The sequence below is a fragment of the Plantibacter sp. RU18 genome, from assembly GCF_050613355.1.
Lineage (GTDB): Bacteria > Actinomycetota > Actinomycetes > Actinomycetales > Microbacteriaceae > Plantibacter.
Map to the genome: position 1 here is coordinate 1 of NZ_CP159618.1, position 230,211 is coordinate 230,211.

At 65.0% G+C, this 230,211-nt stretch carries 208 protein-coding genes, 2 tRNA genes, 2 rRNA genes, 4 pseudogenes and 4 other annotated features (1 of these 220 only partly in view); of the genes and pseudogenes, 121 read left to right on the plus strand and 95 right to left on the minus strand.

Annotated features, from left to right (window positions below; translation table 11 throughout):
- The 11 genes from dnaA to ABMA10_RS00055 all read left to right on the plus strand — a co-directional run bounded on the left by dnaA (position 1) and on the right by ABMA10_RS00055 (position 12,991).
- The gene (gene dnaA, locus ABMA10_RS00005) at positions 1 to 1,422 is read left to right on the plus strand and encodes a chromosomal replication initiator protein DnaA (protein ID WP_347868879.1); all 1,422 of its coding nucleotides are present in this window, start codon (positions 1 to 3) and stop codon (positions 1,420 to 1,422) included.
- 466 nt (positions 1,423 to 1,888) lie between these two features.
- Positions 1,889 to 3,040, plus strand: a complete 1,152-nt coding sequence (gene dnaN / locus ABMA10_RS00010; RefSeq protein ID WP_347868878.1) for a DNA polymerase III subunit beta — start codon at positions 1,889 to 1,891, stop codon at positions 3,038 to 3,040.
- A gap of 17 nt (positions 3,041 to 3,057) precedes the next feature.
- Positions 3,058 to 3,945 carry a phosphogluconate dehydrogenase (NAD(+)-dependent, decarboxylating) gene (gnd, locus tag ABMA10_RS00015; protein ID WP_431031012.1) on the plus strand — a complete coding sequence of 296 codons (888 nt, stop codon included), beginning with the start codon at positions 3,058 to 3,060 and terminating at the stop codon, positions 3,943 to 3,945.
- 147 nt (positions 3,946 to 4,092) lie between these two features.
- Positions 4,093 to 5,304: a DNA replication/repair protein RecF gene (gene recF, locus ABMA10_RS00020; protein ID WP_347868876.1), complete on the plus strand. Its 1,212-nt coding sequence runs from the start codon at positions 4,093 to 4,095 to the stop codon at positions 5,302 to 5,304.
- Positions 5,297 to 5,821: a DUF721 domain-containing protein gene (locus tag ABMA10_RS00025; protein WP_347868875.1), complete on the plus strand. Its 525-nt coding sequence runs from the start codon at positions 5,297 to 5,299 to the stop codon at positions 5,819 to 5,821. Before recF ends, ABMA10_RS00025 begins: the two co-directional genes overlap by 8 nt.
- Positions 5,822 to 5,943: 122 nt before the next feature.
- Positions 5,944 to 7,953 carry a DNA topoisomerase (ATP-hydrolyzing) subunit B gene (gene gyrB, locus ABMA10_RS00030; RefSeq protein ID WP_347868874.1) on the plus strand — a complete coding sequence of 670 codons (2,010 nt, stop codon included), beginning with the start codon at positions 5,944 to 5,946 and terminating at the stop codon, positions 7,951 to 7,953.
- 118 nt (positions 7,954 to 8,071) lie between these two features.
- Positions 8,072 to 10,693, plus strand: coding sequence for a DNA gyrase subunit A (gene gyrA, locus ABMA10_RS00035; protein WP_347868873.1), 2,622 nt, complete (start codon positions 8,072 to 8,074; stop codon positions 10,691 to 10,693).
- Complete coding sequence (locus ABMA10_RS00040) at positions 10,683 to 11,090, plus strand: DUF3566 domain-containing protein (RefSeq protein WP_056010202.1); 408 nt, start codon at positions 10,683 to 10,685, stop codon at positions 11,088 to 11,090. The genes gyrA and ABMA10_RS00040 overlap by 11 nt, the downstream gene beginning before the upstream one ends.
- An 89-nt stretch (positions 11,091 to 11,179) precedes the next feature.
- Positions 11,180 to 11,253, plus strand: a tRNA-Ile gene (locus ABMA10_RS00045).
- Positions 11,254 to 11,348: 95 nt separating this feature from the next.
- Positions 11,349 to 11,421: transfer RNA gene (locus tag ABMA10_RS00050), tRNA-Ala, on the plus strand.
- Between the two features lie 772 nt (positions 11,422 to 12,193).
- The gene (locus ABMA10_RS00055) at positions 12,194 to 12,991 is read left to right on the plus strand and encodes a hypothetical protein (RefSeq protein WP_414693672.1); all 798 of its coding nucleotides are present in this window, start codon (positions 12,194 to 12,196) and stop codon (positions 12,989 to 12,991) included.
- Positions 12,992 to 13,042: 51 nt separating this feature from the next.
- Here the strand turns inward: ABMA10_RS00055 and istB are convergent, their stop codons facing one another.
- Both istB and istA read right to left on the minus strand, forming a co-directional pair.
- Positions 13,043 to 13,852 carry an IS21-like element helper ATPase IstB gene (gene istB / locus ABMA10_RS00060; protein ID WP_347868871.1) on the minus strand — a complete coding sequence of 270 codons (810 nt, stop codon included), beginning with the start codon at positions 13,850 to 13,852 and terminating at the stop codon, positions 13,043 to 13,045.
- Positions 13,849 to 15,105, minus strand: coding sequence for an IS21 family transposase (gene istA / locus ABMA10_RS00065; protein WP_347868913.1), 1,257 nt, complete (start codon positions 15,103 to 15,105; stop codon positions 13,849 to 13,851). Before istA ends, istB begins: the two co-directional genes overlap by 4 nt.
- Positions 15,106 to 15,236: 131 nt before the next feature.
- Between istA and ABMA10_RS00070 the strand changes: the two genes are divergently transcribed.
- On the plus strand, positions 15,237 to 15,545 hold the full coding sequence (locus ABMA10_RS00070; protein ID WP_431031013.1) for a hypothetical protein: 309 nt from the start codon (positions 15,237 to 15,239) through the stop codon (positions 15,543 to 15,545).
- Between the two features lie 206 nt (positions 15,546 to 15,751).
- On the opposite strand, the gene ABMA10_RS00075 is transcribed toward ABMA10_RS00070, so the two are convergent.
- The 4 genes from ABMA10_RS00075 to ABMA10_RS00090 all read right to left on the minus strand — a co-directional run bounded on the left by ABMA10_RS00075 (position 15,752) and on the right by ABMA10_RS00090 (position 21,187).
- Positions 15,752 to 16,825 (minus strand): hypothetical protein, encoded by a 1,074-nt coding sequence (locus ABMA10_RS00075; RefSeq protein WP_347869927.1) that lies wholly within the window; start codon positions 16,823 to 16,825, stop codon positions 15,752 to 15,754.
- Between the two features lie 488 nt (positions 16,826 to 17,313).
- Positions 17,314 to 18,747: a hypothetical protein gene (locus ABMA10_RS00080; RefSeq protein WP_431031014.1), complete on the minus strand. Its 1,434-nt coding sequence runs from the start codon at positions 18,745 to 18,747 to the stop codon at positions 17,314 to 17,316.
- Entirely contained in the window at positions 18,726 to 20,834 is a 2,109-nt protein-coding gene (locus ABMA10_RS00085) for an SIR2 family protein (RefSeq protein ID WP_431031015.1), read from the minus strand. The genes ABMA10_RS00080 and ABMA10_RS00085 overlap by 22 nt, the downstream gene beginning before the upstream one ends.
- 212 nt (positions 20,835 to 21,046) lie before the next feature.
- Complete coding sequence (locus ABMA10_RS00090; protein ID WP_431031016.1) at positions 21,047 to 21,187, minus strand: hypothetical protein; 141 nt, start codon at positions 21,185 to 21,187, stop codon at positions 21,047 to 21,049.
- Between the two features lie 52 nt (positions 21,188 to 21,239).
- Between ABMA10_RS00090 and ABMA10_RS00095 the strand changes: the two genes are divergently transcribed.
- Positions 21,240 to 22,484 carry an IS256 family transposase gene (locus ABMA10_RS00095; RefSeq protein ID WP_431030682.1) on the plus strand — a complete coding sequence of 415 codons (1,245 nt, stop codon included), beginning with the start codon at positions 21,240 to 21,242 and terminating at the stop codon, positions 22,482 to 22,484.
- A gap of 82 nt (positions 22,485 to 22,566) precedes the next feature.
- Here ABMA10_RS00095 and ABMA10_RS00100 read toward each other — a convergent pair whose 3' ends face one another.
- From ABMA10_RS00100 to ABMA10_RS00110, 3 genes are all read right to left on the minus strand, one after another.
- Positions 22,567 to 23,238 carry a recombinase family protein gene (locus ABMA10_RS00100; protein WP_431031538.1) on the minus strand — a complete coding sequence of 224 codons (672 nt, stop codon included), beginning with the start codon at positions 23,236 to 23,238 and terminating at the stop codon, positions 22,567 to 22,569.
- Between the two features lie 379 nt (positions 23,239 to 23,617).
- Positions 23,618 to 23,854 carry a helix-turn-helix domain-containing protein gene (locus ABMA10_RS00105; RefSeq protein WP_431031017.1) on the minus strand — a complete coding sequence of 79 codons (237 nt, stop codon included), beginning with the start codon at positions 23,852 to 23,854 and terminating at the stop codon, positions 23,618 to 23,620.
- A 14-nt stretch (positions 23,855 to 23,868) separates the two neighbouring features.
- Positions 23,869 to 24,486 (minus strand): hypothetical protein, encoded by a 618-nt coding sequence (locus ABMA10_RS00110; RefSeq protein WP_431031018.1) that lies wholly within the window; start codon positions 24,484 to 24,486, stop codon positions 23,869 to 23,871.
- A 326-nt stretch (positions 24,487 to 24,812) separates the two neighbouring features.
- On the opposite strand from ABMA10_RS00110, the gene ABMA10_RS00115 reads away from it, so the two are divergent.
- Positions 24,813 to 25,076, plus strand: coding sequence for a hypothetical protein (locus tag ABMA10_RS00115; protein ID WP_431031019.1), 264 nt, complete (start codon positions 24,813 to 24,815; stop codon positions 25,074 to 25,076).
- Positions 25,077 to 25,545: 469 nt separating this feature from the next.
- Here the strand turns inward: ABMA10_RS00115 and ABMA10_RS00120 are convergent, their stop codons facing one another.
- Positions 25,546 to 26,226 carry a hypothetical protein gene (locus tag ABMA10_RS00120; protein WP_431031020.1) on the minus strand — a complete coding sequence of 227 codons (681 nt, stop codon included), beginning with the start codon at positions 26,224 to 26,226 and terminating at the stop codon, positions 25,546 to 25,548.
- Positions 26,227 to 26,433: 207 nt separating this feature from the next.
- On the opposite strand from ABMA10_RS00120, the gene ABMA10_RS00125 reads away from it, so the two are divergent.
- The 3 genes from ABMA10_RS00125 (at position 26,434) to ABMA10_RS00135 (ending at position 29,493) form a co-directional block, all read left to right on the plus strand.
- Positions 26,434 to 27,653 (plus strand): IS3 family transposase gene (locus tag ABMA10_RS00125; protein WP_431030710.1). Its coding sequence is split into 2 segments (ribosomal slippage): positions 26,434 to 26,713 and positions 26,713 to 27,653, totalling 1,221 coding nucleotides; the frame shifts between segments, so codons are not numbered across the junction.
- Positions 26,712 to 26,825: a sequence feature (AL1L pseudoknot), on the plus strand. It overlaps the preceding gene by 114 nt.
- A 44-nt stretch (positions 27,654 to 27,697) precedes the next feature.
- Positions 27,698 to 28,249, plus strand: a complete 552-nt coding sequence (locus ABMA10_RS00130; protein ID WP_431031021.1) for a DUF4158 domain-containing protein — start codon at positions 27,698 to 27,700, stop codon at positions 28,247 to 28,249.
- Positions 28,250 to 29,082: 833 nt separating this feature from the next.
- Positions 29,083 to 29,493 carry a DUF1801 domain-containing protein gene (locus ABMA10_RS00135; RefSeq protein ID WP_431031022.1) on the plus strand — a complete coding sequence of 137 codons (411 nt, stop codon included), beginning with the start codon at positions 29,083 to 29,085 and terminating at the stop codon, positions 29,491 to 29,493.
- A 308-nt stretch (positions 29,494 to 29,801) separates the two neighbouring features.
- On the opposite strand, the gene ABMA10_RS00140 is transcribed toward ABMA10_RS00135, so the two are convergent.
- Positions 29,802 to 31,001 (minus strand): MFS transporter, encoded by a 1,200-nt coding sequence (locus ABMA10_RS00140; RefSeq protein WP_431031539.1) that lies wholly within the window; start codon positions 30,999 to 31,001, stop codon positions 29,802 to 29,804.
- Between the two features lie 199 nt (positions 31,002 to 31,200).
- Between ABMA10_RS00140 and ABMA10_RS00145 the strand changes: the two genes are divergently transcribed.
- The gene (locus ABMA10_RS00145) at positions 31,201 to 31,563 is read left to right on the plus strand and encodes an ArsR/SmtB family transcription factor (protein WP_431031023.1); all 363 of its coding nucleotides are present in this window, start codon (positions 31,201 to 31,203) and stop codon (positions 31,561 to 31,563) included.
- Between the two features lie 141 nt (positions 31,564 to 31,704).
- A pseudogene (locus tag ABMA10_RS00150) lies at positions 31,705 to 32,244 on the plus strand (recombinase family protein); the annotation flags it as partial.
- Between the two features lie 161 nt (positions 32,245 to 32,405).
- On the opposite strand, the gene ABMA10_RS00155 reads toward ABMA10_RS00150, so the two are convergent.
- From ABMA10_RS00155 to ABMA10_RS00195, 9 genes are all read right to left on the minus strand, one after another.
- On the minus strand, positions 32,406 to 33,647 hold the full coding sequence (locus ABMA10_RS00155; RefSeq protein WP_431030684.1) for an IS256 family transposase: 1,242 nt from the start codon (positions 33,645 to 33,647) through the stop codon (positions 32,406 to 32,408).
- A gap of 128 nt (positions 33,648 to 33,775) precedes the next feature.
- Positions 33,776 to 34,039, minus strand: a complete 264-nt coding sequence (locus tag ABMA10_RS00160; RefSeq protein ID WP_431031024.1) for a type II toxin-antitoxin system RelE family toxin — start codon at positions 34,037 to 34,039, stop codon at positions 33,776 to 33,778.
- Positions 34,036 to 34,257: a type II toxin-antitoxin system RelB family antitoxin gene (gene relB, locus ABMA10_RS00165; protein ID WP_431031025.1), complete on the minus strand. Its 222-nt coding sequence runs from the start codon at positions 34,255 to 34,257 to the stop codon at positions 34,036 to 34,038. Before relB ends, ABMA10_RS00160 begins: the two co-directional genes overlap by 4 nt.
- A gap of 979 nt (positions 34,258 to 35,236) precedes the next feature.
- Complete coding sequence (locus ABMA10_RS00170) at positions 35,237 to 35,899, minus strand: hypothetical protein (protein WP_431031026.1); 663 nt, start codon at positions 35,897 to 35,899, stop codon at positions 35,237 to 35,239.
- Between the two features lie 270 nt (positions 35,900 to 36,169).
- Complete coding sequence (locus ABMA10_RS00175; protein ID WP_431031027.1) at positions 36,170 to 36,742, minus strand: recombinase family protein; 573 nt, start codon at positions 36,740 to 36,742, stop codon at positions 36,170 to 36,172.
- A 129-nt stretch (positions 36,743 to 36,871) separates the two neighbouring features.
- Positions 36,872 to 37,507 carry a plasmid pRiA4b ORF-3 family protein gene (locus ABMA10_RS00180; RefSeq protein ID WP_431031028.1) on the minus strand — a complete coding sequence of 212 codons (636 nt, stop codon included), beginning with the start codon at positions 37,505 to 37,507 and terminating at the stop codon, positions 36,872 to 36,874.
- The gene (locus ABMA10_RS00185) at positions 37,507 to 39,198 is read right to left on the minus strand and encodes a Tn3 family transposase (RefSeq protein ID WP_431031540.1); all 1,692 of its coding nucleotides are present in this window, start codon (positions 39,196 to 39,198) and stop codon (positions 37,507 to 37,509) included. Before ABMA10_RS00185 ends, ABMA10_RS00180 begins: the two co-directional genes overlap by 1 nt.
- 30 nt (positions 39,199 to 39,228) lie before the next feature.
- Positions 39,229 to 40,448 (minus strand): IS3 family transposase gene (locus ABMA10_RS00190; protein WP_431030710.1). Its coding sequence is split into 2 segments (ribosomal slippage): positions 39,229 to 40,169 and positions 40,169 to 40,448, totalling 1,221 coding nucleotides; the frame shifts between segments, so codons are not numbered across the junction.
- Positions 40,057 to 40,170 (minus strand) — a sequence feature (AL1L pseudoknot). Its footprint overlaps the gene before it by 114 nt.
- 514 nt (positions 40,449 to 40,962) lie before the next feature.
- Complete coding sequence (locus ABMA10_RS00195; RefSeq protein WP_431031029.1) at positions 40,963 to 41,772, minus strand: DUF4158 domain-containing protein; 810 nt, start codon at positions 41,770 to 41,772, stop codon at positions 40,963 to 40,965.
- Between the two features lie 52 nt (positions 41,773 to 41,824).
- On the opposite strand from ABMA10_RS00195, the gene ABMA10_RS00200 reads away from it, so the two are divergent.
- The 3 genes from ABMA10_RS00200 to ABMA10_RS00210 all read left to right on the plus strand — a co-directional run bounded on the left by ABMA10_RS00200 (position 41,825) and on the right by ABMA10_RS00210 (position 43,911).
- On the plus strand, positions 41,825 to 43,069 hold the full coding sequence (locus tag ABMA10_RS00200; protein ID WP_431030682.1) for an IS256 family transposase: 1,245 nt from the start codon (positions 41,825 to 41,827) through the stop codon (positions 43,067 to 43,069).
- A 318-nt stretch (positions 43,070 to 43,387) separates the two neighbouring features.
- On the plus strand, positions 43,388 to 43,570 hold the full coding sequence (locus ABMA10_RS00205; protein ID WP_431031030.1) for a hypothetical protein: 183 nt from the start codon (positions 43,388 to 43,390) through the stop codon (positions 43,568 to 43,570).
- Positions 43,571 to 43,584: 14 nt separating this feature from the next.
- The gene (locus ABMA10_RS00210) at positions 43,585 to 43,911 is read left to right on the plus strand and encodes a hypothetical protein (RefSeq protein ID WP_431031031.1); all 327 of its coding nucleotides are present in this window, start codon (positions 43,585 to 43,587) and stop codon (positions 43,909 to 43,911) included.
- 1,091 nt (positions 43,912 to 45,002) lie between these two features.
- Here ABMA10_RS00210 and ABMA10_RS00215 read toward each other — a convergent pair.
- Complete coding sequence (locus ABMA10_RS00215; RefSeq protein ID WP_431031032.1) at positions 45,003 to 46,190, minus strand: NAD-dependent epimerase/dehydratase family protein; 1,188 nt, start codon at positions 46,188 to 46,190, stop codon at positions 45,003 to 45,005.
- A 146-nt stretch (positions 46,191 to 46,336) separates the two neighbouring features.
- On the opposite strand from ABMA10_RS00215, the gene ABMA10_RS00220 reads away from it, so the two are divergent.
- Positions 46,337 to 46,921: a TetR/AcrR family transcriptional regulator gene (locus ABMA10_RS00220; RefSeq protein WP_431031033.1), complete on the plus strand. Its 585-nt coding sequence runs from the start codon at positions 46,337 to 46,339 to the stop codon at positions 46,919 to 46,921.
- On the opposite strand, the gene ABMA10_RS00225 is transcribed toward ABMA10_RS00220, so the two are convergent.
- From ABMA10_RS00225 to ABMA10_RS00235, 3 genes are read right to left on the minus strand one after another with little or no spacing between them, the layout of a single operon-like run.
- On the minus strand, positions 46,902 to 47,492 hold the full coding sequence (locus ABMA10_RS00225) for an NAD(P)H-dependent oxidoreductase (RefSeq protein WP_431031034.1): 591 nt from the start codon (positions 47,490 to 47,492) through the stop codon (positions 46,902 to 46,904). The genes ABMA10_RS00220 and ABMA10_RS00225 overlap by 20 nt on opposite strands.
- A 52-nt stretch (positions 47,493 to 47,544) precedes the next feature.
- Positions 47,545 to 48,210 (minus strand): response regulator transcription factor, encoded by a 666-nt coding sequence (locus tag ABMA10_RS00230; RefSeq protein WP_431031035.1) that lies wholly within the window; start codon positions 48,208 to 48,210, stop codon positions 47,545 to 47,547.
- A 39-nt stretch (positions 48,211 to 48,249) separates the two neighbouring features.
- Complete coding sequence (locus tag ABMA10_RS00235; RefSeq protein WP_431031036.1) at positions 48,250 to 49,818, minus strand: MFS transporter; 1,569 nt, start codon at positions 49,816 to 49,818, stop codon at positions 48,250 to 48,252.
- Positions 49,819 to 50,130: 312 nt separating this feature from the next.
- Here ABMA10_RS00235 and ABMA10_RS00240 point away from each other — a divergent pair, with 312 nt between their 5' ends.
- The 7 genes from ABMA10_RS00240 to ABMA10_RS00270 all read left to right on the plus strand — a co-directional run bounded on the left by ABMA10_RS00240 (position 50,131) and on the right by ABMA10_RS00270 (position 58,083).
- A complete protein-coding gene (locus ABMA10_RS00240; protein WP_431031037.1) occupies positions 50,131 to 52,281 on the plus strand; it encodes an adenylate/guanylate cyclase domain-containing protein in 2,151 nt (716 codons plus the stop codon).
- Positions 52,278 to 53,693: a mechanosensitive ion channel domain-containing protein gene (locus ABMA10_RS00245; protein WP_431031038.1), complete on the plus strand. Its 1,416-nt coding sequence runs from the start codon at positions 52,278 to 52,280 to the stop codon at positions 53,691 to 53,693. The genes ABMA10_RS00240 and ABMA10_RS00245 overlap by 4 nt, the downstream gene beginning before the upstream one ends.
- Before the next feature lie 297 nt (positions 53,694 to 53,990).
- Complete coding sequence (locus ABMA10_RS00250; protein WP_431031040.1) at positions 53,991 to 55,013, plus strand: sensor histidine kinase; 1,023 nt, start codon at positions 53,991 to 53,993, stop codon at positions 55,011 to 55,013.
- Between the two features lie 131 nt (positions 55,014 to 55,144).
- Positions 55,145 to 55,267: a hypothetical protein gene (locus ABMA10_RS00255; RefSeq protein ID WP_431031041.1), complete on the plus strand. Its 123-nt coding sequence runs from the start codon at positions 55,145 to 55,147 to the stop codon at positions 55,265 to 55,267.
- A gap of 491 nt (positions 55,268 to 55,758) precedes the next feature.
- The gene (locus ABMA10_RS00260; protein ID WP_431031042.1) at positions 55,759 to 56,937 is read left to right on the plus strand and encodes a M23 family metallopeptidase; all 1,179 of its coding nucleotides are present in this window, start codon (positions 55,759 to 55,761) and stop codon (positions 56,935 to 56,937) included.
- A gap of 40 nt (positions 56,938 to 56,977) precedes the next feature.
- Entirely contained in the window at positions 56,978 to 57,697 is a 720-nt protein-coding gene (locus ABMA10_RS00265; protein ID WP_431031043.1) for a hypothetical protein, read from the plus strand.
- Positions 57,698 to 57,873: 176 nt separating this feature from the next.
- Positions 57,874 to 58,083: an Rv0909 family putative TA system antitoxin gene (locus tag ABMA10_RS00270; RefSeq protein ID WP_431031044.1), complete on the plus strand. Its 210-nt coding sequence runs from the start codon at positions 57,874 to 57,876 to the stop codon at positions 58,081 to 58,083.
- Between the two features lie 81 nt (positions 58,084 to 58,164).
- Here ABMA10_RS00270 and ABMA10_RS00275 read toward each other — a convergent pair whose 3' ends face one another.
- The gene (locus ABMA10_RS00275) at positions 58,165 to 58,773 is read right to left on the minus strand and encodes a hypothetical protein (RefSeq protein WP_431031045.1); all 609 of its coding nucleotides are present in this window, start codon (positions 58,771 to 58,773) and stop codon (positions 58,165 to 58,167) included.
- Between the two features lie 43 nt (positions 58,774 to 58,816).
- On the minus strand, positions 58,817 to 59,260 hold the full coding sequence (locus ABMA10_RS00280) for a hypothetical protein (protein WP_431031046.1): 444 nt from the start codon (positions 59,258 to 59,260) through the stop codon (positions 58,817 to 58,819).
- 356 nt (positions 59,261 to 59,616) lie between these two features.
- On the opposite strand from ABMA10_RS00280, the gene ABMA10_RS00285 reads away from it, so the two are divergent.
- A complete protein-coding gene (locus ABMA10_RS00285; RefSeq protein ID WP_431031047.1) occupies positions 59,617 to 60,216 on the plus strand; it encodes a DUF937 domain-containing protein in 600 nt (199 codons plus the stop codon).
- Between the two features lie 1,620 nt (positions 60,217 to 61,836).
- Here the strand turns inward: ABMA10_RS00285 and ABMA10_RS00290 are convergent.
- From ABMA10_RS00290 to ABMA10_RS00310, 5 genes are all read right to left on the minus strand, one after another.
- On the minus strand, positions 61,837 to 62,160 hold the full coding sequence (locus ABMA10_RS00290; protein ID WP_431031048.1) for a PASTA domain-containing protein: 324 nt from the start codon (positions 62,158 to 62,160) through the stop codon (positions 61,837 to 61,839).
- A gap of 37 nt (positions 62,161 to 62,197) precedes the next feature.
- Positions 62,198 to 62,758: a cytochrome c biogenesis CcdA family protein gene (locus tag ABMA10_RS00295; protein WP_431031049.1), complete on the minus strand. Its 561-nt coding sequence runs from the start codon at positions 62,756 to 62,758 to the stop codon at positions 62,198 to 62,200.
- Positions 62,748 to 63,446 (minus strand): DsbA family protein, encoded by a 699-nt coding sequence (locus tag ABMA10_RS00300; RefSeq protein ID WP_431031050.1) that lies wholly within the window; start codon positions 63,444 to 63,446, stop codon positions 62,748 to 62,750. Before ABMA10_RS00300 ends, ABMA10_RS00295 begins: the two co-directional genes overlap by 11 nt.
- 312 nt (positions 63,447 to 63,758) lie before the next feature.
- Positions 63,759 to 64,616, minus strand: coding sequence for a hypothetical protein (locus ABMA10_RS00305; RefSeq protein ID WP_431031051.1), 858 nt, complete (start codon positions 64,614 to 64,616; stop codon positions 63,759 to 63,761).
- Positions 64,617 to 66,721: 2,105 nt separating this feature from the next.
- The gene (locus ABMA10_RS00310; RefSeq protein ID WP_431031052.1) at positions 66,722 to 68,530 is read right to left on the minus strand and encodes a hypothetical protein; all 1,809 of its coding nucleotides are present in this window, start codon (positions 68,528 to 68,530) and stop codon (positions 66,722 to 66,724) included.
- A 598-nt stretch (positions 68,531 to 69,128) separates the two neighbouring features.
- Between ABMA10_RS00310 and ABMA10_RS00315 the strand changes: the two genes are divergently transcribed.
- From ABMA10_RS00315 to ABMA10_RS00330, 4 genes are all read left to right on the plus strand, one after another.
- Positions 69,129 to 70,040, plus strand: a complete 912-nt coding sequence (locus ABMA10_RS00315) for an ATP-binding cassette domain-containing protein (RefSeq protein ID WP_431031053.1) — start codon at positions 69,129 to 69,131, stop codon at positions 70,038 to 70,040.
- A gap of 152 nt (positions 70,041 to 70,192) precedes the next feature.
- Positions 70,193 to 70,861: an ABC transporter permease subunit gene (locus ABMA10_RS00320; RefSeq protein WP_431031054.1), complete on the plus strand. Its 669-nt coding sequence runs from the start codon at positions 70,193 to 70,195 to the stop codon at positions 70,859 to 70,861.
- A 1,673-nt stretch (positions 70,862 to 72,534) separates the two neighbouring features.
- Complete coding sequence (locus ABMA10_RS00325; RefSeq protein WP_431031055.1) at positions 72,535 to 73,329, plus strand: hypothetical protein; 795 nt, start codon at positions 72,535 to 72,537, stop codon at positions 73,327 to 73,329.
- 1,130 nt (positions 73,330 to 74,459) lie between these two features.
- Entirely contained in the window at positions 74,460 to 74,891 is a 432-nt protein-coding gene (locus tag ABMA10_RS00330; protein WP_431031056.1) for a hypothetical protein, read from the plus strand.
- Positions 74,892 to 75,046: 155 nt separating this feature from the next.
- On the opposite strand, the gene ftsX is transcribed toward ABMA10_RS00330, so the two are convergent.
- Positions 75,047 to 75,961 (minus strand): permease-like cell division protein FtsX, encoded by a 915-nt coding sequence (ftsX, locus tag ABMA10_RS00335; RefSeq protein WP_431031057.1) that lies wholly within the window; start codon positions 75,959 to 75,961, stop codon positions 75,047 to 75,049.
- A complete protein-coding gene (gene ftsE / locus ABMA10_RS00340; RefSeq protein WP_431030624.1) occupies positions 75,958 to 77,214 on the minus strand; it encodes a cell division ATP-binding protein FtsE in 1,257 nt (418 codons plus the stop codon). Before ftsE ends, ftsX begins: the two co-directional genes overlap by 4 nt.
- A gap of 540 nt (positions 77,215 to 77,754) precedes the next feature.
- On the opposite strand from ftsE, the gene murJ reads away from it, so the two are divergent.
- Positions 77,755 to 79,356: a murein biosynthesis integral membrane protein MurJ gene (gene murJ / locus ABMA10_RS00345; protein WP_431031058.1), complete on the plus strand. Its 1,602-nt coding sequence runs from the start codon at positions 77,755 to 77,757 to the stop codon at positions 79,354 to 79,356.
- Positions 79,357 to 80,020: 664 nt separating this feature from the next.
- A complete protein-coding gene (locus ABMA10_RS00350; RefSeq protein ID WP_431031059.1) occupies positions 80,021 to 80,491 on the plus strand; it encodes an SRPBCC family protein in 471 nt (156 codons plus the stop codon).
- Positions 80,492 to 81,654: 1,163 nt separating this feature from the next.
- On the opposite strand, the gene ABMA10_RS00355 is transcribed toward ABMA10_RS00350, so the two are convergent.
- The 6 genes from ABMA10_RS00355 to ABMA10_RS00380 form a co-directional block, all read right to left on the minus strand.
- The gene (locus tag ABMA10_RS00355; RefSeq protein WP_431031060.1) at positions 81,655 to 82,317 is read right to left on the minus strand and encodes a hypothetical protein; all 663 of its coding nucleotides are present in this window, start codon (positions 82,315 to 82,317) and stop codon (positions 81,655 to 81,657) included.
- A 110-nt stretch (positions 82,318 to 82,427) separates the two neighbouring features.
- On the minus strand, positions 82,428 to 83,672 hold the full coding sequence (locus ABMA10_RS00360; protein ID WP_431030682.1) for an IS256 family transposase: 1,245 nt from the start codon (positions 83,670 to 83,672) through the stop codon (positions 82,428 to 82,430).
- A gap of 867 nt (positions 83,673 to 84,539) precedes the next feature.
- Positions 84,540 to 85,724: an RCC1 domain-containing protein gene (locus ABMA10_RS00365; RefSeq protein WP_431031061.1), complete on the minus strand. Its 1,185-nt coding sequence runs from the start codon at positions 85,722 to 85,724 to the stop codon at positions 84,540 to 84,542.
- A 1,395-nt stretch (positions 85,725 to 87,119) separates the two neighbouring features.
- Complete coding sequence (locus tag ABMA10_RS00370) at positions 87,120 to 87,842, minus strand: hypothetical protein (RefSeq protein WP_431030896.1); 723 nt, start codon at positions 87,840 to 87,842, stop codon at positions 87,120 to 87,122.
- A 427-nt stretch (positions 87,843 to 88,269) separates the two neighbouring features.
- Complete coding sequence (locus ABMA10_RS00375) at positions 88,270 to 88,479, minus strand: antitoxin (protein WP_431030897.1); 210 nt, start codon at positions 88,477 to 88,479, stop codon at positions 88,270 to 88,272.
- A 798-nt stretch (positions 88,480 to 89,277) separates the two neighbouring features.
- Entirely contained in the window at positions 89,278 to 89,541 is a 264-nt protein-coding gene (locus tag ABMA10_RS00380; protein ID WP_431030898.1) for a hypothetical protein, read from the minus strand.
- A 201-nt stretch (positions 89,542 to 89,742) separates the two neighbouring features.
- On the opposite strand from ABMA10_RS00380, the gene ABMA10_RS00385 reads away from it, so the two are divergent.
- From ABMA10_RS00385 to ABMA10_RS00395, 3 genes are all read left to right on the plus strand, one after another.
- On the plus strand, positions 89,743 to 90,987 hold the full coding sequence (locus ABMA10_RS00385) for an IS256 family transposase (protein ID WP_431030682.1): 1,245 nt from the start codon (positions 89,743 to 89,745) through the stop codon (positions 90,985 to 90,987).
- Between the two features lie 324 nt (positions 90,988 to 91,311).
- Complete coding sequence (locus tag ABMA10_RS00390; RefSeq protein WP_431031062.1) at positions 91,312 to 91,632, plus strand: transposase; 321 nt, start codon at positions 91,312 to 91,314, stop codon at positions 91,630 to 91,632.
- Positions 91,590 to 91,703 (plus strand) — a sequence feature (AL1L pseudoknot). (Overlaps the previous gene by 43 nt.)
- Positions 91,629 to 92,144, plus strand: a complete 516-nt coding sequence (locus tag ABMA10_RS00395) for an IS3 family transposase (RefSeq protein ID WP_431031063.1) — start codon at positions 91,629 to 91,631, stop codon at positions 92,142 to 92,144. (Overlaps the previous feature by 75 nt.) The genes ABMA10_RS00390 and ABMA10_RS00395 overlap by 4 nt, the downstream gene beginning before the upstream one ends.
- On the opposite strand, the gene ABMA10_RS00400 is transcribed toward ABMA10_RS00395, so the two are convergent.
- Complete coding sequence (locus tag ABMA10_RS00400; RefSeq protein ID WP_431030684.1) at positions 92,134 to 93,375, minus strand: IS256 family transposase; 1,242 nt, start codon at positions 93,373 to 93,375, stop codon at positions 92,134 to 92,136. The genes ABMA10_RS00395 and ABMA10_RS00400 overlap by 11 nt on opposite strands.
- Positions 93,376 to 93,499: 124 nt before the next feature.
- Between ABMA10_RS00400 and ABMA10_RS00405 the strand changes: the two genes are divergently transcribed.
- Both ABMA10_RS00405 and ABMA10_RS00410 read left to right on the plus strand, forming a co-directional pair.
- Positions 93,500 to 93,952 carry an integrase core domain-containing protein gene (locus ABMA10_RS00405; RefSeq protein WP_431031064.1) on the plus strand — a complete coding sequence of 151 codons (453 nt, stop codon included), beginning with the start codon at positions 93,500 to 93,502 and terminating at the stop codon, positions 93,950 to 93,952.
- A 359-nt stretch (positions 93,953 to 94,311) separates the two neighbouring features.
- Complete coding sequence (locus ABMA10_RS00410; protein WP_431031065.1) at positions 94,312 to 96,168, plus strand: hypothetical protein; 1,857 nt, start codon at positions 94,312 to 94,314, stop codon at positions 96,166 to 96,168.
- Between the two features lie 125 nt (positions 96,169 to 96,293).
- On the opposite strand, the gene ABMA10_RS00415 is transcribed toward ABMA10_RS00410, so the two are convergent.
- The 4 genes from ABMA10_RS00415 to ABMA10_RS00430 form a co-directional block, all read right to left on the minus strand.
- Positions 96,294 to 97,535, minus strand: a complete 1,242-nt coding sequence (locus ABMA10_RS00415) for an IS256 family transposase (RefSeq protein WP_431030684.1) — start codon at positions 97,533 to 97,535, stop codon at positions 96,294 to 96,296.
- A 567-nt stretch (positions 97,536 to 98,102) separates the two neighbouring features.
- Positions 98,103 to 98,795: a hypothetical protein gene (locus ABMA10_RS00420; protein ID WP_431031066.1), complete on the minus strand. Its 693-nt coding sequence runs from the start codon at positions 98,793 to 98,795 to the stop codon at positions 98,103 to 98,105.
- 182 nt (positions 98,796 to 98,977) lie between these two features.
- A complete protein-coding gene (locus ABMA10_RS00425) occupies positions 98,978 to 99,322 on the minus strand; it encodes a thermonuclease family protein (RefSeq protein WP_431031067.1) in 345 nt (114 codons plus the stop codon).
- Between the two features lie 628 nt (positions 99,323 to 99,950).
- Positions 99,951 to 100,217, minus strand: coding sequence for a hypothetical protein (locus ABMA10_RS00430; RefSeq protein WP_431031068.1), 267 nt, complete (start codon positions 100,215 to 100,217; stop codon positions 99,951 to 99,953).
- 617 nt (positions 100,218 to 100,834) lie between these two features.
- Between ABMA10_RS00430 and ABMA10_RS00435 the strand changes: the two genes are divergently transcribed.
- The 10 genes from ABMA10_RS00435 (at position 100,835) to ABMA10_RS00480 (ending at position 110,803) form a co-directional block, all read left to right on the plus strand.
- On the plus strand, positions 100,835 to 101,719 hold the full coding sequence (locus tag ABMA10_RS00435; RefSeq protein WP_431031069.1) for a hypothetical protein: 885 nt from the start codon (positions 100,835 to 100,837) through the stop codon (positions 101,717 to 101,719).
- 53 nt (positions 101,720 to 101,772) lie between these two features.
- Positions 101,773 to 102,234, plus strand: a complete 462-nt coding sequence (locus ABMA10_RS00440) for a hypothetical protein (protein WP_431031070.1) — start codon at positions 101,773 to 101,775, stop codon at positions 102,232 to 102,234.
- Entirely contained in the window at positions 102,235 to 102,798 is a 564-nt protein-coding gene (locus tag ABMA10_RS00445) for a hypothetical protein (protein ID WP_431031071.1), read from the plus strand.
- The gene (locus ABMA10_RS00450) at positions 102,795 to 103,307 is read left to right on the plus strand and encodes a hypothetical protein (protein WP_431031072.1); all 513 of its coding nucleotides are present in this window, start codon (positions 102,795 to 102,797) and stop codon (positions 103,305 to 103,307) included. The genes ABMA10_RS00445 and ABMA10_RS00450 overlap by 4 nt, the downstream gene beginning before the upstream one ends.
- Positions 103,297 to 103,845: a hypothetical protein gene (locus tag ABMA10_RS00455; protein WP_431031073.1), complete on the plus strand. Its 549-nt coding sequence runs from the start codon at positions 103,297 to 103,299 to the stop codon at positions 103,843 to 103,845. Before ABMA10_RS00450 ends, ABMA10_RS00455 begins: the two co-directional genes overlap by 11 nt.
- A gap of 16 nt (positions 103,846 to 103,861) precedes the next feature.
- Complete coding sequence (locus ABMA10_RS00460) at positions 103,862 to 104,638, plus strand: hypothetical protein (RefSeq protein ID WP_431031074.1); 777 nt, start codon at positions 103,862 to 103,864, stop codon at positions 104,636 to 104,638.
- A gap of 117 nt (positions 104,639 to 104,755) precedes the next feature.
- On the plus strand, positions 104,756 to 106,081 hold the full coding sequence (locus ABMA10_RS00465; protein ID WP_431031075.1) for a hypothetical protein: 1,326 nt from the start codon (positions 104,756 to 104,758) through the stop codon (positions 106,079 to 106,081).
- Positions 106,074 to 107,561 (plus strand): SCO6880 family protein, encoded by a 1,488-nt coding sequence (locus ABMA10_RS00470; RefSeq protein WP_431031076.1) that lies wholly within the window; start codon positions 106,074 to 106,076, stop codon positions 107,559 to 107,561. Before ABMA10_RS00465 ends, ABMA10_RS00470 begins: the two co-directional genes overlap by 8 nt.
- A 7-nt stretch (positions 107,562 to 107,568) precedes the next feature.
- Entirely contained in the window at positions 107,569 to 109,197 is a 1,629-nt protein-coding gene (locus ABMA10_RS00475; RefSeq protein ID WP_431031077.1) for a hypothetical protein, read from the plus strand.
- 386 nt (positions 109,198 to 109,583) lie between these two features.
- Positions 109,584 to 110,803, plus strand: a protein-coding gene (locus ABMA10_RS00480) for an IS3 family transposase (RefSeq protein ID WP_431031001.1) whose coding sequence is annotated in 2 segments (ribosomal slippage) — positions 109,584 to 109,863 and positions 109,863 to 110,803 — 1,221 coding nt in all. Because the reading frame shifts where the segments join, the coding sequence is not laid out codon by codon here.
- Positions 109,862 to 109,975 (plus strand) — a sequence feature (AL1L pseudoknot). It overlaps the preceding gene by 114 nt.
- Here the strand turns inward: ABMA10_RS00480 and ABMA10_RS00485 are convergent.
- Positions 110,781 to 111,119, minus strand: coding sequence for a recombinase family protein (locus ABMA10_RS00485; RefSeq protein WP_431031541.1), 339 nt, complete (start codon positions 111,117 to 111,119; stop codon positions 110,781 to 110,783). The two genes, ABMA10_RS00480 and ABMA10_RS00485, sit on opposite strands and share 23 nt — an antisense overlap.
- Positions 111,120 to 111,242: 123 nt before the next feature.
- Between ABMA10_RS00485 and ABMA10_RS00490 the strand changes: the two genes are divergently transcribed.
- Complete coding sequence (locus tag ABMA10_RS00490; RefSeq protein ID WP_431031078.1) at positions 111,243 to 112,439, plus strand: IS30 family transposase; 1,197 nt, start codon at positions 111,243 to 111,245, stop codon at positions 112,437 to 112,439.
- Here the strand turns inward: ABMA10_RS00490 and ABMA10_RS00495 are convergent.
- The 3 genes and pseudogenes from ABMA10_RS00495 to ABMA10_RS00505 all read right to left on the minus strand — a co-directional run.
- Positions 112,430 to 112,600, minus strand: coding sequence for a recombinase family protein (locus ABMA10_RS00495; RefSeq protein ID WP_431031079.1), 171 nt, complete (start codon positions 112,598 to 112,600; stop codon positions 112,430 to 112,432). The genes ABMA10_RS00490 and ABMA10_RS00495 overlap by 10 nt on opposite strands.
- An 892-nt stretch (positions 112,601 to 113,492) precedes the next feature.
- The gene (locus tag ABMA10_RS00500) at positions 113,493 to 114,059 is read right to left on the minus strand and encodes a hypothetical protein (protein WP_431031080.1); all 567 of its coding nucleotides are present in this window, start codon (positions 114,057 to 114,059) and stop codon (positions 113,493 to 113,495) included.
- A 301-nt stretch (positions 114,060 to 114,360) separates the two neighbouring features.
- Positions 114,361 to 115,455: pseudogene (locus ABMA10_RS00505) on the minus strand (transposase); the annotation flags it as partial.
- A gap of 51 nt (positions 115,456 to 115,506) precedes the next feature.
- Here ABMA10_RS00505 and ABMA10_RS00510 point away from each other — a divergent pair.
- The 3 genes and pseudogenes from ABMA10_RS00510 to ABMA10_RS00520 all read left to right on the plus strand — a co-directional run bounded on the left by ABMA10_RS00510 (position 115,507) and on the right by ABMA10_RS00520 (position 117,847).
- Positions 115,507 to 116,774, plus strand: a protein-coding gene (locus tag ABMA10_RS00510) for an IS3 family transposase (RefSeq protein ID WP_431030839.1) whose coding sequence is annotated in 2 segments (ribosomal slippage) — positions 115,507 to 115,813 and positions 115,813 to 116,774 — 1,269 coding nt in all. Because the reading frame shifts where the segments join, the coding sequence is not laid out codon by codon here.
- A 36-nt stretch (positions 116,775 to 116,810) separates the two neighbouring features.
- A pseudogene (locus ABMA10_RS00515) lies at positions 116,811 to 117,359 on the plus strand (IS30 family transposase); the annotation flags it as partial.
- A gap of 251 nt (positions 117,360 to 117,610) precedes the next feature.
- Complete coding sequence (locus ABMA10_RS00520) at positions 117,611 to 117,847, plus strand: hypothetical protein (protein WP_431030804.1); 237 nt, start codon at positions 117,611 to 117,613, stop codon at positions 117,845 to 117,847.
- A gap of 192 nt (positions 117,848 to 118,039) precedes the next feature.
- Here the strand turns inward: ABMA10_RS00520 and ABMA10_RS00525 are convergent.
- Positions 118,040 to 118,258, minus strand: a pseudogene (locus ABMA10_RS00525) (recombinase family protein); the annotation flags it as partial.
- Positions 118,259 to 118,329: 71 nt separating this feature from the next.
- On the opposite strand from ABMA10_RS00525, the gene ABMA10_RS00530 reads away from it, so the two are divergent.
- The gene (locus tag ABMA10_RS00530) at positions 118,330 to 118,569 is read left to right on the plus strand and encodes a hypothetical protein (protein WP_431031081.1); all 240 of its coding nucleotides are present in this window, start codon (positions 118,330 to 118,332) and stop codon (positions 118,567 to 118,569) included.
- A gap of 399 nt (positions 118,570 to 118,968) precedes the next feature.
- The gene (locus ABMA10_RS00535) at positions 118,969 to 119,403 is read left to right on the plus strand and encodes a DUF4190 domain-containing protein (RefSeq protein ID WP_431031082.1); all 435 of its coding nucleotides are present in this window, start codon (positions 118,969 to 118,971) and stop codon (positions 119,401 to 119,403) included.
- 465 nt (positions 119,404 to 119,868) lie between these two features.
- Here the strand turns inward: ABMA10_RS00535 and ABMA10_RS00540 are convergent, their stop codons facing one another.
- The 3 genes from ABMA10_RS00540 to ABMA10_RS00550 all read right to left on the minus strand — a co-directional run bounded on the left by ABMA10_RS00540 (position 119,869) and on the right by ABMA10_RS00550 (position 122,655).
- On the minus strand, positions 119,869 to 121,227 hold the full coding sequence (locus tag ABMA10_RS00540; RefSeq protein ID WP_431031083.1) for an FAD-dependent oxidoreductase: 1,359 nt from the start codon (positions 121,225 to 121,227) through the stop codon (positions 119,869 to 119,871).
- Entirely contained in the window at positions 121,224 to 121,550 is a 327-nt protein-coding gene (gene fdxA / locus ABMA10_RS00545) for a ferredoxin (RefSeq protein WP_431031084.1), read from the minus strand. Before fdxA ends, ABMA10_RS00540 begins: the two co-directional genes overlap by 4 nt.
- A gap of 580 nt (positions 121,551 to 122,130) precedes the next feature.
- A complete protein-coding gene (locus ABMA10_RS00550; protein WP_431031085.1) occupies positions 122,131 to 122,655 on the minus strand; it encodes a hypothetical protein in 525 nt (174 codons plus the stop codon).
- Positions 122,656 to 122,760: 105 nt separating this feature from the next.
- Between ABMA10_RS00550 and ABMA10_RS00555 the strand changes: the two genes are divergently transcribed.
- The gene (locus tag ABMA10_RS00555) at positions 122,761 to 124,266 is read left to right on the plus strand and encodes an FAD-dependent monooxygenase (protein WP_431031086.1); all 1,506 of its coding nucleotides are present in this window, start codon (positions 122,761 to 122,763) and stop codon (positions 124,264 to 124,266) included.
- 137 nt (positions 124,267 to 124,403) lie between these two features.
- Positions 124,404 to 125,072, plus strand: a complete 669-nt coding sequence (locus tag ABMA10_RS00560; RefSeq protein ID WP_431031087.1) for a TetR/AcrR family transcriptional regulator C-terminal domain-containing protein — start codon at positions 124,404 to 124,406, stop codon at positions 125,070 to 125,072.
- Between the two features lie 151 nt (positions 125,073 to 125,223).
- Here ABMA10_RS00560 and ABMA10_RS00565 read toward each other — a convergent pair whose 3' ends face one another.
- The 9 genes from ABMA10_RS00565 to ABMA10_RS00605 all read right to left on the minus strand — a co-directional run bounded on the left by ABMA10_RS00565 (position 125,224) and on the right by ABMA10_RS00605 (position 134,604).
- A complete protein-coding gene (locus tag ABMA10_RS00565) occupies positions 125,224 to 126,015 on the minus strand; it encodes an NAD-dependent epimerase/dehydratase family protein (protein ID WP_431030889.1) in 792 nt (263 codons plus the stop codon).
- A gap of 558 nt (positions 126,016 to 126,573) precedes the next feature.
- The gene (locus ABMA10_RS00570; protein ID WP_347867911.1) at positions 126,574 to 127,404 is read right to left on the minus strand and encodes a phosphotransferase family protein; all 831 of its coding nucleotides are present in this window, start codon (positions 127,402 to 127,404) and stop codon (positions 126,574 to 126,576) included.
- Positions 127,405 to 127,663: 259 nt separating this feature from the next.
- Entirely contained in the window at positions 127,664 to 128,581 is a 918-nt protein-coding gene (locus ABMA10_RS00575; protein ID WP_347867910.1) for a ketopantoate reductase family protein, read from the minus strand.
- 189 nt (positions 128,582 to 128,770) lie between these two features.
- Positions 128,771 to 129,223: a nucleoside deaminase gene (locus ABMA10_RS00580; RefSeq protein ID WP_347867909.1), complete on the minus strand. Its 453-nt coding sequence runs from the start codon at positions 129,221 to 129,223 to the stop codon at positions 128,771 to 128,773.
- Complete coding sequence (locus ABMA10_RS00585; RefSeq protein WP_431031088.1) at positions 129,223 to 130,062, minus strand: sugar phosphate isomerase/epimerase family protein; 840 nt, start codon at positions 130,060 to 130,062, stop codon at positions 129,223 to 129,225. Before ABMA10_RS00585 ends, ABMA10_RS00580 begins: the two co-directional genes overlap by 1 nt.
- 104 nt (positions 130,063 to 130,166) lie before the next feature.
- Complete coding sequence (locus ABMA10_RS00590) at positions 130,167 to 131,294, minus strand: Gfo/Idh/MocA family protein (protein ID WP_347867907.1); 1,128 nt, start codon at positions 131,292 to 131,294, stop codon at positions 130,167 to 130,169.
- A 29-nt stretch (positions 131,295 to 131,323) separates the two neighbouring features.
- Positions 131,324 to 132,139, minus strand: coding sequence for a carbohydrate ABC transporter permease (locus tag ABMA10_RS00595; RefSeq protein WP_431031089.1), 816 nt, complete (start codon positions 132,137 to 132,139; stop codon positions 131,324 to 131,326).
- Positions 132,140 to 132,228: 89 nt separating this feature from the next.
- The gene (locus ABMA10_RS00600; protein ID WP_431031090.1) at positions 132,229 to 133,206 is read right to left on the minus strand and encodes a carbohydrate ABC transporter permease; all 978 of its coding nucleotides are present in this window, start codon (positions 133,204 to 133,206) and stop codon (positions 132,229 to 132,231) included.
- A gap of 3 nt (positions 133,207 to 133,209) precedes the next feature.
- Entirely contained in the window at positions 133,210 to 134,604 is a 1,395-nt protein-coding gene (locus tag ABMA10_RS00605; protein ID WP_347867904.1) for an ABC transporter substrate-binding protein, read from the minus strand.
- Between the two features lie 180 nt (positions 134,605 to 134,784).
- Here ABMA10_RS00605 and ABMA10_RS00610 point away from each other — a divergent pair, with 180 nt between their 5' ends.
- The gene (locus ABMA10_RS00610) at positions 134,785 to 135,990 is read left to right on the plus strand and encodes an ROK family transcriptional regulator (protein ID WP_347867903.1); all 1,206 of its coding nucleotides are present in this window, start codon (positions 134,785 to 134,787) and stop codon (positions 135,988 to 135,990) included.
- 84 nt (positions 135,991 to 136,074) lie between these two features.
- Here ABMA10_RS00610 and ABMA10_RS00615 read toward each other — a convergent pair whose 3' ends face one another.
- Positions 136,075 to 137,511, minus strand: coding sequence for an MFS transporter (locus tag ABMA10_RS00615; protein WP_347867902.1), 1,437 nt, complete (start codon positions 137,509 to 137,511; stop codon positions 136,075 to 136,077).
- A gap of 60 nt (positions 137,512 to 137,571) precedes the next feature.
- Here ABMA10_RS00615 and ABMA10_RS00620 point away from each other — a divergent pair, with 60 nt between their 5' ends.
- The 7 genes from ABMA10_RS00620 to ABMA10_RS00650 all read left to right on the plus strand — a co-directional run bounded on the left by ABMA10_RS00620 (position 137,572) and on the right by ABMA10_RS00650 (position 143,573).
- Positions 137,572 to 138,246 (plus strand): TetR-like C-terminal domain-containing protein, encoded by a 675-nt coding sequence (locus ABMA10_RS00620; RefSeq protein WP_347867901.1) that lies wholly within the window; start codon positions 137,572 to 137,574, stop codon positions 138,244 to 138,246.
- Positions 138,243 to 138,608 (plus strand): cupin domain-containing protein, encoded by a 366-nt coding sequence (locus ABMA10_RS00625; protein ID WP_347867900.1) that lies wholly within the window; start codon positions 138,243 to 138,245, stop codon positions 138,606 to 138,608. The genes ABMA10_RS00620 and ABMA10_RS00625 overlap by 4 nt, the downstream gene beginning before the upstream one ends.
- Before the next feature lie 131 nt (positions 138,609 to 138,739).
- On the plus strand, positions 138,740 to 139,330 hold the full coding sequence (locus tag ABMA10_RS00630) for a DUF1349 domain-containing protein (protein ID WP_347867899.1): 591 nt from the start codon (positions 138,740 to 138,742) through the stop codon (positions 139,328 to 139,330).
- 112 nt (positions 139,331 to 139,442) lie between these two features.
- Complete coding sequence (locus tag ABMA10_RS00635; RefSeq protein ID WP_347867898.1) at positions 139,443 to 139,946, plus strand: hypothetical protein; 504 nt, start codon at positions 139,443 to 139,445, stop codon at positions 139,944 to 139,946.
- A 338-nt stretch (positions 139,947 to 140,284) separates the two neighbouring features.
- Entirely contained in the window at positions 140,285 to 141,577 is a 1,293-nt protein-coding gene (locus ABMA10_RS00640) for an MFS transporter (protein WP_431031091.1), read from the plus strand.
- 38 nt (positions 141,578 to 141,615) lie between these two features.
- Positions 141,616 to 142,446 carry a sugar phosphate isomerase/epimerase family protein gene (locus ABMA10_RS00645; protein ID WP_431031092.1) on the plus strand — a complete coding sequence of 277 codons (831 nt, stop codon included), beginning with the start codon at positions 141,616 to 141,618 and terminating at the stop codon, positions 142,444 to 142,446.
- The gene (locus ABMA10_RS00650; RefSeq protein WP_431031093.1) at positions 142,443 to 143,573 is read left to right on the plus strand and encodes a Gfo/Idh/MocA family protein; all 1,131 of its coding nucleotides are present in this window, start codon (positions 142,443 to 142,445) and stop codon (positions 143,571 to 143,573) included. The genes ABMA10_RS00645 and ABMA10_RS00650 overlap by 4 nt, the downstream gene beginning before the upstream one ends.
- Before the next feature lie 134 nt (positions 143,574 to 143,707).
- Here ABMA10_RS00650 and ABMA10_RS00655 read toward each other — a convergent pair whose 3' ends face one another.
- The 4 genes from ABMA10_RS00655 to ABMA10_RS00670 form a co-directional block, all read right to left on the minus strand.
- On the minus strand, positions 143,708 to 144,190 hold the full coding sequence (locus ABMA10_RS00655; RefSeq protein ID WP_431031094.1) for a hypothetical protein: 483 nt from the start codon (positions 144,188 to 144,190) through the stop codon (positions 143,708 to 143,710).
- A gap of 146 nt (positions 144,191 to 144,336) precedes the next feature.
- Positions 144,337 to 145,539, minus strand: coding sequence for an ABC transporter permease (locus ABMA10_RS00660; RefSeq protein ID WP_347867893.1), 1,203 nt, complete (start codon positions 145,537 to 145,539; stop codon positions 144,337 to 144,339).
- Complete coding sequence (locus ABMA10_RS00665; protein WP_347867892.1) at positions 145,536 to 146,219, minus strand: ABC transporter ATP-binding protein; 684 nt, start codon at positions 146,217 to 146,219, stop codon at positions 145,536 to 145,538. Before ABMA10_RS00665 ends, ABMA10_RS00660 begins: the two co-directional genes overlap by 4 nt.
- Positions 146,216 to 146,998 (minus strand): peptidoglycan-binding protein, encoded by a 783-nt coding sequence (locus tag ABMA10_RS00670; RefSeq protein WP_347867891.1) that lies wholly within the window; start codon positions 146,996 to 146,998, stop codon positions 146,216 to 146,218. Before ABMA10_RS00670 ends, ABMA10_RS00665 begins: the two co-directional genes overlap by 4 nt.
- A gap of 581 nt (positions 146,999 to 147,579) precedes the next feature.
- On the opposite strand from ABMA10_RS00670, the gene ABMA10_RS00675 reads away from it, so the two are divergent.
- Positions 147,580 to 148,248, plus strand: a complete 669-nt coding sequence (locus ABMA10_RS00675) for a response regulator transcription factor (protein WP_347867913.1) — start codon at positions 147,580 to 147,582, stop codon at positions 148,246 to 148,248.
- 101 nt (positions 148,249 to 148,349) lie between these two features.
- The gene (locus tag ABMA10_RS00680) at positions 148,350 to 149,492 is read left to right on the plus strand and encodes a sensor histidine kinase (protein WP_347867890.1); all 1,143 of its coding nucleotides are present in this window, start codon (positions 148,350 to 148,352) and stop codon (positions 149,490 to 149,492) included.
- Positions 149,493 to 149,543: 51 nt separating this feature from the next.
- On the opposite strand, the gene ABMA10_RS00685 is transcribed toward ABMA10_RS00680, so the two are convergent.
- The 7 genes from ABMA10_RS00685 to ABMA10_RS00715 all read right to left on the minus strand — a co-directional run bounded on the left by ABMA10_RS00685 (position 149,544) and on the right by ABMA10_RS00715 (position 157,606).
- Positions 149,544 to 149,864, minus strand: coding sequence for a transcriptional regulator (locus ABMA10_RS00685; protein WP_347867889.1), 321 nt, complete (start codon positions 149,862 to 149,864; stop codon positions 149,544 to 149,546).
- Positions 149,857 to 150,300 (minus strand): hypothetical protein, encoded by a 444-nt coding sequence (locus tag ABMA10_RS00690; RefSeq protein ID WP_431031095.1) that lies wholly within the window; start codon positions 150,298 to 150,300, stop codon positions 149,857 to 149,859. Before ABMA10_RS00690 ends, ABMA10_RS00685 begins: the two co-directional genes overlap by 8 nt.
- A gap of 85 nt (positions 150,301 to 150,385) precedes the next feature.
- Positions 150,386 to 153,214, minus strand: coding sequence for an FAD-binding and (Fe-S)-binding domain-containing protein (locus ABMA10_RS00695; protein ID WP_347867887.1), 2,829 nt, complete (start codon positions 153,212 to 153,214; stop codon positions 150,386 to 150,388).
- A gap of 119 nt (positions 153,215 to 153,333) precedes the next feature.
- On the minus strand, positions 153,334 to 154,119 hold the full coding sequence (gene nagB / locus ABMA10_RS00700; protein ID WP_347867886.1) for a glucosamine-6-phosphate deaminase: 786 nt from the start codon (positions 154,117 to 154,119) through the stop codon (positions 153,334 to 153,336).
- A gap of 20 nt (positions 154,120 to 154,139) precedes the next feature.
- Positions 154,140 to 155,057, minus strand: coding sequence for an N-acetylmuramic acid 6-phosphate etherase (gene murQ, locus ABMA10_RS00705; protein ID WP_347867885.1), 918 nt, complete (start codon positions 155,055 to 155,057; stop codon positions 154,140 to 154,142).
- Between the two features lie 66 nt (positions 155,058 to 155,123).
- On the minus strand, positions 155,124 to 156,287 hold the full coding sequence (locus ABMA10_RS00710; protein WP_431031096.1) for an anhydro-N-acetylmuramic acid kinase: 1,164 nt from the start codon (positions 156,285 to 156,287) through the stop codon (positions 155,124 to 155,126).
- Positions 156,284 to 157,606, minus strand: a complete 1,323-nt coding sequence (locus ABMA10_RS00715) for an MFS transporter (RefSeq protein ID WP_347867883.1) — start codon at positions 157,604 to 157,606, stop codon at positions 156,284 to 156,286. Before ABMA10_RS00715 ends, ABMA10_RS00710 begins: the two co-directional genes overlap by 4 nt.
- Before the next feature lie 205 nt (positions 157,607 to 157,811).
- On the opposite strand from ABMA10_RS00715, the gene ABMA10_RS00720 reads away from it, so the two are divergent.
- Together ABMA10_RS00720 and ABMA10_RS00725 are read left to right on the plus strand one after the other, a co-directional pair.
- The gene (locus ABMA10_RS00720; protein ID WP_347867882.1) at positions 157,812 to 158,702 is read left to right on the plus strand and encodes a MurR/RpiR family transcriptional regulator; all 891 of its coding nucleotides are present in this window, start codon (positions 157,812 to 157,814) and stop codon (positions 158,700 to 158,702) included.
- A gap of 297 nt (positions 158,703 to 158,999) precedes the next feature.
- On the plus strand, positions 159,000 to 159,599 hold the full coding sequence (locus ABMA10_RS00725; RefSeq protein WP_431031097.1) for a hypothetical protein: 600 nt from the start codon (positions 159,000 to 159,002) through the stop codon (positions 159,597 to 159,599).
- 18 nt (positions 159,600 to 159,617) lie between these two features.
- Here ABMA10_RS00725 and ABMA10_RS00730 read toward each other — a convergent pair whose 3' ends face one another.
- The gene (locus ABMA10_RS00730; RefSeq protein WP_347867880.1) at positions 159,618 to 160,547 is read right to left on the minus strand and encodes a ribokinase; all 930 of its coding nucleotides are present in this window, start codon (positions 160,545 to 160,547) and stop codon (positions 159,618 to 159,620) included.
- A gap of 157 nt (positions 160,548 to 160,704) precedes the next feature.
- On the opposite strand from ABMA10_RS00730, the gene ABMA10_RS00735 reads away from it, so the two are divergent.
- The 5 genes from ABMA10_RS00735 to ABMA10_RS00755 all read left to right on the plus strand — a co-directional run bounded on the left by ABMA10_RS00735 (position 160,705) and on the right by ABMA10_RS00755 (position 166,559).
- Positions 160,705 to 161,700: a LacI family DNA-binding transcriptional regulator gene (locus ABMA10_RS00735; protein ID WP_347867879.1), complete on the plus strand. Its 996-nt coding sequence runs from the start codon at positions 160,705 to 160,707 to the stop codon at positions 161,698 to 161,700.
- A 184-nt stretch (positions 161,701 to 161,884) separates the two neighbouring features.
- Complete coding sequence (locus ABMA10_RS00740) at positions 161,885 to 163,270, plus strand: ABC transporter substrate-binding protein (RefSeq protein WP_347867878.1); 1,386 nt, start codon at positions 161,885 to 161,887, stop codon at positions 163,268 to 163,270.
- A gap of 152 nt (positions 163,271 to 163,422) precedes the next feature.
- Positions 163,423 to 164,019 (plus strand): carbohydrate ABC transporter permease, encoded by a 597-nt coding sequence (locus tag ABMA10_RS00745; protein ID WP_431031098.1) that lies wholly within the window; start codon positions 163,423 to 163,425, stop codon positions 164,017 to 164,019.
- Between the two features lie 208 nt (positions 164,020 to 164,227).
- Complete coding sequence (locus ABMA10_RS00750; RefSeq protein ID WP_347867876.1) at positions 164,228 to 165,106, plus strand: carbohydrate ABC transporter permease; 879 nt, start codon at positions 164,228 to 164,230, stop codon at positions 165,104 to 165,106.
- Positions 165,072 to 166,559 carry an ADP-ribosylglycohydrolase family protein gene (locus tag ABMA10_RS00755; RefSeq protein ID WP_347867875.1) on the plus strand — a complete coding sequence of 496 codons (1,488 nt, stop codon included), beginning with the start codon at positions 165,072 to 165,074 and terminating at the stop codon, positions 166,557 to 166,559. The genes ABMA10_RS00750 and ABMA10_RS00755 overlap by 35 nt, the downstream gene beginning before the upstream one ends.
- Before the next feature lie 165 nt (positions 166,560 to 166,724).
- Here ABMA10_RS00755 and ABMA10_RS00760 read toward each other — a convergent pair whose 3' ends face one another.
- Positions 166,725 to 167,075, minus strand: a complete 351-nt coding sequence (locus ABMA10_RS00760) for a MerR family transcriptional regulator (protein ID WP_347867874.1) — start codon at positions 167,073 to 167,075, stop codon at positions 166,725 to 166,727.
- Positions 167,076 to 167,163: 88 nt separating this feature from the next.
- On the opposite strand from ABMA10_RS00760, the gene ABMA10_RS00765 reads away from it, so the two are divergent.
- Complete coding sequence (locus tag ABMA10_RS00765; RefSeq protein ID WP_347867873.1) at positions 167,164 to 167,775, plus strand: DUF998 domain-containing protein; 612 nt, start codon at positions 167,164 to 167,166, stop codon at positions 167,773 to 167,775.
- 11 nt (positions 167,776 to 167,786) lie between these two features.
- Here the strand turns inward: ABMA10_RS00765 and ABMA10_RS00770 are convergent, their stop codons facing one another.
- Positions 167,787 to 168,782 (minus strand): nitrilase-related carbon-nitrogen hydrolase, encoded by a 996-nt coding sequence (locus ABMA10_RS00770; RefSeq protein ID WP_347867872.1) that lies wholly within the window; start codon positions 168,780 to 168,782, stop codon positions 167,787 to 167,789.
- Positions 168,783 to 168,876: 94 nt separating this feature from the next.
- On the opposite strand from ABMA10_RS00770, the gene ABMA10_RS00775 reads away from it, so the two are divergent.
- Positions 168,877 to 169,755 (plus strand): LysR family transcriptional regulator, encoded by an 879-nt coding sequence (locus ABMA10_RS00775; RefSeq protein WP_347867871.1) that lies wholly within the window; start codon positions 168,877 to 168,879, stop codon positions 169,753 to 169,755.
- A 54-nt stretch (positions 169,756 to 169,809) separates the two neighbouring features.
- On the plus strand, positions 169,810 to 170,364 hold the full coding sequence (locus ABMA10_RS00780; protein ID WP_347867870.1) for a GNAT family N-acetyltransferase: 555 nt from the start codon (positions 169,810 to 169,812) through the stop codon (positions 170,362 to 170,364).
- Between the two features lie 487 nt (positions 170,365 to 170,851).
- On the opposite strand, the gene ABMA10_RS00785 is transcribed toward ABMA10_RS00780, so the two are convergent.
- From ABMA10_RS00785 to ABMA10_RS00795, 3 genes are all read right to left on the minus strand, one after another.
- The gene (locus ABMA10_RS00785; protein ID WP_347867868.1) at positions 170,852 to 173,116 is read right to left on the minus strand and encodes a heavy metal translocating P-type ATPase; all 2,265 of its coding nucleotides are present in this window, start codon (positions 173,114 to 173,116) and stop codon (positions 170,852 to 170,854) included.
- An 82-nt stretch (positions 173,117 to 173,198) separates the two neighbouring features.
- Entirely contained in the window at positions 173,199 to 174,218 is a 1,020-nt protein-coding gene (locus ABMA10_RS00790; protein WP_347867867.1) for a heavy-metal-associated domain-containing protein, read from the minus strand.
- Complete coding sequence (locus tag ABMA10_RS00795) at positions 174,215 to 174,427, minus strand: heavy-metal-associated domain-containing protein (RefSeq protein WP_347867866.1); 213 nt, start codon at positions 174,425 to 174,427, stop codon at positions 174,215 to 174,217. The genes ABMA10_RS00790 and ABMA10_RS00795 overlap by 4 nt, the downstream gene beginning before the upstream one ends.
- A gap of 195 nt (positions 174,428 to 174,622) precedes the next feature.
- Here ABMA10_RS00795 and ABMA10_RS00800 point away from each other — a divergent pair, with 195 nt between their 5' ends.
- Positions 174,623 to 176,059, plus strand: coding sequence for an MFS transporter (locus ABMA10_RS00800; RefSeq protein WP_431031099.1), 1,437 nt, complete (start codon positions 174,623 to 174,625; stop codon positions 176,057 to 176,059).
- Positions 176,060 to 176,249: 190 nt separating this feature from the next.
- Here the strand turns inward: ABMA10_RS00800 and ABMA10_RS00805 are convergent, their stop codons facing one another.
- Both ABMA10_RS00805 and ABMA10_RS00810 read right to left on the minus strand, forming a co-directional pair.
- Positions 176,250 to 176,930 carry a hypothetical protein gene (locus tag ABMA10_RS00805; protein ID WP_347867864.1) on the minus strand — a complete coding sequence of 227 codons (681 nt, stop codon included), beginning with the start codon at positions 176,928 to 176,930 and terminating at the stop codon, positions 176,250 to 176,252.
- 33 nt (positions 176,931 to 176,963) lie between these two features.
- The gene (locus tag ABMA10_RS00810; protein ID WP_431031100.1) at positions 176,964 to 178,163 is read right to left on the minus strand and encodes an MFS transporter; all 1,200 of its coding nucleotides are present in this window, start codon (positions 178,161 to 178,163) and stop codon (positions 176,964 to 176,966) included.
- A gap of 330 nt (positions 178,164 to 178,493) precedes the next feature.
- Between ABMA10_RS00810 and ABMA10_RS00815 the strand changes: the two genes are divergently transcribed.
- From ABMA10_RS00815 to ABMA10_RS00860, 10 genes are all read left to right on the plus strand, one after another.
- Positions 178,494 to 179,753, plus strand: a complete 1,260-nt coding sequence (locus ABMA10_RS00815) for an APC family permease (RefSeq protein ID WP_431031101.1) — start codon at positions 178,494 to 178,496, stop codon at positions 179,751 to 179,753.
- Positions 179,754 to 180,060: 307 nt separating this feature from the next.
- Positions 180,061 to 180,150: a K(+)-transporting ATPase subunit F gene (gene kdpF, locus ABMA10_RS00820; protein ID WP_431031102.1), complete on the plus strand. Its 90-nt coding sequence runs from the start codon at positions 180,061 to 180,063 to the stop codon at positions 180,148 to 180,150.
- Positions 180,150 to 181,823: a potassium-transporting ATPase subunit KdpA gene (gene kdpA, locus ABMA10_RS00825; RefSeq protein ID WP_347867859.1), complete on the plus strand. Its 1,674-nt coding sequence runs from the start codon at positions 180,150 to 180,152 to the stop codon at positions 181,821 to 181,823. The genes kdpF and kdpA overlap by 1 nt, the downstream gene beginning before the upstream one ends.
- Positions 181,820 to 183,994 (plus strand): potassium-transporting ATPase subunit KdpB, encoded by a 2,175-nt coding sequence (kdpB, locus tag ABMA10_RS00830; RefSeq protein WP_431031103.1) that lies wholly within the window; start codon positions 181,820 to 181,822, stop codon positions 183,992 to 183,994. Before kdpA ends, kdpB begins: the two co-directional genes overlap by 4 nt.
- Before the next feature lie 52 nt (positions 183,995 to 184,046).
- Positions 184,047 to 184,655 carry a potassium-transporting ATPase subunit KdpC gene (gene kdpC, locus ABMA10_RS00835; protein WP_347867857.1) on the plus strand — a complete coding sequence of 203 codons (609 nt, stop codon included), beginning with the start codon at positions 184,047 to 184,049 and terminating at the stop codon, positions 184,653 to 184,655.
- A gap of 3 nt (positions 184,656 to 184,658) precedes the next feature.
- Positions 184,659 to 187,175: a DUF4118 domain-containing protein gene (locus ABMA10_RS00840; RefSeq protein ID WP_347867856.1), complete on the plus strand. Its 2,517-nt coding sequence runs from the start codon at positions 184,659 to 184,661 to the stop codon at positions 187,173 to 187,175.
- On the plus strand, positions 187,172 to 187,363 hold the full coding sequence (locus ABMA10_RS00845) for a hypothetical protein (RefSeq protein ID WP_414693648.1): 192 nt from the start codon (positions 187,172 to 187,174) through the stop codon (positions 187,361 to 187,363). Before ABMA10_RS00840 ends, ABMA10_RS00845 begins: the two co-directional genes overlap by 4 nt.
- Positions 187,353 to 188,183, plus strand: coding sequence for a trehalose-phosphatase (otsB, locus tag ABMA10_RS00850; protein ID WP_347867855.1), 831 nt, complete (start codon positions 187,353 to 187,355; stop codon positions 188,181 to 188,183). The genes ABMA10_RS00845 and otsB overlap by 11 nt, the downstream gene beginning before the upstream one ends.
- 61 nt (positions 188,184 to 188,244) lie before the next feature.
- Positions 188,245 to 188,976: an alpha/beta fold hydrolase gene (locus ABMA10_RS00855; protein WP_347867854.1), complete on the plus strand. Its 732-nt coding sequence runs from the start codon at positions 188,245 to 188,247 to the stop codon at positions 188,974 to 188,976.
- A gap of 35 nt (positions 188,977 to 189,011) precedes the next feature.
- A complete protein-coding gene (locus tag ABMA10_RS00860; protein ID WP_347867853.1) occupies positions 189,012 to 189,524 on the plus strand; it encodes a hypothetical protein in 513 nt (170 codons plus the stop codon).
- A gap of 138 nt (positions 189,525 to 189,662) precedes the next feature.
- Here ABMA10_RS00860 and ABMA10_RS00865 read toward each other — a convergent pair whose 3' ends face one another.
- From ABMA10_RS00865 to ABMA10_RS00875, 3 genes are read right to left on the minus strand one after another with little or no spacing between them, the layout of a single operon-like run.
- A complete protein-coding gene (locus ABMA10_RS00865; protein WP_347867852.1) occupies positions 189,663 to 190,250 on the minus strand; it encodes a DUF3618 domain-containing protein in 588 nt (195 codons plus the stop codon).
- Positions 190,247 to 190,663, minus strand: coding sequence for a phage holin family protein (locus ABMA10_RS00870; protein ID WP_347867851.1), 417 nt, complete (start codon positions 190,661 to 190,663; stop codon positions 190,247 to 190,249). Before ABMA10_RS00870 ends, ABMA10_RS00865 begins: the two co-directional genes overlap by 4 nt.
- Positions 190,660 to 191,361, minus strand: coding sequence for a hypothetical protein (locus tag ABMA10_RS00875; protein ID WP_347867850.1), 702 nt, complete (start codon positions 191,359 to 191,361; stop codon positions 190,660 to 190,662). The genes ABMA10_RS00870 and ABMA10_RS00875 overlap by 4 nt, the downstream gene beginning before the upstream one ends.
- 504 nt (positions 191,362 to 191,865) lie before the next feature.
- On the opposite strand from ABMA10_RS00875, the gene ABMA10_RS00880 reads away from it, so the two are divergent.
- Positions 191,866 to 192,288, plus strand: a complete 423-nt coding sequence (locus ABMA10_RS00880) for a GNAT family N-acetyltransferase (protein ID WP_347867849.1) — start codon at positions 191,866 to 191,868, stop codon at positions 192,286 to 192,288.
- Positions 192,289 to 192,354: 66 nt separating this feature from the next.
- On the opposite strand, the gene ABMA10_RS00885 is transcribed toward ABMA10_RS00880, so the two are convergent.
- From ABMA10_RS00885 to ABMA10_RS00900, 4 genes are all read right to left on the minus strand, one after another.
- On the minus strand, positions 192,355 to 193,215 hold the full coding sequence (locus ABMA10_RS00885; RefSeq protein WP_347867848.1) for an HAD family hydrolase: 861 nt from the start codon (positions 193,213 to 193,215) through the stop codon (positions 192,355 to 192,357).
- Between the two features lie 126 nt (positions 193,216 to 193,341).
- Positions 193,342 to 193,926, minus strand: coding sequence for an SDR family oxidoreductase (locus ABMA10_RS00890; protein WP_347867847.1), 585 nt, complete (start codon positions 193,924 to 193,926; stop codon positions 193,342 to 193,344).
- A gap of 49 nt (positions 193,927 to 193,975) precedes the next feature.
- Positions 193,976 to 194,197 carry an MFS transporter gene (locus ABMA10_RS00895; RefSeq protein ID WP_431031104.1) on the minus strand — a complete coding sequence of 74 codons (222 nt, stop codon included), beginning with the start codon at positions 194,195 to 194,197 and terminating at the stop codon, positions 193,976 to 193,978.
- A gap of 246 nt (positions 194,198 to 194,443) precedes the next feature.
- The gene (locus ABMA10_RS00900) at positions 194,444 to 195,859 is read right to left on the minus strand and encodes a PLP-dependent aminotransferase family protein (RefSeq protein WP_431031105.1); all 1,416 of its coding nucleotides are present in this window, start codon (positions 195,857 to 195,859) and stop codon (positions 194,444 to 194,446) included.
- Between the two features lie 147 nt (positions 195,860 to 196,006).
- Here ABMA10_RS00900 and ABMA10_RS00905 point away from each other — a divergent pair, with 147 nt between their 5' ends.
- Complete coding sequence (locus tag ABMA10_RS00905; protein ID WP_347867844.1) at positions 196,007 to 196,540, plus strand: putative immunity protein; 534 nt, start codon at positions 196,007 to 196,009, stop codon at positions 196,538 to 196,540.
- 37 nt (positions 196,541 to 196,577) lie between these two features.
- Here ABMA10_RS00905 and ABMA10_RS00910 read toward each other — a convergent pair whose 3' ends face one another.
- Positions 196,578 to 197,261: a hypothetical protein gene (locus ABMA10_RS00910; RefSeq protein WP_431031106.1), complete on the minus strand. Its 684-nt coding sequence runs from the start codon at positions 197,259 to 197,261 to the stop codon at positions 196,578 to 196,580.
- A gap of 388 nt (positions 197,262 to 197,649) precedes the next feature.
- On the opposite strand from ABMA10_RS00910, the gene ABMA10_RS00915 reads away from it, so the two are divergent.
- On the plus strand, positions 197,650 to 197,799 hold the full coding sequence (locus ABMA10_RS00915) for a hypothetical protein (protein ID WP_347867842.1): 150 nt from the start codon (positions 197,650 to 197,652) through the stop codon (positions 197,797 to 197,799).
- A gap of 52 nt (positions 197,800 to 197,851) precedes the next feature.
- The gene (locus ABMA10_RS00920; RefSeq protein ID WP_347867841.1) at positions 197,852 to 198,391 is read left to right on the plus strand and encodes a GNAT family N-acetyltransferase; all 540 of its coding nucleotides are present in this window, start codon (positions 197,852 to 197,854) and stop codon (positions 198,389 to 198,391) included.
- A gap of 53 nt (positions 198,392 to 198,444) precedes the next feature.
- Here ABMA10_RS00920 and ABMA10_RS00925 read toward each other — a convergent pair whose 3' ends face one another.
- The 3 genes from ABMA10_RS00925 to ABMA10_RS00935 all read right to left on the minus strand — a co-directional run bounded on the left by ABMA10_RS00925 (position 198,445) and on the right by ABMA10_RS00935 (position 201,804).
- On the minus strand, positions 198,445 to 200,070 hold the full coding sequence (locus tag ABMA10_RS00925; protein ID WP_347867840.1) for a MinD/ParA family ATP-binding protein: 1,626 nt from the start codon (positions 200,068 to 200,070) through the stop codon (positions 198,445 to 198,447).
- 236 nt (positions 200,071 to 200,306) lie between these two features.
- Positions 200,307 to 201,026, minus strand: coding sequence for a GOLPH3/VPS74 family protein (locus ABMA10_RS00930; protein WP_347867839.1), 720 nt, complete (start codon positions 201,024 to 201,026; stop codon positions 200,307 to 200,309).
- Complete coding sequence (locus ABMA10_RS00935) at positions 201,019 to 201,804, minus strand: MerR family transcriptional regulator (RefSeq protein WP_347867838.1); 786 nt, start codon at positions 201,802 to 201,804, stop codon at positions 201,019 to 201,021. The genes ABMA10_RS00930 and ABMA10_RS00935 overlap by 8 nt, the downstream gene beginning before the upstream one ends.
- Before the next feature lie 213 nt (positions 201,805 to 202,017).
- Here ABMA10_RS00935 and ABMA10_RS00940 point away from each other — a divergent pair, with 213 nt between their 5' ends.
- From ABMA10_RS00940 to ABMA10_RS00970, 7 genes are all read left to right on the plus strand, one after another.
- Entirely contained in the window at positions 202,018 to 202,665 is a 648-nt protein-coding gene (locus ABMA10_RS00940) for a small multidrug efflux protein (protein WP_347867837.1), read from the plus strand.
- Between the two features lie 122 nt (positions 202,666 to 202,787).
- On the plus strand, positions 202,788 to 203,102 hold the full coding sequence (locus ABMA10_RS00945) for a DUF6412 domain-containing protein (protein ID WP_347867836.1): 315 nt from the start codon (positions 202,788 to 202,790) through the stop codon (positions 203,100 to 203,102).
- A gap of 66 nt (positions 203,103 to 203,168) precedes the next feature.
- A complete protein-coding gene (locus ABMA10_RS00950; protein WP_431031107.1) occupies positions 203,169 to 203,939 on the plus strand; it encodes a YidC/Oxa1 family membrane protein insertase in 771 nt (256 codons plus the stop codon).
- A 77-nt stretch (positions 203,940 to 204,016) separates the two neighbouring features.
- Positions 204,017 to 205,051 carry an NAD(P)H-dependent flavin oxidoreductase gene (locus ABMA10_RS00955; RefSeq protein ID WP_347867834.1) on the plus strand — a complete coding sequence of 345 codons (1,035 nt, stop codon included), beginning with the start codon at positions 204,017 to 204,019 and terminating at the stop codon, positions 205,049 to 205,051.
- Between the two features lie 60 nt (positions 205,052 to 205,111).
- On the plus strand, positions 205,112 to 205,891 hold the full coding sequence (locus ABMA10_RS00960; RefSeq protein ID WP_347867833.1) for an alpha/beta fold hydrolase: 780 nt from the start codon (positions 205,112 to 205,114) through the stop codon (positions 205,889 to 205,891).
- A gap of 78 nt (positions 205,892 to 205,969) precedes the next feature.
- Positions 205,970 to 206,629, plus strand: coding sequence for a hypothetical protein (locus tag ABMA10_RS00965; protein ID WP_347867832.1), 660 nt, complete (start codon positions 205,970 to 205,972; stop codon positions 206,627 to 206,629).
- A complete protein-coding gene (locus ABMA10_RS00970) occupies positions 206,626 to 206,883 on the plus strand; it encodes a hypothetical protein (protein WP_347867831.1) in 258 nt (85 codons plus the stop codon). The genes ABMA10_RS00965 and ABMA10_RS00970 overlap by 4 nt, the downstream gene beginning before the upstream one ends.
- Positions 206,884 to 207,037: 154 nt before the next feature.
- Here the strand turns inward: ABMA10_RS00970 and purB are convergent, their stop codons facing one another.
- The gene (gene purB / locus ABMA10_RS00975; protein WP_347867830.1) at positions 207,038 to 208,420 is read right to left on the minus strand and encodes an adenylosuccinate lyase; all 1,383 of its coding nucleotides are present in this window, start codon (positions 208,418 to 208,420) and stop codon (positions 207,038 to 207,040) included.
- The gene (locus ABMA10_RS00980) at positions 208,417 to 208,947 is read right to left on the minus strand and encodes a low molecular weight protein-tyrosine-phosphatase (RefSeq protein WP_347867829.1); all 531 of its coding nucleotides are present in this window, start codon (positions 208,945 to 208,947) and stop codon (positions 208,417 to 208,419) included. Before ABMA10_RS00980 ends, purB begins: the two co-directional genes overlap by 4 nt.
- A 266-nt stretch (positions 208,948 to 209,213) precedes the next feature.
- On the opposite strand from ABMA10_RS00980, the gene ABMA10_RS00985 reads away from it, so the two are divergent.
- Positions 209,214 to 209,426 carry a hypothetical protein gene (locus ABMA10_RS00985; RefSeq protein WP_347867828.1) on the plus strand — a complete coding sequence of 71 codons (213 nt, stop codon included), beginning with the start codon at positions 209,214 to 209,216 and terminating at the stop codon, positions 209,424 to 209,426.
- Entirely contained in the window at positions 209,423 to 210,868 is a 1,446-nt protein-coding gene (locus ABMA10_RS00990) for a hypothetical protein (RefSeq protein WP_347867827.1), read from the plus strand. The genes ABMA10_RS00985 and ABMA10_RS00990 overlap by 4 nt, the downstream gene beginning before the upstream one ends.
- Positions 210,869 to 210,903: 35 nt before the next feature.
- Here ABMA10_RS00990 and ABMA10_RS00995 read toward each other — a convergent pair whose 3' ends face one another.
- Positions 210,904 to 211,296, minus strand: coding sequence for a phage holin family protein (locus ABMA10_RS00995; RefSeq protein WP_347867826.1), 393 nt, complete (start codon positions 211,294 to 211,296; stop codon positions 210,904 to 210,906).
- 99 nt (positions 211,297 to 211,395) lie between these two features.
- Between ABMA10_RS00995 and ABMA10_RS01000 the strand changes: the two genes are divergently transcribed.
- The 17 genes from ABMA10_RS01000 to ABMA10_RS01080 all read left to right on the plus strand — a co-directional run.
- On the plus strand, positions 211,396 to 212,541 hold the full coding sequence (locus tag ABMA10_RS01000; protein ID WP_347867825.1) for a histidinol-phosphate transaminase: 1,146 nt from the start codon (positions 211,396 to 211,398) through the stop codon (positions 212,539 to 212,541).
- 2 nt (positions 212,542 to 212,543) lie between these two features.
- Entirely contained in the window at positions 212,544 to 213,683 is a 1,140-nt protein-coding gene (locus ABMA10_RS01005; protein ID WP_347867824.1) for a thiamine pyrophosphate-dependent enzyme, read from the plus strand.
- On the plus strand, positions 213,680 to 214,660 hold the full coding sequence (locus ABMA10_RS01010) for an alpha-ketoacid dehydrogenase subunit beta (protein ID WP_347867823.1): 981 nt from the start codon (positions 213,680 to 213,682) through the stop codon (positions 214,658 to 214,660). The genes ABMA10_RS01005 and ABMA10_RS01010 overlap by 4 nt, the downstream gene beginning before the upstream one ends.
- 25 nt (positions 214,661 to 214,685) lie before the next feature.
- Positions 214,686 to 216,047 (plus strand): dihydrolipoamide acetyltransferase family protein, encoded by a 1,362-nt coding sequence (locus ABMA10_RS01015; protein ID WP_347867822.1) that lies wholly within the window; start codon positions 214,686 to 214,688, stop codon positions 216,045 to 216,047.
- Between the two features lie 56 nt (positions 216,048 to 216,103).
- Positions 216,104 to 216,697 (plus strand): TetR/AcrR family transcriptional regulator, encoded by a 594-nt coding sequence (locus tag ABMA10_RS01020; RefSeq protein WP_347867821.1) that lies wholly within the window; start codon positions 216,104 to 216,106, stop codon positions 216,695 to 216,697.
- Between the two features lie 76 nt (positions 216,698 to 216,773).
- Positions 216,774 to 217,607, plus strand: coding sequence for a helix-turn-helix domain-containing protein (locus ABMA10_RS01025; protein ID WP_347867820.1), 834 nt, complete (start codon positions 216,774 to 216,776; stop codon positions 217,605 to 217,607).
- Between the two features lie 99 nt (positions 217,608 to 217,706).
- The gene (locus tag ABMA10_RS01030) at positions 217,707 to 218,528 is read left to right on the plus strand and encodes an alpha/beta fold hydrolase (RefSeq protein ID WP_347867819.1); all 822 of its coding nucleotides are present in this window, start codon (positions 217,707 to 217,709) and stop codon (positions 218,526 to 218,528) included.
- Positions 218,529 to 218,573: 45 nt separating this feature from the next.
- Positions 218,574 to 219,290, plus strand: a complete 717-nt coding sequence (locus ABMA10_RS01035; RefSeq protein ID WP_347867818.1) for an alpha/beta fold hydrolase — start codon at positions 218,574 to 218,576, stop codon at positions 219,288 to 219,290.
- A 117-nt stretch (positions 219,291 to 219,407) separates the two neighbouring features.
- Positions 219,408 to 220,382, plus strand: coding sequence for a metal ABC transporter solute-binding protein, Zn/Mn family (locus tag ABMA10_RS01040; protein WP_347867817.1), 975 nt, complete (start codon positions 219,408 to 219,410; stop codon positions 220,380 to 220,382).
- Complete coding sequence (locus ABMA10_RS01045; protein ID WP_347867816.1) at positions 220,379 to 221,236, plus strand: metal ABC transporter ATP-binding protein; 858 nt, start codon at positions 220,379 to 220,381, stop codon at positions 221,234 to 221,236. The genes ABMA10_RS01040 and ABMA10_RS01045 overlap by 4 nt, the downstream gene beginning before the upstream one ends.
- A complete protein-coding gene (locus ABMA10_RS01050) occupies positions 221,233 to 222,132 on the plus strand; it encodes a metal ABC transporter permease (RefSeq protein WP_347867815.1) in 900 nt (299 codons plus the stop codon). Before ABMA10_RS01045 ends, ABMA10_RS01050 begins: the two co-directional genes overlap by 4 nt.
- Before the next feature lie 92 nt (positions 222,133 to 222,224).
- Positions 222,225 to 222,626: a Fur family transcriptional regulator gene (locus ABMA10_RS01055; protein WP_347867814.1), complete on the plus strand. Its 402-nt coding sequence runs from the start codon at positions 222,225 to 222,227 to the stop codon at positions 222,624 to 222,626.
- Between the two features lie 7 nt (positions 222,627 to 222,633).
- Positions 222,634 to 223,722 carry a permease gene (locus tag ABMA10_RS01060; protein ID WP_414693647.1) on the plus strand — a complete coding sequence of 363 codons (1,089 nt, stop codon included), beginning with the start codon at positions 222,634 to 222,636 and terminating at the stop codon, positions 223,720 to 223,722.
- A complete protein-coding gene (locus ABMA10_RS01065) occupies positions 223,715 to 224,530 on the plus strand; it encodes a TIGR03943 family putative permease subunit (protein WP_347867813.1) in 816 nt (271 codons plus the stop codon). The genes ABMA10_RS01060 and ABMA10_RS01065 overlap by 8 nt, the downstream gene beginning before the upstream one ends.
- Positions 224,520 to 225,977 carry a hypothetical protein gene (locus ABMA10_RS01070; RefSeq protein WP_347867812.1) on the plus strand — a complete coding sequence of 486 codons (1,458 nt, stop codon included), beginning with the start codon at positions 224,520 to 224,522 and terminating at the stop codon, positions 225,975 to 225,977. Before ABMA10_RS01065 ends, ABMA10_RS01070 begins: the two co-directional genes overlap by 11 nt.
- A gap of 600 nt (positions 225,978 to 226,577) precedes the next feature.
- Positions 226,578 to 228,098 (plus strand): 16S ribosomal RNA (locus ABMA10_RS01075).
- Positions 228,099 to 228,544: 446 nt separating this feature from the next.
- Positions 228,545 to 230,211: ribosomal RNA gene (locus ABMA10_RS01080) — 23S ribosomal RNA — on the plus strand; it runs 1,450 nt beyond the window's last position.
- The 16S and 23S rRNA genes sit together here, the layout of an rRNA operon.

Genomic DNA, 230,211 nt, shown 5'->3' on the forward strand with positions numbered 1-230,211 from the left:
ATGTCGGACGCCGACGACGCGATCGCTGAGACCTGGCAGTCGGTGCTCGAGATCCTCTCCGTCGACGAGCGGATCACGCCACCGCTCCGCGGATTCCTCAACCTCATCGTGCCGAAGGGCATCATGGGCGGCACCTTCTATCTCGAGGTGCCCAACGAGTTCACGATGGGCATGCTGAACCAGCGCATGCGAGCCCCGATCGTCGCAGCTCTCGCGACGATCGTCGACGGCGGTCCGGTCGGCAACTACGCGATCGTGGTGAACCCCGACATCGTCGAGGAACGCTACGAGCAGACCGGCTTCCAGCACATCGACCCCTCGCCGCTCGAGTCCCCGCAGCCGCAACTCACGCCGACGCCCACACTGCCGGCCAGGGAGAACGACACCAGGCTCAATCCGAAGTACAGCTTCGACAACTTCGTCATCGGTCAGTCCAACCGGTTCGCCCACGCTGCGGCGGTGGCGGTCGCTGAAGCACCGGCGAAGGCCTACAACCCGCTCTTCGTCTACGGCGATTCCGGTCTCGGCAAGACACACCTCCTGCACGCCATCGGCCACTACGCGATGAACCTCTACGCAGGTATCCGCGTCCGGTACGTGTCGAGCGAGGAGTTCACGAACGACTTCATCAACTCGATCGCCAACAACCGCGGCTCGTTCTTCCAGTCCCGGTACCGCGACATCGACATCCTCCTCATCGACGACATCCAGTTCCTCCAGGGCAAGGCGGAGACGCAGGAGGCGTTCTTCCACACCTTCAACACCCTCCACGACCACAACAAACAGGTGGTCATCACGAGCGACCTGCCTCCGAAGGCGCTCACCGGCTTCGAGGAGCGCATGCGCTCGCGCTTCGAGTGGGGCCTCATCACCGATGTCCAGGCGCCCGACCTCGAGACCCGAATCGCGATCCTCCGCAAGAAGGCGCAGAACGAGAAGCTGCACATCCCGGACGAGGTGCTCGAGTTCATCGCCACGAAGGTGTCGAGCAACATCCGTGAGCTCGAAGGCACGCTCATCCGGGTGGTCGCGTTCGCGAGCCTCAACCGCACCGCAGTGGACATGACGCTCGCTCAGACGGTCTTGAAGGACGTCATCAGCTTGGATGACGACAACGTCATCTCACCGATCGACATCATCAACACGACCGCCGACTACTTCAAGCTCTCCGTCGACGACCTGTACGGCTCCAGCCGCTCGCAGGCCGTCGCCACGGCGCGTCAGATCGCGATGTACCTCTGCCGTGAGCTGACGAACCTCTCCCTGCCCAAGATCGGCCAGCTGTTCGGCAACCGCGACCACACGACGGTCATGTACGCCAATCGGAAGATCACCGACCTCATGCAGGAGAAGCGCTCGATCTACAACCAGGTCACGGAACTCACGAGCCGCATCAAGCAGAACCTCCGCTACGGCTCCTGAGCGGTCCTGATGAACGTTTTCGCCCCTTCGACGCGCCCGGTGCGCCCGAGGGGGCGATTTCGTTCATCAGGCGCCGATGAGCGCTCATCCCGCGCCACGACTGGCATCGGGAGTTTCCACAAGGAAGCGCTCAAGGCCTGTGGATAACTTGTGGACAGATGTGGAACCATCGGGCTGGGTTGTGAGTGAACACACTTAACCGCGACGTCGACCCCACACCCCCGCTCACCACTCTCCACAGGGCACCACCAAGTTACACACATGTAGTTCCCAGTGCTGGAGCGGGATCGGCCGAGTTATCCACAGTTTCCACACCGGTTAAGACTGTTAACCGTTAATTCAATGATCTCTCCGCCAAACAACCTTTCCCCAGGCTCGCTTCTCCACAGGGCCTCGCCCAACCGACCTTGGGAACGACCCACTAGCATTGGTGACGTCATCGAGAACCAGAGACAGGGGACTTGTCGTGCGATTCAGCGTCAACCGGGATGTATTCAGCGAAGCCGTCTCATTCGCAGTGAAGCTGCTGCCGCAGCGCCCGACGCTGCCGATCCTGAACGGCATCCTGATCGAAGCCGGCGACGACGGCCTCATGCTCTCGTCGTTCGATTACGAGGTCTCCAGCCAGACCGGCATCGCCGCTGAGGTCGAAGAGCCGGGCACGGCTCTCGTCAACGGCCGACTCCTGTCCGAGATCGCGAGCCGACTTCCGAACGCTCCCGTCCGGTTCAGCAAGGTCGAGAACCGTATCGAGGTCACCTGTGGCTCCGCACGCTTCACCCTCGGATCGATGCCCGTCGAGGAGTACCCGACGATCCCGCAGGTCGACGCCGACTTCGGCCTCGTCCCTGCTGAAGAGTTCGCAACTGCCGTCAGCCAGGTGGCCGTGGCCGCCAGTCGCGACGACGTCACCCCGGTCATCACCGGCGTGCAGCTCGAGGTCTCCAAGACGAGCCTCAGCCTCGTCGCCACCGACCGCTACCGCGTCGCGGTCCGGGAGATCGACTGGGACTCCGGCCAGGGAGACGGTTCGAGCGAGACCATCACGGCGCTCGTCCCCGCACGTACCCTGCAGGAGGTCGGCAAGACCTTCGGCCACAGCGGGAACATCAACGTCGCGATCACCAACCGAGACGACCGTGAGCTCATCGCATTCCGGGCCGACCGCAAGACGGTCACTTCGCTGCTGATCAAGGGCAACTTCCCGCCCGTGAAGCGACTGTTCCCCGAGACGACCGACAACTACGCGATCATCAACACCGCAGAACTCATCGAGGCGACACGACGCATGTCGCTCGTCCTCGAACGCGAAGCGGCCCTCCGCTTCACCTTCACCATCGACGGGCTCACGCTCGAGGCCGTCGGATCCGAGCAGGCGCAGGCATCCGAGGGCATCGACGCCCTCCTGACCGGCGACGACATCGTGCTCTCACTGAAGCCGCAGTTCCTGATCGACGGTCTGACCGCGGTCCGGAGCGAGTACGTGCGCTTCTCGTTCACCAAGACGGAGAACACGAACAAGCCGGGACCCATGCTCATCACGAGCCAATCCTCCAAGGATCAGCCGGGTGCCGACAGCTATAAGTACCTGCTGCAGCCCAACCTGCTGCTGCGCTGACACGCAAAGGATTCTCCATGCACATCGGTCTCGTCGGTCTCGGCAAGATGGGCAACAACATGCGCACGCGTCTGCGTGCGAACGGCATCGAGGTCACCGGTTTCGACCGGAACCCCGACGTCACGGACGTCGCGACGATCAGTGACCTCGTCGCTGCTCTTCCGGCACCCCGCACGGTCTGGGTCATGGTTCCCGCGGGAGCCATCACCGACTCGGTGGTCGAGGAGCTGAACGGCCTGCTCGACGCCGGCGACCTGGTCATCGACGGCGGCAACAGCCGTTTCACCGAGGACTTCAAACACGCTGAACTGCTCTCCGCGAAGGGCATCGACTACATCGACGCCGGCGTTTCGGGCGGCATCTGGGGTGTCGACAACGGCTACGGTCTCATGGTCGGCGGTTCCGCTGCCCAGGTCGAGCGCATCATGCCGGTCTTCGACGCGCTGCGTCCCGAGGGCCCTCGGGATGAGGGATTCGTCCACGTGGGCGAGGTCGGCGCCGGCCACTACGCGAAGATGGTCCACAACGGCATCGAGTACGCGCTCATGCAGGCCTATGCCGAGGGCTTCGAACTCCTCGACAAGCGTGAGGACATCATCAAGGACGTTCCCGGGACGTTCAAGGCCTGGCAGCGCGGCACCGTCGTGCGCTCCTGGTTGCTCGAGCTGCTCGTGCTCGCACTCGAGGAAGATCCCGACCTCGACAAGATCGAGGGCTACGTCGACGACTCCGGCGAAGGCCGCTGGACCATCGAGGAGGCCATCGCGAACGCGGTTCCCGTCCCCACGATCTCCGCATCGATCTTCGCGCGCTTCGTCTCTCGCCAGGAGGACTCTCCGGCAATGAAGGCCGTCGCTGCTCTGCGCAACCAGTTCGGTGGCCACGCGGTCAAGAAGGCCGACTGACGACGCCTCCTGACGAACGAAATCGACCCTCCACGAGCCGCGGCTTCGTCGGAGGGTCGATTTCGTTCACCCTGCGGCGTCGAGATCCGCTCCTGGACTGATCGGATCAGGCATTCGGACGTCACAGCGACGGGGTAGGGTGACGTGGTGATCGTGCGGCATCTGAATCTCACCGACTACCGCAACTACGCGGTGGTCGATGTCGCGCTCGAACCCGGCCCGAACCTCTTCGTCGGCCGCAACGGTCAGGGCAAGACGAACCTCGTCGAGGCGATCGGCTACCTGAGCAGCCTCAGCTCGCACCGGGTCTCCTCCGAGCAGGCCCTCATCCGTCACGGCGCCGACGCCGCGATCATCCGGGCTCGCATCGAGCACGATGAACGTGAGCTCCTGGCCGAGGTACAACTCAACCGAGGATCCGCCAATCGAGCGCAGGTGAACCGCTCGCAGATCAAGCCGCGTGAGCTCCCGCGCTACGTCTCGACGGTCCTCTTCGCGCCGGAAGACCTCTTGATCGTTCGTGGAGACCCGTCAGCTCGCCGACGCTTCGTCGATCAGCTCCTCGTCCAGCGGATCCCACGCTTGGCGAGCGTCATGGCCGACTACGACCGGTCGCTCAAGCAGAGGAACTCCCTGCTGAAATCCGCTCGTGCCCGGGGACTGAAGTCCGGGCCGCTCGCAACGCTCGACCTCTGGGACGACCGGCTCGTGCAGTACGGCACGGAGATCATCGCTGAGCGGCTCAAGCTGATCGCGAACCTCGGTGTACCGCTTCGAGAGGCGTATCGCGCAGTAGCCGACGACGATCACCGACCGGTGCTGCTGCCGGTGCTGAGCATCTCGGGCACCGATGCAGAGGACGACACGGAGGAGACAGGGCCGGCCGAGGGTCTGGAACCGGGAGCGCCGGTGGATCTCTCGCGCATCGAGGAACGGTTCCGCGCTGCGCTCGCCGACAAGCGTGCCGGTGAGTTGGAACGCGGTCTCACGTTGGTCGGGCCGCACCGGGACGACGTGTTCTTCGGCCTCAACGGTCTGCCGGTGAAGGGATACGCCAGCCACGGCGAGTCCTGGTCGTTCGCACTCGCGGCGAAGCTGGCCTCCGCGGAACTCCTGCGAGCCGACTCCTCGCTCGGCGACCCGGTTCTCATCCTGGACGATGTCTTCGCTGAACTCGACTCGCGTCGCCGCGAGCGGTTGGCTGCTGCGGTCGCCGGGTACGACCAGGTGATCATCACCGCTGCCGTCTTCGACGACGTACCGGAGCGTTTCACGGCGCACGTGGTGCGGATCGAGGCGGGACGGATCGTGGACGAGCCGGCCGATCATCTCGTCGTCGCGGAGTCGATCAATGACTGAACCACGACGCCTCGGCCGTGACGCGGATCCTGCTGGTGAGCTCTCCGCGTCCGTGTATCTCCGGTTCAAGGAGATCTTCGGCGGCGAGCGGGTCTCCCGGGACCGGAAGCGGCGCGACCGAGCAGCCTCGGGTCCACAGGATTCCGTGCCGTACGGTGTCGGCCGCGACCCGAAGGGTCTCGGCTCGGTGATCGACTCGCTGACCGCGGGTCTCGGCTGGAACTCTCCGCTGGCGCAGCACGAGCTCCTCGGCAACTGGGCGGAGCTCTGCGGGGAGGACACTGCGAGGTACTCCGAACCGGTGTCGATCGCGGACGGCGTGTTGCTCGTGCAGTGCCAGTCGACGGCATGGGCGACGCAGCTCCGACACATGCGCCACGAGATCCTCGTCCGCATCGCCGAGCTGTACCCGGACGCCGGCGTCGACACGATCCGTTTTCAGGGCCCTGGAGCACCCTCCTGGAAAAGAGGTCCCAGGTCGATTCCAGGGCGTGGTCCACGCGATACTTACGGCTAGGGAGGCAAATACGCCCTCCGGGCGCGAAAAGGTGGCTCAAACGGGCGTTTTCACGCGGCTTCCTCGCGTCTGTTTGGTAGGATGGAACGGTCGAATCTCGACGGTTTGGAGCTCTCTTTTCTATGACATCAGAACCGAATACGCACGCCGAAGACTCTGATTACGGCGCAAGTGCCATCCAGGTTCTCGAAGGTCTCGAAGCCGTCCGGAAACGGCCCGGTATGTACATCGGGTCCACCGGTCCTCGTGGTCTGCACCACTTGGTCTACGAGATCGTCGACAACTCTGTCGATGAGGCCCTTGCCGGCTACTGCGACAAGATCCTCGTGACCATCCTCGAGGACGGCGGCGTCCGCGTCATCGACAACGGTCGAGGCATCCCGGTCGACATCCACCCGGTCGAGAAGAAGTCGACCGTCGAGGTCGTCCTCACCATCCTGCACGCGGGTGGAAAGTTCGGTGGCAGCGGCTACGCGGTGTCCGGTGGCCTGCACGGCGTCGGCTCGTCCGTCGTCAACGCGCTCTCCACACGCCTCGACGTCGAGGTCCGCCGACAGGGTTCCGTGTGGCGCCAGAGTTTCCAGCACGGTGTGCCGGACGCCCCCCTGCATGAGGACGAGCCCTCGAACGAGACCGGAACCACGATCACGTTCTGGCCGAGCGCCGACACCTTCGAGACGACCGAGTTCGACTACGAGACGCTTCGTACGCGTTTCCAGCAGATGGCCTTCCTGAACAAGGGCCTCCGCATCGAGCTCGCCGACGAACGGCCGCTCCGCGATGCCATCGAAGCGGAAGACATCGACGACAACTCGGCCGCGCACTCGCAGCGCAAGGATGTCTTCCTCTACGAGCGCGGCCTGACCGACTACGTCGAGTACCTCAACAAGGCCAAGCGCGCTGAGCTCGTCCACGACGAGATCATCTCCTTCGAGTCGGAGAACACCGAGCGCAAGATCGCGCTCGAGGTCGCGATGCAGTGGACGACCGCCTACAACGAGAGCGTCCACACCTACGCGAACACGATCAACACCCACGAGGGCGGGACCCACGAGGAAGGCTTCCGCGCCGCGCTCACCGGTCTCGTGAACCGGTACGCCCGCGAGAAGGGCATCCTCAAGGAGAAGGACGACAACCTCTCCGGAGACGACGTCCGCGAAGGACTCACCGCCGTCATCTCCGTGAAGCTCTCCGAGCCCCAGTTCGAAGGCCAGACGAAGACCAAGCTCGGCAACACCGAGGCGAAGGCGTTCGTCCAGAAGGTCGTGAGCGAGCAGCTGAACGACTGGTTCGATCGCAATCCGCTGCAGGCCAAGGAGATCATCCGTAAGGCGCTCCAGGCGGCCACCGCTCGTCTCGCTGCCCGCAAGGCGCGTGAGACCGCTCGCCGTAAGGGGCTCCTCGAGGGCGGCGGCATGCCGGGCAAGCTCAAGGACTGCCAGTCGAAGGACCCATCGCTGTCCGAGATCTTCATCGTCGAGGGCGACTCGGCAGGCGGTTCCGCCGTCCAGGGGCGCAACCCCGAGACCCAGGCGATCCTCCCGCTGCGTGGCAAGATCCTCAACGTCGAGAAGGCGCGGCTCGACCGCGCCCTCGCCAACAACGAGGTCCAGGCGATGATCACGGCATTCGGTGCCGGCATCGGCGAGGACTTCAACCCCGACAAGGTTCGCTACCACAAGATCGTCCTCATGGCCGATGCCGACGTCGACGGTCAGCACATCACCACGCTGCTGCTCACGCTGCTCTTCCGCTACATGCGTCCCTTGGTCGACCTCGGCTACGTGTACCTCGCGCAGCCGCCGCTGTACCGCCTCAAGTGGTCGAACGCCGAGCACCAGTACGTGTACAGCGACCGCGAACGCGACGCGCTCCTCACTGACGGCGTCGCCTCCGGCAAGCGCATCCCCAAGGAGAACGGCATCCAGCGCTACAAGGGTCTCGGCGAGATGAACTACAAGGAGCTGTGGGAGACCACGATGGACCCGCAGACGCGGACGCTCCTCCAGGTCACGCTCGACGACGCAGCAGCTGCTGACGAGATCTTCTCCACGCTGATGGGCGAAGACGTCGAGTCGCGCAGGACCTTCATCCAGAAGAACGCGAAAGACGTCCGCTTCCTCGACATCTAACCCCTTGGACAGGCTCAGCGACCGGCCATTCACCAACCGGTCACTGAGCTTGTCGAAGTGATCCACCTCGCACGAAACAGGCCCTTCGACAGGCTCAGGGACCAGGAGAAGTAGACACATGGCAGACGACACCACCGACGAGAGCACGGCTCCCGAAGACCACGGCGTGCACGGACGCATCGACCAGGTCGACCTCCAGCTCGAGATGCAGCGCAGCTACCTCGACTACGCGATGAGCGTCATCGTGGGCCGGGCGCTGCCCGATGTCCGCGACGGCCTGAAGCCCGTGCACCGTCGCGTGATCTACGCGATGTACGACGGCGGTTACCGTCCCGATCGTTCCTTCTCGAAGTGTGCCCGCGTCGTCGGCGACGTCATGGGTCAGTTCCACCCGCACGGTGACTCGGCCATCTACGACGCCCTCGTGCGTCTCGTCCAGCCGTGGAGCCTCCGCTACCCGCTCGCGCTCGGACAGGGCAACTTCGGTTCGCCCGGTAACGACGGCGCTGCAGCTCCCCGATACACCGAGACGAAGATGGCTCCGTTGGCCATGGAGATGGTCCGGGACATCGACGAGGAGACCGTCGACTTCCAGCCCAACTACGACGGTGAGTCGCAGGAGCCCGTCGTCCTGCCGGCACGCTTCCCGAACCTGCTCGTGAACGGGTCCGTCGGCATCGCCGTCGGTATGGCCACGAACATCCCACCGCACAACCTCCGCGAGGTCGCGGACGGTGCACTGTGGCACCTGGCGAACCCCGACGCGAACCGCGAGGAGCTCCTCGCGGCCCTCATGCAGCGGATCAAGGGTCCCGACTTCCCGACCGGCGCGCAGATCCTCGGCGTCAAGGGCATCCAGGACGCCTACCTCACCGGCCGCGGTTCGATCACGATGCGGGCCGTCGTCAACGTCGAGGAGATCCAGGGTCGCACCTGCCTCGTCGTCACCGAACTCCCCTACCAGGTGAACCCCGACAACCTCGCGCTGAAGATCGCCGACCTCGTCAAGGAGGGCCGCCTCGGTGGTGTCGCCGACATCCGCGACGAGACCTCCGGCCGGACCGGCCAGCGCCTCGTCATCGTGCTGAAGCGCGACGCGGTCGCGAAGGTCGTCCTGAACAACCTCTACAAGCACACGCCCCTGCAGGACAACTTCGGTGCGAACATGCTCGCGATCGTCGACGGAGTGCCCCGCACCCTCCCGCTCGACGGCTTCATCACGCACTGGGTCACCCACCAGATCGAGGTCATCGTGCGGCGCACGGTGTTCCGCCTCCGCAAGAAGGAGGAGCGCGCTCACATCCTGCGCGGCTACCTCAAGGCGCTCGACGCGCTCGACGAGGTCATCGCCCTCATCCGTCGCTCGCCGTCAGCCGAAGAGGCCCGCGGTGGCCTCATGGAACTCCTCGAGATCGACGAGCTCCAGGCCAGCGCCATCCTCGACATGCAGCTGCGTCGTCTCGCCGCCCTCGAGCGTCAGAAGATCATCGATGAGGCCGCCGAGATCGAAGCACAGATCGCCGACCTCAAGGACATCCTTGCGAAGCCGGTGCGTCAGCGCGAGATCGTCAGCGAAGAGCTCACCGCGATCGTCGACAAGTTCGGCGATGACCGCCGCACCGAGATCATGTTCGGCTTCGACGGCGACATGAACATGGAAGACCTCATCCCCGAAGAGGAGATGGTCATCACCGTCACCCGCGGCGGCTACATCAAGCGCACCCGGAGCGACAACTACCGCCAGCAGCACCGCGGTGGCAAGGGCGTCAAGGGTGCCCAGCTGCGCGCCGACGACGTGATCGACCACTTCTTCGTCACGACCACGCACCACTGGCTGCTGTTCTTCACCAACAAGGGCCGGGTCTACCGAGCGAAGGCCTACGAGCTGCAGGAAGCCGGCCGCGACGCGAAGGGCCAGCACGTCGCGAACCTGCTCGCCATGCAGCCGGACGAGGAGATCGCCGAGATCCTCGACATCCGCGACTACGAGGCAGCGACCTACCTCGTCCTCGCGACCCACGACGGGCTCGTCAAGAAGACTGCACTGTCGGAGTACGACACGAACCGTTCCGGCGGCATCATCGCGATCAACCTGCGCGAAGGCGACGAGCTCGCCTCCGCACTCCTGGTGGAGAACGACAGCGATGTGCTGCTCGTCTCACGCAAGGGCATGTCGATCCGGTTCACCGCGACCGACGAGGCGCTGCGACCGATGGGTCGCTCGACGAGCGGTGTCCGAGGCATGCAGTTCCGTGGCGAGGACAAGCTCCTCTCGGCCTCCGTGCTCCCCACCGTCGAGGGTGAGGAGAGCGACGCGTTCGTCTTCGTCGTCACCGAGGGCGGGTACGCCAAGCGCACGAGTGTCGACCAGTATCGCGGGCAGAACCGCGGCGGTCTGGGCATCAAGGTGGCCAAGTTGAACGACGATCGAGGCACGCTCGCAGGCGCCCTGATCGTCGACGAGGGCGACGAGGTCCTTGTGGTTCTTGCCAGTGGCAAGGTGGTAAGGTCTGCCGTGGCCGAAGTTCCAGCGAAGGGGCGCGACACGATGGGCGTCGTCTTCGCACGTTTCGCGGAGAGTGACCGAATCATCGCGCTGGCCAAGAACAGTGACCGAAACCTTGAGACCCAGGATGTTCCGGAGGCCGTTGCAGACGCAGTGGCGCCGGAGGGTTCAACACCCGAGACATCCGTGCCGGAGGAATCCCCGGCGATGAAGGAAGAAGTAGATGAGCAGTAGCGTCGCAGAGAAGTTGGCCAAGAAGTCGACCAAACGCACCAGCACCAAGCAGGTGCGCCTCAAGCTGGTGTACATCGACTTCTGGTCGGCGGTGAAGCTGTCGTTCCTCGCGGCGATCGCCGTCGCCGTGGTCATCGTGGTGTTCTTCTTCCTCGTGTACACGGTGCTGAACACCACCGGTGTCTTCACGAAGGTGGGCGGCCTCTTCACAGACATCGCGGGGCCCGGCAACAACATCCTGCAGTACGTGAACCTGCCGCAGGTCATGGCGTTCGCGGGCATCGTCGCCCTGCTGAACCTCATCGTGATCACGCTGATGGGAGCCCTGCTCGCGGGTCTCTACAACCTCAGCGTGAAGATCACCGGTGGCCTGCTCGTCGGGTTCACCAACAACTGATCCATCCCTTCACCCCAGCGCATCTCGATCCTGTGCTTGTCGATTATGAGATGCGCTGGGAATCGGGTAGTCTCATCAAGGTTCAAAACGGGGCTATAGCTCAGGCGGTTAGAGCGCTTCGCTGATAACGAAGAGGTCCCAGGTTCAAGTCCTGGTAGCCCCACACCGACGTCAGAACCACAGCACGTCAGAAGTACTGCACGACCAGCAACACTGCAACACCACCGATGGATCAGGGTCTCGTATCCGGATCTGTTCGGGGCCTTAGCTCAGTTGGTAGAGCGCCTGCTTTGCAAGCAGGATGTCGGGAGTTCGATTCTCCCAGGCTCCACAGTTCAGAAGCAGCCCCCGGCCAACGCCGGGGGCTGCTTTGTTTGCGGCAGACGCCGGAGAGATCAGCGTGAAATCAACCCTTTTCGGTCGCGGGAGCGCTACGAGTTCAATTCAGGTCCGTCAGATGGCGCAAGCCGGACCGGTAGTGAAGTGGCGATCATCGGTAGTGATCTGTATTGGGTCCGGTGCGCCCCGTGTGTCTGCCCTGCGCCCGTAAACACGGCGATCTTGTGCGGCGGCATGGCGGTGTGCGCCCGGTGCGCCTCAGTCTTGAATGGCTCCGCGCGAGTGGATTCACGGGTGCCCAGCGTCGTTCAGGTGCGGTGCTGATCATGGCAGCCTCGGACCTCTGAAGTGCACAGCTGTGGAGAGCACTGTTAATGAGTAGCAACACAATCGTGCTTTGGCGATCGGTATTCAGACGCTCGCAGCGCCGTCAGCGCATACGCTTGGCGGTAGACGTCGCGTTGGGGGTGCGAGTGAGTGTTGACGCGTTCGAGCCAGGACGAGTGTTCTCCGGTACGTTACGGACCTACGAGGGTGGTTCCCAGCACGCGTACCCGGCGACCTTACGGTTCGACTCCGATGGCCCGGTTCAGTTCGAAGTGAGCACGGAAGCCGGCCGCGGACTATTCGGGGAGGACTCAGCGCACGAGTCGCTGTGGTTCCGTGGTGACCAATTTCTTCCGGACCAGTGTTTGTTCCAATCCCTGGATGGGCAATTCACGCTGGCGAAAATCCGTAGCGTGAGACGCTCGCGGAACGGATTTGTGTCCTCCGCTCAGTTCGTTGCGGACGAGGTGGTTCTCAGGGGCACGCAAACGTCAATACACGTGCCCACGGGTTTTGACGAGTTGAGCAGCGTTGTCTCCGGTCTCGGGGAATGGTGGAACCAGCGAAGTCTCCTGCTCACATCTCACCACTTCGACAACGGTCTCGTCGAGCGCGTCGACATCACGACAGACGAGAGCATCCAGCCACTTCAGTGGACGCAGAATGGCGCAACGATGCGAATCGAGAAGGGATGGCGGACCGACGCTCCGGAAGACCGAAGCGCATGGTCGCTCATCGAACTTACGCATCTCGTGAGCCGATTCCCTGAGCCGAGCTCGGCGGACAGGCACTTGGACGAGCATTGGAAGGTTCGAAGTCTCGTTGCATTGATGTTCGGGGCACCGTCCAGATACCGAGAGCACTCGATCGTGAGCTCGAGCTTCTCCGAACGGCTTCCGCGCTCGAACGACACGGTCGAGTACTTCACGCCCAAGCGGCCATTCGTGACGAGACGGACGGTCCGCGACTTCGAGTTGCCGAGCGGACCATTTTCCCGGAGCGGTGCGATCCTTTGGCTCAGGGACATCGGCGAGTTGGGGCTACAAGCGTGGGCCGACTCGTGGGACGAGGCGTGGGAGCGACTGATCGCGCCGACTGTGGCGGTGTTATCCCGACCTGAGCCGTTCGTCGACGACGTCATTCTCGCCACCGGTATCTTCATCGACGCATGGGGGAAGCGGCAGTCGAAGGTGGATGGAGAACGCGAGACATACTCGATGTTAGCGCCGAGCTAGAACGGACCCCTTTGCGCCGGTCTGGGGTGGACCCCTCTTCGTTGGTTGAGCTTAGTTCTTCTCTGTCTGCTTGATGAGGTCGCGGCGGCCGTGGGTGCGGTAGGAGTCGCCGGAGAGGGTAAGGACTTCGGAGTGGTGGACGAGGCGGTCGATCATCGCTGCCGCGACGACGTCGTCGCCGAACGTCTCACCCCAGCGGCTGAACGGGAGGTTCGAGGTGACCATGATCGAGCCTTGCTCGTAGCGAGATGCGACGAGTTGGAAGAACAGGTTCGCGGCGTCCTGGTCGAAGGGGATGTAGCCAATTTCGTCGATGATGATGAGTTTGTAGCGGCGGATCTTCTTCAGCTCGGCCTCGAGCTGCCCCTGGTGGTGGGCGGCCGCGAGTCTCGCGATCCAGTTGTTCGCGGTGTCGAAGAGGACGGAGTATCCGGCGTGGGTGGCTTTGACGCCGAGCCCGATCGCGAGGTGCGTCTTCCCGATCCCGGGCGGGCCGAGCAGGATCACGTTCTCTGCTTTCGCGACGAACGTCGACGTCGCGAGGTGCGCGAGGACGTCTTTACGCAGAGACGGGAGGTGATCGAGATTGAAGTCCTCGAGGGTCTTGACTGCGGGGAAGTGCGCGGTCCGGATCCGCATCGTCGTCCCGGCGGATTCACGGTCCGCGAGCTGGCGTTCAAGGACGGCTGCGAGATATTCCTCATGCGCCCAGTTCTCGACCCTGGCGCGGTCCGCGAGGTCTTCCCAGACCCGCCCGATCGTCGGGGTCTTGAGAGCTCTGGCGAGATAGGCGATCTTGGATGCAACCTGCTCGGTGGTCTTCGGAATAGGAGCGTCGATCGTGCTGCTCTTGGAGGTCATCGTGCTTCTTTCTCGTATTCGGTTTTGGTGGTGAAATCGACGCCGAATAAGGCGTCGTAGTCGGACAGCGCCCGAAGTTGGACCCGATGCCCGTCCGGGTGCTCACGAACCCCGGAGGGCTTGGGCCGTTGGTAGTGGGCGCGTAGCTTCGCCGCCGCGGTGACGTGCCCGGGATCGGTGATCGTCATCCCGTTGCGCAACGACCGGGCATGCCGTCCCGCGGCCTGTCCGGCGCAGGAGATCGTGACGTCATCAAGCGTCGCGCGAACATCGACGAATCGGCCGATGAACCGAGGATCGACGGAATAGTCGTTCCCATCGAGACGGACGTAATAATCCCGGGCCAGTCTGATCCGATGCGTGAGACCAGTGACAGGGGGCTTCGCCGGAAGTGGGAGCATCGCCGCCCGGTCAGGGACAGCGAGCTCGACGGGACGGGCAGCGATCGCACGGACCTTCCGCTGATTCGCTCTGGTCTCCAACCAGGTCGTCATCTGGGCGTTGAAGTCATCTCGGTCTTGGAAAATCCGGCCGGGCAGGAACGAGGTCTCCAGAAAGCGGTTCGCGCGCTCGACGATGCCCTTCGTCTCCGGGTCTCGTGGCGGGGCCAAACGCAGCCTGGTCGCCAGCGTCCCCACGAACGTCGCCGCGAGGACGGTGGGCTTGCCCAACCCGCCGATCGCAGCCTCTCGATCCCAGAGCAACGATTTCGGCACCCCGCCGAACCTCTGCAGCAGCGACCACATACCCGCAGTGAGATCACCGCCCTGCCGAGACGGCAGCATAATCGCCTCGATCCGCCTGGAGAAGCCGGACACCATCACCAACACCGGCAAGACACGATCCTGGCCCCCGCCGACGGGAACTCGCGCCTCAGGGAACCACAGATCACACTGGATCACCTCACCCGCCTGATACGAGAGCCGATCCGCGGGATCGATGCCTTGATACTCCGGCCGCAGCTCAGACACCCGCTCCCGAAACAACGACGGCGAGAACGTCCAACCGACACGCTCCGCGATCACCGTCGCCGGCATCTTCGGATACTCCATCAACAGCGCACGGATCTGCGGCACGAAGACATCGATCTTCGAACCCCGCGGACCCCGCGACCGATCCGGCGGATCCTCACCCCGCAACGCCCGACGGACCGTGTTCCGCCCGATCCCAAGATCCCTCGCGATCTGCTTGATCGGAACCTTCTCAGAACGATGCAACCGCCGAATCTCTGCCCACGTATCCACTGAAATCATCCTCCTAGCTTGAGCTAGGGGGTCCAATCCAACCTGGCGCTACAGGGTCCGTTCTACTTCGGCGTCAACACTCGACGCCTGGTCCCGGAAAGAAGCCAACACCGACCTTCGCCACGTACGCCTTCCGCGCGTTGGCCAAGAGCGGCGCCGCTTGGTCGAACGCCGCAACGTCGAACGCCGGCCTGGCGCGTGCCATCCGAGATGTCTATACCGCTGTGAAACACGCCGAGAACCAGCAGCCGGATGCGTTGGTCATGAGCCTGTTGAGTACTGTCTCGTTGCTAGTGGTGAGGCTTGTGGCTGCACATCGCATAGATAACTCAGGTGACTTGGTCGAGCAGTTCACATCCTCTTGGTCTTTCGAGAAAGAACTGAGTGGCTTCATCGAGCACGGCGTGATCATCGGAGATGACGGAACTTTCGGCCCGCGTCCGCTCTAGCATCCGTCTGGTGGTCTGGAAGGCGACTACTCATCCCGCTACGATCACGTCGTGGTTTGTGGACGCGCTCGGCAAAGACCTCGCGTCTGGGCGACGCGAACGGGATGCGGTCTCCGTCTAGTCCTGACCGACACTTGAGACACCGTTCGCGCACCGACCTCCCCGTCTGGCTTCCTAGCCGGGCGAAGAGGTCGTTCGCTGTCACCCTACGCATCCCATTGCTGATCAACCCACTCATCGCGGTACCGAAGCGGGCGTCGGTGCACCAGAATATCCAGCGGTGAGCCATCGGATGCCATCACCGTGTTGTCCAGCATCTCGTGGATTGCCACCTGGAGCTCGTCGTCGAACTCGCCGGCCATCGCTATGCGGGCAACCTCCCGACCGACACCCGCGAGTATGTCGGCGAGCTGGACACGAGCATCGGAGCGTGAGTCCACGAGAGAGATTCCGCAGAGATTTGGCCGAGGAAGTACGTAACCCCCAACCGAGAGCGGTATGCGGGACGCGTCCACGATGTATTCCCTCACCGTAGGCGTCAGTCCGCTGTACGTGTCGGCGAGGAACGTGAACGGCGCGTCACCGATGCGCATCGACCAGTTTCGCGCGACAGCGCTCATCGTCGGCATCAGAGGATCCAGCTCACGCAGCTCTACCTCGCTTCGACCTGCATACTCGTACGCGAACAGCCGTGACTCCCACAGCATCGAGAGGACCTCGCGAGTGTCCTCATCGGTGCAGTTGTCGAATGCATCCTTCAGGGCGTCGAAGAACGGTTGCACGGTCGGCGGGTTCGCACTCTCTCGTCGATGAGAGCGGACGAGCGAGTTGTAGCTGCCGAGGAGGGCGTCCCACCGATGTGTGCCGACTGCGGCAGATGCGCAACGATTCAGCTGCTCGGCTAGAACCCTGCCAAGGCCGGAGCGGCCGATATCGGTGCCCCACTGCTCAGCGTGCGGGCCGATGAGCGTCTCCACGAGTTTGCTCGTGAGGAAGTAGCCCTTGTCGACGAGCGCGACGTTCGCCGCGCCCAACAGCTGGTCGAGTGCTTCAAGGAGGACCGCTCGGTTTTTGGGGAGTAGAGCGGTCTTCGACTTCATCTCTGACGCCTGTGTGCGAGTTGCGGCACGCATCCAGTCGCGCAAGTCCGTGGCCGCGTCTTCGGGCAGGTTCACGCTCGCATGAACGAACACGGGGTGCTGGCTCGCGACCAGACTTTCGCCCTCCGACCCTGACTCGTCACAGCCGATGACTGAGACCTCCCTCTCGGCTGCCATCATGATTCCTCCGCAGTCTCGGCGTGACGTTGAGCCCCGCGGCACCTAACGTGCTTCATGGCCGACCGACACCGATGTAGGCGAGGTCGTCGGGTACGAGTAGGACGGTTCGGTGCGCTCACGGTTATCTCACCACAAGTTCGAGCACGCCTCGTGTCACTGCGGCTCACACGCCCCGCGGAATTGAGCAGAAGTGCGCTCGAATGAGCCTCAGTTGGATAACAGTCGGCAACTCCACCTTCCGAGGCCGACCGTGCCCAGGCAGTGACAGTAGTCGAGGAATAGTTCTGATAACTGAGGTTATCATGGGCAACTTGCGGGTCCGTTGAAGTCAGGAAGACTCTTCGCGTAAGAGACACAGCGGCCAGGGTTGTGGTGACCGGCCAAACAAAGAGTCGCCTGGCCAGATAAGTGGTCGCCACATTGCGTGGGCTGTGTGACGCTCACCGTTGACGGAAGAGAAGGGGAACGCTCGGACGCGAGCCCCCGGATCAGTCTTCGGGAAGCAAGTAGCCCTTTTCTCGCGCTGCCGTCACGAGTGGGGCGAGGTCTTCCGATGAAAGGGACGCTCTGAGGCTCTCAACCAGCTCATCCAGCAGGTATTGAAGCATCATGTTGTTGGATTCAGTGTTCGCGACCCGCTCCGCCAAGAACGCAACGAGCGCGGCTCCGTGTGCGTTGAGCGCTTCGATGGGGATGTTGATGCTGAGGCTGTCCGGGACCAATTTTGGAGCGCGACCGCGGAACGTTGCGATCCCCTCTGGGATGCGTGCTCCGAGAAGGGGAACGACGTCGGCCCACGCAGCCAGCTCCGCAACATCGGGATTCCGGGGGATTCCGTTTAAGCGATCTTCCAAATGACTCCGCAACCAGGTCACCCATGTGGTCTCTCCGTCATCGGCACCGGAAGCCAGCTCCTGGGCGACGTTTTCCGCGAAGCGGCGCGCGTGCACGCCGCCTTGAGCGGTGACGCTGGTGATACGCAACTGTCTGCGCTCTTCCGCTGAAATACCTGCGGATACGGCGATGGACGCGGCCAGTGATAGGAATTGCTGGATCAGGGCGTCATCGTCAAGGTCGGACAGTCGGTCCCACATGCTCAACAGGGCGGCAAACATCCCGTTCTGCAGCATCCGGTCGTTGATGCGCGCCCCGTAGAGATAGGCCTTCCAGACTCCGACCATGGCGGATGAGTCGGTGAACAGTGGGATCACGCTGTCGGTCGTGAATGCTTCGTCACCGGCGAATAGGAAGAAAAGCCCGCGCGCGATGGCGGGAGCGGTCGCTGCCGCCAGGTTCGAAAGTGCGAGTAGTTTCCGCAGTGCCGCAGCTTCGTCGCCGTTCAGCCCGCGCCAGTTGTCGCGGTCGCTGCGCCAGCGTCGGTCGATCTCTGTCAGCCAATACGTCGTGAGCTCGCCCGGCCAGGAGTTCAGAGCGAGCATCGGCCCGTCGTATCCGGCGGGAATCACGTTCTCGTTGTTTTCGTTCTTAGCGAGAAGTCGCTGTGCAAGGTCCCGCAAGCCGTCGGCGGAGGCGTGTGCGGATGCACCAGAGTCGACGATCTGGCGGATCTGGGCGAGCAAGAATTGTGCCACCGGCCGGGAAGAGCCGACGAGCAACACGTCTTGGGACAGCGCCTCAGTGATTCTGAGCCTCATCGCCTCATCCATGACAGCCTCGGCCGAGCCCGACACAATCGCGTTCCGAATCTGTTCCTGTTGCTCGTCGTCGCGAGTGTTCAGCGCTTCCAGAAGATCGAGACCGCATCCAGGGTCTTCGCGGGCCGCGCGGCCAAACAGATCGAGGGCATCCTGCCAGGTAGGTTCGTTGAAGTTCCGCTCGGAATAGTCGCGAGCTAGCACCGAACTCAAAGCCGCGTCGGCCCCGTCCGACGCGACCATCTCTACGAATTCGTCGGGCTCCATTGGAAGAATCCCCCCCCCCAGGTGCCGGTACTGACCGTGAAATCTTGGTCGGGCACTTCTCGTTCTGCGAAGTTGGGGTACCCAGCCCGGATCGCCGCGAGTTCGGCTGCCGCTTCAGCCCATCCTGGCGCCGCGCGAGTGATCCAGACCAGGGCGTTGAACTTGCTATAGGCGACATGTCGCTCCACCTCATCAATGTTTGCGGGGAACTGCGGTCCTCGCTGCACTGCCTCGAGAAGTGTTGCTCGCGCGGCCGGGCTTGCCTCAGCAACGGTATCCGCGAGTATCCGGAACACTTCGTGCTTCACTCCGCTCAAGAAGATGGTGTCCCGCTCCAGCAACCAGGCGATCTTGGCATCCGCGGAACGGCTAGTGTCTTCGGCAATGAGATGAAGTGCCAGTCGGCGGAACAGGACGCGGTCAAACAGCCACCATCGGTCTGGCAGATCGGGTGTGTCGCGGAGCAGACGTTCTCCGACGATGCGGAGGCCGTCAATCATGGAGTCGACATGGTGGATGCGGTGCCGCGGTTGGTCCTCGATTCGGCTTCTGCTGAAGCGAAAGCTGGCGTGTTCAGTTACGCCGTTGTACGCGGCGACAAGGTCGTAGGCGCTATGGAGAGCATCTTCGAAGAAGCTGAGGGTTTGGGGGTCTCCAGAATCCGCAGATGTCGCGTGCTCGGTCACGATCTTGTGCAGTTCCCGCGGCTGCACGGGCCATCCGAGGGCGGCGCTCGGCGGATAGTCGCTGTCGTTGTCTAGGACCCATCCCTGCTCCAACACGAGGTGGGGGCGCAGCACGGACCGGACGACTGCACGCGTGTTCGACATTCCATCACGCGCGAACCGGAGCACGACACCCGGATCGCCGGGGGCGGTATGTCCTTCGATCGAAGTCATCAAGAGAACTCGCCACCGTGAGCCACGGTCGGGATCGATGCGGACGAGCGCTTCCGTTGCGAGTGCGACGGAAACGAGCAGACCGTCGGAGAATCGTCGTCCGAGTCGCTGCACCGTGTGAAGGGCGAGATCGCTCGTCTCGGGGTTCTCAATGAAGGAGGCGTACCACTGTGCGAGGACCATGCTCGGAGACGAGGCAAGCCCCCCTTGGAAAAGGGCCTTGAACATCTCGGTACCCTCGAGCCATCGCAGCCAGCGATGCTCGGTCGTACTCGAGGCGAAGCGACGAGCCCCGTCCTCGGTCTCGATCTGTGAAATTAGATAGTCGCGCTCGGGTAGCGGGAGGGTCGTCGAGTCGCCGTTGATGATCTCCCGAACGCGAGTATCGTGCTCGAGCGCTCCCATTCTGGCACGCTGCGCCCATGTCGTCAGGGCGTCTTCGAGATTGCCGTGGTCATGTTCACCGCGGAGCGTATACGGGATGGCCGTGATCTCCAGATGATCCCACTTCGGATCGCGTCCGTCGTTGGTGAAGGCGTACCGGCGGGTGTTCGACGGGAGCCCGAGCGCGAGGTACCGCATGATGGTGTCCTCGTGGCTGTATCCGACGAATACCACCGTGCGCTTATCGAACATCGGCAACAGAAATCGCGTAGCCCACGCCTCCGTGATGTAGGCACGGCCGAAGTCGCGATCCGTGACAATAAGCTCATCTGGCGGGCGATGCACGGACCCATGCAAGTACACAAGCCCCGCGTAGTCGGAACCAATAGGCAGTGCGGGGCTGTGCCAGACATCGGCGGGGCTCACACCAACGGAGACGGCGGCACTTTCGAGGTGCAGGTCGAAGTTCGTGGTGACGATACGGAATTTACCGCTCGTCGCCGCGAGCTGCGCGATGGCAGTGTGGGTGGGATTGAACTCTGGAGTTCCACTCTGTATTTCGTCGCGTACGTGCCGTCGGGTGTCGAAACCCTCGGGAAGCGAGCCGAGGAAGAAGTCGAGCCCGCCCTCATTCGCGAACTCCACCCCTGCTTTCTCAGCCATCGCCTTCGCAAGGCCCTCGAACGAGGGCAGGTTCGACGGCGGTCCCATCGACGCTCCGGCGCCGACGAAGAAGACTAAGTCGCCAGCGGCATGCGCGTCAACAACCGGCTGCGGGATCTCAACATCCCCCGTGATCCACACCGAAAGCCCCCTCAAGATGCTGGCTCGCTCGACACTCTCCGCGAGGCGTCTGCGCTGCAATGAAGTCGGCCACTGCGGCGCAGAGCTCAATCGTAGCCATAGCCCGCGACGCCCCGACCATCCACCGCGGCTCACCGACGCAGAGAATGGTCGCCGGCAAAGCGGGACGTCGGTGGCCCTTCCATTGCGATCACAGGCCTCCGACTCAAACGTCAGGCGCGTCTGTCGACGACGCCCAAAAAGTAGCCCATTGCGACGCACAGATCGTGCCTGACAATGCGGACGTCAGTAGTGCCCCATAAGGTGGTGTAGCCTGCGGTGGCCGGCTCGGTCTTGGACGTGAGCGCGGTCACCGTGTGACTCCTTCGAGAAGTCTCTAACCTCCACTCGAAAGGCATCATCACGATGACCGCTCCACATATTGTCGACCCTGCACACCTTCTTGGCGAAGCCCTGACCGACGCGTCTCCCGATCTGATGCGGTCGCTGCTGCAAACCATGATCAACGCGCTCCTCTCTGCCGACGCTGACGCGGTGATCGGCGCCGAGTGGGGCCAACCCACCCCGGGTCGCACCGTCCAACGCAACGGCTACCGGCACCGCGACCTCGATACCCGCGCCGGGACCATCGATGTCGCGATCCCGAAGCTGCGCTCTGGCACCTACTTCCCGGAGTGGCTCCTCGAGCGCCGCAAACGCGCCGAGACCGCCCTGATCACCGTCGTCGCGGACTGCTACCTCGCCGGCGTCTCCACACGCCGCATGGACAAACTCGTGAAGACCCTCGGGATTCACTCGTTGTCGAAGTCGCAAGTGTCCCGGATGGCTGCGGACCTCGACGAGCACGTTGACCAATTCCGACACCGCCCGCTCGGTGATGCCGGCCCATTCACGTTCGTCGCCGCCGACGCTCTCACCATGAAAGTCCGCGAAGGCGGACGCGTCATCAACGCCGTTGTTCTCGTCGCGACCGGGGTCAACGCCGATGGGCGCCGCGAGGTCCTGGGCCTGCGGGTGGCCACGTCGGAGACCGGGGCGGCGTGGAACACGTTCTTCGCCGACCTCGTCGCCCGCGGTCTGACCGGGGTTCGTCTGGTCACTTCCGACGCGCACCGCGGTCTGGTCGAGGCGATCGCCGCGAACTTCCCCGGCGCGGCCTGGCAACGCTGCCGCACCCACTACGCCGCGAACCTGATGTCGGTGACCCCGAAGAGTCTCTGGCCCGCGGTCAAGGCTATGCTGCACTCCGTTTACGACCAGCCCGACGCCGACGCCGTCCACGCCCAGTTCGACCGGCTGTTGGACTACGTCGACGGGAAACTGCCCGCAGCTCACGAACACCTCGACGCTGCCCGCGCCGACATCCTCGCGTTCACCGGGTTCCCCGAGGGGCTCTGGCAGCAGATCTGGTCGAACAACCCGAACGAGCGCCTGAATCGTGAAATCCGTCGCCGCACCGACTCCGTCGGCATCTTCCCCAATCGCGACGCGATCACCCGGCTCGTCGGCGCCGTCCTTGCCGAACAGACCGATGAATGGGCCGAGGGACGCCGCTACCTCGGACTCGACATCCTCGCCAAGAGCCGCCTCACCATCGTCCCCGACACCGGAACCGAGGTGCCCGAACCAGAACTCGCCCTCAGCGCCTAACCCAACGAATCGAAGGACACACGGCTACACCACTCCACGGGGCTTGACCCATCGCTGTGGAGCTCGGACACCGGTCCGAGATCTACTGACGACGCGACGGGAGGAGCTCGTCATACTTGGCCACGTCTGGCAACGGGCGCTTGTCCGCGGGTAGCGTTGCGATCGACGCATCCAGCTCCCGGGGCGCGGCCGCATCCTCTGCGGCGCGCAGATACGCGTACACGGTCTCGCGGCTGATCCCGAACTCCCGGGCCAGCGCCGCCGTCGAAACCCCCGCAGCAGCCTTCTCCCGCAGCTCCCTGGCGCGTTCAATATTCTGCGCCGGCGCCCGCCCCCGATACACCTTCCCCTGCTTCGCCAGAGTGATGCCCTCACGTTGCCGTTCAAGAATCAGAGAGCGTTCGAATTCCGCGAACGCACCCATCACACTCAGAAGCAGGTTCGACATCGCACCGTCATCGCCCGTGAACGAGAGTTGTTCCTTCACGAACTCGACCCGCACCTGCTTGTCCGTGATCCGCCGCACCAACTGCCGGAGATCGTCGAGGTTCCGGGCGAGACGGTCCATCGAATGCACCAGGACGGTGTCACCATCACGAACGAAGTCGATCATGTCCTCGAGCTGAGGGCGCTCGTGATCCTTCCCCGACGCTTTGTCGGTGTAGACCTTGTCCAACGGGATGCCATCAAGCTGCCGAACCGTGTTCTGATCCAGCGTGCTCACCCGGACGTACCCGATACGTTTACCCGTCACCGAGATCAACCCGCCATTGTGTCAGGTTGAACTCTAAGACCGACGGGCAATGGTGTCAATCAATGCAGAAGTGGACCTTAGCTCGACAGAACTTTCAACGATGACCTGACGTCCAGTTGGGGTATACCCCAACCAGACGCGAGAGCAGCGGTTGGGTCGTCGTCACGTCAGCAGGTGAGAGCCGCGATCAGGTTGGCGCTGGCGGCAGCCACGATCAGCACTGGCGACGTGGCAACGATCCCCGCCAGGACTATGGCCGCGCATCCGAGCGGAACAAGAATCATGACCGCGCCCAGCATTGAGCAAACGTTTCGCGCGCGACTCGCCGGCACGGTCGCCGGTGACGCTGTGGATGTAAACACCCGAGGCGTGTTCGACGTCATGATACTCGCGCCATCGAGGCTGGGTGGCAGGTAAGGAGGTCGCCGACGTCGCAGTTCAAGGCCTCGCATATGGCGCGCAGGGTGGAGAATCGGATCGCGCGTGCGTGCCCATTCTTCAGGATGCTCAGGTTCACTGGGCTGACGCCCACCATCCTGCTCAACTCGGCCAGGGTCATGCCGCGTTCGGCCAGGACAACGTCCAGGCGGACGTGGATGAGTTGTTCCTCGCTCACGTCTGCGGGCTCCATCAGATCAGCCGTTCCGTGTCGTGCTGCATGCGTTCCCCGATCTGAACCAGCAGCGCCCCCGTGGCGAGGACGAAGCCGATGAAGAGCGGGGTCAGATCGCCGCCGAGCTCGAGGAGGTAGGGATGCAGTTCCACGTTGCCGCTGAGCTGGACGGCGGCGTCGGCGGTCCCGATCGAGGTCAGGAAGCTCCCCGTAAGGCCGAGCACGGTCACGGAAATGGCGGCGCCGATCAGCGCGTTCCGCAGGGCGCGGGCGAAGGGCCGGTCCCGGAGCATCGAGACCAGTATGAACAGGAACGCACCGGCGACGCAGAGGTAGGAAATCCAGGTCAGCGCGGCACCGACGGTCAGTAACCCGATCGTGTCCGCGTTCAAATCGGCCGCGATGACGGTTGCCTGTGTGAGGGCACCGTCGACGATCGTCGCGGGCCCGGCGACCGCATCCGCGGGCAACGGCAGATCCACCGGCAACGTCAAGTCGGCCGCGGTGTTCGTGCCGATTCGGATCACGTTGATCACTGCCACCACCATCAGCCCCGCCATGACCAGGGCGGTGCCGACCGCGAGGACCCATAACCCGACCCGGTCCGAGGTCCGCAACCCCGTGCGAGCCTGCACCCGGGCCCTCACTCGAACACCACCCGGCAGCGCAGAGCCGCACTGGTGCTACGGGCAGAGAATGTCGATACCGGTGAACTCATCATCAAACTATCTCCATAACGAATAACAATACGCACGATAAACGTTACCTAGGTCACGTGCAAATCGAACTCAACCCACACACCCACCGGCGCTTAGCGTAGGAAAATGCGCAACTTCTGCGGCCGCCCCTACCCGGCCTCGAAGTTGAATCCCGCAGATGGTGGCGGGTCGGCCGTGGGCGATCGGCGTTCAGCTCACGCATCCTGTGGGCCGTCGCTGTCACTGCAGCCTCACTGGACTTCGTGACACGGTTCACCGATCACATCTATCAGGGCACCGTCGGCTCGCTCTTCGCGGTCCTCGGGGGCGCAGGGCTGCTCGCGGTGTTTGCCGCATACCGGTTCGTGCTGCTGTTCAGGCTGGGACACTCCCTGTTCGACGCCTTCGTGGCCGGCAGCCGTCTGTTGCCGGCCACCTGCCTGCCCTATCTCGACGTGTTCGTCATCGCCCTGGGCGCAGCGTTCGCGGTGTCCTACGTGCACCTCGGGCAGCGTCGACGTCGTTGACGCCGAACGCTTCGCGGTGCAGTCTGCGGTCCTGCCGGGTGGGAGAGAGTTCAGGATCGGGGTACCGGTGGCAGGTAGCGGGAGAATTGTATGTCGACCTCGCGGAAGAACCGTCTCACCCTGACGACTTGGAGCCCAGCCACCTTCAGATCGGCTGCGTGTTTATCGGTCAGCTTTTGGTAGGGCCGTTGGAGGTGTCGCCAGCCGGTGTCGGCGGTGTAGTGGGCGATGACTCGGGGGCGGGCGTGGGTGGAGCCGAGCTTGTGCTTGCGGTACGCGGACGAGGGATCGGGCACATTGTTCCTTCCTTGCCATCGACGTCCTCTATGACGCCGCGGCGATCGGGTGGTTCGTGGTTTGAATCGTCCGCGATATTCGCGCTGCAATCCACACGAAAAGTGGACCCTGACCAAGCACCCAGGTGAACCGCTCCGCGACACTGCCACGGTCGCGACTCCCAAGGACCCAGTTAGGGAAGCGGGAGGGGCGAGTCGGTGACGTAGGGGATGCCGGATAAGTTCTCGTCAAACGGGATGAACCAGGCGGTCAAGTTCGCCAGCCGGGTTTCCACGTGAGCCCCCACCTCAGTAAATGGCAATTCGCGGTACAGGCACTCATGCTCAAGGTCCTCGAAAAGGAGCTCCTCGAGAGCCGGCCGCCACTCTTCCGGAACGTCGACCTCATACGTGTCGACGATCACATCGGTTTGATCGAGAAGCAGCCGCAACGCAAGCTCCTCAGCGACACTCGTCGCCGGAGCCCATACCTGCCCGACGCGTCCGGTGACTGCAGCAGCGCACAGGAGGAACTTCCGAATGAAGCCGAGATCGTAGAGATCCACAAATCGCCCCGGCAGCTCCTCCAGGATCCACAACTCACCATCATCGATGGCAACGTCACGTGTGACCTCCTGCATGGTCGTGGTCTCAAGTGTGCGGAGATCATCGAAGAGCAGATCAATCAAAATGACTGATGCATGCCACAACGCCCCCTGCAACCGAAGCGTCCGCCTCCGCTCACGCCACACCGCTAACTCGTCCGCACCAATATCAGGCTTGAACGTCTCTCTCATGATGTCGGCAACACCAACGACCCGCCGAGCATCGGCTTCAAAATCTGGGTACGCACCATCGGTGTACATGTCATTCACAGTCTCCCCCACTCCCCCGACCCGGCAAACAGCCAACCCAGTACATGTGTTGCGTGCAGTCTGCACCCCACCAGGCCCACCAAGAAACAATCGGGGGTCGAGGAAGAAGGGTGTCGTAGTTGGCGCTAAGGGTTTTTCGAGTGTTGCTGGGTACTGTCTTGCCCTTGGTTTGATGGAGACTCTGATCGTCCTGAAAGGATGAGGAGTATGCCAGCTTTGAGGAAGTACCCGGCGGAATTGAGAGAGCGTGCAGTGCGCCTTGTGTTCGAGGCGCGTGATGCGGATGGGGGCCGCCGTGGTGTGTGTACCAGGATCGGCCGGCAGCTTGGTGTCCCGTCGGACACATTGCGTGGCTGGGTCCAGCGCGCCGAGGTCGATGGGGGTCTGCGTTCGGGGACGTCCACTGATACTGCGGTTCGCCTGGTCGAGGTGGAGCGTGAGGTGAGGGAGTTGCGGCGGGCGAACGCGATTTTGCGGAGCGCGTCGGCTTTCTTCGCGGCGGAGCTCGACCGCCCACACAGCAGATGATCGCCTACATCGATGAACACAAGGAAGAGTTCGGGGTCGAGCCGATCTGCAGGGAACTGCCGATTGCCCCGCAGACGTACTATGCCGCGCGGTCTCGGCCGCCCTCGCAGCGGTCCGTCAGTGACGAGGACACCGTGGTGAAGGTCCGTGCCGTGCACCAAGCGAACTATGGCGTCTATGGCGTCCGGAAGGTCCATGCGCAGCTGCGTCGCGACGGCCACCGGGTGGCCAGGTGCACGATCGAGCGGCTCATGCGTCGGGAGGGTCTCCGCGGGATCTCGCGGGCCAAGGGGCCACGCACGACGATCCCTGGGCCATTCACGGATCGTCCGGGGGACCTCGTTGACCGACGGTTCACCGCACCGGCACCGGACTGCCTCTGGGTTGCGGACATCACCTACATTCGGACGTTCTCCGGCTGGGTGTATGCCGCGTTCGTATTGGACGTGTTCTCCCGCCGGATCGTGGGCTGGCAGCTCTCCACAACCATGCACACCGAGCTTGCCCTCGATGCTCTCGAGATGGGCATCTGGACGCGGCAGCGTGCCGGCCGGGACCTGTCACAACTTGTCCACCACTCGGATCGCGGAGTCCAATATCGTGCCGTGCGCTACACCGACCGCCTCGCTGAGGCAGAAGCAGTCGCCTCGGTTGGGTCCAAGGGCGACAGCTACGACAACGCGATGGCCGAGGCGCTGAACTCTCTATTCAAGGCCGAACTGATCCGCAACCTCGGCCCGTGGAAGGGGATCGACGAGCTCGAGATCGCGGTCGCGGAATACATCGACTGGTACAACCACCGCCGACTCCACGGCGAGATCGGACACATCCCACCCGTCGAAGCCGAGAACAACTTCTACACGCAACTGCCCACCATCACCGTGATGGAACGGGTCTAACCGAGCCTCTACCAAACCCGGGGCTTGACATACTGTCGGACTTCATGGATTCGGGTTCTGCTACGGACGGTTCGTACGGTCGGTTTGATGGGTCGCCTTCGCGGTCGGATTTGGAGAGGTTCTTCTTCCTAGACGAGACCGATCCGTCACATATTCGGGTGCGGCGGGGTGACCACAATCGGCTCGGGTTTGCGGTCCAATTGACGACCGTGCGGTATCTCGGCGTGTTCTTGGTGGAACCGCAGAATGTACCCGCTGTGGTGGTGGGGCACCTGCGAGAGAAGCTGGGATTGAGCGCGGCTGTAGATCTTGACCAATACGTGATGCGACCGAAGACTGCGTATGAGCATTCGTGGGAGATCAGGGACGCGTACGGGTTCCGTGTGTTCGAGAGCCCGGCGGTCGGTGAGGAATTTCGGCGGTTCCTGGACGGTCGGGCATGGACGCATGCGGAAGGGCCTGCGGCGTTGCGCGATCAGGCGATCGGGTGGTTGCGTCGCCACCGAGTACTGCTCCCAGGGTCAGAAATCACATCACGCGACACAACTCAAGCATCACCCACACGACCCCGAACCAGCTTTAGCAACACGCCCTAGATACGCGACGAGGCGACCGTGGCCGGGCCGCGTCCTCGATCAGCCCACCCCGACGGCGGTTAGCGTTCAGACGCCTCCACCAGGCCCCCGTCCGGTCTGGGCGCCCCGCTGCCTCAGCGGCGCCGGAACGAGGGCTCTCGAGCCCAGAAGTGTCGGACCCGCCAACAAGGGGGCCGGCGGGTCCGACGATGTCCCCTGAAAGCACATCAGGGTGAGACCGCGAGCATGACCGCATGCGATCGTCGACGCCTGTGACGGACCTTCGACTGCTCCGAACAGTAACCGATCAGTGCCACCGCCGCCACCGGAACCGACGTACCGGTCAACTCTTCGTGACAATGTCGTCGAGGTAGGGGCATCCCGTCGTCAGGCGGGCCCAATCGACCCGGCGTCATCGACTTCCGGTCTTGCATCAAACCGGCAGGTTCTACCGGGCGATGGCTGGGCTTCCTCGGAACGATGGGTCGGCAACGCATCCCCTGATACGCAGCCGACCCCACCATCTCGCTCTCACGCCTGGCCTCGGACACGATCATCATGCATACGGAACCCACTCCGCACGCACGGAACCTCCTATCGCGCCCAACCCCACATTACACACCGAGCACCCCCGGCACGATCCTCCGAAAAGAGGACAACGCGTCTCAGAAAGACCTAAAATGTTCGAGCTGGGGTCTCTCTACTCCGAAAGATCTGGGTTCGCAGCGCGCTTTCCTGGGGAAGAAGCGCTGCGGTGTGGGTGGCGGATCCGCCCCGATTCGGCCACCCACACTCGAATACCGCTTCGGCGACTGGCCTCAACGGAAGGAAGAACTGTAATTCAGCAACCTGTAATGTCGCCATCCGATCGTCCGGTCGCGGACGTCCTGAGCCGTGCGACGGGTCAGCGACGCGTCGAGGTCGACGAGCTGCTTGCGCTCCACACGGAGATCAGTGGGGAGCGGCCGGTGGTGTGGGCGGGGCGGATCATTGGCTTCGGGGAATACGAGTACCACTACGACAGCGGACACAGCGGGCGCGCACCGCTACTCGGCTTCGCGCCGGGTCCGAGGGAGCACACGATATACCTCGTTGACAACTTCGCAGACCGCTGGCCAGACCTCCTTGTCCAGCTCGGTGCGCATCGAGCGAGCAAAGCCTGCCTCTACTTGACCAGGTTGGTAGGAGCAGACCGCGGCGCGCTTCGAGCGCTACTGGAACATTCACTCGCCCAAACACAGCCCTACGAGACAGACGGCAGTTGAGGCAATGACCGGTCGCGTTGCTCCAAGGCGGATTCTCCCTCCACGCACCGGCAGCGAGGCTGCAGCGCGGACCACGGACCGAAGCGAAACGACTTTCATATCTCGAACAGGTTGGCTACTTCGAACGATCCACGTTCTACATCGTCTGCGACGAGTCCGGTGGAGACGAGAGCGATCTGCCTGAGCTGCGGACCGGCATGCGCGTTCACGCTTGGAAGGTACCTTGTGACTCCGTTCATTCGAGGTGACTATGTCCGGGATACCCAGAACTACTAGGGGTGGCGGCAGAAGTAGCGCGAAATCTTACGCTAAGGGGTTCGTGGGTTGGGTTCTTCTGTTCGCGCCGGGTGGTCTGGTGTGATGTTTTCGAGGTAGCGGGGGCGTCCTGCGAGGTAGCCGAATACAGCTTGCATGAGGGTTGTAGTAATGATGAAAAGGATGGGAATGGCCCATCCATCGGTCAGATCATGGATTAGGCCGGCGAGGAGTGGGCCGAGTGCGGCGAGGAGGTAGCCAATGGATTGGCTCATACCCGAGAGGGCTGTGGCCGTTGCGGGACTCCGGGTTCGGAGACTGAACAAAGATAGGAGAAGGACAAGGCCGCTGCCTCCGGCGAGTCCGCCGAAGATCGCCCAAGCGATGCCCCAGCTCGGCAGGAAGAAATACCCAGCCCAAGCGATGAACATCATGGTCGCGCTCAGGACGGCGAGCCAGGATTGGGAGGCTCCTGCTCGGTTCATGGCGATCGGGGTGAGCAGGTTCGTCACAACACCCACGAGCATGAGGAGGGTGAGGTGGGCGCCTGCGTCGGCTGGGGTGAGGCCATTTGCTTGTTCGATGGTGGGCAGCCAAGTGACGAGTGCGTAGAACGCCATGGACTGGGTGCCGAAGTACAGAGCCACCTGCCATCCCAGGGTGCGGTTCCACGGCGACACGATTGACGCATTCTGAGGCGCAGAGATGGTCTCAGCGGTGATCGTTCGACGGGAACGCAGAAGCGGGACTCCGATTACCATGCCGATGATGACGAAGCCTGCGCCGATCCCGAGCGCAAATCGCCACCCGGAGGGGTCAGTGCCTGCGATTGGGACAACAACTCCGGCGAATGCGGCGGCGAACACGCTCTGCACGGCGGCGTAGAGCCCCGTGACGCTCGAGACTCTTGTGGGGAAGTTCTTCTTCACGATCCCCGGCAGGAGAACGTTGACCAGGGCGATGCCCATGCCGATGAGTACTGTCCCGATCCAAATGCCTCCGAATGCTGGCACCAGAGAGCGCAAGAGGATGCCGGCTGCGAGAATCCCTAATGCCATTAGGATCGTGCGCTCGCTGCCGAGCCGACGGCCGATCGATGCGGCAAGAGGCGAGAAGAGCGCGAAGGCGAGCAAGGGAATCGCACCTAACGCACCCGCTGCACCGCCACTCAAGCCCTGATCTGTGGTGACTTGCGGTAGCAATGGGCCCACGGCATTGAATGGTGCACGCATGTTCATTGCGATCAGGAGCACCCCGATCAAGACGCCGCCGCTTCGTGCTGGAGTATCTGTCATCACGTTCCGTCCCTGCTCTCCTGAAGATCGCCGCCATTTTGGACACGAGACATGAGCCTCGTGAGCAACCCGAGCCGACCGAAGGTACGATCAAGGTTGTACTTCAGCAGTAGAACAGAAACGCAGGTTCGATGCAAACCGAACCTAGGGGAGGTTGATGATGCCAGATGAAGAAGGACACCCCGGTGTTGAAGAGATGCAGTTGGGTGTCATCCTGACCGCGTTGGCCGATCCGCTGCGCCGTTACGTCGTCACCGAACTCATCGCCGCACCAGAAGACTCGGAACGCACGTGCGCTTCATTCGGCCTCGGTGTAGCCAAATCCACCCTCACGCACCACTTCAGAGTGCTCCGAGAGTCTGGTCTGGTCTGGCACACCAATTACGGCAACAGCCGAAAAGTGCGTCTACGTCGCCAGGACCTCGAAACCCGATTCCCGGGCCTTCTCGCGCTTCTCCTACGCGACACCCCAACCGATTCTCCGAAGAACACACAAGCTCCAGCGGCTCCCGGCGTGTAGTTGGGGTGTACCCCAACTGGACGTCCGGCCATCGCTGAAAATTCTGTCTACTTAGGGTCCATTCCTGCATTGATTGACAGCACCGCCCGTGGGTCTTGGAGTTCAACCTGACAGGACGGCGGGGGCACGGCGGGTAAGCGCATTGGCTATGTCCGGGTGAGCACGTTGGATCAAAACACGATCCGGCAGCTCGACGGCATTCCGTTGGACAAGGTCTACACCGACAAGGCATCGGGGAAGGATCACGAGCGCCCTCAGCTCGAGGACATGATCGACTTCGTTCGTGATGGTGACACCGTCCTGGTGCATTCGATGGACCGTCTCGCCCGGAACCTCGACGATCTCCGGCAGTTGGTGCGGCGGATCACGGACAAGCAGGTGCGGGTCGAGTTCGTGAAGGAACAACTCTCGTTCACGGGCGATGACAGTGCGATGTCGAACCTGCTTCTGAGTGTGATGGGTGCGTTCGCGGAATTCGAACGCTCTCTGATTCTTGAACGGCAACGTGAGGGCATCACTCTGGCGAAGCAGGGGAAGGTGTATCGGGGGCGGGCGCCGGCGCAGAATATTGAACGCGCCAGGGAGCTGCGGGAGAAGGCTGCTGCGGGGGTTTCGACGGCGGCGCTGGCCCGGGAGTTCGGGATCAGCCGCGAGACCGTGTACGCGTATCTGCGCGCCGCAGAGGATGCGGCCGCGCCCCGGGAGCTGGATGCGTCGATCGCAACGCTACCCGCGGACAAGCGCCCGTTGCCAGACGTGGCCAAGTATGACGAGCTCCTCCCGTCGCGTCGGTCAAGTCCAAACGCGTGGTGTAACGGGATTGCCGCGTGATTCTTGGATTTCTAGGCGCTGAGGGCGCCGAGTTCGGTTGTTTGTTCCTCCTTGTCGGTCGGGACGAGGGTGAGGCGTGAGCGGCTGAGGACGTCGAGGCCGAGATAGCGGCGGCCTTCGATCCACTCGTCGTGTTGTTCGGCCAGGACCGCTCCGACGAGGCGGATCAGGGAGCCGCGGTCGGGGAAGATACCCACGACGTCGGTGCGGCGGCGGATCTCGCGATTGAGGCGCTCCTGCGGGTTGTTGGACCAGAGCTGGCGCCAGATCTCCTTCGGGAAGCCGGTGAACGCGAGCACGTCCGCCCGGGCGGTCTCGAGGTGGGTGGCGACTGCGGGGAGCTTCTCTTCCAGGGCGTTCAGGACCCGGTCGAACTGTGCGTGGACGGCGTCCTTGTCGGGCTGGTCATAGACCGAGTGGAGCAGGGTCTTCACCCACGGCCAGCTGGACTTCGGGGTCGCGGACATCAGATTCGCGGCGTAGTGGGTGCGACAGCGCTGCCAGGTCGCGCCGGGCAGCGTCGCCCCGATCGCCGCGACGAGGCCGGCGTGAGCGTCGCTGGTGACGAGCTTCACCCCGGTGAGGCCGCGGGCAGTCAGGTCGCGGAAAAAGCCCAGCCAGCCGGCGCCGTCTTCGGCGCTGGTGACCTGCAAGCCCAGGATCTCACGGTGCCCGTCCTTGTTCACGCCCGTCGCGAGGAGCGCGTGGACGTTAGCGACACGGCCGCCCTCGCGCACCTTCAGCACCAGGGCGTCGGCGGCGACGAACGTGTAGGGGCCAGCGTCGAGGGGCCGGGTGCGGAACTGCTCGACCTGCTCGTCGAGGTCGGTGGCCATGATCGACACCTGCGACTTGGACAGACGAGTGATGCCGAGGGACTCGACGAGTTTCTCCATCCGCCTGGTCGAGACCCCGAGCAGGTAGCAGGTCGCCACGACGCTGGTCAGGGCGGCCTCGGCACGGCGGCGCCGCTCGAGGAGCCAGTCCGGGAAGTACGTTCCGGTGCGCAGCTTCGGGATCGCGACGTCGAGAGTGCCGGTGCGGGTGTCGAAATCCCGGTGCCGGTAGCCGTTGCGGGAGTTGGTCCGGTCGGCGGAGATCTGGCCGTATTCGGCCCCGCAGACGGCTTCGGCCTCGGCGCTCATCAGCGCGTTGATGAACGTGGTCAGCATCTGCCGCATCAGGTCCGGCGAGGCTTGCTCGAGTTGTTCGGACAGGAAACGGGCAGGGTCAATAAAATGGGGTGCGGTCATCGCGTGTACTCCTTCGGAAAAGACTTGATCGGTCTTTCCAAGAATCACGCGGTGGCCGCCTCACATCGGTGCAACACGCCCATCAGGGCCGGGGTTACACCACGCTATTGGACGCAACCGTCGCGTCGTCAGTAGATCTCGGACCGGTGTCCGAGCTCCACAGCGATGATGACGAGCTCGTTGTCTCGGATCTCGGCGAGAAGACGATAGTCACCAACGCGATACCGCCAGTATCCGGAACGGTTCGCGGTGAGTCCTTTGCCGCGTTGACGTGGATCTTCGAGGGAGAGAATCTCATCGAGGTAGCGCACGACGCGTTGCCGAATCGGTTTGTCGAGTCTGCGGAGCTGGTGCTCGAAGTCGCGACTGACCTCGAGTCGCCACTGGCTCACAGATCAAGTCCGGCTTTGACTTCTGCCCACGGACGAGTCTCCTGCGAGGATTCTTCCCAGCGCGTAATCGCCGCGTCAGCCCAGTAGCGCTCTTCAAGCTCCTCAAGGTGGAGAGTGATCGCTTCCTTGACGTAGAACGAGCGCGTGCGGCCCGTACGTTCCGCGAGTGCGCCCAGGCGGCTCTCCAGCTCTGGGCTCAGACGTACGGCAACAGTCATGACACGCCCCAACTCTCAGTGTTTACATGTAAACACTACGGGGGGTGCGCATATTCCGCCAGTGGGTATCACCGGTGGAGCGGGTGCCCTCAGCGGGGTCTCGAAACGGGTGGCAGGCAGTTCAGTTCGTGAATCACGATTTTGCAACACGGTTCCTAGATCTGCGGCGGGCTCACAGGGCTGCGAGATCCTGCCGGTCGCGAATCCTTCAAACGGACCGGCTCGGCAGGGCGTTGAGACGTCTCGTATCCCCAGGGATATGAGGCGTTTGAAATTGGCGATCGTGAGCCTTCGGCGTGGGCGGATGGTTCGTGGGCGGATGTTTCGTGGGCTGTCCGCGGGAATCCTTCCGACGAGGTTGTCCGATTCGCACCTCGTTCGGCACCTACTTCAAGTGACCGGATCAGACGACCGGTACGACAATGAGCGAGGGAGTTCGGATGGGCAAGAACAAGCGTCGCAAGAAGAGCGTCGAGGTCGAGATCGCGCGTATCGACGGGCGAGCGACGTTTTGGTCCGGGGTGCTACAGGCGGGCGCGAGGGTCATGTGTGAGCTCTTTCGTGCACTGCTTGGTTGACTCTGGCAGCGTCGGCGGGACCCACCGGGTCAAGGGTGACATATTCAAGCCGCACTGGCTGCGTGACTACAACCGGTCACCTAACCATGCAGTAGTCCCGAACCCCGCTGTCCGTGCGGGGTTTCCGCGTGGACAGCAGGGTACAGTATCTGGCTCCTGGCGAGTAGTTTAGCGATCCAGTTTGCTTCTTTATCGTTGTCGGCGGGCGCGATCGGTCACAACCGCGAGTGCGATGATGATCAGAGGGAGCAAGCTGAGATAGGGCGTGAAGGGGGATCCCATCCACCATTCTGCTTGTCCGGTTAGGCCGAGGGCGAGCAGCGTCAGGCAAACGGCCAGTGCAGTCAGTCCGAGGATGAAGAGCCCGACGCTCAAATGGCCCCGCCGCTGGATGAGAGACTTCATGGGCCTGTGCACCAGGGCTGACCGGTCCACACCTGGTACATGACCAGGCCGTGTCCGTTGGAGCCACAGATGGCCAGTCCGCCTCCGACGATTGCCATTGCTGCCGCAACGATGCCGGCAACGGCTGCGACCGGGGGGAACGCGGCGGAGAGGTAGGCTGCAGCGCCTGCAATGCCACCGCTGCCGCCAATGATCGTGATGACACGCGTCGTGATACACGAGTCCATCTGCACGCGGTGTCCATACCACTCGGTGGATACTGTGTTGGTGCCGGCGCAGGCTTTGAGTTGTGGAGCAATTTCTGCGAGGTCATCTGGAAGGGTGATGGGAACTGCGCTGTTGACGATGTCGCCGCCTGCCAGGAGTACGCCATAGGCGAAGCGTTCCGCAGCACCGGTGCTCACGCCGGCGTTGACCGCCGCCTGAAAGTCGAATGTGTTGCTCGACCGGTCGAGGGAGGCGAAGGCGATCTCGGTTTCGGCGACTTCCTGCCGCTGCTCCGCAGGGAGACCGCTCGTGGTGCCGGCCCCCGTTGCTGATGCGGGGGTAGAGCTGACAAGCACCAGAGCCGCAGCGACGGCGAGTGACGCAAGTACACGAGCGGCACTGCGGGGCGACCAGGTGATGGGTCGAGCTTCGATCTGTGATGTGGGTTCCATGTATAACTCCTCAATGAGTTGCAGGATCTTCCTGGGCTGCGTGGTGTGCAGCCTAACGGAATTGGGTCACACTATACATTTTTGCGTCAGCTTGCCTCAATTAGCGGTCAGCTCGGCCGCCAGGTTGATGGTCAGCGGCGTTCCGTCTCAAGTGCGATCTCTCAGCGCAAGCGACAACATGACGACGACCTCGCATCGGTCTGCTGCACTTTGATGCGCATTCGGCCTGGTACTCCCGAACGTGTCGCTAGGTGACAGGTAGCCGTGGGCTCAGTTGTCACTGAGGCGTCGGTAGATGGTGGGGCGGGTGACACCGAATTCTTCGGCGATCTGCTGCACGGTGTGGGCGCGTTTCCCGTCCGCCCCGGTCTCTTCATACATTTGCCGGGCGAGGGCCACCTGGCGGGGTCCGAGCTTGGGTTTCTGGCCGCCGGTGCGGCCGCGGGCTCGGGCGGCGGCGAGGCCGTCGCGGGTGCGTTCGGACATGAGGGCGTGTTCGAACTCGGCGATCGAGCCGAGAATGTGGAAGAACATCCGACCGGCCGGCGTGGAGGTGTCGATGCCTTGATCGAGGACGACGAGGTCGACGCCGCGGCTGTCGAGCTGATTCACGAGGTCGATCAGGTTCTCCAGGGAGCGGCCAAGTCGGTCGAGTTTCGTGACGACGAGCTGGTCGCCTTCCCGGTTCACGGACAGCAGAGCTTTCTCGAGCTCGGGGCGCCTGGCGAGGGCGCCGGAGGCAGTGTCGACGAAGAGCCGGTCGCAGCCGGCGGCGGCGAGGGCGTCGTGTTGTGCTTCGGGGTGTTGATCGCGGGTGGAGACCCTGCTGTAGCCGACGCGCATCTCAGAAATGTATCAGTAACCCGCTATTGCGTGTCATTGGCGCGTACACGGCAAGCGTTACATTCTGTTCGTTGATTTTCCGCGGGGAGCGTTGACGTCCGTTCGGTGTCTCGTGAACGAACGTTACCGTTACGCGTGCTTCGTTCGGGGGAATAGTCTTCTCAGTTCCTTGTTCGTGGCGTTCTTGTCGAACCTGGCCGGGTCGAAGAGGTTTACCGGGCCCCCTGTCATCCTGGCAACCCATTCAGCGTGTTCGTGGTGCTCGTCGTGGCCAGGGTCGGCCACGCTCTCGAGGAGCTCTTCGTAGCCGTCGATTCCGCCGCTGTCTTCGAGCGGACAGCGTCGTTCGCCGCGAATCACGGTGACGGTGTTGTCCGCCGGCGCCATGGGGAGGGCTTCTATGAGGGCGAGGCAGTGAAGCCACCGGTCGCCGAGGTCGTATTCGTAGAAGAGGGGGCGGTCCTCGGTCAGGACGTCCCGGAGGGTGTAGTCCTCGTCTGGAAGCATGCTCTCGTCGTCCTCGGAGAGGAGGGCCGGGCCCCACCTGCGCGGCTCGGGTTGCCCGGGTTTCCACCGCGCGCGCGGGTCGAGGTCTTCGAAATCATGCAAGTGCGCGTTCTCCCACCCCATCACCACCTGCAGCGCAGTATGGACACGGTCCAAGGTCAGGTCCGCGTTGACCTCGATGAGTCGCCAGATCTCGGGGTTGCTATCCACCAGATGCACACGGACACGGAACAGTGCCGGGTCGGTGGGCTCGTTCATCAGGAAGCCTCCTGTCGCTGTCGCAGCCAGTCTGATTCCTCAGGGGCTGCTTGTTGATTGAGGTCGATGCGTTGATTCATGTCGAGCATGAACCGGCCGAAGAAGTTGATGTGGGTCCAGAACAACGGGGTGAGCCCGCGCCGGTCCTCAGCGGTGAGTCGGTCCGCGATTCCGGGGTCATCGAGCACCCTTTGCAGCAGGATCGTGTTGAGGTGGACGAGCGAGGATTGCAGCAGGTGGAGGGCGAGGACGGAGATCTCGACGTTCTCCTTGTCGGGGCCGGTGAGGTCGCCGCTCTTGCCGTAGAAGAACGCGTCGTTTCCGCTGTTCCAGTTCTCGACGACTTGCAGGCCGCCGTGGATCTCACGGCGCATCTCGGGATTGGCGAGGTAGTCGGCGGCGAAGATGGTGCGCACTGCACGGCCGAGTTCTTCGAGCGCGAGATAGGTCGGGTGTTTCGGACCGCCGCGGGTGAATCTGCGGAGGATGGACTCGGCTTCCGCGGTCCCGAGACGCAGGGCGGTGGCGTACTTGACCATCTGGTCGTACTGCTGGGTGATGAGTTCCCAGCGGATCGGGCGAGTGAGGACGGGCCCGAGTTCGCTGTACACACTCTCGTCGTCGGGGCGGTAGAGCCGGATCGAGCCGATGTTCTTCATCCTCGGCATCAGTTTGAAGCCGAGGAGCTCGGTGAACGCGAATCCGACGATCGAGGCACCGTGGGTGTCGGTGTAGTTGGCCTCGATATCCGCGTTCGTGTCGTGCCGGAGCAGGCCCTCGATCATCGCGGCGACTTCCGAGGATGAGCAGCTCTTCAGCTGGCTGTAGATGCACATCGATTTCTCCTCGACGTGCCAGTAGATCATCACGCCGGGGCCTCGGTAGCGGTTGTGCCATTCGGTCATCAGGTTCGATTCCCACGACCCGAACTTCTTCGAGTCCGATGCGCATGCTGTCCCGTTTCCCCACCAGCCGGGGTCGCGAGCCTCGAGGGTCGCATTGACGAGTTTCTGGGTTGCGCGGCGCAGGTTGTCGCGGGTGATGTAGTGCCGGCGAACGTGGCGGAGCTCACGCTCGGTCTCGGCATGGCCGGCCGTGTCCGCGATCGCCTTGATCCCTACGTTCGTCCCGAGCGCGAATAAGCACATCAGCAACCGCCGTCGCAGACTGTCCTTGTCGAGGTTCTCCCGCGACGCGACCGAGACGAACTCGGACAGGAAATCAGTGAGAAAGTCGCACTCCTTGAGGACGTCGAGCAGGTCAATCGTGCCCCACCGGCGGCGGACCTCGTCTTTCAACCCTCGCAGGTTCTGAGGCTCCTTGAGCGGCTCCTGTTTCGGAACCGTGATCCACGGTGCACCGCGACGGACAGTGATTTTCACCCCGCCGCAGGTGTCGGCGAGAATCCCGCAATCGAATCCCGTCAGCGCCCGACGCATCCGCTGCTGGAGGTCTTGGACGAACATGGTCGCGTCCAACGGTTTCCGCAAGGTCTCGTAATGGGTTTCACGTTGCGCGTCGAAGTCAGCCGGGAGGTCGTCTTCGGGGTTGCACCACCGTTTGGCGCCGTCGACGAAGACTTCACGTCGGCGCAGCGCGTCCCGTAGCGCGACCAGGACACACAACTCGTACGGGACTCGCTCAATGCGGCCCTCCTCATCCCGGACCGCGTCTCGCCAGGAGGCCGGCACTGTCAAGCCCCGGGTTTGGTAGAGGCTCGGTTAGACCCGTTCCATCACGGTGATGGTGGGTAGTTGCGTGTAGAAGTTGTTCTCGGCTTCGACGGGTGGGATGTGTCCGATCTCGCCGTGGAGTCGGCGGTGGTTGTACCAGTCGATGTATTCCGCGACCGCGATCTCGAGCTCGTCGATCCCCTTCCACGGGCCGAGGTTGCGGATCAGTTCGGCCTTGAATAGAGAGTTCAGCGCCTCGGCCATCGCGTTGTCGTAGCTGTCGCCCTTGGACCCAACCGAGGCGACTGCTTCTGCCTCAGCGAGGCGGTCGGTGTAGCGCACGGCACGATATTGGACTCCGCGATCCGAGTGGTGGACAAGTTGTGACAGGTCCCGGCCGGCACGCTGCCGCGTCCAGATGCCCATCTCGAGAGCATCGAGGGCAAGCTCGGTGTGCATGGTTGTGGAGAGCTGCCAGCCCACGATCCGGCGGGAGAACACGTCCAATACGAACGCGGCATACACCCAGCCGGAGAACGTCCGAATGTAGGTGATGTCCGCAACCCAGAGGCAGTCCGGTGCCGGTGCGGTGAACCGTCGGTCAACGAGGTCCCCCGGACGATCCGTGAATGGCCCAGGGATCGTCGTGCGTGGCCCCTTGGCCCGCGAGATCCCGCGGAGACCCTCCCGACGCATGAGCCGCTCGATCGTGCACCTGGCCACCCGGTGGCCATCGCGACGCAGCTGCGCATGGACCTTCCGGACGCCATAGACGCCATAGTTCGCTTGGTGCACGGCACGGACCTTCACCACGGTGTCCTCGTCACTGACGGACCGCTGCGAGGGCGGCCGAGACCGCGCGGCATAGTACGTCTGCGGGGCAATCGGCAGTTCCCTGCAGATCGGCTCGACCCCGAACTCTTCCTTGTGTTCATCGATGTAGGCGATCATCTGCTGTGTGGGCGGTCGAGCTCCGCCGCGAAGAAAGCCGACGCGCTCCGCAAAATCGCGTTCGCCCGCCGCAACTCCCTCACCTCACGCTCCACCTCGACCAGGCGAACCGCAGTATCAGTGGACGTCCCCGAACGCAGACCCCCATCGACCTCGGCGCGCTGGACCCAGCCACGCAACGTGTCCGACGGGACACCAAGCTGCCGGCCGATCCTGGTACACACACCACGGCGGCCCCCATCCGCATCACGCGCCTCGAACACAAGGCGCACTGCACGCTCTCTCAATTCCGCCGGGTACTTCCTCAAAGCTGGCATACTCCTCATCCTTTCAGGACGATCAGAGTCTCCATCAAACCAAGGGCAAGACACCCCGTCGATGGGCACCTGGTCCGTGGCAGCGTAAAAACGCACCTGCCCACGCATATCCGCGTACTCACTCAGCAACGTCAACGCCTCCAGCACTGGCTGGTAGGCAGTGTTGTTACAGCGGAACCGCAGCGCCGATAGCAGTGCCGGCAGCATCCGCCGGTAGTGGTTCGTGTACGAACCGCGAAGCACCGTCCGAACCCGATTCTGGAAGGCAGCCTGGTTCGCCTTCGCTTCCCGCACAAGATCCTGCAGGGTACCCTCACCCACGACCGGGAACACGGTGTCCCGGACCGTACCGTCGGGCTCGTCCAGCGCGGCTTCAGCGATCCGGAACAGGAGACCTTCCTTCCCCCGAACGCGACGCAGATCCTCGGTAAGTTCCCGTTCGACTTTCCGCTCCGCCTTCGTGTTCACCTTCAACACCAAGCCCAGCAGAAGCTCCACCAACCCATCCGTGATCTCAGCCGACCGCTGATGACACAACGCCGCCAACAGGGTCACCCGCACCGGCACCGACGACGCCCACAAATCCGAAGGATACGACCGCGCCGCTCGCGACCGCCACGCCTCGACAACCTTCTCCGACACCCCCAACAAAGACACCGGACGGCAACTGAAGATCATGCACCAGGTGCAGCTTGTCGACCTCCTCGAGCAACGAGTCCAGGCTCAACGATCCAGGATCCGCCCGCAGCTGCGCCAACGCCCCACCCCCGGTGCCATCAGCGATCAGTGCCTCCAACCGGTCCCGGGTCCCAGCGCCCAACCGCTCCCACACCCTCGCGCAGAACGAGGACTCAAACAGCGCCCGCGCCGCCCCCAGAATGCGTTTCACGCGGGCCGGCGGCTCAATCCGTTCCGCCCGCACACGACCCAGCAACGCCTCCCGCAACACCGTCTCGCGCGTCTCCGATGGGCACACCCGTTCCGCCAACCACCGCGCAAACCGTTCCTCGTCGGCCGACGAGAACTCGCGGAAACCAAACACCTCCCGGATCTGAGCACGATGACGCTTCGCCGTCCGGTCAGTCCACTCATACGAGGCCAGAGCAACAGCATCGACCCCGACCAGCCCAGCAACATATGCCACCGCCGCAGAAGGTAAGTCCGCCGACGAGCGAGGGAATCGGCCCTCAAGCTCGAAGAATTTCAACGTCAGAGCGAACCCAAGCCGGGTCGTCCCCGACTTGTTGCCGAGCAACTCAGTAGTGCCCCATAAGGTGGTGTAGCCTGCGGTGGCCGGCTCGGTCTTGGACGTGAGCGCGGTCACCGTGTGACTCCTTCGAGAAGTCTCTAACCTCCACTCGAAAGGCATCATCACGATGACCGCTCCACATATTGTCGACCCTGCACACCTTCTTGGCGAAGCCCTGACCGACGCGTCTCCCGATCTGATGCGGTCGCTGCTGCAAACCATGATCAACGCGCTCCTCTCTGCCGACGCTGACGCGGTGATCGGCGCCGAGTGGGGCCAACCCACCCCGGGTCGCACCGTCCAACGCAACGGCTACCGGCACCGCGACCTCGATACCCGCGCCGGGACCATCGATGTCGCGATCCCGAAGCTGCGCTCTGGCACCTACTTCCCGGAGTGGCTCCTCGAGCGCCGCAAACGCGCCGAGACCGCCCTGATCACCGTCGTCGCGGACTGCTACCTCGCCGGCGTCTCCACACGCCGCATGGACAAACTCGTGAAGACCCTCGGGATTCACTCGTTGTCGAAGTCGCAAGTGTCCCGGATGGCTGCGGACCTCGACGAGCACGTTGACCAATTCCGACACCGCCCGCTCGGTGATGCCGGCCCATTCACGTTCGTCGCCGCCGACGCTCTCACCATGAAAGTCCGCGAAGGCGGACGCGTCATCAACGCCGTTGTTCTCGTCGCGACCGGGGTCAACGCCGATGGGCGCCGCGAGGTCCTGGGCCTGCGGGTGGCCACGTCGGAGACCGGGGCGGCGTGGAACACGTTCTTCGCCGACCTCGTCGCCCGCGGTCTGACCGGGGTTCGTCTGGTCACTTCCGACGCGCACCGCGGTCTGGTCGAGGCGATCGCCGCGAACTTCCCCGGCGCGGCCTGGCAACGCTGCCGCACCCACTACGCCGCGAACCTGATGTCGGTGACCCCGAAGAGTCTCTGGCCCGCGGTCAAGGCTATGCTGCACTCCGTTTACGACCAGCCCGACGCCGACGCCGTCCACGCCCAGTTCGACCGGCTGTTGGACTACGTCGACGGGAAACTGCCCGCAGCTCACGAACACCTCGACGCTGCCCGCGCCGACATCCTCGCGTTCACCGGGTTCCCCGAGGGGCTCTGGCAGCAGATCTGGTCGAACAACCCGAACGAGCGCCTGAATCGTGAAATCCGTCGCCGCACCGACTCCGTCGGCATCTTCCCCAATCGCGACGCGATCACCCGGCTCGTCGGCGCCGTCCTTGCCGAACAGACCGATGAATGGGCCGAGGGACGCCGCTACCTCGGACTCGACATCCTCGCCAAGAGCCGCCTCACCATCGTCCCCGACACCGGAACCGAGGTGCCCGAACCAGAACTCGCCCTCAGCGCCTAACCCAACGAATCGAAGGACACACGGCTACACCACTCCACGGGGCTTGACCCCGAGGTGAGGTGCGCGATCTCCGCCACATCGGCCGAAGGCCCCGGAAGGGCGACCGGCCTGGATGAGTCGGGCTGGCCCCGCCTTTCAAACACGTCAGCGCCCTGGACAGCGCCTCGGTCGGCGTCGAATTCGCCAGCGGTTCAGCCAGGGCGGCGCAAGACCCATTCCGTACGCACTTTTTGATACTTCTTGCTTCAAATAAAGATTCGGTGTGTCGCTTGTGTCAAGCTCGTGACACGATCACCTAGCGTCGAAGGAGACCTCCCCATGAACGAGCACACTTTCGAGCGCGTGGGGCCGTTGGGGCCCGCATGTCTCGCCGCGCTGGTCCAGGAGATGCTCCCCGCGTGCATCGTGGCCGCTGACGTTGATCAGCGCGACCTACGGATTTCTCGTGTGATCTCCGGCACGCGCCTCACCGAGGTGAGGCGCGTGCCGGCGCCCCACTGAACGATCCCAGCGGCGTGAACGTCCGCAGCCGGCGCAAGAACGATCAGCGTACGACGTGGGCGCCCGATCTCTGCGTCCTCGCTCATGGCCACATCTTCATCGGAGATCAGGTACGTCCTCCTGGGACGCTGCCCGACAGGCTCGATGTGCGTGCCGAGCGTTTGTCGGATCGGCTGGTCATGATCGATGGGGCCCTGACCGAAGCAGAGCATTACCTCGTGGAATCAGACGATGGTCACCAAGCCACCGTGTTGCTGGTCACGACATTGCCTGAAACGATCGTGACGATCGCGTGCAAGCTCGGTAGCGAACCGCCAAGCCTGAGAGTCGTCATCGAGTGACCGCGTCCCCAGCAGTCGCACGACGAGGCCCCAATTCCAAACGCATGACCACCCCCTACCGCCGCGCACAAGACCATGCGCAGCAGCTCGTGGACAACGTCCGACGGTGCAACACTGCGGTGGACCGGATGCTTCAGCAAGCAACGACAAACGGAAGCTGCGAGACGCCTTCCTGCGGAACATCCCACCAGCGGTACTGTCGAGTCCGGTCGGCATTCCCGAGGCATCGTCCCCAGCCGGGGCTGTTGAGGCATCACCTGAGGTTTCCCACCGTTGTTTGCGCGTCGGCCCCCGGTATCAGCGCAGCACCCAGCACCCTCGGCGTGCCCGCGCGCCGCCAGGCTCGAAACACACGCACCATCAGAGCAGAAGACGATCTAACTTGCCTGACCAGCACACATGAGGGCAGAAACATATGACGCATCGAACACACCGCCAAACTGGCATCAGCACCCCCAACGGCCGGAGCGCCAGCGGTCGACCCGATGCTGCCAGCATCGCGATGCCGAACCTGAACAAAGGGCAACGCATCTACCTCGTTCGGTGGAACTACATCGCCCATGGGTGGACCTCAGAACTCATTTCCGGGGCATACTGCACTCACACTCCCGACACGTGGAGAGTCCTCGTCGACGGAGAGGTCGTTGACTACAGCCGCGACACTTGGAGCCTCTGTTCCCCGTAGCTCACCTCGCGCGCACCAGAATCCAGCCGTGACATGGATCTCACCTCCGAGCGGCTCCGGGCGTGCCATCTCGAGCTCGACTCTCGGGCATCCCCCATCGATCCTCCTCGGCTAGCCGATCCTCACCCTGTTGAAGCGTCCCGGCCTGACGATCCTGTCGCAGGGCACCTCACGCACCAGATCCGCGATGGTCGCTAGACAGCCCACCCGTCTCTTCAGACGACGGCAGAAACATCTTCTCGCCCACGGCATCCGCGTCGGCGCCACAACCCGTCAGCTCCTCAGCCATCGCCACTGCGTGCCCATTCGACTGGAGTGGCATTCCTGGCTGCGTGTCACCAAAGGACGACAGGACAGGCCGACGAAGGTGCACGGCAGCGGCCGGACCGTACGGTGGGCAGATTCGCTATGGGCGATGCCATGGAGGGAGCAGGAGTGATGCGCGTGCGAGAGAAGGACCCCTCACGTCAGAGCCGCACCGCGGAACACGTTGCCCAGTTCCCTGGGTTACGTGCGCGGGCGGTCCAGGTCCCGTGCTGGTGCGCTCTTGGCCGGTCGCATGACTATGAGGCGTGGGTGAGTGGCGGCCGACCACATCTCTCCGGGCTGCCGCCATTGGACAGCCCACACCGATCGCGCTGACGCTCAGATACCGACCTCGCAGCCTCACCGTCCGGCACGGACCATTTGGATACTTCCCGAACGTGATCTCCTCCAGCAAGGACGGGGCAGCCGGCACCCAAGCAAGCTCATCCCATCCCCGCTGGATGGGGTGCGGGGTTTGGTCAAGGAGCAGGCCAGCGCCGAGTTCATCGCCGAACCGCGCCAGAGCGTCGAACTCATCGCCGGGCCTCAGCGAGCAGTCGATGCCTGCGGTGCGAGTCGCGGCACGCATCAGCTCAAGAGCCGTGTCCGCTTGAGGTGCAACGCCAAGGTAGTAGCGGCCGGGCTGGCCCTCGGTGAATACCCGCAAATAGAGATCTGCGAGATCTTCCACATGGACGCTCATCCAACGTTGAGTCCCATCGCCAATGAGCTTCACGACGCCCGAGCGGGAGACAGCAGCATGAGCGATGAGCACATTGGGAAGACCGCGACCCTGCCCGTAGACCATCCCGGGGGTGATCGTCATCACCGAGACCCCGCGATCCTGAAGGTACTGATGAACGCCCATGCGCCACGCCCACGGGCTCTCGAGCAGTGTTGGGGCGGCGTCGACAATGGCTGAGCCCGAGCCGTACACCCACACGCTGCTGGTGTGCACGAATGGTTTGCTGGTGCCAGCGAATGCCGTCGCCACGGCATTCGCGAACGCATGATCGGACGCGACACCCGACCTCGTGTGCGCTGCCGCGGCGTGGATCGCGCCGTCATGTTCGCGGAGCACCTCCACCAACCAGCGAGAATCGCCGATATCCCCGCCGAGCGGCTGCACCCCAGCCAGTGCGACTGCTCGTTGCGCATTCGCGTTACGCACGACAGCCGTGACCGAATGCCCAGCGTCGCGAAGCGACGCCAGCACATTCGAGCCGATGTAGCCTGCGCCCCCAGTAAGTAGCACCCTCATGGCCACTCCCTCCCCCGTGATACGCATGACACTATGCGCACCGCAGCGACACTCCGCGGTAGCTGGGTGGGAACGTCAACCTTTGACGAACGCACCCCAGCTTCCAGGAGAACACACGGTGATCCGTCCCAGCTCTGGTTGGCGCTTTTCGGCACAGGCAATACCATTTACATATGAAACCCGATACACGGCCCATCACGGCCGCCAGCCCGACTCGCATGCGCACGAAACGGGCGATTCTCGAAACAGCGGCGCAGATCCTACCCTTGGCCCCGCAGTCCTCCCTAGCCGACATCGCTCAGACCGCCGACGTTTCCAGGAGCACCATTCACCGGTATTTCCCGGAGCGCGGATCGCTGATTCGCGCGCTTGCGGTCCATGCGTACGAACTCAGCGACGCCGCGATCACGGAGGTCGCGGATGATTTCACTGACCCGGTGGAACGACTGCGCGCCATCGCGCTGAACCAGCTCGATATTGGCCCCCTGATGACGTTCCTCTACCAGGATCCAGCCATCAGCGCAGATGAAGCCTTCTGGCAGCGACTCCGCGAGGATGGCGACCCGATCGACCCGATCCTGGAGGCGGTTGCGGGGCCGCGCCCGCGATTGCCGATCGCGTGGATGCGACGGGCCTACTGGAACGTGTTGTACGTCGGATGGGAAACGGCGATGGATCGGTCGATGACCCGGTCGGAGATCGCGGATGCGATCGTCGTGACCTTGTGCACGGGGGCGCTCAGCTCACACGAGCAGTAGGTGCCTGGGTGTCCGCGAACGCCGGGCGTCGGAGGGCGTCGGTGACATCGCGCAGCTGAACCAGCTGCGCGGTCAACGCGATGACCTGGTCAGCCTCGGAGTAGAAAACGCCGTCGATGATTTGACGTTCAGCATGCGGCAGCTCTACACGCTCATGGACGCCAATGGCGCCGAGCGCGAACAGTGTTGGCGCTAGGGCGGCGGTAGCGCCCGCCCCGCCAGAGATCCCGGCATAGGTGACGAGGCCGATGGGTTTGCAGGACCATTCACGGTCAAGGCAGCCGAGCGCGCTGAGGAGCATGGGTGAGGCGCCCCTGGTGTATTCGGCGGTGACAACAATGACGGCGTCCGCAGCGGCCACCCGCGCCGCCCACGCGCGCGCGTGTGACGATTTCCCAGACTCGTCCCGCAACGGCGCGTCCTCCGCGAACGGCAGGTTCAACTCGCCAAGTTTCACCAGGTCGATGCTGAATTCGTCAGAGTGCCGGGCTTCGTGCTCGACCCATTGCCCGACTGCGAATCCCACACTGTTGGGACCCGGGGCCCCGACAACGATCATGAGAGTACGCATGCCTTGATCGAATCATCACAGCAGTTGGGATGCACGATTTGCGACGAGAATGTCAACTTTCGCTGGTGTCGTCAGGTGGTTGCTGTGGCGGGGTCGGCGGGTCGTACGCGCACCGGGAACGGGTGCGGGCGTGCGTGGGATGGTTGATGAGGTTGGCGAGTTGAACACGGTTACTCAGGTGCAGTTTCGCGAGAGCTCGGGACACATACGTTTTGACGCTGTTGATGCTCAAGTGAGACTGTTGCGCGATCCCATCATTGGTGTGGCCTTCGGCGACGAGCCGAGCGACATGCAACTCTCGCACCGTGAGCGTTTCCAGGCCGGGCAGCGCTGACGCTTCGGCGGGGGCCGCCGGCTGCACGGGCGCGTCCTTCATCAACGCTCGACGGAAGACGTCCGCGGATGCAGTTTTCGGCACAAATTCCGCCCCACCGATGTTCTTTGCGTGGGCGGCAAAATCGTCGTTCAAGAAGGTGGACATCAAGACGATGCGCACGGAGGGGAACCGGGTCCGCACGGCTCGGGCAGCGGTGATGCCGTTGACCGTGCGCATGCGCACGTCCATCAGGATGGTGTCAATGTGGTGTCCCTGTAATGCGGCCAAGACTTCTCCGCCGTCGGCGGCTTCGGCGACGATTTCGACTTCGGGCATGGATCTGAACATCAAACGCAATCCGATTCGGACGATCGGATCATCGTCTACGAGTAACACTCGCATGGGACTCCTTTCGGGTGCCGCCTGGTTGGCGGGGCGGGGTTACTGCTCATGGAGGGGTGCAGGCTGCACCGGTTGCGGGCGTGAGGCGAGGAAGGAACTGAGCGCTGCCCCTGCCAGGATGAGGATCGAGATGACAGCAACACCATGGAAGGCATACATGAATGCGCCGGCGGCGGCGGCGGCGAGGTCGGTGCCCGGGGGCGCTTGGAGGCGCACGAATTCACCGATGGAGTTTTTCGCTGCGTTGAAGTCGGCGGTGGAGGCTGAGGGGACGGCGGGAAAGCCGACGGTGTAGAGCACTGCGAACGCGGAACCGAGGACAGCTACCCCGAGTCCACCACCGAGATCGTAGGCGGTCTCCTCGATGCCCGCGGCTTCTCCCGCCCGATCGGCGGGGACGGCCGAGATGATGACGTCGTTGGCTGAGACTAAGGCAATCTCGAGCGCGAACCCGAGAATCCCGAGACTTGCCGAGAACACCCACACCTGCTCGCTCGCCCCCAGGAGTAACAGCGGCGCGAGCGCGGCGGCTGCAGCTGCAAGGCCGATACCAATCGCTCGTTGGCGCCCCAACCGCCCTACGAGCTGTGCCGCGCAGAGCGCGCCCGCGACGGTCGCCAGTGCCAGGGGCATCAGGCGTACCGCCGCGTCTAGCGGGCTGAGCCCGAGCACGAATTGGAGGTACTGGGCGAACATGAGGTCAAGGCCAACGACAGCGAACATGGCGAGCATCACACAAACCACGGCACCACTGAACTCCGCCCGTCGGAACAGGCGGATATCGAGCATGGCTCGGCCGCCCTGCCTGGCCGTCCGCAGCTGCCGGCGACAGAACCAGAACCCGGCACCGACAGCGATGACACCAGCCGTCAGCGCAATGATGCTCTTCCCCGCACCGGCCTCTTTCACCGCGAACGCCAACGTGAGTACTGCCACGACGGACAGCCCAGCACTCGCTCCATCCCAGAGCGCCGGGCTCTCGGACTTCGATTCGCGAATCGTGAACCATGCGACCCCAGCGACCACCGCACACAACGGCACATTCACGAGGAATACAGCACCCCACCACCACGTCTCGACGAGGATCCCGCCGATGAGTGGTCCGGCAGCTGCGCCGCCCGCGGAAACCGCCGACCAGATCGCCACTGCTCGTAGCCGAGCAGCTCGTTCGGGGAACGCCACGCGAATGAGCGACATCGTCGAGGGCATGATCATTGCCGCTCCAACTCCCATCAGCGCGCGCGCGGCGATCAACCACCACGCATCCGGCGCAACCGCCGCGCCCATTGAAGCGACACCGAACAGGATCAGACCCAGCAACAGCAAACGTCGCCGCCCGAACCGGTCGCCGAGAAACCCCGAGGTGATCAACAGCGGCGCAACGACCAGCGGGTACACATCAACGATCCACAGCACCTGGGCACTGTCGGCGCCCAGCGCCGTCGTGAGGGACGGTATCGCCGTGTGCAGCACGGTCACATCGATCACAACAACGAGCAACGCCGCGCACATCACGGCAAGCACGGTTCGAGGAGATCCCACCCACATGGCCGTCCACTTTCTTCTCGAAGCCACCAGCCTACCAAAAAGTGAGACAGGCTGTATCAAATTGGCGCATTGTGCCGGGGGTTAGCTTCACGCGACTGGATCGATTGTGCGAAGAGGGGTGTTGCTTGGGGCACTCCACGGGGTACCTGAAGGTTGATGGTCGGCTTCCGGAGCGGGGATCAGGCTTCCCGGGCTGGGATGGTAAACGAAGCGATCTCCTCATCGGGTGGAGATCGCGAGCTCGTGTTTCGGCCGCCCTGAACCGGTCGGCGCACTGGCGGGCGGCACGACATTCGGGTCGTCGTGCCGCCCATCTTCATTCCGGCCCAGTTTCACGGGAATGCAGGCGAGTGAGAGCGGAAGGCGCGACCTATGACGACATCATCTGCCACGGAGGCCGATCGTCCAGGAATACGACGCCGGCGCTCCGGCGTCGGAATCACCTCACAGTTGTTGGTGATGTTGCTGCTGACGAGCTTGGCGGCTGCGGGTGTAGCGGGCGGCATCGGATATGTATCAGGGAGCGCATCGTTGCGGGCTGCCGTGTTTGAGCGCCTGACTGCCGTTCGTGAGGCGCGGGTACGGGAAATCACGAACCTCTATCAGCAAACCCAGGATGCGTTGGTGGTATACACCCGCGGGACGACCGTGAACGATGCGATGACTTCCTTCACCGCTGGTTTCCAAGCGTTGCAGCAGGCCACACTGCCCGCAAAAGCAGAGGCGTCCTTGGATGCCTTCTACCGGGACACCTTTCTTCCCGAACTTGCGGCGCGCACGAATACCGCGCCGGACTCAGGTGCGTACATTCCCTCGAGTGCGGCCGAGCGGTACTTGCAAGCGACGTACACCAATGCGTCACTGGATTTCGATGCTGCGGTGGCGGTCGACGATGCGGGTGACGGGAGCGAGTGGTCGGCGAGCAATGCCCTCTACCAGGACTACTTCCGTGAGATGGTCACCCGGTTCGGGTATGACGACGCACTGCTCATCAGCGCCTCAGGTGACGTGGTGTATTCGGCATACAAGGGCATCGATTTGGGTTCGAATGTGCTGTCCGGGCCGTTGAGTGGCGGATATCTGGGCGCGGGGTTCACCGCCGCGTTGCATTCGAACGCGGTGGACTATGCGGCGTTGAGTGATTTCGAGTCCTATGCCCCGTCGCTTGGATCACCCGTGCAGTGGGTGTTCTCACCCGTTGGGCAGGACGGTCAAATTACCGGAGTCATGGCGCTGCAACTGCCGACCTCGCAAATCAACAGCATTATGACCGGTGATGAGGAGTGGGTGAAGGATGGATTGGGTGTTTCCGGCGAGGTGTATCTCGCCGGGTCCGATCATCTGTTGCGTTCGAATTCTCGGTTGCTCATCGAAGATCCTGCAGAATATCGGCGTCGCGCCATCGACAGTGGCACACCCCCCGAGACGGCGCAGCGCTCCGTTGCGGTCGGGAGTTCCATTCTGCTTCAGCCGTCGAACACGGCGTCTGTCGCGGCGGCTCTTGCGGGGAAGACCGGCACGCTCATCGGGCCTGGGTATTTGGGGGGCGAGAACCTTGCAGCGTACACACCGGTGGAACTCGACGGGCTGCAATGGGTGCTCGTTGCCCGCATCGACGCCACGGAAGCTTTTGCGCCCGTCACCGACTTCACCCGCACGTTGCTGCTATCACTGCTGGGTATCGGAGTGGCCATCTCGCTCCTGTCATTAGTCCTGGCGCAAGTGTTCGCGCGCCCGGTGCGCGCGCTCGTCCAGGCGGTGCGTCGCGTCGCAGGAGGAGACTACGGTGCCGAGGTGCCGGATGTGCGCCGGGACGAGTTCGGTGATCTCGGTACCGCTTTCAATGACATGAACCGCAGTCTTCGCCTGAAGCAGGACCTCATCGAGCAACAGCGGACGGAGAATGAAAAACTGCTCCTTACCCTGATGCCGGCCTCGGTGGCCAAGCGTTACAAGGAGGGTGAGGAGACGATCTCTGAGGTCCACCAGGACGTGTCGGTGATCTTCGCCGACATGATCGGTTTCGACGACTTTTCCCGTCAGCTCACGGCCGAGCAGGGGCTCGCCCTCCTCAATGGAATCGTTCGCAGTTTCGATGATGCAGCCGAACGCCTGGGAATCGAGCAGGTGCGGGCACTCCGCGAAGGATACCTCGCAAGTTGCGGTCTGATCGTTCCGAGAGTCGACAACATTCGTCGCACGCTCGACTTCGCGATCGAGATGCAGGCAACCGTCACGCGCTTCAATGCGCAGCACCGGTCCAACCTGAGCCTGCGCATCGGCGTGGATGCGGGCACCGTCACCAGCGGGCTCGTGGGGCGGACGAGTCTCGCCTACGACATGTGGGGAGACGCGGTGAGTTTGGCGAACCAGGTCCAAACGCTATCCGGCCAGCCAGGCATCTTCGTCAGCCAGCATGTGCGTGACCGCATGCAGGACACGGTCGCCTTCGAGCCTGCGGGCACCGTCGACACCCGCGACGGTCAACAGCCGGTCTGGAAGGTTGGTTCGGTACCGCGATGACTGACCTGTGGAATGAACCGTGGTTTCCCTGGGCGGTCGGGCTCGCCGTAGGGGTGCCGGTCCTGCTCATCGTTCTCACCGAACTGCTCGGGGCGCTCTCCCGGCGGGCAAGCGCCGCCGTCAAACCCATCCGGTTGCTGCGGAACTATGTCGTCCCAGTTGGCGCGATCCTCGCGCTGCTGATACTCGTGACCGCCAACTCCACCGATCTGACGTGGGTTCGGATCGTTGGAACGCTCTTCGGTTTCCTGGTCATCCTGCTGGTGCTGTCAGCGTTCAACGTGGCCTTGTTCGCCACAGCACGGGACGGCTCCTGGCGACAGCGCATTCCCACGATCTTCGTAGAGTTGGCGCGCCTGGCTCTCATCCTGACGGGCCTGGTGATCCTTTTCTCCTGGGTGTGGAAAGCAGACATCGGTGGGCTTGTCGCAGCCCTTGGTGTCACCTCCATCGTCGTCGGTCTCGCGCTGCAAAACGCTGTCGGTTCGGTCATCTCGGGGTTGTTGTTGCTGTTCGAGCAACCCTTCAAACTCGGCGATTGGATCGCCACGGGCACTGTTCGCGGCCGGGTCGTGGAGGTGAACTGGCGTGCCGTGCATCTCGACACGGGAGACGGCATTCAAGTCGTCCCGAACGCCGCCCTCGCCGGCTCGTCATTCACCAACCTCAGTCAGCCCGTCGGCGACTATGTGGCGATCTTTGAAGTAGCGTTCGCAAGCGATGACCCGCCCGACGACGTACTGCGCCTCCTGCATGATGTCGCGGCAGAGCTCCCCTTCCTCTCCCCCGGCCACAGCGCAGACATCCATTACACCGGCGCTGGCAGCTTCGCCGTGGCCCTCCCGGTGCCCGGGCCCTCGGCTGCAACGACCGCGCTCGCCCTCTACCGGGGATGGCTGTGGTACGCGTCCAGGCGGCGCGGCCTCGCATTGGACGGCAACGACAACGACCCCATGACCACACCGGAACGCCTGCAGGCGGCCGTCAGCACCCTGGCACCCGCGCTGCACGCCCATGAAGACGACTACGCCCGCATCACCCGAACCTCCACACTCGAACACTACGGCACCGGCGAAACCATCCAACAGCACAGCACCATCGCCTCGAGCGTGCGGTTCATCGTCAGCGGACGAGCACAGCGCCACACCGACGGGAGTTACTCCCCGGGATTCATGACCCTCGATGCAGGAGACTGCGTCGGCGACAGCGCACTGACGCGAGAACCAGAAGACTTCGCTACCGTCGCTGCCAGCCCGGTCATTGCCCTTCGGGTGGACCGACCCACCATTGACTGGCTCATCCAGGCTGCCCCGCGGCTCGCCGAAGACATCGGCTCGATCAGAGACCGATCCCGTCGGGCCCTGCAACAGCAGTCCCCCGACCACCCCCTCGCCACTGAGCCCGCATCCTGAACACACGACTATCTTTATGACACATAATGCGTCATAATATTCAGGAAGCGATCATCTCGACGTTTCAGAGTGCTAGATGTGCCTGCTGCACGGGTGACATCGCGTCAAAGCCTGGAGCCGTGTGCCTCTCTTCTCCGCCCGCCCACATGGCGTGCCGCCATGCGCGCGTCGGCGGGCGCGTTCCGGGAGTGGACGCGAGTCGTGAGGCCCGTGCGGGCTGTCGGGCTGTTCGTTCTGAGCGCGTGTTATCCGCTGGCACTGCTGCGGTTCGCGCCGGACGGCGTATCGGCTTGGTGGGTGATCGGGGTAGCAGCAGCAGCGACGGGAACTCTGGCAGTCCCGCTCCCGCCGCGGGTGCGAGTGGTGCTTCTGCTTGGTTTCCAGCTGCTGTCGTGCGCAGCGTCGCCCGCGCTCGGGGTGTTGGTGTTCGCGCATGCTCGCCGGGCAGCACGGTTGACCTGGCTGTTGAGTGCCGCGGTCACCGCTGCTGGGTTGCATGCGGTGCTGTCCGTGGCCCTCGGAGCGGTCCGGGTCTCGGAGGCGGTGCTTGTTGCAGTTTGCACGCTGGTGGTTTTTGTGGCCATTGCGGTGGACGGGCGCGAGCATGGGCGGTTGTCTCTCGGTGAGCGGCGAGCGAATGAACTGCTCGGGGCTGCTGTGGAGCGCGAGCTCGTGCTCGGGCACGTGATTCGTCGCCGTGAACGACAAGGTCTCGGCCGAGAGTTGCACGACAACCTCGGACTGCATCTCACGACGCTGCGGATCTATGCCCAAACGCTGCAGCAACCGGATGCGCTGCAAGCCGCTGAACTCGCGGACGTTGTCGCGGTCATCGATCGGGCGGCTGTTCAAGCCGTCGAGGACCTGCAACATCTTGTGGCTCAACTTGCCGACGGTCAGCAGGGCGATGACCCGCGCGTGCTGGGTGAGGTGTTTGAGTCGTTCGTTCGCGCGAGTTCGACCCACCAGCTCCAGCTCGTGTCGCGATCCGAGGGGTCCATCCATCACTTGCCGGGTGAGTACCAGACCGCCCTCGTGTCGTTTTTCAGCGAAGCACTCACCAACACGTTGAAGTACGCCGGACAGGGGCCGGTGAACACCGCCCTCATCGTCACCGCAGACCAAGCCGTGTTCGCGTCAGTGTCGAGTCCGCTGCCGGACGGCACAACCAGGAGCCGGCCACACCACTCAACGGTGCAGGGGCTATTGAACCTCAGCGCTCGCGCCCACGCTCTGAAGGGTTCGTTCGTGGTGCACCGCTCCGCTGACCGCTTCCACGTGGAGATCGCCCTCCCACCTGGCCCTGTGGATGACGCCTAACTCACCCATATCCACCCACCATCTGCTCGCACACGCTTACCCCTGATCTGAAAGCTGACTTGACTGTGAACTCCTCACCTGCGCCACTCATCACCGAATCCATTGCCCCTCGCATGCCTGTCGAACAAGAGATGAGCGAAAGCGCGCGTTTCTTCCGCGGGGCACTCTGGGCGATCGGGTTCTCGCTCGTTCTCTGGGCCGCGCTCATCGGATGCATCGTCGGCACCGTTGCCTTCCTGTCCGCACCCCGCTGACGATCCTTCCCGCCGGAGATCCGGATTTGGTCGAGTTCACCTCCGCCGCTCCTCGCCGTCGCGTGCGCACTGCTTCTCGCGCAAGAGCACACCGGCCTCCCTGTGCACGCGCAGTGCGGGGTGTGTATCGAAAGTTGGCGAATGCAACCGAATTCGCCAGCCCCGCTGGTCCGTCCGGCACGCTGGGAGACCAGCAGGTCGATTCACGCACGCGCTGACTCACGTGCGACACCACCTCAAACCCATTCTCCGCAGCCGGCGCAGCACCGCCATCAGCCCGATCGTTCGACTGGACGTAGCGGCGTTGCCTCCGGAAACACATTGCGGGGATGAGTTCTCGGCGTCATCTGCTCCTGCGAAACCTGAGGCGCGCCGACACCACCATCGAACTACGAAGGCGGCAACACATGCATCACCACGGACCAACCGTTCGACCGGCGACGACGGCCACGACGAGTGGCAGTTCACGAACACGTGTTGCCGCGGCCGCTGTGATCGCGGGGATGTTGGCCTTCTCCCTTGGTGCCGTCCAGCCGGTGGCGGCTGCGGAGTATCCTTCGTGGGCGGAGGTCGAGCAGGCCAGGTCGAGTGAGTCCGCGAAACAGGCCCACATCGCGCAGATCACGAACCTCGTTGAGGGGTTGCAGGAGCAAGTGGCCGCGGCTGAGGCACTCGTCGCCCAGAGCGCGACGGAATACGAGACAGCTCAGGCCTCATTCGATGAGGCAACATTCCGCGCGGATGCATTGCAGCAGCAAGCCGCCGGCGCCGCCGACCGGGCAACGACCTCGACTCGGCGAGCCGGTGCGCTCGTTGCCGCATGGGTACGATCCGGCGGCGCCGACTTGTCCACGACAATCCTGTTGGATCCGAACTCGGACGATCTGCTCAACACATTGACCACGATCGACCGTCTGACCCAAAGCACCAACAGCTCCTACGATCAGGCAGTAACCGATCAGAATGCCGCTCTTGCGCAGGGACAACAAGCAGCCGTCGCCAGAGACGCTCTCGGCGCGCTCCACGCCGCAGCCGAACAAGCCCTGCTGGAGGTCATGCAAGCACAACAAACCGCGCGTGCGACGCTCGACGACCAACAGGAGTACGCGGCAACACTGGAGGCACAACTCCTCGTACTTCGCGAGGACCGGGCAGCCACCGAAGCCGACTACTCGGCGGGTGAAACGGCACGCCGCAACGCAGCAGCCGCGGCGGCTGCTGCGGCTAGTGGCGCTGGGGGGCAGGATGGCGGGCAGCCGAGTGGCCAAGGATGGATCTCACCGATTTCAGGCCCGATCACAGATGCGTTCGGGCCTCGGCCGAATCGCCCAGCGGGTGCAAGCCCGTTCCATTCAGGTACGGACATCGGGGCCGGTTGTTACCGAACGGTCGTCGCGGCCAGCAGCGGTGTCGTGACGCACTCAGGATGGCTCGGGACGTATGGCAACTGGATCCTTATCGATCATGGGAACGGCGCGCAAACCGGATACGCCCACAACTCATCGCTTCTGGTGGGCGAGGGGGTGTCGGTGTCCGCCGGCACTCCGATCGCGCTTGTCGGCACCACCGGCGCTTCCACGGGTTGCCACTCCCACTTCGAGGTGCGCGTTGACGGTGCCCGTGTGGATGCCCAGCCATTCATGGCCGCCCGCGGCGCCCGCTTGGGATAGCACCCACCGCCGTGCTTCGACGACAAGAGAGCAGAACCACATGAGCGACCGGCAACCGTCCCCCGACCCAGCATCCTTCGGGGCGGCGGTGAGGGACGAAGGGTTCCGGTTCGGCGGCAGCCGGTCGCAATGGTTCGCGCTTCAATGCGTGGTCTTGGGGCAGATCGCGGTCGGTGCGCTGATCGCCCGTTCTCCAGGCGCCGACGCACAATTCGCTGGCGTGCTGCTGACACAGCTGATCGCGGGCGTCAGCGGCACAGTCGCGGGCACCACCGCCCCCCTTCGTCAGACGAGCCTTCGTTCCTACTGGGCTCGCGCGTGCGTGTGGGGCGGCCTGTTCGCGGTTGCGACCGCGGTTGGCATAGGCCTGACGACGCTTGCCATGAACCCGGTCCTTGCCCCGTGGGGCCTGGATATTCGGCTTGATTCCCCGGACGAGTTTCGACGGCTCTGTGGGGCGTGCTTCTTTGTGGCGGCCTCTGCCGGCGCGGGAGTGAGCATCGGGGTACTCCTTCGCCACCGCGTCAGCGCAGTGATGGTGACCCTTGGGTGGTTATTGGTGATACCGGTTACGGTCGCTCTCGCAGAGCCCTCGGCCGGGTCCACGTGGCTATTGTTGTTGCCCTCGGCCGGCATGTGGTCGTTCATATCGTTTGGGGGCGAGAGTGCAGCGATACCTGCCGCAGTGAGCATGCTCCTCTGGGCAGGCGCTGGCATCGGGGCGACGGCGTTGTTGTTGCAACGCCGTGTTCGCACGTGAACCATGCTTCGCCCGCAGCGTTCGTCTGATTCTGCGCGGCGTGTGTGCAAATTCGGGGAGACGCGCCGCGTCACTCCTTTGGCGACTGTTCGGGTCAGCCTCTTTACTGTGGCCGTCCAGGCAGGGAATGTGGTTCCATCACCCTCACCGAGGGCGCGAACAGTCAGGAGAACACGATGGGTATCGAAGACGTCACCGGCAAGGCCAAGGAGTTCCTCGCCAACAACGCTGTCAAGGACGCGTTGCAATCGGAGCAGGCCGAAAACATCAGCGATAAGGTGCTCGACGGCACGGCTGAGGCGGTCAACAAAGTGACCGGCAACAAGTTCGATGAGCAGGTCGGCGCCGCCAAGGACGCTGCAGACAAGCGCATCGGCAACGAGTAGCTCCTAGCCGCTGGGTCTGGACGGTCATACCGGGCCCAGCGGTTTCCCCCTCGCCCACTCCGTGAATGCGGGGCTGACGCATCAGTCTCGTCGCTGCGGCGAATTGCTCCCACTGGCGGGCAGACCGAAGATGCGCTCGATCGCTAGTTCCGCGGCGATCGCGTCTCGCTCCGCAACCGCCGCCCGTAGGCCCCCGTACGACGAGGCGTCCGCCGCCCAGTCGATGACACCAGCGCGAGATGCAGCTTTCACCCGGTAGATCAATCCTTCGATGATGTTGCGTGTTTCAGCGACCAAGACGGGGTTCGGGCAATTGCGCATGAACCGGTCCACAAGGCCCCAGATTGCTCGACTGTGCCCATCGGTATCAGCGGCGCGCACTGTGGCGACAGTGTGATCTAACAGGGCGAGCAGATCGTGTTGACCCCGCTCTGACAAGCCCCCAACACTGACACGGACGACTCCCCCGACGAGGGCGCCGAGAGTTTGAAGAATCGCCGTCCGGTCATCCAACCCGGGTTGAGCGATGCGGGCTTGAGTGGCGGTTCGGTCGCTGATCAGCCGCCACTCGATGAGGTCGTCGACGGCTTCCGAGATCGGTGCGCGGCTGATGCCTAACCAGTCGGCGACGTCGTCAACGTTGACCCACTCACCGGCTTGCAGCGTGCCATCGAGGATCGCGACGCGCATCTGTTCGCTCGCGAGCTCCCGCAGGGACCTGCGTCCAAGTGGCTCAACCCCAGGTCTGGGTACCGGCATGACAGCCTCCGTCGTCGGGCATTGAGCCTTCTCGGCGACAGTATGTCGCACACACGTCGTCGATGGAACCCACCACGACGACGGCGGGGGCATCGGGCTCGAGGAGGACCCAGTAGCCGTCCGCGATCTCTGCCCGGTCGCCAGAGGCGTAAGGCCTGATGCGCGTCAGCCGCCCAGCATGGCAGCGCAGCGGGCCGCGGGTGCTGGTGACAACCTCTCGACCGTGGAATGTGGGGAAGGCTTCGTAGGACATCCCACCCTCAATGTTCCGGCACAGCTGTATGAGTTCGTCCGTGTCAAGCAACTCGGCGACAACCGGGTGCACACAAATCACATACGTAACACCCGGCCACTGGGCGGCGGCATGATCAAGCACGCGCTTCAAGTCGCCGTTCACGCGTTCCCGATCGCTCAACATCTTGCACCCCCGCCGTCGACACGCTCATCACCGTACGGCGCGCCTCTCTCCCCCGCACGCCGAGGGCCCGTCGGGGCAACTATTGGCTACAGTCCGGTCGCCGGCGTCCGGCACGGACCGTTCGTAGACCCAGTAGCCCGCCGAGCTTTCGCACTCACCTCACATGACGAGCGAGTGCGCCTGGAGCGTGCCAGACGGATCCTCCACATCCTGTGTATCCACGGAAGCGGAGGTCGCGTGCGGTTCCAGCGTCCCCATTAGTTGCCAGTGTTGTTGTGGGCGCTCAAAGCGCGGCGGGCGACACTAGTTTGGGCTGGGTGGCGCTGCGTCTGTGCAACGCTGGAAGAGAGGGTGTCATGAGCAGTCTGAAAGAACTTGTCACGCAGTTGCCGATCGGCGATATCGCAAAGCAGCTCGGCGTGGATTCTGGCACAGCGGAGGCCGCAGTGATGCACGTCCTGCCGGCTCTTGTGGGTGGTTTGGGTGCAAATGTCGAGCAGGGTGGCGCTGCCTCGATCATGAAGGCGATTTCGCAGCATGGTACTGCGCTTGTGGATGGTGGAGTATCCCTCGCAGATGTCGACACGGTCGATGGTGAGAAGATCGTCGACCACGTCTTTGGCGACAAGAAGCCGGCTGTCGTTGCGGCGCTTGGGAGCGCACCAGCCGCGGCCGCGGCAAGTCCCATCAGCGGAGAGCTGGTCAGCAAGCTACTCCCGATGCTCGCACCAGTGGTCATGAGTTTCCTCGCGCAGCAGTTTGTCGGGAAACAAAAACCGGGGACCTCCGTCGCTGAGGCCGCGCCAAGTCGCGGCCTCAGCGACGTTCTCGGCGGCCTGCTCAGCGGCGTGACAGGCGGCGGCAACGTGGCCAGCAGCCCGGCCGCCAACAATCCGACAGTCCTCGGCAGTGTTATCGGGGCTCTCGGCGGGCTCTTGGGTGGCGGCACCAAGTAACAGTCCCTGCCAATCTCAGGCAGCGACCACGCGAAGATCCGTCGGTCAGGCCTGTCCCTTCCGAACCGTGAGCGTCACTGCCACCGCTCACGGTTCGGTGTTCCCCGGGCGCGCCTGACGCGGCGACATGGCAGGGTGCTCAACCTGAATCGGAACCCACGGGTTCATGGCGCACAGTCGCGGGCAGTTGCGCGTCAGGCATCATTGCTCGCGTCTGCGAATCAAACCGGTAGGCCAGTGTAGACGCCATCGGTGATGCGTTCAATCGCCGGCAGAGGACGCTTCCAGAGACCACGAAGCTGCGAATTGTGCGCACGTGCGCGTGCTGAGCTCATGCGCGATGGAAGCGCGCAGAGACTCGGCTTCCTCGAGCGAGGCGGCCGGAATTCGACGCACGTCGACTCCGCTCGATCGAGCCACGATGACAACGTCAGTCCGAGCGCTCGAGAGCGTTCCCGCTTGGGCTGCAGAGGCCAGGGAATCCAACCAGTGCAGCACCGTTCGGAACGGCCCTGCGGCCCTGGGCTCAACGCGCACCAGATAGAGCGCTGCAGCCATACGAGCGTTGTTGTCCTGGTCCACGACGCCCCTCCCGTCTCAGTCACATCCAGCGTCACCGTGCGATGATCATGGCAGCTAACCCTCGGCAGTGGCTATCTACCCGTGCCCAGCGCGTCACTTAGTTGACAGCAGCAGGATCAGAGTCTGCCGCCGAAGTCTCAAGACGAGTCCGCAGACCGCACGGGCCCCCGCTCCGCTCACGCCGCTGTCCGTTCCTTCAAGCGCATCGTGGCTCGGACGGTGGCGCAACCACTTCCGCAGTGGACTGCCTTCGCCCACACAACGGGTCGTGTCAAGCGGCGACGATGCACGATTACCCCAATCCCGTGATCCACCCTGTCGCGCAGTCAACGATGCCAGCATCACCCCCTGGTCGTCGACGCGGCATGCCCGACCCCGCGCAGAGGGGACAGCGTTCGGAGTGACGATTAGTCGAGCCGCATCTGCAGAGTGCTCGCTACAGGCGTGGTGCCGTTGGCGTTCCGGCAGGAACACGACTCGGTCACACGCTGCGGGTCCTGCATGGTCTGCCAGCGAGCAGCAATCAGCTCTCCATCCGCATCGAGATACGCACCCACCGTAAGAGGACATGCAGCGTCGTTGCCCAGCGTCTCAGGTATGCGGACATGAAGTGCGCGCTCGTTCGAATTCGTCATAGAGCAACTTGCCCGCTTGACCGATTCAGCCCGTATCGGCCCGGCTTGTCGGCAGTGCGGAACCACAACTGGGGACGCCTGGTTCGTCGCAGAGTGCGAAGTCCCGGGTAGTTGGGCACATGATGTTCGCCAATCTGCCGGTCAGTCGGGAGAAGGGGTCGCGAAACCAGTCCCACAGATTCACAACCCGCATCCCCGGAACCAGTGCCCCCGTGCGCGACAGGCGTCGGTGCAGCTGCGAGTAGTCCGGCTAGCCGTCGACAACGTCAGCGACCATGTCGCTCTATGCGCCTTCCTGTCCCTGACCCGTCACTTCCGAGAAGGTCGAAGCTAGGGCTCCTGGTCAGGGACGGCTCCGTGTGCGCGTGCCGCGCGATTCTCTGAGGCGAGGACGGCCCCTGTCTTAGCGCTGTGCTTTGTCGGCCGTGAGCGTGATGGTTGCACCGCGGTTGAGGTACTCGCCCTGTCCGACGGACTGCGTGATGACGATCAGATCCGCATCAGCGATTGCCTCGTCGAACTCTGGATTCTCCACTTCGACGTCGAAGCCGAGTACTTCGAGCTGGTCCTCCGCAACGTCGACCTGCAACCCGACGACGTCAGGGACTTCGATCCGGCTGCTCGCCGAGGTCGTCGGGTCGGGTGCGGAACTGCCTCCGGTTGAACAGCCAGCAAGAACGAGCATGGCGATGACACCAGAAGCAAGACGGGTGAGTTTCGACGACATGTTCCCGAGGTTACGAGCTTGCTCCTCTCGACTCCAGCTAACCCCTTAGGTACCACACCAAAGAAGACAGGAGCGTCACACAGCGTGATCTTGACACGGTCAGGTGGGGACCAACACGCCAGTACTTCCGAATCAACCCTCGCCACTTCGCAGACGATTTGGCCCGTGGGTCTCCGATTGCGACCGTCAGGACGGACCCGAGCACCGGCCCCGCGAACACGCCTGCGACCCCATAGACGGAGCCGAGGACGAACACCGATCCTGCGGACGTTCCGTCCCCAGCATTGCCGCGGCGAATTTCGTTGCCGATGATCTGCAGGAGTCCGATCGCCATGACGATCACGGCGGCGCCTGTGACAAGGGCTGCCCGGTTCTGGGCGACGAGCGAGCCGAGGACGCCTACCAGTAGTCCGAGCGGCACAAGTGTGATGAGTAAGCCCTCTGCGTAGAACAGGGCGGTGCGGCTGAGGAGCCTGGTGGTGGGGCTCGAGCATGCAGATGTGAAGAACGCGGGCCGCAGCATGACCGAGCACGGACTCAGTAACGTGAGGACGCCACCGAGGAATGCGCCTGTAACCGATGTCCACCTACTCGGCATGCCGTTCAGCCTTGGCGAGTTCGGCGTTGATCACGTCGAGAAACACGGCCAGTGGTTGCGCGCCTGCGATGGGAGTTCCGTTGACGAGGAACATGGGCGTGCTTGAGATGCCGAGGTTTGCGCCTTCCTCGTAGTCTGCGCGCACGCGTTGTGCGAGCTCCTGGCTGTCGAGGTCCTCAGTGAAACGGTCGATGTTGGGAACGCCGATCTGGCGGGCGAACTCGACGAGCCTTTCCCGCGGAAGCTCTGCGTGCCCACGCTCAGGTGCGGCTGCGAAGAGTGCTGTGTGGTATTCCCAGAACATGCCTTGTTCACCGGCTGCCCGCGCAGCAACTGCTGCCGCATCAGACTGCTCACCGAAGATGGGCAAGTCCCGCCATTCAAAGCGAACCCTGCCCTGCTCCACGTAGCGCTTCACCAGCTCGGGAAGAGTTTCTTGATCGAACACCGCGCAGAAGGGGCAACGGTAATCGGCGTATTCGATAATGACGACAGGCGCATCGGCCCTGCCCTGCGCGGTGACATCATCGGCATCCCGGCGAGAGAAATCGAGCGCAGAACCCCGGTCTTTCGAGGAAGTGTCGCTCCCGGCTCGGGTTCCTCCCCGCTCGGCTGCCGGTTGCCCTACAACGATGGCTACCACGATGAGTGCGGCGCCGCACACGAGCGCCGCCCACACGAACTTCATCCGAAGACTTGGGCGCGGGTCGCTCGTGCCTCGATGCCGAGAATTCATCGACATTCCTCCGCGCCCGAGATGGTGCGCTGGTTTCCGCTCGCTACTTTCCCAGCTCTACCCTGGGGCGCTGACTGGTGCCTCGGCTTACTCATGCGTACGGCGGAGCCTCTCGATGCGTTGGTCGATGGTGGTTGCGGTGAAACGCTGGCGCGGGCGACATCCTCATCGGGCCAGGATGTGACTGGCCGCGGGTATCGACCGGCTCGCCGCGCTTCACAGCTGCCGGATCGCCGGCGCGAGGCGTGTGCGCGGGAGGGCGCGCTACGGGGCGTCAGGAGCTGGCGACATTGACGGGCTGGGGACGAGGGTTGTCGGATCGGGACTGCTACTGCCAGCGTTCACAGCATCGACCTGCGCCTGCGTGTACCCGCAGGACTTCACAGCTTCGGACTCCCACTTCAAGGTCAGGCGTGTCTTGCCTGCCTCGTGCGCCTGGGCGACGGTGCCCTGGAAGATCTGTCCGTCTGCGGATTCCTTGTTCACTTCAGGCACGCTTGAACAGACGTGGAACACCTGCCCAGATTTTGTCCAAAACACGGTGTTCTCTCCGGTGAGCTGCACGATGACGTTGGACTCTTCGGCGTACTGCTCCACGGAAGGCGAGTCCACGGAGACCCCGAGCGCGACGGCGACGCCACAGATCAGGATGCCGATCGTTCCGGCGAGGCCTTTCTGTTTCGCAGTCATGTCCTTGTTGAGGAAGATCATGATGATCAATGGCAAGAACGCGATCACGGTGATGATCGCACCGAGCTGATTCTGGATGAAGAATCGCGTGGTCTCCTGCTTCGATGCCGGGTCCAGCCGGTTCGCTTGTTTCCACAGCAGCGACCCGGCAATCGCGAATGCTCCAATGCCCACCAGCAGACAGATGAGGGCGATCATGTTCACTGGATTCTGCTTGAGTAGCCAGAAGATCGCGGCCACCTCCCCGGCAATCGCGAGCGCCCAGAGCCCACCGGCGACGAGCCGCCGTGCGGTGGCCTTCTTCTTCGCCTCAGGCGTCGGTGTCCACGCCGGCCCTTCCGTTGCGTCGCTTGGCGTCGAGCCTTGGGCGGGCGGCGCTTCGTGAGCGGGCACGTTGACGATTTTCTTGTTCTTGCCAGTGGGCGTATCCATAGTGATGCTCCTTCGGTCAGCAGAACGCCTCGTGGGCGCAGATCTGACTCACCGACGACGCTCCACACTCGGACGTCGAGAGGACGCCAGCGTGCTGTGGAACCCCGTCTCCGGCGAATCGGATCGCAGTCAAACACGGAGGCCATGCCAAAGCGGTCATTAGACGGGAGAACGCCTCAATTCGGATGACAACTCCCCGACCCGACGGATGACTGACAGCGATGTCCACGCGCCAGGCATGCCCATCTGTTTCTCGACACCTGGCATCGTGCTGCATCGCGCGAGCCATGGATGCTCATTCAGAGGATGGGGAGGGCTCATCGTGTACGTCTGCGCTTGCGCTGTGCCTCCAGTCGAGGTCTCGACGGCACACTCGACGGTCAAGCCTCGCGTCGATGAGTGCCTGGGCTTCGAGGAAACGGTCCGCTTTCAGAAGCGCTCCGATCCGGGTCTCCTCGAGGATCTCGCGTTGTGCGTCCGACCCTCCGAGCCGTCGGCTTGCCAGGGCGAGCCGCCCCAGCGCGTCTGCTCCCGCCGAGTACTCACCCTTCTGGAGCAGCTGAAGAGCATCGGCAAGTGGCGCGATAACCTGCCGAGTTGTGGGATCCGAACTGCTTCTTGCGAAGTGGCCCAGCTGCCTCAATCCGGCCGCGTCATCCACCGCCAGCAACACGATCGCTGCATGCAGAGCGAGAAATGGACTCCTCGGTGCGACGAGAGAATCCCGGCCCACCGCCGTGACGACTTCGTGCAGATTCGGTACATCTTGTGCGCCGGGAGTCAGCGCCCATCGCCACAGCAGCGACCCAGTGTCGATCAGTGTTCGCCCCCCCAAGGTCGGGAGACGGGAGCAATTCTGCTTCGTACCGCCGACGGACTGCATCAAGATCACCCATAAACAATTCATGGAGGGCTGCGTGCCAGGAGAAGTGCCTGATGCCGTGAGTAGCGGCGCCTTCGTCATGCACCCAACTGTCCATCCAGGCCAGGCCTGCGTCGTGGTCAGCGGTTTCGTAGTGGGCGTGCGCTCGTGCATGCGCGGAATGGCCCGCGCCGGGCTGCTCCTTGAGCGATCGCATGGATAGTTCCATGGCTTCGTCGTAACGCCTTGCTCCTGGCGAACAAAGGTCATCAAGCCGATGAACCACCAGTCGTCCCCATATGCAGGCGCCACGCGATCCATCAGTTCCCAGGTTTCCTCCGGAACCGCCGTCACTCCACGAAACGCGATAGTTGGGACAGCCGTCGAGAGTAAGAGCGCATCTCGCGGGTATGCTCCGAGATGTTTCAGTAATGGGTCCGAGTCTCCACGGATGTGTGCGAGAACTGCATGGACCTGGCTGCGCTCGTATGCGCTCGCGCTCACAGCTGCGAGGCGTGCCGCGTGCGCGCATTTCGTGACGTCGACCGCAGCGCCGAATTCGAAACCCAGGAGCGCGAGCGCCGCGTGGCCCAGCGCGAAACCTGGGTCGGCGACCACAGACGCGCTGAATGCGTCGAGGGCGCCAGATGTCAATCGGAGCACCTTCTCCAAGCCCAGCCGATAGAACTCCCCGGCAGGAGGATTCGTCGTAAGTGTATTCCCGTAGCAATCCATCATTCCAACACACTATGTCCCAAATTAGCGCAGTGTGTAGCACTTGTGAAAAAGCACAACGATCGACCCCGTCGCGGGGGATCACCATCTTGTTCTCGCCGTGACAGGCCCAGTGCAGGCCCGGTGGGCGGGTTCAGATCGCTAGGGCAACGCTCGATCCGTCAGCAATCGGCGGCTCAGCTTGCCTGAGGGACGGGCACCGAAGGCTTACTTGAAGAGCTCTCGGCCTGAAAGCGGTCCTGCCGGCATGGCGCGGCTCGAGAAATACTCCGATCAGCGCTGCGACCGCCCGTGTCCTCGCCAATTTCGTATCGGCCGGTGCGTCGAGGCTCGAGTGGCTCAAGTCGGCGACTGTTCGACGCGGCACCGCACGAGAACATGACGGTGGCGGGAAGCAGTGCCGCTCTTACCGCGAATAAGTGGTGTGGGCCGCAGCGGGTTATGGAACGACCGAGCTTTGCGAGCCGCATTCGCTTCCGGGTGGCGCACAGCCGGAACGCAGAGTCGGCTAACTGTGGTTGAGGTGCTTTCGTTTGCGCGCAACGATTTTCACACCGAGGGTTCCTAGCCCTGTGGTCAGGAGCAGAGCGGCCAACCCGAGGGCGTGCATTGAGGCTCCTGTTGCAGGCAGAGCTCGGGCATGGGCGGGTTGCGTCGACGTCGCCGAGGGCTCCTCGGGGGTGAGTGTTGAGGCACCAGGCCAGACGGTAAGCGTGTAGGTTCCCGTAACGCTGCCGAGGACGTTGCTGTTCTCGACCGTGAAGGTTTGTGTGGTTGCGCTCTTGGAAGGGGTGCCGGAGATGGTTCCATCCTCCAGCTGCAATCCGTCTGGGAGGGCGCCGTCTGAAACCGCGACGCGCGCGGATTCATCATCTGTCGCAGAAAGCTCATATGAATAGGCTTTGCCAATGGTTGCGGGCGGCGGCGCTTCTTCAGGCAGTGTCGGCGAGTGCAGATATCGGACCATGTCGGGCAGAGTCTGAGTGTCTGGTCGGAGGCCATTGTGGCTCGTCGTGGTCACCGCGACTGGGGCGAGCCCCGGCGGTTGGGGTGGGGTGACTACCGTGATTGTGTCTGGTGCGAGATGTTGGAACGAGGGTGCGGGTGCATCACCGACCTGCATGCTCGTCACGGTGCGGGCACTCGCGATGCGCTGCGGGTTGGATGGGTGTGTCGCTCCTGGCAGGGTCCCCCAGGTATAGATGTGACCGTCTGTGGTGACAGCGAGTGCGTGTTGCCTGCCAGCACGGATTGTCGTCGTTCCTGCGGCCAGGTCGACGAGCGTCGGAGTGGATTGTGATGGGCCAGGGTATCCTCCGAGCGATCCGTGCTCGTTGTTGCCCCAGGCGTACACTTCACCAGCCGCACTGAGGGCGAAGCTGCTCCCGGTCTGGCCGGTGCTCACGGCGGTGATGGGTTGATCTCCGGGGATGGGCACCAAGCCTGGCAGGGCTTGATCTGCGTCTGATCCGTTGCCGAGCCGTCCATCCAGGCCAGCGCCCCATGAATAGACTTCCCCGGTTGAGGTTACTGCGATGGTGGATGCTTCGCCTGCGCTGGCCTGGGTGACGACGGTTCCTTCGCCCGCGACGTTGATGCGCTGTGGGGGCTTCCGCCCCCCAAATGTCCCGTCGCCGATTTCACCACGAAAGTTCGCGCCCCACGTATACAAGTCGCCTGTGGTGGAGATTGCCGCGCTGTGTGCCTGGCCCGCGGTGACCGAGCTGATGGCGACCCCGTCTGGCATGACTATCTTGGTGGGGCTGAAGCGTGTGGCTGTGGTGCCGTCTCCCAGTTGACCCCAGGTGTTTCCTCCCCATGCATACAAGGTTCCGTCGGATGCCACCGCGAAGTTGTGTGCACCGCCATTGCGGCCACCGGCGCCTCCGGATGCGATTGAGGTGATCACTGTTCCGTCGGGGAAGGAGACGACGTTCGGTTCAGACGTGTTTGTCGTTGATCCGTCTCCCAACTGGCCGGAGTCGTTGTTGCCCCATGAGTACACACGGCCGTCAGCACTCAGGGCGAGTACGTGGCCAGCGAGACGATCGACACCATAATTGCTGCTGGTGCTCAGCTGGGTGATCCTCGCCTCGTCCGGGAAGACGATCAAGCCGGGAGTATTACGGCTATTGGTATCGCCGTGACCGAGTTGACCCGAGAAGTTCAGGCCCCACGAATACACCTCCCCGTCGTCAGTAACGCCATATGAAGACCTGCCCGCGACGGATACGTCAGCGTAACGGACGTCGAGGTCGTCGACATTGAACGAGACGGTGGCACCCCCGGTCGTCGGGCTCGCCTGCGGTGGGTTCACGTCACGGACCACGGGAGATGTGGCCCCGGCAGACGTAGCGAGCGCGACTACTATCCCGATGAGTGGGAGCACGGTTCGGCGGGTTGCACCGGAACGATTCCTTGAGGCGGATGATGCGCGACGGCTGCAGAGTTTCATGGGGAGGTTTCAGCGATGGAAGTCAGGGTGGCGGCACATTGGAACGGAGCGTGGCAAGCCTCCAGAGTGATGCATTCCGTTTCAAATTAGCACGATTCGTCCGACTGGGGTGCGCGATGTCTGGGCACACACTCCAGGGCAAGTGGCCGTTTCGTCGCCGCACGAGGGGTGGCATGAAAGCCAGCCAAGGCGGCGCGTAGAGAGATTCGTTCAGGCGTGGGGCGGGGCGCCGGTCGAGCCTGCTGGCAAGTCGCGGTCAATCCGGCGCACCCAATTCATCTGGTCTTTGAGTCGACTTGAGTCATAATGAACCGAACCGGAGCATGATTGGAGGCCCATGTGCCGTCCGTGCGCCGGGTGCAGGAGCTCCTCACGCAGGTACTTCGAGGATGGCCTAGCTGGCGAACGCGCAGGTGAATGAACCCGCCCCCTCCAGGTCGACGACAACAGAGAGCAGAGCATGATCCAACTTGACGGCCTCACAAAGGCCTATGGCAAAAAGACCGCCGTGCAGGACATCTCGGCCACGATCCAGCCGGGTGTGGTGACCGGGTTTCTCGGACCGAACGGTGCCGGCAAGTCCACCACCATGCGGATGATCATGGGCCTTGACCAGCCCACGCGGGGCACCGCCACCGTGAACGGGAAGCAGTACAAGGATCTCCGAGCGCCTCTGAGGGAGATCGGCGCGCTGCTCGATGCGAAAGCCATCCACACCGGCCGCACCGCATACAACCATCTTCTGGCGATGGCGGCGACTCATGGGATCTCGAAGCGCCGCGTGGGGGACGTCATCGCTTTGACGGGGCTCGAACCCGTTGCCCACAAGCGCGTGGGCGGGTTCTCGCTCGGAATGGGTCAGCGCTTGGGTATCGCGGCAGCGTTGCTCGGAGATCCGCACATTGTGGTGTTCGACGAGCCGGTGAATGGGTTGGATCCGGAGGGCGTGCAGTGGGTTCGACTGCTTGCCAGGCAATTCGCCGGCGAGGGCCGCACGGTGTTTCTCTCCTCGCACTTGATGAGCGAGATGGCGCAAACCGCCGATCACATCATCATTCTCGGGCGTGGGCGGATCATCGCGGACGCCCCGGTTGCGGAGATTCTCAACCGCGCAGCCCGAACCATGGTGCGAGTGCGGACTCCTCAGACCGGGCAGCTCATGCGCCTGCTTGTTGGAGAACACATCACGATCACCGCCGTGAGTCACGACGTTCTTGAAGTCACTGGCCTCAGTAGCGAGCAAGTAGCCACCTTGGCGGCACGATCCGCCATCCCCATCTACGAACTCACCCCCGTCAACGCTTCTCTGGAGGAGGCTTACCTCAGCCTCACGCAAGACGAAGTTGAGTACCGAACGGAGCACACCGCGTGAACGCTGCACACTCTGAACCGCGTCCGGCTCAGCGCCCGCGACTGTCCTTTCCGCGGGTGGTGCGATCGGAATGGATCAAACTCCGCACCCTGCGTTCAACACTCTGGACATATGCCCTCGTCCTTGCCCTCGGGTTGGGCTTCAGTGCACTGATGACGGTCACCGTACCCGACGCGGCAACGACCGGAATTGCCGTCGAGAGCCACACGGCCTTCGCAATCAGCGTGGCCACTGTCGGGGTGTTCGCGGGCCAGCTGGCCGTCGTCGTGCTTGGCGTGCTCATGATCACGGGCGAATACTCCACCGGGATGATCCGTTCCTCGCTCGCTGCAGTCCCCGATCGACTATCCATGCTTGCAGGGAAGGCCCTGGTGTTGTTCGCGTGCTCCTTTGTCATCGGTGCAGTTTGCGCGGGGGGCGCTTGGGCAATCGCCACCCCAGGGCTTCTTCGAAAGGGGTACTCGGTCAGCCTTTTCGACCCAACGGCGCTGTCCGTCGTCGGAGCAATGGGGCTGTACCTCGGCCTCGTTTCAGTGTTCGCGCTCGGCCTCGGAACGATGCTGCGCTCGAGCGCCGGCGGCATCGCGGCGGGACTGGGTACGATCTTCTTGCTCCCGATCGCACTGTCAACGATCTTCAGCCTGACGCAAATCACATGGTTTAACGACGCGATGCCCTACCTGTTGAGTGTCGCAGGCCAGCGGCTCGTCAATAGCGACACGACCCAGTTCGCTGCATGGCAGAACATCCTGATCGTCGCCGCCTGGGCTGCGGTGGCCGTCATCGGTGGCGCAGCCGTGCTCAAGCGCCGTGACGCCTAAGCAGTGCCGCGATCAGCTCCGAGAATCTTCGAGCCCGAGTGAAGACGTGAGTTTCCGGCCTGGAACACCATGGATGCCCGGTGAGGACGAACGGCGCTACGCATGTCGCGCGCACCGAATCGCCACCTGCAACAGTCCATGCTGATGTCGGTTCGCTCACATCTGCATCGTCTCTGCACTGGCCCTCGACACGGGTCCTCCCGGCTCGGCGACCACCTCAGGCCGGACCGAGCACGCAGGCGAACGCCGCTATTGAACACTGAGGCTAACCCGCAGACTCGTATCGGTCTGCACTTGACCGGCCACCGCCACACCCAATAAGAACGATGAGCAGCATGGCAGGGGATATCGCCGCAGCACGCCATGCGACGAACGCGCCATGGAGGGCAGCGCCGCTGGGCCGGCACACTGATCAGGGTGAGCCGTTCATGCCTGGGAGTCGGTTCTAATATGCATGCGCGGACGGTCCAGTGCCAAGCCGGGCCAGAAGCCCAGCCACAAATGATCCACGGCACGTTTCGACATGCTCACGGCACCGCCGACCCAGGGGAATCATCAGTGACTGGGCGTCAGCGACCGTAGGCTCCGCACGTCTGCGTCGAAGCCTCTTGTCACGCCACCCGGCGCCTCATGAATATAGGGCCGGCAGCGTATCCCCCGATTCGTCCGCCGATCCTGCTGACACGTGATCGCGCCCGGCAACCGGAGACGAGCCATCGCGTGCGGTCCTCCGGCGCATGTGATCGCGGTGATGTCCACCACAGACCGTACCGATCACGTGCGAAACGAATATCCACTAAAAGAGGACAAATTGTTTCAAAGTGGGCTAGTTTGTCTGAACCAGCACGGTGTCCCCCCGACGAGTTGCTGGTTGGCGGACGCGTCGTCACAGATGATGCGAGCCGCCGTGTGGGTGGCAGGCCATCCCGGTCGGCCACCCACACATTCCACCTCAAGGCAATTGGGGCTCACGGATATTCTGCACAGTTGAACGTGCCAATGTTGACTGCTCGAAACCAGCGCCGAGAAAGCCACACCACACGGAGCACACTCCGCTCATCAGTAGCCCCGCTCCGGCACGGCGTCCGGCAGGGCTGCAGTCGACCGCGACACGACGAGGCAGGGGCACGTACAGCCCCCGCACGACGGCCGGCATGACCCGCACAACAGCGCGCGAAACGATCACGATCCGGTACGTCGTTCGACACGAGCGTGACGCTGCCCCTGCCTCAGACCGCCGCGCGGGCTACACCACGAACGCCATGTTGTTGGCCGTGAACTGTGCACGGTAGCTCGCGGGTACCAGTAGTACGGGCCCGACCTGTCGGCACTCGAGCTGGGACGGCTCGCATCTCGATGGAGATGACCTGCTGCGGCCAACCCGTCAGTCAGACCTGCGGGTCACGCTTGGCTGGAGGAAGATCTCCCCCCCCCCCCCCGCCGCTCCACCGATCGACCACCATCAGCTTTTTCGCCCGAACGGCAAGTCACCTCCCCTTGCTTCCATGATGAACTGGGGCAGATTGCAACATTATGGTTCATTCTGTCCAGAATGGAACTATGAGACACTTATCGCAACAGCGCGGGAACAGGGGATTCATGCCTTGCGCGAGAGAGCGTCCGGGGGATGTCTCCTTGAGTACTCGGAACCACCGAAAGACGAGGAGGGCAATATGTTCCATCCTGATGCATCTTGTGGAAGTGCACGGCAGGACTTGGGGAAGGAACTGGTTGAGTCCCAGCCAGCTGCGAATGTCGGGCGTCTCGGAGACAAAGGCGTAGATTGTCACCAGCGGAATAGACGGTGTTTATCGTCGGTCCTGGCAGCAGCGACGACGCTCGTGCTGGCGGGTTGTACCGCCACGCCTGCATCCGAGCTGCACGTCAGCTTCGAGCGGGTGGCGTCCGTGGCGGATTCGTTTTCATGTGCTCAATTTGATGTGCTGCAGGATGACGTTGAATTTTACGACACCATGCGCGGGTTCAATTGCGTGTATGACAATGACGCGACGCTGCTATTCCGCGTGTATGAGCAGAACACTTCCGTTCAACAGGTGCTGCCAGGCTGGACTTCAACACTGTCGGAAACGAATCAAATTCTGGTAGGCATGAACTGGTTCGCGGTCGGCAGCCCCGAGCTCTTGGACGAGCTCAGCGCGCACCTACAGGTCTCACCTCAACGATTCACCGACTACGAAGCGGACCCCGCGCCTCTGACGGAATCGGAAGAGGTGATCAGTGCCTGTTCAGCCTTCACGGCGTCCGAAGTGCGTGACGTGGTGGTATTCGCCCTCCCAGCTCGACCGGAAGCTGACCGCACCTACCCCGGGATCTCCGCGCAGGTCGCCAGTGCTGCAGAGAGTCTCGAGAATTCCGGCACCACTGTTGCCTCCTTCGAGGCAGACGTGAGCGCCCTAGGTCCAGCTTTCAAGGACTTCTGCAGCACATGGGAGGCCAATCGGCCGTGAGGCATGCTCGAAGCAACGTCGCGCATGGCGGACGACTCACCACCGAACTCGGGCCATGCGTCTGTGGGGTCCAGCGCCGATGCTGATGCAGCTGGGACCCACGGCCCGGTCTGGGCTCAGTGCGCCGATTCTCCAGCCCGAGTGATCTCTCCGCTCTGCCTCGCGCTCGCATCAGCCCGAGCGGGTTCCAGCCATGTTGAACCAATCGGCCGCGCGTCCGCGTCGAACGCTGGCCAGCGTCGAAAGGCGGATTGCTCGTTGTTCCCGAACGGAACGCAACGTTCACGCTGGTGCCACCTGTGGTTCATGATTGCAAGAGGATCGACCCAGGCGTTGCATCATTTCCGGCGCAACAACGCCTCCACGATTCTCTGGCCAACACGCACACTCCGAGACACAAGAGAGCGTGACGCGGGACGCTTCACTGGTGGAGCGCTTTTGGGCGATCGCCTTCGCTCTCATCGTGGCGTAGCCGTCGTCAGTGTGGCGCTCGGGATCCGCCACCGCAATCGGCCCATGACACCCATGGGAAAATCGACGACAAGACATGCGACACTCCCACCGCACAGGCCGCGCGCCTCCGTCGGTGGCTCTTCGAACAGTAGTTGCGGCCTCAAGCGGGCTGACTGCCGAATGACTCGTCAGCCTTCCATGACGGAGACCGCACCGGCGGCGCATCGACTATGCGAGGACCGACGCCGCCATCGTGGGGTACAGCATCCGCCCCGCCCATCGCCTTAGATTCCCCGAGGCATCCCATAGGCTCTGCTGCAGCGCTCCATCGGCGACTTTCGTGCGCGCACGAAAGCGGGGCGGCTGTTTCGATGGCGCTGCCTCGCCACAGCGCAAGCGACGGCGCACGTCAGTACGGTGGAACGCGCCGCGACCACCACGCACGCATAGGGCCGACAGAGCCCGCCCCCTCGTCGGCCACCACCTGGACCTTGAAGTCGCCGTGGCGACGTTGAACACATCAAGGTGTTCGCCCATTGGCCCCGGCATCGAGTCGGGCCTGGCCGCCAGTGACGTGTCGGTCAGCGCCACAGTATTGCCGCAAACGGTGGAACGAAAGTGTACTTTGTCGACTCCTGGGTGGCCGTGCGCCAAGGATCATGGTGCATGCTCAGTGCATGCCAACGCCTGCAGCGCGCGCGCCACACGTCTACGAGGCGTTTGGGCGAGCAATATGTGTTGTCCTTATTGCGGCCGTCGCAGGATGCGCGCAGCTTCCTCAGGATCTGTTGCGGCGCGCGACTTCGCAAGATGAAGTGAGCGAGGCGGTCGCTGACGAGGCTGGCGTCAGGCTCGAGAGTATTCGCCACGCCGGTGACTACGAACACGTCGCAATCTATCTCGGACGCAGCGTCAGCGATTCCAGTGTCTGCGTCCTGGCCGAGGATCAGCGCAGCACAGCATGGGTGTCGAGCTGCCAGCTCGAGGACGGACGGATTCAGGTCACTACCGATTCCGATGTCATGGTCGTGCACACCATGAGCGATCTCGATGGCGACTGGACCCGTGTGGCGCATACGGTCTACGCGACGACTCGCGCCGCGAAGTAGCCCGTCCACCGCCCGTTGCCTTGATCGGAATACGCGGCTACTCAGCGACGAAGACGGCGCAACGATGTCGGCACTGATGAGCGCCTGTCGATCGTCGACGAAGCCGTTCGCAGTACTCAAGAGTCGCGCACTCGGCGAGCGGGGAGGGTTCTGGGTTATACCTTCAGGTACCGGACGATAGCGATGCGAGCAGATCCTGCCGCAACAATCACTCCCGCAAGGATCAAAATGGGTACCACGACCACTGCGTCGCCAACGTCGATGAACTCGGTGAGTCGCATGCGATCCGCCAGGTAGCCCTGGACGAACACCTGCACGATGGTGATCACCGCCCCCGCAGCGAGCACCGAACCGATGAGCGCCGCGAACACACCTTCGAGGATGAACGGTGTCTGGATGAACCGGTTGGATGCACCCACCAATCGCATGATCCCGAGCTCCCGGCGTCTCGAGTACGCCGACAATCGGATGGTCGTCGCGATGAGGAGCGCCGCGGCGACCAACATGAGTGCTGCGATCCCGATCGCGGTGTAACTGGCGATGTTGAGCACCGAGAAGATCTGGTCGAGGTACTGCCGCTGGTCCGTCACCTGCTCGACGCCGGCCACGCCCGAGAAGGCCTCGACGAGCACGTCGGACTGTGAGGCGTCCTTCATGTTGACCCAGAAGGTCTCGGGAAGCTGGTCCGCGGTCACGAACTGGGCGATGTCGTTGCCCTTGAACTGCTCCTGGAAGTTCGTGAACGCCTGCGCCTGGTCCTCGAAGTAGAACTTGTCGACGAATGGAGCGAGCGTGGACGATTCGAGCGCGCCCTGGACGGCGGCACGCTGCTCTTCGGTCGCTGCGCCGGCAGCACAGGTGTCCCCGGCGCTGTCTGCGGTGCAGAGGTAGATGGCGACCTGAGCCCGGTCGTACCAGTAGTTCTTCATCTGGCCGATCTGCATCTGGAGCAGGACGGCGGTACCGACGAAGGTGAGCGAGATGAACGTCACGAGGACGACGGAGACCACCATCGAGACGTTGCGGCGCAGGCCGTTCCAGACCTCGGACCAGATCAGTGCGAGTCTCACTTGGTCGGCCCCACGTTCTGTTCATCGTCTTCAGGGCCCCGCGCCGCAGCGCGCAGGCCGAGCCGCTCAGCGAGCGACAGGTGCTCGACCTCGATGGGGTCGATCTCGTTCCGCGCCGGCAACCCGATGGGGCCGGTCGCATTGCTCAGGCGTTGGGGAGGTGCGACCTCCGGGGCCGGAGCGGCAGGCGGGAGTGCCGCCGCCTCGTCGGTTGCGGCCGCTTCGACGACCGGCGCCGCCTCCGGCTGCGAGGCCGGCTCGGGCTGCACCGACTCGGGCTGCGCCACCTCCGGTACGGACACCGGGGCCTCGACCGGAGCGGTAGCGACCGGCGTCGGCTCGGGAGCCGCCGGAGTCGGCGTCTCGACGACGACCGGGGTGGTGTCCGGGCGGACCGGCTCACGGGTGACCGTCGGGGCGACCGCTGGCTCACTCGGGACGACGGGGGTCGCGGCGGTTGCGGCGACCGCCGTTGCTGCGATCGTGCTCGTCGTCGGCTCTGCGTCGGCGCGGATCGGAGTGGACGCAGCAGTGCTGGAGGACCCGCGGACCAGGCCGGGGATCGCGGCAGTCGTGCCGTAGCCACCGTGACGCTCGTCTCGGACGATGCGTCCGTCCTGGAGCTCGATCACGCGGCGTTGCATCTGATCGACGAAACCTGCCTCGTGCGTCGCCATCACGACCGTCGTGCCGCTGGCATTGATGCGCTCGAGGAGCTGCATGATGCCGGAGCTCGTCGCGGGGTCGAGGTTACCCGTCGGCTCATCGGCAAGGAGGATCTGTGGCTTGTTCACGATCGCTCGCGCGATCGCGACACGCTGCTGCTCACCACCGGAGAGTTCGTGCGGGAGGCGCTGGGCCTTGCCCTCGAGACCGACCATCTTGAGGACGTCAGGGACGGCCTCCTGGACGAATCCGCGCGACTTGCCGATCACCTGAAGGGTGAATGCGACGTTCTGGTAGACCGTCTTGCTCGGAAGCAGACGGAAGTCCTGGAACACCACCCCGAGGCTGCGGCGGAAGTACGGGACCTTGCGGTTCGAGATCGAACCGAGGTCGTGACCGAGCACGTGGATCTTGCCCTTGCTCGGCTTGTCCTCCTTGAGCATCAGGCGGAGGCAGCTCGACTTGCCGGATCCCGAAGCACCGACGAGGAAGATGAACTCTCCACGGAGGATCTCGAAATCGACGTCGTTCAGCGCGGGACGCGAGGTCCCCGGATACTTCTTGGAGATGTGATCAAACCGAATCATGGCTCCTTGAGCCTAGAGACCCACTCCCCACAACTCGGTCGTCACCGGTGAGTTCGCATGCGAAAGTAGAAGGTTCGAGACGCGCCAATTCCTGCCGTCTCCCCGCGTGTTCGAGGACATCATCGGGGAGCGCAACGCGCGACTCCCGGCGGACCGCACCGTCGCGAGCGGACGTGCACCGCCCGCCCGTAGCCGAGCGACGAACGACGGGCGCCAGACATCGCACTGATCAACCACACGCGCACTACGAGAGCGAGCAGGCGAGCCGCAAAGCCGCCGAGCCGGCTCCGTGAGACCACGTCTTCAGTTGAAAGCCTGCTTCGCGCAGGAGCATCAGACCCCTCGGAGCTGATGCGAGGGTAGTGCACCAGGCAATTGCGGGCAACAGCCACTCTCCCGGCCTATCTGGGCGGCCGGAGTGATCCCGACACTCGACGAGTGGCCGGGTCGGTCCTGCTAGGTTGACGTCCCATGTCCCGTCTTCGTCAGTCAGCTGGTCGACAGCCGTTGACCCGCTCGACAGCCCGCTCGTCAGCGCTCATGACCTCTGGCACCCTCGTCTCTCGGGGCCTCGGGTTTCTGCGTTCGATCCTGCTCGTTGCAGCCATCGGTGGAACGAGCGCCGCGGTCGGTGGCCAAGCGTTCGATGTCGCCAACAATTTGCCCACCAACCTCTTCACGCTGATTGCGGGAGGGGTGCTCGGCTCAGTGCTCGTTCCACAGATCGTGCGCGCGTTAGGGCGTGCCGATGGCGGGCGGGAGTACCTGGATCAGGTGTTCACCCTGGCCCTGGTCGGCGGCCTGGTGTTCACGGCAGCAGCAGTCGTCTGCGCACCGTTACTTGTCCAACTGTATGTGTCCGACTGGCCGAGCTCATGGCTTCGCCTGGCCACGACGATGACGTACTGGTGCCTGCCGCAAATGTTCTTCCTGATCGCGTTCTCCGTCCTGGGTCAAGTGATGAACGCGACATCTCGTTTTGGTGCCTATATGTGGGCGCCGGCGATATCGAACGTCGTTGCAATCGCCGGAATCGTCGTCTTCCTCCTCGTCATCCCGAACGGCACCGTGTCTGCCGAAGCCTGGACTCCGGGCATGGTCGCGCTCATCGCCGGCTTCGCTACCGCAGGAACCCTCACACAGGCACTGATCTTGTGGTTTGTGATAACGCGATCCGGTATCCGGTTTCGTTGGCGTTTCAGTCTGCAGGGATTAGGTCAAACCGGTCGCACGGCCGGTTGGACCTTCCTCGGTGTTCTCGCCGGCCAAGTGGCATTCGTGTTCACATCCAGCGCGGCCTCAGGAGCCGGCGCTGAGCTGAACCGGCTCGGTGTGGAAGGAGCGAGTCTCAATTCACTGTCAAATGCCTACTTGATCGTGCTACTACCTCACGCCCTGGTCACAGTTTCCGTCGTCACTGCACTGTTCACTCGGATGAGTGCGTCGGCAGCCAATGACCGGCATCACGAGGTCACCGATATCATCAGCGCGGGGACCGGGATCATCTCGATATCCGGAGTGGTGGCCACAGTTTTCCTCGTAGCCTTCGGTCCGCTGCTCGGAGAGGCGCTGTGGGACAGCGCGACTATCGGACAGGTCATCTCACGACTCGCCTTCATGATCGTGCCCTTCAGCGTGATCTACCTCACGCAGAGAGCATCGCTCAGCTATGAGAACGCCCTGAGCCCGTTCATCCAGGCCATCAGCATCGCTGCTCTGATTGCCATCGGCAGCATTTTGAGCGCAAGTCTGCTTCCCCCGACGCTCGTCGTTCTCGGTATCGCGGCTTCGATCGCTGTTGCCCATTGGGTGGCTGCGATCTATGGCTGGTTTGCGATCCGCACTCAGCTCAAACAGCGGTCCGCTTGGAAACGCGCAAGTCGGAAGCTCCTGGCCCGCGGTGCCATTCAGGTTGCCCTCGCGCTCGTTGGTATTGGATCAGCCCACCTGCTCCTTCAAGTGGTGCCTCTGATCACGGAGAGCCTCAGGTTCGACGCCGTGTTCCGTGTCGCACTCGCGGCCACAGTCACCGTGCTCGTCTATTCGACAGGATGCCTCCTGACCCGAGACCCCTCAGCGAGGCGATTCATCATCGGCCGCAGAACTCCAGGCTCCCACACGTCACCGGCGAACACTCGTTGATCTCCGGCCTCTGATCCCAACCGGCCCCGCCCGAGACTACCCGCACACGAAGACCGATTGCGGCTTCGGACGTGCGCGACTGTTCACCCATCACGACATTGCATGGCGACCACCCTCCGCCCCAGCCGCACTGCCGCCACGACAGCGAGAAGACGAGTGGGCACCTATTGCCCTAGCAACCCGGCGCCATCCCCCGCAGCGACGACCCGAGGATCCCGCCCCGCGAGACGGCTCGTCCCTGCACAGCGTCGCTCCCGCACCAGGGATCTCGATCACCTCCCGCCCATTCGCGCGACGAGCTGCGCCACCGCGCGGTCCTCCTCCCGCAACATCTCCGTTCACCTGTCAGGCAGGGAAACAGCACCCGCCCTGCGACGTGCGCTACGAGCTAGTGGATCGGCCGAGACCGGGAAGATGAGTCAGAATGCGTCCTTTTGAGGTAACCCGTCGCATAATAGGGTTGTGGTTTCGCGAGAACCCTTCGGCGTGCTCGGCTCAGGCCTGAGGAGACTGTCCGGCTCATCAGAGCCATCCTGAACATCGCGGCCGAAATCGCACCATCCTGATCACGGGCCTCTTCATGCCCACTCACCCACTTCAACAGTCCGACCACCGCCATCACCGCGTCGCCGTCGAACGCGATGACCCTTCTCAGGAGGCCGCCATGCCCATCCCCACGATCACCGCCACTCGAACGATCAACGCCCCGCCCGAGCGCGTCTGGGCTGCGATCACCGACATCGGCAACGCCCCCCACATGCTGACGTGCGTCCTCGACGTCGCGGTCCTGACACAGGACGAATTCGGAGTTGGGTACGTCTGGAGCGAGACGCGGAGAATGTTCGGGAAAGACGCCGCCGAGACGATGACGGTGGTCGCCATGCAGCCGGGTGTCGCATATACGGCCGAAGCCTGTAATTTCGGGGCCCGCTACATCTCCTCGTTTCAGGTAGACCCCGTCGGCTCCGATGCGACCGAATTGACTTTCACCTTCGCCGCCGAATCCGTGGCAAGCGCGAGATGGTCGCAGCGCATCATGATGCGTATTTTCGGATCCATCGGGAAACGCGCGACCCACCGGATGATCGAAACCGACCTCGACGACATCGCCAGCTACATCGGTCGTCACGGTTAGGCCACCAACGGTGCCGACATGCAATCGTTCGATAACGACGGCCAGCTCTAACCGGAACAGCGCGCATGTTCGAGCTAGCGGTAATTCTGGGATCCGGAATAACATTCTGGCACTCGATGCAAAAGCGTGGCATGGTGCGGAGAGGACTGTGAGCCGTGGATGATGTGAGCGCTTGTTCTCAGTTAGCGGCTGAAGCCACTCGACTCGCAACGCCCTCTCGGCGTCCTCGTTCGTTCTTGACGCTGCTCGGCGCAAATATGGGCGGCGTCCGTCGAGGCCCGCTGTGGTTCATCGACGCAGCTCGTGGAGGGCGCAACATGGCCTGGGGACGAGGGTTCCACCCGCAATACGATGACGACACGGACGGCCAAGCCCGGCACTTTGCCGGGACAGTCGCCGTCTGTGCGAGGCTCGGCGGCCCCCTCACCTTGTGGCTGTCCATACATCTACTCAAGGATGAGGCAGGCTCAGCTGACGAAGCACTGGCGAAAGCTGCCGTGACCTTCACGACCCGCATACGACGAGGCCAGCTCTCACCCGCCGATGCTCCGGAGTGGATTCGCCGAAACATCTGCCACCCACCGGCGTAGGCCGATGTAGGTTCCCGGTTGACATGGCAGAGACTGCGAGGGTCTCTGCTCTACATGGTACGAAATCGAAACCGTCTCCTCTACGCGACGTGATACGTTCCTGCAACTGGCTAGCGCGGAGTATCCGACACCCTGCCAGTCTTTCTGTGGAGCACGCGCGGGTGCAACCCCGAACATGGTCCATGCCCAGGAGTTCGGAGTACCGCTCCAGTTGAATCCTCACGACGGTGCCGCCAACGACCGCCCCACGGTACGCAGCCGACCGAACGAACAGCGTTGCGATCAATAGAGCTGCGGGTTCGGCACTTCTGCGGCACGTCCGACAGCTGAGCGTCTGCGCGATCGCAACAGCGTGCGCCAGTCCGAGAGAAACACCCAGCACCCCTGATCCGCCTCTCGCCGAGTCTTCAACGTGCTGGGCCCGCCCGATGTGAGGTAGCGACCAGCCTGGTGGATTGGCGGCCGAAACTGCGCATGTCACCCCCTAACGATGACGACCGAGCACTGCACAGCGCTGGTTTCCATCAGAGTGGCGCCGGCCCGATCGACACGGTACGGCCACACTGCGGGCGCCTACGGGCGGGATCTCGCAAGACACAGTGACTGTGGATCGTCGGAACAGCCAACGAGCGATAGGTGCAGCACCAACACAAGAACGAGCGACGCGACGATTGCCACCATGAACAGGCTCCCGAGCACCAGTCCGAGCCACGCCACGATTCGACCTCGGTACGCATGCTCCCGAGCAAGCTTGAAGGCCAAGCCCGCGAACATCAGGTTGAACGGCAAGATCGGGACGAACGCGACGATTCCTGCCCACGCGAACGGACGCAGACGATGCTCCTCAACTCCGCGATCATCGCCGTCCTCCGACGCGCGTCCCACCCGCCGCTCGGCGGCATAGAGCGCTCGACGGAGCCGGCGGAGCACCTGGTGGAAGATCAGCCCATCCTGCCTGACAACCGGGAGCTGGCCTGTCAACGGAGAGAGCAACAAGAATGGACCGGAAATCGATATCACCGGAAGAAGTAAGACAGCTCTCGCAACAGGCTCAAGAGCGGTAGCGTCCGAAGTGATCTCAGACGGCAGCACGATGCCGACTGTCATGAGGAACAACATCATTCCGGCAAGCAGCATAGGCGCCAAGACGTAGATCGCCGCCGACCAAGTCTCCCGACCGATCAGCCGATACAGGAGATCCTTCAGCATCACGAACGCCACGAGAGTGACAGCCAACACGAACCCGAAACGGGCCAGAGCATTCGGTACCGACGCCGGCGGCTCCACCAGTATTCCCGGTCAAGCCCCGTGGAGTGGTGTAGCCGTGTGTCCTTCGATTCGTTGGGTTAGGCGCTGAGGGCGAGTTCTGGTTCGGGCACCTCGGTTCCGGTGTCGGGGACGATGGTGAGGCGGCTCTTGGCGAGGATGTCGAGTCCGAGGTAGCGGCGTCCCTCGGCCCATTCATCGGTCTGTTCGGCAAGGACGGCGCCGACGAGCCGGGTGATCGCGTCGCGATTGGGGAAGATGCCGACGGAGTCGGTGCGGCGACGGATTTCACGATTCAGGCGCTCGTTCGGGTTGTTCGACCAGATCTGCTGCCAGAGCCCCTCGGGGAACCCGGTGAACGCGAGGATGTCGGCGCGGGCAGCGTCGAGGTGTTCGTGAGCTGCGGGCAGTTTCCCGTCGACGTAGTCCAACAGCCGGTCGAACTGGGCGTGGACGGCGTCGGCGTCGGGCTGGTCGTAAACGGAGTGCAGCATAGCCTTGACCGCGGGCCAGAGACTCTTCGGGGTCACCGACATCAGGTTCGCGGCGTAGTGGGTGCGGCAGCGTTGCCAGGCCGCGCCGGGGAAGTTCGCGGCGATCGCCTCGACCAGACCGCGGTGCGCGTCGGAAGTGACCAGACGAACCCCGGTCAGACCGCGGGCGACGAGGTCGGCGAAGAACGTGTTCCACGCCGCCCCGGTCTCCGACGTGGCCACCCGCAGGCCCAGGACCTCGCGGCGCCCATCGGCGTTGACCCCGGTCGCGACGAGAACAACGGCGTTGATGACGCGTCCGCCTTCGCGGACTTTCATGGTGAGAGCGTCGGCGGCGACGAACGTGAATGGGCCGGCATCACCGAGCGGGCGGTGTCGGAATTGGTCAACGTGCTCGTCGAGGTCCGCAGCCATCCGGGACACTTGCGACTTCGACAACGAGTGAATCCCGAGGGTCTTCACGAGTTTGTCCATGCGGCGTGTGGAGACGCCGGCGAGGTAGCAGTCCGCGACGACGGTGATCAGGGCGGTCTCGGCGCGTTTGCGGCGCTCGAGGAGCCACTCCGGGAAGTAGGTGCCAGAGCGCAGCTTCGGGATCGCGACATCGATGGTCCCGGCGCGGGTATCGAGGTCGCGGTGCCGGTAGCCGTTGCGTTGGACGGTGCGACCCGGGGTGGGTTGGCCCCACTCGGCGCCGATCACCGCGTCAGCGTCGGCAGAGAGGAGCGCGTTGATCATGGTTTGCAGCAGCGACCGCATCAGATCGGGAGACGCGTCGGTCAGGGCTTCGCCAAGAAGGTGTGCAGGGTCGACAATATGTGGAGCGGTCATCGTGATGATGCCTTTCGAGTGGAGGTTAGAGACTTCTCGAAGGAGTCACACGGTGACCGCGCTCACGTCCAAGACCGAGCCGGCCACCGCAGGCTACACCACCTTATGGGGCACTACTGCGCATCTTCATTCTTGTTCTCCGTTCCCATGGGTTTGTTAGGTGCATCAGAGGGCGGACGCACTGCGGCCCACCCTCAGTCTCTTCGGGCGGCGTCTCGAACCGGCACCCCGAACGACAAGACAATAGACCCCCCCCGCTCCCCAACTAGCTCGAAAAACACATTGTCAACTTCAGAGGATTATCGGCATGGACGCCAGCAGCGATGCCTCGGTTCAGCGTTGCTCCTCGCGGCCGCTTGTTAGGTTGGCCACGAGGACTGGTAGGGAGTACTTACCCAGTTGAGTTCCCAGAACACGTCTAGCTACCGATCGCACCTTCAACACGACGCAGAGTGCGATCTTCGGGCTGAATGTGTCCGGCAACGAGACCGGGGGGCACTGATCAGGGCAAGTTAGACGGGCCCGGCTTCCTCACAGGCGCCGCCATGGGCGGCGAATGGTCTCTTGTGGTCCTCGCTCTGACCTTCGCCACCGGCGCTGCAATGACCCTCATCGCCATCCGGCGCGGCCGCATGACTCCCCGCGAGCAACCTCATACTTTGACGTAACGCTCACACAAAGGAGCGGCGTTCTGCTGTTCAGAAAGTCAGCGAAGGACCGTCGGGTCGTGGTGAGGTGCAGCGGGTCGGCTGACCCTGATGGTCGGTGCGCCGTGCCAGCTGCAAGCTTCAGCTGGACACGCCCCGTCCTCGTGGGTAATCACTGACGCGGAGGCGCAGGTGGCAACACAGCAGGAGACGCTGCCGCTCACCGAGCATTCATGGTGTGAGTTGAATGATCGCGCTTACGTTGACGTGAGAGCACCCCACCCAGCATCACGAGCGTGAGAGCGCCGACAAGATATACGGATGGGTCGAAGCCGGTCGAGGCGAGTTCGTTGGCTGAACCCTCCGGCTTGACTGTGGGAAGTGTTGATGGGCCAGGAGTTGCGGGGGCTGTGACGATCAGCTTGAGTGTGGCTGATGAGGTTCCGATGACGTTGGTTGCTTCAACTGAAACCTCGGATGTCATCTCCTGCTCGGCGTTCCCGGAAAGCACGCCAGTGGGGCTGAGTTCGAGGCCAGGAGGCAGCTCGCCATCAACGACCCGAAAGCGAGTGGACTGATGCAACACAGAATCTGTTAGTGCGACCGACCATGAAGCACCATAGGTTGGGTGGAGGACAGCATCACGTAACTCGATGGGGGCAACGTATTCGTACCGTTGCGGCATGAGGATTGGGTTCACTACGTGCGTATTGAACGTGTCGAGCACGAGGACAATATCAACGAATCCAGGCCCGTGTGGGGGCGGGGTCACCAAGGTCTGGCGGCTACTGAGTGGCTGGAGATTCGTCGCAGCGATTCCGTCGAACGAAACTTCGGCAACACGATACGGACTCTCCACGGACCGTGCAGCACTCACGATGGGTTCAGAGATACTGCCCGATTCGAGAGATTGGTTCGCACCCCACGTAAACGCGTTGCCTTGCTCGTCGAGGACGATATTATGTTGATATCCCGCGTCGATCTGAGTTATCAACTCATCAGTGGGAATGTGCACGGGCTGTGGGTTGTCCGCGGGTGATGTGGTGCCATCGCCGAGCACGCCGTGCTCGTTACCGCCCCATGCCCACACCTGCCCATCGCTATCAAGCGCAAGGACGTGGACCCCATCAGCACTCACTTGAGTCACGGCCCCAAGCGTCGGCACGGAGATCGCTTCTCCAAGGCCGGTCGACGGCGCCCCAAGGCCCGTCATGGGATAGATATTTCCACTCTTCCCGAGTGCGACGCCCCGAAACAAATTGGCACTAATCGCGGTGAGCGGTTCAGCGATGTCGACTCTCGTTGGCACCGGGAAAGCTTGGCCGAGTCCCCACATGTAGAGGTCGCCATCCGCAGTCAGCGCGGCGTTCGTATTGTCCGTCGAAGCGACTTCACGGAAGTCCACGTGGTCCGGCAACGGAATACGAGCTGGGAGGGAAGCCACGTCCCCAAAGCCCCCCAACCCAAGACTCCGACTTCCCCACGCGTAGAGATCCCCATCAGCGGAAACAGCAAAGGCTGACCGGGAACTCGCCTCAACATGGATGACCACGACCCCAGGAGGAAAGGGGACCTGTTGGAATGTCTCCGAAGGAGGACCGCCAGCGGGGTCGTTTCCTAGCCGAAACAACTCACCGCTTTCGGTGATAGCGAACGTCGTCCCCACATCTGAGGTGAGCCGGCGCACTGGAGAGGTCGTGGGAAGCGGAACCTGCCCTGGGTGCCCTTGCTCACCAAGAGGCACCCCCGTCTCAGCTCCCATGACACGCCCACTGCCCCACCCGAACACGCGCCCGGACAGATCGAGGGCGAACGACTGCCAGTGTCCAGCGACAACTTCGCCGTATAGCTCCTCAGGTGTATCGATAGTCAGTGTCGTGTCCCCGGCAGCGGATCCGATGAACTCCCCCATCGCTTCCGGTGCGTCGACGATGCCGCCTCCAGGAGTCCCCGCAGCCATCGAAGCGGCTGGCGGGAAAGCGGGAGTCGCAGCGACCGCAGCGCCACCGCCGAGAGAGGCCAGCACGATGCTCGCGCCAGCAACAAAGCCGCGGAAGCCTCTCCAGCTGCGCTGAGGCGAGAAAAGAATCGCGGGCATGAAATGGTCCTCACGGAAGGCGGGTTTGGTGTGTGCTCGTATCAAGCCAAGCTCCTACCGGGACTGGCGAGCATGCACCCCAAAGGGCCTATGGTACCAGATCCTCCAATTTGAGTCAGGTTGTTTCAGCTCTGGAGATTGAGGGGCTTCGGCCAATCCAGAAGACGACAGAGCTACGCTGTACGGCCCCTCGACCCGGGAGCTTCGACCGGCGCGGCAGCCTGGAATGAGACAGCTGTCCACATGCGATCGTAGGCGCCACCCTGAGGGCGGACCGACTGGGGACGTCGGCACGTCGCTGACGGCTGGCTCGAACGAGGCCGATACACGTCACCCGCCGCACCGCTCCTCGTTGCGGCGGTTCGGCGGGCTGCTCGACGAGTCGGGTTGAGGGCCGGCGAGCTGCGGATGGGCAGCACATCCCCCGATATGCCGCCAACCCCTCCCCATCACGCGTACACGAATGGCCTCAGACACGAGCATCGTGCGCACTATCGCCAGTCCCCACACATGCACACCCAGCGATAGCTACTCCCCATCGGTCGACCCTGGGCCAGCTCCCGCTCCGAACGCGGGAACGGCCGGCTGCCCTTGCCCGTCCCGTCGAGAGGCGGCGCTCCCCACATCACGGCCCCTTTCGACAGCGGCGAGTGCCGGCGTGCCGCCTCCGTTCGACATGCCGATCAGAAATGCTTGGCCGACTCAATGCTTAGAAGTGTCGGCCGTGAGATTCTTCCTGCTTTGTATCATGTCGTCGATCAGCTGAACCATTTGAGGCAGCAGTTTGCGAAGTCGCGAAGTCGCGCTACGAAGGCCGTTGACCACATCGGGATTCATCATGGGGTCATAGGCGGGATCCAGAACCCGGTACGACGCGATGTGAGTATGCCGCGCGACGGCCCAAACGGTTCCCGTTTGGGTGGCCTGTTCGGATGTTCCGTGAAGTACAGCGCTGACGCGGCCGATCAAGGGCATACGTTCATCCAGCGTGGCCGTCGGGAATGCCTGTCCGATCGTCGGATCCAACACACGCCCCTGCCTCGGCAGATAGAGCACGGCGTGCCCACTCCATCGCGAAACCCCATCTGACCAGGACGGCGTGTCGGACCCGACCACGGCAAGCTCACGCTGAGATACCTTGTCGAGGACCGTCAACGACACGGGAACCATTCGGCTCTCCACGCCAACGGCTTCGAGGACCATTTGTAACTGGTAGCACGCGCTGACGCACTGATTGAGGCCGAGGCGGCCGGGGTCCCCAGACCCCACCCACCCGATAAGGGCTGCCGCAAGAGTTGCTTGGTCGTCGTCGCCTGCCGACAGAATGCGTTCACTCCACTGAAGGATCGCTTTGCCGAGCAAGGTACCCTCTCGGTGCGCTCGATGAGCGGGGTTCCCGCCTGATCGTTTTCTCTTCTTACTCATGTCCCAGTCCTCTTCAACACGCGACGCTCGCAGACCATCTGCCGACGCCGTTCAACGCACCCTGCATCCGGGTCCGCGTGTGCGCACACGCGTGTACCAAGATGACGCCGTTCGGGTATACGACCCGACGAAAACCCTGCTCCGGAGGAACAGGATTGTTTTACTAGGAGCGGCGAACGGCAGCGACCCAGCAACAACTATGCGCTGCCCGGCGAACCCCACGCGGCCGACATCTCCGAGCGCTGAACTAAACGACGACAGATCGCCGACAGCTTCGCCCTTCGTCATGACTGCAGCGCCTCGAGGCCGGAACGCACCCCGCTCCGCTTGGAGGTCGTGGCCGCGCCACACTTGCCGTTACCCGGCACACGATTGGCCGGCCCGGTGAACACCGAACCGACCAATCCCCTAGTACTGACGCCTGAAACTACTCCGAGCCGACCGCCTTGTCGGCCGCATCACGAGCGCCGTCGATCTGCTCGTCGAACTTTCCACCGGTGACTTTCTTGGCCGCATCGGCGACACCGCCAAGCAGCTTGTCACTGATGTCCTCGGCCTGCTCGCTCTTCAGCGCGTCCTTGACCTTATTGTCCTTCAGGAACTCCTGAGCCTTCTTCGTGACATCTTCGAGTGCCATGCGTTGATCCCCCTTCACCGACCCCATCTGGGCCCTCCGCCCATTCTCGGTCCGCCACCGCCACTCCGGCTAGCCCCAAACCCCAAACGTCTCACCAGGAATGGCCACAACAAAAATGAGCTCGCTCACAGCTGCGCAGCCAGTATCCGGGTGTTCTGATAATCAATCCCGCACCTGCCGCCGTCTGCCGCGACCGTGCGTACCGTGTCGGCAGGTGCGTACACAGTTGACCGGCCCTGCCCTCGAACGCACCTCCAGCCTGGATTGGAGCGATCGCCGCGGCACACGGTGTGATCGTCGTCGTGGCGGTAGTCCTGACTTATCTCCAAGTGCGGCTCACCTCACGGCAGATCCGCGAGAGAGCGCGGGGTGAAGCCCGGAACAGCAAAGACCAAACGCGGCCCTATATCGGTTTAGACGTCGTACCAAGCCCCGGTCCTGCGCCAGCCTTCGATCGGCTGATTTCAAGCTTCGGCAAGACCACTGCGCGGGACGTAGGGCTGCGGCTTGATGGTGAGGGATTCGGTCCACAGTCCGCGAACGATGAGACCGGACTCGCACTCGGTCGGCTTTTCGCCGAGCCCATGGACACCGGAACAACGCTGTATGTCGTAAACAACCTCGAACTCGATACAAAAATACAGGTCGGCGCCCTTCGACCTGACTGCCCGCATTGTCCAACGAAACCTGAATGTCGATCCGGACATGGACCACAACCTTGAGCTGATTCGTATGACTGTGACCGACTGGGACTCTCCCCGTGTCGAATAACCCGTCCAGCTCACCGTCGGCTGTGAGTCACTGCTCGTCGATGCCCGGAACCCGTTCGATGGAAAGACTCAGCTGATTCGAGGCCCCCGGCCGCACGACGAAGACGGGATGACCTGCCGGGTCATCCTCGCGAGCTGGCGCTAGAGCAACCAGCTCGGACCAGGTACGAGCAGACAATCCCAACGAAAAGAGCTCACCGTTCGGCAACGCAATCGTGAGTTCATCGACACGGTGGGTAGTCGTGCGGTCGCCAGAAGTAATCGCCACGACAAGCTTCGACTGTTCCCCCATACGCCCGAGCATAGCGACGTGCGGTACGCAAGACGTCGAAGAGAGCCGAGCGGCATCTCCCGCCGTCCGGCATCGGTGTAGGAAGTAGTGCCCCATAAGGTGGTGTAGCCTGCGGTGGCCGGCTCGGTCTTGGACGTGAGCGCGGTCACCGTGTGACTCCTTCGAGAAGTCTCTAACCTCCACTCGAAAGGCATCATCACGATGACCGCTCCACATATTGTCGACCCTGCACACCTTCTTGGCGAAGCCCTGACCGACGCGTCTCCCGATCTGATGCGGTCGCTGCTGCAAACCATGATCAACGCGCTCCTCTCTGCCGACGCTGACGCGGTGATCGGCGCCGAGTGGGGCCAACCCACCCCGGGTCGCACCGTCCAACGCAACGGCTACCGGCACCGCGACCTCGATACCCGCGCCGGGACCATCGATGTCGCGATCCCGAAGCTGCGCTCTGGCACCTACTTCCCGGAGTGGCTCCTCGAGCGCCGCAAACGCGCCGAGACCGCCCTGATCACCGTCGTCGCGGACTGCTACCTCGCCGGCGTCTCCACACGCCGCATGGACAAACTCGTGAAGACCCTCGGGATTCACTCGTTGTCGAAGTCGCAAGTGTCCCGGATGGCTGCGGACCTCGACGAGCACGTTGACCAATTCCGACACCGCCCGCTCGGTGATGCCGGCCCATTCACGTTCGTCGCCGCCGACGCTCTCACCATGAAAGTCCGCGAAGGCGGACGCGTCATCAACGCCGTTGTTCTCGTCGCGACCGGGGTCAACGCCGATGGGCGCCGCGAGGTCCTGGGCCTGCGGGTGGCCACGTCGGAGACCGGGGCGGCGTGGAACACGTTCTTCGCCGACCTCGTCGCCCGCGGTCTGACCGGGGTTCGTCTGGTCACTTCCGACGCGCACCGCGGTCTGGTCGAGGCGATCGCCGCGAACTTCCCCGGCGCGGCCTGGCAACGCTGCCGCACCCACTACGCCGCGAACCTGATGTCGGTGACCCCGAAGAGTCTCTGGCCCGCGGTCAAGGCTATGCTGCACTCCGTTTACGACCAGCCCGACGCCGACGCCGTCCACGCCCAGTTCGACCGGCTGTTGGACTACGTCGACGGGAAACTGCCCGCAGCTCACGAACACCTCGACGCTGCCCGCGCCGACATCCTCGCGTTCACCGGGTTCCCCGAGGGGCTCTGGCAGCAGATCTGGTCGAACAACCCGAACGAGCGCCTGAATCGTGAAATCCGTCGCCGCACCGACTCCGTCGGCATCTTCCCCAATCGCGACGCGATCACCCGGCTCGTCGGCGCCGTCCTTGCCGAACAGACCGATGAATGGGCCGAGGGACGCCGCTACCTCGGACTCGACATCCTCGCCAAGAGCCGCCTCACCATCGTCCCCGACACCGGAACCGAGGTGCCCGAACCAGAACTCGCCCTCAGCGCCTAACCCAACGAATCGAAGGACACACGGCTACACCACTCCACGGGGCTTGACCCTCCGCGTACCGGTTCCTGGATGAGGTGGATCGCATCTCGGAAGTGATCGCTACGGTGAGGCGTTTGATGGCGTCTGCGTGAGCGAGGCGGAACAGTTCCGGGCGGCGGTGCGGAGCGTGCTTGCTGAACCGGTCGGGTTCCTCGCCACGGCGGAGGGGGCGGCAGCGTTGGAGTTGCTGCAACGCCGGGTGGGGCGGCCCGTGATGAGCCTGGCTCGACGGTGTCTTGCCCTTGGTTTGATGGAGACTCTGATCGTCCTGAAAGGATGAGGAGTATGCCAGCTTTGAGGAAGTACCCGGCGGAATTGAGAGAGCGTGCAGTGCGCCTTGTGTTCGAGGCGCGTGATGCGGATGGGGGCCGCCGTGGTGTGTGTACCAGGATCGGCCGGCAGCTTGGTGTCCCGTCGGACACGTTGCGTGGCTGGGTCCAGCGCGCCGAGGTCGATGGGGGTCTGCGTTCGGGGACGTCCACTGATACTGCGGTTCGCCTGGTCGAGGTGGAGCGTGAGGTGAGGGAGTTGCGGCGGGCGAACGCGATTTTGCGGAGCGCGTCGGCTTTCTTCGCGGCGGAGCTCGACCGCCCACACAGCAGATGATCGCCTACATCGATGAACACAAGGAAGAGTTCGGGGTCGAGCCGATCTGCAGGGAACTGCCGATTGCCCCGCAGACGTACTATGCCGCGCGGTCTCGGCCGCCCTCGCAGCGGTCCGTCAGTGACGAGGACACCGTGGTGAAGGTCCGTGCCGTGCACCAAGCGAACTATGGCGTCTATGGCGTCCGGAAGGTCCATGCGCAGCTGCGTCGCGACGGCCACCGGGTGGCCAGGTGCACGATCGAGCGGCTCATGCGTCGGGAGGGTCTCCGCGGGATCTCGCGGGCCAAGGGGCCACGCACGACGATCCCTGGGCCATTCACGGATCGTCCGGGGGACCTCGTTGACCGACGGTTCACCGCACCGGCACCGGACTGCCTCTGGGTTGCGGACATCACCTACATTCGGACGTTCTCCGGCTGGGTGTATGCCGCGTTCGTATTGGACGTGGGTCAAGTCCAAACGCGTGGTGTAACGGGATTGCCGCGTGATTCTTGGATTTCTAGGCGCTGAGGGCGCCGAGTTCGGTTGTTTGTTCCTCCTTGTCGGTCGGGACGAGGGTGAGGCGTGAGCGGCTGAGGACGTCGAGGCCGAGATAGCGGCGGCCTTCGATCCACTCGTCGTGTTGTTCGGCCAGGACCGCTCCGACGAGGCGGATCAGGGAGCCGCGGTCGGGGAAGATACCCACGACGTCGGTGCGGCGGCGGATCTCGCGATTGAGGCGCTCCTGCGGGTTGTTGGACCAGAGCTGGCGCCAGATCTCCTTCGGGAAGCCGGTGAACGCGAGCACGTCCGCCCGGGCGGTCTCGAGGTGGGTGGCGACTGCGGGGAGCTTCTCTTCCAGGGCGTTCAGGACCCGGTCGAACTGTGCGTGGACGGCGTCCTTGTCGGGCTGGTCATAGACCGAGTGGAGCAGGGTCTTCACCCACGGCCAGCTGGACTTCGGGGTCGCGGACATCAGATTCGCGGCGTAGTGGGTGCGACAGCGCTGCCAGGTCGCGCCGGGCAGCGTCGCCCCGATCGCCGCGACGAGGCCGGCGTGAGCGTCGCTGGTGACGAGCTTCACCCCGGTGAGGCCGCGGGCAGTCAGGTCGCGGAAAAAGCCCAGCCAGCCGGCGCCGTCTTCGGCGCTGGTGACCTGCAAGCCCAGGATCTCACGGTGCCCGTCCTTGTTCACGCCCGTCGCGAGGAGCGCGTGGACGTTAGCGACACGGCCGCCCTCGCGCACCTTCAGCACCAGGGCGTCGGCGGCGACGAACGTGTAGGGGCCAGCGTCGAGGGGCCGGGTGCGGAACTGCTCGACCTGCTCGTCGAGGTCGGTGGCCATGATCGACACCTGCGACTTGGACAGACGAGTGATGCCGAGGGACTCGACGAGTTTCTCCATCCGCCTGGTCGAGACCCCGAGCAGGTAGCAGGTCGCCACGACGCTGGTCAGGGCGGCCTCGGCACGGCGGCGCCGCTCGAGGAGCCAGTCCGGGAAGTACGTTCCGGTGCGCAGCTTCGGGATCGCGACGTCGAGAGTGCCGGTGCGGGTGTCGAAATCCCGGTGCCGGTAGCCGTTGCGGGAGTTGGTCCGGTCGGCGGAGATCTGGCCGTATTCGGCCCCGCAGACGGCTTCGGCCTCGGCGCTCATCAGCGCGTTGATGAACGTGGTCAGCATCTGCCGCATCAGGTCCGGCGAGGCTTGCTCGAGTTGTTCGGACAGGAAACGGGCAGGGTCAATAAAATGGGGTGCGGTCATCGCGTGTACTCCTTCGGAAAAGACTTGATCGGTCTTTCCAAGAATCACGCGGTGGCCGCCTCACATCGGTGCAACACGCCCATCAGGGCCGGGGTTACACCACGCTATTGGACGCAACCTGGACGTGTTCTCCCGCCGGATCGTGGGCTGGCAGCTCTCCACAACCATGCACACCGAGCTTGCCCTCGATGCTCTCGAGATGGGCGTCTGGACGCGGCAGCGTGCCGGCCGGGACCTGTCACAACTTGTCCACCACTCGGATCGTGGAGTCCAATATCGTGCCGTGCGCTACACCGACCGCCTCGCTGAGGCAGAAGCAGTCGCCTCGGTTGGGTCCAAGGGCGACAGCTACGACAACGCGATGGCCGAGGCGCTGAACTCTCTATTCAAGGCCGAACTGATCCGCAACCTCGGCCCGTGGAAGGGGATCGACGAGCTCGAGATCGCGGTCGCGGAATACATCGACTGGTACAACCACCGCCGGCTCCACGGCGAGATCGGACACATCCCACCCGTCGAAGCCGAGAACAACTTCTACACGCAACTGCCCACCATCACCGTGATGGAACGGGTCTAACCGAGCCTCTACCAAACCCGGGGCTTGACACTCCTACGAAACCGTCGAACTCCATGCCGCCGCCGAACGCTTCTCTGGTCTGCTCCCAGAAGAGGTATCTGCGGTGGCGAACATCGCTTGGGGCGCCCGGAACCGGGGCGCAGAGACCTCGCTTCTGGGGTGGTTCCTCAGAACTCCGCACCTGTCCGTGAAGTCGTCTCCGACGCACCTGACTGCGCTGGTGCAGTATCAACGTCGCATGGCTGCTGCCGCCCCGGTCACCGCCTGACCCGGTTGGGTGTTGCGCGCGTGGGTACGTCTGTGTGGTGAGGGCATCACTGAGATGTCCTGCCCCATACACACAGGAAGGTGCTCCGGTTTTGGATCACACCACAGCACTCACTCGCCACACACGGCGGATATGGGGGAGAGCCGGCACACTCACCCTCACCACCACCATCGCTCTCACCCCGCTCTCTTTCATCTCACCGCCAACCGCACACGCCGCCACCACAGCATCAGTCGACAGCCCGCAGGCCCGGGCCTCACATGGGTATGGGTATGACATCGGTGACGGGTTCATCGGCCAGGAGATCATCAACGGCGTCGCGACCTACTGCCTGGAAATCCTGGCATCCCCGCCAACGGGATCGAGTGTGTTCCTCGGCCACCAAGGGTGGGGATCGATGAGTGCGGACGATAACGCCCGGGTGAACTGGGCCGTCTCGAACTACGGACAATACCCCGACCACAACTGGGCGGCCGCCACACACCTGTTCGTCTGGTCTCTTGCTGATGCTGGTGTGTACAACAGCCACGGCATGTCCGGCGACACCTACTACGTTGCCCGCGCGCCCCGCAGTGAACGTGCGGACATTCTCGCGAAACTCGCCCAGATCCGTGCTGACGCCCCCAGTATCACCGCAGGGCAGACCAGTGGTGGCGGCGGCCTTGGTCTGGACGTGCAGGGCGACAATAACTATGTCGGCACTGTCACGGTTTCAGGTCTCAACCCCGGGAGCGCTTCGGGCACGCTCACGCTCACCAACGGCGTGTTCACCGACACTGGTTCGTCCTCGATCGCCGGCGTGGTCAATGGAATGGTGCTGCCAGTGCGCGGCAATCCACAGGACGGGGTCGTCGACTACAAGATCGGCGCGTCCGGGTCTTTCAGTAAGGACACTGGGTATGCCGGTCAGGTCGGCGTGTATCAGACCGCTGGAGGTGCGCAGCAGCACACCGCAGGCCCTGGACCGCGCTCGAGTGTGTCGTTCACCCTCGCTGCCGAGGACCCGATGATCCGGTCGACGAAGTTCCAACCGATCGTCACCAGCCAGATGCAGCAAGCACTCGTCGGCCCTGGCGGCACGATCACCGATCACGCAGTGTGCGAGATCGCGATGGACAGTCTCACACCGGAGTGGCGGCGAAACCGTGATGGATCCGGCGTCGACGTGCTCTGGGACGTCGCCTTCTACGAAAAGGGCGACGATGAAAATGACCTCCCGGAGGTTCCCGCAGGACGTGAACCGATCGGGACCGGGGAGGCGAGCTGTGACGGTGTTGGTGACGTGATGGAGACCTCTATCGTGTTGCCGGCCGGGATCACCGGTGCGATCACCGCGGTATGGTCGATGGCCCTGGATCGGCAAGACGACATGACGGCGAAGACGTTGCAGGGGGACTGGCACGACCTGTTCGGGCTTGCCGCTGAGACGTCGATGGCGCCGAGAGTGACCACGAAAGCGGTCCCGGCAGTGTACGACGGCGAAGAATACGGCGACACCGCCGTCCACACCGATGTCGAGCTGTATCCGGCCACAGCTGTGCAAACGTTCACGGCCTACCAGATCAGAAATGGGCAGCACCTGTGTGATGCGTCGACGGTATACCGGGCAGAGTCGGAACCGATCCTCATCGACGGACGCACCGAAGTCCCAGGCCCCACCTTCATCGCCAGCTCCGACATGGGCGAAGGGGTGAACTGGATCGAACGCACCTACGCCGACGACACCAAGAAAGTACTCCTCAGTGAAGGCACCTGCGCTGACCCCGACGAACAGACGCTCCGGAAGGTGGGACCAGTCCCGCCCCTCGCAAGCACCGGTTTTGCCGGGTCCGCGATCGGTTGGGTCGCCGGGAGCGTCGTCGCCCTCGGGTTGGCGTTGCTGGCAGGATTGGCTATCCGCCGCCGAGCCAAGGCTGAACCACTGGCCAACGAGAACGCCGAAGAGTAACCTTAGAACCCACTGAACACAGCAGCGCCTCGGACCTCTTACGGCCGAGGCGCTGCTGTTTTTCCCAAGACGGGGTCAAGTCCAAACGCGTGGTGTAACGGGATTGCCGCGTGATTCTTGGATTTCTAGGCGCTGAGGGCGCCGAGTTCGGTTGTTTGTTCCTCCTTGTCGGTCGGGACGAGGGTGAGGCGTGAGCGGCTGAGGACGTCGAGGCCGAGATAGCGGCGGCCTTCGATCCACTCGTCGTGTTGTTCGGCCAGGACCGCTCCGACGAGGCGGATCAGGGAGCCGCGGTCGGGGAAGATACCCACGACGTCGGTGCGGCGGCGGATCTCGCGATTGAGGCGCTCCTGCGGGTTGTTGGACCAGAGCTGGCGCCAGATCTCCTTCGGGAAGCCGGTGAACGCGAGCACGTCCGCCCGGGCGGTCTCGAGGTGGGTGGCGACTGCGGGGAGCTTCTCTTCCAGGGCGTTCAGGACCCGGTCGAACTGTGCGTGGACGGCGTCCTTGTCGGGCTGGTCATAGACCGAGTGGAGCAGGGTCTTCACCCACGGCCAGCTGGACTTCGGGGTCGCGGACATCAGATTCGCGGCGTAGTGGGTGCGACAGCGCTGCCAGGTCGCGCCGGGCAGCGTCGCCCCGATCGCCGCGACGAGGCCGGCGTGAGCGTCGCTGGTGACGAGCTTCACCCCGGTGAGGCCGCGGGCAGTCAGGTCGCGGAAAAAGCCCAGCCAGCCGGCGCCGTCTTCGGCGCTGGTGACCTGCAAGCCCAGGATCTCACGGTGCCCGTCCTTGTTCACGCCCGTCGCGAGGAGCGCGTGGACGTTAGCGACACGGCCGCCCTCGCGCACCTTCAGCACCAGGGCGTCGGCGGCGACGAACGTGTAGGGGCCAGCGTCGAGGGGCCGGGTGCGGAACTGCTCGACCTGCTCGTCGAGGTCGGTGGCCATGATCGACACCTGCGACTTGGACAGACGAGTGATGCCGAGGGACTCGACGAGTTTCTCCATCCGCCTGGTCGAGACCCCGAGCAGGTAGCAGGTCGCCACGACGCTGGTCAGGGCGGCCTCGGCACGGCGGCGCCGCTCGAGGAGCCAGTCCGGGAAGTACGTTCCGGTGCGCAGCTTCGGGATCGCGACGTCGAGAGTGCCGGTGCGGGTGTCGAAATCCCGGTGCCGGTAGCCGTTGCGGGAGTTGGTCCGGTCGGCGGAGATCTGGCCGTATTCGGCCCCGCAGACGGCTTCGGCCTCGGCGCTCATCAGCGCGTTGATGAACGTGGTCAGCATCTGCCGCATCAGGTCCGGCGAGGCTTGCTCGAGTTGTTCGGACAGGAAACGGGCAGGGTCAATAAAATGGGGTGCGGTCATCGCGTGTACTCCTTCGGAAAAGACTTGATCGGTCTTTCCAAGAATCACGCGGTGGCCGCCTCACATCGGTGCAACACGCCCATCAGGGCCGGGGTTACACCACGCTATTGGACGCAACCCAAGACGGCCTAACTGCAGGTCCAATCGATGCTCCACCCTGATCCGGAGTCATACACACCAGAGGTCGACGCAACTCCCGAACCAGGGATAAAGATGACCGTGTTGTTGTAGCTGGACCAAGCACTCCCACCATCACCGCTACACGTCGAGGAACCAGAAACAACGCTCGGACGACTCGGCGCAGGTGCCGAACCTCCACCATCCCCACTGCCACCGGAACTTCCTCCACCACCCGGACCACCACCATCTCCGCCGTCACTCCCGGAACCGGAGCCGCCGCTCCCGCCGCCGTTGCCGGAGGGACGACTGGGGCTGGGTTTGCGCTCACCGCTGCCCGGGTCGACATACGTGTCAGCGCCCGCGGCTGCAGCCTCATCGATCGCTTTCTGTGTCTCGACCACGACATGGGATGCCTGCACGGTTTTCATCGCATCGATGTAGCCACGCTCAAGCATCGCAAGGCCAGGCATGTCGATACCTGCTTGCAGGGCGGTGAGTGCCGCCTGCAAGGTATCCCGAGAGCGTTGGTCCGCGGACGGCAGCGTCGCGACAAGCGCTGCCGCTGCGGCAGGGGGAGGTTTCGGCGACGTCGACCAGAGTGCGGTTGGTTTCGTCGGTGAGGACGGCGAGCTGTTTGGTCGCAGCGGTCAGCTTCCTCGTGTTCTTCGACACGGCTGCGGTGGCGCGCTCGAGCGTGGCCCGGACGGTGTGGATGTGGGCGGTGTTCCAGTTGGAGGGGATGATCCTGGTCACCGTCGCGGTCTCCGGTTCCGGAACCACCGGAGCCGCTGCGCCTTCCGGGATATAGGTGCCGATGTCCCTGACGAGAGTCTGCATGGTGGTGTCGAGAGCGGTGATGGTGTCCTGGCTGCTGTAGGCGGCGCCGTCCGTCACGATCCCGGCCAACACGCCCGTTTCCGTGTGGGCCGCGTCAAGAGCGGTCTGCAGGTCGATGCTGGCTTTGCGCTGCAGGATCTCCCCTTTCTCCAGAGCAGACACGGCTGTGCGGGCTGCGGTGAGCTCGTCGTCATGGGTGGCTTGCCCAGTCCAGAAGATGCTGCCGGTGATGATCGCTCCCACGATCACAATGCCGCCACCGCGGATCCAGGGGCGCCGCTTCGTGGCCGCTGCCCAACCCACCCCGCGAGTGAGTGTGCTGGCGCCGGTCCGGTGCCTACTTGCTGGGTCGAGGGTGGAGGTTGGGTGGGTGGTGGGCTGTGTTTGTTCGTGTTCCTGCATGAGAGTCCTCATTGTCCTTGCGGTGTCCTGCCGGTACTACCGACAGGTGGCGGGTGATTGGTGTGCGTTTTCGTCGTCGTAGATCACCTCCGGTGCTGGCCGCTGATCATGCGGTGGGGGAGGAGGTCGGGGAGGTCGGCGAATGCTTCTGGCCCGTAGCCCTGGACGGGTTTATCGGGGTGCACGGTTTTCGGGGTGTCGACGCCGAGGATCCGGACCGTGACCGGGTTCCTGTCCTCAGGCGTCACGATGAGGGTGTCGTCGTCGATGACGCGGATCACGGTCGCAGGCTGCGCTTCAGCAACAGCGATGGTGGGCGGGCGGGGCTGGCGCATGAGCGCGCCGGGCACGAACACCCACCCGCAGATGACTACGGCGACGAGCACAACAACCACGACCCACCGGGTGATGTGTCGTTGTCTGCTCATGCGGCACCCTCCAGGGCTCCGAGCGGACGGTGATGCCCCAGACGACACGCAAACGATAGCTCGGTGTCGGGGGTGAGAGTTGGTGCTTCCTGCACGCACGAGCTCTTCATGTTCACGCCCAAGCGGGGTTGTTTCTGCTGTGTCATGTTCGCGCCTGCTCCTCGTGTTGTGGGGTGTGTTCGCAGCGAGGGGATTTCCTCAATCAGCAGAGCAAATGGTCAAGCGGGGAGTGGCCATGCGCGGGGACCTGGGCGGGGTGAAAAGTTCTTCGGCGATGTGAGGGAGCTTGCGCCCGCGTCAGGGAAGTTTTTCGCCCCGTCCAGGCGACGGATGTCGCCGCGTTGGGCGCGGAGGAGCGCAGCCATATGATCGGCGGTCGGGGAAATCCCCGCGCCCAATTCTTGACAGCACTGGCCGCCCCGTGGGCGGCTCCGCATCCCCGGGGATCGGCACGAGCATGGCTCGTTCTATGAGCTCCGACGCCTAGCCGCGCGAGCATGGCGGCGGGGCGATGCCGCACGGTGTCTGCGCCGCTGTCGTACGTCGTGCACGATCCCGTAGACGAGTGCGCTGGCGAAGAGGGCACCGAGAGACACCCACCACTGGGTCGAGGCGATGATGTCGCCGATCATCGCGCCTGCTCCGTTTTCGGACGAACGAAGAGATTCAGGCGCCGGTAGGTGCCGGCAGTCGGGTGCTCCATCGTGTTCGCGCGGAAAAGCCGCCACCCCGCAGCGCGCAGCACCTCCATCTCGGACTCCCATTGCGCTTCCAGGCGGTCTCTGCGCGCGATGAGTTCGGGGGTGTGTGGGTCTTTCGGGATGGAGCCGGTACACCGCGTCGTTCGTTCGAGGTCGTCATCGACATCAGCAGGAGGGACGGCGGCGTCAGACACGATCACGGTTCTTTCTCTCAACGGGTGGCCACACGGAACGAACGGCGTCACTACGTAGATGCGCAGTCCCGCGCATGGTTCGTTGCGCGCGTCAGCACATCTAGGGGGTGAGGGTTCAGCTGGCGCGAGCCTCATCCCCGTGCCAGCTGGATCCTCATCACTGCCCACGCCTGATGAGGAGGCCACATGTCCACGTCCCGTTCCTGCCCTGAGTGCGCGGCGTCGATGCCCGCCGAGCTGAGTGCATGCGGTGCGTGCGGCAGCGCGTTAACACCGGATGACGCATCACCAGCTACATCGGACACGGCCACAGCGGAATCGACGACCGTTGTTTCCAAGAACGCCCCGGCCGCACCCGTCGAGCTTGTCGCCGAACTGCCACCACGAGTGACCGTGCCGATGACTTCGCCTGCTCGGCGACCTCGGTGGGGTCTCATTGCCGGATCACGGCGGCAACGTTCATCTGCGCCTTCGGCGTCGGTGCCACCGTCACCAGTGGTACCGCTGCACCTGCCCCGACACCGACCGCGACGGCAACTGTGCCGGGTGTGACCACACTCCCCGGGTGGGATTCTGTTGCACGCTGGGCTGACAGTACAGCGTCGACGGAACCGGTCGTGTTCGACGCCGACCAAATTGCTGTGATCCGTGACGGACAGGTGCACCTCCTGGACGCGACCACCGGCACAACGGTGACCGTTCTCCCCGGGGACGGAACGACACGTGTGACCACGGGCAGCATCGGCGCCACAAGCGTGCTGCTCGCCGTCAGTGACACCACGATCACCGTCTGGAGCAGCAACGACCCGGTCACGTGGGAGCTTCCAGCAGGCGCGACCGTGAACACGCTCGGTGCCGGTGTGGTGATACGTGCCGCCGACGGGCGGGTGTCGATCCTCACCGACGGCGGGCTGGCGCCATACGCGTCACCCCGGGACGGGGCCGCGCCGTTGGCGGTCACGACGGATGGTGCTTTGCAGTGGGCGTCAGCTCGAGGCGAGATCCTGACCGCTTCACCGGCCGGCACCATCGCCGCAACGACCGTCTTGGCGCCGCCGACAGAGGGCGCGAAAGCGTCCCGCTGGCTCAGTGGCGGACCCATCGCCGTCGTCCGGTGGTCTCTCCCCGACGAAAGCACGGTCCTCGCCACGCACACCACCACTGACGGAGCCATCACCGGACAGATGTCCCTGATCGGCGACACGTCGACCAGTCTCGTGCGCAGCAGCGACAGGGCAAGCGCAATGTACGGGCGCGGACTCATCGATCTCGCCACCGGTGCACTCAGCGTCCCGGACGAAACGTTCACCGCCTCAACCGCGCTAGGCGATGTCTACTACGGCGCCACAGGCACCACATCAGCCATTCTCCGCGCCGGCGTCCTGCACCCCACACCCGCCGCCCCGACCGTCATCCCGGTCGGGGTAACCGGAAACGGCGATCTCGTCGCCACCGTGTCCGGGGTCGTGGCCGTCTACCCGAACACTTCAGCGAAACGTTGATCCAAGCCCGGCCCCGGACGCTTCGGGGCCGTCAACGAAAGGAACACCAACCCATGACCATCCTTCGCACCGGACTGACCGTCGCCGCGATCGCTAGCGCAATCGTCGCCGGCCCAGCCCTCACCGCCTCGGCAAATCCGTTGGATCCCGGAACAACTCCTGCCCCCTATGCGCTGGCCGACCCGGATCCGATTGATCCAGTCGACCCCATCGATCCAGTCGAACCGATCGACCCCATCGATCCTGTTGACCCGGTCGAACCGATCGACCCCATCGATCCCGTCACCCCCACGAATCCGGGCGGGACCGTGGGACCCGGCGGGGGCGAGGAGTCAGGAGCTTCGGGCGGCCACAGCAACGGCGAGAGCAATCGTGGTGGCCGGGACTCCGGGCCCCGTCTCGCCGCTACCGGAGCAGAAACGACGGGTCTCCTGGCCGGCGCAGCAAGCCTGCTGAGCGCCGGTGGCTCGGCTGTGCTGCTCGCACGACGGGCTCGTTTCCGAAAGCAGGCATAGATGACGGCCAGGAAGGCGACGGCCCTCGCCGCGCATTCGAACCATCAACAGACGACACTGCTCTGGGACCAGGTTGCTGCTGTCCAGGCAGCCTTGTCCGGGCGAGCCTGGCAGCTCGAGCTCGCTCCGGATGCCCCGTTGCCTTCCTGGCTGATCCGTCTGACGAGCGGCCACATCGGTCACAGCGCCGATGTCCCCACACCGACCTTGTTTCGCACCGCCGGGATCGGTTCCGCTTGGGCGAATGCGCCCATGGATGTCCTTGAGCTCTACCCGCGCCACCACCGTCAGGCACCCGACGCACGGGAGCGCATTCTCCGCCTCTGGCGAGGCATCGAGAGAGTCCACGGGACGACCGATGCGGATGTGTACGTGCACGGCGATGGCAATCCTGACGGCCGGTTCCGGGCAGAAGTCCATGCCATGTTCGGCACCTTCGAACGGATCCCGGCGGTCGACGAACTCGCCGCGTTCAGCGCAGGATTCCACGTCTCACGGCCCGTGCAGGACGGCGCCCGCACGGTGACGTTGGTGTGGACGCCACGCTTCCAGGGGCGCGAATGAGTGCCCGGGTCTGCTTCCGGTGCGCACGGGAGCTCACGGCGGCTGAGAGTGCGTTCTGCGGGATCTGCGCAACTCCGATCCTCACCCTGCTCGGCGCCCATCCCGGCGCCGGCGTCAGCACCCTCGCGCTCGCGACCGGGTTTCACGACGGCCACCAGGGCGGCCCTGCCACAACCCACCCGGGAGCGGTGCGGTTACTGGTCGGTCGCACCCATGTCGCTGGTCTCGGTTTCGTGCGTGACGCCCTGAGCAGCGGCCGCCTGGCCCTGACTCGTGTCGTGCTGGTCCCGGATGCGCCCGGGCAGCTCCCGAAACCGCTACGGGATCAGATCTCGATCATCTCCGGTGTCATCCCCGTGACCGTGACCCCGTGGGTCGAGTCCTGGCGGTACGCGCCGGGAATCGAGGCCACCCGGCCGGTTACGAAGTTCTTCACCGCTTTGCATGCAGCGCTCGTCGAGCAGCTGCCCGCCCCTCCTTCAATAGAAAGCACATCTCATGCACGTTGATCTGCTCGCTTCGCTCCCGTGGGAGACGATGCTGCACACCGTCGAACCCAAGGCGATCCCCGGTGTTGGAGACGCGTTCAACACGTTCTTCGGGTGGGCGTTGAAGATCCTCTCGATCCTGTCCTTCATCGGTCTGCTCGTCGTGTTCTCCGTCGGCTACGAGTCCTACCGGCACAACCAGGCGCAGGACTTCATGGAGAAGGGCAAGGCGTGGATCATCGCGGCGATCGTCGGCTCTTACGCGTCGAACATCGTCCAGATCTTCTACCCCGGGTTCAAAGTCGCGGCCGTCGCAACCTCGATCCCGGGCATGGACACGCAAGTGACGTCGATCATCGGGAACATCATCTGGTTGCTCGGGTGGGCGGCGTTTGGGTGCATGATCTTCCTCGCGATCCGCGGGTTCATTGCGTTCAAGGACAACGGGATCGGTGAGTTCGTGTCGAAGTTCTACTGGTTCATCGTCGCCAGCCTCGGCATCTCCTTTGCCGCCCAAATTGCCGGGACGTTCTTCCCCGCCGCACTGGACTTCAAGTAAGGGCGGGGCAGGAGTCATGGCGAACAAGCACAAGCAAGCGAGCGGCGATTCCTCGAATTCGTGGCGGGACACGTCTGTGTTCTTCGGCGGCCCCGGACGCCGCTGGACGCTCTGGATCTCGTGGATCGTCATCATTGTGGTCGTGGGGGTGTCGTGCGCGATCCTGTTCTGGCCCAAGCACGACGACACGAGCAGCCAGCCGGCAACGGGCGCGAAGCCCTCGGGCTCGGCGGTAGCCGCGGAGCGTTGTCCGGCGTCGACGTGGGATGAGGCAGCGATCATGCCGCCGAAGGATCTGCGCTGGACGAGCGTGTCAGGTAACCGGTGGCCGACGTCCAAGACCGCCGGCCCTACGGCAACGATCGACGGTCTGCACCGGTGCTTCGCACGCTCACCTGCCGGCGCAGCCCTTGCCGCGGTGAACCTGACCCAGTCGCTGCGGACCGCCGGCCAGGACCTCGCCCACCGCATCCTGGACGCCCAATACGTGCAGAACGCTGGCAAGGACATCTCCGCGGCCGCCGTCGACGAGCTCTACCCGACCCAGCCACCATCGTCCCGGAAGCTCGGCGAGGTCGTCGGCTACACCTTCATCGGTTACTCGACGTCCCTGACCCGAGTGCTCCTGGTGGAGAAATGGGAGCACCGCACACAGTTCACCGGGTTCACCGTCACCCTCGAATGGCTCGACGGTGACTGGCACGTGCTCCTCGACTCCTCGGGGCAGCCGTCCCCGGATGGGGAGATCAGCGTCGACCCCGAAGCATTCACCTACTGGGAAGTCCCAGCATGAGCATCCTCGGCACGGCTAAGGCGGTGACGGAATGCGGGTGGCTTGACACCGGGTGCGCCGCATCCAGGATCGACACCGGGGGGGGGGGGGAACCCGATCCAGGCTGGCATCGACCTGGTGCTCGGGCCGATCGGGGCCTCGTTCATGGCTGGCTGGTCGCAGATGGACATGTTCTTCCTCGCTTCCTGGATCTCCGTCCCCATCCTGATTGATATCACGAACCCCGACGGCACCACAGAGTGGTTGCAGTTCGTCCTCTCCAACCTGACCTTCATGGTCGCGGTCCTTGGCGCGATGGTCGCGGCCGGGTGGACATTCGTGAAGCTCGGCATGGAACGACTCAAGAACCTCGGCGGCCGCCTCGTAGTCCTCATGGTCATCAACATTGCCGGGGCCCCGACAATAGCGCTGCTCGATACCGGTATCCGCGAAGCGTCGATCGGTCTGCTGAAGCAGGTCGGGATCACCGCCACGTCGACGGTTGCGACCATCGCCGTGGCGGGCATCGCCCCGCCGATCCTGATCCTCATCGGGATCATCGCGATCGTCGCCGTGATGATTCAGTGGGGCATCATGATCGCCCGTTCCGCGCTCGTCCCGGTGCTCGTCGGCGCGTGGCCGCTCGCGGCATCCGTTGCGACGCTCGGCGGACAAGCGGCGACGAAAACGTTCAACTCGATCACCGCATGGTTACTCGCGTTCGTGGTCTACATTCTGCCGGCGGCGATCGTCTACGCGGCCGCATTCCGGCTGAAATCCGGCTACGACGGGCTCGGCGGGATCATGTATGGCTTCGTCCTCGAAGTCATCGCCGTGTTCATGCTCCCCGCGCTGCTGCGAATCCTCGCCCCGCAAGTTGGGAAGATCGGCAGCGCCTTCGGCGGCAAGATCGCCATGGAAGGCGCGATCAGCCTCGCGGAAACCGCGATAACCGTCGGCGCCGTCGTCCTCACCGCAGGAGCAGCCTCCGGCATGCTCGCCGGCGCCGGCGCAGCGGGAGCGGGAGGCGCTGGTGCTGGTGGTGGGGGAAGCGGCGCCGGGGCAGCGCCGGGTAGTGCGTCCGGGACCGCTGGGGCAGCTGAGCCTGCCGCGGCCGCAGGAGCACCGTCCGAACCAGACGGCGCAGCGGAGCAACACGGTGCGGCCGGTATGAGTGCTGAGACCGCCGAACCCTCAAGCGAGAGCGGAACGGGCGCCGTCACCGAAGCACCCTCCACCGGATCAGACCCTTCATCGGCCACCGCCCCGACACCAACGTCGAACGACCCGGCTCAGCAGCCGCCGGCACCATCACCTCCGGCGCCCAAGCGTGCGCCGGGGAACCCGCAGGCGGGGTACTACGGCGCCCAACAGGCCGCGCAAACTCTCAGCGGCAACGCGGCCCGTTCAGCACGGACGGCGATCAATGACGCGGACGACATCATCGGAGGAAAACATGAGTAACAAGGTCGGCTACACGGGATGGTTCGAACGGAAGTCGCCCGGCATCTTCAAGCTCACCCTCGTGGGTACGGTCGGCCTCGTGGCCGGCATCATGCTCGTCATGTACGTGGCATCGAAGGCCAACAACCTCCTCGTCACCATCGGCCTGGTCCTCGCCGTGGTCTTGTTCGAGCTGCTCTATGGGTGGGAGTACGACGGGAAGACCATTGGTCGCCGGCTGGGGGAGCGCCGGGATACCCCACGGCGGGCCAAACGTGGTGAGACGGACTACGTCACCGGGGTCATGGCGAACCTCACCGGCAGCAACGGTGGGCACCCGTTACCCGGGATCCTGGCGTCGACGAAGCTGCTGCGTGGCATCGACGGGTACGGGAACCCGTTCGATGTCATCCACTACCCCTCCAAGGGCCTGTTCGCCGTCACGTTCCGCTGCTACCCCGACGGGGACGGCATGGCCGATCAGGATCTCATCAATCTGATGGTCGCAAAATATGCGGCGTGGATCGCCACCCTGTCTGTCGAGGACGGAGTCGTTGGCGCGGTGTCGGTCATCGATTCGGCCCCCGGTACCGGTGTTGAGCTGCAGGAGAGTGTCGAGGCCGAACGCGACCCCGATGGGCCGCCCGCTGCTGCGCTGATCATGGATCAGGTTGTGCGGGATCTCCCGAACCACAGCAGCGACGTCACCGGATACGTCACGGTCGCCTGGCGGCAGGATGCCATGACGATCCCGGCGAAAACGCCGCAGGACGTTGTGGTGGAGATCGCGAAACGGCTTCCCGGACATCAAGCAGCCTTGGCTGCTGGCGGGGCCGGGGATCCCATTCCGATGACCGAGCCGGAGTTGGTGGAGACGGCCCGTCTGGCGTACGACCCGGAACTCGCTGTGGGCTTTGAGCTGTTGCGTGCGCGCGAGCAGGACGTCGAGCTCGGTTGGGCCGACGCGGGCCCGTCGACGGCGGAAGAGTCCGGCGGCGCCTACCGGCACGACGGTGTCGCATCCTTCACCCTCGAGATGCGCCGGCCACCTCGCGGCATCATCTTCGACAACCACCTGTTGCGGCTCCTGCAACCCAACCCGGCATTCCTACGCAAACGCGTAGCGGTCTTCTACCAGGCTGTCAGCGCGGAGAAGGCACAGTCGCAGGCGGAGAATGCCGTCCGGGCCGAGGATTTCGCCGCCGGGCAGCAGAAGGGGCGCCGCACCGCGAACACCCGCCGCGGGATTCGGGTGGCGGCGAACCTCGACGAGGAGATTTCCGCTGGTGCGTCCTTAGTGCCGTTCGCGATGCTCGCGACCTGCACCTACGAGGACACCGTCGAAGGAGAACGCCGGGCACGCAACACGCTCACCTCGCTGATGACGTCCTCCCGAATGCGGGTGCGGCGCAGCAAAGGCTTGCAGGCCGCCCTGTTCCACATGAGTCTCCCGTTCGGGATGCTGCCGTGGGAATTCTCCGACAACCCCTTCAAGAAGTGACCCGGTCATGACCTCGAACACACGTGCACAGCAGCGCGCCTACAGCCGTGCGCTCGCCCGCGCCGAGCGCAACGAGCAGAAAGCCGCCCGCCGGACAAGCCGGCACGGCGGCCCCGCGGAGAAACCGTACGACCCCGCCACCCACCTCCCCAAGCCCCTCGCACTGACACCCCGCGGGTACGCCGGCCCGGGCGGCGGCAAATGGGGACTCATGCCGCAGCTGGCGACGTGGATCTCCTCCTCTGTGCAGGTCTGTGGTCTATACCCGTGGACAATCGGCTCCGCACGCCCGGCCGTCGGTGTGCCCCTCGGCGCCGACCTCACGAACTGGTCGCTCGTCTACGGCGACCCGGTCACCTGGTTCATGGTCGGCTTCATCGCCAACCCCTCCGCGATGATCTTCGGCCTCCCAGGCCTCGGAAAGTCGACCCTGGTCATCCGCTGGCTCGTGGGCCTCGCGGATCGCGGTTACCCGCCGATGGTTCTGGGCGATGTGAAGGGCGAGTACTCCGAAACGATCCGGGCACTTGGCGGCACGGTGATCGACGTCGCGCCGGGCAGATGCACCATCAACCCGTTGGATCTCGGCGCCCTCATGGACGCCGCCTCACGCATCGGCGGGACGGTCGGAGCAGAACTCACCGAGCTCGCCCTGCAGCAGTCCGCGACGCTCGTCATCGCGCTCGCACGTCTCGTCCGTGGCCGGTCGCTCGAAGACTTCGAAGAGACCACCCTCACCCTCGGCATCCATGCCGCGCACGCCACCACCAACGACCCAGACCTGAACGATCTCGTCGATGTCATCGAGGCCGGCACCGACGACCCGGATCTGATGCGAGCAACCGTGTCGTACTCCACCGTGCAGTACCAGAAAGCCACCAGGCCGCTGCTGCGTACCTTGCGGTCGATCCTGCACGGACCAATGGGGGTCATGTTCAACGGCAAAACGACGGTGCAGATCCGGATGGACAACCCAGGCGGGGTGTCTGTGGACCTGTCAGGCATGCGACGGGCAGATAAGAAGGTGCTCGCCGCGGTGATGATTGCCACCTGGGCGCACGGGTTCAGCGCCATCGACGCACAGTGGGAACTGTCCCAAGCGTTCCCCAAGGAGGTGATGTTCAAGAACCCGTTCGTGGTGCAGGACGAGCTCTGGAAGCCGATGAGCCTCGCACCCGGGCTGGCCGGTCTCATCGACCAGGTCGCGCGCACGAACCGGCACGAAGGCGTCGCGGAAGTGAAGATCACCCACTCGCCCAAGGACGCCCAGATGCTCCCCACGCACGAGGACCGGGTGACTGCGATGAGCTTCGCTGAGAAGGCCGGCATGCTCGTCGTCTTCGGCCTGGCCAAGAACGACCTCCGGGCGCTGGATGACACGTCGATCTCGTTGAACGAGAAGGAACGCGCACACGTGGCCGGGTGGCGCACCCCGCGCTCCTTCCGCACCCGTCGCACCCGCACCGGGCGCCCGAAACCACCACCAGGTGCCGGGAAGGCACTGATCAAGGTCGGCGACGCGACCGGAATCGCCGTGCAGACGATCATCGTCGACGAAGAACGACGCCTCCATGACACCAACCAACGCTGGACGAAACCCGCTGCCAACCACCGGCCGGCCAGGAGAACAGAATGATGGCCATCCGACACCTCTCGGGCGTCCTGATGGCGTGGTTGGCGATCGCACTGATGCTCATCTTCGGGATCCCCGCCGCCGTGCACCTCGGCAACATCTTCACCCCCACCGGCGAGGAGTACCCGTGGTCGACGCCAGCCCTGCTGGGCCTACTGATGCGTGGAACAGCCTTCCCCTCATCGACGCAAGCGTGCGCGTCCGCGATCGTCATCGCGGCCGTACTCATCCTGATCCTGCTCGACGCTGCCGGATGCGGGCTGCGCTCCACCGGCCGCGCGTCGATCCTTCGCCTGCGCTGGTACGTGTGGCGGAAGTCCCGCCCGGCACAAGCACTGTCTTGCCCTTGGTTTGATGGAGACTCTGATCGTCCTGAAAGGATGAGGAGTATGCCAGCTTTGAGGAAGTACCCGGCGGAATTGAGAGAGCGTGCAGTGCGCCTTGTGTTCGAGGCGCGTGATGCGGATGGGGGCCGCCGTGGTGTGTGTACCAGGATCGGCCGGCAGCTTGGTGTCCCGTCGGACACGTTGCGTGGCTGGGTCCAGCGCGCCGAGGTCGATGGGGGTCTGCGTTCGGGGACGTCCACTGATACTGCGGTTCGCCTGGTCGAGGTGGAGCGTGAGGTGAGGGAGTTGCGGCGGGCGAACGCGATTTTGCGGAGCGCGTCGGTTTTCTTCGCGGCGGAGCTCGACCGCCCACACAGCAGATGATCGCCTACATCGATGAACACAAGGAAGAGTTCGGGGTCGAGCCGATCTGCAGGGAACTGCCGATTGCCCCGCAGACGTACTATGCCGCGCGGTCTCGGCCGCCCTCGCAGCGGTCCGTCAGTGACGAGGACACCGTGGTGAAGGTCCGTGCCGTGCACCAAGCGAACTATGGCGTCTATGGCGTCCGGAAGGTCCATGCGCAGCTGCGTCGCGATGGCCACCGGGTGGCCAGGTGCACGATCGAGCGGCTCATGCGTCGGGAGGGTCTCCGCGGGATCTCGCGGGCCAAGGGGCCACGCACGACGATCCCTGGGCCATTCACGGATCGTCCGGGGGACCTCGTTGACCGACGGTTCACCGCACCTGCACCGGACTGCCTCTGGGTTGCGGACATCACCTACATTCGGACGTTCTCCGGCTGGGTGTATGCCGCGTTCGTATTGGACGTGTTCTCCCGCCGGATCGTGGGCTGGCAGCTCTCCACAACCATGCACACCGAGCTTGCCCTCGATGCTCTCGAGATGGGCGTCTGGACGCGGCAGCGTGCCGGCCGGGACCTGTCACAACTTGTCCACCACTCGGATCGTGGAGTCCAATATCGTGCCGTGCGCTACACCGACCGCCTCGCTGAGGCAGAAGCAGTCGCCTCGGTTGGGTCCAAGGGCGACAGCTACGACAACGCGATGGCCGAGGCGCTGAACTCTCTATTCAAGGCCGAACTGATCCGCAACCTCGGCCCGTGGAAGGGGATCGACGAGCTCGAGATCGCGGTCGCGGAATACATCGACTGGTACAACCACCGCCGACTCCACGGCGAGATCGGACACATCCCACCCGTCGAAGCCGAGAACAACTTCTACACGCAACTACCCACCATCACCGTGATGGAACGGGTCTAACCGAGCCTCTACCAAACCCGGGGCTTGACAGGGTGTAGGTGCGTTCCATCTGCCCGAACAGGGCCAGGAGCACGAGCGCGAGTCCGGCCATGGGGTCGTCGGGGTTGGCGGAGTCGATTTTGATGGGGTCTGCGAGGTTTCGGACGCCGATGCCGCGTTCTTGGAGGTCGTGAATGAGGTTCAGGGTGTCGCGGACGGTGCGGCCGAGCCGGTCGAGCGTATGGACGACGATGATGTCTCCGTCGCGGGCGTACTCAAGAGCGGCGGTCAGTCCCGGTCGGTTGGTGGTGGCGCCGGATTTCTTGTCGACGTAGATCTGGCTATGTCAAGGTAAGTGGGACCCACCAGGGGCAGGGCGCTTTCTAACGGTCGTCGCAACACCTGAGTAGTTTCGGGAGTTGTGTTGTCACGTGGAAGAGCGGTTCAGAAGAAGACCGGGATGCAGGGGAAGACTGCGGAGCGGGCTCGGTATGTCGAGCTCACGAAGCAGGGGATGAACAATTCGGAGATCTGTCGGATCCTCGGGATCGGTCGGAAGACTGGGAGCAAATGGCGTAACGGATGGCGGGTTCGAGATCCCCGGAACGGGAAGGTCTACACGTATCCGCCGATCGCCCTGCTGCGGGATGCGGCGATCTCGACCCGGTATCTGTCGGAGGATGAGCGGATCGCGATCGCGGACTACCGTCGGCAGGGCCAGAGCTTGCGTCAGATTGCCGTCGCGTTGGGCAGGTCACCGGCGACGATCAGCAGGGAGGTGCGCCGCAATGTCGACGGGAAGGGCAAGTATTTGCCGTTCCACGCCCACAAGCTCGCTCGAGTTCGACGCCTGCGACCGCGGGCGGGGAAGATCGCCCAGAACCCTGTCCTTCGCCGTCAAATTCAGCAGCTCCTTGGCCGGCGGTGGAGTCCGGACCAGATCTGCCGGCAGTTACGTGTCGATTTCCCCGACAACCCGGCGATGCGCGTGGTCCACGAGACGATCTACCGGGATCTCTATGACTGGCGCGGTGGGACGCTCGCGCGTGACGGTGTCCGAACACTGCGAACCGGACGGAGTCGACGGAAACCATCACGGATGGTCCCGCGCAAGCGCGCCCGGTTCGCCGGCGACGTGCTGATGATCAGCGACCGCCCCTTCGACCCAACCGACCGCTCCACTCCAGGCGACTGGGAGGGCGACCTCATCATGGGTCGAAGTAACCAAACTGCGATTGGGACGCTCGTTGAGCGCACCACCCGGTTCGTGATGCTCATCCCTGTCGACGTCGCGAACCGCTCCGACTCGGTCCGTCAGGGGCTGGTAACGGCGATGCTGAAGCTACCACCGGAACTGCGTCGAACGCTGACCTGGGATCAGGGCTGGGAGATGAGTAAACACTACGAGTTCACCGCCGCCACCGACACGAAAGTCTACTTCTGCGACCCACGATCGCCCTGGCAGCGAGGATCGAACGAGAACATGAACGGGCTCCTGAGGCAATACTTTCCGAAGGGCTCAGACCTCAGCATTCACACGCCCCGACGACTCCAGACGGTCGCGACCGAGATCAACACCCGACCCCGCAGAATCCTCGACTGGGACACCCCACACGACCGCTTCACTAAGCTCGTGAACGAGTCATTTCAGCGCTGAGTGTTGCGACGACCGTTAGAAAGCGCCTTGCCCCGGTGGGTCCCACTAAAACTGCCACAGACATAGATCTGTTTGCGGGCGATCCCGGCTTTGGTGAGAGCATCGATTTGCCGTTCGAGGTCTTGTTTGGCGGTCGAAACGCGTGCATAACCGATGTCCATGTTATCCAATGTACCGGTTGTTGTGAAGACGCGGTTCTTGTGGAACACAATTGTGGGATGACTTGTGAGACGCCCGAGCTGTTGGAATCGTGAGGCGACCTGGATCCGCTTGATGGGTGTTCCAGTTCCATGGTTCTGGGACACTGCCTCCGCTGAGGATCTCACGGATCGTCACTCTCGTTGCTTGTGGATTTGCTGGGCTGTGGGTCTGGGTAACAGCGGTGTAGGACTGAGCGTTGAGGCAACTGACGAGGTGGATCGGTGCCGAGGTCAGAGGGAAGCGCGGAGCAGCACAGCGCCGGCCGGCGACAGACGAAGGGGCGTCCATGAAAAACCCACGGACGCCCCTTCGAGGACAGCGTACGAATCTATTCAGTCACCTGTGGGGTGACGCTTGGCGTACAGAGCGCTTCCAACCCAGAGCAATCCGCATCCGATAGATGCGCCGAGCAGAACGGGGAGCATGTGCCCGGTGACACTTGATCAATCCCGAGCGCCGGTGGCGGCTTGGACGAGGAAACCAACCAGCGTACCGAATACGTTCAGGATCCACAGAAGGCCGACAAATTTTCCGAACTGTCGCGGATTCCTCCAGTCGATTCGCTTTCCCGGAAACGATGAAGGCATTGTGGCTCCTTACTCAGAAATCAGTTTAACCTTCGCTTGAGCTCTTCCGTTCGCGCAAGTGACGTTTAACGTCAAAGAACAAACTAACAAGTGCTGTGACTACGAAAACTAAGAAAATAACCGGCAGGACATGCTTTTGAAAAAACTCATATTTCTCTGAAAAGAAATACAGGGCCAATCCAAAAAACGGTGCGACCAGGACTATTCCTAGTTTGATGCGGAAATTTTTTTCTCTTCGACAAGGTCATCAGGACTCAATGGAATATCAAGCAGCGCACCTATATGACATCCAGTTGTCATCCCCGGACTGCAAGCTGAAGGTAATGTCAAACTCTCCCTTACATAGCCCCTCGGCGCCAAGCCAGGTTCCGGCTACTTCTAGGGCCCCTTGAATTCCAAGGCAGCCGATCCAGCCGAGCACTGGAAGTTCGCAGAGCGCGGAACCGATAGCGAATGCGGTCCCATTGGCAAGGGCTTGCTGCTCCGTCGTATTGAGAGTGACCACGATCGCGTTCGGAAGAAGGTTCGTTTCCATCCGAGGGGAAACTGGATTGGGTTCAGTGAGAGTGACAGTGAGTCCGTCCAGGTCGATGGTTGTAGCGGTTCCAGCGGGACTTTCTGTGATCTTCAGAACCGTACCCTGGGAGAGCAGCTGTTCTTTTGCCGCCGCAAAATCGATCGGCGCATTTGGATGTTCTGGCAGTGGAATGCTCGCGGTTGTTGAGGTCGCTGCCGCTGCCGTTGTGGCGTGTGCCGCGCTGCTTGGTGCAATCACAGCCCCAGCGAGCAACGTTGTAACTGCTACGGCGGTCACGAGTGTGTAGAGCTTCATTCGGTACTTCCTTCCCTCAGCGATGAGATCGGATGAGCCTTGCTCCAACGCGGTGTCATCCGTCTTGCGCAAGGGCGTCAACATAGATGTTTTGTGAGACACAGTATCCCTCTATGCGACAGATTGCGTCAAGGAGTTGCCTCGGTGGACGGCGCACCTCGGGCGTTAGAGGAAGGAATTCTCGTCGCACCGTTCACCCTCAAGCGATCCGCGGATCGGGACACCGTGCACGATCTCACCATCATGGACATTGTCTGGACGTAGATCGCGGAGCTGCCTTCAGACAGGCCGCTCTGCGCAATTAGATGTCCTCGTCCTGCCTGTTCTCTCGGAACGGTCGCAGTTTCGTTGAATCGGTGACGGGGTGGAAGCTGTAGCGTCCGAGTTCGTTCACGTGTGCGTGTCCGAGCGGGGAGAGCCGGGCGACGTCCACGTCATCGATCGGGTGGCCTTGCGCGCGGAGCTCGGTGACGGCGGCGTTGATGTAGCGGGTATTCCAGAGCGTGATCGCGTTGACGATGATGCCAAGGGCACCGAGTTGGTCTTCCTGCCCGTCTCGGTATTTCTGGTGCAGTTGGCCGCGTTTGCCGTGGAAGACCTTCCGGGCGAGGCGGTGTCGGGATTCCTGGACTGTGGTTTGCCGGTTCACGAGCCGGAGATGGGTGTCATCGACTGGGTCGATCATCGCCAGCATGTGCAGGGTCTTCGCGATCCGACCGTACTCGGTGAACGCCTGCCCGAGCGGGCTGGGCCGGCCGTCACGGGCGAGCATCCGCAGCACCTCATAGGCGCGGACCTGGTGGGTGACGAGAGAGCCGAGGACGCGGAGAATGTCGGGCCAGTGCGCGGTGATCCGTGCCAGGTTGACCTTGTGCCTGGCGATTGCGTTCAACGGACCGTAGTCGGAGCTGGTGCCGCTTGGCCAAGTGGCACGCCAGTACCGGGTGTCGCCGATGTCGGCGATACGTGGCGAGAACCGGTAGCCGAGGAGGTGGAAGATCCCGAAGACCATGTCTGAGTACGACGCCTCGTCGGTGGCGACCATGTCTGGTTTCGGGCCACCGTCCAGGTTGAGCAGCACGTCGAGGATGTGCATGCTGTCCCGCGGGGTTCCGGGCACGATTTGCGCGCCAATTCCCGCGACCTGGTCGTTGACGGCGTTCAACCAGGTGATGCCGCGTTTGTAACCAAAGTACTTCGGCGATGGGCCGGCATTCAATGTCCGCACCGGGACCACAAAGCGGAGTCCGTCGACAGACGCGACCAGGCCGCCGCCCCACAGCTGCGCGATTGGCGCTTGTGCTTGCGCGTCGATCAGGAACCTGTTCGCGGCCGCATGGGTCTCGGCGCGAACATAGTTCTGATCTACGTGAGAGAGTCGCCCGAGCGTCAATGAAGCGCCCTGAGTTTGTTGGAGACTCCTGACCTTGGAAACGAGGATGGAGTCATGGTGTCGAATCAGGGATCTGGGAAGCCGACGGCGCGTCGGTATTCACCGGAAGAAAAGGCCGCCGCGGTCCGGATGGTGCGGACGCTGCGGGCAGAGCTGGGGACCGAGCACGGGACGGTGCAGCGCGTCGCGACGCAGCTCGGTTACGGGATCGAATCGGTGCGGACCTGGGTGAAGCAGGCCGACGTCGACGACGGGCACGTCGCGGGTGTGAGCACGGCGGAGGCGCGTCGGGTGCTGCGGGAGCTTGAGCAGGAGAACCGCGAGTTGCGGCGGGCGAACGAGATTCTGAAGCGGGCAGCGTCTTTCTTCGGGGCGGAGCTCGACCGCCAACACCGGAAGTAGTCGCGTTCATCGACGCGAACAAGAACGACGTCGTCGAAGGTCGCCCGCTCGGAGTCGAGCCCATCTGCGCACTCTTGCAGGTGGCTCCGAGCACGTATTACGCCGCGAAAGACCGCGCTCCGTCGGCGCGATCACTCAGCGATGCTGCCCTCACGCCCGAGCTTGTCACGCTCTGGGAAGACAACTATCGCGTTTATGGTGTCCGCAAGCTCTGGAAGAGCGCCCTCCGCGCGGGGCTCAGTATCGGGCGAGATCAGACGGGCCGGCTGATGCGTGCTGCGGGCATCGAGGGAGCGACGAGGTCGAAGCGAGTGAAGACGACCAGGACCGACCCGGCCTCGGCGAGGTATCCGGATTTGGTGAAACGAGAGTTCACCGCAACAGCCCCGAACCGGCTCTGGGTGACGGATCTGACGTTCGTGCCGACGTGGGCGGGCGTTGCCTACGTCTGTTTCATCATCGACGCGTTCAGCCGGATGGTCGTGGGGTGGCGGTGCGCGTCGCACATGCGTACGGAGATGGTCCTCGATGCGATCGAGATGGCGAGGTGGGGGCGCGGCGCTCACCACGCCGATCTCCGCTGCCACAGCGACGCAGGGTCTCAATTTACGTCGATTCGCTACGGGGAACGTCTCGCCGAGATCGGTGCAACACCATCGATCGGAACCGTCGGCGACAGCTACGACAATGCCCTGGCCGAGACGGTGAACGGCTACTACAAGACGGAACTCGTCCGCGGGCCCGCACGCCCCGGACCCTGGCGAACAGTCGAGGACCTCGAGCTCGCGACGCTCGGATGGGTGCACTGGCACAACACGCAGCGCCTGCACGGCTACCTCGGCGACGTCCCACCCACCGAGTTCGAGCAGGCCTTCTATGCTGGCCAAACCGCCGTCGACCAGCTGGCGGGAATCAAATAGCGCGAGTCTCCATCAGACCCAGGGCGCTTCAGCGTCCTCCGGAACATGACTCCCATACGGGACCGACCAGCCATAGTGAACGAGCGCGTAGAAGTCGGACACTGGGAGGGAGATCTCGTGATGGGGAAACGACCTTCGGCGGTCGCGACGCTCGTCGAACGAGCCACACGCTACGTCCGAGTGGTGCCCCTGCACGACGGCTACAAAGCCGACGCGGTCCGCCTCGCAATCGCCAGAGACCTCCGCGAGCTACCCCCAGATCTGCGAAAGTCACTGACCTGGGATCGCGGGCGCGAGATGGCCGAACATCAACAACTCTCGACAGATCTCGAGCTAGACATCTATTTCTGCGACCCGCGATCGCCCTGGCAGCGCGGGTCGAACGAGAACACGAATCGACTCTTGCGCCAATACCTGGCCAAGGGCGCAGATCTGCGCGATTTCTCCAGGCGGGACCTTGACGAGATTGCCCTGCGAATCAACACCCGGCCGCGCCATGTCCTCAACTGGGCCACGTCAGCGGAGTTGTTCCAGCAACACATGCCGGGGCAAACGTCGCGTCGAGGCACGGTTGAAGAGACGTGACAGGCCGCTGACTCAGCTACGCTCGCGGGGTGATTACTGAAGATGAGACTGTCCTTCACGTGACACCGGACGCCGCGTGGCTTCCTCTCCATGGCCGGGCCGAAGTGATCCGCCGAAGCAGCTCGCCCACGCCCATGTGCGTCGTCAGGCTCCTGCTCCGACAGGCAGACCGGGTCTTCTGCGTGCCTCGGCCGGAAACCGGACGACTCGACCTACCAATGCGGCTAGTCGGGCCCAACGATCCGAGTGGAGTGTTCGGAATCGCCAGCCTCACCGAGCAGATAACCGGCTACGGGACTCAACTCAAGTTTGCGGGCGCTGTGCGAAATGTCGTCGAATCACCGCAAGATGACTATGCCTGGCCGACGCCCCACGCACACTTCGGGGTATGGACTTCGGAGAACGCCCCAATCGTTGAAGGCACCTGGGTGAGCATCCGCGATGACTCCCAACTGCGCGACCGACACTGGTTCCCGCTCGTGCTGTGATACCGAACTGCTGGATAAAATCATCAGACTGGGTGGTGCGTTGACCGGTTGAGACCGCCATCGTTTCTGAGCATGCGACGGGTTGCTTCAATGCTGCAGCGAATTTCCGTGGGGGTCGGGTGCTCATAACTCGTCGCCGAAACTGAGCTGCTCGAAACGTCAGACTGTATGGGTTCTGCCCGAGGTGTCGCTCTAGCGTCGGTAGAGCGTCGCGCGGCTCCAACCGACGAGCACGGCAGCCTCTGCGGCTGTGCGGCCGCGGCTGCGGGCGTCGGTGACGAGCGTCTCGGCGATGGTGTCGGGGTTCGCTGGTGGGCGCCCGAAGCGGGTGCCGGATTCACGGGCCGCGGCGATGCCGGCGTCGACGCGTTCGACGATGAGCTCGCGCTCGAACACGGGCAGGGTGGCGAGCCTTGCTTGCCACTGATCGCCTCCTCCCCATTACGCACGGCGCGACCTATTTCTGATCTTCCTCGGCGGTATTGGCGCGCGACTTCTTCTGCCTCAATCGCATCAAGCAAGCATTCGTTCTCCTCGTGCTGGTTCAGATTGGCGCCTGGCGTACCGCTTATCAGGCGCTCAGCGCCGCTTCACAGAATCCCATCTTGTCGATCGTCATCGTGTTCGCTGCGGGTATGGTGATCGTCGATCTGTTCGGCATCGCGACCTACGTCCGAGAAGCCAGCCCTGTTCATGCAATCTGGCTCTTGGGAACGAGCTGAGAGCTCGATCGACGGACGAACGATGCAGGCGGTGATCTACCTCCGTGGGCGCACCGTCCATGCTCCGATCAAACCGCACGAACCGGAACATCTCTTTCCATTCTCAAACAATTTTCCTAGTGACGACCTGTGTCCGGGAGGCAACTACTTCTGGCTGGTTTGGGGTGAGATAAAGAGCGACATGGAACCCAGCGGTCCTCGACACGACAAGCGTGAGCACGTCAGGCGGCACGTGGCCGGACGCTCCGTCGTGCAATCCGCCGGAGAGTTAACTACCTCAGGTCCTACTCACGCGACCATCCGTGATGGTCCACAGGCAGAGCAGAGACGAATGACGCTCGAACGAGTGGCAGTCTGGCTCGCCAGGCCCCAATGCTCAGCATGTGCCATTATTCCGATATGAGCCTGACCTACGAACAGTTCAGGGGAGTCTTGCCCGACGCCCAGCTTCGTGCATCCTTCGGGCTCAACCTCTCCGATGACGAAGCTCGGGCGCTCCTAGCGGACAGCGATGCCGCCGCTCGGTACTACGGCGCGTGGATACAGGACCCGCATCGAGTCGGCGGTGTGGCCAGGACGATCGCCAGCACACCGCGCGTAAGCGGATACGCTGTCGCTGCCTTCGTCTTGGCGCTCGTGGCAATCGTCGGCGCGGTGTTTCAGATCGGAGGGCTCGCGCCGGTGATCGTCGGTGTAATGGCTTTGCCAGTCGCGTTCACTGCCCGGGCTGACATCAAGCGAACCGGTCAGGGCGGGTCGTCCATGGTAGTCGCGGCAATCCCGCTCGCCCTTGTCGGCACGGGTCTCCCGATCGTGGCGGCAATCCTGAATTAGATCGGCTGAGCTAGTCGAGCACGCGGACGGATAACGCCTGGTGCTCTGCAGCCACCAATGCGGCGAGCTCGTTCGCGCGGATTGGCCCGAGCAGCGGAAACCCGAGGTAGATCCGGAGCGGCAGGCCGATCTCAAGCAGCAGCCTGTCTCAAAAACAACCCGCAGCTCGGTGAGACACGCGAAGTTTGAGATGAGGTTTCTAGACAGTAGGCCGGCTGCGAGATCTGCGGACTTCCGCGCCCAAGTTCGTCGGCGTCGACGCCGGACCATGTGTCTCGCAAACCTACTCCGTCTTGAGGCGCGCGGAGTGAGTCGGGCAGGGCGCTTCGGCGGGCAGGTTCACCGGGCAGGGTCTACGGGACACCCAGCGCCGGCGGAAGAGCGGGTTGAAGATCGGCACTCGAAGGTCGCTGGAGGACCGGCTTACGGCTCACCACCTCGAGCGGCGTGGTAGTGGTGTCACGGTCATCGGCCGACTTCCGTCGTCTGTTCCCATTTCGCATGCGCGAGCATCTCCGCGCGGTCGACGATCTTCGTCCGCTCACGTCCACGTGCAGCTCCGGCGCCGCGCTCGGCGGAGTCGATGCGCAGCCAGCCGTCGAGGTCGACGGCATGCCCGAGTCGGTCGATCGATTCTTCGCCGCGCGAGACGGGCTCGGCCTCGGCGAGATCGTCGACGAGGTGACGGACGGTCTGCGCAGCATCCGACTTGGTCGAGCCGATGAGTCCGACCGGCCCGCGCTTGATCCAGCCGGTGGCATACAACCGCGGGATCGGCGCTCCCGCCGCGTCGACGACTCGCCCCTCGGTGTGGGGAACGACTCCGAGATCCGCGTCGAACGGCATCCCGGGAACCGGGGCCGAGCGGTAGCCCACTGCCCGGTAGACCGCTCCGACGTCGTAGTGCAGCAGATCGCCGGTTCCGAGCATCCGCCCCAGCTCGTCCGATGCGGTGCGCTCCATCTCGATGCCGGCCACGCGGTCCGTGCCCAGCAGACGAACGGGACGTTGACGCAGGTGCAGGTGGATGCGGCGCGAGGCCGTCCGGACCGCCGGATCGAGCGCGGCCCACTCGGTCATGGTGCGCACGACGATGCGGCGCTGCGAGAACTGCGCGACCATCCGCTCGGCGTGCTCATCCAGCACGAGCTCCTCCGCGTCAACGATCACGTCGACGTCGTCCTGCTCGGCGAGCTCGCGCAGCTCCATCGCCGAGAAGCGCACATCGGCCGGCCCTCGTCGGGCGAACAGGTGCACCTCGCGCAGTGGGCTGGCGGCGAGCTGATCGAGCACGGCATCCGGGGTGTCCGTGTGTGTCAGCGCGGAGGCGTGTTTCGCGAGGATCCGGGCGACATCGAGCGCCACATTGCCCGCGCCGAGCACCGCAACCGATTCCGCCTCGAGAGGCCAGGTGCGCGCGGCATCCGGGTGCCCGTCGTACCAGGCGACGAAGTCGGCGGCGCCGAAAGATCCCGGAAGGTCGATCCCCGGGATGTCGAGGCGGACATCAAGGTCGGCGCCCGTCGCCACGATGACCCCGTCGTAGGCCGCCCGCAGTTCCTCGATCTCGACGTCGACGCCGATCTCGACGTTGCAGAGCAGGCGGATGCGTGGGTTCACCAGCACGTCGTGCAGGGCATCGGTGATCTTGCGGATGCGCGGATGATCCGGGGCGACCCCGTACCGGACGAGGCCGTAGGGCGCCGGGAGCTTCTCGAACAGGTCGATCGAGGCGGCCGGTGCGAGGCCGAGGAGGATGTCGGCGGCGTAGATTCCGGCCGGCCCTGCCCCAACGATGGCGATGCGCGGTTCAGCGACGGTCATGCGTGTTCCTCCTGAGGTGCAAGCGCGGCGATGATCGGATGATCGAAGGCGAGCAGCCCCGTCCTGGCGGCGCCGCCCGGCGACCCGATCTCGTCGAAGAACTCGACGTTCGCCTTGTAGTAGTCCTGCCACTCGTCGGGCAGATCGTCTTCGTAGTAGATGGCCTCGACCGGGCACACCGGCTCGCAAGCGCCGCAGTCCACGCACTCGTCGGGGTGGATGTACAACGCTCGTTCACCCTCGTAGATGCAGTCGACGGGGCACTCGTCGATACAGGCCTTGTCCTTTACATCGGCGCACGGCAGAGCGATCACATAGGTCATCGCCGGGTCCTCGTCGGGGTCACACGGTCCTCATTCGGGTCGATCGGCCGCGTTCGGGCCACTCGACAACCGTAAAACCTCAAGTTCACTTGAGGTCAAATCAGGAGCCCGCACCGGTCGGTACGGTGTGATGGCGAGCCACAGGGCACACCTGCGGTGCCAGCGGGCGTCGTGGGGTCAGTCGGAAACGGACCAAGAACCAGGGAGACGACGCGTGGTCATCCGGTTCGGACGCCCGACGCCGTGGCGTGGCATCATCATCGGTCTGATCTTCGGGGTGGGGATCGTGCTCGTCGGTAGCGTGTTCTCTCTCGTGGATTCGCATCCCGAGCGCACGCCGCTCATGCTGATGTTCCTGGGCATCCCGGCCGTCCTCACGCCCGTCCTCATCGGTTCATCTGGCGAATTGGTCATCTATCCCGGAACAGTGCATCGGTTGGCGGGGGAACCTCGACGCAGCTCTCAATTCCGGGGTCGACCGACTCAGGTGGCAGAGGCATCTATCACGCCCATGCGGGGTACCTTCTGCCTTGGAGACATGGGCGAAGCTCGAAACCGCGGATGAGCCGATCTGTGTGTCTTACCCGTGGGACAGGGTTTGAAGAGCGACGACGAGCAGTCCGGCGATGCCGATCGCGCCGACCAGGATGACGCGCGGCAAGGGGCTCAGCCGCGTGCCTCGCAGAGCGAGGGTGACGATCACGACGAGGGATGCGACGAGCGCTATCGCGGAGACCACCAGAGCGGAATCGGCTTCCCACAGCCCGAGTCCGGCCGCCCCGAGAAGCAGCAGCGGCAGAACGATGACCACCAGTGATCCGATGGATGAACGGACGGCGTGCGCGAACTCGGTGCGGTCATAGAGGCGATCGTGCACCACGAGATTCGCGATGACGTCCGCGACCAGAGTGGCGATGACGGTTCCCAGCGCCGTGACCAGGACTGTGAGCGCCGCCGAGCCTGCTGAAGGCGCATGGTGCTGCGCGAGCACGATCGTCACCGACAGGGAGGTGAACGCGACGTAGATACCCTCGCGCACTGATTCAGCCTGCTGCGCTGGTGTGGCGACGCCGGCGAAGCGTGGGGTGCGAGCTGAGGGTTTCATGCCATCTCCTCGAGGTGATCGACACACGGATGCTTTATGGCTACAGTGTAGCCATAAATAGCGCGAGAATGAGCGACCTCGTCTCGCAACTCCGAAAGGCCACCCATGAACGCGACTACAGATGTGCTGATTGTCGGCGCAGGCGCGAGCGGCCTGACGCTCGCCTGCGACCTCCAGCGCCGCGGTGTGAGCTACCGCCTCGTCGAATCCTCCGAACACGGTTTCCCCGGCTCACGGGCGAAAGGCGTCCAGCCTCGGACCCTCGAAGCCTTCGACGACCTCGGTGTTCTCCCCGCGCTCGAGGCGCGCTCGGGGCTGTACCCGCCGCTCGGTGTGCATCTCGGCCCGCTCACGCTGCGCCGGACCATGATCAAGCACCACACCCCGACGGCCGACGTCCCGCACGCGAACACATTGCTCGCCCCACAGAGCGCTACCGACCAGTCGCTGCGCGAACGGCTCGAAGCCCTCGGAGGTTCGGTGCAGTACTCGACCAAGCTCGCGAGTTACGAACAGGACGAGAGCGGTGTGACCGCGCTCCTCGAGGGCCCGAATGGCACTTCCACGCTGCGTACCCGCTACCTCATCGGAGCCGACGGCGGCGCGAGCAACGTGCGCCGCGGGGTCGGTATCGCCTTCCAAGGCACTACCGATGCCTCCGACCGCATGATCGTCGCCGATCTCGCCCTCACCGGCCTGTCCCGCGACCGTTGGCACATGTGGCCACGTCCCGGCGGGCGCTTCCTGGCGCTGTGCCCGCTCCCCGACGGCTCATTCCAGCTCATGCTGAAACTGCGCCCGGATGATGCGGCGTCCGTTGATCGCGATGCGATCGAACGACTCATGCGCCCGTTCGTCGGTCGTGCGAAGCTGCAGGTCCGCGAGGTGCTCTGGTCCTCCGTCTGGCGTCCGAACATCCGACTCGCCGAAAGATACCGGCAGGGGAACGTGCTCCTCGTCGGCGACGCCGCCCACGTACACCCGCCCACGGGCGGGCAGGGACTGAACACCGGCGTGCAGGACGCCTACAACCTGGGCTGGAAACTCGGCCAAGTACTCGCCGGCGCTCCCGATGCGCTCCTCGACACCTACGAAGCAGAACGCCGGCCCGTCGCGGCCCGCGTGCTGGGGCTCTCGTCAGCGCTCTACAGCCATCTGCAAGAAAGCCCGCTCGTCGCCACGAAGCGCGGCGATGAAGAGCGACAGCTCACGCTCTCGTACCGCGGCGGCCCGTTGGCGCCGGACAGCGGAGATCAGGTCGGGCCGCCCGTGGCTGCGGGCGACCGGGCTCCTGATGCTCCAATCCAGACCGCTGACGGTGCGCCCAGCACGATGTTCGAGCAGTTCCGCGGCCCGCACTTCACCCTCGTCACCCTCGGCGAACAGGCCGCAGCGGCAGCCTCCGAGATCGCCTGGCCGCCCTCAGGAGCATCCCTGAAACACGTCATCCTCGACCAGACGCGCAACGCCGAATTCCACCGCAGCTACGGCATCGAATCCGACGCTTTCGTGCTCGTCCGACCGGACGGCTACATCGCGGCGATCGGCGACCTCCCAGCGACAGACAGCGGTCTGGCCGCGGCGCTGACCGCCATGCTCCCAGCTCGCTGACCTGCCGACGACTTCTGGGGCACAGACATCACCCGCATAGACTGCAGTTGGTCGGAGTGCGCGGAGCTGTTCCTCCACGAACTGCCGTGGTTGAAGGGCCGGGACCTCGAATTGGTGATGGGAGATGCGATCAGCGAATGGATCCCGTGGCCCTGAACGACACCCCCCGCGGCCGCGGCCGCCCGAGGGTCGCGCGGGAACACATCATCGAGACGGCTCTGGAGATCCTCGACGAGGGCGGTGCAGAAGCGCTGACGCTGCGCTCACTCGCAACCCGGCTGTCATCGAGTACGGCGACCCTCTACCGGCACGTCGCGAACCGGAACGAGCTCATCGGGATGATCCTCGACCACGTGCTCGGCGAAGTCGAACTGCCCGACTCGATAAGCGCCGAACTCAGTTGGGAGGACGCCTGCCGTTCGATCGCGACATCGAGCTACCGTGCGCTCTCCGCACGACGCGACGCAGCACGTCTGCTCACCGAGGCGATCCTCACCGGCCCGAACGTGATGCGCATCCGGGAGTCCATGCTCGCCGCGCTGCTCCGCGAGGGCTTCGACCCCGTCACCGCGGCGAAAGCCGCAGCCGCCATCTCCCACTTCGCCCTCGGCTTCGCCCTGCAAACAGCGACCACCGCAGCAGAGGCAGATGCCGGCCGCACGCAGCTCAGCGAACTCCTGCACAGCGATGGCGGCAGACGATTCCCTGCGACCGCAGCGGTCGCCGAACACCTCCCACGCCCACTCGACGAAGAATTCGCATTCGGTCTCGACCTCATCCTGCGGGGGCTCGAAAAGAGCCGCTGACCGGAGCATTGCAGGCGCAGCAGAGCCCGGCGGGCCGTCCGGGTCAACGCGGGGTCCGGACTCAGGGCCGGACAGGTTGCTGGTGATCAAGAGACTCCGTGCTCACGGGCCTCAGCGCACCGCGACCACGGAACACCCGCAGGACGAGAGGTTACCGGCGCATCTGAGCTGTCGAGTAGCCGGTGGCCGCGTACGTCCCGCCTTGCGGCGTGTCTGCGTCGACGTGTTCTGCGGGGTTTCCTGCGGTGGCATCGTCTTCGGGGACGAAGCCCACCGCGATTCCCGCGTCGAGATCCCACCACCGATCAGTGTTTGCGGACACGGCGTAGAACACGGCTGTGTCTGCCGACGTCGTCATTGCGGCGAGAAAGGCCCGCACTGCGTCGGCTGGGCTCAGCCACGTCCGCTGTTCACGTGGCGACTCCGCTTGCTGTTCGTAGCTGCCGATGCGGAGGGAGATGGTGCTGAGCCCGAACTTGTCCGCGTAGAGGCGGCACAGTGCCTCTCCCGCGACCTTGGACACGCCGTAGAACCCGTCGGGCCGGGGAGGCATGTCGGGCGAGACGTGCTCGCTGGCGGAGTACATACCCGTCAGCCGGTTGCTGCTGGCGTAGACCACCCGCGGCACCTTGGCCCGCCGTGCTGCCTCGAGGACGTGGTAGGTGCCGATGATGTTCACCTGAGCCAGGTCGTGGAAGTCCGCCTCGTCAGCAATCCCCCCGAGGTGGATCACACCATCCGCCCCCGCGAACAGTTCCACGAGCGACTCCAGCTCAGCAAGATCCGCGATGACGACAGTGTCCTGCAAGCCGATCGGAGGTGTCGAGCGGATATCCATCGAGACGAGGTCCACCTGCCGATCAGCTAGAGCAGAGCGTAGCTCTCGCCCGATGTTTCCGGCCGCACCCGTAATGACCCAACGACTCCCAGCAATCTTCGACATCCTCCTGATTGTACGGACCGGGGACTACGTGCGGTTCGCCCGACAATCGGTCGGTCAATGGGCGCAGTCGTCTTCCCAAAGAGTTCCGGAACGATGTCGTCGCGGTCCAAGCCCGTCGTCCTGTTCATCTGCCAGCACGACGCCGGCCGCTCCCAGTCGGGCGCAGCCCTACTCGAACACCTCGCGAGTGATTGCTTCACCGCGACCTCAGCAGGCCTTGCCCCGTCGGACGCCCCTGCGGTCGCCGCAACCGTCGCCGAGCTCGGCATCGACATCACCGCGGCCGACGTCGTGGTCCTCATGAAGCCCGGACTGATCCTGCCGGTTACCCCGCGGGCGAGGTCTTGGAGCGGTCGTTCCCGAGCCCTGCAGCCGGGGACGTCGACGCCGTGCGCGCGCTGCGGGAAGCTGTGGCTGAGCAGATTTCGGACGAGCCTGCTCACCACTCCGGCGACGTTCCCGTCATCGACGTCGGCCTGCTTGACCCACATCCGCTCCGACTCCAAGGCCAGGAGTCTCAGACAAGCTCAGAGCGCTTCAGAGACAGGGCGCCGGTTGCTAGACCATCAGATCGTGCGTCCAGGCGTCAAATCGTTGGCGCAGAACGTTTGAGGTGATGTCTTCTCGTCCAACTCCGCGGTAGTTCAACCCCCAAGACTCCACAGAAGAGTGGGCCTGTTCGGCCGCCAACACGTCCCAAGCGCCAACGTCCGGAACAGAGTGCCCGGAATGTTGCTCGTAGGCCTCAAGGAATCGATCGGCCGCCGCTGGTGATCCCAATAGGACGAAGTCCTGTCGGCACCACGCCACGTCAACTCCGCGGGGCGCAGACCGCGCACCGGACCAATCGACGACGCCGATGAGGTGTTCGCCGTCCCACAGAGCATTTCCGCACCAGAAGTCGAAGTGCGTCAACACCCGAGAAGTCACATCGACCTGGTTCCACAGCTCAACTGCTCGCGCAGACAGTTTGCTGAGACCGGCCTGAGGTGGGCGCGGCTCCTGTCGAAGGTCGGTCCCATCTAAACGATGAATTGCGGCCAATGCGCCGGCCATCTGCTCGGCCGCGGTGACGAGAGAAACAGCAGGGTCGAGATGGCCTCCCGGTAAAGCAGAGGTCACGATCATTGGACGACCCGCTGCTTCTCCGAACCCGAGCAGCTTTGGCGTCAACGGCCCCAGAGAATCGAGCCGACACAGTATCGCTACCTCCCGCTCGGCGGCATCATCACCCGCATCGAACGTGCGGACGACGTAATGCGCTTTCCCGTCCGACGCCATGACAGTTTGAGCATGCTGACCCCCAGTGAGCACGCGCGTGAACTCCAAGTGACGAGACAGCACTCGCGACGCTGCGGCGACGGTGCTCTCAATACTTACGGCGTCCATTCGGCCCACCCTGTCACAGGTCGCGGCTGCCAGCTTTGTGCCTGGCATGCCCGTGTGCGCTGCTATCGAACCAGAATCGTGCGGACCACGCGGTGTCCTGGCCACCGAGTGTCATGCCCAGCAGGGGCATCTTCGTCGCGGTGCGTGCGGCGCGTTCGTACTCGGAGTCAGGGGTGGTCGCACTCAGACGGGCGCTGGGTGACGGATCGTGCCGACCCGCTCGCGTCGACGTCGCCGGTCGGGGCAGGGTGCGCGAGGGTCAGGGCTGCGAATGGACTCTGCTGAGTTCCGCTGCACGCACTCGCACAAGGGTGAGATCGAGCAGTGGCGTCGGTACCGCCAACTCCCGTGCTCGGTCTGCCAGGTCGCCCAAGATGTGTTCGGCTTCGGTGACTCGTCCGGCCGTCAGGTCCCGAAAGAGGGAAGACGTGAACGGTGAACCCGGTTCGGTCAGGAGGCTGAGGGACTGCGCATGTGCGGCACCACGTGGGGGGAAACCGGCGGCACCGGCGATGGCCTCAGTCTCGCGGATCGCCGCGTGAATGTAGGGGAGCCCTCCGGCTTCCTGGACGCGCCCCACAGCATTGTCGAACAGGCAGGTGACGATGCCTGCTGATGCGATGAACGCCCACTTCTCCCACAGCCGAAGCCACACGTCATCGGCTTCAACGACGGTCAGCCCTGGGACGTCGAGGAGCTGCCGGACAGAGCTTGGAATTGGTTCGGCGCTGAGCGATCCGACCGTGATCTCGGCGAGCGGAGTCATCTGTACCGCGCCGCCGTGCTGGTCCAAGGTGGCGACGATCTTGATGAGCCCACCTGCCACACGGCCTGGGTAGCGGGAGTCGAGCAGGTCGATGTGCCGGATACCGTTGAGAAACGGGACGATGACCGTGGTTGGGCCGACCGCAGGGGCGATGTCCTCGATCACTGCGACGATCGCATTGGCTTTCACCGAGACGATGATCAGATCGAATGTGCTGGTGAGGGTGTCAGCGGTGACGGTCGCCGCGGCAACGGAGTGTCTTCCCTCGGGCTCTGTCAGGGTGATGCCGTCACGTTCGATGACTCGTTGTCGTTCACCGCGGACGAGGTAGGTGACGTTCCGGCCGGCCTGGGCCAATCGAACCCCGACAGCGAGGCCGGTAGCACCGGCCCCCACGATGAGAATGTTCATGTGTCCATGTTGAGGGGTTCCGTATGCGCTGCGGTGCATGCATGCCAGGCGTGGGTGTGCTGCTCGTTACCGCTGGATCGCGACCCAGACACCGATCGGTGTCGTGCAGGGTTGACGCCCGAATGCGGCGGGCTGCTGCGGTCTACAGCGGCCCGCCGCAGTCGTGCGTCTCAGCTCGAAACGGAGCGGCTAGGCGTCGAGCCCGATGTCCTCGTTCCAGAGCGCCGGCTCGCGTGCGATGAACGCGGCCATGATCGACACCATCGCGGGGTCGTTGAGGACGGTCACCTCGACACCCTGCTCTGCGAGCCATGCTTGGCCTGCCGAGAAGTTGCGGTCATCACCGACGATGACGCGTCCGATGCCGAACTGCTTGATGAGCCCGGAGCAGTACCAGCACGGCGACAGGGTGGTGACCATCACGGTGTTCCGATACGTGCGTTGTCGGCCCGAAGCCCGGAAGGCACTGGTCTCCGCGTGCATCGACGCGTCGTCGTCTTGCACGCGGCGATTGTGGCCGACGCCCAGCAGCTCACCGTCTGCGCTGAAGAGTGCGGCACCGATGGGGATGCCGCCTTCGAGCGCACCGAGTGTCGCCTGCTCGATCGCGATCGTCAGCATCTGCTCGTCAGTCAGTATCATCAGGCGCCCGGCTCGAGGAAGGAAACGGCCCTGCGCATCTCGCCGATCGGGTCTGGGACCGCATCCAGTTCGAGCAGCCGAATCGACGCCGCTGGGGAGCTGGTGTAGAGATCGGCCCACGCGTCCCAGTCCACGACACCGTCGCCCAGCGAGCACATGTATTCGCGGTGTGCTTCGTGGATCGATTCGCCGTTGATCTCGATGCCCGCAGGCATAGGACCCGTGGCGTCCTTCCAATGGGCGATGGCGACGCGTTCGAGGTGATCGGCGACGATCTGCACGGGATCGCCGCCGGCGAGCACGATGTGCGCCGTGTCGGGGCAGAAGAACACGTACTCCGGGTCGGTCAGGGAGAGGAGCAGGTCGATGTCGCGGCGAGTTGAGAAGCTGGAGTGAGCTTCGGTGTGGAGGGCGAGCTTCACACCGCGCCGAAGCGTCTGGTCGCCGACAGCATGAGCGACGTCCGCGAACCGCTGCAGGAACTCCAGGTCGATGAAGAGCGGGGGTTGTGCGTGGCGGCTGCGCCGCATCGGGGGTCCAGCGACGAGTACGTCTCCGCCCGTCTCGCTGAGGAAGTCCGTGTAGGCGAGGGCGTCTGCTACCGCTTGTGCAGAGGTCGTCCCGTGTCCCCAGTCCTCGGCGAGGATGAAGCCGCCCGTGAGCGCCAGTGCGCGGCTGTCGAGTTCGCGCTTGAACGCGGCCGCTGATCCGAACGCGTCGATCGCGGACTGCCAGTCGGCGGGTGGGAAGGTGAGCTCGAGGTGGCTGACGCCTGCTTCGTTGAGCGCATCGAAGATGTGGTTCCAGATGCGCTTCGGGTCGCTCTGCCGGATGTCCATGATGTCGTCGTAGCTGTCGACCCCCCCCAGAACGACGGGTGGTAGAACGTGATGGCGTCGACGCCGTACGCAGGCTTGTCCAGTGTCATGTGTCTTCCTTCTGCTCAGTTGCTGGCAATGGTGGCCGTGGGGCCCTGCGGCGCAGGGCGGTCCGGACGGCTGATGATGTGCACCTCTCGGCCGAGGGAGCTGGATGACTCGACGGCTTCGAGGACCTCGAGGACGTGGAGCGCGAGTGCGCTGTCGGCGCGGTGGTGTCCGCCCTCGATGGCGCCGACCAGATCGGCGACGCCGATGCCACGCAGCAGTTGCTCCGGGCTGTCGGGTGCACCGCTGACGGTGAGCGCCGGCTCGAGTTCCGTCCAGACGTCCGCATCGTTCCGGCGGAGGAGCACCGGCCCGTCGAAGTGGTTGGGGTCGGGGACGGAGAGTGCGCCTTCAGTCCCGTACACCTCGATCTTCGGCAGGTGGCTCTCCCAGATGTCGAAGCTCGCGACCAGTGTGCCGACGACGCCGGAAGCGAAGGTCAGGGTCGCGCTGGCGTGAGTGGTGGTGGTGACGCTGACCTCATCCACGACACGGTCGGGTGCAGTGACAGCGCGCTTCGACGCGCCGATGCGCGTGGTGCCGGAGACCCGTGCGACGGGTCCGAGGAGGTTCACCATGCCCGCCACGTAGTACGGACCCATGTCGAGCAGTGGACCACCTCCGGGCTGGAACAGGAAGCCGGGATTCGGGTGCCACCGTTCGGCCTGCGAGTGGGTGATGAACGCGACGACGCCGATCGGCTCGCCGATGTCTCCGCGATCGATGGCGGCTCGCGCAGTCTGCGAGGCACTTCCGAGGAACGTGTCCGGGGCGGAGCCGAGGAGCATGCCGGTCTTGGCGGCCGCGGCGATCATCAGTTCCGCGTCGGCCAGTGCGGCGGCCATCGGCTTTTCGACATACACGTGCTTGCCTGCCTGAAGCGCCTGAACGGTCACTGCAGCATGGGCGAGGGGCGGGGTGATGTTCACGACGATGTCGATGCCGTCGTCGTCGAGCATCGCCGAGAGCGTGTCGTGCGCGGTGATGCCGGCTTCTGCGGCGAGCTGCCGTGCAGCGGCAGGGACGGCGTCGGTGACGGCGACGACGCGCAAGTGCGAGAAGCGCGCGATGCCGGCGATGTAGCGGCGGGAGATGTTGCCAGCGCCGATCAGCCCGATGGTGGCCGGTGGTGGTGGTGTGTTCACGTGTGAGACCTTGCTTTCGTAGGGGTGGTTCAGCCCTTGACGGCTCCGGCGGTGATGCCGGCGACGAAGTAGCGCTGCAGCGAGACGATGACGATGAGGGGGACGAGGACTGCGATGAGGGAGCCTGCGGAGAGCAGGTTGGTGGCACCTCCGGATTGGGATTGCAGGAGATTTGCGAGCTGCAGGGTGATGGGGGCGTTCGCAGAGGCCGGCCCGACGAAGATCAGTGGAGTGAGGAGGTCGTTCCACGTCCAGAGGAACTGCAGGATGCCGAGGGAGGCGAGGATGGGCGCGGACAGCGGGAGGATGATCTGGAAGAACACGCGGAGCTCGCTTGCGCCGTCGACCTTCGCCGCCTCGATGAGCTCCTCGGGAAGCGACGCCATGTAGCCGCGCATGAGGAACACGCCGAAGGGCAGCGTGAAGCCCAGCGACCACAACCAGACCGCCGCCGGGTTACCGGTCAGTCCGACAGCGCTGAACAGCTGCACCAGGGGTGCCAGGGTGACCTGAGGAGGTACGACCATGAGTCCGACGAGTGCCGCGTAGACGATTCCTTTGCCGCGGAAGTCCCAGCGGGAGAGCGCATGCCCCCCATAGGCCGCGAGCAGGACGGTGAGGATCACCGCGGGAATGGACATCGCGAGCGTCGCGGGCACGGTGCTGCCGAGGCGCATGACCGTTGCGGCGGCGGCGAAGTTGTCGAGTGTGATGAGCGGGTCGACGAAAATGTTCCACCAACCGCTCGCGGCGGTGTCCGGATTGGTGCGGAGGGCCGCGGCGAGCAGTTGCAGGATCGGTGTGAACCACACGAGGCAGGCGACGGTGACGATGGCGTGGAGCACGATCCGTCCGAAGCGCTGCTTCGGATGGATCCGCCGCCTCCGGTGAAGGGGGCGAGGAGCGGCGGTGTCAGTGGTGGAGGCTGCGGCGCTCATAGGGTTCCCTGCTGCCGGACGGATCGGATGTTGAACCAGATGATGGGGGTGGCGACGACGAGGAGCACGATGGCGATCGCTGCCGCGTGTCCGAGTTGCTCGGGGCGATTGAACAGCTCGCCGTACATCTGGTTGGCGACGACGTTGGTTCCGTTGTTGCCGTTGGTCATGACGTACACGACGTCGAAGATCTTGATCGCTGCGATGATCTGCGTCGTGAGGACGGTCAACACGCTCGGCCAGATCGCCGGAAGGGTGACGTTCCAGAACGCTCGGAACTCGTTGGCGCCGTCCAGACGTGCTGCTTCGAGCAGCTCGGTCGGTACCGCCTTCACAGCAGCGGACAGGACGAGGAGGGCGATTCCGAGTCCGGCCCAGGCGGCGACGACGACGAGCGCCACGGTGTTGAGCCACTGCGCGTCGCTCGGTGGCCTCGCAATCCACGGGACGGGTTCGAGACCGACCAGTTGGCGGAGGGCGTTGAACAGTCCGAGCTGGGTGCGGCCTTCAGGGGCATAGGCGTACAGCGCACGCCAGGTCACGGATGCCGCGACGAACGAGATCGCTGTCGGTAGCACGAGGATGACGCGGGCCACGGCCTCATATCGGACTCGATCGATCAGGACCGCCAGCACTATGCCGAGGACGACGAGCGCTGCCGGAAGGAGCACCAGCCAGATGATGTTGTTGAGCAGCAGTGGACGCATCGACTCACCGAACGCCCACGCGAAGTTGTCGAAGCCGACGTTTCCGGTACCGTCGGGGCCAGCGAAGGTGAGCATGACCGAACTGACGATCGGATAGAGCAGGATGACGCCGACGACGATGATGATCGGGGCGAGCCAGAACCAGGGACGGATGCGTCGCTGGGTGGTAGGGGAGAACCTGACGAGCAGCCGTTCACCGGCAGTCGTGAAGATGATCACGACTGCCGGGATGACGACCGTTCCCAGGAGGAAGGGAACGATGAGCATGGACTACTTCCCGCTCGCTGCCTGGATCTTGGCGAGCTGTGCATCGAGGCTGCTCGGATCCTGGACATACGCGATGATCGCCTGGTCCCACGCGCTGATGACCGCGGAACCCTGCGTCGTGGACGGGCCGGGCGAGAGGTACTTCGCCTGGTTCAACAGTTCGGCCGAGGCGCGCATGGCTTCGTTCGGGTAGGCGTCGAGGGGCACCTTGTTGTTCGCGACGCTCCAACGCCCGCTCGCGGCGATGAGAGCCCGAGCCTCGGCACTGGCCCAGTACTTCACGAAAGCGCGAAGCGCGGGACTGTCCTTCTCCTTGAATGCGTAGAGGACGTGGCCGGCGACTGCCTCGGACTCACCACCTTCGGCGTTGTCCGCAGGGACAGGGAAGAAGTCCATGTCCGCGGGGATCTCGACCGCGGGGTTGTTCGCGGTGACCAGACCGCCGATGTAGTTGCCCCACAGGGAGAGCTGGCACTGCTGCGGATCCGTGAACATGCCGTCGGCGTAGTTCGCGAAGGAGGTCGACACGACCGTTTGGGGGCCGCCGTTGACGAGCGTGGCCGAGGTGGCGATCGAGCCGAAGCGCTCGAACGCCGCCTTGACCTCGGGCGACGTCCAGGGAAGTTCGCCGGACGCCCAGGCAGCCATCTTCTCCGGCCCCCACATCTTCAGGAACGTGTTCTGGATCCAGGACTCGCCGGGCCAGCCAGAACCACCGCCGGCTTCCAAGCCGAGGCACCACGGCGCGACACCGGTCGCGGCCTGTTGTGTCGCCCACTCCTCGAGCTCGGTCCAACTGGACGCGTCCTTGGGGCCGTCGTAGGTGGCCGTGTTGTACCAGACGGCGAAGCTGTCCGCCTCGCCCCAGAGGCCGTACACGGTGCCGTCGACGGAGGCGACATCGAGCAACCCCTGGTTGAAGTTCTCCCGCAGCGTCTCGTCGCCGACGATCTCACTGATGGAGAGCAGTTGACCCTGCCGGGCGAAATCCTGCATCAGGCCGGAACCCTGGCCATCCACCAGGTCGGGTGGGTTGCCACCGTCGACCGCGGCTTGCACGACCTTCGACTGGTCCTGGGACGCCGTGTAGTCGATCGCGGTGCCGGTCGCTGTCGTGAACGGTGCCATCGCGGCGGTGATCGCGTCGCCTTCTTCCCCGCCGACGATACCGACGACGGAGAGGCTGCCGCCGAACTGCTCGTCCGCTGCGACCTCCTTCGCCTTCGCGACGGCAGCGTCGATGAGCGCTTGTGGGATGACCACGCCGGTGCCACCGGTCGCGGTCGAGCCGCCGCTGGAATCGCCGGCGCTTGCGCACCCTGAGAGGCCGAGAGCGGTGACGACGCCGAGGGCGACGACTGTCGAGACGGCATGCCGCCGAGTTGTGATGAGAGACATTGCAGGAACTCCTTCGTCCGGAATGCGAACTGAACTGGATACAAACGATGCGGTGCAGGTAGTGCCAGAACCGCACGGATCCGACCGCCGGGATGGGGGCTTCGTGGAGGTCGGAGAGTGCGTGGAGGTAATTATGCGCGGTTGTATCAAAATAAGCTAGTCCCGAACTAGAATGGGTTCGTGCCACCAGATATCGGACCAGAGCGAGGCGACCCGAGCGCCATGCGGCGTATCAACTCCGCCGCAACTCTGACGACGTTGTACGGCACGGACGAGGCCCTGACCATGGCCGAGCTCCACACGGCGACGGGGTTGTCCCGTCGCACGCTGGACCTCATCCTCGGACCCCTGATCGACGTGGGCTGGGTCGAGGACAGATCTCCCTCCTCGAGCGTGACGCGCGCCGCTGGACGGCCTGCGAAGTCCTACCGATTGAACGTTGAGGGCGCCTGCGTCGTAGCGATCCAACTGGACATCAACCGCCTGTCCGTGGTGGTCAGTGACCTCCGCGGCACCGCGCGTGGCTCGAGTGACGCGGCCGCACCCGAGTCGATCAGCCGCGCCGATCGCATGGGGATCCTCAGCCGAACCGTCGGCGAGGCGCTCGACGAATCCGGGCACTCCTTCGGGTCGGTGCTCGCAGTGACGGTCTCCACTCCTGGTGTCGTCCATGACGACGGCACCGTCGACCTTCCGCTCAGCATGGCCGAGTGGTCCGGGTTCTCGCTCAGCGCTGAGCTGCACGACATGTTCCCGTGCGAGGTGGTCGTTGAGAACGACGCCAAGCTCGCCGCTATCGGCGAGAAATGGGCAGGCACCGGAGCGGCGGTCGAGAACTTCATCTGGATGCGATTCGACGGAATTCGAATCGGTATGGGTGTCGTGATCGGCGGAGAGCTCTATCGCGGGCACGACGGAGCTGCCGGCGAAATCGTCTGGGCCGACGCTTTCGGATTCCGCCGCATACATGGTCACGTCATGAGCGGACTCGTCGACGCCGACCATCCGCGACATGCGGACGCTGTCGAAACGGCCGCCCTCGCTCGGGCCGCGGATGCTCACGCGCTCGGGGTTGTCGACGAACTTGCGGATATCATGAAGCCCGGTCTGGTCGCCTTGTCATGGGCGCTCGCTCCGGACGAGATCATCATCGGTGGTGCTCTCAGTCAGATCTCGGATCTCCTGATCCCTGCTCTGGAACGCTCGCTCGGCACAGAGCGACAGCCAATCGCCACCCGCATCATCGGATCACGGCTCGGCGAGGGTGCGATGCTCGCGGGAGGACTGCGGAGATGCCTGGACACGGTGCAAGCTCGCCTGCAGACGCCGGCAGACCTCCCGAACCTCCGAATCGTCGACGCTTTCGCCGAGCCTCGTCGGGTTTGATCCGCAACACGGGCAAATCTGATGACCTGGCCTGCGTATCCGACGTGGGGAGTGTGCGCGACTCACCGGCCCGGGCACAGCGGCTCAGCGACCGCCGGTGGATTCGTTCAGCCGGCCGGCGAGCAGTGCCCCGAGGAGCCCGAGCGCGGCGGTCAGCCCGAAGACCGCCAGGAACGCCGGGGTCGTCGCACCGAGCCGGGCGACGACCGCTCCGCCGACGCCCGCGATGGTCGCGGTGGCGAGCGTCTGCGCGAGCTGCAGACTCGCACTGATGCTCCCCGCGCTGTCGGCCGCCGTCGACGCCATCGTCGCTGAGGTTGCGGCGTTGAAGGCGACGCCCATGCCGATCCCGGCGATCGTCCAGCCGATGATGGCCCACCCTGGCCACACGTCTGGTAGCGCGACGGCGATGCCCATGAGCGCCTCGCCACCCACGAGCGCGATGATGCCGAGGCGCGTCGACCGTGCGCGTCTGCCGGGCCACGCGGTGTCGATCCGTGCCTGTACGAACGACCCGACGGTCCAAGCGAGCGCGCCGGCGGCGAGTCCCAGACCGGCGAGGGTGACGTCGAATCCGTGGACACTCGTCAAGCCGAGCGGCAGGAATGCCTCCGACCCGAAGTAGACGCCGCAGAGGATGAAGCGGATGACGATCCCCACCGGGGCGCCGCGTCGGAGCCGGAGGGTTCCGGACGGCAGGATCCACCGCAGCGCCAGGACAGCGCCGACGAGTCCGCCGATGACCAGCGCCACGAGGGCGGGGAGCGCGTCCAGTTCGAGGCCGAGGAGCACGGCGCCGGTGCCGGCGGCGAGTAGGAGCGAGAACCACGCCGGGGCGGGGAGCAGCCGCCGCGAGGGGGATGCCGAGCTCGGCCCCGGGCGGGACAGCCGTCGGGCGCCGGGCAGCACGAGCGGGAGGAGGACGAGCGTGAGCGGTGCGATCGACCAGAAGACGACCCGCCAGTCGAGCAGTGCGGTCATCGCTCCGGCGAACACCGGTCCGATGAGCGACGGGATCGTCCAGGCCGAGGAGAGGAACGCGAACATCACGGCCTGCAAGCGTGCCGGATAGGCGATGCCGACGAGACTGTAGGCGTAGGCCATGATCGCGCCGATCCCCAGTCCCTGGAGTGCGCGGGCCGCGATGAAGACGCCCCAGCCGGGGGCGAGCCCGGCGAGCAGACAGCCGAGTGCGAAGACGATGGTGCCGACGAGGACAGTCCGGGCCGGTCCCCGGCGGTCGATGTCGGCGCCCGCGATGACGGTGCCGACGATGTTGGCCAGCATGAGCGCCGAGAGCCCCCAGCCGTATCCGCCCAGGCCGCCGAGCTCCTCGGCGACCGTCGGGAGGATCGTCGCGACGCCGAGCGATTCGAACGCCACCGCGCCGACGCTCGCGAGGATGCCGATCGTGAACCCTCTGAATCGCGGCGAGAAGACCCCGCCGGTAGCGGTGTCCCCAGGGCTATCGCCGGGGCTGTCGCCCCTCGTGTCGCCGTCGGGCATCGTGTCGTCACTCATCATCGCTCCTTCAGTTTCATTCCACTACGGAACGTAATTAATCTACGGTATGATCACGGTATGGAGCAACCGGAGCGTGGGGATGGGTCCACGACGATCCCGGCGCCACCTGGTCGCCCGCGCGACACGACGATCGATGCGAGAGCGACCGAGGCGGTCGTCGAGATGCTCGCCACCGTGCCGTACAGCGCCCTGACGCTCGAGGGGGTCGCGGCGGCCGCAGGCACGAGTAAACCGGCGTTGCGGCGCCGCTGGGGCAGCCTGCCCGGAGTCGTCGTGCACACCCTCATCTCCGTGCTCGGGACGACGCCGACGCCCGACACCGGGTGCGTCCACTGCGACCTGATCACCGGCATCTCCACCCTGGCGGACGCCTTCATGGGCTCCCCGATCACCCGAGCGCTTCCCGGACTCGTCTCCGACCTCGAGGCGGATCCGGAGTTGCGGGAGGTCTTCCGTCGTGACTACTTCGAGGCGCGACGGGCTACCTCGCGCGCGGTGCTCGAGCACGCGGTCGAGCGTGGCGACATCGAGGACGGCCTCGACATGGAACTCACGCTCGACCTCCTCGCAGCGCCGCTCTACTACCGTGCCTTCTTCGGGCACCAACCGATCGACGCCGGCCTGGCCGAACGGACCGTGCTGAGCGTCCTGAACGGCGTCGCTTCAGTCGACTGGCAGCGACACCACCGAGCACTGCCCAACTCATCGAGAACGAACGGAGCACCATCATGACCGCAGACGTCCGCAACATCACCGCGGCGCTCGCCAGCATCACCGAGCACTGGCAGCCGCACCGCCTGACGAGCATCAACGACTACGACGTGAAGGTCGTCAAGCTGCAGGGTGAGTTCGTCTGGCACAGCCACCCTGAGACGGACGAGCTGTTCCTGGTCCTGGCCGGTGAACTCACGATCCAGCTCCGAGACCAGGATGTGGTCCTCCGCCCCAACGACGTCTACGTCGTCCCCAAGGGCGTCGAGCACTGTCCGAAAGCGGACGGCGAGGTTCACGCGCTCCTGATCGAGCCCGTCGGCACCGTGAACACCGGCAATGTCGGCGGCGACATGACGGCGGAACTCCGCGAGCTCGACTGACGGTGTGCTCGACTCTCGGCCTGCGACGCCATGGGTGGCCGTGAAGGGGCATGGCGCGCGTCCGCTCACCGGGCACGTTCGTGAGTGAGTCGTCAGGCTACGAATCCGGCCTGAACCGCGGAGAGGACAGCATGACCGATATGATCCCCTGGACTGCAGGAACCTGGACCAACGAACCGGCCCGTGTCGCCACCGACGGCGACGGGCTGCGGGTCACCGCACGCGAGGGCAGCGACGCGTGGCGCGTCACGTCGTACGGCTTCGTCCACGCCTCAGAGCACGCACTCCTGGCACCGATGGCACCTGAAATCGCGGTTGAGGTGCAGTTTCGCCTCGATTTCTCCGGGCAGTTCGACCAAGCGGGAGTCTTCGTCAAGGTGGACGACGAGACATGGATCAAAGCCGGTGTGGAGCTCAGCGACGGGGAAGTAAGCCTGGGCGCCGTCGTGACCCAGGGGACATCGGACTGGTCGTTGTCACCAGTGCCTGAGTGGGCAGGGCGGTTCGTGACCGTCCGCTGCAGCCGATCGGGCAACGCGCTCACCGTGCGCGCCCGAGTCGACGACGAACCCTGGCGCCTCGTTCGGGTCGCACCACTCGACTCGAACGCCCAAGTGACGGCGGGCCCGTTCTGCTGCGCCCCATCGCGCGAAGGGTTCACTGTTCAATTCACCTCGTGGCGGCGCACCTCGCCCGACGCCGGTCTTCACCCCGAGGGGTGAGGTGCGAAAAGAACACCCGGGGTCGCGCATCCTCGCCCAGGTGAAACTCGACCGCCCCGAACGAGAGGGCGTCACGGGCAGCCGCCAGGCCTGATCGATATAGGCTCCTGGCATGGATACCGCCGCTCGTCGTGTCGCACCGCGCGCCGCCGTCTTGGCGCTCGTGGTCGGCTGTCTGCTCTCGGGCTGCACGCCTACGCCGGAGCCGGTGACGCCCACGCGTGCGGCGGCAGCCTCGCGGGAGGGGACCGGTGAAGTCCGCCACGATCTCTCACCCCTCATCAACCGCTTCCCGCAACTCCAGGGCGCCGAGGCGGCCACGTGGCTGTCGGGCACGCTCGGCGAGGGGCGCGCTCCCGGCCCGACCACGTACTGGATCGATGCCGTCGTCGTACTCGACGCGTCGAACTACGCCGCACTGCGCGCGAAAGCCGACGCTTCAACCGAGACCGCCGACCTCCCGGACCTCGATCCAGGCCTCGACGAATCCCTCCCGGCGGGCCCGTTCGCGCGAGCGGACACGCTCGATGAGGAATTCTCAGCCACAGAGCGCTCGGCGGCGGTGTTCCTCGACGACTCGACCAGGTCGGTCGTCCTCTCGACCCGCTTCGAGTAACCGGTTGGTGCACGGGTCAGCATCTCTGGCTCGGCCAGGGTGCGCCCGGTCGGCGTGCTATTCAGCCCGTACTACACCTGTCATCATCTGGCCGCTTGATAACCTTTGTGCCCTCTCAGTGTCATTCGCAGGTGACGTAGCGACGGTTACGGAGGCCTTCGGCTCGGGATCCGGCATGCCGCAGCCACCCGCCCCGCTTGCGAAGCCGGCGATCGACCTGCATACTCGATTACCGAGCGACTACTCGGTTTTCGGCACAGTGGCTCGAATCGACTCAACGGTGAGAGGACTAGAGCATGACGACAGCGAGCGGATCCGCGGCTGGAATGCCTTCGGGCATGACGACATCAACGGCGACGGCGGGACGTGGTACCGCCTTCGAGGAGCCGACGCAACCGGCGAAGCGCAGCTACGTCACCTGGTTGCTCCTCGCGCAGCTGGTCTTCTTCATCGCCCTCCTCGGGCCCGCGATCGTCGGTATCGGCATCAAGATCCAGTCCTTCGTCGACGCGGGCGTCATCGACCAGAACGGCGCGACGGGCGCGGCTGCCGTGCTCGGCGGGTTCGGTGCACTCTTCGCCACCATCGCGAACGTGGTCTTCGGCCGCCTGTCCGACCGGACGACGAGTCGCCTCGGCCGAAGGCGCGTCTGGATCGTCGCCGGCACCGTGATCATGACGGTCGCCTTCACGATCATGGCGCTCGCCCCCGACCTGCTGGTCGCGACGATCGGTTGGTCACTCGCCCAGCTCGGTGCCAACATGGCGCTCGCGCCGTTCATCGCGACGATCGCCGACCAGGTTCCCAAGTTCCAGCGAGGCAAGGTCACAGCAGCACTCGGCATCTCGCAGAACGTCGGTATCCTCGGCGGAACCTACGTCGCCCAGGCGTTCCAGGACCAGCTCGTCATCATGTTCGTCGGCCCGGCGATCCTCGCCATCGTCGTGATGGTGATCTTCGCCGTCGTGCTCCCCGACCGTCGACTGCCCGTCGCACCGCCCCGCGCAACCCTGCGGGATTGGGCCGAGACCTTCTGGGTCAGCCCCCGCAAGCACCCCGACTACGCCCTCGCCTGGTGGTCGCGCTTCCTCATCACCTTCGCGAGCTTCGGTTTCACGACCTTCCGGTTCTTCTACCTGCTCAACCACGTCGAGGCGCCCGAAGCCGACATCCCCGCGATCATCTCGACCAGCGTCCTGATCTACACGGTGGCGCTCATCGGAGCGAGCTACTTCGCCGGCTGGCTCTCGGACAGGATCGGCCGCCGCAAGGTGTTCGTGTGGAGCTCCACCGCGCTGTTCGCCGTCGGCACCTTCGCCCTCATCTTCGTCCAGGACGTCGGCTCGTTCTACGTGCTCGAGGCATTGCTCGGCATCGCCTACGGCATCTACGTCGGCGTCGACCTCGCCCTCGTGGTGGACGTGCTGCCCGACCAGGAGAACGCAGGCAAGGACCTCGGCGTGTTCAACATCGCCAACGCCCTGCCGCAGACCTTCGCGCCGCTCATCGGCGGCATCCTCGTCTATGTGAGCGATCCCACCGGCAACAACTACGGGTTGTGGTTCACCGTCTGTGCGGTCGCCGCCATCCTGGGGGCGGTGGCGATCTTCCCCATCAAGAGCGTCAAATAGAGCTGTACCAATCGATGAAAACCGAAAGTGAACCGACCATGTCCCTCCCCGTAGCGTCCGTCCAGCTCTACACGTTGGCAAAAGAATTCACGTCCGACCCGAGCGGGTCGCTCGACAAGCTCGCCGCCATCGGTCTGAAGAACGTCGAAGCATTCGACTTCGTGCGCCGTCCGGCTGAGATCCGTGCTGCGCTCGACGCAAGCGGTCTCGCCTCGCCCACCGGACACGCACCGCTGCTGTCCGACGAGCTGTGGACTCCGGACGGATCCATCCCGACGCCGGCCCCCGAGGTCGTCTTCGCTGCAGCCGCCGAGATCGGCATCACGACCGTCATCGACCCGTTCGTCGCCGCCGACCGCTGGTTGACCGAAGACGGTGTCGCCGACATCGCCGACCGCCTGAACAAGGCGGCCGAGGTCGCAGCCGCCTTCGGCCTCAAGGTCGGCTATCACAACCACGCTCAGGAGTTCCTGGCCTCCTTCGACGGCCAGACCGCCTACGAGCGATTCGTCGCGCGCACCGACGAGCGCGTCGCGATCGAGCTCGACCTGTTCTGGGCGCTGACCGGCGGACAGGACGCCACCGAGCTCGTCACGAAGCTCGGCTCGCGCCTCATCGCCGTGCACGTCAAGGACGGTATCGCTCCAGCGTCCAACCCGTTCGCGCCCGACGCTCCGGCCTTCGGCTCGGAGACCCTCGACCAGCAGCGCCACCCCGGAGACGACCAGGTGCCGCTCGCTGCGGCACTCAAGGCTGGCGAGGGTGCAATCGAGTACGCCGTCATCGAGTACGACAATGCCCCAGGCGACGTCTTCGCCGACATCCAGGCCAGCTACGACTTCCTCGTGAAGGGTGGGTTCGTCGCATGAGCGGTCCCGTCGGAATCGGCGTCATCGGCGTCGGTGTCATCAGCGACACCTACCTTGAGAACCTCGCCTCCTTCCCCGATGTGGAGGTCCTGATCGTCGGTGACCTGCTGCTCGACCGCGCGAAGAGCCAGGCGGAGAAGCACGGTGTGCCCGCGTGGGGTTCGGCTGAGGACGTCCTCGCTCACCCCGACGTCCAGGTCGTCGTCAACCTGACGATCCCAGCTGCCCACATCGAGGTGTCCGCCGCCGCGATCGCGGCCGGGAAGCACGTCTGGACCGAGAAGCCGTTGGGTCTCGACCGCGACGGTGCCGCCCAGCTGTTGCGCGATGCGGCTGCGAAGGGACTCCGCGTCGGCTCGGCGCCCGACACCGTCCTCGGCCCTGGCTTCCAGACCGCCAAGCGTGCCGTGGCCCAGGGGGTCATCGGCGAGCCGATGTTCGCCTCCACCACGTTCCAGACCATCGGTCCCGACGTCTGGCACCCGAGCCCGGCGTTCCTCTTCGCCGAGGGCGCTGGCCCACTGCTCGACATGGGCCCGTACTACTTCACCGGTCTCGTCAGCCTCTTCGGCTCGGTCGACAGTGTCGTAGCGCTTGGGCGCAAGAAGTTCGAGGAGCGTGTCATCGCCACCGGCCCGAATGCGGGGACGACGTTCCCGGTCGAGGTGCCGACGTCGCTGCAGGTGCTGACCGCGTTCGCGGCCGGCCAGCAGGCGTCGAGCCTGCTGAGCTTCGACTCCGCGCTCGAGCGCCACGGCGTGTTCGAGATCCACGGCACGGAGGGGTCGCTGGTCATCCCGGACCCGAACCAGTTCGAGGGTCGGAACGCCTTTGTGCAGGCACGTACCTCGATCAGCGACGGTGCTTGGGGTGAGCAGGAGTGGATCGAGATCGAGCAGGAGGGCGTGGTCGTCGGCCGGGGTCTCGGCCTGCTGGACATGGTCCGTGCCATCGCCGAGGACCGACCACACGTCGCAACCGGTGAGCTGGGCTTCCACGTGCTCGACGTCCTGCTTTCCGCGCAGGAGTCGGTGGAGAGTGGACAGGTCGTCAGCGTGTCGAGCTCCATCGCGGCACCTGTTCCGGCTGTGCCCGTCGACTTCGACCCCTTCGCGCAGACGCTGTAGGCAGTCGCTGGGTCCCGTTCTCTCTGGGCGCCACCGACGATCTGCTGAGTATTCGATCAGTCACAGGGGTGCCCGGGCAGTACACAGTGCACGGCCCCGCCTGCATGTCAGGCGGGGCCGTGCAACGCCGAGGTCTATCCCTGTCTGACGACAGAACCGCTGCCGCCCTCGATACCGCAGGCCGCGAATGCCTCCTCTGGTGCATCGGCCGGAAGTCGGAGTCCTTCGCCTTCCTTCGGGTCCGGAACGTCCACGCCGTTCTCGCGCAGGCACTCCGCCAGTTTGAGCTGCTCCTCGTGCGCCTCGGCGTCGCTCTGCTCCCCTCCGGGAGGTGCCGGCGGGGTGCCGAGCTTGTCGGTGCACTTCTTCAGCGCGGCTTCCTGGGCTTCGTCGTCTTCGGAGCCGAACTTCAACCCCTCCTGCCCTTCGCCGGTGGGATCCTCCATGTCGATGCCTTCATCACGCATGCACTGCGCGAACGCCAGCTGGTAGTCGTTGAAGGACATCTCCTTCCCGCTCGAGGACGGCTCGTCGGGGGTGCTGCAGGCCGCGAGCGACCCGATGAGCAGGGGAATGGCGCAGAGCGCCGCAGCGAGCTTCACGCGGGATGCGCTCATTCGTGGACCGTTTGTACTGATGAACATGGTGTGTGCCTTTCGTGGTGTGTACAAGGGATCGAAGTGGGATTCGATGGATCTAGTCGACCAAATGCGCCGTTGCGAGAGCGTCAACGGATGCGTTTACCTGCCTTTCACGCGGGTGTTCAGCTACTGAGTGCTGAGGTGGGAGGGGTGTGTGAGGCGCGGATCGCCGGGTACAGACCAGCCACTGCACCGATGGCGAGCGTCGCACCTACTCCGCCGACGAGCACCAAGGGTGGAATGGAGACCGGCCATCCGGACAGGGTTGCCATCGCGAATGTGACCGCGCTGCCGAGCCCCGCCCCGCCGACCCCGCCGAGCGCTGAGAGCAGGAGGGCTTCGGTGAGGAACTGGGAGCGAATGTGTCCGCGGGTGGCTCCGAGTGCTCGGCGCAACCCGATCTCACGGCGACGCTCGAGCACGGAGATGACCATGGTGTTGGCCACACCGATTCCGCCGACGAGCAGTGCCACGGACCCGAGCCCGAGGAGCAATCCCGTGAACGCCTGATCGGCGGCGTTCTTCGCCGCCAACGCATCGGAGGGTCGGGAGACCTGCACCTCTTCTGGAGCTTGTGGGCTGACCGTTCGTCCGATGAGCTCGCGCACCGTGCCCACGCTCTCCTCGGTCGATCGTTCGTAAATGGTCGTCGGGTTGCCGGCATAGCCGAACAGGGCGGTCGCGATGGTCTCGCTGATCAGGGCGGTGGTGTCGAGTTCCTCCGCGAGCGCGACGGGGGCGAGGATCCCGATGACGGTGAACTGTTGGTCACCGAGCCACACCAGGCCTCCGGGAGAGGAGACGCCGAGCCGTTCGGCGGCTGTGGCGCCCAGGACCACCGTTGGATAGCTGGCAGTGGCTCGGTTGAACCACGCCCCTCCGGTGACTTCTCCGCCGACGGTCTCCAGCAGTCCTTCTGAAGCGGCGTGCACGCCGATACCGCCGGTGCGCCCGGCTTCTATGAGTGCGCTGCGGTAGATGGAGAGGTCGCTGAGTGTCGCGGTGGAACCCACGTTCAACACTCCTTCCATCTGACCCACCTTCGCCAGCGAGTTGGGTGGCAGCTTGGTGTCCTCACCCGCCAGACTCTTGCCCGCGCTGACGCGCAGCAGGTTCGTGCCGAGTGACTCGAGCTGCTGGTTCAGCTTGGCCTGGCTGGACGAGGAGATTCCCACGACGGAGATCATCGCCGCGATGCCGATGGCGATACCGAGAGCGGAGAGCACCGCTCTGGTCGGGCGAGCTCGAAGACCAGTCGTGCCCAGATGGAAGACGTCCCGGCCTCGCAGGCGTGAGCGACGAAGCGATTCAGTGTTCGAGGTCATGTGACCCTCCCGGAGTCGGAGACGAGGTGGCCGTCGCGGATACCCACTCGGCGAGGAAGCTGCTGAGCCAGTTCGACATCGTGGGTGATGACGACGACGGTCGTCCCGGAGGCATTCAGCTCATGCAAGAGCGCCACGATCGTGGCGCCGGAGGAGGAATCCAGATTGCCGGTCGGTTCGTCAGCCAGCAGCAGCGGTGGATCACCCACGACCGCGCGTGCGATCGCAACCCGCTGGCGTTCGCCGCCCGACATCTGGTTGGGTTTGTGCCCGAGTCGGTGCCCGAGACCCACTCGCTTCAGGGCGGCAAGGGCCCGTCGTCGTCGCTCCGCCCGAGGAACACCGGTGTAGATGAGGCCGTCTGCGACATTGTCGACGGCACTGGTTCCTTCTGCGAGATGGAACTGCTGGAACACGAATCCGATGCGATGAGCGCGCAGTGCGGACAGACGCGCATCCGACAACTCTTGAACGTTCTCGCCGTCGATCGCCGCAGAGCCCGACGTCGGACGGTCGAGGGTTCCGATGACGTTCAACATGGTCGACTTGCCGGAACCGCTGGGTCCGACGATCGCCACGAACTCGCCCTCGTGAATGGTCAGATCAACGCCCTGCAGCGCATGGACAGGCGGGCTGCCGTAGCTTCGGCCGACACCGTCAAGCTTCACGATGGCCTTCATGATTTCGGCACCACCACGTCAGCGCCGGCAGTGATGCCTTCGCCGCTGATCTCCACGCGGCCGCCGGCGAACAATCCCGTCGTCACAGGCACCCGCTTCGTCGTACCGTCTGCCGCAACGACTTCAACGCCGAAGGTTTTCGAGTCGAGGGCCACCAAGGCTTCTACAGGAACCGACAGGACGTTCTCCCGTTGCTCGGACGGGAAGCCCACCGACACGCTGCTGCGCTGCAGATCCGCGGCAGCTGTCGGATCGTCAAGGGCAATCGTGACCGGCACGATCACGGACTTCTGACCGTTGTTCTCCTTCTCCGTCGGCACCCCGACCGCTGTCACAGTGCCAGTGGTTTCGGTCCCGCCAGGGAGCGAAACCGAAACCTGCACGCCCACGACAGCCAGGCGTTGCTCGGACAGTTTCAGTTCGACCTGCACTCGCTTCTCCAACGACGTCACGGTGAGTACCTTGCCGCCCGGCCCGACCTGGCTGCCGATCGTGACATCTGCCGCCCCGACCCGCACGTCGCCGGCCATGAACACGACCGAACCGAGTTCCAAGCGCCCCGTCCGCTCGACTCCGAGAGCCTTCTGCCATGCGCTGATCGCACGCTCCGTCGAGGCCGCGAACTCCGTATCCGGGACCCGGTCGAAGTAGCCCAGCGCGGCAAGGCTCATCTCCAGCTGCAGCACATCGGGACCATCCGGCATCCCCGAACCGAACGCGCGCCATGCGGGAAGTGCGCCGTGGAGGAGCAGGACAGGGGTGTTGTCGAGCCAGTACAACCCACCACCCAACGACACCTGCGAGCCGACAGGAGCGATCGCGGTGAGCGTGCCCCCAGCACCTGCTGACAGGTCACGTTGATCTGCGTAGTCCAGCGTGCCCTGCGCCTGGCTCGTGCCGGAGAGCGTTCCCTGCTCGATCCGTGCGGTCGATGTCGCGACGCTCCCAGTGTCCGTGGCTTCGGCGGCCGCATCCGGACGAAGGAGAAGCATGCTCCCCGCGACGCCGCCCGCGAGGACGAGAGCGCCGACGAGACAGCCAGCGATGAGCTTCTTACGACGACTACTCGGCCCGCGCGCATGGGTCGCGTCGGGGTCGTGGCCGTCGAGTTCATCGTCGAAGACGTGATTCATGGGGGATCCTTACTGTGAAACGCTCCGCAGACACCGTGCGGCACCTGCGCGTCGCCACCGGCTGCACCAGTGGACGCTTGTCCATTCGAACTGATCGTGCGTTGCAGGGGCGTCAACGGTTCCCTTCACAATTCGGTTAAGCCGCACGAGGTAGGCTCACATCATTCTTGTAGACTTCATTTGATTCACTGATACACATGACGCTCAGTCGAAGGGTTGGTGTGACGATGCGGGTGCTCATCGCGGAGGACGAGGTCTACCTGGCGCAGGCGATTCGATCCGGACTGGAACAGGAAGCGATCGCCGCCGACGTGGTGCACGACGGCACCAGCGCGCTGGAGTCGTTGTCGGTGCATGCATACGACGTCGTGCTTCTGGACCGGGATCTGCCAGGCACGCACGGGGACGAGGTCTGTCGACGCGTCGTGGAGGACCACCCGCACGTCAGGGTGCTCATGTTGACTGCGGCGGGGAGGCTGACCGATCGAGTCTCCGGCCTTCGCCTGGGCGCCGACGACTACCTGGCGAAGCCGTTCGAGTTCGCGGAGCTCGTCGCCAGGCTCCGGGCGCTGGCACGTCGAGCCGTTGAATCCCATCCGCCGGTCCTGTCCAGCGCCGGGCTCACACTGGACCCGTTCCGACGACAGGTGACCCGCGACGGAACGTTCATCCGTCTGTCGAGGAAAGAGTTCGCCGTGCTGGAACAGCTCATGCTCGCCAGGGGTGGCGTGGTGAGCGCCGAGGTGCTCTTGGAGAAGGCCTGGGACGAACAGGCCGATCCATTCACCAACACGGTCAGAGTGACCGTGTCGAACCTTCGCCGGCGACTCGGGGCGCCGTGGGTGATCCAGACCGTGCCGGGCAGCGGGTACAAGATCGCTCCGGACCCGCACTAGTGCGGGCTAAGGACCAAAGGTCGCAGCGACCTCGACGCCTCACGGTCAGGGCGCGGCTGACGCTCACCTACACCGCCTTGTTCGGGGTCGCGGGAACCCTCATGCTTGCTGGGGTCTACCTGTTCATGCGGTACGTGCCCACCTATGCGATCAGCGCGCAGACGGTCGACGCGGACGTGGACGCGGCGTTCGTGCCGGATTGGTCGGATACGCAGCCGACGAGTGAGATGAGCGAAGGGTTCAGCCTGCCGTTGTCCGAGCGCGCTGCGTTGATCGTCTCCGATGAATCCGACATCCTCAACGCCCTCCTCGCGGCGTCGATCGTGATCCTGCTGCTCCTCGGGGGCTGCAGTGCGATCGCGGGTTGGATCATCTCCGGCCGGGTACTCCGGCCGTTGCGCGACATCAGTGCGGCGGCAAGTTGCGCCGCACGCGGGGCGTTCGATCACCGCGTCGCGTTGGTGGGCCCGCGGGATGAGATCACGGAGCTCTCCGCCACGTTCGACCACATGCTGGAACAGTTGGGCGCGGCGTTCCACGCACATCAACGCTTCGCGGCGAACGCCTCCCACGAGTTGCGCACACCCCTGGCGACGACGAAGACCATCCTCGAGGTCGTGACGCGGGACCAACGCCTCGACCCGCCGATGCAGGAAGCCATGGAGCGCCTTCGCGAGACCAACACGAGAAGCATCGAGACCGTCGAAGCACTGCTGGACCTCGCGGATCTGAGCCAGGCATCGCTGCGCGTGCAACCCTGCGACCTCGCCGCAGCCACTTGCGCGGTACTCGCCGACTTCCAGCATGCCGCCGCAGCTCGAGGCATCACGATCTCCGCGCAGCTGTCGACAGCGACCGTGCACGGGGACCCCCGCTTGCTGAACCAGCTGCTGACGAACCTGTTGCAGAACGCTGTGCGGCACAACGTCGACGGCGGATCGGTCTCCGTCCGCACGATGCATGCGCGCGAGGCCGAAGCGTGGGGAGCAACTCTCGTCATCGTCAACACCGGTGCCGTGGTGTCCGAGGCGAACCTCACACGACTCACCGAGCCGTTCTACCGGGACAGGGGGCGGATCGCGGCCGGGGAGCACCGGTCCAGAGGCCTGGGTCTCGCGATCGCCGAGGCCATTGTCGGAGTCCACCATGGTCGCATGTGCCTGACGGCAGCAGACTCCGGCGGACTCACGGTCTCGGTATCGTTCCCAGCACATCCGACGACCCAGCAGGCAGGCACGGCATGATCGGCCAGTGGGCCGCATCCGTCGTGCGTGGCTCGGGGAGTCGCCGACGCATCAGCGACGAGCGTTGCGCACGATCGCTTCCAGTGCCTCGAGGTAGACGTCGAATTCCGCGCGTCCTCGGCCGGTGAGCACGACTCGACGACCACGCTTGTCTGCCGCGGTCTGACCGACATCGACCATGCCGGCGTCTGCGAGTGCCGAGAGGTGCTTCGACAGTGCCGATTTGCTCACACCGGTGATCAGCAGCAGGGCGGCGAAGTCGATGTACTCTGCCGGAGCGAGGGCTGAGAGTATGACGAGACGCGCCGGCTCATGGAACAGCGGGTTCAGCGCGGGTCGGGCCGGCTCGGCCGAATCGTCGCCCTCACGCATCGCCGGACTTCCGTTGCCTACCCACAGCGGCCTGGCCGGTCGCGAGACGAGCGAGTGCGGGCAGACACGCGGCGAAGATCACCACTGCGGACGCGAACGCCGAGATCGTGTTCGGTGCCACCCAGCCCACGGAGCGAGCCAGCCACTGTGTCAGGAGATATGCCGCGATGACGGCGAGCCCGCTTGCTGCGAACAGGAGCATGCCGCGCCGGTCCGACCAGTCGAGGCGCAGTTTCAGCGGTCGGGCGACCGAGAGTGCGACGAACCCGAGGACGACCAGGCCGAGTAGCCAGAGCATCTCGAGATCGACGACGGCCCCGAGGGCGATCACCAGTGCGGCGGTGATCACGGCGGTGCCCAGGGCGCCCTGTCGGGCAGAGCGATGCGAAGCATCTCGGGAAGCGCTCAGACGGTTCCGTGCGTCTTCTTCATTCATGACGACCTCCAAAAGTTTCTTTCAAAGAAACTACCATATAGTTTCTCTGGCGGAAACGACCGAGTCGAATCAATCGCCTTCCACGCTAGAGCTCACGACCCACTTCCGCAGAGCCGGCGTCGAGCAGCTCGAGCACATGACGGTAGTCCTCGCCCGTGGCGCGGGTCATCCCGAGTTCGCAGGTGCGGTTGCAGGACGCGTGTGCGTCAGCGCCGAGCGCCGCGACCTCGGCCGCCTCTGCCTTGGTCGCGGAGGCGGTCAACTCGGGATGCAGCATGCCGCGATCGCCCGCGAACGCGCAGCAGCCCCAGTCGTCCGGGACGTGCACCCGCTCGGCCACCGCCTCACCGATGCGCACGAGATCGGGGTCGAGCCCCATCTGGCGGGAGGAACAGGTCGGGTGGAGGACGAGCTGCTCGATGCGGGCCTCGACGTCGACTCGCGGCAGGATCTCCCGGGCGGCGAAGGCCACCGCGTCCTCGACGAGCACGCCGCTCTCGCTGAGCAGCTTCGCGAAGCCCTCGGTGCAACTGGACGCGTCACTGACGACCACCAGACCGCTGTCGGCGACCGCAGCTTGAATGCGTTGCACGGTTCGCTTCTCGTTCACGGCGGCGTCTGAAGCGAACCCCTTCGACGACCACGGAGTACCGCAACAGATCGACTCGACGCCGTCGGGCACGATCATGCGCAGCTCGGCACGCTCGAGGAGGCGGGTGAAGGCGCCCATGACGCCGTCCCCGCCATCCGAGGCGCCGAACATGCTGTTGACGCACGCGGGGACGTAGATCCCGACCGGGGGACCGTCGCCGGCGCCGACGATCTTCCCGAGCGCCGCCCGGGAACGTCCGCCGCCCGGGAGATCACCGGTGTACCGCGGAACGGTGTCTGCGCCGAGGACGGTTCGGGCGACGTCCGTCACCGCACCGACCACCGGAGCCGGCAGCAGCTTCGCACCCGACAGCGCGATCGAACCGAGTCTCGTGACGGGCCCCCACCCGACGGCGGCCGCCTTCCACCCGGCGGCTGCGACCGGAGCTGCGTCCGTGCGTCGGAGGCGCTTGACCAACGCGCCCGTGTTGATGAGGACCGGGCACGCGGTCTGACACATGCCGTCGACGGCGCACGTCTGCACACCGGCGTAGTCGTAGTCGTCCGCGAGCTCCTCGGCGAGGGAGATGTCGCCACGTGCACGAGCGGACTCCTCGGCACGGCGGACCACGATGCGTTGGCGCGGCGTCAACGTCAGGTCGCGACTCGGGCAGACGGGTTCGCAGTATCCGCACTCCACGCAGCGGTCGACCTCCTCCTCGACCGTCGGCTGCAGCTTGATCCCGCGGAGGTGCCCCTCGGGGTCCTCGTCGATCAAGACGCCGGGGTTCATCACGCCGGCCGGATCGACCAGTCGCTTCAGGTCGAGCATCACCCCGTAGAGCTCGTCCCCATACTGCCGGCGGACGTACGGCGCCATGGCGCGACCCGTGCCGTGCTCGGCCTTCAGATTCCCGCCCGCATCGAGGACGAGATCGACCATCTGCTCCGTGAAGGCGACGAACCGGCCGAGCGCGGCGTCGCCCTCGAAACGGTCCGTCAGCATGAAGTGGATGTTGCCGTCCTTCGCGTGCCCGAAGATGACCGAGTCCCGGTACACGTGCTGGTCGAAGAGCTCCTGCAGGCTCGCGCACGTGTCGGCGAGGGCGGCTGTGGGTACGACGATGTCTTCGAGCAGCGCCGTGGTGCCGGAGGGTCGCGCACCGGCCACCGACGCATAGAGGCCCTTGCGGAGCGCCCAAGCGCGCGACCGCTGGGTGGTGTCGCTCGTGAACGACACCGGCGCGTGCACGTCGAGACCGTTCAGGAACGCTCCACCCGTCGTCGCGCGGTCCCGAAGCTCGACGGCGTCGCCGGACCGGTACTCGATCAGGAGCGCCGCGTGATCCTCGGGTGTGAATCCGTGGATCTCGGCGGGGCTGCCGGGAAGTCGCTGCCCCACGGTCAGCGAGGTGGCGTCCATGAGCTCCAGCGTCGCCGCTCCGGAGGCGACCAGCTCGGGCAGGGCCCGGGTCGCCGCATCGAGGGAGGGGAACACGGCCAGCGCCGTCGACACCAGCGGGAGCACGGGGACGGTGCGGAAGGTCGCCTCCGCGACGAACGCCAGCGTGCCCTCCGAGCCGATGATGAGGTGCTGCAGGACGTCCACCGGCGACTCGAAGTCGAGGAAGGCGTTGATCCCGTAGCCCATGGTGTTCTTCAGGGAGAACTGCCGCCGGATGGACGCGACCGACGCCGGATTCGAACGGACTCGGCGCTGCAGACGCTCGATGCCCTCGGCGAGTTCGGGTTCCGCGGCGTGCAGCTGCTGGTCGGCCGCCGGGTCGGCCGTGTCGATCGTCGTGCCGGAGGGGAGCACGAACACCATCGACTCCAGCGTCCGGTAGGTGTTCTCGTCGATCCCACACGCCATGCCGCTGGAGTTGTTCGCGATGACGCCGCCGATGGTGCACGCCACCTCGCTCGCCGGATCAGGACCGAGACGGTAGCCGAGTCGTGTCAGACGGGCGTTCACCTGCGCCACGGTCGCCCCGGGCTGCACACGGACGCGTTCGCCTCCGTCGAGCACCTCGATGGTCCGGAACTGCTGCCTCGTGTCGACGATGATGCCGGCACCGGAGGCCTGACCGGACAGGCTCGTTCCCCCCGATCGGAATGTGACCGCTGCGGACGAACGCGTCGCCGCCTGCAGGATCGCGGCGACCTCGGACGCGCTCTCCGCGATGACGACCGCCTCCGGCGTCAGCAGGTAGTGGGACGCATCACCGGCGTACGCGGCTCTATCGATCGCGCGGGTACGGATCCGCGCGGGATCGCCGACGGCTGCGGTGATGAGGGCTGGGACGGTGGTCGGGTGTGCCACGAGGCTTCCTTCTCGAATGCGGGCGTCAGCGTGGTGCGGGATCGCCTGCGTGCTGGGTTGCGGGTGCAGCGGCCGGAAGCCTCAGGTGGACGGAGCGTCTCCGGGTCATCGGCCGGCCGTCACTCGAAGCGCTGCCACTCCGGCCGGTTGTCGTAGGTGTAGCGATAGTAGTCCGCCAACTGCAGCCGCGATGCTGCTGCTTCGTCCACGACGACGGTCGCGTGCTGGTGCAGTTGAAGCGCCGACCCTGGCACGAAGGAGCTGAGTGGCCCCTCGACAGCGGCCGCGACGGCGTCCGCCTTCCCGGCGCCCTGTGCGACGAGCACGAGTTCGCGAGCCTCGAGGATGGTTCCGAGCCCCTGCGTCATGCAGTGGGTCGGGACCTGTTCGAGCGAGTCGAAGAACCTGGCGTTGTCCTGGCGCGTCTTCGGCGTCAAGGTCTTGATGCGCGTGCGCGACGCGAACGACGACGTGGGCTCGTTGAACCCGATGTGCCCGTTGGTACCGATCCCGAGGATCTGCACGTCGATGCCACCGGCTTCGGCGATGGCCTGGTCGTACTCCCGCGCAGCGGACGCGAGGTCGCCGGCGCGTCCGTCCGGGACCCGGACCCGCGAGGCGTCGAAACCGAGCGGACCGACGACCTCGCGCGCGATCACGCTGGCGTACGACTCGGGATGCTCAGCCGGGATGCCCACGTACTCGTCCAGCGCGAAACCGCGGGCCTGCGCGAACGACAGTGATCCTGCCTGGACGCGACGTGCCAGCTCCGCGTAGACACCCTGCGGGCTGGAGCCGGTCGCCAGCCCGACGACGGCTTGGGGGCGTCCTGCGATGATCGAGGCGATCTTCGCGCCGGCGACGCGACCGACCTCGGCGGCGTCTGGAAGGATGATGATCTCCACGGTGGTCCTCTCGTTCCTGCTCAGGCGCCCGCGGCGGCCACGGCCGACCGGACATCGTCGTCATGCGACTCGAGCAACCGAGCCGCCGCCGCTGCGTCCACGTCTGCGAGGAGCATGACGACCGCGGTCTTGGCGTGTGCGCCGGCCTGTTCCAGGGCGGCGTCGGCGACCGATCGTTCGGCACCGGTGGCGTCCGCGACGATCCGTTGTGCACGGTCGACGAGCTTCTCGTTCGTCGGCCGGACGTCGACCATGAGGTTGGAGTAGACCTTGCCCGACCGCACCATGGTCGCGGTGGAGAGCATGTTGCAGACGAGTTTCTGCGCGGTCCCGGCCTTCAGGCGGGTCGAACCGGTCAGCACCTCGGGTCCGGTCATGACCTCGATGGCGATGTCCGCCTCGGCGCTGATCCGCGCGTTCGCATTGCAGGACACGGCGATCGTCGCCGCACCAAGCTCGCGGGCGTAGCGCAGGCCCCCGATGACGTACGGCGTGCGACCACTGGCCGCGAGGCCGACGACGACGTCCGTCGGGCGGAGACCGGCCGCGACGAGTTCCGAAGCACCGAGCTCGATGTCGTCCTCGGCGCCCTCGACGGCGACCACGAAGGCGTTCTCGCCGCCGGCGATGAGACCCAGCACCTCGGTGGGGTCGGTACCGAACGTCGGCGGGCATTCGACCGCGTCGAGCAGCCCGATACGGCCACTCGTCCCCGCGCCCAGATAGATCAGCCGACCGCCCTGGCGGCGGGCCTCGGCGATGCGCTCGACAGCACGGGCGATGCTCGGCAGTTCCGCGCGAACCGCGTCGGCGACGAGTCGGTCCTCGTCGTTGATGACCTCGAGCAGCCGGAGGGTGTCGAGCGTGTCCAGGTCGACCGTGCGCGGATTGCGTCCCTCGGTGGAGAGCGCTGCCAGGGTACTCGTTGTCTCAGGCACGATCTGCCTTCCGTTCATGGTCGGACGGGCGGGGGCCGTCGTGTGGATCAGAGCGATTGTCGGCGGTCATGCTTCGAACCGCAGCCGCCGGGGCGGCACGTCGAGCGTTCGCGGCGGTAGCGATTCTCCCGGGACGATCGCACCCAGGACGCTCCCATGCGAGGCGCCGGTCGCAGACGGCAGGGAACCCGCCTGCCCGTTCACGGTCAGGAAACCGAGAACGGCGAAGGCGAGTGCCTCCTTCGCATCGGACGGGAGTCCCGCGTCGTCGCTGATGACGACGTCGGCGTCGGGGAGTGCGGCACGGATGCGCCCGACGAGCTGCGGATTGCGTACCCCGCCGCCGGCGAGGATGACGCGGTCCATCCCTCGGACCGCGTCGGCGACGGTCCGCGCCGTGAGCTCGGTCAGGGTCGCGACCAGGTCCTCCACCGAGAGTGTCGGGCGGCCTGCGAGTCGCTCGCGCAGGTACTCGAGGTGGAACAGCTCCTTACCGGTCGACTTCGGTGCGGGGCGCTCGTAGTAGGGCTCGCGCAGCAGCAGGTCGAGGGTGTCCTCGTGCACGGTGCCGCGCGCTGCGAGCTCACCGTCGACGTCGAACTGTCGGGCACCGCCCGTGTGTTCGGCGACGACAGCGTCGATGAGGGCGTTCGCCGGACCGCTGTCGAACGCGATCGGGTCGCGACCCGGGCGCACGAGTGTGGCGTTGGCGATGCCGCCCAGGTTGACGGCCGCGGCGGTCTGCCCGTCGAGCCAGAGCGCGTCGATCATGCTCACGAGCGGGGCGCCCTGGCCACCGGCGGCGACATCTCGCGAACGCAGGTCCGCGACGACGGTGCAGCCGGTGCGCTCGGCGATCCAAGCCGGTTGGCCGAGCTGGAGCGTCCCTCCGACGCGACCGCCCTCGACCCAGTGGTACATGGTCTGACCGTGGGAGACGATGAGGTCGGCATCCCCTTCGCAGAGTTCCGCGACGGCCCGGACCGCGACGTCCGCGAACGCCTGCCCGATCCGGGTGTCCAGCCGACAGACGTCGCCGACGCTGGTGCTCGCGGGCGGCAGGGCTGCGGTGATCATGGCGTGGAGTTCCGGCTGGTACGCGGCGGTGATCATTCCGAGTGGTCGGACGACGAGGGTGTCGCCGTCGACGCTGATCTCGGCAGCGGCGGCGTCGATCGCGTCGTGAGAGGTGCCGGACATGAGCCCGATGACGCGCATCGGCCGGCTCACTTGCGAAGCTCCGTCCGGTGCGCGTTCCCGCGGAGGGTGCCGATGGCGATCGCGCTCACCAGGCACGTCGCCATCACGTAGTACGCCGGGACGTCGACGTTGCCGGTCGAGGCGATCAGCGACGTGATGATCAGCCCAGCGCTGCCCGAGAACACGGCGTTCGAGATCGAGTAGGACAGCCCGAGGCCGGTGTAGCGCACGGATGTGGGGAACATCTCGGCGAGCATGGCGGGCCCTGGGCCTGCGATCATGCCCACGATCGCTCCGGCGATGAACACGGCGAGGCCGTGGACGCCGACGCCGAGGTCGGGGTCCTGCAGCACGTTGAGCAGTGGCAGCGCCAGGATGACGATGAGCCCGGTGCCGGTGAGCATCACCCAGCGTCGACCGATCTTGTCCGACAGCCAGCCGGCCGGGAGGATCGTCGCGGCGAAGCCGGCGTTCGCGAGCACGGTGGCGATCAGCGCCTGCTGGAAGGACGCGTTGAGGCTGCTCTGCAGATAGGAGGGCATGACGACGAGGAAGGTGTAGCCCGCGGCAGACCAACCCATCAAGCGTCCGATCCCCAAGAGGATCGCCTTCGCGGTCTCCGCTGCGCCGGCGCGGACGACCGGTTCGGCGACCTGGGTGGTGCCTGCGGCGGCGACCTTCTGGAACTCAGGAGTCTCCTCCAGCTTGAGGCGGAGGAACAGCGCGACCGCGCCGAGGGGGAGTGCGAGGAGGAACGCGATCCGCCAACCCCACGCTGCCAGATCGGCTTCGGACAGGATCGCCGAGAGCAACGCGACGGTACCGGCACCGCCGAGGAGGCCGAGTGCGACGGTGAACGACTGCCACGATCCGTAGAAGCCGCGCTTCCCTGCAGGCGCGAACTCGGTCATGACCGAGACGGCGCCGCCGAACTCACCGCCGGCGGAGAGACCCTGCAGGATGCGCACGATGGTGAGCAGGATGGGTGCCGCGATGCCGATGGACGCGTACGTCGGGAGGACACCGATGAGTGCGGTCGCAACGGACATCATCACCAGGACGAGGATGAGCGTCGGCTTCCGACCGATCCGGTCGCCGATCCGGCCGAAGAGTGCCGCGCCGACCGGGCGGAAGAAGAAGGCGATCGCGAAGGACGCATAGGTCGCGATGAGCGATTCGATGCCGGTCTGCTGCCCGTCGCTGAAGAACTGAGCGGCGAGGATCGTGGCGAGGAACCCGTAGATCCCGAACTCGTACCATTCGATGAAGTTGCCGACGCTGCCGGCGACGATCGCCCGGCGTCGGGCGGTGCTGCTGATCACGTCGCTGCGCGATGTGGAGCTGGTCACGGGACCTCCCTTGGTTCCTGGATCGTGTGCGCGCAGAAGCACCCGCGGTGCCCCGCTGCACGTGGCGGCCGGTTCGCCCGGATGGAGGAGCGCTGGCCGTCGAGTTCAGGTCACAAATATACACAACTCGCCCGCGGATGGTACTTTCCATACACTCGGCTGAGCGGTGCCGACGGTACAGTGTTGACCGACGAGGGGAGCATCGATGGGAGCTGACGTCCGCAGGCCGTCCCGGGCGGTGTCCACCGAGGTACGCGCTCGTCTCGACGAACTCCGACCCTCCGAACGGCGGATCGCCGAATCACTCCTCGCAGACCCGGGCGCATTCGCGACGAGGTCCGTGGCTGAGATCGCCGAGGAGGCATCGACGTCGACGACGACGGTCGTGCGCTTCACGCGGAAGATCGGCTACGACCGATTCAAGGACTTCCGACACGATCTGACCGAGGAGAACCTCCGTGAGCGACTCGCGCTGGCCGGGACGAACGCGCAGTCGCCGGACATCGTGGCCGGAGACAGTCTCGACGACATCGTGGCGAAGGTCGCTGCGAACGAATCCCTCTCGATCGCCGACACCGCCCAGGCGCTCGACACGGAAGCGCTCACCCGCGCGGCGGCCGCGGTCGCAGGCGCTCGCCGCGTCGACATCTTCGGCGTCGGGGCGAGCTCGATCGTCGCCGTCGACCTGCAGCGCAAGCTCTCGCGTATCGGACGGGTGGCGCTCGAATGGCCCGACCCGCATGCCGCGTGGACGGCTGCGGCGATCCTCGACGAGCATGCGGTCGCCGTCGCGATCTCGCACTCCGGTGCGACGGCGGACACCGTCGACTTCCTCCGTCTCGCGGCCAGCTCCGGGGCGACGACCATCGCGATCACGAACCACGCGGAGTCGACCCTGGCGAGCAGTGCGGACATCGTCCTCCAGACGTCTGCTCGGGAGACGGCGTTCCGCTCGGGAGCGCTCGGAAGCCGCATCGCGCAGCTGATGGTCGTCGACTGCCTCTTCATCGGTGTCGCCCAGCTCGACTACGAAGCATCCACCGCGGCCCTCCAACGGACGTTCGACGCGGTGAGGGAGCGTCGCTCCTCCGAGTGACGTCCTGGTCCAGATGTGATGGATCGGAGGGTTGCCGCGCTGGTCAGGGGGTGAGCACCGCGCTCGTGAGTGGTAGCGTCGGCATCCGCGGTCTCGTCGTAGCCTGTGACTGCAGCGAACACCGTCAACACAGAGGTCGCTCGTGCCCTCTGACAACCCCTGATGCGTCGAGAGGTGCCGATGAGTGACAGACAGCTGGTGTTCTGGGATGACGACGGTCATCGGAGCTCGTTCACGATGGGTGATCGCGACCATCTCAAGTTCTCGACGGCGTTCAACGCGTTCATCGCGCAGCACGTGAGCGAGGAGAACACGACCTTCCGCCTGGAACGCGTGCTCACCGATGAGGCGCTGGTCATCGAGACCGCGCTCGGTATCGTGTCACGCATGCGTGAGGGCGAGCACGCCGAGGTCGAGTACCGCCGATACGAACGGCGGACCGACGCCTCCGACCTGGCATTGCGCTTCGCCCATAGCGGGTTCGCCGCCCTCGACAACCACGGTCCGTGGGAGATCGACCACGACAGCCTGCTGCCGGACGGCCGCTTCGAGAACCCCGAGCTCGCTTGGGTTCACGAGACGCGCAGACTCGATCAGTGGCGCGATCAGAGGCGCCGTGAGATCGCCGCGATGCCGAAGCTGGACCAGGCGGCGCTCGACGAGTTCTGCAAGATGTGGGCCGACGGCGGGTATAACGAGCGAATCAGCGATTCGGAGGAGCACTACGTCTTCAGCAGACGCTCGGTTCAGGAGGCGGGCCCGGTCCGCGACGAACTTCTGAAAACGGCCGAGCTTCTGGGTCTGTCGATCGTCGCGACTCCGGACGGCGCCACCTCAGGTGAGGTGCGGGTGAGATCAGACCCGCGCGTCGACAGCGAACTGGAAAAGTGGCGGTGAGACGAGGCGCCGCCGCCTTCAGACGACGGTGTCCAGCGGGTGCTTCACGAGCTTGGAGAGTGTTGCAAGTTCCAGGATTTCCGCACGAGTGGGCATCGATGTCGAAGCGCCCTCTCGCGTCACAGAAATCGACGCGGCGGCCGTAGCTGCTGACAGGGCATGCTCGAGTGGCATTCCCTCTACCAGTATCGCAACGAGCGCGCCCACGAACGTGTCGCCCGCGGCAGTCGTGTCTACAGGACGCGTTGGAAGCGCAGGAACCGTTCGAATGAGTTCGCCTTCCTTGGCGACGAGCGCCCCCCGTGATCCGCGAGTCATGACCACGAGACCAACCGAGCGGCTGAGGTGAGTCGCAGCCGTTTCCTCGTCACTGACTCCTGCGAGTTCGCAGGCTTCTTGCGCGTTTGGGACGAGCACGTCAACGAGTGTCATCAGCTCCTCTGAGATCTCGCGGACGGGGGCGGGGGTCAAGACGGTCGTGACACCCGCCTCTTTGGCGAGGCGGAATGCTTCGAGGATCAGGGCGGTAGGTCGTTCGAACTGGGCGAGAAGGAATCTTGCTTCGCGTATCTGCTTCTTTGCGACATCGCTGAGCGCTGTGATCGAGTCGTTCGCCCCCGGTACCACGACGATTGCGTTCTCGCCCCCGTCGACCACCGAGACGTGAGCGGTGCCGGTGTCGACGTCGACGTCCTGGAGGCCCCGCACATCGATGCCGTCTCGTTGCAGACAGTCACGCAGTTCGGATCCGAACACGTCGCGACCCACAGCGCCGAGGAAGCTCACTGACGCGCCGGCTCGCGCGGCTGCTATTGCTTGATTCAGGCCTTTGCCGCCCGGGATGGTGGTGAACGCGAGACCGGAGATGGTCTCGCCTGGGTGCGGTAGTCGCGGCTGCCGCACCACGAGGTCCATGTTGGCGCTGCCGAGGACGACGATCTCATTCATCGTCGCAGGCTAGCGTGCTCGCGCCGCGCAATCGGGGCGCAAACAGATGCAAAACCCAAACAGTCGTTTGCGTAGCTATTCCTATTGACAGCCCCGGAAATGCCGAGCATGGTTGGTCCCAGCCACTAACACAAACCGATTTGCGAAGGAGCATCTCATGGTTCCATCGCGACGGATCGCCGACGTCGCGGCCGAAGCAGGGGTGAGCCCGACAACCGTCTCCCATGCTCTGAGCGGCCGCCGCCCGGTGGCCCCCGCGACACGTGCCCGAATCCTGAACGCAGTCGAACGACTCGACTATCGACCGGATCGGTTGGCGACAAGCCTGCGTACGCAGCGCACACAGACCCTGGCCTTGATCATTCCGGATATCGCGAACCCGTACTATCCGGCCTCGGCACGTGCTCTTCTCGACGGGGTCAATGACGCCGGGTTCATGACCCTCATCGCCAACACCGACGGAGATCCCGAAGGAGAACGCGCGGCGCTTCAAGAGATGGTTGCGCGACGTGTTGATGGCATCGTCATGCACTCACTTGCAACTTCCACCGCTGACTTGCGCAGGATCGTCGGACCAGACCTACCAGTCGTGGTCGTCGGCGGCCTGAGCGGGCTCATCGCTACGGACCTTGTTGTCACCGCCGACTCAGTGGGTCTTGGCGAGGCGGTGAAGTACCTCCACGGCAACGGTGTTCGCGATCTCGGTTTCGTCGATGGCCCTGAGGGCAACGGGATGTACCGGCTCGTTGCCTTCCTCGGCGCGGCACACGCCCTCGGGTTGAATGTCCAAGACGACTGGATCCGCCATACACCGTTCACTCGCGAGGGCGGCTTCGCCGCAGCAATGTCTCTCCTCCACGGTGATCGGCGCCCAGCAGCGATCATGTGCGCCAATGACCTCATCGCCATCGGCGTCATGGATGCTGCTCGAGCGTTGAACATTCGAATTCCGGAGGATTTGGCGGTCATCGGCTTCGACGATATCGAAACCGCAGCTCTTGTCACTCCGCAGCTGACAACCATCACCAACCCGGCAAGCCTGACGGGCGCAACATGCGCTGAACTGCTGCTTGAGCGCATCGTGCTGGGAGCCGACGCACCATACGTCACCCGTGTGCTGCCCACCTCGCTCGTCTTACGCGAGTCCGCATGAGGCCGCCGCGGAGGTAGCGGCCTCTCCAGAACGACCATCCCGCGCCCGCTTCAGGGCGCATGGGCATTGCAGCCGCCTGCCCTGGACGAGGTTCGCCCGTCTCTGCGCTCATTCCGTCCACCTCGCAGGATTCATCCCGGGTCCCGACACCGACCAACTCAGCCCTGAAAGCAAAGGAGCATTCATGTTCACCCCCGCAACCATTCGCCGCCGCCGCCGCGCCGCTGTGACAACAGGAGCAGTACTCGCCGTTGGGCTCGTCCTTTCAGGCTGCACCGGGAGCTCGACGTCGAGTGCCGGAGCGGTCGAGATGTGGGCGGCGGCGCCCCCGGATCAGTCGCAGGAGGCGACGATCAGGGCCACCTACGACGGTTTCACCGAAACCCACCCGGGTACAGAGGTCAACATCACCTTCATGCCGGCTGATGCCGTTGCCGATAAGCAGCGAACTGCCCTGGCCGCCGGCCAGGGCCCAAGCATCGTCGGGGCAGCAGGCCCGTCCACTGTGGGGCCCTACGCAGAGGCCGGCTACCTCGCGGATCTCACCGATCTCGTCAAAGAGAACGGTTTGGACAACAAGATCTTCCCTTGGGCTCTGCAAGCGGGGACCGTGGACGGCAAAGTCGTGGCACTTCCATCGGCCTATGAGTCACTCGTCCTGTTCTACAACAAGACTCTCTTCGAAGAGCATGGTTGGCAGCCGCCGACCGATCGTGCCTCACTAGAAGCGCTCGCCAACGAGATGGTCGACGAAGGCGTCATTCCCTTCGCTGGAGGTAACGCGGACTACCGGGCAGTCGTCGAGATCACGCTCTCTGCTCTGCTCAATCAGGTCGCCGGGCCGGGATACATTCACGACGCACTACTCGGCGACGCATCATGGGCTGACGAACCGTGCGTGGAATCCACGACCACCATGGTCGACTACTTCGGCAAAGGCTGGATCGGTGGAGGTACCGAGAAGTACTTCACAAAGGGCTTCGGTGCGGTCTATCAGGACTTTGCCAGTGGCGCCGCTGGAATGTTCATCTCAGGCAGCTACGACTTCACCCAGCTCCCGGCCTATTTCGGCGCCGACGGCAACACCTCAGAGTGGGACTGGGTACCGCTTCCTCCCCTGAGCGATGACGTGCCGGCGAACGTCTATGCCCTCGCTGTGGGTGGAACAGCTTCCGTGAACGCCCAGCTCAGCGACACGGAACCTGCGAAATCGTTCCTTGCCTGGCTGTACACCAACGACAACGCAGCTTGGGCGGACGTGGCGGCGGGAGTTGATGGTGCGACTCCGCTTCCTATCGACTTCGACCCGTCTCAAGTACCCGACAACGTCGATCCTCGCATCGTGGAGCACTACACCCAGATCAACGAAGCTTCCGCGGAGAGCATGGTCGGCTACGTCACCTATACATCCTTCGGGCCGAAGTCTGAGGCATTCGTCGTCACGAACACCGAGAAACTGATCACGGACGACATGACACCAGCCGATTTCTGTGGGGGCCTCGAAAGTGCCTCCCAGGAGGACATCGCATCCGGAGACGTGCCCTCAGTCTGGGCGACGGACGCACGGTGATCGATTCGAGTGACGTCACGACCGGCGCCGCGGCGGCCAGCAACTCGCGCGTCGCTGGCCGCCGACGGAACCGACCCCGTCGGAGCCTCCTACAGCGGAGATCGCGACGAGTCGCCCTCCTGTTCTTCCTCCCTGCTATCGCCGTCAACCTGTTGGTCATTGGCGGGCCAGCAGTAAGCAGCATCGGCTACTCCTTCACCGACTGGAACGGCATCAGTCCGCCGAATTTCATCGGACTCGACAACTGGCAGCGGATGTTGACCGACGACGTGTTCTGGTCGACGATGCGCAACAATGCCGTATACCTCGTCGTCTTGGTCATCGTTCCCACCGCACTCGGACTTCTCGGCGCGTTCCTCCTGACGCGTGTCCGTCGAGGATCGACTGTCTTCCGTGCCATCTATTTCATTCCGTTCCTGCTCATCAGCGTGGTCGTCGCGCAGATCTGGCGAAACCTGCTGAGTCCGGAGACCGGAATCGCGTCGGCCCTCGACGCGATTGGGATCACGTGGCTCAACGACGTCTACTTCCTCGGGTCTCAGGAGCTCGCTCTGCCGACAGTGATCGGTGTGCACGTGTGGAGCTTCATCGGCTTCTCGATGGTCTTCTTCTTTGCCGCAATCAAAACTGTTGACCCCGCTCTCGTTGAAGCTGCCCGCCTGGATGGTGTGGGTGTCTGGGGGAATTCTGGCACGTCGTCATCCCGGGCATCCGACCGATGCTCGTCTTCTCGATCAGCTTCGCGGTGATCGCGGGTCTCCTCGTATACGACATGCCTCGCGTCCTGACCGGAGGAGGCCCCGCCGGTTCAAGCGACGTAGCAGCGCTCCTCATCAACCGAACGTCCATCGTCGGACGCGAAGCCGGCTATGGAACTACCTTGGCCCTCACGCTGACCTTGATCTCTGGCGTTGTGATCGGCGTCATCACCTACCTGAGACGCAAGGAGGAAAATTGATGTCCACGTCCTCACTACGACGACTCAAGAAGGCCGGTTCCGCCGATCCACGGCCTGGCGGCTCGGGCCGCACTCCGATTGCTTACGTCATTCTTGTCTTCTTCGCGATCGTCGCGGCATTCCCTATCGTGGTGATGTTCTTCAATGCGCTCAAGAGCTCTGCGGAACTGGCTACGAACCCGATTGGACCTCCACTCAGTCCGCAGTGGGGCAACTTCGCGGAAGCGTGGGAGCGTGGCGGCATCGGCCAAGGTCTCTTCAACACCGCCATTATTGTGTTCTTCACGGTCGTCGGAACCTGGATTTGTGCAGGTCTGGCCGCTTATGCGTTAGCACGGCTGGATCTGCCCTTCAAAAGCGGATTCCAGACCTATCTGTTCGTGATCATCTCTCTGCCGGTGCAGTCGTTCATCGTGCCGCTGTTCTTCTTGTGGGTGAAGCTCGGCCTGGTGAACACGCTCCAAGGCCTGATCCTCATCTACATCGCTTTGAATACACCGTTTGCCGTACTTCTACTTCGTACGTTCCTCGTCAATATTCCAAAAGAACTGGATGAAGCAGCCCGGCTTGATGGGGCAAACGAACTGCAGGTAGCTGGTCGGGTGATTCTGCCGCTCACCTGGCCGGGACTTCTCACCGTCGGACTCGTCGTCGGTCTGGCCGCATATGGGGAACTCCAGTTCGCCGTCACATTCATCCTGGACCCTGCCCTGTTACCGATCTCGACAACGTTCCTGAACTTCAGCCAGGGGCAGACGCAGCTTTTCAATCTGATCAACGCAGCATCGGTGATCATCGTCGTCCCCCTCATCATCTTGTTCCTCTTCATGCAGCGCCAATTCGTTGCCGGACTCGCCAGCTCGGGAACAAAGGGCTGACGAAGCGGCCCGGCTCCGTGAGCAACACAACGCGCATCACCGAAGAGAACGCCTTTTTCAGTTCCGCACTGCAGGCCAGTCGGCCTGCTCAATCGAAGGAGAATCCGTGGAGTACATTTCTGACGTCGAACGCGAGTCTGGCATGTCCCAAGAACCGTTCGGTCTCGTGATCAGCGAGCTCCCCCAAGCCGAAGAGACAGGACACGATGTCTCCGATCTTCGAGCCAGGTTTTCCGGTCTCAGTGCGACAGGTGCTGACGACGCCGCGCTGCTGGAGATCTATGCCGAGATTCCGCTCGCGCCGCCCGCAGACTGGCGCTACTTCGAGGAGTCCTCGCTTGAGGCGATCGTCGGTGAGTTGCCGGCCGCGGAGGTGACCGAGCCGCCGCGCGGTGACGCTCTCCGCGACAAGATCCGCGGTGCTTGGTACGGGCGGGTGGCCGGCAACATGCTCGGCAAACCGGTGGAACACGGCTTCCAGCGCCCCGTCTTGAAGGCGTACCTGGAGTCGAAATCCGCATATCCGCTCGAGGACTACGTCCCGATCGACCCAGACCGTCTCAGCGAGGATGGGTTCTTCGCGGCCGAGTGGATGTCCTATGACACGCTGCGGCGCGGTGGAATCCAGGGCGGAGTGAGAGATGACGACGTCGACTACACGGTCCTCGGACTGCACCTGCTCGAGACCTACGGCAAGGACTTCACCACCTATGACGTGGCGAGGGAATGGCTGCTGCGGCTGCCACTCCAACAGACCTACACCGCCGAACGCGCCACGTACAACAATCTCGTGCGCGAAGTTCCTCTTGACGATGCGGGCGAGTTTCAGAACCCGTTCCGCGAGTGGATTGGTGCACTGATCCGCGCGGACATTTTCGGATTCGTGTTCCCTGGCGATCCTCGCCGTGCTGCTGAGTTCGCTCACCGAGACGCGATCCTCAGTCATCGGGCGAACGGCGTGTACGGCGAGATGTGGGCCGCCGCGCTCATCTCCTCCGCGTTCACAGCAGAATCCCCCGAAGCCTCCATACGAGAGTCCCTTCGTCACATCCCTGCGCGCTCCCGACTCGCAGAAGAGATCAGACGAGTTGCGGACGACTTCGCCGCAGGCAAGAGCTGGGAGAGCGCAGCCGACGCGCTCGACAAGCGGTACGAAGGCATGAGCTGGGTCCACACCATAAACAACGCCGGGGCACTGGCCGCCGCCATCTTGTGGGGTGAAGGCGACTTCACCCGCACCATAGCTCTTTCGGTGCAGGCAGGACTCGACTCGGATTCGATCGGCGCCTCGGCTGGATCCTGGGCCGGAATCTACAACGGGTTCAACGGAATCCCCTCGCACTGGGTGGAACCTCTCGACGGACGCACCGTCAGTGCAGTCTTCGGATACGGCGAGATCGTGCTCGAAGAACAGGTTGATCGCACGCTCAAGGTCATGAACGACCTCTCTTGATGCAGAGATGCGCAATCCGCTTGCTGGAACGCGCTCAGATGTCACGAGGGGCTACCTGCTCATCCTGATGTCGTGAACTCGCGCCACGACAAGAGCGGAGCTGCCCTGAGCTGGGCGGCTCCGCTCTTGTCGCGCGACATGCGCCGTTCGGTCCGGCTGGGGCTCTCAGCCCCCGCTTCGGAACCTGGCCGATGCGGCGGCCACGGTGTCCCGGCTGCGCGTGAGAACGGCGATCTGCTCGTCGAGCCTCACTCGTTGTTCGTCGAGCAGATCAGCACGTGCACTGTCGCTCATGGTGTCCCAGTTCGCCATCTGCGTCCGCATGCGATCGAGTGAGAGACCGGCTGCGCGTCCGGCGAGGATCAGGTCGAGCCGTTGTCGCGCCGCCGGTGTGTAGTCACGGTAGCCGCTTGATGAGCGCAGGATCTGGCCGGGGCTGAACATGTCGCGCTCTTCGTAGTACCGGATGGCGGACGGAGCGATTCCGGTCAGGCGGGCGAGTTCACCGATTCGCATCGTCCTCCTCTTGACCTTCAAGTCACTTGAGACTTTACCGCTGAAACCGCGCCGCGTCCGCGTCGTTTCGCACCGTCGAAGAAGCTGTATGTCCGTGCTGTTCGCCCAGGTTGCCGCTGTGCTGTTCGTGATCCGCTTGGTGGTCTTCGTGACACTCCATCTGCGGCCGGCCGGGATCCACCCGGTCCGGGACACCGTCAGCGACTACGCCGCTTCGTCGTCTGCCGTGACACGTGCTCTCTCGACGTGTTCGTCCTGGGCGGCAGCGGCCGGCTGGGCCGCCCTCGGGCTGAGCGTCCTCGTTGATCCTGCGCTCGGCGCGCAGCGGGTGCCGGTCGGAACCTGGTTGATCGTGCTGGCCGTCGTGCTCTCGGTCATGCCCTGGGTCCCGACCGACGGGCCAGGGCAGCGCACGACGCTCCGCGGTCGAGTGCATCTGCTCCTCGCAGTGGGGTGGTTCACCATCGCCTACGCCACGATCGGACCGCTCGGGCGACTCCTGGGCGGGTCAGGGCTGACAGGCGCTGGCGGCGTGCTCTCCGTCCTCGACACCATCGCCATGGTCGCCCTCATCGCGCTTGTCGTCTCGTTGCTCGTGCGTCCGCTGCGCAGCCGCACATTCGGACTCGCCGAACGCGTCTTCATCCTCGTCGTCACCCTCGCGCCCCTCGTTGCGGGTCTCGGTATCGCGGCCGGATGAGACACACGACGTCAGCCCTCGATGCGGAAGTCGTCGGGCACGGGTGCCTGCGAGTGCCGGGCGGTGCGGGCATCCCGTTCGAGCCCGGAACGCTGTGTGAGCAGGGAGTAGAGCTCGGGGCGTCGCCCGAGTAGCCACCGACGCCCGGTCGAGAGCGGCAGCAGATCGAGGTCGAGGTCCGCGGTCACGACGGACTCGTCGGCCACGGGCGTCTCGGCGACGATCCGACCATACGGATCGAGGATCATCGCATTGCCCGTGCGGACCTCGTCGTCATCCGGACCGATTCCATTGCTGAAGAGGACGAAGATACCGTTGTCGTGCGCTCTCGACGGCAGCCACCGCATGAGCCACCCGCGCCCGTCCGGTCCGTTCACCGCGTCCAGGAGGGCCCCAGGGCCCTCGGCTCGGTTGTGCCACAGCTCCGACGGGATCACCTTCATCCCGTGCGGACTGCGTGAGCTGGTTCCGCCTGTCTGATGTGGGGCGAGCAGCACCTTCGCGCCGAGCAGCGCCACCGCTCGCACGTTCTCGACGAGGTTGCAGTCCCAGCAGATGAGGATGGCCATCCGCACTCCCCACGGGGTGTCGAAGACCGTGTAGTCGTCACCGCTCGAGATCGCGTCGTGCTCGAACGCGTGCAGCTTGCGATGGATGTGGACCGTCCCGTCGGGAAAGCACAGCGCGTAGGAGTTGTAGAGCTTCCCGCCATCGACCTCGAGGAAGCCGGCTCCGATACCCGCGCCGAGATCGGCCGCGATCTCCTGGAGCGCCCGCACGAGCGGGCCGTCGGCGGGCTCGGCCAGCTCGTGGAGGCGCTCGGCCGTGGTCTTCGTGAGGTGCCAGTAGGCGAGAAGGCACATCTCGGGGAAGACGACCAGTTGCGCGCGGTCGGCCGCCGCCTGAGACGCCAGACGGCGCACCGTTGCAAGGTTGCGCTCCTTGTCGGAAGCAACCGCTTCGAACTGCACAACGGACACTCTGAGGTCGGCTGGATCGTCGGTCATCGGGGCTCTCCATTCTCGGTGGTCGCTCTCCAGCAAACGCGATCGGTTGGATATTCTCCAATCAATTCTGGGTGCTTCTGTATAACCTGAAGGAATGGAACTACGTCTGCTGCGGGCATTCGTCCATGCGGCGCGCGAAACGACGTTCAGCGGAGCCGCGATCACACTCTCGCTGACCCAGCCGGCTCTGACCAAACAGATCCAGCAGCTGGAAGCGATCGTGGGAACATCTCTGTTCCATCGAGGCCGACACGGCTCCGAGCTGACGGCCGCCGGCCTCGCTCTGCTGGACGACGCGCGTGAGATCGTCGACCTCGCCGCGCGATTCGACGCACGGGCGAAGCGCGTCGCCGGCGGCGAGGAGGGACGCCTGACGGTGGGCTTCGGTCTGTCGAGCATCACTGTGGCCCCTCGCGCAGTCGCCGCCTTCCGTGCGAAGACGCCCGGAGTCTCGGTGAGTCTTGAAGACATGTCATCGTCGGCTCAGCTCGAGCTGGTGCGCAACGGTCGTCTCGACATCGCCTTCGCGCGCCTCCCCATTCCAGTCGACCTCCACAGCGTTCCCGTGCTCACCGACCACCTCGCCATCGCCCACCCCACCGGATGGGAGGCCCCGCGCAACGACCGGTTGCTCGCTGAATGGCTCGACCGGCACCCACTCGTGCGCCTCTCAGCCAGCCGGGGTCCTGGGTTGGCGGCCCAGACCTCTCGATTCATCGTCGCTCTGGGCGCGCAACCGGCAGCGATTCAGGATGCTGACGACCTGCAGACCGTGCTGGCTCTGGTCGCCGCCGGGGTGGGCTTCGCGATCGTGCCGGAAAGCGCTGGGATCGTCGCACCGCCGCGCGTCGAGATGGTGCGCCTCAGCGGCCGCGGAGCATCCTGGAGCGTCGGCGTCGCCTGGCGGCCCGACAACGAGACGCCGGTCGTCCGCGGCTTCCTCGACGAACTGGAGCCCCCGGGCGGCAGGTGACCGGCCGTCTCCACAGACCGCCTTTCGGTCGGGACAGCATTACGCTTGCGCAGCATGGATCCGTTCTCTCTGCACACCGAACGCTTGGTACTCGGCCAACCGACGGCGAGTGACATTGATGACATCGCTGGTTATTGCACAGAGCCGGAGTTCGAACGGTTCATGACGACGCCATGGCCGTACGAGCGGGAGGATGCCCGGTTCTTCGTCGATGAGCACGTGCCGCGCGGCTGGTCGAGCGGCACGGAGTGGACCTGGTCCATTCGAGAAGCAGATGGCGAGAACGTGCTCGGCGTCGTCGGAGTGCGCATGAACAGTGGCATGGTCGGCTATTGGCTCGGGCGGCCGCACCGCGGACGGGGCATCATGCCCGAAGCGCTGGAAGCTGTGATCGATGCCGTCTTCGAGCGGTCCGACTGGTCTGAGGTTCGATGGGAGTGTGTGGTCGGGAACACTGCATCGATGAGGGTTGCTGAGAAGCTCGGGTTTCGGTTTACGGGAGCGGCCCTCGGAATCGTGCCTGGCCGAGACGGCGCATTGGTCGAATCGTGGACTGGTCGACTCGGTCGTGACGATGATCGGAGCGCTCAACCAGGCTGGCCTGATTGATGGCAGCACGGCGCTGAGCTCCGCGGACTGGGCGTCCGGGACGCTTGGTGATGACCGCGTTCCCGCACGTCTCGGTTCGAATGGGCGCTCACGCCGGGCGTATCGACTGGCGTCAAGTCCGACGCGACAAGACGAATTCTGGGAAGTCGGAAGCCCCAATTCCTCCGTCTGCGAAGAACGCGAGCACAAAACCGGCTGCTGTGTGTTCGATCTGCGCCCGGGTCAGGGTTTCCTCTGTCCCCGCGGCCTCGCGCGTCCCGGATGCGACCGTGAAGCCGTAGGTCCCGCCCGCGGGACCATTCAGCCACGTGAAGTCGATGGATAGTCGGCGATCGGAATCTGTTCGTGTCTCGACGCGGAACTGCTCTCCGTCGACCTCGATAAGAACGCTCACTCCGCCACGATACGACGCCCTGCACGGGTCGGTATGGAAACGGACCTGCAACGCTCACGTGGGTGATCGTGCTCCCCACCCGCGGGACATGGGCTACTTCGCGATACTCCTGAAGCCGCGCAGGCGCAGACTGTTGCCGACGACGAAGACGCTCGAGAGCGCCATCGCTGCACCCGCCAGCATCGGGTTCAGCATCCCGAGCGCTGCGATGGGGATCGCCGCGACGTTGTAGGCGAACGCCCAGAACAGGTTCGTCTTGATCGTCCCGAGGGTCTTACGGGACAGGCGGATCGCATCGACAGCACTCCGCAGATCGCCGCGCACGAGTGTGATGTCGGAGGCTTCGATCGCGACGTCCGCACCGGTGCCCATGGCCAGACCGAGGTCCGCCTGCGCGAGCGCGGGTGCATCGTTGACGCCGTCACCGATCATCGCGACGACCTTGCCCTCGCTCTGCAGCCGCTTGACGACGTCGACCTTGTCCTTCGGCAGGACCTCGGCGATGACCTCGTCGATGCCCACCTCGTTCGCGATCTGGCGAGCCACGGCTGCGTTGTCACCGGTGAGCAGTACCGGCGTCAGACCGATCGCCTTGAACTGCGCGATGGCTTCCGCGCTGGTCGGCTTGACCGTGTCGGCAACGACGAGGATCCCCAGCGCGCGTCCGTCCGAGCCGACGGCGACCACGGTCTTGCCCTCGTGTTCGGCGCGGGCCTTCGTGGCCGCCAGTTCCGGGCTCAGCTGCTGCGACCACTCGGCGAGCAGCGACTCGCGCCCCACCAGGACGACGCTCCCGTCGACGATGCCCTGAACTCCCTTACCTTCCAGGTTCGTGAAGCCCTCCACAGTGGGCAGCACGCCGACTTCCTGCGTCGCTCCCTTGGCGATGGCCTGTGCGATGGGGTGCTCGGAAGCGTCTTCGAGCGCTCCGGCCAGTCGCAGGAGATCGGCACGATCGGTGCCGGACTCCGGCACGACATCGACGAGTGTCATCTTGCCGGTCGTGACCGTGCCCGTCTTGTCGAGGACGACCGTGTCGACCGCGCGGGTCGATTCGAGGACCTCCGGCCCCTTGATGAGCACGCCCATCTGTGCTCCGCGCCCGGTTCCGACGAGCAGAGCGGTCGGTGTCGCGAGGCCCAAAGCGCAGGGGCATGCGATGACGAGGACGGCGACCGCCGCCGTGAACGCCGCGGTCACGGGGAACCCGGCGCCCAACCAGCCGCCGAGTGCGATGACGGCGATCACGATGACGATCGGCACGAAGACACCGGAGATCCGGTCAGCGAGACGCTGCACTTCGGCCTTGCCGGTCTGCGCGTCCTCGACGAGCTTCGCCATCTGTGCCAGTTGTGTGTCGGAGCCGATGCGGGTCACGCGGATCACGAGCCGGCCGCCGGCGTTCGTCGTGGCACCGGTGACGGTGTCGCCCTCCGCGACCTCGACGGGCACTGCTTCACCGGTGAGCATCGATGCGTCGACCGCGGACGTGCCGGAGACCACGACACCGTCCGTGGCGATCTTCTCACCCGGCCGGACGATGAACTCGTCGCCGACCACCAGATCCTCGACGGGGATCTTCGTCTCGACGCCGCCGCGCAGTACCGAGACCTCCTTCGCGCCGAGTTCGAGCAGGGCGCGGAGAGCCGCACCCGCCTGCTTCTTGGACCGCTTCTCGAAGTATCGACCAGCGAGGATGAACATCGTCACCCCGGCGCCCACCTCGAGATAGATGTTCGCGGCGCCGTCGGACGGGGCCAGGGCGAACTCGAACGGGTGCGTCATCCCCGCGACACCGGCCGTACCGAGGAACAGTGCGTAGAGCGACCAGAGGAATGCAGCCGAGGTACCCATCGAGATGAGCGTGTCCATGGTCGCTGCACCGTGCGTGAGGTTCGTCCAAGCGGCCTTGTGGAACGGCCAGGCGCCCCAGACGATGACAGGCGCGGCGAGCGCGAGCGACGCCCACTGCCAGTAGGTGAACTGCAGAGCCGGGATCATGGCCATCAGGATCACGGGCACGGTCAGGACGATTGAGCCGATCACGCGGTTGCGGAGGGAGCGGAGTTCGCGATCAGCATCGTCATCGGCAGATGCGGCAGCATCACCCTTGCCGCGCTTCGGAGCCGGAAGCGCTGCCGTGTAGCCGGTCTTCTCGACCTCGGCGATCAGCGCGGCAGGGTCGTAGCCGTCGGGGACGGTGACCTTCGCCTTCTCGGTCGCGTAGTTCACCGTCGCGACGACGCCGTCGAGCTTGTTGAGCTTCTTCTCGATCCGCATCGCGCAGGAGGCGCAGGTCATCCCGCCGATCTCCAACTCGATGCCGGATCCCGCGGTGGCGGGTGTTGATGTGCTCATCTGTGGTTCCTTCTGGTGTTCTGTCGATCCGCAGAGCTGCCCCTCTGCCGGTGACGTCGGTGCCTGGAGACGACGCCTGACGTCAGTGCTCCGAGTGCGACCCGCCGTCGGAGTCCGTGGTGTCTGCAGGGCCTGGGCTGCTCGTCGGGTCGGAGGAGCTTGTGTCACTCGAGTCGTGGCTCGCATCGAGTACGAATTCGGCCGTGTGCACCTGCCCGTCGACCTGGAAGTCCAGGTAGAGGAGGTAGCGGCCAGCGGTGGGGGCTGCTGCGAAGAACGTGATCGCGGGTCCCGAGGTCTCGCCGGACTCGGGTTCGTCGCCGTCGGCGTGGACGTGCAGGAAGGCGAGGTCGCCTTCGCGGAGCGCCACGAGATGGCCGAAGGCTCCCAGGTACGGTTCGAGGGTCGAGACCTGCTTGCCATCACGGCTGACGGTGATCGTGAGTTCGCTCGACGAACCGGCTGACAGATCGCCCTCGAGGGATACCTCGAAGCCGTCCACCTGGCTGACGGCAACAGGCTTGGGGACGACCGGCGTGACCTCCCCTGCCACCTCGACGGTGCGTGTGAGGGTCAGCGCGACAGGTTCCGGGTCGGCTGTGGTGAAGTCCGCGAACACGCGGTAGCTGCCGGCGGCCTCCCAGGTCCACGGAAGCGACCAGGTGCCGGCCGCTTGGTCGAGCGTCGGGTGGGCGTGACGGAAACCGCTGCCGTCGGAGCGGACGACGATGAGGTGGAGGTCCTTGTCGTGGGCCGTCGTGTAGTCGGTCACCGGCTCGCCTGAGTGCGTCTGGATCTGGAACCGCAGTTCGCCGGCCTGGCCGACGGTGCCTGGTGCTTCGACGACTGACAGGACGAAGCCGTCGCTTCCGAGCGACAGGCCCCTGGGAGCGGCCGCCTCAGAAGCGGCGACATCGGCAGTGGCCCAGGTGGGCTCGTCGGACGTTCCGGAGTGCCCGTCGGTGTGTCCGCTCGTCTCAGCTCCCTCCGTCCATTCCGCGACGACGGTGGCGGGGACGACGGCTCGAGCGATCGCCATTGCGCCGCCGAACGCCACCGCGAGCCCGAGCCCGTACACGGCGAGGCGTGCGCCCGTCCTCATACGGTGCGCACCGCCGAGTACCCCGCCTCTTCCACGGCCGCGAGGATCTGCGCGTCATCGATCGGATCGGTGCTGGACACAGCGAGCGCTCCGGTCTGGGCGCTGATCTGGGTGACCTCGACTCCGGCGATCTGACCGACCTCTTCGCGGATCGACATCTCGCAGTGTCCGCAGGTCATGCCCGTCACCTGGTACTCGTTCGTGGTCATCGCGGTTTCCTCTCGTTCATGACGGTACCCCTAGTGGGTATCGCTACGCCACAACCGTATACCCCACTGGGGTACTCCGCAACACTGGGCGCGCGTGCCGAGACGCGACCGGCGCAGAAAGCCATACCGATACCCCCTATGGGTATAAGTTGTAGCGCGACCAAGTATGTCCGGCAGCTTCTCAGGAGGAATCACATGCCAATCCATCCACCCATATCACCAGCCAAGCGGTGGCTCGGCCTCGTGCTGATCGCCACGGCGCAGTTCGTCGTCATCATGGACACCTCGATCATCGGTGTCGCCCTGCCCGACATCCAGCGCGAGCTCGGGTTCACGCCGGAATCGCTGTCCTGGGTGTTCAACGCCTATGTCGTGGCGTTCGGCGGCCTGCTGCTGCTGGGCGGTCGACTCTCCGACGCCTTCGGTGCTCGCAAGATCTTCGTCCTGGGCTGGATCATCCTCATTGCCGGATCGCTGATCGCGGGAGCAGCAAGCAGCGTCGGCATGGAGATCGCAGGACGCGCCGTGCAAGGCGCCGGATCCGCGCTCATCGCGCCAGCGGCGCTGACGCTGCTCATGATGCTCTTCGGCGGCACCTCCGACCTCCCCAAGGCATTCGCCGTCTACGGCGCAGCGGCGCCGATCGGCGGCAGCGCTGGAGTGTTCCTGGGCGGAGTACTCACGGAGTACGTCAGCTGGCCCTGGGTGTTCTACGTCACCATTCCGATCGCCCTCTTCGTGCTCGTCTTCACTGCGAGTGCGCTGCCCCGCACCGTTCGGAAGGCGTCTGGATCGATCGACATCGCCGGTGCCGTCACGGTGACCGCCGGCCTCGCAGCGATCGTCTATGCAGTCGTGAATGCGCCGGAGATCGGCTGGCTCACGGTGCAGACGCTCGGAGTGTTGGCCGCAGGAATCGTGCTCCTGGTGGTCTTCTTCATCATTCAGGCACGCAGTGGCAATCCGCTGCTCCGCCTCGGCCTGTTGCGCGCACCCCGACTCGGTGCGGCCAATGGGGCACAGCTGATGCTCGGCGCCGCGTGGGTGTCGATGTGGTTCTTCTTGAACCTCTACCTGCAGCAGGTCCTCGGCGCGAGCGCTTTCGCAGCCGGGGCAGCGCTCCTGCCGATGACCGGTCTCGTGGTGCTCGTCATGATCGCTCTGGCGCCCCGTCTGCAGCGACGATTCGGCGCGAAGTCCTTGATCGTGAGCGGACTGACGATTCTCGCGTTCGGGCTCGGATGGCTCTCGCTCATTCGCCCAGACGGGATCTACGCGGTCGACGTGCTCCCCGCGTCACTGCTCGCGGCGCTTGGGATGTCCCTGGCTTTTGTGCCGTCGCTCGGCACCGCAATCAACGCTGCCCCACCCGCGGAAACCGGTGTGGCCTCGGGGCTCGTGAGCACCAGCTACCAGATCGGTTCCGCCCTCGGACTCGCTGTGCTCACCGCGATCGTGTACGGCATCACCGGCCATGACGCCACCGCGGGGGAGCTCACCCAGGGCTACTCCGCAGCATTCCTCGGCGCCGGAATCCTGGCGCTCATCGGCGCAATCGTCACCGCTGCGGCGATGCGGAAGCTGCGGGCACCCGATCACGCATCCCACGAGTCACTCTCGGTCGACTCGTGAGATCGAGCATCGTGGAAGAGAAGGGAACACCCATCTCCACTCCACAGCTGCTCATCGCCTACGACGGATCGCCAAACGCCGAGAGGGTCGAGTGACAGCGCCTCCTCAGTAGGGACCGCGATGGCGGCGCTGCCGGGTGTGTCGGGCGTGACCTGCCTGATGCACCCGGCAGCGCTGTCCGGCAGACGGGCTATTCCGCGGAGCGTGGCCGCGCGCCCGTTCTCCGTACCTCGGTCAGACCGCTCGCAACCGGGCCGAGCGAGAGCACGTGCCCACGCTCCAGGGTGAGCCTCGTCCATCGCCCGGAGACGGTGACGATCGCAGTCTCAGGCTCGTCGCCGAGGAAACCGAAGGCTGATGCGACGAACGAGACCCCTCGCGGCAGGCCCCCGAACTCATCCTCCGGCTCGCCCCAGACCTTACCTCGCACGGCTCGCACGACATCCTCACCTGGATTGTCGGGGAGCGCGTGGGCGACCGCGGAGATGCCCCACCGGGACCTCGCCGCGAGCGTCGCCGAAGACAGCTCGTCGCGCTTCATCCATCCTCCTCTCGGCAGCGCGAGGGCGGCCCAGGGCGGCGCGAGCGCGCTCGCCGGCAGCGCGAGTGCGGCAGGAGCATCGGTCGCTGAGAGCGTTTCGACGACGAGGTCGCACTCGAGCTCAGGATCTGCCCGGAGCACACGCAGGGCGATGACGGTCGGCGTCCGGTCGAACAGGCCGCGCGGGGAGAGCCCCGCCGAGGAGATCACGAGGGTGCCGGTGGATGCTTGCAGCCGCACCCCGTCGCTGCCGATGCGCGACGCCCTCCCCGCGAAATGCAACGCATCGCGCGCACTCTGCGCGTCTGCAAGGACCAGCCGAGCGTTCACATCGTCCTCTCTCGCGACATGGGCTGGCGTCTTTCAGCCAGCATCGCCGCGCGCTTGGTCCCGGATGCGGAGGCGCTTCACCGTCGCGACCGCAGAGAGCAGGACGATCACGATCCCGAGCGAGGTCATCGTCCCCTGGAGAGACATGACTGGAACGAGCAGGCCCGCGATGATCGTCGGCACGCCGAAGGCGAGGTAGGAGACCGTGTAGACGACGGCCATGACCGCCGCGCGTTCCGTCTCGGACACACGCGGCATCAGGGTCTTCAGCACCCCCATGAACGCTGTTCCGAAGCCTGTCCCGACGACCGCGACGGTGAGCAGGTACAACGGGAAGGAGTGCACGGCCAGGGCGCCGAGACTCAGCGCCGTGCCGATGCCGAGCGCGGACGTGCCGTACACGCTGACGACGCGGGCGGAACGCCGGTGCAGCACCACGGACGCGATGATGCCCGACACGGCAAAGACCGGAATGGTACTGGCCTGCGCCGCATGCGTCGTCGCGCCGAACTCGTGCGCGACGACCGCGGATCCAAGTGCGAGGAACAGCCCGTTCGTCGCCCAACCGGCGATGATCGCGGGTACCGCCACGAGGAGTGCACGACGGAGATGGGCAGGAACCGCGAGTCTCGGGACGGTGCGCCCGAGCCGCGGGCGAGCCGAGTGCGACTGCTCCGGCGTCGTCCACACGAGTGCGGCGACGAGAAGGAACACGACAGCGAGAGTCCCGAACACCGCCGCGGCCGGATCGGCAGCGCGATCCAACACGACCGCTGCGGTGATCGCCCCGATGCCGAGTCCGATCATGGCCGCGATCGTGTTCCACAGCGAGGCTGCGTCCATATGCTTGGGAGGCGCCAGATCGACCACCATGGCGGACAGGGCGGGGAGCAGCACGCCCGCGGCGACCCCCTGGAGTGACCGAGCTACGAGCAGCATGGTCAGGCTTTCCGAGAGCCAGAACACCGCGAGACTCACGGCCAGGAGGACGGAACCAACCGCAATGACGGGACGCCGACCGACCGTGTCGGAGATCGATCCTGTGAGCAGGAGTGCCACGAGCATCGTGAACGCGTAGACGGCGAAGATCAGCGTGGTCGCGACCGGCAGCAACCCCAGCTGTTCGGCGAACTGCGGGTAGAACGGCGAGGGCGCGCTCGCCGCGATCATCAGCAGCGTGGTGGCCGTGATGGCGAAGGCGAAGCCGCGGCCACGGCCCGCGACGCGGATCATCGACATCCCAGTGTGCAGAACGATGAACTCCTCGGCAGCCTCGAGATACCGTCTGACGCGGTCAGGCCTGCTCCGGAGCCGCGTCTCACGGAGTGGTGTGCGGTCATGCCTCGCGGGCTGCGTCGAGGACGAAACTCGGCGACACTGTGGACGCCGTGACGACTGTGCATGACGCTTCTCCTCTCCCAATACCCATACAGGGTACCGGTAATCGGCAACGACACGCTCTGACGAGGCATTCCCCTTGCTGGGATCTCCAGTGGTGAAGTGGATCGCGAAGCGTCGTTCGACGACGGGAGATTGTTTCCTTGGGTTCGCTAGCATGCCCGCATGGCGTCTCCTCCGCAGCTTCGTCGCCGGCTCGGACTAGCCGACGCGACCTTCATCGGGTTGGGGTCCATGATCGGTGCCGGGCTCTTCTCCGCCTTCACCCCAGCGGCGCAGGCAGCGGGGGCCGGCTTACTCGTCGGGCTGGCGATCGCGGCGTTCGTCGCGTTCTGCAATGCGACGTCCTCGGCCCAGCTCGCTGCCCAGTATCCGAGTTCGGGCGGCACCTATCTCTACGGGCGCGAACGGTTGGGTGAATGGTGGGGCTTCGCCGCCGGGTGGAGCTTCGTGATCGGGAAGACCGCCAGCTGCGCCGCCATGGCGCTCACGTTCGCCGCCTATGCAGCGCCGCCCGGCTTCGAACGCCCGATCGCGGTTCTGGCGGTCCTCGCGCTCGCGGCCGTCAACTACCGTGGCGTGACGCGAACCGCATTGCTGACGCGCGTGATCGTCGTGGTCGTCCTTCTGCTCCTGGTGGTGGTCGTCGCGGTCGTCCTCGGCGGCAGTGGCGCACGCCAGTTTCCGTCCGCAACCGACTGGGTCTCCGCCGGACCCTTGGGGATACTCCAAGCGGCGGGGCTGCTGTTCTTCGCCTTCGCCGGCTACGCACGCATCGCGACGATGGGGGAGGAGGTCCGCGAGCCTGCGCGCACGATTCCTCGCGCGATCACCCTCGCCCTCGCCCTCACTGTGCTCGTCTACGGCATCGTCGCACTCGTGCTCCTGTCCTCGCTCGGTGCAGCGGGCATCGCTCAGACGCCCACACCGCTCACCGAAGCCGTCGTCACGGCGAACGCACCCTGGGCGGTGCCGCTGGTGCGGATCGGCGCAGCGGCCGCGGCGCTCGGAGCACTCCTCGGGTTGATCGCCGGGATCGGGCGCACCTCGCTCGCCATGGCGCGCGAGGGCGATCTCCCGAGGTGGCTGGCCGCCATCCACCCTCGATTCGAGGTACCGCACCGCGCGGAGGTCGTCCTCGCCCTGGTCGTGTGCGTCCTGGTGGTGACCGTGGACCTCCGGGACGCGATCGGGTTCTCCTCCTTCGGTGTACTGCTCTACTACGTCGTCGCGAACCTGGCCGCACTCACCCAGACGACAGCGCATCGGCGATACCCGCGTCTCCTGCAGATCGTGGGCGCGATCGCCTGCCTCCTCCTCGTCGTCACCCTGCCGCTGCCCAGCGTGCTCATCGGCGTCGGCGTGCTCGGCGTCGGGCTGGCGGGCCGTGCCGTCGCGCGCACACGTCGCACGTCGATCCCGTAGCGCGCGGATTCACGGATGTGCCGACACCGAACCGCGGCGGAGACCCGAGGTGCAGCGCCCGGCAGGCGCGAACCGTAGGAGTGCTGTAAGGATCTGTCGAAAAGCCGTTTGGAAGTCGTTATGACGACGTCCGAGCAGTCTGTGCGGGTGTTGGATCGTGAGCTGTGCTGCTTCGGCAGTACGGCGTTCCCCTCCGGAACGCCCGACCCGCACCCTCTGGAGTCCTCTTGCTTGACATCGCTTACGTGATCGGCATCCTCGCCGTCTTCGCGCTGGTCGGCCTCGTGGCCCGAGGGGTGGAGAAGCTGTGATCTTCTTCGACCTCCTCGCCGCGATCCTCGCCGTAGCCGCCGTCGTGTACCTCGTGTACGCCCTCGTGAAACCTGAGAGGTTCTGATGGAGACCCTCTTCGCGATCCTCCAGGTCTCGACCCTGGTCCTCGTCCTCGTGCTGCTGTACCGCCCGCTCGGCGAGTACATGGCGCGCATCTACACGTCGAAGAAGGACTTCGCCGTCGAGCGCGGCCTCTATCGCCTCATCGGGGTCGACGCCCGCTCCGAGCAGACGTGGCAGGCGTACCTCCGCGGCGTCCTCGCCTTCTCGGCCGTCGGCGTGCTGCTCGTCTATGCGCTGCAGCGGGCGCAGGCCGTCCTCCCGTTCGCCCTCGGACTGCCCGCGGTCCCCGAGGGGCTGTCGTTCAACACGGCAGCATCGTTCGTCGCGAACACGAACTGGCAGTCCTACTCGCCCGAGCTGACGATGGGCTACACCGTGCAGCTCACGGGCCTGGCCGTGCAGAACTTCGCCTCGGCGGCCGTCGGCATCGCCGTCGCGATCGCGCTCGTCCGCGGCTTCGCGCGCCGGAAGACAGGCACGATCGGGAACTTCTGGGTCGACCTCACCCGCGGCATCCTGCGTCTCCTCCTGCCCGTCGCCATCCTCGCTGCGATCGTGCTGATCGCCGGCGGTGTCGTCCAGAACCTCAACGGGTTCACCGACGTCACGACGATCACCGGCGCGGCACAGAGCATTCCGGGCGGCCCGGTGGCCTCGCAGGAGGCGATCAAGCTGCTCGGCACCAACGGCGGCGGGTTCTTCAACGCGAACTCCGCGCACCCCTTCGAGAATCCGACGGCATGGACGAGCCTTCTCCAGAACGTCCTCATGCTGATGATCCCGTTCTCCCTGCCGCGCACCTTCGGCCGGATGGTCGGCGACCGCAAGCAGGGCTACACGATCCTCGCGGTGATGGGCGTCATCTTCCTCGCGTCGTTCTCCATCCTCACGGCTCTTGAGGCCCGAGGTCTCGGTACAGCACCGATGGCGGCCGGTGGCGCCATGGAGGGGAAGGAGCAGCGATTCGGCATCTTCGCCTCGACGCTGTTCGGCTCGACCTCGACGCTCACCTCCACTGGTGCGGTCAACTCGATGCACGACTCGTACACGTCCCTCGGCGGCATGATGCCGATGATCAACATGATGCTCGGCGAGATCGCCCCTGGCGGCGTCGGCTCGGGCCTGTACGGCATGCTCGTCCTCGCCGTCATCGCCGTGTTCATCGGTGGCCTGCTCGTCGGCCGCACGCCGGAGTACCTCGGGAAGAAGATCGGGCCGCGAGAGATCAAGCTCGCGAGCCTGTACATCCTGGTCACGCCGACCCTCGTGCTCACCGGCACCGCGCTGAGCTTCGCCATCCCCGGCGTCCGCTCGGACGTGGAGACCACGTCCATCTGGAATCCGGGCCTCCACGGTCTCTCCGAGGTGCTCTACGCCTTCACCTCCGCCGCGAACAACAACGGCTCAGCGTTCGCAGGAATCACCGCGAACACGCCGTGGTTCAACACGGCCCTCGGCGTCGCGATGCTCCTGGGTCGCTTCGTCCCGATCGTGCTCGTCCTCGCTCTCGCCGGTTCACTGGCCATGCAGGACCGTGTCCCGTCGACCGCCGGTACCCTCCCCACCAACCGGCCGCAGTTCGTCGGCCTCCTCACCGGTGTCGCCGTGATCATCACGGCTCTCACCTACTTCCCCGTACTCGCGCTGGGGCCCCTGGCGGAAGGGCTCTCATGACCATGTCCACCACCCGAACGCTTCCCGCCTCCGCGGAACCCGGGCAAGAGCAGGATCACCACCACCAGCCCGCGAAGGCCGCGTTCGGCCCCGCACAGCTCCTCGCCGCAGCTCCCGGAGCCCTCCGCAAGCTCGACCCGCGACTCATGGTCCGGAACCCGGTCATGTTCATCGTCGAGGTTGGCGCGGCACTGACGACGGTGCTCGCCATTGCCGAACCGTTCCTCGGCGGGGCGCAGGAGTCCGGTGGCTCGCCCGTTCCGGCCTCCTTCACCTGGGGCATCGCGATCTGGCTGTGGCTCACGGTCGTCTTCGCGAACCTCGCGGAGTCCGTCGCCGAGGGTCGCGGCAAGGCGCAGGCCGACAGCCTCCGAAAGACCCGCACCTCGACCATGGCGAACCAGGTCACGGCCTATGACGCTTCGGCGGATCCGTCCGCGGAGCACACGGCCATCGGCCAGGTCTCGTCCGCCGACCTCACCCTCGGTGACGTCGTCGTGGTGACGGCGGGCGAGCTCATCCCGGGCGATGGCGACATCGTCTGGGGCATCGCCTCGGTCGACGAGTCGGCGATCACGGGCGAGTCGGCCCCGGTCGTCCGCGAGTCCGGTGGTGACCGCAGCGCCGTCACGGGTGGCACGCGTGTGCTGTCCGACCGCATCATCGTGCGCATCACCTCGAAGCCGGGCGAGACCTTCGTCGACCGTATGATCGGCCTCGTCGAGGGCGCCGCACGACAGAAGACTCCGAACGAGATCGCGTTGAACATCCTCCTCGCGAGCCTGTCGATCGTGTTCGTGGTCGTTGCGCTCACGCTCAACCCGATCGCCTCGTACGCCGCGGCACCCGTCAGCGTGCCCGTCCTCGTCGCCCTGCTCGTCTGCCTCATCCCGACGACGATCGGCGCGCTGCTCTCCGCGATCGGCATCGCAGGCATGGACCGGCTCGTGCAGCGCAACGTGCTCGCGATGTCGGGCCGCGCGGTCGAGGCCGCCGGCGATGTGACGACGCTGCTGCTCGACAAGACCGGCACGATCACCTACGGCAACCGCCAGGCCGCCGAGTTCCTCGCCCTGAGCGGCGTGCCGCGCGAGGAGCTCATCCGAGCCGCCGCGCTGTCGTCGTCGAGCGACCCGACCCCCGAGGGCAAGTCGATCGTCGACCTCGCCGTTATCGAGGGTGGGGTGCACCTCGGCGACGCTGTCGCGGGCGACGTCGTCCCGTTCACCGCGCAGACCCGTATGAGTGGACTGGACCTCCCCGACGGGACGCTCATCCGGAAGGGCGCCGGTTCAGCGGTGATCGCCTGGGTCGAGGGGTCCGGCCGCATCGCGAGCTCGACGCACGCCGAACTGCAGGAGCACGTCGAGGCGGTCTCCCAGAGCGGCGGGACCCCGCTCGTCGTCGCTCGGAAGTCGCCGTCCGGCGAGGCGCAGGTCCTCGGTGTCGTGCGCCTCAAGGACGTCGTGAAGGCCGGCATCGCCGAGCGCTTCGCCGAGCTGCGCGCCATGGGCATCCGCACCGTCATGATCACGGGCGACAACCCGTTGACCGCGAAGGCGATCGCCGCCGAGGCCGGGGTCGACGACTTCCTCGCGGAGGCGACCCCGGAGCAGAAGCTCGCCCTGATCCGGAAGGAGCAGGAGGGCGGCAACCTCGTCGCCATGACCGGTGACGGCACGAACGACGCTCCGGCGCTCGCCCAGGCGGACGTCGGCGTCGCGATGAACACCGGCACCTCCGCGGCGAAGGAGGCCGGCAACATGGTCGACCTCGACTCCGACCCGACGAAGCTCATCGACATCGTGCGGATCGGCAAGCAGCTGCTCATCACCCGTGGTGCGCTCACGACGTTCTCCATCGCGAACGACGTCGCCAAGTACTTCGCGATCATCCCGGCGATGTTCGCGGGTGTGTTCCCGGGCCTCGCGCTGCTGAACATCATGCAGCTGCACTCGTCGGCGTCCGCGATCCTCTCGGCGATCATCTTCAACGCCATCATCATCGTCGTCCTCATCCCGCTCGCGCTGCGCGGTGTGAAGTACCGACCGCTCAGCGCCTCGAAGGTGCTCAGTCGCAACCTGCTGGTCTACGGACTCGGCGGCGTGATCGCCCCGTTCATCGGCATCAAGCTGATCGACCTCGTCGTGACGCTGATCCCCGGCTTCTGAGCCGTCCACCACCACACGTGACACTCCATCACAGGAAAGCAGACACATCATCATGAGTGCATCCCGCAGCGGCATCGCCCAGTACTGGGTCGCCATCAGGGCCATGCTCGCCCTCACCGTCGTCCTCGGCATCGGCTACCCCCTCATCGTCACCGGAATGGGACAGGCGACCATGTCAGCGCAGGCCAACGGTTCGCCGGTGTCCGTCGACGGCGAGACCGTCGGCTCGGCTCTCATCGGGCAGTCCTTCACCGACGCCGACGGCAACCCCCTGCCCGAATGGTTCCAGTCGCGCCCCTCTGCGGCCGGTGACGGGTACGACGGCGGCGCATCGAGCGGCAGCAACCTCGGACCGGAGAACCCGGACCTCGTCGCGTCGATCGAGGAGCGTCGGGCCGCGATCGCCGCATTCGAGGGTGTCGACCCGGCGAGTATCCCGGCCGACGCGCTCACCGCGTCGGCGTCGGGCCTCGACCCGCACATCAGCCCCACCTACGCTCTGCTCCAGGTTCCGCGGGTCGCCGCGGAGCGGGGCTTGGACGAGGACCGCGTGCACGAGCTCGTCGAGTCCTTCATCCAGGGGCGTGATGCCGGCTTCCTCGGCGAGCCGACCGTCAACGTCCTCCAGTTGAACATCGCCGTGTCCGAGCTGAACGGATAACGCATGAAGCGAGGTCGGCTCCGAGTGTTCCTCGGCGCAGCACCCGGTGTCGGCAAGACCTACACCATGCTCGAGGAAGGCAGACGGCTGCTCGGGGAGGGGACCGACGTGGTGGTCGCGGTCGTGGAGACCCACGGCCGTGCCGCTACGGCGGCCATGCTCGGCGGGCTCGAAGTCATCCCCCGTCACGCTGTCGACCATCGTGGGGTGGTCCTCCAGGAGATGGATCTGGAAGCGGTCCTCGCCCGCAGACCGGAGCTCGCCCTCGTCGATGAACTCGCCCACACCAACGCACCTGCTTCTGTCCACGACAAGCGTTGGCAGGACGTCGAAACCCTCCTCGATGCCGGCATCTCCGTGCTCTCGACGGTGAACATCCAGCACATCGAATCCCTCAACGATGTCGTCGAACAGATCACCGGCGCGCCTCAGCGCGAGACCATCCCAGACGCCGTGCTTCGTGCAGCGGACCAGATCGAGGTCATCGACCTCGCGCCTCAAGCATTGCGCGACCGCCTGGCGGATGGCCGCGTCTATCCGGCTGAGCGCATCGATGCGGCTCTGTCCAACTACTTCAGGCTCGGCAACCTCACTGCGCTCCGCGAACTGGCGCTGCTCTGGCTCGCAGACGAAGTCGACTCAGCATTGCGCGACTACCGTTCCGAGCACGGCATCGACAGCAGGTGGGAGGCTCGCGAACGTGTCATCGTCACGCTGACCGGCGGTCCAGAAGGTGAGACCCTCCTCCGGCGGGGCGCGCGCATCGCGGCCCGCTCCGCGGGTGGCGAGCTCATCGCTGTGCACGTCACCACGCAGGACGGGTTGCGCACCGGTGACCCTGAGGCGCTGGCTCAGCAGCGCGCGCTGGTCGACACGCTCGGTGGCAGCTATCACCAGGTCGTCGGCGACGATGTGCCGCGCGCGCTCGTCGACTTCGCGAAGGCCGCAAACGCCACCCAACTCGTCATCGGTGTCAGCAGACGGAGCAGACTCGCCGCAGCGCTCACCGGACCCGGCATCGGCAACACCGTCATCCGTGAGTCCGGCAACATCGACGTCCACATCGTCAACCACGAGGCAGCCGGTGGACGGTTCGCCCTGCCGCAGCTGGGCGGGGCGCTGAGTGTGCGACGCAGGTTCACCGGGCTGATCATCGCGCTTCTCGCGGGCCCGCTCCTGACGTGGTTGCTCGTCCTCTTCCGGACGGACGAATCCATCGCCAGCGACGTCCTGTCCTATCAACTCCTGGTCGTGCTGGTCGCACTCATCGGCGGGTTCTGGCCGGCCGTCTTCGCCGCTGTGCTGTCGGGGCTCACCCTCGACTTCTTCTTCATCGAGCCCTTCTACACGGTCACCGTGAGCGAGCCGCTGCACCTGCTGGCGCTCGTACTCTATGTCGCGAACGCGGTCCTCGTGAGCGCCGTCGTGGATCTCGCCGCGCGACGTTCCCGCACCGCCCGTCGAGCGGCCGCCGAATCCGAGCTCCTCGCCACAGTCGCCGGGAGCGTTCTCAGAGGCGAAGGAGCACTCCAAGCGCTCGTCAGTCGGACCAGAGAGGCATTCACCCTCGCCGGCGTCCGTCTCCTCCAGGGGGATCGTGTGCTCGCCATGGACGGCGAGCCGACAGCCGACTCCCAGTTCATCGGCATTCCCGTCGGTGAACAGGCGATGCTCGAACTGCATGGTCGGACCCTCGCCGCCTCTGAACGACGCCTACTCACCGTGATCGCAAGCCAGCTCGCAGCCACGATCGAGCACGACTCCCTCAGCGAGACAGCGCGCGAAGTCGGACCGCTTGCCGCGACGGACCGGGTCCGCAGCGCCCTGCTCTCGGCCGTCAGTCACGACCTACGCCGGCCCCTCGCCGCGGCGACCGCTGCGGTCAGTGGGCTCCGGTCGACCGAGGTGACCTGGAGCGACGCAGACCGGGACGAGCTCTTGGAGACGGCGGACGAGAGCCTGCAGACGCTCGCCGCCCTCGTCACGAATCTGCTGGACGTCACCCGCCTCCAAGCCGGCGTGCTCGCGGTGACGCTGTCGGATGTGGACGTGGACGACGTCATCCTCCCGGCGCTCGACGAGTTGGACATCGGGCCGGCAGACGTGGAACTGGATCTGGTGGCGGACCTTCCGACGGCCGTTGCGGACGCGGGTCTGCTGCAACGCGTGATCGTGAACCTGTTGGCGAACGCGCAACGGTTCTCCCCGCACGGGCGCCGCGTCCGTATCTCGACGAGCGCATTCGCCGGCACCATCGAAGTGCGTGTCGCCGACCACGGGCCAGGGATCGCCGCGGATCGCCGTGACGATGTCTTCGTTCCGTTCCAACGCCTCGGAGACACCGACAACCTCACCGGGCTCGGGCTCGGCTTGGCCCTGTCCAAGGGCTTCATCGAAAGCATGGGCGGAACCCTCGTGCCGGAGGACACTCCGGGCGGCGGGTTGACGATGGTGATATCGCTTCCCGCCCACTCCGACTCCGCCGCCGATACCAGCCGACGCGAGGAGCGCCCCGTATGAAGATCCTCATCGCCGACGACGACCCGCAGATCCTTCGAGCACTGCGCATCACGCTTTCGGCTCGCGGCTACCAGATCATCACCGCGCACAATGGCACAGGTGCGGTCAACGCGGCCACAGGTCTTGCAAGGAACGGCTCGCCGAGAACGCGCGGGAGGCCGAGGCTAGGCTTGGATGATGAGTTCTGACACCGACGTCATCCGCGCCCTCGTATCCGGGCACCCCACGGGCCTCGTGATGGACTTCGACGGTGTGCTCTCCCGCATCACCGACGACCCTGCACGCAGCGAGCTGCTGCCCGGTACCGAGAGGATCCTGGAGAGTCTGGCCGGCAAGCTCTCCACGGTCGCCTTGCTCTCCGGTCGCCCGGTGGCCTTCCTCGCCGAACGAGCCGCCATTCCCGGTGTCGACCTCTACGGCTCATACGGTCTCGAACGCCTCACCGCTGGCGGCATCGACGTCTTGCCCGAAGCCTCGCAATGGAAGTCAGCTGTCCGTGCTGCGACCGAGGAACTCCGCCGAGAACTCGACGGCGTCGACGGTATCCACATCGAGGACAAGTCCCTCGCCGTCGCGATCCATTGGCGACGCTCGCTCGACCACACGGCTGCAGAGCAGTTGGTCGGGCCGATCGTCGAGCGCATGATCAGTGTTCATGGGCTCCGGCGGGAACCCGGGAAGTGTGTCGAGGAGTTGCGGATGCCGTTGGATGAGGACAAGGGCACAGCGCTGCACCGGATCATCCGCTCTGACGGCTTGCGCACCGTTGCATACGCCGGTGACGACCGCGGTGACCTCCCTGCCTTCACAGCGGCGCTGACCGCCTCGGGCTATGCGCTCGTCGTCGACGCTCCCGACGCTGCTGAGGAGGTCAGCCGGGTGCCGGGGGCCCATTTCGCGAGTCCCGAGGAGTTCCAGAACTGGCTCCAGCGACTCGATGACGCTCTGACCTGGAACTCGTCGCGCCGTCCGGCGGGAATGCACGAGGAGCACCAGCTCCCTGTCTGAACCGACCTCTTCGAACGAGCGAGGCGTTCCGCTGCACGCTGCGTTCCGACAGGATGACAGCATGCGATTACAGACGATGACCACCGGATCGGGACCACGGCATGTCGGGCTGGTCCATGGTCTCGGCGCTTCGGCAGCGACGTGGGGGCCGTTCGTCGAACGGCTTGCCGCCACGGGTCGGTTCACCGTGACGACCGTCGATCTGCGCGGGCACGGCATGAGTCCTCGAGCCGAGTCGTATCGAATCGACGACATGGCGGCCGACCTGGTCGACTCGCTGCCGTCGGGGCTGCACAGCATCGTCGGCCACTCACTCGGAGGCGCGGTGCTGTATCGCGCAGTCGCCCGGCTCGCGCCTGAGCGGGCGGTGTATCTCGACCCCGGGTTCGCGCTGGCGTTGCCGATCAGTGGCCTCGCCGGACGACTGTTCTGGATGGCGCCGCTCGTGTCGCTCGGATTCGCCCAGCTCGGCCAGGCCAGGGCAAGCGCCGCGGCCCGCGCCGCGTACAGTCCGGAGACCCGCGCGCTCCTCGACGACGCGAAGAAGCACTTCGATGCTCGGATGGCCGTCGGCGTGTTCCGTGATGTCGCCTTCCACCCGGTACCGGCCGAGGCGCCGGCAGTCCCGTCGACGATCGTGCTCTCCGATCAGTCGGCGGCGGTGCTGCCCGATGCCCTGGCCGACCGCCTCGAGCAGCAGGGTTGGCAGGTGCGCCGAATTCCGGGCATTCGCCACGACATGCAGCTTGAAGACCCTGACCGCACCTTCGCCGCGGTCGAAGACCTGCTGTAATCCTGGCAGCTGCACCTGTTCCGGAAGGACCTCTCATGAGACCGCTCGTTCTGTCCGGCGGCCCCGCGGTCGGCAAGAGCACCTGCGGCCGTCGACTGGCCACGCACCGGACCCGCGCAGCCTTTGTCGATGTCGACGACATCCGACAGCTCATCGTGTCGGGTGACGCAACGCTCTGGAGTGGTCCTGAGGGTGAGTCCCAGCACGTTCTCGCGGCCTCCAATGCCGCAGCGATCGGCCGCAACGTGCTCCGAGCCGGGTTCGATGTGACGATGGCGGACGTCGTCACTGCGGAGGCCCTGGCGGTGTATCGCGCGGAACTGCCGGACTGCTTCATCGTTCACCTGGCGGTCTCGTTCGACGAGGCCCTGCGACGAGCCCGCACGCGGGTCGTGTACATCACCGACGAAGAGTTCGAGCTCGTGCACAAGCTCATGACGGTTCCTCCTGACGTTGACCTCGTGCTCGACGTCACCGGAATGACGCTCGACGAACAGACAGACAGCATCCGAGCTGCCTGGGAGCTCTCGTCTGTGATTGCTCAGTAGCCACGCGCTCAAGTGGGGGCATGCATGGGTGCTGACGTCCACGGTGTCGAACCGGCGTTCGCAGGACCGGTATCGGAAGGGGAGCGGCCGGGCCGCGACGTCTGGTCGCGGTCCGGCCGTTCATGAGTGGTGGTGTGGCTACTCGTTCGACTGCTGCACGGCGTGTTTGGCCTGGTTGGCGTCGTCCTTCACGTCGTCGACCGCGCCGGTGGCGTCGGTTCTGACCTGCTCAGCGGCGTCGGCCGCCTGGTCTCGGACGGCGGCGAATGCGTCAGCTGCTGGCTCCTTGAGGTGTTCTGCGGCTTCCTTCGCTGCATCGGTGACGTCGTCGACGAGCGGCTGGGCTGCGTCTTTGATCGAGGAGGCGAGCTCCTTCTCCTTCGTGCTCGATGGAAGGAGCGCCGAGACCAGCAGCCCGGCGCCGAAGGCGATGAGTCCGACGGCGATCGGGGCGCCTTCTGCCTTGGCGACGGCGCGTTTCGGCGCCGAACTCAGAGCGTCGCCGGTCGATCCGAGCGCGTCCGATGCGGTGTCCGAGATGTCGGAGGCGACGCCGAACACGCGGTCCTTCACGGAACCGAGCGCGTTCTTCGCCTTCTGCTTCTCCCGGTCCACGATCTTCGACGGCGTGACCTTGTCTGCGAGCGCGTCGACGTCACTGCCGAGGGCGCTGCGGGTGCGTTCGATGTCTGCCCGGATCTGATCCGGGTCCGAGTAGTCGCTCATCGGTTTTCCTCATTCTTCTTCAGGGTGTCTGGAATCTGTTTGACGGTCTCGACGGTCTGCGGGATGCCCTTGACCTGCTTCATGGACGACTTCCCGACGGCGAACAGGATCGCGGCGATGATCGCCCAAAGCCCGGCGACGATGACTCCGGACCAGCCGTTGCCGACCAAGGTCCCCAGAGCCCACCACAGGGCGATCGACAGGAAGAACACGGCCATGAGGGCCGCATATCCTGCGCCGCCCATGAGGCCGGCACCCTTCCCCGCCTTCTTCGCGGAGTCACGGATCTCCGCTTTCGCGAGTTCCACCTCCTGCCGCATGAGGGTGGAGATATCGCGCGAGACCTCGCCGAGGAGGTCGCCGAGCGAGGTGCTCGCGGCCTGCTGTTCGGAGGGAGTCGGCTGATCGGTCACGGCCGACCTGATTCATCGAGGCGGTCGCCGATCGGCTGCACGGGCATCCCACCGATCACGGGAGGAGGTGTCACCGGCTCGCTGCCAGCGATGACCGGGGGCGGTGTCACCGGTGATGTGGACGGCGCAACGTACTGAGCGCTCGGGGCGCTTTTCGTGACCGGCACTTTGTGAGAGGACGACGACGTTGCTTCGTCCTTCGCATCAGCGGCAAGGTTCTTCGCAAGGCGCCCCGCGACGACCCCGGCGAGCGCTGCCAGACCGATGAACGTTCCCGGGCTACGGCGGGCGAAGTCCTTCACCTCGCTGAGCAGAGAGCCAGGGTCGCGGGCATCGAGCCACGACGCCACAGAATCAGCGCGAGACGCTGCCTGCGAGACGAGGTCGGCGGCGACCCCCGGCTGCTCGCTCGACCGGGCCATGCCGCCGAGCTCGTCGCCGAGCGAACGCAGGCCCGCGGCGACGCGCTGCTGTTGCGCGCCGGCCTGATCGATGAGTTCAGTGCGCGATTCGTGCAGGAGGTCCTTCGCCTGCCGCTTCGCTTCACCGGCGACGTCGGTCGCGGCGGACTTGGCCGACTGCGCGACCTCGCTTGCCGAGGCCTTGGCGCTGTCGGCGAGCTGCCCGGCCTGCTCCTTCGCAGTGTCGACAGTTCCACTTCGCCCGGAATCGGGCGGATACGTATACGAGTCGGTCATGGGTGGCCCTCTCCTCTGGACGCCGCGGAATCGGTCGATGATCGCGGCTTGGGCCTACAGCGTGCGCTCTTGGCGCCTCTGCCTCGAAAGTCTTGCCTGATCCGTCGCGACAGGCGTATGCTCACTCGCCAGGGGCGCGTCCGACGACACGTCAGCTGTTCACCACACCCGTCGTCGAGGGCTCATCCGAGCACGGCGGAGCTGCACCCGGCTCGACCGGAACGGTGGGGGGAGCCCGCGCTGGACAGCGAAGATCGGTTCAACCCCCAGGTCAATCTCAGAGCGTGCTCGTGTCAGCCTCCATCAGGACGCCGGACTGCCCGAGCGATCGAACTCTCGCGCCACCTCAGCCACCGGAGTCATGACGGCGGCTACGCCAGCCGCCGCGAGTTCGGCATCTGAGACGAAGGCGTTCGAGGCGGTGCCAGGGTTGGGACGGGAGCCGATGTTGCCGCGCGGGCCGTCGAGCGATCCGTGTTGGGTCTCCTGTGACAGGCTGATCGGATGCCGCACATCGTCCGCACTGCCTCGAGCACCGATCTCGACTACCTCCTCGCCCACGATCGCCATGTGACGGCTGCCGCCCTGCGCCGCTGCGTCGAGGAAGGGCGGGTGCTCCTACTCGAAGAGCGAGGCGAGATTTCGGGTTGGTTGCGCTGGTCGCTGTTCTGGGATGAGATCCCGTTCCTCAACATGATCTTCCTGTCGGAATCGTGCCGCGGCGCCGGGTTGGGAACCCAGCTGCTCGACGTGTGGGAAGCAGACATGCTCAAGCTGGGGCACGCGCGGGTACTGACGTCCACGGTGTCGAACGAGCGGTCGCAGAACCTGTACCGGCGTCGTGGGTACGCAGACAGTGGCGTCCTGCTGCTTCCCGGTGAAATCGCGGAACTGTTGCTCGTGAAAGAACTCTCGGCCGTATCCTGATTCGAGCTGCTGGCACGGTGACGGAACTGTCGCACGCTGCCCGCCGCGTGCTCCCTGCGGCGGCCATCACAAGCTGGAGAGAGCCGTAGCCAGTCCGTCTTCGAGGATCGTTCCGGTGATCTCGCTTGCGACGTTGAGCAGTGATTCGGGGGAGTGGCCCATCGCCACCCCTCGGCCGTACTCTCCGGCCCACTGGATGAGTTCGATGTCGTTGTAGCCGTCACCGATCGCGATCACGTGGGCTCGGCTGAAGCCGAGTGCGACTCGGACCTCCTCAGCTGCGGAAGCCTTCGTCACACCTGCGGCCGCGATATCGAGCCAGGCCGTCCAGCCGAGCGAGAAGGTGGTGCCCGGCAGTCGGAGGCGCTCGACGGTCTTCCGGAAAGCGAGGACATCGGCACCGGGGGCGAGGATCACCGCACGGACCGCCTTGCCGGTGGCCAACTCATCGAACCCCACGATGGTCTGCTCCTCGATCGGCTCGGTCGTGGCAGGAGGGAACGGGTGCGTGAATCGATAGGTTCCGTCCTCCCTCTCGACGGCGAACAGCGCGGTGGGCAGTTCTCGCCGGATCGTATTCAGCACGGTCGGCACTTCGAAGGACGTGGCTCGCAGTCGTCGGTAGCCGGTCGCGTCGTTGCGGTCACGGCGGAGCACCATCCCGCCATTCGAGCAGACGACGTACTCCGGCCAGACCTCGATCTCGTCGAGCACCGTGAGGGTGGTAACGGCTGACCGCCCCGTCGCGACGAGGAGGTGGTGGCCGGCTTGACCGACTCTGCGCAGCGCCGTCTTCACCGCGTCGCTCGCCTGACCAGCCTCGTCGATCGTCGTGCCGTCCAGGTCGATGGCGATGAGCCATTCGTCGCCCCTTCGCGACTGCGGCGAAGTGTTCGTGTGTGCTCCAGCGGGTCGGATTGTAGCCATCGTGATCAGGATCTTTCCGTCGGTGTGCTGCTCGAAGGCGCTGCGGCGTCGCTCGATCGAATGGGCGCGTCCACGGGGATGAGAAGGCCGAGCCCCGTGCAGGTGAGCATCGGCCCTCCGCAGATGTCAGTCCGTGATGAGGATCGTGCCCGATGGTGCATCGAGCAGTTCGACGGTGCGCTGGGCGGCCCGGTCGATCTGCACGCGTGGCTCGGATGGCAGGGCGTCCGGGTTGTAGGTCTCGGGTCCATAGAACTGTCCATAGCTCAGGACGACACCGCCCTCGGCGAGCACCGACGTCTCCAGCTGCTTCACGGCGCGGGCACCGGGGCCGTCTGCCAGTTCCCATGCCACGGTCTGGGCGAGGATCTTCGGGTGTCCTGCGGCCCGGGCGGCGTCGATGATGTTCTGGTTGCCTTCGGTCCGGATGCGGGCGTTGAGGCCGCCGTACGCGGCGATCTGGTTGACGTCGTCGGGCAGGTCGGTGAGCTCGTTGAGGATGATGTCGGGCGCGAATCTGGTGACGGCCGCGATCAGTTCCTCGCGATCGAAGACATCGACGACGACCGGCTCGGCGCCGAGCTCGGCGATTCTGTCCGCTTTCGTGGCAGATCGGGTCATGCCGGCGACCGTGTGGCCAGCGTCGATGAGCAGAGGGATGATGCGCTGACCGATGACGCCAGATGCGCCGGCGAGGAAGATCTTGGACATGTTGTTGCCTTTCGGTTGGGTGATTCGATGGTCGTGACGGCGCCGGGCCTCACGCTCGGCGCGAGATCCGCGCCTGGGCGATGAGGCCGCCGATCAGCACGGGCCGACGCCCGATGTGGTCGGACAGTGATCCGAAGATGAGCACGGAGACGAGGAACCCCGCGGCGTACACCGCGAATGCGACGTTGAGCAGTTCCGGCGCGAAGGCGAATCGATCCTTGTAGGCCACCAGGAGAGGGGTCAGCGCGCCGGCCCCCAGATAGAGACTCATGAACGCGATGGCAGTGCCGGCCAATGCCAGGCGGGGCGGGATGACCGTGCGTTGACGTCCTGCATATGGCGTTGCGCGGTGTAGTGACACGTCCGGCTCCTTCAAGCACCTGGATGAATACGGGACAGCGGCCCGTACTCAAGACACTAGAAAGAAAGAGGCCTCATAGTGAGGTCCATTTGTGACCCATACTTCCGGACCACTTTCACCGACGGATCAGAGGGGTGCGGGCGGGACCTCCCCCGCTCAAGGCAGGACGCTGGCGAGTGACTCCAGAGCAGTGGGCCAGGCGCTGTCCGAGACCGCTGAGAAGTTCACGACCAGGCCATCGCTCCAGGGTGCTGGGCGGGGAGCCAGGGGGTGACGGAACTCGGAGAGTCCGCTCACGAAGAATCCCTGTCGTGTCGCAGCCTGGAGAATCCGCTCCTCGGTGCCGCTCGGCAGGACCAGGGCCACCTGCAGCCCGGCGGACATGCCGAGAACCCGCACGTCCGGAGCGCGGACTGCGAGCGTCGTCACGAGCTGATCCCGACGTGTTCGGTAGCTCTGCCGCCGACTGCGCACATGGCGATCGAACTTCCCCGATGTCACGAACTCGGTGAACGTGAGCTGATCGAGAACGCTCACCGTGTCGACTCGACCTTTCGCGACACCGACGGCGGACATGAGACGCTCTGGAACCACGGCCCAAGCGAGTCTGAGGGCGGGCGCAACCGACTTGCTCGCCGTACCGAAATAGACGACATGGTCAGGATCCAGGCCCTGCAGCGCGCCGATGGGCTTCCGGTCGTAACGGAACTCGCCGTCGTAGTCATCTTCGAGGACGACCCCACCGGTGGCCCGCGCCCAGTCCAGCAGGGCGTTGCGTCGATCCGCCGATAGTGCATGGCCCGTGGGGAACTGGTGTGCTGGGGTGAGCATCGCCGCGCTTCCGGGGACCAGATCCGCGAGGTCGTCGAGTCGAGCCCCGCGCTCGTCCACCTCCAGGGCGTGAGTCTCCATCCCGGCGTCCTGGAGCACATGTCGATACAGCCCGAGCCCGTATGCCTCCACCGCGACCGTGCCGACACCCTCCGCTCTCAGTGCGCGCGCCAGAACGCCCAGACCGTGGTGATAACCAGACGTGATGGCGATCCGCCTGGGGTCGGCGTCCACACCACGAACCCGGGAGAGGTAGTCCGCCAGCGCACGGCGCAATTCCATCCTCCCGAGGGGATCGCCGTACCCGAACGCGCTGTGGGGGGCAGCGGCCAGTGCCTTGCGCGCTGCAGCGAGCCATGATGCTCGCGGAAAATCGGGGTACTCGGCTGCGCCCGGCTGCAGGCCGAGCGTGTGCTGATGTGGCTGGATGTCTTGTTCGGGAGCCCCGCGGGGCACTGCACGTTGTGCGACATGCGTGCCGGAGCCATGACGAGCGACGAGCCAACCCTCTTCGACGAGCGTGGTGTAGTACTCGGTCACGGTGCTCCGCGCGACTCCGAGGTCCGAGGCCAGGGCTCGGGATGCGGGCAACCGGGTTCCTGAGGCGAGTCGACCAGATCGCACAGCTGCCCGCAGTGCTTCGGTGAGCCCGACCCGCAACCCGATGCCGTCGAGTTCGAGATGCAGATCGAGCCCGATCCCGGATGAAGGCGTCACCGAAGTGGTCTGCTTGCGTGCCATGGAATTGCACCATACTCGCGAACCTCTCGATCCACGTCGAGTTGTGACCACCTCCGCCACTGAGCGGATGAGCGATGGCGCGGAGCAGGTGCGTGTGACATGTGAGGTACTCCCGCACCGCTGCACGCCGTGTGCAAGGGTGGACGCATGCCCTCTCCGCAAACGTTGAGCGAGATCGAGCGTCGGCGAGTGGCCGAGTGGGCAGCTGACTGTGCCGAACGGGTCTTGCCGCTGTTCGAGGCTGAGGCCCCGGCAGACGATCGGCCACGCGATGCCATCACCCGCGCGCGAGCATTCGCCGGCGAGGAGCTGGATGCCGCGGGTGAGATCCGTCGTCGATTCGTGGCGAACCGAGCCGCACACGCAGTGAGTGCGCCTGCAGCCAAAGCCGCCGCTTGGGCAGCCGGGCAGGCCGCGGGGGTTGCGCACATGGGCGCACACGCTCTCGGCGCCGCGGCATATGCGGCAAAGGCTGCTGAGCTGGCCGCGCCCGGAGGCGGAGGCGCGGCCGAACTCTCCTGGCAGCTCGAACACATGAGTGACCCCGTCAGATCGGCGCTCCAACGGTTACCGCTCCTCGGCAAAGACGGTTCGGGCCCTCTGGGTTCCGGGCTTCTCGCGTCAGGAGCCCTCGGCGCGCACATCCGCTCGCTTCAGGCGGCCCTGAACCACGCCCGATAGCACTGCCCGCTCATACGCGTGATGCGTACGTTGGAGGTTAGATGTTGAAGTAAATCGGCGGAGTGGACTTTTGCAGTTCGAGCGTTCCTCCGCCGATCGAAACTGAGAACGCGCCCCAACCCACTGAGACGGAGAGGATGGACCCACCTTCGATTGCCTTGTAGTTGAAGGCCGCAGCGGCTCGAATGACGCCCGGTCCGCAGTTTGACTGATCGAGGAAGATTCCTACCCCGGCATATGCTGCCTGAGGTATGAAGTTCGTGGTGTGGTCCGCGATGTTCCAGACTGGAGCTTTTTGCGCGACGTTTGCGCTTCGAAGGGAGCCGAGGCCCGTGACGTTGCCGTAGATGTCCTGCGTGTTGGTGCTTGGGTAGAGAAGTTCTACGCAGGCGGGCAGTTGGAACTCGAGGTTGGCGAGGTCCGTGGGATTCGTTTGTCCCGCGAACCATCGGGCGAAGGTCGCGCCTCCTCCGATCGCTGTGCCGTGGGGAGTGACGACTTTGCTCATTGCTACCGTGAACGTGTCTGGATTGAGAGAATCACGGGCACCGATGTTGGCGTCGAGCGCGCGGCGTCGTGCGTCGAGCTTCGATTGGGCGTCCGCCCCCGAGGTGAACTCGGTCTCGCCTTCGAAGAGCACCTCGAAATCTGCACCGAACAGCCGCTGAGACAGCGCATCCGCACCGATCAGGTCGTAGGGATGCGCCGTGGTGAAGGACATCAGCTCTTGGATCGCGGCTGATCCATCTGGCGGTGACGCGCTAGCCGGAGATGCGATGGTCGCTGTGAGCGCGAGCGCAGCAGCACTGCCGATCGCTGTGCGGAGGATGCTGTGGAGCTGGCGTCTGGTCGTCGGTCTTCTCTTGTGTCTGGGACAGCATCGAAATCAGTCCCCCGGTGACCAGCGCGGCTCCTGCGAAATACAAGGCGAGGGGGCCTGGGAAGGCCGTTAGTAGCGCCAGTAACAGCGTGCCGATACCGAGCGCGAACGTTCCTGGGCGCATACTTCCTCCTCTTCATTCTTGGGCGTCACCTCGACCACAAGAGTACTCATGTTTCTCATCTCACATCCCGCAGGGTTTTAAGTCTTGTCCTCATATGAGTGGACTGTGCTCACCGACGAAACGAGCATGGAGCTCCAACGGCTACCGCCCCTCGGCGAGGACGCCTCGGGCCCGCTGGGCTCCGGACTGCTTGCGTCAGGAGCCCTCGGCGCGCACATCCGCTCGATCCAGGCGGCCCTGAACCCCGCTCGATAGGGCACCCGGCGCGGGACGCGTGAGCGAGGTCGCCGCCTGACAGACTCTCCGCATGGATCGCGATGAGACGTCGTCAGCACTGGTCGTCCTCGAGACCGAGCGCCTGCTGCTGACGACGTGGCGGCCCGGCGACGCCGTGATGCACCGCCAGCTCTGGGCGGAGCGCGATCCACGCGTTCCGGCGCACCGGCGCCTCACGCAGGACGGTCATCCCACCGTCGCTGAGTTGGAGGTGTGGTCACGAAGCCACGAGCACGCGCCGGACCCCGGCCTGCTCGTCGTGCGGCTCAAGGCCGCTGGAACCGATCTCGGATACTGCGGACTCGTCGAGAACAGCGTCGGTCGGCCGGCGGAGCCCGAGCTCGCGTTCGAGTTCCTGCGAGCGTTCTGGAATCGCGGATATGCGACCGAGGCTGCGGGAGCGGTCATCGACCTGGCGCGATCCCTTGGCCACCAGCACCTCGCGTCGACCGTCCGAGCGTGGAACACGGCATCGCTGCATGTCCTCGAGAAACTCGGTTTCTTCAACACCGGCGAGCGCGAAGCCGACGAGGTGCACGGCGATTCGCTGCTGCTGAGGAAGTCCCTCTGACGGTTGCGCCATCCGCCTCGACGATCGCAGACGTCGTCACTCGGCAGTCCGGCTCACAGCCCCCGGGACACTGCCGCAGCGGCGGCGAGCCAGGCGCGCTGCGTGTTGGAGCGCAGGGCGTCATGGCGGATGACACCGTTCTTGAGCGCCGGGTCGAAGGGGACGACGACGACATCGCGAACGTAGGGGCGGAAGTCCTCGGCGTAGGCATTCGCGATCGCCGTGTCCTTCGCCTCCGACTCCGAGACGATCACGACGGCGTTGCGCGCGAGCTCCGCGCCACGCTCGCTCACCCGGCTGACGGCGGTGAGCGTGAGCCTGGCGCCCTCCTTCTTGTCCTCGACCGTGGTCGTCGGTATCACGAGCTGATCGGTCAGCTCCACCATGCGCCGCCAGTTCGGGGCGCCCGCCGAATTGCCGGAGTCCATCACGATCAGCCGGTAGTACTTCGCGAGCACCCGATGCACGAGGTCCACCTCGTCAGCGGTGACCACGTGTTCACCGTCCGCCGCAGACCGTAGCACCTCGTACTTGTCACCCGGTTGGTGATGGACGAACCGGGACAGGTCGGCACGCTCGGCGCCGGGGGACAGGAGGTCACCCGCGGCCGCGAGGAGATCGAGGACGGTCGAATCGTGACCGCCCTGCTCCGTGCGCCAACCGAGCGTGCCCATGGTCTCGTTGTTGTCCCATGCGGCCACTCCGCCACCGCCGTACCGGGCGAACACCGAGGAGAGGTTGACCACCGTCGGCGTCTTGTTCGCCCCGCCCTTCTGGTTCGCCACCGAGATCGTGCGTCGCCGCGGGAAATGGCGTGAGACCGCGTGCACGTCGTCCCGTTCGGCACGCTCTGCAGCCGACGGCGCGACGGAGAAGCCGAGCTTGTTCAACAGACCTGCCACGCCGTGCTGGGCTGGACCGACCGTCGGCGGGGCCAGGAACGACGGAGCGTCGCGCAGGTCACGCCGAGCTGTGGACGTCGGTTGCCCGGGCGGTGGGCCGGCAGGCTGCTGCTGCGCCTGCTGAGGCCCCTGCTGCGGCGCCTGCTGCTGCCCCTGCTGCTGGGGCATCGGCTGTGGAGGGATCTGCTGCTGCGCGCGAGGCTGCTGGGGCGCCTGCTGCTGGACGGCCGGCTGGTGCGCGCTCGGCTGGTGGGTGCCGGGCTGCTGCGCGAGAGGCTGGAAGGCTTGGCCGTCGAACGCTGGGGGCTGTTCGCTGGCGCGCGGCACCTGGGCCGGAGTGGGCGGCTGTGTCGACGTCGGTGCAGGCATCGGCGCTGCAATCGGGGGCGAGGGGATGGGAGCCGACGCCGGGACGGGCGTCGGGGCAGGAGGCGGGGCCTGGATCGGCGTCACGCGTCGAGGTGCGGCTGAGGACGGATCGGCGGCGTTCGTGGGCGCTGGTAGCTGTCCCGTCGTCTGTCGCTCTTCTTCCAGGGCACCGTCGACGCCGACCAGCAGGACGGTGACACTCGTGGGGTCGGTGATGGTGACCCGGATCGGGCGACCCGACTTCTGAGCCTCGGCGTGCATCAGATCCACCAACTGTCGGCGCGCGGCGCCCTCGTCGGTCGCGGAGATGTGCTGCTCGGCCGTCCCGACCCGGAACACCCCGGAATTGTCCGCCAGCAGCGCTGCCGTCATCGGCGGGAAGTCCCGAATGGAGGTCTTGTCGATCATGCTCTAGCTCCTTCGCGCGGGTGCGAACCCGTCACCACTATGCCTTAGTCCATCGCATGTCGTATTTCTCAGGAGCACCCTTGACGCGATCGAGAACGCTTTCCGTCGCCACGGACGCGCCAGCGGACGCCCGGAGATGCTGTGGGAACAGGGGCGATGGTCCGTCGACTGCACGGGGAGGGGTCAGAGTCTCGGCCCGCGGCAGCGCTGATCGGCGTCCCGCGGGCGGGTGGTTCCTACGTCCGCGGGAGGATCGTGGCCGCGATGACCGAGTTCGCGATGACGGCACCCATGGTGCGGGTCACTGCGTCAGAGGCTGCTGCCGCTCCCCAGTCGCCTCGCTCGAGTTCCTTGCCGCGCGTGTAGACGTCGCCACTCCACGGGATCTCGCTGTGGAACTGCGGAAGCGTGCCACTCGCCGAGAGCAGCGCGATGCTCGCGGCGACCCGCGGTTCGGGTGTCTCGCCGTCGATCAACGCAGCGCGCACGCTCGTCATCAGTTCCGCTCGGCGGCCACTTCCGAGCGTCAGCTTCTCCGTGGGGAAGATGCCGAGGAGTCTGCCGTGTTCTCGGTGCACGTCGCCGCGTTCGACGAGGCGATCCAGCACCGGCCCGCGCAAGGACGGACCGACGGCGGCGAGGACCGTCTGCACGTTGCGTGGCTTCTCCGCCACGTAGGAGAGCGCGGAGGCGAGGATGTCGTCGGTCGCTGACGGATCTCCCACGGCGTGCACCCGTGTGCTCAAGGCGCCATGTCGCTGCACCTCGACCCGGCCGGTGAGCGCGAGGTCGCCGAGGACCGCGCCACCGAGGACATAGAAGAGGATGTTCTCGCCGGCGATGGTTCCGGAATCGGGCTGGAAGAGCAGCAGCAGCACGTCCTCGACGAGGAGTGGGCCGTCGGCCACGTGTGCCGGGCTCCCGTCAGTGGTGGACGAGTCGAGGTCGTCATTCATGCTGAGCTCCCGCCGGGTCTGCGTCCGCGTCCGCGTCTGGTGCTGGGTCGGTCCGTGCGGCGAGCTGCTCCGTTGCGATGACGCTCGCGCGCCCGAGGACATCCAGTTGCGCCTCGTTGTAGAGCTCCACGACGGTCGCGAGGAACACCTCCTGGGTGATCACCGGTCCCTTCGACATGCGTCCGCTCGGATCGGTGAGCCAGGGGTAGTCCGCGAGGTGCCGCGCGAGCTGCGGGGCGAGTGTCTCCGCGAGTTCCTGACGCTCCGCGTCACTCGCGTCTGCCGACAACGCTTCGAACTCCGCGCTCCCGTCATCCGGGTCGGAGTCCACCATCGTCTTCAGGTCGGTCATGGCGGATTCGTCGTAGAGCTTCGCGTACACGAGCATGAGGGACCGCTCGGGGGTGGACAATCGCCCGGCGACATCCTCGAAGCCTGCCGGCACGTCCGTCGCCGTCGTCCCAGCCAGGATCGCCTTGATCTCGGCACGAGCACGCTGCAGTCGTTCGATACTCACCGCCAGGTCGGCGTCGATCGCCAGGAGGGCCGCCCCCGGTGTCTCGCCGCCCATGCCAACCGACTCGACCTGCCCGAGCGGGACGCCCAGGTCACGGAGCCGGAGGATCTGCAGGAGCCGGACGAGATGCCTCGCACCGTACTGCTTGTATCCGTTGGACATGCGTTCGGGCAGCTCGAGCAGACCGGCGCGGTGGTAGTGGCGGATGGTGTTCACCGTCGTTCCAGCGAGCTCCGCGATCTCTCGTGTGCTCCAGGCCATGACGGACTCCAATCGTGGTGCTGCCTCCGGACGGTCCAGCGGCAATGGTCGTGACCATTCAAGACCCTGTTCTCGGAACACAGTCAAGCGCGATCTCGGCTGCCGAGGGAAAGCCGAGAAACGCTTGACCCGGTTGTGGGCACACGGTCTTGACTGCTCCCAAGCGGCTGGTCGACCGATGGGGCCGCATGAGACCGTGAGAAGAGATCCGACATGGACAACCCGTACGAGTGGTTACAGAACTTCATCCAGCAGGTGCCCGACATCCTGCAACCGTTGATCGTCGCGGTCGCAGCTGCGATCCCCTACATCGAGGGAGAGGGGGCTGCCGCACTCGGCATCATCGCGGGCATCAACCCCGTCGTCGCCGCAGTCGCCGGAGCGGCGGGCAACATCCTGTGCGTCATTGGGGTGGTGCTCCTCGGATCCCGCATCCGTGAGCGCACCATCGCTCGGCGTGCGGCCAAGCGAGGAACGACGCAGTCCGACGGTCTCGGCGCCGTCGCACCACAGCACGGGGCGACCGTCGGAGCGGTGTCCCGCGACGGCGCATCCGGTCCCGCGTCGATCAGCACACTGGAGCAGTCTGTGGGCGATGACGATGCGCGCGACCCGAACGCGAAGCGGACCGGGCGACAGAAGGGCCGTGCACGCCTGCGTCGATGGATGGTCAAGTTCGGCGTTCCCGGAGCGAGCATCCTCGCGCCGCTCGCACTCCCGACGATGTTGACCGCCGCGTTCTTCGTCGGCTCGGGGGTCCCGAAGCAGTGGGTCATCCTCTGGCAGGCCATCGCCATCGTCCTGTGGACAGGTGCGGTCGCCCTCGCTGCCACCGGTGTCCTCGCGCTCCTCGGTTGGTGAGCATCTGGCTCGCCCGTCGACACCAGGGCGGAGGATCGGGCCGTGCGAGCCGGCCGGAGCCGGGGGAGCGGCGAGACGAGAATCGACCTCGGTGCGCCGATGGCTGGTGCTAGCGTCGAAGCATGGTCGATCTGCTCGAGCTCGTGGCGCGCGCGTTCGTGCTGCTCGGCGTGAGCACGAGCGGCGACGCGCTGATCCCCGCCTTGGTCGTCCTCGGGTTCATCGGGGCGGCGGCAGCGGCGACGGTGCTCATCGCCGAGGTGATGCGGGCCCGAGCGTTCCTGCCTGGCGGCAGCGGGCCGACGCCACTCCGTGAGGTGGAGAACCTCCGGGTGCTGGTCGCCCACAGCAATCCGGACGCACCAGGACATGTCCGTTCCCGAGCGCCAGGAGGCGCGATCGCGATCGTCGGGAGTATGGGGCACGGACTGCAGTAGTCGCGCGCGCCATGGTCCGCGGCGGTCAGACGGTCTCCTCTCCGCTCTCGATCGAAGGACCACTCCATGGATTTCACCACCATTCCCGCCGTCTCCGCCGTCCTCGACGGCATCGCAAGCTTCGTGGAAGCGATCGGCGGTGCGCTCGAGCCGTTCACGGGCTCGTGGGCTCCGCTGCTCGCGATCGTCGTGCTCACGTTCGTCGTGCGCCTGGCATTGCTGCCCGTCGGCATCTCGCAGGTCCGGGCCGAACGCACCAGGCGACGGCTTGCGCCTGAGCTCGCGGCCCTGCGTCGTCGCTACGCCAAGCAGCCGGAGGCGCTGAACCGCGCACTCGTCGAGCTGTACCGTTCTCACGGCGCTTCGCCGGTCGCCGGTTGTCTCCCGCTGTTGGCGCAGGCGCCGGTGCTGTCCGCTGTCTACGCGTTGTTCGTCCACCAGGAGATCGCGGGTCATGCGAACGCGCTCCTCGCGGCGGTGGTCGGGGGCGTCCCGCTCGGCGCCAACCTCTTCCACCTGCTGGGCACGACGATCACGGCGATCTGGCCGTTCCTCGTCGTGCTGGCCCTCCTCGGTCTGGCGATCGAGCTGACGCGACGTGCCTCCGCTCGCTGGGCAGGGAGCACCACCGAGGTCACCGGCACGGAGTCGGCGGCCGCGGCCGGTACGCGGGCGCTCGCCCCGGTCCTGCGCTGGCTTCCGTTCCTCTCGGTGGTCTTCGCCGCGATCGTGCCGTTCGCCGCCGGTGTCTACCTCGCGACGAGTGCGCTGTGGACGGTCGCCGAGCGCGCGATCCTCCGTCGCGTGCTCATCGGGCGGCCGGAGCTGACCGCCTAGCCTCATCGGGGCGTCAGTCCTGTCCGCTGTCACCTGCAGGGATCGGAGCGAACGCCCCGTGGGCGGATACTGGGGGCATGCAGACGCTTCCGTTCGAGGTCCCCATCGTGCTCGGTCCGTTCGGAGGGCTGTCCTCCGTGGAACTCACGGCCACGGTGAGTGAACTCGGTGGGCTCGGCTCGTTCGGCCTCTACGGGTACGCCGCCGACCGGATCGAACGGACGGCCGCAGCTCTCCGTGAGCGCACCTCGAAGCCGTTCGCGCTGAACCTCTGGGTGCCGCGCGGCGACGAGCTGCTGCCGAGCGAGTCCGCCGCCGAGTTCACCGCGGCCGTCGAGGCGCTGCGACCGGTGTTCGAGGAGCTGGCCATCGAGCTACCCACCCTGCCCGGGTCCTACCTCCCGTCGTTCGAGGAGCAGATCTCGGCAGTGCTCGAGGCGCGGCCGGCCGTCATCAGCTTCGTCTACGGCGTCCCACCGCGTGAGGTCGTCGAGGCCGCCCACGAACGCGGCATCACGATCATCGGCACGGCGACGACGGTGGCCGAGGGGATCGCGTTGCAGCTGGGTGGCGTCGATGCGATCGCGGGAACGGGGATGGAAGCCGGTGGGCACCGGGTCTCGTTCCTGCGGCCGGCGGAGGAATCGCTCGTGGGGACGATCGCCCTCATCCCGCAGCTCGTCGATGCCGTCGACGTCCCGGTCATCGCCGCGGGTGGTGTCGCCGACCGCCGAGGCGTGGCAGCTGCGCGCGCCCTCGGCGCAGACGCCGTGCAGGTCGGCACCGCGTTCCTCCGGACGACGATCTCAGCAGCGACCGATGCCCACCGCGAAGCCCTCGTCACGACCCCGGCCGACGGCACCGTGCTCACCCGCGCGATGAGCGGTCGACTCGCACGCGGCATTCCGAATCGGGTGCTGCGACAGCTCGAGGCAGCCGACCGGATCGCTCCGTTCCCGGTGCAGAACTGGCTCACCGGCCGATTCCGCACCGTCGCATCCGAGCGCAGCCTCGCGGAGCTGCAGGGGTTCTGGTCCGGACAGGCGTCCCTGCTCACCCGGGAGCGTGCCGACGCGAACGAGGTCTTCGCAGAGCTGGTTGCAGGGCTCTGACCGCACGGCCAGAGGGCTGACACCCTTCCGTGGACGACCGCTCGGGAGGATGATCGGGGGATGCCGCTCTTCCCGATCCTCCAGCGACCACCTCGGCTGCACGTCGCGGTCGACCGAGGCACGGGGCCGGTCGTCGTGCTCCTCCACGGCATTGCCTCATCGTCAGTGACGTTTCAGAACGTGCTCCCGCTCATCGAGGATCGGCACCGCTGCATCGCGATCGACCTCCTCGGTTTCGGCGAGTCGCCCATCCCCGAGAACGCCGAGTACACGGTCGGCGAGCATGCCGCTGCGGTCGCCGGCACCCTGGAGTCGCTCCGCCTCGAGGGGCCGATCACGCTCGTCGGCCACTCCATGGGCTCGCTCATCTCGGCGCGGCTCGCAGCTACGCGACCGAGATCGATCGAGCGCGTCGTCCTGGTGAGCCCGCCCATCTACTTGTCGCCGCAGGAGCTCGCGAACCCGGTCGACCAGCGCATCATGGGCTTCTACCTGAAGGCCTACGAGTATTTCCGGAACAACAAGGACTTCACCCTCCGTCATGCCCAGGTGGTGGAGCGGATGCTGCCGATCCCGAAGGCGATGGACATCAACGAGCGCACCTGGGTGCCGTTCGTGAAGTCGCTCGAACACTCGATCGAATCGCAGACGACGGTGAGCGACATCGCCGCGATCCGGGCACCGGTGGAGGTCATCTACGGCAGCCTCGACGAGTTCCACTCGGACGGTGTCCTGAAGATCGTGTCGCGGATGAGCGGCGTGAACGTCCACAGGGTGTTCGGGAGCGACCACCTCATCGGCAGACGGCTGGCACGGGCCGTCGCTGCCGCCATCGGCTGAGCGAGGGGCGCCGGTCCGAACCGTGCTCAGGAACGCGTAAGCTGGTGGAGACTTCCTGCAAGAGATGAGACGTTCACCGTGCCCAGCATTCCGTTCGACGGCGCCAAGCACGATCGGTACTGGATGGTACCGATCCTGCGTGCGGTGATCGCGCTCGCCACGGCCGGTGTCATCACGTTCACACAGGGTCATTCCTCGCAGTTCGGTCTCGTGGTCTTCGGTGTCTTCACGCTCCTCTCCGGAGCGATCGTCGGCGGCTTCGCCTTCCCGAGCTTCTCCGACACCGTCACGCGGGCGTTCTTCCTCGGGCAGGGCGTCATCGGCGTCGTCACCGGTGTGTTCGCGCTCATGCTGAGCGGCGGCGGCCTGAGCATCTTCCTCTACGTCGTCACCCTGTGGGCCGCGCTCACGGGGTTCCTCGAGCTCTACAGCGGCATCCGCTGGCGCGGTCGCCTCGCCGCGGCGAAGGACTGGACGGCCGTCGGCGCGTTCACCGTGCTGCTCGCTCTCGCGACGCTCCTCGTGCCCCCGGGGCTCGAGCAGCGCTTCGCCGCCCCTGGCGGTGTCGAAGGTGTCCTCCGTGCGGACATCGTCGTCGTCGGCCTCGTGGGCGCTTACGCCGCGATCATCGGCGTGTACCTCGTCATCGGCGGGCTGTCACTGCGATGGGCCGCCAAGCGCCCCGTCGCGGCCTCGTCCGCCGAAGACACCGACGGCACGGTCGGAGCCGCATCATGAGCAAGCCCAACCGCGACGACCTGCTGCGCCCGATCGAGCTCCTGGTGCTCTCCGGCGTCATGGGGGTGTTCACCGGTCTCGTCGTCCTGATGTCGACCCGCGAGGTCGTCCTCGCGCTCATCGGCCTCGGCATCGCGTTCATCGCGTCGCTCGTCGTGCTCGCCATGTTGGCGCTCGCCGTGAAGCCTGACTTCCAGGAGAAGCAGGACATCCACGAGCAGGACGGCGAAGACCCGCGTCCCTCAGCGCACTGAGCTGACGAGCGGCGTTCGTCCCCTCGGCTCCTCGACGGGCTGCACCTCGACAAGCTCGGTGACCAGGTTCAGCCGGTGACCAGGACCGCGCGAAGAGCGACGGTCCTGGTCTCCGAGCCTGTCGAAGGCCGGTCCCTGAGCGTGTCGAAGGGTACTACGGCAGGTAGTCGACGAGGTCGTCGGACAAGCCGATGTACGTGGCCGGCGTCAGCGCGAGCAAGCGCTGCTTGGCGGCGTCCCCGATGTCGAGACGGCCGACGAAGTCGACGAGGTCGGCCTGGCCGATGCGCTTCCCCCGGGTCAGCTCCTTGAGGAGTGCGTACGGGTCCTCGATGGTCGAACGACCGGCAGTGACCTCTGCGCGGATGACCGTCTGGATCGCCTCGCCCAGCACCTCCCAGTTGTGGTCGAGGTCGTCGGCGAGGACGTCTTCGGCGAGGTCGATCTGACCGAGGCCTCCGAGGATGTTGTCGAGCGCGAGCAGCGAGTGACCGAAGCCGACGCCGATGTTGCGCTGGGCGCTCGAGTCGGTGAGGTCGCGCTGCAGGCGCGAGGTGACGAGGGTCGCTGCGAGCGAGTCGAGGATCGCGCTGGAGAGTTCGAGGTTCGCCTCGGCGTTCTCGAAGCGGATCGGGTTCACCTTGTGCGGCATGGTCGAGGAGCCGGTGGCGCCGGCGACGGGGATCTGACGGAAGTAGCCGATGGAGATGTACGTCCAGATGTCCGTCGCGAGGTTGTGCAGCACCCGGTTGGCGTGGGAGATCTTGCCGTAGAGCTCGGCCTGCCAGTCGTGGGACTCGATCTGCGTCGTCAGGGGGTTCCAGTCGAGACCGAGTCCTTCGACGAACTCGCGTGAGATCTTCGGCCAGTCGGCATCCGGGTCGGCGACGAGGTGAGCTGCGAAGGTGCCGGTCGCACCCGAGAACTTGCCGAGGTACTCGTTGGATTCGATCTGGCGGGCGATGCGCTCCAGGCGGTAGACGGTGACGGCGAGCTCGCGCCCCATCGTGGTCGGCGTGGCGGGCTGGCCGTGGGTGCGGGCGAGCATCGGCACGGTGCGGAAGTCGACGGCCTTGGTGCGCAGTGCGTCGAGCACGAGGCGCAGCTTCGGCAGCCAGATCGCCTGGACGGCCGATGAGACCGTCAACGCGTAGGAGAGGTTGTTGATGTCCTCGCTCGTGCACGCGATGTGGGTGAGCTCGGCGATGCGGTCGAGGCCGAGTTCGGACAGGCGGTGGCGGACGAGGTACTCGACGGCCTTCACATCGTGACGCGTGACGGCCTCCTTCTCAGCGAGCCAGTCGATGTCGGCCTGCCCGAAGTCGAGGTAGAGGGCGCGGAGCCGCTCGGTCTCCGACGGGTTGAGTGGGGATGAGCCGAACATCGAGTGGTCGGTCAGGTAGATGAGCCACTCGACCTCGACCTGCACGCGCGCGCGGTTGAGGCCGGCTTCGGAGAGGTATTCGCCGAGTGCCGTCACGGCTGGGCGATAGCGGCCATCGAGTGGGCTGAGCGGCTGGGCGGGGAATTCGGTCATGGGGTGGCTCCCTGGGTGAGTGCTGGTTCGAGCTGGTGGAAGAGGGCGCGGCACGCGTGGTCGATCATGCCGAGGACGGTGTCGAACATCTGTGCGTCCGAGTAGTAGGGGTCGGGGACGTCGAGGGTCCCGGTCTGGCTGTTGTCGAAGCTCAGCAGGAGGTGGACCTTCGAGTGGTCGGCGTCATTGTCGGCCCACGCGCGGAGGATGCGATCGTGGCTGCGGTCGAGGGCGACGACGAGGTCGTAGCTTCGGAAGCGATCGGGGTCGAACTGTTTCGCCCGATGGGCTGAGGCGTCGTGGCCCTGTTGGTGCAGGGCGGTGATGGTGCGCTGGTCCGCATGTTCGCCCACATGCCAGTCACCGGTGCCTGCCGATGAGACGTCGACGAACTGCTCGAGGCCCGCGCCGGCGACCAGATCGGTGAAGACGCTCGCCGCCATCGGGGATCGACAGATGTTGCCCGCGCAGACGAAGCACACGCGGAACGGGGTGGTGCCGGGGGCGGCCTCCCCGAGGGTGTTCATGCCTCTATTCTGGCCGACCCTGCCCGGCCCGTCGAACGGTTGCTCCTCAGGGTGCTCCACAGCGCGTCGGCTCTCGGCCTCATTCCACATGTGGCCCGTCGGGGCCCGGTCGCCGGTGGCGGTCCGGCAGCGTGGCTGTCGATGCCGGTGATCGCCGGGTCGGGAGAGGGACGGAGGGTGCGATGGGGTGCGATGGGATAGCGATCTGCGGTGCTGGCACGGGCGCGGACGAGGCCGTTGCGATACTGGAGACGAGAGTCGGCTGTGTGCAGGACGTCCTCGGGCAGCTGAGCGTCGGCATCACCGCCCTCGGGCGTGGACGCGCCGAGGTCGAGTGGGACGGCCTCGCAGCCCTCCAGTTCTCTGCGGCAGCCGATGAACTGATCGGTGAGCTCCGGAACGCTGCGTCGGCCCTCGACGAAGCGTTGCGAAAGGCCAGCTGGGCGGCGGCGAGCATCTCCACCTGGGGAATCGGATGAGTGACGACCTCGTCATGCGCGGCGGTGGCGCGGTCACCGTGGCCACCGACAGTCACCTGCATCTGGCGAGAGTCCTCGTGTCGCTCGGCGTTTCATGTGCGGAATGGGCCGACAGGGTCGAGACCGTCGCGCAGTACGACACCACGTACGCGTCGCAGGGGCCGGTGGCGGTCCCTGGAATGGACCACGAGGCAGGGAGGGCTTCGGCCGCCAGGGCGGTCGTCCGCCTCAGGCGGGCAGCCGAGGACGCGGCCGGCCTCGCGGGGAAGCTCCTGACAAGCGCAGAGGCGTACGGCGACGTCGAGCGCTTCGTCGCCTCTCTCTTCGAGACCTCCAGCGCTGCGTCCGCCTGTTTGATCGGGAGTTCGCCCGGTCTCCTGGTCGTGGGGGCGCTCGGGCTCTCAGGAGTCGTGCTCAACGGTGTGCTGCTGCGCACCGTCATCGGTGCCCTGTCGGGTGAAGCCGGCGAGCATCTCGACGCAGACGCCGCACGGACTCTGCGAGGCGTGATGGCGACGCCGGCGTTCGCCGACGCGGTCCGGTCGATCGTCTCCTCGACCGACGATCTCCTGGTGGGCTTCGGAGGGGTGCCTGCGCTGGTCGACGCCCTGAACCGCGCGGGAGACGGCGCCTCCGGCGTCGCGTTCGCAGCACTCGTCGTGGCACGCGGCGCAGAGCTCGCCGGGATCTTCCCGGGGAGCGTTCCGGTCACGGCTTCGGCTGTGTCCCACCAGAAGGCGGAGGACGATGGCGCCGTGGGGCCGCCGCGGACGCACGAGGACCTCGTCGACCGCATGCCGAAGGGTGGAGCGGGGAGCCCCCAGATCCGGATCGAGCATCATCTCGACGCGGACGGCACCGACCGGTGGATCGTGTGGACGGGCGGGACGATCGAGACCGGGCTCCCGACCAGCTCTACCGAGCCGTGGGACAACCAGAGCAACCTCCGCGCCGTCGCAGGTGCTGCAGCCGAGAGCACCGCTGCCACGCGGGAGGCGATGCGGCTGGCTGGGATTCCCGACGGCGCGTCCGTCATGCATGTCGGCTACTCGCAGGGTGGGATCGTCGCGGCGGCGATCGCGGCGTCGGGGGACTTCGACTCGTCCGTCGTGACCTTCGGAGCGCCCGTCGAGACCATCCCGTTCCCGGAGGACCTCCCGCGGACGCACGTCGAGCACGAGGAGGACGTCATCCCAGCGCTCTCCGGTACTCGCCGGGATCCGGTCGACGGCGGAACCGTCGTCCGCCGGTCTCTGTACGACGGCGGTCCACCGCCTGCCGGTGACGACCCGCTTCCGGCGCACTCCCGAGACCGTTACCTGGAGACCGCGCGCCTAGTCGATGCCTCAGACGACCCACGCCTGCACGCCGTCCTCGGACCACTCACCGGGCTGTCAGGCCCAGGTGAATCCTGGGAGTACCGCGCGGATCGGGTGCGATGACGGTCGCCCGGCCTCGTCGCCCGTACTTCGACCGCTCAGCCCTTGGCCCGCGGACGGATGACGATACCGAGCAGCCAGTTCACGATGGAGATGACGATCGCCCCGAGGACGCCCCACCAGAAGCCGTCCACGCTCAGGCCGAAACCGAACCAGCTGCTGATGCCGGCGGTGATGAGGAGGAGCAGGCCGTTGATGATCAGTCCGATCAGACCCAGGGTGAGGATGTACAGGGGGAAGGCGAGCACCTTGATGACCGAGCCGATGATCGTGTTCACGATCGCGAAGATCAGTGCGACGAGGGCATAACTCAGAATGATCTCGAGCGTCCCGCCGGGCGCGTACGGCGTCATGTTCACCCCGGCGACCAGCAGAGTGGTGATCCAGATGGCGAATCCGTTGGCGAGCAGTCTCAGTAGGAAGCGTCCCATGGGTCAATCCTCCCACCCCCGCCACGACAGGCCAAGTGCCCTCCTGAGCACGCGCATTGCATTCCGCCGCGGGTATCCTTCGCGCCCTAGACTCGTCGGGTGAGTGAGAACCAGCCAACCACAGCCCAGCCGGCCGCTCAGGCGGGCGCGAGTCCTGTCCGTCTCCGTCCCGAGATCACCGGTCTGCCGAGGTACAAGCAGGGCAAGGCCGCCGCAGCGGACGCCTTCAAGCTCTCGAGCAACGAGGTCCCGTTCCCGCCGCTCGACGCCGTGCTCGCAGCGATCACCGAGACTGCCGCACAAGCGCACCGCTATCCCGACGGAGCAGCACTCGCCCTACGCGAGGCGCTCGCCGAACGCAACGGCGTCACCGCCGAACGCATCCACGTCGGCGCGGGCTCCGTCGCGCTCCTCAGCCAGTTCATCACCGCGGCGGCAGGCCCGGGCGACGAAGTCGTCTACGCCTGGCGATCCTTCGAGGCGTATCCCGTGCTCGTCACCGTCGCCGGCGCGACCGCCGTCCCGATCCCGAACCGCACCGACGGATCCCACGACCTCGACGCCATGGCCGCAGCCATCACCGACCGCACGCGCGTCGTCATCGTCTGCACACCGAACAACCCGACGGGCACGATCGTCGAGCGCGAGGCGTTCGTCTCCTTCCTCGACTCGGTGCCGTCCGACGTCCTCGTCCTGCTCGACGAGGCGTACCGCGAGTTCGTCACCGACGAGGACGCCATCAACGGCATCCCCCTCCTCGGCGCGCACCCGAACCTCGTCGTGCTCCGCACCTTCTCGAAGGCGTACGGGCTCGCCGGACTGCGGGTCGGCTGGGCGATCGGCCACGAGCTCGTACTCGATGGCGCCCGCAACGCGGCGATCCCGCTGTCCAGCACAGCGCCCGCACAGCAGGCGGCGCTCGCCGGACTCGAGGGCGCCGAGGAGATCCGCGCCCGCGTCGGTGTCATCACCGAGCGCCGTGATGCACTCGCAGCGGCATTGCGCGAGCAGGGTTGGTTCATCCCGGAGGCGCAGGGCAACTTCCTCTGGTTCGGTCTCGGCGTGCACACGGAGGCGGCGAACGACGTCTTCCTCGCCCACGGCATCGTCGGACGCATGTTCGCGGCGGACGGCGTCCGCATCACCATCGGTGAGCCGGAGTCGGTGGAACCGCTCCTGGCTGCGGCAGCGGAGGTCATCGCCACCCTGCCGGTCGACCACCCGGCACGAGAGGCGGTGCGCTGAGGATGAGCCGTTCAGGAGACGACCCCACCGTGCCCAGCGTCCAGTTCATCGACGCGGCGGGCAACTTCGCCCCCAACGAGCACGCGGAGCAGTACCAGCCGTTCCTCGACCGCCTGACCGAGACGGATCTGCAGCAGTTCTACCGCGACATGTCGAACGTCCGCGCGTTCGACGTCGAGGCGACGAACCTGCAGCGCCAGGGGCAGATGGCGCTGTGGCCGCCGAGCCACGGCCAGGAAGCCGCCCAGGTCGGCTCCGCCCGTGCGGCACGCGCGCAGGATCACATCTTCCCCTCGTACCGCGAACACGTCGTCGCGATGATCCGTGGTGTCGACCCGATCGACATCGTCCGACTCATGCGCGGCAACACGCACGGCGGCTGGGACCCGGCAGACCCGTCGAACGGCAACGTGCATCTCTACACCCTCGTCCTCGCGGCTCAGACACTGCACGCCACCGGGTACGCCATGGGCATGACCTTCGACAAGGTCGTCGGCACCGGCGACCCGGCTGTCGACGCAGCAGTCCTCGTCTACTTCGGCGACGGATCGAGCTCCGAGGGTGACGCGAACGAGGCGTACATCTACGCCGCGAGCTATCAGACCCCGCAGGTCTTCATCCTGCAGAACAACCAGTGGGCGATCTCCGTGCCCGTGTCGCGGCAGGCGCGCGAACCGCTGTACCAGCGCGCTGCCGGCTTCGGCCTCGACAGCGTCCGGATCGACGGCAACGACGTCCTGGCCAGCTACGCGACCGCCGCGAAGCATCTCGACGATGCACGAGCCGGCCGTGGCCCGAGCCTCATCGAGGCGATGACCTACCGGATCGGCGCCCACACGACGAGCGACGACCCGACGAAGTACCGCACCGACGACGAACTGCAGTCGTGGATCGCCCGAGACCCGATCGTCCGGTTCAAGACGTATCTGCAGGGTCTCGGCGCCTCGGACGCGTTCTTCGCGGAGGTCGACGCCGAGGCCGCGGCGCTCGCCGAGGACACCCGTGTCCGGACCCTCGCGCTCGAGGGTCCCGGCCCCGAGCTCATCTTCGAGGGCGTCTACTCGGAGCCGCACCCCCTCATGATCGAGCAGCAGGCTTGGCTCGAACGCTACGAGGCCTCGCTCGAAGGAGGCGCAGCATGACCACGACGACGATGCCGATGGCCAAGGCGCTGAACGCCGGGCTCCGCAAGGCGATGACCGACGACGACAAGGTCCTGTTGATGGGCGAGGACATCGGCCCGTTGGGCGGCGTCTTCCGCGTGACGGAGGGTCTGCATGCCGAGTTCGGCGGCGACCGCGTCCTCGACACCCCGTTGGCCGAGTCCGGCATCGTCGGCACGGCGATCGGTCTTGCGATGCGTGGCTACCGTCCCGTGTGCGAGATCCAGTTCGACGGGTTCGTGTTCCCGGCGTTCAACCAGATCACGACGCAGCTCGCGAAGCTCACGAACCGACACGAGGGCAAGCTCGCGATGCCCGTCGTGATCCGGATCCCGTACGGCGGCCACATCGGTGCCGTCGAGCACCACCAGGAGAGCCCGGAGGCGTACTTCGCGCACACCGCGGGACTCCGCGTGGTGAGCCCGTCGACGCCGAACGACGCGTACTGGATGATCCAGGAGGCCATCGCGTCGAACGACCCGGTCGTCTTCCTCGAGCCGAAGAGCCGATACTGGCCGAAGGGCGAGGTCGACCTCGATTCCGCCGCCGCGCCGCTGCACGGCAGCCGCGTGGTCCGGACCGGCACGGAGGTCACGCTCGCCGGTCACGGCGCGATCGTCAGCGTCATGCTGCAGGCCGCTGAGCTCGCGGCAGCCGAGGGCACGAGCGTCGAGGTCGTCGACATGCGCTCGCTCTCGCCGATCGACTACGACCCGCTCGTCGAGTCCGTCCGTCGCACGGGCCGCCTCGTCTACGTGCAGGAGGCCCCCGGCTTCACGAGCGTGGGCTCCGAGGTCGCCGCGACGGTGACCGAGCGCGCGTTCTACTCGCTCGAAGCACCCGTGTTGCGGGTCTCCGGGTTCGACACTCCGTTCCCGCCGGCGAAGCTCGAGGGCGTCTTCCTCCCGGATGCAGACCGCATCCTCGAGGCGGTCGACCGCTCGCTGGCGTACTGAACACCCAAGGAAGACGAGGAACACGATGAGTGATCTCCAGTTCGAACTGCCTGACGTCGGCGAGGGCCTGACCGAGGCCGAGATCGTGCAGTGGAAGGTCGCGCCCGGCGACGCCGTGACGGTCAACCAGGTCCTGGTCGAGATCGAGACGGCGAAGTCGCTCGTCGAGCTGCCGTCGCCCTTCGCGGGCACGGTCGGCGCCCTGCTCGTGCAGGAGGGCCAGACGGTCGACGTCGGCACGCCCATCATCAGCGTGAGCACGGCCGGTTCCGCAGCGCCCGTCGCTCCGGCCGGTGCTGCCGAGTCGGAAGAGGCGACGCTTGCCGCCGACACCGCCGCGAGCGTCTCCGCCACCGAGGAGTCCCGCCCGGGTGCGGTGCTCGTGGGCTACGGCAGCGCAGGCCACACCTCGAGTCGTCGTCGAGGGCGTGGGGCGACCCCTGTCGCCGAAGCGCCAGGTGCCCCGGCTGCAGCTGCGCCTGCCCCGCGCCGTCAGCCGCCGACGAGCGTCCCGGCCGCCTCGGCGCTGCCGGTGATCGCGAAGCCGCCGATCCGGAAGCTCGCGAAGGACCTCGAGGTCGACCTGTCGAGCATCGAGGGAACGGGTCTCGCTGGGGAGATCACTCGCGACGACGTGGTCCGCCAGGCCAGCCAGGCCAGTGTCTTCCGCAACATCGAGACCCCGGAGTGGGCCGATGAGCGCGAGGAGCGCATCCCGGTGAAGGGTGTCCGCAAGGCCATCGCAGCCGCGATGACCCGCAGTGCGTTCACCGCTCCGCACGTCTCCCTCTTCGTCGACGTCGATGCGACTCGCACGATGGAGTTCGTCAAGCGGCTCAAGAGCTCGACGGACTTCGCGGGTGTCAAGGTGTCGCCGCTCCTGATCATGGCGAAGGCGATGATCTGGGCGGTGCGACGCAACCCGACGGTCAACAGCGAGTGGACCGATCAGGAGATCATCGTCCGGCACTACGTGAACCTCGGGGTGGCCGCCGCGACGCCTCGTGGGCTGATCGTCCCGAACGTCAAGGAGGCGCAGGGGATGAGTCTCCTGGAGCTCGCTCGTGCGCTCGAAAGCCTGACGCTCACGGCCCGTGACGGCAAGACGCCGCCGGCCGATCAGCAGAACGGCACGATCACGGTCACGAACATCGGTGTCTTCGGTATGGACACCGGCACCCCGATCCTCAATCCCGGTGAGGTCGGCATCGTGGCGCTCGGCACGATCAAGCAGAAGCCGTGGGTCGTCGATGGCGAGGTGCGCAGTCGCTTCGTGACGACGCTCGGCGCTTCGTTCGACCACCGGGTCGTGGACGGCGACGTCGCGAGCCGCTTCCTGGCCGACGTGGCCTCGATCATCGAGGAGCCGGCGCTCCTGCTCGATTGAGTGGGACGATCCGCCCGAACCCGTCGGGCGCGTCCGAGGGGGAGTAGCGTAGAAGGATGCCTAGGCCCCGCGCGTTCGACGAAGCGTCGCTGCTCGACGCCGCGATCGAGCTGTTCTGGGTCAGCGGGTACCGGGTGACGTCGCTGGCCGAGGTCTCGACGACGTCCGGAGTCACCAACGGCAGCCTGTATCAGGCATACGGCAGCAAGCGGGCGCTCTTCCTCGCGGCCTATCGTCGCTACTGCGAACGACGCGTGGCCACGGTGGCGGGGGTGTTCGTCGACGGGCGTGACGGGGTCGAGCAGACGGTGAACGCCTACTTCGAGGCGATCGTCGAAGAATGCCTGTCCTATCCCGACCGGCGCGGCTGTCTCATGCTGAACACCATCTCGGAGCTCGGCTCCGACGAGGAGGTCGGTCGGATCACGACGGCGACGATCGATGCCATGGAGGCGGCTGTGGGCGATGCCCTGCGCAGGGTGGCGCCCGCGTCATCGGATCCTGAGGTGATCGCGGTCTCGGCGGCGCAGACGGTCGCGCTGTCGCAGGCGCTCATCCACCTCTCGCGGGCGGGTCGCGATCGCGGGTCGTTGCGGCGCATCGGCGCCCAGGCGGCCACCTCCACCGGGCGGCTCCTCCTCGCTGCGTGAACGGCGCTTCCCGAACGTAGTGGAGCGGGTACTCTAGAACCCGTCCGGGTGGTCGACCTGGACGGAGAGGACACCGGTGACCGCGGGATCGATTGCCCTGGGCGCCTTCCTCCGCGCGCGACGCGATGTCTGCCAGCCGGAAGACGTCGGCATCATCAGCGACGCGGCCAGGCGCGTGGCCGGGCTGCGACGCGACGAGCTCGCGCAGCTTGCCGGGATCAGCGCGGAGTACTACGTCCGACTCGAGCAGGGGCGGGGTGGTCGCCCGTCCGATCAGGTGCTCACGGCGATCGCGCGCGCTCTGCGGCTCGACGCTGACGCGAAGCGGTACCTGTTCCGGCTGGCGAGCGGCGAGACGCACGATCGCGCCCAACCGGCTGCCGAATCGGCTGAGCGCATCGCACGCGTCCTCGCCCACCTGACGCATACGCCCGCCTACATCTCGGACAGCAATCGCGACATCGTCGCATCCAATCCTCTGGCGAGCGCGTTCGGTCACGGTGGTCTCGCCACGGGCTCGAACGTCGTGACCGACCTCTTCAACGAGCACATGAAGGTCGGCCTGGAGGACTGGGAGGAGATGACCCGCTCGACCGTGGCCGGACTGCGCCGCGACGCCGACCCGCGTTCGCCCCGGCTGGCCGAGCTCATCGAAGAACTCTCCGCGGACCCTGATTTCGTGCGCATCTGGGCCCGGTACGACGTGTCGGGTCCGGAGGACGCCCGCATCCGGATGCTCGTCGACGGCGTCGGAGCCATCGACATCGAGGTGCAGAACCTCGCCGTGCGCAGCATGCCCGGGCATGTGCTCACGGTGCTCTCCGCACCGGCGCAGAGCGTCACCGCCGCGGTCTTCGCGGGCCTGGCCGCGTCACTGGACGCTCCCGACCCCGCCGGGGTCGGGACCTGACCGCAGCTCCCGCATGGTGGTACAACGCGGGCCACGCGCGAACCCGCCGTCCGCTCCTACCGTGGTGGTGACCGTCCCGCGTCGACCCACAGGAGCGATATGCCGTACTTCACCACGTCCGATGGAACCGAGCTGTACTACACCGATCAGGGAGAGGGGCGACCGGTGCTGCTGAGCCACGGTTGGCCGCTGTCCTCCGACGCCTGGCAGGTCGAGATCAAGCTCCTCGCCGACAACGGCTACCGTGCGATCGCCCACGACCGCCGAGGGCACGGTCGTTCGTCGAAGACCTACGCCGGCAACGACATGGACACCTACGCGAAGGATCTCGCCGAGCTCGTCGACTTCCTGGACCTCACCGACCTGGTGCTCATCGGACACTCCACCGGTGGTGGCGAGGTCGTCCGGTACGCCGCCCAGCACGGTGTCGGGCGGGTCGCGAAGGTCATCACCGCCGGCGCGGTCCCACCGCAGATGGTCAAGACCCCGAGCAACCCGGAGGGCTTGCCGATCGAGGTGTTCGACGGAATCCGCGCCGGGGTGCTCGCTGACGCGTCGCAGTTCTACCAGGACCTCACCGAGGCGTTCTTCGGTGCCAACCGTGAGGGCTCCACCGTGTCGCAGGGCGCGAAGGACGATTTCTGGCGTCAGGGCATGCTCGTCAACCTTGCGGCGGCCTACGACTGCATCAAGGCGTTCTCCGAGACGGACTTCACGGACGACCTCACCGCACTGGATGTACCCGTCTTCATCGCGCACGGCGACGACGATCAGATCGTCCCCATCGGCGCGGCTGCGCTCAAGTCGGTCGAGCTCGTCGCGGACGCGACGCTGAAGGTCTACCCGGGTGCCCCACATGGGATCTCCGGCGAGTACCAGGCCGCACTCGACCAGGACATCCTCGCCTTCATCGCGAAATAGCCGCTCCCGCAGACGATCCGACCCATCATCCGAAAGCAGACCATCATGACCACCAGGCCCACCATCGTCCTCGTCCACGGCGCCTTCGCAGACGCCGCCAGCTGGGCGCCCGTCACCCTCACCCTGCTCGATCAGGGGTATACGGTGCACGTGCCGCCCGTCTTCAACCGCAGCCTGATCGGCGACTCGGCGTACATCCGTTCGTTCGTCGAGCAGATCGACGGCCCGGTCATCCTCGCCGGCCACTCCTATGGCGGAGCGGTCATCACCGTCGCGGGGGTCGCCGAGAACGTGATCGGGCTCGTCTACGTCGCCGGGTACGCCCTCGACGCCGATGAGAGCCTCGGTCAGCTGCAGGGCGGATTCCCGGACTCGCAACTCGCTGCGAACCTCGTCTACTCGCCCTATCCCATCGATGGCGCGGAGCCCGGCACGGACGTCTCGGTCGCCGTCGACGCCTTCGCCGAGGTGTTCGCCGCCGGAGTGCCGACCGACACTGCCCGGGTGTTCGCCGTCGGGCAGCGTCCGCTCGCGGCCAGTGCGTTCTCCGAGGCCGCGCCGGTCGCCGCGTGGAAGAGCAAGCCGTCCTGGGGCATCGTCTCGCGCGCCGACCACACCATCAACCCGGACGTGGAGCGCTTCGGCTATCAGCGCGCCGGCGTCCGGAAGGTGCTCGAGCTCGACGCGCCGCACCTCGTGATGCAGACCCACCCGGCAGAGGTGGCTGCGTTCATCACCGCCGCCATCGACGAGCTCGCCTGACACGAAGCACCGTCGAGCGGGTGAGGGGCTTGAGCGGTCCTTCACCCGCTCGATTTTGAGAATCAGTATCAATAGGCGTAGCGTGGGGCTTCTCATCCCGATCGAGAAGGTCCACCCATGCGCGCTCGCACCATGCTCCCGGCACTCGCCGTCCTCCCGGCCGTCGCCCTCGTCCTCGCCGGCTGCTCCGGAAGCGGGTCGACGGCGGCAGCAGACGACGGCACCATCCGCATCGTCGCCTCCACGAACGTCTACGGCGACATCGCCGCGGCGATCGGTGGCGACGACGTCGAGGTCACCTCGCTGATCACCTCGGCCGCACAGGACCCGCACTCCTACGAGGCGAGCGCCCAGGACCAGCTCGCGATCAAGAAGGCGGACGTCGTGATCGAGAACGGCGGCGGCTACGACCCGTTCATCGACACGCTCCTCGACGCTGCGAAGAACACCTCCGTCGAGGTCGTGAACGTCGTCGACCTGTCGGGTCTCGCACCCGAGGACGACCACTCCGCCGACGACCACACCGAGGACGCGCACTCGGACGATGACGGCCACGACCACATCGAAGGCTTCAACGAGCACGTCTGGTACAGCCTGCCCACGATGGCGAAGCTCGCCGACCAGCTGGCGGAGGAGCTCGGCGAACTCGACAGTGCCAACGCCGCGAGCTACACGGCCAACGCGAAGACCTTCACCGGCAAGCTCGCGACGATCGAGACGGCGCAGGCCGCGGTCAAGACCGCGCACGACGGCGAGGGCGTCGCCATCACCGAACCCGTCCCGCTGTACCTGCTCGAGGGCGCCGGCCTCGTGAACCGGACACCAGAGGCGTTCAGCGAGGCGATCGAAGAGGGGACCGACGTCTCACCCACCGTGCTGAAGGAGACCCTCGACCTCTTCGACGCGGGAACCGTCGCGCTGCTTGCCTACAATGAGCAGACGAGCGGCGCCGAGACCGAGCAGGTCAAGACCGCCGCAGAGAACGCAGGCGTGCCGGTGCTGTCATTCACCGAGACCCTCCCGGACGGCCAGGACTACCTCTCGTGGATGACCGAGAACGTCGACGCCGTGGCGGACGCGCTGGATCGATGACGAACGGGTTCACCGGTGGCTCCGGCCCCGTCGACGTCCTCTCGCTCGCCGGGGCCGAGCTCGGTTTCGGCGGTCGGACCCTGTGGGACGGCCTCGACCTCTCCATCCGTCCGGGCGAGTTCCTCGCCGTCCTTGGCCCGAACGGTTCCGGGAAGACCAGCCTGCTGAAGACCATCCTCGGGCAACAGCACCTCGATCGCGGAACGATCTCCATCGCGGGCGGGCCCGTGCACCGCGGTGACCGACGCATCGGCTACATCCCGCAGCAGAAGCTCATCCCTGCGGGGACGCCCATGCGCGGCCGCGATCTCGTGGCGCTCGGAGTCGACGGACATCGCTTCGGCCTCCCGTTCCGTTCGGCCGCGACGAAGCGCCGGGTCGACGAACTCATCGCCTCGGTCGGCGCGAGCGGGTACGCGGACGGCCCGGTCGGCACGCTCTCCGGCGGGGAGCAGCAACGGCTCCGCGTCGCCCAGGCGCTCGCCGACGACCCGATCCTGTTGCTCTGCGACGAGCCGCTGCTCAGCCTCGACCTGCAGCACCAGCGAGGCGTCAGCGAGCTCATCGACCAGCGCCGCCGCGAGCACGACACGGCCGTCGTCTTCGTGACGCACGATGTGAACCCCGTGCTGCCCATGGTCGATCGCATCCTGTACCTGGCCGGCGGCCGGTTCCGCGAGGGGACTCCCGACGAGGTCCTGCGGAGCGATGTGCTGTCCGAGCTCTACGGCACACCGGTCGACGTGCTCCGCAGCCACGGACGCGTGGTCGTCGTCGGCATCCCCGACAGTGAGACCCACCACCATCACCACGATGAGGATCCGCGCACCGGTGCCGTGGCGGTGAACTCGTGAACGGCGACGACCTGTGGGGCAGGCTCTTCAACTTCCAGGACTACGGCGCGCTGCTCGAGCTCGTCCAGAACTCGATCATCGCCGGCGCCGTCCTCGGCATCGTCGGCGGACTCATCGGGGTGTTCGTGATGCAACGCGACATGGCGTTCGCCGTGCACGGCATCAGTGAACTGTCCTTCGCCGGAGCTGCGGCAGCACTGCTCTTCGGGGCGAACGTGGTCGTCGGCTCGCTCGCGGGGTCGCTCGTCGCGGCGATCCTCATCGGTCTGCTCGGCTCGAGGGCCCGCGATCGGAACTCGATCATCGGCGTCCTCATGCCGTTCGGTCTCGGTCTCGGCATCCTCTTCCTGGCGCTGTATCCGGGCCGGAGCGCGAACAAGTTCGGGCTGCTGACCGGGCAGATCGTCTCCGTCGACGATCCGCAGCTCGGTCTGCTGATCGTCATCGGCATCGTCGTCCTCATCGCACTGCTCGTACTGTGGCGGCCGCTCAGCTTTGACAGCCTCGACCCGGACGTGGCAGCGGCCCGTGGCGTGCCGACGCGCTTCGTGTCGCTCGCGTTCATGGTGCTGCTCGGACTGACGGTCGCGGTCTCGGTGCAGATCATCGGTGCGCTCCTCGTCCTGGCATTGCTCGTGACGCCGGCGGCCGCAGCATTGCGGGTGTCCTCGTCACCTGTCCTCGTCCCCGTCCTGAGCATGCTGTTCGGCTTCGTCTCGGCGGTCGGCGGGATCCTCCTCGCGATCGGTGGTTCGTTGCCGATCAGCCCGTACATCACGACGATCTCGTTCCTGATCTACCTCGTCTGCCGCATCATCGGATCACGAGTCGGAACCCGACACCGCCGCGTGCGCTCCGGTGTCCGTCCCGCATCAGCCCTGGAGGCCGCCCGATGATCGCGAACCGGCCGTCCTCGGCGCCCACGACGGCTTCGGAGCGTCCTCGGAGCGGTTCCCGGGTACCCTTGAAGCGACAGGCAGGAGCACCCGTGGCGAAGCGAAACACCTGGCAGCGAGAGGCTGTCCGCGAAGCGCTCGGCACCAACGACGGCTTCATCAGCGCGCAGGGTCTGCACGCCGAACTGCGCGACACCGGGTCGCCGATCGGGCTGGCCACCGTGTACCGCGCGCTGTCCGATCTCGCGGTCGAGGGCGACGCCGACTCGCTGCAGTCCCCGGAGGGCGAGAACCTCTACCGGGCCTGCACACCGGGCACCCACCACCATCACCTCATCTGCCGCAACTGTGGCCTCACGATCGAGATCGAGGCGGACGAAGTCGAGGCCTGGGCGAGGTCTGTCGCGTCGCAGCACGGCTTCACCGAGGCGAAGCACGTGGTCGACGTCTTCGGTCTCTGTCAGAACTGCTCGGCGGCGGCCAAGCGTCCGTGAGCCGGGAGTGAGCAGATCCACCGGCGCCCTCGGCGTCGATGACGACTGGACCGCATCTGACGACGACGGTGCGGAGCACTGGGGACGCACGGAGGGCCGCGACCCACGGAACATCCGGACCCCGTTGCTCATCGGGGCGGCGCTGCTCGTGGTCGTCGGGTTGTTCGTGCTGCGGGCGGTCATGCCCCTCAGCGAGGCGCTCACCCCGCCGACCGCCCTCCGCGACTTCGTCACGCTCACCCTCAGTGTCGTCGTCGAGTCGCTGCCGTTCGTGGTGCTCGGAATCGTGCTCTCGATCCTCGTCCAGATCTGGTTGCCGGACGGCTGGCTCGAACGGTGGCTCCCGACGCAGCCGATCCTCCGTCGGGCATGCATCTCGCTGCTCGGGATGTTCCTGCCGGTGTGCGAGTGCGGCAACGTCCCGCTCGCCCGTGGACTCATCGTGCGCGGGTTCACGGTGCCCGAGTCGATCACCTTCCTCCTTGCCGCCCCGATCCTGAACCCGATCGTCATCGTCACGACGCACCAGGCCTTCGGCTGGGATGGCGGCATCCTCGTCGCCCGCCTCGTCGGCGGCTTCGTGCTCGCGAACCTCATCGGGTGGCTGTTCAGCAAGCACCCCGACCCGGCTTCGCTTCTGACGCCGAGCTTCCAGGCGAGCTGCGAGGTGACCGAGCAGCACGGGCATGCGCACACGCGGCTCGAGCGCAGCCTGCAGCAGTTCGTCGCCGAGGCGCGCGCGATCATGCCCGCGCTGCTCATCGGTTCCGCTGTGGCGGGCGCCGTCCAAGTGCTCGTGCCGAGGGAGGTGCTCGTCACGCTCGGTGCGAACCCGGTGTGGTCGGTGCTCGCGATGATGACGCTCGCCGTCATCGTCTCGATCTGCTCGAACGTCGACGCCTTCTTCGTGCTCTCGTTCGGCTCGACGTTCATGCCGGGCTCCATCGTCGCGTTCCTCGTGCTCGGCCCGGTCGTCGACGTCAAGATGCTCGCACTCATGCGGACGACCTACACGACGAAGACCCTTGTCATCATCACCGCGGTCGCCGTGCTGTTCTCGGCGGCCCTCGGATTCGGAGTGAACGCCCTTGCCTGATCAGACGACGCCGCCTGCGCCCGACGAGCACCTGTCGGTGTCCGCCCAAGTCGCGCATCGGGTGCCGCTGCTCGAGCGCCTCCGGCAACGGTGGTGGGGTGTGCTGTTGCTCGTCACCGCGGCGGTCTGCATCCTGTGGCTCGCGATGACGGACCGCCTCGGCCTGTACATCCACCCGCGGTACTTCGTCTTCACAGTGATCATGGCGCTGATCGCCGTTGCTCTCGGGATCGTGAGCGTCCTCGTGCACGTCGATGTCGAGGAGGCTCCGAAACGTCGTGGGCGCACGGTCCTGCAGCTCGCGTCCGTCGTCGGCAGTCTCGCGATCGTCGGCGCCATGGTGGTCCTCCCGCCGTCGACCCTGTCGGTCGCGACGGCGGACAATCGGCAGGTGAACTCCGGCAACCTGGGTGGGGAGATCCAGGGGCAGGACGCTCAGACGGTGCTCACGGCGAATCCCGACTTCGGCAGTTTCGGCATCAAGGACTGGGCGACGCTGCTCCGGCAGACGACTCGTCCGGCTGATCTGGAGGGTCGAGCCTTCACGGGGAGCGGCTTCGTGATCGCCGATCCGGACGACGCCGACGTGTTCTACGTCTCACGGTTCGTGGTGAACTGCTGCGCGGTCGACGCGCAGCCGGTCGGCGTCCCGATCCTGCTCGACGGTTGGGAGCAGGACCACGCACCCGGCGACTGGGTCGAGGTGTCCGGAACGCTGACGAGCGGCACCGCCGAACACCTTCCGCTCGTGGTCGGTACGCCGAAGGTGGCGGCGATCGAGGAGCCGACAGACCCATATGACTACTGATCTCCCGACGGGCGACGGGGTGGCACTCGACCGGCGGCGGGCGTTCGGGCGGGTGCTCGCGATCGTGCTCGTGGTACTCGTCGCCATAGGTGGTGGCGCTGCGCTGATCGGCCTGACGCAGGGCCCGAAGCTCGTGCGGACGGTCGTGGACCCCACCGGGCTCGTCGAGTCGTGGGGACAGCGTGTGGTGCTCGCCGTGAACCAGCCGATCGCCCCGTTGGACACCGCCGCGGTGTCGGTCGAACCATCCGCCGACTTCGAGCTCAGCGCCGCCGACGGCAACATCACCCTCACCTTCCCGCAGCCCCTCGCGTACGCGACGGAGTACCGGATCACCGTGGACGGGGTGAGGGCGCCGGGTGGTGGTCCGGCCGCGACGATCGCGACGGCGTTCTCCACACCGGCCGCCCAGGGGTTCTCCCTCGTCCGGAGTCCCGCACCCGACGGGGGCTCGGATGCGACGAAGCGTGACGATCGCATCGTCCGCCTCGCGCTCGACGGCGCGGATCCGGTCATCGCCTACGAAGCCCCGAAGATCCAGGAGTTCGCGACGGTCGGCGATCGTCTCATCGTGGTCGACCAAGAGGCAGGCGGCCTCAGTCGGATCGTGGTCGTGGACACCACCGACGGCAGCACCGAGGAGGTGGAGCTGCCGATGGGCGGCATGGTCACCTCACTGCAGACCGCGCCGGCGCAGAGCCGCGTCGGCTTCCTGTTCACGGAGCAGTCGTTCGGTCGGGATGGTGGCGACAACCTGACGCTCTACTCGTTCGAACTCCGCGACGGCGACGTGGCGGCGGCACCGGAGCGGGTGGGAGGTATCGACGGCGAACCAGTGCAGGCAGCGGAGTGGTCCTTCGTCCCGCGGACGGCGTCGATGCTCGTCCGGACGGTGGACAACTCGCTGGAGCTCCTCGACCCGTCAGCTGCGACACCTCCGGTGCTCCTCGGGCGGGCGTCGCTCATCTCGAGCTACATCCCCGGGACGACGAAGGTGGTCGTCGAACAGGTCGACGGCGTCGTCGTGCTCGACCTCGCCACGGGGGAGAGCGTGCCGTTCGTGCTGCCGTCCGTCGCGCCGACGGAGATCCCCGGTCAGCTGGTCGCGTTGTCCGACTCGCTGTCCGCCCGCATCTACGCCGACTACGACCGGGAAGCCGGCACCACGGAACAGCGCGTGCTCGCGATCAAGGACGGCGCGACCGCCGAGCTCTACACACCAGACGACGGTGCCGTCGTCTGGTCCCTGTGCGCGAGCCCGAACGCGGAGTACGTCGCAGTGGTCGTCATCCCCGACTTCGCCGACGCAGGGTTCGACGGATACGCGAATGCACCGATGCCGAACGCGCCGCGGATCGACGTCGTGGACGCGCGGACCGGAACGGTCGTCGGATCGCAGGCGGGTTTCGACCTGTCGTGGTGCGCCGGTACGGGCATCGCGCAGTGAGCGACTCCACGCCTCCTCGGGCACCCTCCGGCGAAAACCGCGTCTTTCCGGGCGACACGCCCGGGATGCACCCAGAATTTGCCACGATCCCGAGCCCCGCGTAGAGTAATCACTCGTCACCCCAAAGGTGCGGGAAGCGGAAGAGCTTCTCGGCCTCAAGCGGGGACAATCCCCAGCCAAAAGCGAGAACATTTCGATGTTACCGTTTCAAGTCTTGGTTGGATGACCTCCTCCTGGTGTCAATCGTGCTCGGCATGACTCTGTTCGCAGAGCGGCCGAAACGCCGATTTGACAACAAGCCAGGAAGTGGTAAGTTAGAGAAGTTACCCTGCAGGGCGGTCGTGATGGCCAAAGGCAGGAGCATCCGATCCTTGAGAACTCAACAGCGTGCACAATGTCAAATGCCAAAAACCTCGTGCTTGTGATGCCTTCCTTTTCGGTTGGTTGATCTTGCAGGAGATTCCTTTGGAATACATTTAAACAAAACAAAGCAAGTCAGTAATGATTTGTTCTGTCAGTTTCAAACTTGCAGCGTTTTCGCCTATTCCGGCGTTGCGTTGCGCGAAATGTGCCGGCCTTTCGGGGTCGTGCAATTCAACATTTACGGAGAGTTTGATCCTGGCTCAGGACGAACGCTGGCGGCGTGCTTAACACATGCAAGTCGAACGATGAAGCCCAGCTTGCTGGGTGGATTAGTGGCGAACGGGTGAGTAACACGTGAGTAACCTGCCCTTGACTCTGGGATAAGCGTTGGAAACGACGTCTAATACCGGATACGAGCTTCCACCGCATGGTGAGTTGCTGGAAAGAATTTTGGTCAAGGATGGACTCGCGGCCTATCAGCTAGTTGGTGAGGTAATGGCTCACCAAGGCGACGACGGGTAGCCGGCCTGAGAGGGTGACCGGCCACACTGGGACTGAGACACGGCCCAGACTCCTACGGGAGGCAGCAGTGGGGAATATTGCACAATGGGCGAAAGCCTGATGCAGCAACGCCGCGTGAGGGACGACGGCCTTCGGGTTGTAAACCTCTTTTAGCAGGGAAGAAGCGAAAGTGACGGTACCTGCAGAAAAAGCACCGGCTAACTACGTGCCAGCAGCCGCGGTAATACGTAGGGTGCAAGCGTTGTCCGGAATTATTGGGCGTAAAGAGCTCGTAGGCGGTTTGTCGCGTCTGCTGTGAAATCCCGAGGCTCAACCTCGGGTCTGCAGTGGGTACGGGCAGACTAGAGTGCGGTAGGGGAGATTGGAATTCCTGGTGTAGCGGTGGAATGCGCAGATATCAGGAGGAACACCGATGGCGAAGGCAGATCTCTGGGCCGTTACTGACGCTGAGGAGCGAAAGGGTGGGGAGCAAACAGGCTTAGATACCCTGGTAGTCCACCCCGTAAACGTTGGGCGCTAGATGTGGGGACCATTCCACGGTTTCCGTGTCGTAGCTAACGCATTAAGCGCCCCGCCTGGGGAGTACGGCCGCAAGGCTAAAACTCAAAGGAATTGACGGGGGCCCGCACAAGCGGCGGAGCATGCGGATTAATTCGATGCAACGCGAAGAACCTTACCAAGGCTTGACATATACGAGAACGGGCCAGAAATGGTCAACTCTTTGGACACTCGTAAACAGGTGGTGCATGGTTGTCGTCAGCTCGTGTCGTGAGATGTTGGGTTAAGTCCCGCAACGAGCGCAACCCTCGTTCTATGTTGCCAGCACGTAATGGTGGGAACTCATGGGATACTGCCGGGGTCAACTCGGAGGAAGGTGGGGACGACGTCAAATCATCATGCCCCTTATGTCTTGGGCTTCACGCATGCTACAATGGCCAGTACAAAGGGCTGCAATACCGTAAGGTGGAGCGAATCCCAAAAAGCTGGTCCCAGTTCGGATTGAGGTCTGCAACTCGACCTCATGAAGTCGGAGTCGCTAGTAATCGCAGATCAGCAACGCTGCGGTGAATACGTTCCCGGGCCTTGTACACACCGCCCGTCAAGTCATGAAAGTCGGTAACACCCGAAGCCAGTGGCCTAACCGCAAGGGAGGAGCTGTCTAAGGTGGGATTGGTAATTAGGACTAAGTCGTAACAAGGTAGCCGTACCGGAAGGTGCGGCTGGATCACCTCCTTTCTAAGGAGCATGTGCAGCTCTCCTCTGTATACAGGGAGATTCAAGCTGCCAAGTCACGCTGAGGCGAATGTTCTCAGGTGGCGCTCATGGGTGGAACATTGACATTGGCATCAGGTCGGAAGATTTGAACTCAGTACATCACTTTCGGGTGATCGGAACGGTTCGGGTTTCGAGGTCTGGTGCATGCACGCTGTTGGGTCCTGAGGGACCGGATCCGCATCTTCGGATGTGAGGACGAACCTCAGGGCCTGTTGTTGTTGGCATACATGGCCATCACGACAGGTACCGCCCGTACTTTGAGAACTACACAGTGGACGCGAGCATCTTAGATTCATGGCCCTTCGGGGTTGTGGATCACAAAGATCAAATGACACTCTTCGGAGTGTTATAGATCATTGGTCAATCTGCATCAAGTAATTGGTGTCGATCGATTCAAACTCATGTGATTTCAAATTTCTAAGAGCAAACGGTGGATGCCTTGGCATCTGGAGCCGAAGAAGGACGTAGTAATCTGCGATAAGCCTCGGGGAGTTGATAAACGAACTGTGATCCGAGGATTTCCGAATGGGGAAACCCCGCCAGGCCTTTTAAGTGACCTGGTGACTCCCGCCTGAATATATAGGGCGGGTAGAGGGAACGGGGGGAAGTGAAACATCTCAGTACCCCCAGGAAGAGAAAACAACAGTGATTCCGTCAGTAGTGGCGAGCGAAATCGGAAGAGGCTAAACCGGGCATGTGTGATAGCTATCAGGCGTTGCATGTCCGGGGTTGTGGGACTTCTCACTCCGAACTGATATTCGGGGAGCATTAGAACGTGGTATAGACGAATGGGATTGAAAGCCCAGCCAGAGACGGTGCCAGCCCGGTAGTCGAAATGCTGCAATCGTGCGAGAAGTATCCCAAGTAGCACGGGGCCCGAGAAATCCCGTGTGAATCTGTCAGGACCACCTGATAAGCCTAAATACTCCCAGATGACCGATAGCGGACAAGTACCGTGAGGGAAAGGTGAAAAGTACCCCGGGAGGGGAGTGAAATAGTACCTGAAACCGTTTGCTTACAAACCGTTGGAGCACCCTTGTAGGTGTGACAGCGTGCCTTTTGAAGAATGAGCCTGCGAGTTAGCGATATGTGGCGAGGTTAACCCGTGTGGGGTAGCCGTAGCGAAAGCGAGTCTGAATAGGGCGATTCAGTCGCATGTCCTAGACCCGAAGCGAAGTGATCTATCCATGGCCAGGTTGAAGCGACGGTAAGACGTCGTGGAGGACCGAACCCACTTAGGTTGAAAACTGAGGGGATGAGCTGTGGATAGGGGTGAAAGGCCAATCAAACTTCGTGATAGCTGGTTCTCTCCGAAATGCATTTAGGTGCAGCGTTGCGTGTTTCTTGCCGGAGGTAGAGCTACTGGATGGCCGATGGGGCCTAAAAGCTTACTGACGTCAGCCAAACTCCGAATGCCGGTAAGTGAGAGCGCAGCAGTGAGACGGTGGGGGATAAGCTTCATCGTCGAGAGGGAAACAACCCAGACCACCAACTAAGGTCCCAAAGCGCGTGCTAAGTGGGAAAGGATGTGGAGTTGCACAGACAACCAGGAGGTTGGCTTAGAAGCAGCCACCCTTGAAAGAGTGCGTAATAGCTCACTGGTCAAGTGATTCCGCGCCGACAATGTAACGGGGCTCAAGCACGCCACCGAAGTTGTGGCATTGATATTTTTGGTAGGCCTTCGTGGTCCAGCCGTATTGATGGGTAGGAGAGCGTCGTGTGGCGAGTGAAGCGGCGGTGTAAACCAGCCGTGGACGCTACACGAGTGAGAATGCAGGCATGAGTAGCGAAAGACATGTGAGAAACATGTCCTCCGAAAGACCAAGGGTTCCAGGGTCAAGCTAATCTTCCCTGGGTAAGTCGGGACCTAAGGCGAGGCCGACAGGCGTAGTCGATGGACAACGGGTTGATATTCCCGTACCCGCGAAGAACCGCCCAAGACAATCCAGTGGTGCTAAGAGTCCTAACCCGGACGACTGATTCCCTTCGGGGATGATGGGTCCGGTCTAACGCTCGACCCCATGCTGGTGCGTTTAGCGTATTAACAGGTGTGACGCAGGAAGGTAGCCTATGC

Bases quoted from the DNA above. Each gene is read 5' to 3' on its own strand.
- gnd (WP_431031012.1), top strand. From the start codon at position 3,058: ATGCACATCGGTCTCGTCGGTCTCGGCAAGATGGGCAACAACATGCGC.
- ABMA10_RS00095 (WP_431030682.1), top strand. From the start codon at position 21,240: ATGACCGCTCCACATATTGTCGACCCTGCACACCTTCTTGGCGAAGCC.
- ABMA10_RS00075 (WP_347869927.1), bottom strand. From the start codon at position 16,825: ATGATGGCAGCCGAGAGGGAGGTCTCAGTCATCGGCTGTGACGAGTCA.
- ABMA10_RS00385 (WP_431030682.1), top strand. From the start codon at position 89,743: ATGACCGCTCCACATATTGTCGACCCTGCACACCTTCTTGGCGAAGCC.
- ABMA10_RS00220 (WP_431031033.1), top strand. From the start codon at position 46,337: ATGAAACCCGATACACGGCCCATCACGGCCGCCAGCCCGACTCGCATG.
- ABMA10_RS00780 (WP_347867870.1), top strand. From the start codon at position 169,810: ATGGATCCGTTCTCTCTGCACACCGAACGCTTGGTACTCGGCCAACCG.
- ABMA10_RS00895 (WP_431031104.1), bottom strand. From the start codon at position 194,197: ATGAGTCTCTATCTGGGGGCCGGCGCGCTGACCCCTCTCCTGGTGGCC.
- ABMA10_RS00040 (WP_056010202.1), top strand. From the start codon at position 10,683: ATGAGCAGTAGCGTCGCAGAGAAGTTGGCCAAGAAGTCGACCAAACGC.
- ABMA10_RS00600 (WP_431031090.1), bottom strand. From the start codon at position 133,206: ATGCTCATCGTTCCCTTCCTCCTGGGAACGGTCGTCATCCCGGCAGTC.
- ABMA10_RS00415 (WP_431030684.1), bottom strand. From the start codon at position 97,535: ATGACCGCACCCCATTTTATTGACCCTGCCCGTTTCCTGTCCGAACAA.
- ABMA10_RS00425 (WP_431031067.1), bottom strand. From the start codon at position 99,322: ATGAGCAGACAACGACACATCACCCGGTGGGTCGTGGTTGTTGTGCTC.
- istB (WP_347868871.1), bottom strand. From the start codon at position 13,852: ATGACCTCCAAGAGCAGCACGATCGACGCTCCTATTCCGAAGACCACC.
- ABMA10_RS00585 (WP_431031088.1), bottom strand. From the start codon at position 130,062: ATGGACATCCGGCAGAGCGACCCGAAGCGCATCTGGAACCACATCTTC.
- ABMA10_RS01005 (WP_347867824.1), top strand. From the start codon at position 212,544: ATGAGCCGTTCAGGAGACGACCCCACCGTGCCCAGCGTCCAGTTCATC.
- purB (WP_347867830.1), bottom strand. From the start codon at position 208,420: ATGACCGAATTCCCCGCCCAGCCGCTCAGCCCACTCGATGGCCGCTAT.
- ABMA10_RS01020 (WP_347867821.1), top strand. From the start codon at position 216,104: ATGCCTAGGCCCCGCGCGTTCGACGAAGCGTCGCTGCTCGACGCCGCG.
- ABMA10_RS00170 (WP_431031026.1), bottom strand. From the start codon at position 35,899: ATGGAACCCACATCACAGATCGAAGCTCGACCCATCACCTGGTCGCCC.
- ABMA10_RS00275 (WP_431031045.1), bottom strand. From the start codon at position 58,773: ATGCGCGTCGCGATCCTCGATGGCACGCTGCAAGCCGGTGAGTGGGTC.
- ABMA10_RS00080 (WP_431031014.1), bottom strand. From the start codon at position 18,747: ATGGAGCCCGACGAATTCGTAGAGATGGTCGCGTCGGACGGGGCCGAC.
- ABMA10_RS00500 (WP_431031080.1), bottom strand. From the start codon at position 114,059: ATGAAGCTCTACACACTCGTGACCGCCGTAGCAGTTACAACGTTGCTC.
- ABMA10_RS00960 (WP_347867833.1), top strand. From the start codon at position 205,112: ATGCCGCTCTTCCCGATCCTCCAGCGACCACCTCGGCTGCACGTCGCG.
- ABMA10_RS00390 (WP_431031062.1), top strand. From the start codon at position 91,312: ATGCCAGCTTTGAGGAAGTACCCGGCGGAATTGAGAGAGCGTGCAGTG.
- ABMA10_RS00350 (WP_431031059.1), top strand. From the start codon at position 80,021: ATGCCCATCCCCACGATCACCGCCACTCGAACGATCAACGCCCCGCCC.
- fdxA (WP_431031084.1), bottom strand. From the start codon at position 121,550: ATGACCTATGTGATCGCTCTGCCGTGCGCCGATGTAAAGGACAAGGCC.
- ABMA10_RS00560 (WP_431031087.1), top strand. From the start codon at position 124,404: ATGGATCCCGTGGCCCTGAACGACACCCCCCGCGGCCGCGGCCGCCCG.
- ABMA10_RS00270 (WP_431031044.1), top strand. From the start codon at position 57,874: ATGGGTATCGAAGACGTCACCGGCAAGGCCAAGGAGTTCCTCGCCAAC.
- ABMA10_RS01030 (WP_347867819.1), top strand. From the start codon at position 217,707: ATGCCGTACTTCACCACGTCCGATGGAACCGAGCTGTACTACACCGAT.
- ABMA10_RS00470 (WP_431031076.1), top strand. From the start codon at position 106,074: ATGAGTAACAAGGTCGGCTACACGGGATGGTTCGAACGGAAGTCGCCC.
- ABMA10_RS00925 (WP_347867840.1), bottom strand. From the start codon at position 200,070: ATGATCGACAAGACCTCCATTCGGGACTTCCCGCCGATGACGGCAGCG.
- ABMA10_RS00175 (WP_431031027.1), bottom strand. From the start codon at position 36,742: ATGCGCGTCGGCTACAGCAGGGTCTCCACCCGCGATCAACACCCCGAA.
- ABMA10_RS00570 (WP_347867911.1), bottom strand. From the start codon at position 127,404: ATGGACGCCGTAAGTATTGAGAGCACCGTCGCCGCAGCGTCGCGAGTG.
- ABMA10_RS00645 (WP_431031092.1), top strand. From the start codon at position 141,616: ATGTCCCTCCCCGTAGCGTCCGTCCAGCTCTACACGTTGGCAAAAGAA.
- ABMA10_RS00370 (WP_431030896.1), bottom strand. From the start codon at position 87,842: ATGAGTAAGAAGAGAAAACGATCAGGCGGGAACCCCGCTCATCGAGCG.
- ABMA10_RS00565 (WP_431030889.1), bottom strand. From the start codon at position 126,015: ATGTCGAAGATTGCTGGGAGTCGTTGGGTCATTACGGGTGCGGCCGGA.
- ABMA10_RS00450 (WP_431031072.1), top strand. From the start codon at position 102,795: ATGAGTGCCCGGGTCTGCTTCCGGTGCGCACGGGAGCTCACGGCGGCT.
- ABMA10_RS00740 (WP_347867878.1), top strand. From the start codon at position 161,885: ATGTTCACCCCCGCAACCATTCGCCGCCGCCGCCGCGCCGCTGTGACA.
- ABMA10_RS00920 (WP_347867841.1), top strand. From the start codon at position 197,852: ATGGATCGCGATGAGACGTCGTCAGCACTGGTCGTCCTCGAGACCGAG.
- ABMA10_RS00980 (WP_347867829.1), bottom strand. From the start codon at position 208,947: ATGAACACCCTCGGGGAGGCCGCCCCCGGCACCACCCCGTTCCGCGTG.
- ABMA10_RS00490 (WP_431031078.1), top strand. From the start codon at position 111,243: ATGCAGGGGAAGACTGCGGAGCGGGCTCGGTATGTCGAGCTCACGAAG.
- ABMA10_RS00330 (WP_431031056.1), top strand. From the start codon at position 74,460: ATGCCAACGCCTGCAGCGCGCGCGCCACACGTCTACGAGGCGTTTGGG.
- otsB (WP_347867855.1), top strand. From the start codon at position 187,353: ATGAGTTCTGACACCGACGTCATCCGCGCCCTCGTATCCGGGCACCCC.
- ABMA10_RS01045 (WP_347867816.1), top strand. From the start codon at position 220,379: ATGACGAACGGGTTCACCGGTGGCTCCGGCCCCGTCGACGTCCTCTCG.
- ABMA10_RS00885 (WP_347867848.1), bottom strand. From the start codon at position 193,215: ATGGCTACAATCCGACCCGCTGGAGCACACACGAACACTTCGCCGCAG.
- ABMA10_RS00845 (WP_414693648.1), top strand. From the start codon at position 187,172: ATGAAGATCCTCATCGCCGACGACGACCCGCAGATCCTTCGAGCACTG.
- ABMA10_RS00315 (WP_431031053.1), top strand. From the start codon at position 69,129: ATGATCCAACTTGACGGCCTCACAAAGGCCTATGGCAAAAAGACCGCC.
- ABMA10_RS00375 (WP_431030897.1), bottom strand. From the start codon at position 88,479: ATGGCACTCGAAGATGTCACGAAGAAGGCTCAGGAGTTCCTGAAGGAC.
- gyrB (WP_347868874.1), top strand. From the start codon at position 5,944: ATGACATCAGAACCGAATACGCACGCCGAAGACTCTGATTACGGCGCA.
- ABMA10_RS00305 (WP_431031051.1), bottom strand. From the start codon at position 64,616: ATGGATACGCCCACTGGCAAGAACAAGAAAATCGTCAACGTGCCCGCT.
- ABMA10_RS00550 (WP_431031085.1), bottom strand. From the start codon at position 122,655: ATGAAACCCTCAGCTCGCACCCCACGCTTCGCCGGCGTCGCCACACCA.
- ABMA10_RS00855 (WP_347867854.1), top strand. From the start codon at position 188,245: ATGCGATTACAGACGATGACCACCGGATCGGGACCACGGCATGTCGGG.
- ABMA10_RS00650 (WP_431031093.1), top strand. From the start codon at position 142,443: ATGAGCGGTCCCGTCGGAATCGGCGTCATCGGCGTCGGTGTCATCAGC.
- ABMA10_RS00735 (WP_347867879.1), top strand. From the start codon at position 160,705: ATGGTTCCATCGCGACGGATCGCCGACGTCGCGGCCGAAGCAGGGGTG.
- ABMA10_RS00720 (WP_347867882.1), top strand. From the start codon at position 157,812: ATGGGAGCTGACGTCCGCAGGCCGTCCCGGGCGGTGTCCACCGAGGTA.
- ABMA10_RS00215 (WP_431031032.1), bottom strand. From the start codon at position 46,190: ATGCGTATCACGGGGGAGGGAGTGGCCATGAGGGTGCTACTTACTGGG.
- ABMA10_RS00380 (WP_431030898.1), bottom strand. From the start codon at position 89,541: ATGGGGGAACAGTCGAAGCTTGTCGTGGCGATTACTTCTGGCGACCGC.
- ABMA10_RS00890 (WP_347867847.1), bottom strand. From the start codon at position 193,926: ATGTCCAAGATCTTCCTCGCCGGCGCATCTGGCGTCATCGGTCAGCGC.
- ABMA10_RS00180 (WP_431031028.1), bottom strand. From the start codon at position 37,507: ATGAACGAGCCCACCGACCCGGCACTGTTCCGTGTCCGTGTGCATCTG.
- ABMA10_RS00360 (WP_431030682.1), bottom strand. From the start codon at position 83,672: ATGACCGCTCCACATATTGTCGACCCTGCACACCTTCTTGGCGAAGCC.
- ABMA10_RS00295 (WP_431031049.1), bottom strand. From the start codon at position 62,758: ATGCCGAGTAGGTGGACATCGGTTACAGGCGCATTCCTCGGTGGCGTC.
- ABMA10_RS00840 (WP_347867856.1), top strand. From the start codon at position 184,659: ATGAAGCGAGGTCGGCTCCGAGTGTTCCTCGGCGCAGCACCCGGTGTC.
- ABMA10_RS00660 (WP_347867893.1), bottom strand. From the start codon at position 145,539: ATGACCTCGAACACTGAATCGCTTCGTCGCTCACGCCTGCGAGGCCGG.
- ABMA10_RS00940 (WP_347867837.1), top strand. From the start codon at position 202,018: ATGGACAACCCGTACGAGTGGTTACAGAACTTCATCCAGCAGGTGCCC.
- ABMA10_RS00690 (WP_431031095.1), bottom strand. From the start codon at position 150,300: ATGAATGAAGAAGACGCACGGAACCGTCTGAGCGCTTCCCGAGATGCT.
- ABMA10_RS00795 (WP_347867866.1), bottom strand. From the start codon at position 174,427: ATGACCACGAACGAGTACCAGGTGACGGGCATGACCTGCGGACACTGC.
- ABMA10_RS00320 (WP_431031054.1), top strand. From the start codon at position 70,193: ATGACGGTCACCGTACCCGACGCGGCAACGACCGGAATTGCCGTCGAG.
- ABMA10_RS00905 (WP_347867844.1), top strand. From the start codon at position 196,007: ATGCCCTCTCCGCAAACGTTGAGCGAGATCGAGCGTCGGCGAGTGGCC.
- ABMA10_RS00955 (WP_347867834.1), top strand. From the start codon at position 204,017: ATGCAGACGCTTCCGTTCGAGGTCCCCATCGTGCTCGGTCCGTTCGGA.
- ABMA10_RS00730 (WP_347867880.1), bottom strand. From the start codon at position 160,547: ATGAATGAGATCGTCGTCCTCGGCAGCGCCAACATGGACCTCGTGGTG.
- ABMA10_RS00900 (WP_431031105.1), bottom strand. From the start codon at position 195,859: ATGGCACGCAAGCAGACCACTTCGGTGACGCCTTCATCCGGGATCGGG.
- relB (WP_431031025.1), bottom strand. From the start codon at position 34,257: ATGACTGTTGCCGTACGTCTGAGCCCAGAGCTGGAGAGCCGCCTGGGC.
- ABMA10_RS00225 (WP_431031034.1), bottom strand. From the start codon at position 47,492: ATGCGTACTCTCATGATCGTTGTCGGGGCCCCGGGTCCCAACAGTGTG.
- ABMA10_RS00950 (WP_431031107.1), top strand. From the start codon at position 203,169: ATGGATTTCACCACCATTCCCGCCGTCTCCGCCGTCCTCGACGGCATC.
- ABMA10_RS00770 (WP_347867872.1), bottom strand. From the start codon at position 168,782: ATGACCGACGATCCAGCCGACCTCAGAGTGTCCGTTGTGCAGTTCGAA.
- ABMA10_RS00860 (WP_347867853.1), top strand. From the start codon at position 189,012: ATGAGACCGCTCGTTCTGTCCGGCGGCCCCGCGGTCGGCAAGAGCACC.
- ABMA10_RS00205 (WP_431031030.1), top strand. From the start codon at position 43,388: ATGAACGAGCACACTTTCGAGCGCGTGGGGCCGTTGGGGCCCGCATGT.
- ABMA10_RS00135 (WP_431031022.1), top strand. From the start codon at position 29,083: ATGTCGCCATCCGATCGTCCGGTCGCGGACGTCCTGAGCCGTGCGACG.
- ABMA10_RS00655 (WP_431031094.1), bottom strand. From the start codon at position 144,190: ATGAGCGCATCCCGCGTGAAGCTCGCTGCGGCGCTCTGCGCCATTCCC.
- ABMA10_RS01035 (WP_347867818.1), top strand. From the start codon at position 218,574: ATGACCACCAGGCCCACCATCGTCCTCGTCCACGGCGCCTTCGCAGAC.
- ABMA10_RS00475 (WP_431031077.1), top strand. From the start codon at position 107,569: ATGACCTCGAACACACGTGCACAGCAGCGCGCCTACAGCCGTGCGCTC.
- ABMA10_RS00800 (WP_431031099.1), top strand. From the start codon at position 174,623: ATGCCAATCCATCCACCCATATCACCAGCCAAGCGGTGGCTCGGCCTC.
- ABMA10_RS00255 (WP_431031041.1), top strand. From the start codon at position 55,145: ATGAGCGAAAGCGCGCGTTTCTTCCGCGGGGCACTCTGGGCGATCGGG.
- ABMA10_RS01040 (WP_347867817.1), top strand. From the start codon at position 219,408: ATGCGCGCTCGCACCATGCTCCCGGCACTCGCCGTCCTCCCGGCCGTC.
- ABMA10_RS00970 (WP_347867831.1), top strand. From the start codon at position 206,626: ATGAGCAAGCCCAACCGCGACGACCTGCTGCGCCCGATCGAGCTCCTG.
- ABMA10_RS00785 (WP_347867868.1), bottom strand. From the start codon at position 173,116: ATGAGCACATCAACACCCGCCACCGCGGGATCCGGCATCGAGTTGGAG.
- ABMA10_RS00910 (WP_431031106.1), bottom strand. From the start codon at position 197,261: ATGTCCTTCACCACGGCGCATCCCTACGACCTGATCGGTGCGGATGCG.
- ABMA10_RS00675 (WP_347867913.1), top strand. From the start codon at position 147,580: ATGCGGGTGCTCATCGCGGAGGACGAGGTCTACCTGGCGCAGGCGATT.
- ABMA10_RS00025 (WP_347868875.1), top strand. From the start codon at position 5,297: ATGACTGAACCACGACGCCTCGGCCGTGACGCGGATCCTGCTGGTGAG.
- gyrA (WP_347868873.1), top strand. From the start codon at position 8,072: ATGGCAGACGACACCACCGACGAGAGCACGGCTCCCGAAGACCACGGC.
- ABMA10_RS00865 (WP_347867852.1), bottom strand. From the start codon at position 190,250: ATGAGCGACTACTCGGACCCGGATCAGATCCGGGCAGACATCGAACGC.
- ABMA10_RS00200 (WP_431030682.1), top strand. From the start codon at position 41,825: ATGACCGCTCCACATATTGTCGACCCTGCACACCTTCTTGGCGAAGCC.
- kdpC (WP_347867857.1), top strand. From the start codon at position 184,047: ATGAGTGCATCCCGCAGCGGCATCGCCCAGTACTGGGTCGCCATCAGG.
- istA (WP_347868913.1), bottom strand. From the start codon at position 15,105: ATGATTTCAGTGGATACGTGGGCAGAGATTCGGCGGTTGCATCGTTCT.
- ftsE (WP_431030624.1), bottom strand. From the start codon at position 77,214: ATGATTCGGTTTGATCACATCTCCAAGAAGTATCCGGGGACCTCGCGT.
- ABMA10_RS00445 (WP_431031071.1), top strand. From the start codon at position 102,235: ATGACGGCCAGGAAGGCGACGGCCCTCGCCGCGCATTCGAACCATCAA.
- ABMA10_RS01010 (WP_347867823.1), top strand. From the start codon at position 213,680: ATGACCACGACGACGATGCCGATGGCCAAGGCGCTGAACGCCGGGCTC.
- ABMA10_RS00575 (WP_347867910.1), bottom strand. From the start codon at position 128,581: ATGAACATTCTCATCGTGGGGGCCGGTGCTACCGGCCTCGCTGTCGGG.
- ABMA10_RS00945 (WP_347867836.1), top strand. From the start codon at position 202,788: ATGGTCGATCTGCTCGAGCTCGTGGCGCGCGCGTTCGTGCTGCTCGGC.
- ABMA10_RS00995 (WP_347867826.1), bottom strand. From the start codon at position 211,296: ATGGGACGCTTCCTACTGAGACTGCTCGCCAACGGATTCGCCATCTGG.
- ABMA10_RS00810 (WP_431031100.1), bottom strand. From the start codon at position 178,163: ATGATCCGCGTCGCGGGCCGTGGCCGCGGCTTCGCCTTCGCCATCACG.
- ABMA10_RS00930 (WP_347867839.1), bottom strand. From the start codon at position 201,026: ATGAATGACGACCTCGACTCGTCCACCACTGACGGGAGCCCGGCACAC.
- murJ (WP_431031058.1), top strand. From the start codon at position 77,755: ATGACCTCTGGCACCCTCGTCTCTCGGGGCCTCGGGTTTCTGCGTTCG.
- ABMA10_RS00615 (WP_347867902.1), bottom strand. From the start codon at position 137,511: ATGAGTGACGACACGATGCCCGACGGCGACACGAGGGGCGACAGCCCC.
- ABMA10_RS00640 (WP_431031091.1), top strand. From the start codon at position 140,285: ATGACGACATCAACGGCGACGGCGGGACGTGGTACCGCCTTCGAGGAG.
- ABMA10_RS00400 (WP_431030684.1), bottom strand. From the start codon at position 93,375: ATGACCGCACCCCATTTTATTGACCCTGCCCGTTTCCTGTCCGAACAA.
- ABMA10_RS00765 (WP_347867873.1), top strand. From the start codon at position 167,164: ATGTCCGTGCTGTTCGCCCAGGTTGCCGCTGTGCTGTTCGTGATCCGC.
- ABMA10_RS00625 (WP_347867900.1), top strand. From the start codon at position 138,243: ATGACCGCAGACGTCCGCAACATCACCGCGGCGCTCGCCAGCATCACC.
- ABMA10_RS00280 (WP_431031046.1), bottom strand. From the start codon at position 59,260: ATGTTGAGCGATCGGGAACGCGTGAACGGCGACTTGAAGCGCGTGCTT.
- ABMA10_RS00395 (WP_431031063.1), top strand. From the start codon at position 91,629: ATGATCGCCTACATCGATGAACACAAGGAAGAGTTCGGGGTCGAGCCG.
- ABMA10_RS00285 (WP_431031047.1), top strand. From the start codon at position 59,617: ATGAGCAGTCTGAAAGAACTTGTCACGCAGTTGCCGATCGGCGATATC.
- ABMA10_RS00325 (WP_431031055.1), top strand. From the start codon at position 72,535: ATGTTCCATCCTGATGCATCTTGTGGAAGTGCACGGCAGGACTTGGGG.
- ABMA10_RS00130 (WP_431031021.1), top strand. From the start codon at position 27,698: ATGGATTCGGGTTCTGCTACGGACGGTTCGTACGGTCGGTTTGATGGG.
- ABMA10_RS00495 (WP_431031079.1), bottom strand. From the start codon at position 112,600: ATGGACATCGGTTATGCACGCGTTTCGACCGCCAAACAAGACCTCGAA.
- ABMA10_RS00155 (WP_431030684.1), bottom strand. From the start codon at position 33,647: ATGACCGCACCCCATTTTATTGACCCTGCCCGTTTCCTGTCCGAACAA.
- ABMA10_RS00460 (WP_431031074.1), top strand. From the start codon at position 103,862: ATGGCGAACAAGCACAAGCAAGCGAGCGGCGATTCCTCGAATTCGTGG.
- ABMA10_RS00665 (WP_347867892.1), bottom strand. From the start codon at position 146,219: ATGAAGGCCATCGTGAAGCTTGACGGTGTCGGCCGAAGCTACGGCAGC.
- ABMA10_RS00245 (WP_431031038.1), top strand. From the start codon at position 52,278: ATGACTGACCTGTGGAATGAACCGTGGTTTCCCTGGGCGGTCGGGCTC.
- ABMA10_RS00535 (WP_431031082.1), top strand. From the start codon at position 118,969: ATGAGCCTGACCTACGAACAGTTCAGGGGAGTCTTGCCCGACGCCCAG.
- ABMA10_RS00685 (WP_347867889.1), bottom strand. From the start codon at position 149,864: ATGCGTGAGGGCGACGATTCGGCCGAGCCGGCCCGACCCGCGCTGAAC.
- ABMA10_RS00750 (WP_347867876.1), top strand. From the start codon at position 164,228: ATGTCCACGTCCTCACTACGACGACTCAAGAAGGCCGGTTCCGCCGAT.
- ABMA10_RS00455 (WP_431031073.1), top strand. From the start codon at position 103,297: ATGCACGTTGATCTGCTCGCTTCGCTCCCGTGGGAGACGATGCTGCAC.
- kdpA (WP_347867859.1), top strand. From the start codon at position 180,150: ATGGAGACCCTCTTCGCGATCCTCCAGGTCTCGACCCTGGTCCTCGTC.
- ABMA10_RS00875 (WP_347867850.1), bottom strand. From the start codon at position 191,361: ATGACCGACTCGTATACGTATCCGCCCGATTCCGGGCGAAGTGGAACT.
- ABMA10_RS00230 (WP_431031035.1), bottom strand. From the start codon at position 48,210: ATGCGAGTGTTACTCGTAGACGATGATCCGATCGTCCGAATCGGATTG.
- ABMA10_RS00680 (WP_347867890.1), top strand. From the start codon at position 148,350: ATGCTTGCTGGGGTCTACCTGTTCATGCGGTACGTGCCCACCTATGCG.
- ABMA10_RS00290 (WP_431031048.1), bottom strand. From the start codon at position 62,160: ATGTCGTCGAAACTCACCCGTCTTGCTTCTGGTGTCATCGCCATGCTC.
- ABMA10_RS00440 (WP_431031070.1), top strand. From the start codon at position 101,773: ATGACCATCCTTCGCACCGGACTGACCGTCGCCGCGATCGCTAGCGCA.
- ABMA10_RS00760 (WP_347867874.1), bottom strand. From the start codon at position 167,075: ATGCGAATCGGTGAACTCGCCCGCCTGACCGGAATCGCTCCGTCCGCC.
- ABMA10_RS00265 (WP_431031043.1), top strand. From the start codon at position 56,978: ATGAGCGACCGGCAACCGTCCCCCGACCCAGCATCCTTCGGGGCGGCG.
- ABMA10_RS00990 (WP_347867827.1), top strand. From the start codon at position 209,423: ATGAGTGACGACCTCGTCATGCGCGGCGGTGGCGCGGTCACCGTGGCC.
- ABMA10_RS00775 (WP_347867871.1), top strand. From the start codon at position 168,877: ATGGAACTACGTCTGCTGCGGGCATTCGTCCATGCGGCGCGCGAAACG.
- ABMA10_RS00790 (WP_347867867.1), bottom strand. From the start codon at position 174,218: ATGAGGACGGGCGCACGCCTCGCCGTGTACGGGCTCGGGCTCGCGGTG.
- ABMA10_RS00630 (WP_347867899.1), top strand. From the start codon at position 138,740: ATGACCGATATGATCCCCTGGACTGCAGGAACCTGGACCAACGAACCG.
- ABMA10_RS00540 (WP_431031083.1), bottom strand. From the start codon at position 121,227: ATGACCGTCGCTGAACCGCGCATCGCCATCGTTGGGGCAGGGCCGGCC.
- ABMA10_RS00815 (WP_431031101.1), top strand. From the start codon at position 178,494: ATGGCGTCTCCTCCGCAGCTTCGTCGCCGGCTCGGACTAGCCGACGCG.
- ABMA10_RS00635 (WP_347867898.1), top strand. From the start codon at position 139,443: ATGGATACCGCCGCTCGTCGTGTCGCACCGCGCGCCGCCGTCTTGGCG.
- ABMA10_RS01070 (WP_347867812.1), top strand. From the start codon at position 224,520: ATGACTACTGATCTCCCGACGGGCGACGGGGTGGCACTCGACCGGCGG.
- ABMA10_RS00145 (WP_431031023.1), top strand. From the start codon at position 31,201: ATGATGCCAGATGAAGAAGGACACCCCGGTGTTGAAGAGATGCAGTTG.
- ABMA10_RS00300 (WP_431031050.1), bottom strand. From the start codon at position 63,446: ATGAAGTTCGTGTGGGCGGCGCTCGTGTGCGGCGCCGCACTCATCGTG.
- dnaA (WP_347868879.1), top strand. From the start codon at position 1: ATGTCGGACGCCGACGACGCGATCGCTGAGACCTGGCAGTCGGTGCTC.
- ABMA10_RS00880 (WP_347867849.1), top strand. From the start codon at position 191,866: ATGCCGCACATCGTCCGCACTGCCTCGAGCACCGATCTCGACTACCTC.
- ABMA10_RS00555 (WP_431031086.1), top strand. From the start codon at position 122,761: ATGAACGCGACTACAGATGTGCTGATTGTCGGCGCAGGCGCGAGCGGC.
- ABMA10_RS00935 (WP_347867838.1), bottom strand. From the start codon at position 201,804: ATGGCCTGGAGCACACGAGAGATCGCGGAGCTCGCTGGAACGACGGTG.
- ABMA10_RS00580 (WP_347867909.1), bottom strand. From the start codon at position 129,223: ATGATACTGACTGACGAGCAGATGCTGACGATCGCGATCGAGCAGGCG.
- ABMA10_RS00240 (WP_431031037.1), top strand. From the start codon at position 50,131: ATGACGACATCATCTGCCACGGAGGCCGATCGTCCAGGAATACGACGC.
- ABMA10_RS00605 (WP_347867904.1), bottom strand. From the start codon at position 134,604: ATGTCTCTCATCACAACTCGGCGGCATGCCGTCTCGACAGTCGTCGCC.
- ABMA10_RS01015 (WP_347867822.1), top strand. From the start codon at position 214,686: ATGAGTGATCTCCAGTTCGAACTGCCTGACGTCGGCGAGGGCCTGACC.
- ABMA10_RS00620 (WP_347867901.1), top strand. From the start codon at position 137,572: ATGGAGCAACCGGAGCGTGGGGATGGGTCCACGACGATCCCGGCGCCA.
- kdpB (WP_431031103.1), top strand. From the start codon at position 181,820: ATGACCATGTCCACCACCCGAACGCTTCCCGCCTCCGCGGAACCCGGG.